This is a genomic window from Bradyrhizobium sp. USDA 3262 (assembly GCF_054060035.1).
Genome location: NZ_JBSSCT010000001.1, coordinates 3,079,822 through 3,310,507, shown reverse-complemented (window position 1 = coordinate 3,310,507; position 230,686 = coordinate 3,079,822). Strand labels below are relative to the sequence as shown.

General features: G+C 59.2%; 180 protein-coding genes and 18 pseudogenes (1 of these 198 cut by a window edge). 93 read left to right on the top strand and 105 right to left on the bottom strand.

The genetic code is table 11. The features are described 5' to 3' along the window. The 4 genes from ACVWYP_RS15285 to ACVWYP_RS15270 form a co-directional block, all read left to right on the top strand. Positions 1 to 80, top strand: the end of a protein-coding gene (locus ACVWYP_RS15285; RefSeq protein WP_085964790.1) for a flavin reductase family protein. It extends 445 nt beyond the left edge of the window; the window shows 80 of its 525 coding nt (coding positions 446-525); its start codon lies beyond the left edge, outside the window; the stop codon is at positions 78 to 80. Positions 81 to 823: 743 nt separating this feature from the next. Beyond that, the gene (locus tag ACVWYP_RS15280) at positions 824 to 1,948 is read left to right on the top strand and encodes a M20 family metallopeptidase (RefSeq protein WP_028343550.1); all 1,125 of its coding nucleotides are present in this window, start codon (positions 824 to 826) and stop codon (positions 1,946 to 1,948) included. A 1,388-nt stretch (positions 1,949 to 3,336) separates the two neighbouring features. After that, positions 3,337 to 4,872, top strand: coding sequence for a class I adenylate-forming enzyme family protein (locus tag ACVWYP_RS15275; RefSeq protein WP_026192383.1), 1,536 nt, complete (start codon positions 3,337 to 3,339; stop codon positions 4,870 to 4,872). Positions 4,873 to 5,056: 184 nt separating this feature from the next. Next, positions 5,057 to 6,358 carry a preATP grasp domain-containing protein gene (locus ACVWYP_RS15270; RefSeq protein ID WP_240536980.1) on the top strand — a complete coding sequence of 434 codons (1,302 nt, stop codon included), beginning with the start codon at positions 5,057 to 5,059 and terminating at the stop codon, positions 6,356 to 6,358. 206 nt (positions 6,359 to 6,564) lie between these two features. Here ACVWYP_RS15270 and ACVWYP_RS15265 read toward each other — a convergent pair whose 3' ends face one another. The 3 genes from ACVWYP_RS15265 to ACVWYP_RS15255 form a co-directional block, all read right to left on the bottom strand. Continuing rightward, on the bottom strand, positions 6,565 to 7,242 hold the full coding sequence (locus ACVWYP_RS15265) for a 2OG-Fe(II) oxygenase (RefSeq protein ID WP_016842020.1): 678 nt from the start codon (positions 7,240 to 7,242) through the stop codon (positions 6,565 to 6,567). A 23-nt stretch (positions 7,243 to 7,265) separates the two neighbouring features. Further along, a complete protein-coding gene (locus ACVWYP_RS15260; protein ID WP_233475859.1) occupies positions 7,266 to 8,735 on the bottom strand; it encodes a GFA family protein in 1,470 nt (489 codons plus the stop codon). 731 nt (positions 8,736 to 9,466) lie between these two features. Continuing rightward, positions 9,467 to 10,306: an IS5 family transposase gene (locus ACVWYP_RS15255; RefSeq protein ID WP_259245116.1), complete on the bottom strand. Its 840-nt coding sequence runs from the start codon at positions 10,304 to 10,306 to the stop codon at positions 9,467 to 9,469. Positions 10,307 to 10,470: 164 nt separating this feature from the next. Here ACVWYP_RS15255 and tcuC point away from each other — a divergent pair, with 164 nt between their 5' ends. Beyond that, positions 10,471 to 11,823, top strand: a complete 1,353-nt coding sequence (tcuC, locus tag ACVWYP_RS15250) for an MFS transporter (protein ID WP_016842022.1) — start codon at positions 10,471 to 10,473, stop codon at positions 11,821 to 11,823. 1,760 nt (positions 11,824 to 13,583) lie between these two features. Further along, complete coding sequence (locus ACVWYP_RS15245; RefSeq protein ID WP_026192381.1) at positions 13,584 to 14,900, top strand: DUF3422 domain-containing protein; 1,317 nt, start codon at positions 13,584 to 13,586, stop codon at positions 14,898 to 14,900. A 245-nt stretch (positions 14,901 to 15,145) separates the two neighbouring features. On the opposite strand, the gene ACVWYP_RS15240 is transcribed toward ACVWYP_RS15245, so the two are convergent. From ACVWYP_RS15240 to ACVWYP_RS15230, 3 genes are all read right to left on the bottom strand, one after another. Further along, positions 15,146 to 15,988, bottom strand: a complete 843-nt coding sequence (locus tag ACVWYP_RS15240; protein ID WP_026192380.1) for an electron transfer flavoprotein subunit beta/FixA family protein — start codon at positions 15,986 to 15,988, stop codon at positions 15,146 to 15,148. A 749-nt stretch (positions 15,989 to 16,737) separates the two neighbouring features. After that, a complete protein-coding gene (locus ACVWYP_RS15235) occupies positions 16,738 to 16,914 on the bottom strand; it encodes a type II toxin-antitoxin system RelE/ParE family toxin (protein ID WP_016842027.1) in 177 nt (58 codons plus the stop codon). Further along, positions 16,904 to 17,182, bottom strand: a complete 279-nt coding sequence (locus tag ACVWYP_RS15230) for a type II toxin-antitoxin system ParD family antitoxin (protein WP_075968511.1) — start codon at positions 17,180 to 17,182, stop codon at positions 16,904 to 16,906. The genes ACVWYP_RS15235 and ACVWYP_RS15230 overlap by 11 nt, the downstream gene beginning before the upstream one ends. A 254-nt stretch (positions 17,183 to 17,436) precedes the next feature. Here ACVWYP_RS15230 and ACVWYP_RS15225 point away from each other — a divergent pair, with 254 nt between their 5' ends. The 3 genes and pseudogenes from ACVWYP_RS15225 (at position 17,437) to ACVWYP_RS15215 (ending at position 18,309) form a co-directional block, all read left to right on the top strand. After that, positions 17,437 to 17,826, top strand: coding sequence for a hypothetical protein (locus ACVWYP_RS15225; RefSeq protein ID WP_225163822.1), 390 nt, complete (start codon positions 17,437 to 17,439; stop codon positions 17,824 to 17,826). Beyond that, a pseudogene (locus ACVWYP_RS15220) lies at positions 17,814 to 17,918 on the top strand (IS481 family transposase); the annotation flags it as partial. The gene ACVWYP_RS15225 and the pseudogene ACVWYP_RS15220, both read left to right, overlap by 13 nt. A gap of 262 nt (positions 17,919 to 18,180) precedes the next feature. After that, positions 18,181 to 18,309: a hypothetical protein gene (locus tag ACVWYP_RS15215; RefSeq protein WP_256438835.1), complete on the top strand. Its 129-nt coding sequence runs from the start codon at positions 18,181 to 18,183 to the stop codon at positions 18,307 to 18,309. Between the two features lie 48 nt (positions 18,310 to 18,357). Here the strand turns inward: ACVWYP_RS15215 and ACVWYP_RS15210 are convergent, their stop codons facing one another. After that, positions 18,358 to 18,603, bottom strand: a complete 246-nt coding sequence (locus tag ACVWYP_RS15210) for a hypothetical protein (RefSeq protein WP_129964890.1) — start codon at positions 18,601 to 18,603, stop codon at positions 18,358 to 18,360. Positions 18,604 to 18,753: 150 nt separating this feature from the next. Continuing rightward, positions 18,754 to 18,915 (bottom strand): hypothetical protein, encoded by a 162-nt coding sequence (locus ACVWYP_RS15205; RefSeq protein WP_016842032.1) that lies wholly within the window; start codon positions 18,913 to 18,915, stop codon positions 18,754 to 18,756. 1,233 nt (positions 18,916 to 20,148) lie between these two features. Here ACVWYP_RS15205 and ACVWYP_RS15200 point away from each other — a divergent pair. The 3 genes from ACVWYP_RS15200 (at position 20,149) to ACVWYP_RS15190 (ending at position 26,856) form a co-directional block, all read left to right on the top strand. Next, complete coding sequence (locus ACVWYP_RS15200) at positions 20,149 to 22,059, top strand: NEL-type E3 ubiquitin ligase domain-containing protein (protein WP_018270203.1); 1,911 nt, start codon at positions 20,149 to 20,151, stop codon at positions 22,057 to 22,059. 3,047 nt (positions 22,060 to 25,106) lie between these two features. Further along, positions 25,107 to 26,453 (top strand): IS5 family transposase, encoded by a 1,347-nt coding sequence (locus ACVWYP_RS15195; protein ID WP_026191834.1) that lies wholly within the window; start codon positions 25,107 to 25,109, stop codon positions 26,451 to 26,453. Positions 26,454 to 26,484: 31 nt separating this feature from the next. Continuing rightward, the gene (locus ACVWYP_RS15190; protein WP_016842040.1) at positions 26,485 to 26,856 is read left to right on the top strand and encodes a helix-turn-helix domain-containing protein; all 372 of its coding nucleotides are present in this window, start codon (positions 26,485 to 26,487) and stop codon (positions 26,854 to 26,856) included. Positions 26,857 to 27,103: 247 nt separating this feature from the next. On the opposite strand, the gene ACVWYP_RS15185 is transcribed toward ACVWYP_RS15190, so the two are convergent. The 13 genes from ACVWYP_RS15185 to ACVWYP_RS15125 form a co-directional block, all read right to left on the bottom strand. Continuing rightward, entirely contained in the window at positions 27,104 to 27,301 is a 198-nt protein-coding gene (locus ACVWYP_RS15185; protein ID WP_157183431.1) for a helix-turn-helix domain-containing protein, read from the bottom strand. A gap of 450 nt (positions 27,302 to 27,751) precedes the next feature. Next, the gene (nifA, locus tag ACVWYP_RS15180) at positions 27,752 to 29,506 is read right to left on the bottom strand and encodes a nif-specific transcriptional activator NifA (RefSeq protein ID WP_016842042.1); all 1,755 of its coding nucleotides are present in this window, start codon (positions 29,504 to 29,506) and stop codon (positions 27,752 to 27,754) included. Positions 29,507 to 29,760: 254 nt separating this feature from the next. Beyond that, on the bottom strand, positions 29,761 to 30,597 hold the full coding sequence (locus ACVWYP_RS15175) for an SDR family NAD(P)-dependent oxidoreductase (RefSeq protein WP_026192378.1): 837 nt from the start codon (positions 30,595 to 30,597) through the stop codon (positions 29,761 to 29,763). A 614-nt stretch (positions 30,598 to 31,211) separates the two neighbouring features. Further along, positions 31,212 to 31,418 (bottom strand): hypothetical protein, encoded by a 207-nt coding sequence (locus tag ACVWYP_RS15170; protein WP_125459275.1) that lies wholly within the window; start codon positions 31,416 to 31,418, stop codon positions 31,212 to 31,214. Then, the gene (locus tag ACVWYP_RS15165; RefSeq protein ID WP_077231073.1) at positions 31,415 to 32,527 is read right to left on the bottom strand and encodes a nodulation protein NodZ; all 1,113 of its coding nucleotides are present in this window, start codon (positions 32,525 to 32,527) and stop codon (positions 31,415 to 31,417) included. Before ACVWYP_RS15165 ends, ACVWYP_RS15170 begins: the two co-directional genes overlap by 4 nt. 170 nt (positions 32,528 to 32,697) lie before the next feature. Beyond that, positions 32,698 to 34,725: a carbamoyltransferase family protein gene (locus ACVWYP_RS15160; RefSeq protein ID WP_026192376.1), complete on the bottom strand. Its 2,028-nt coding sequence runs from the start codon at positions 34,723 to 34,725 to the stop codon at positions 32,698 to 32,700. A gap of 276 nt (positions 34,726 to 35,001) precedes the next feature. Continuing rightward, positions 35,002 to 35,793: an ABC transporter permease gene (locus ACVWYP_RS15155; RefSeq protein ID WP_016842047.1), complete on the bottom strand. Its 792-nt coding sequence runs from the start codon at positions 35,791 to 35,793 to the stop codon at positions 35,002 to 35,004. A 3-nt stretch (positions 35,794 to 35,796) separates the two neighbouring features. Further along, entirely contained in the window at positions 35,797 to 36,717 is a 921-nt protein-coding gene (gene nodI / locus ACVWYP_RS15150; RefSeq protein WP_018270195.1) for a nodulation factor ABC transporter ATP-binding protein NodI, read from the bottom strand. A 1-nt stretch (position 36,718) separates the two neighbouring features. Further along, a complete protein-coding gene (gene nodU / locus ACVWYP_RS15145) occupies positions 36,719 to 38,428 on the bottom strand; it encodes a nodulation protein NodU (protein ID WP_018270194.1) in 1,710 nt (569 codons plus the stop codon). 14 nt (positions 38,429 to 38,442) lie between these two features. Continuing rightward, positions 38,443 to 39,123 (bottom strand): nodulation methyltransferase NodS, encoded by a 681-nt coding sequence (gene nodS, locus ACVWYP_RS15140; RefSeq protein ID WP_240536973.1) that lies wholly within the window; start codon positions 39,121 to 39,123, stop codon positions 38,443 to 38,445. Further along, on the bottom strand, positions 39,086 to 40,459 hold the full coding sequence (gene nodC, locus ACVWYP_RS15135) for a chitooligosaccharide synthase NodC (protein ID WP_018270192.1): 1,374 nt from the start codon (positions 40,457 to 40,459) through the stop codon (positions 39,086 to 39,088). Before nodC ends, nodS begins: the two co-directional genes overlap by 38 nt. 16 nt (positions 40,460 to 40,475) lie before the next feature. After that, a complete protein-coding gene (nodB, locus tag ACVWYP_RS15130; protein WP_016848466.1) occupies positions 40,476 to 41,135 on the bottom strand; it encodes a chitooligosaccharide deacetylase NodB in 660 nt (219 codons plus the stop codon). Beyond that, positions 41,132 to 41,764 (bottom strand): NodA family N-acyltransferase, encoded by a 633-nt coding sequence (locus ACVWYP_RS15125; protein ID WP_026192374.1) that lies wholly within the window; start codon positions 41,762 to 41,764, stop codon positions 41,132 to 41,134. The genes nodB and ACVWYP_RS15125 overlap by 4 nt, the downstream gene beginning before the upstream one ends. 850 nt (positions 41,765 to 42,614) lie before the next feature. Here ACVWYP_RS15125 and nodD1 point away from each other — a divergent pair. The 11 genes and pseudogenes from nodD1 (at position 42,615) to ACVWYP_RS15070 (ending at position 54,572) form a co-directional block, all read left to right on the top strand. Next, entirely contained in the window at positions 42,615 to 43,559 is a 945-nt protein-coding gene (gene nodD1, locus ACVWYP_RS15120; protein WP_016848464.1) for a transcriptional regulator NodD1, read from the top strand. A 640-nt stretch (positions 43,560 to 44,199) separates the two neighbouring features. Then, positions 44,200 to 45,196: pseudogene (gene nodD2 / locus ACVWYP_RS15115) on the top strand (transcriptional regulator NodD2). Between the two features lie 593 nt (positions 45,197 to 45,789). Next, positions 45,790 to 45,999, top strand: a complete 210-nt coding sequence (locus tag ACVWYP_RS15110; RefSeq protein ID WP_075968983.1) for a hypothetical protein — start codon at positions 45,790 to 45,792, stop codon at positions 45,997 to 45,999. Positions 46,000 to 46,121: 122 nt separating this feature from the next. Beyond that, positions 46,122 to 46,835 (top strand): MerR family transcriptional regulator, encoded by a 714-nt coding sequence (locus ACVWYP_RS15105; protein WP_026192373.1) that lies wholly within the window; start codon positions 46,122 to 46,124, stop codon positions 46,833 to 46,835. A 240-nt stretch (positions 46,836 to 47,075) separates the two neighbouring features. After that, positions 47,076 to 48,188, top strand: a complete 1,113-nt coding sequence (locus ACVWYP_RS15100) for a branched-chain amino acid ABC transporter substrate-binding protein (protein WP_018270189.1) — start codon at positions 47,076 to 47,078, stop codon at positions 48,186 to 48,188. A 679-nt stretch (positions 48,189 to 48,867) separates the two neighbouring features. Continuing rightward, positions 48,868 to 49,077, top strand: coding sequence for a hypothetical protein (locus ACVWYP_RS15095; protein ID WP_225164195.1), 210 nt, complete (start codon positions 48,868 to 48,870; stop codon positions 49,075 to 49,077). Positions 49,078 to 49,137: 60 nt separating this feature from the next. Next, a pseudogene (locus tag ACVWYP_RS15090) lies at positions 49,138 to 49,395 on the top strand (transposase); the annotation flags it as partial. 169 nt (positions 49,396 to 49,564) lie between these two features. After that, the gene (locus ACVWYP_RS15085) at positions 49,565 to 50,590 is read left to right on the top strand and encodes an LLM class flavin-dependent oxidoreductase (protein ID WP_026192371.1); all 1,026 of its coding nucleotides are present in this window, start codon (positions 49,565 to 49,567) and stop codon (positions 50,588 to 50,590) included. A 945-nt stretch (positions 50,591 to 51,535) separates the two neighbouring features. Further along, positions 51,536 to 51,910, top strand: coding sequence for a hypothetical protein (locus ACVWYP_RS15080; protein ID WP_016840019.1), 375 nt, complete (start codon positions 51,536 to 51,538; stop codon positions 51,908 to 51,910). A 1,048-nt stretch (positions 51,911 to 52,958) separates the two neighbouring features. Continuing rightward, positions 52,959 to 53,231, top strand: a complete 273-nt coding sequence (locus tag ACVWYP_RS15075; RefSeq protein ID WP_075968984.1) for a hypothetical protein — start codon at positions 52,959 to 52,961, stop codon at positions 53,229 to 53,231. A 618-nt stretch (positions 53,232 to 53,849) separates the two neighbouring features. Beyond that, on the top strand, positions 53,850 to 54,572 hold the full coding sequence (locus ACVWYP_RS15070; protein ID WP_016840021.1) for an outer membrane protein: 723 nt from the start codon (positions 53,850 to 53,852) through the stop codon (positions 54,570 to 54,572). A 271-nt stretch (positions 54,573 to 54,843) separates the two neighbouring features. Here ACVWYP_RS15070 and ACVWYP_RS15065 read toward each other — a convergent pair whose 3' ends face one another. Then, positions 54,844 to 55,569 carry a LuxR family transcriptional regulator gene (locus ACVWYP_RS15065; RefSeq protein WP_016840022.1) on the bottom strand — a complete coding sequence of 242 codons (726 nt, stop codon included), beginning with the start codon at positions 55,567 to 55,569 and terminating at the stop codon, positions 54,844 to 54,846. A 577-nt stretch (positions 55,570 to 56,146) separates the two neighbouring features. Continuing rightward, positions 56,147 to 56,332, bottom strand: coding sequence for a hypothetical protein (locus tag ACVWYP_RS15060; protein WP_016840023.1), 186 nt, complete (start codon positions 56,330 to 56,332; stop codon positions 56,147 to 56,149). Between the two features lie 823 nt (positions 56,333 to 57,155). Here ACVWYP_RS15060 and ACVWYP_RS15055 point away from each other — a divergent pair. Further along, on the top strand, positions 57,156 to 57,872 hold the full coding sequence (locus tag ACVWYP_RS15055) for a sulfite exporter TauE/SafE family protein (protein WP_016840024.1): 717 nt from the start codon (positions 57,156 to 57,158) through the stop codon (positions 57,870 to 57,872). An 808-nt stretch (positions 57,873 to 58,680) separates the two neighbouring features. Then, the gene (hemN, locus tag ACVWYP_RS15050) at positions 58,681 to 60,015 is read left to right on the top strand and encodes an oxygen-independent coproporphyrinogen III oxidase (RefSeq protein WP_253592505.1); all 1,335 of its coding nucleotides are present in this window, start codon (positions 58,681 to 58,683) and stop codon (positions 60,013 to 60,015) included. 94 nt (positions 60,016 to 60,109) lie between these two features. Here the strand turns inward: hemN and ACVWYP_RS15045 are convergent. Next, positions 60,110 to 61,445, bottom strand: a pseudogene (locus ACVWYP_RS15045) (IS5 family transposase). Between the two features lie 66 nt (positions 61,446 to 61,511). Here ACVWYP_RS15045 and ACVWYP_RS15040 point away from each other — a divergent pair. Then, a complete protein-coding gene (locus ACVWYP_RS15040) occupies positions 61,512 to 61,700 on the top strand; it encodes a hypothetical protein (protein ID WP_028343889.1) in 189 nt (62 codons plus the stop codon). Positions 61,701 to 61,801: 101 nt separating this feature from the next. Here the strand turns inward: ACVWYP_RS15040 and ACVWYP_RS15035 are convergent, their stop codons facing one another. After that, positions 61,802 to 62,323 (bottom strand): hypothetical protein, encoded by a 522-nt coding sequence (locus ACVWYP_RS15035; RefSeq protein WP_233475513.1) that lies wholly within the window; start codon positions 62,321 to 62,323, stop codon positions 61,802 to 61,804. 575 nt (positions 62,324 to 62,898) lie between these two features. On the opposite strand from ACVWYP_RS15035, the gene ACVWYP_RS15030 reads away from it, so the two are divergent. Both ACVWYP_RS15030 and ACVWYP_RS15025 read left to right on the top strand, forming a co-directional pair. After that, positions 62,899 to 63,963, top strand: a complete 1,065-nt coding sequence (locus tag ACVWYP_RS15030) for an IS630 family transposase (RefSeq protein ID WP_038380919.1) — start codon at positions 62,899 to 62,901, stop codon at positions 63,961 to 63,963. A 909-nt stretch (positions 63,964 to 64,872) separates the two neighbouring features. Continuing rightward, the gene (locus ACVWYP_RS15025; protein WP_018270180.1) at positions 64,873 to 66,240 is read left to right on the top strand and encodes a carbohydrate porin; all 1,368 of its coding nucleotides are present in this window, start codon (positions 64,873 to 64,875) and stop codon (positions 66,238 to 66,240) included. Positions 66,241 to 66,403: 163 nt separating this feature from the next. Here the strand turns inward: ACVWYP_RS15025 and nolL are convergent, their stop codons facing one another. From nolL to ACVWYP_RS15005, 4 genes are all read right to left on the bottom strand, one after another. Continuing rightward, positions 66,404 to 67,510, bottom strand: a complete 1,107-nt coding sequence (gene nolL / locus ACVWYP_RS15020) for a nodulation factor fucose acetyltransferase NolL (RefSeq protein WP_050994061.1) — start codon at positions 67,508 to 67,510, stop codon at positions 66,404 to 66,406. A gap of 1,083 nt (positions 67,511 to 68,593) precedes the next feature. Then, the gene (locus tag ACVWYP_RS15015) at positions 68,594 to 70,855 is read right to left on the bottom strand and encodes a hypothetical protein (RefSeq protein WP_244436065.1); all 2,262 of its coding nucleotides are present in this window, start codon (positions 70,853 to 70,855) and stop codon (positions 68,594 to 68,596) included. A 440-nt stretch (positions 70,856 to 71,295) separates the two neighbouring features. Then, entirely contained in the window at positions 71,296 to 72,288 is a 993-nt protein-coding gene (locus ACVWYP_RS15010; protein WP_051003352.1) for a pectinesterase family protein, read from the bottom strand. A 230-nt stretch (positions 72,289 to 72,518) separates the two neighbouring features. Further along, complete coding sequence (locus ACVWYP_RS15005; protein WP_028344361.1) at positions 72,519 to 73,817, bottom strand: glycoside hydrolase family 28 protein; 1,299 nt, start codon at positions 73,815 to 73,817, stop codon at positions 72,519 to 72,521. A 506-nt stretch (positions 73,818 to 74,323) separates the two neighbouring features. Here ACVWYP_RS15005 and ACVWYP_RS15000 point away from each other — a divergent pair. Together ACVWYP_RS15000 and ACVWYP_RS14995 are read left to right on the top strand one after the other, a co-directional pair. After that, positions 74,324 to 75,241 (top strand): NAD(P)-binding domain-containing protein, encoded by a 918-nt coding sequence (locus ACVWYP_RS15000; RefSeq protein ID WP_051448149.1) that lies wholly within the window; start codon positions 74,324 to 74,326, stop codon positions 75,239 to 75,241. Positions 75,242 to 75,383: 142 nt separating this feature from the next. Further along, a pseudogene (locus ACVWYP_RS14995) lies at positions 75,384 to 75,557 on the top strand (DUF2478 domain-containing protein); the annotation flags it as partial. 193 nt (positions 75,558 to 75,750) lie between these two features. On the opposite strand, the gene ACVWYP_RS14990 reads toward ACVWYP_RS14995, so the two are convergent. Together ACVWYP_RS14990 and ACVWYP_RS14985 are read right to left on the bottom strand one after the other, a co-directional pair. Continuing rightward, the gene (locus ACVWYP_RS14990; protein ID WP_051003350.1) at positions 75,751 to 76,530 is read right to left on the bottom strand and encodes a hypothetical protein; all 780 of its coding nucleotides are present in this window, start codon (positions 76,528 to 76,530) and stop codon (positions 75,751 to 75,753) included. Positions 76,531 to 77,463: 933 nt separating this feature from the next. Beyond that, positions 77,464 to 77,667 (bottom strand): hypothetical protein, encoded by a 204-nt coding sequence (locus tag ACVWYP_RS14985; RefSeq protein ID WP_016840774.1) that lies wholly within the window; start codon positions 77,665 to 77,667, stop codon positions 77,464 to 77,466. A 306-nt stretch (positions 77,668 to 77,973) separates the two neighbouring features. Here ACVWYP_RS14985 and ACVWYP_RS14980 point away from each other — a divergent pair, with 306 nt between their 5' ends. Next, positions 77,974 to 78,297 carry a hypothetical protein gene (locus ACVWYP_RS14980; RefSeq protein WP_155258790.1) on the top strand — a complete coding sequence of 108 codons (324 nt, stop codon included), beginning with the start codon at positions 77,974 to 77,976 and terminating at the stop codon, positions 78,295 to 78,297. 859 nt (positions 78,298 to 79,156) lie between these two features. On the opposite strand, the gene ACVWYP_RS14975 is transcribed toward ACVWYP_RS14980, so the two are convergent. Further along, positions 79,157 to 80,065, bottom strand: a complete 909-nt coding sequence (locus tag ACVWYP_RS14975) for a hypothetical protein (RefSeq protein ID WP_028344337.1) — start codon at positions 80,063 to 80,065, stop codon at positions 79,157 to 79,159. Positions 80,066 to 81,231: 1,166 nt separating this feature from the next. Between ACVWYP_RS14975 and ACVWYP_RS14970 the strand changes: the two genes are divergently transcribed. From ACVWYP_RS14970 to ACVWYP_RS14955, 4 genes are all read left to right on the top strand, one after another. Next, positions 81,232 to 81,720, top strand: a complete 489-nt coding sequence (locus ACVWYP_RS14970; RefSeq protein WP_038373421.1) for a calcium-binding protein — start codon at positions 81,232 to 81,234, stop codon at positions 81,718 to 81,720. A gap of 901 nt (positions 81,721 to 82,621) precedes the next feature. Next, the gene (locus ACVWYP_RS14965; protein ID WP_155258791.1) at positions 82,622 to 82,975 is read left to right on the top strand and encodes a hypothetical protein; all 354 of its coding nucleotides are present in this window, start codon (positions 82,622 to 82,624) and stop codon (positions 82,973 to 82,975) included. Positions 82,976 to 83,218: 243 nt separating this feature from the next. Then, positions 83,219 to 84,067, top strand: coding sequence for a glycoside hydrolase family 12 protein (locus ACVWYP_RS14960; RefSeq protein WP_334369633.1), 849 nt, complete (start codon positions 83,219 to 83,221; stop codon positions 84,065 to 84,067). A 1,328-nt stretch (positions 84,068 to 85,395) separates the two neighbouring features. Then, positions 85,396 to 86,409, top strand: a complete 1,014-nt coding sequence (locus tag ACVWYP_RS14955; protein WP_075968327.1) for a hypothetical protein — start codon at positions 85,396 to 85,398, stop codon at positions 86,407 to 86,409. 220 nt (positions 86,410 to 86,629) lie between these two features. On the opposite strand, the gene ACVWYP_RS14950 is transcribed toward ACVWYP_RS14955, so the two are convergent. Continuing rightward, positions 86,630 to 86,929 carry a hypothetical protein gene (locus ACVWYP_RS14950; protein ID WP_028344341.1) on the bottom strand — a complete coding sequence of 100 codons (300 nt, stop codon included), beginning with the start codon at positions 86,927 to 86,929 and terminating at the stop codon, positions 86,630 to 86,632. A gap of 213 nt (positions 86,930 to 87,142) precedes the next feature. Next, a pseudogene (locus ACVWYP_RS14945) lies at positions 87,143 to 87,489 on the bottom strand (HipA domain-containing protein); the annotation flags it as partial. Positions 87,490 to 87,650: 161 nt separating this feature from the next. Here ACVWYP_RS14945 and ACVWYP_RS14940 point away from each other — a divergent pair. Both ACVWYP_RS14940 and ACVWYP_RS14935 read left to right on the top strand, forming a co-directional pair. Next, positions 87,651 to 87,860 (top strand): hypothetical protein, encoded by a 210-nt coding sequence (locus ACVWYP_RS14940; RefSeq protein WP_075969274.1) that lies wholly within the window; start codon positions 87,651 to 87,653, stop codon positions 87,858 to 87,860. Positions 87,861 to 88,505: 645 nt separating this feature from the next. Further along, complete coding sequence (locus tag ACVWYP_RS14935; RefSeq protein ID WP_016840785.1) at positions 88,506 to 89,615, top strand: Fic family protein; 1,110 nt, start codon at positions 88,506 to 88,508, stop codon at positions 89,613 to 89,615. A 33-nt stretch (positions 89,616 to 89,648) separates the two neighbouring features. Here the strand turns inward: ACVWYP_RS14935 and ACVWYP_RS14930 are convergent. Further along, positions 89,649 to 89,753 (bottom strand): annotated as a pseudogene (locus ACVWYP_RS14930) (IS5/IS1182 family transposase); the annotation flags it as partial. Between the two features lie 85 nt (positions 89,754 to 89,838). On the opposite strand from ACVWYP_RS14930, the gene tnpA reads away from it, so the two are divergent. Genes tnpA through tnpC form a run of 3 tightly spaced genes read left to right on the top strand, consistent with a single transcriptional unit; the run spans position 89,839 to position 92,227 of the window. Then, a complete protein-coding gene (gene tnpA / locus ACVWYP_RS14925; RefSeq protein ID WP_063607131.1) occupies positions 89,839 to 90,300 on the top strand; it encodes an IS66-like element accessory protein TnpA in 462 nt (153 codons plus the stop codon). Further along, positions 90,297 to 90,650, top strand: a complete 354-nt coding sequence (tnpB, locus tag ACVWYP_RS14920; protein WP_038388484.1) for an IS66 family insertion sequence element accessory protein TnpB — start codon at positions 90,297 to 90,299, stop codon at positions 90,648 to 90,650. The genes tnpA and tnpB overlap by 4 nt, the downstream gene beginning before the upstream one ends. Positions 90,651 to 90,700: 50 nt before the next feature. After that, a complete protein-coding gene (gene tnpC / locus ACVWYP_RS14915) occupies positions 90,701 to 92,227 on the top strand; it encodes an IS66 family transposase (protein ID WP_245288927.1) in 1,527 nt (508 codons plus the stop codon). Here tnpC and ltrA (ACVWYP_RS14910) read toward each other — a convergent pair. Beyond that, a complete protein-coding gene (gene ltrA / locus ACVWYP_RS14910) occupies positions 92,155 to 93,483 on the bottom strand; it encodes a group II intron reverse transcriptase/maturase (RefSeq protein WP_028344467.1) in 1,329 nt (442 codons plus the stop codon). The genes tnpC and ltrA (ACVWYP_RS14910) overlap by 73 nt on opposite strands. Before the next feature lie 510 nt (positions 93,484 to 93,993). Here ltrA (ACVWYP_RS14910) and ACVWYP_RS14905 point away from each other — a divergent pair. Beyond that, positions 93,994 to 94,260 (top strand): annotated as a pseudogene (locus tag ACVWYP_RS14905) (transposase domain-containing protein); the annotation flags it as partial. Between the two features lie 29 nt (positions 94,261 to 94,289). Next, on the top strand, positions 94,290 to 94,880 hold the full coding sequence (locus tag ACVWYP_RS14900) for a UPF0149 family protein (protein WP_035633732.1): 591 nt from the start codon (positions 94,290 to 94,292) through the stop codon (positions 94,878 to 94,880). Between the two features lie 31 nt (positions 94,881 to 94,911). On the opposite strand, the pseudogene ACVWYP_RS14895 reads toward ACVWYP_RS14900, so the two are convergent. Then, positions 94,912 to 95,655: pseudogene (locus ACVWYP_RS14895) on the bottom strand (IS5 family transposase); the annotation flags it as partial. Between the two features lie 99 nt (positions 95,656 to 95,754). Continuing rightward, positions 95,755 to 96,594 carry an IS5 family transposase gene (locus ACVWYP_RS14890; RefSeq protein WP_259245117.1) on the bottom strand — a complete coding sequence of 280 codons (840 nt, stop codon included), beginning with the start codon at positions 96,592 to 96,594 and terminating at the stop codon, positions 95,755 to 95,757. A 234-nt stretch (positions 96,595 to 96,828) separates the two neighbouring features. On the opposite strand from ACVWYP_RS14890, the gene ACVWYP_RS14885 reads away from it, so the two are divergent. Beyond that, entirely contained in the window at positions 96,829 to 97,143 is a 315-nt protein-coding gene (locus ACVWYP_RS14885; protein ID WP_129964882.1) for a hypothetical protein, read from the top strand. Between the two features lie 830 nt (positions 97,144 to 97,973). Here the strand turns inward: ACVWYP_RS14885 and ACVWYP_RS14880 are convergent. Both ACVWYP_RS14880 and ACVWYP_RS14875 read right to left on the bottom strand, forming a co-directional pair. Continuing rightward, complete coding sequence (locus tag ACVWYP_RS14880; RefSeq protein WP_051003393.1) at positions 97,974 to 99,251, bottom strand: type II toxin-antitoxin system HipA family toxin; 1,278 nt, start codon at positions 99,249 to 99,251, stop codon at positions 97,974 to 97,976. Beyond that, positions 99,226 to 99,546 carry a helix-turn-helix domain-containing protein gene (locus ACVWYP_RS14875; protein WP_016840789.1) on the bottom strand — a complete coding sequence of 107 codons (321 nt, stop codon included), beginning with the start codon at positions 99,544 to 99,546 and terminating at the stop codon, positions 99,226 to 99,228. The genes ACVWYP_RS14880 and ACVWYP_RS14875 overlap by 26 nt, the downstream gene beginning before the upstream one ends. A gap of 362 nt (positions 99,547 to 99,908) precedes the next feature. Between ACVWYP_RS14875 and ACVWYP_RS14870 the strand changes: the two genes are divergently transcribed. The 3 genes from ACVWYP_RS14870 to ACVWYP_RS14860 are packed head-to-tail and all read left to right on the top strand — an operon-like array spanning position 99,909 to position 102,252. After that, entirely contained in the window at positions 99,909 to 100,457 is a 549-nt protein-coding gene (locus ACVWYP_RS14870) for a hypothetical protein (protein ID WP_016840790.1), read from the top strand. 54 nt (positions 100,458 to 100,511) lie between these two features. Next, entirely contained in the window at positions 100,512 to 101,351 is an 840-nt protein-coding gene (locus tag ACVWYP_RS14865) for a type IV toxin-antitoxin system AbiEi family antitoxin domain-containing protein (RefSeq protein ID WP_028344358.1), read from the top strand. Beyond that, positions 101,341 to 102,252, top strand: a complete 912-nt coding sequence (locus ACVWYP_RS14860) for a nucleotidyl transferase AbiEii/AbiGii toxin family protein (RefSeq protein ID WP_028344357.1) — start codon at positions 101,341 to 101,343, stop codon at positions 102,250 to 102,252. The genes ACVWYP_RS14865 and ACVWYP_RS14860 overlap by 11 nt, the downstream gene beginning before the upstream one ends. Positions 102,253 to 102,279: 27 nt before the next feature. Here the strand turns inward: ACVWYP_RS14860 and ACVWYP_RS14855 are convergent, their stop codons facing one another. From ACVWYP_RS14855 to ACVWYP_RS14835, 5 genes are all read right to left on the bottom strand, one after another. Then, a complete protein-coding gene (locus tag ACVWYP_RS14855; RefSeq protein WP_304498978.1) occupies positions 102,280 to 102,441 on the bottom strand; it encodes a hypothetical protein in 162 nt (53 codons plus the stop codon). Between the two features lie 30 nt (positions 102,442 to 102,471). Next, positions 102,472 to 103,818, bottom strand: a complete 1,347-nt coding sequence (locus ACVWYP_RS14850; protein WP_026191834.1) for an IS5 family transposase — start codon at positions 103,816 to 103,818, stop codon at positions 102,472 to 102,474. A gap of 167 nt (positions 103,819 to 103,985) precedes the next feature. Next, complete coding sequence (locus tag ACVWYP_RS14845; protein WP_304498977.1) at positions 103,986 to 104,075, bottom strand: hypothetical protein; 90 nt, start codon at positions 104,073 to 104,075, stop codon at positions 103,986 to 103,988. A gap of 11 nt (positions 104,076 to 104,086) precedes the next feature. Then, positions 104,087 to 105,031, bottom strand: a complete 945-nt coding sequence (locus ACVWYP_RS14840) for a hypothetical protein (protein ID WP_202948954.1) — start codon at positions 105,029 to 105,031, stop codon at positions 104,087 to 104,089. Next, entirely contained in the window at positions 105,028 to 107,496 is a 2,469-nt protein-coding gene (locus ACVWYP_RS14835) for an NEL-type E3 ubiquitin ligase domain-containing protein (protein WP_028344356.1), read from the bottom strand. Before ACVWYP_RS14835 ends, ACVWYP_RS14840 begins: the two co-directional genes overlap by 4 nt. Before the next feature lie 696 nt (positions 107,497 to 108,192). On the opposite strand from ACVWYP_RS14835, the gene ACVWYP_RS14830 reads away from it, so the two are divergent. Together ACVWYP_RS14830 and ACVWYP_RS14825 are read left to right on the top strand one after the other, a co-directional pair. Then, positions 108,193 to 109,014 carry a type IV toxin-antitoxin system AbiEi family antitoxin domain-containing protein gene (locus ACVWYP_RS14830; protein WP_028344355.1) on the top strand — a complete coding sequence of 274 codons (822 nt, stop codon included), beginning with the start codon at positions 108,193 to 108,195 and terminating at the stop codon, positions 109,012 to 109,014. Positions 109,015 to 109,022: 8 nt separating this feature from the next. Further along, positions 109,023 to 109,391, top strand: a complete 369-nt coding sequence (locus ACVWYP_RS14825; RefSeq protein WP_244436094.1) for a nucleotidyl transferase AbiEii/AbiGii toxin family protein — start codon at positions 109,023 to 109,025, stop codon at positions 109,389 to 109,391. Here the strand turns inward: ACVWYP_RS14825 and ACVWYP_RS14820 are convergent. After that, complete coding sequence (locus tag ACVWYP_RS14820; RefSeq protein ID WP_259245116.1) at positions 109,386 to 110,225, bottom strand: IS5 family transposase; 840 nt, start codon at positions 110,223 to 110,225, stop codon at positions 109,386 to 109,388. The genes ACVWYP_RS14825 and ACVWYP_RS14820 overlap by 6 nt on opposite strands. Before the next feature lie 11 nt (positions 110,226 to 110,236). On the opposite strand from ACVWYP_RS14820, the gene ACVWYP_RS14815 reads away from it, so the two are divergent. After that, a complete protein-coding gene (locus ACVWYP_RS14815) occupies positions 110,237 to 110,827 on the top strand; it encodes a nucleotidyl transferase AbiEii/AbiGii toxin family protein (RefSeq protein ID WP_245288976.1) in 591 nt (196 codons plus the stop codon). Positions 110,828 to 111,933: 1,106 nt separating this feature from the next. Here the strand turns inward: ACVWYP_RS14815 and ACVWYP_RS14810 are convergent. From ACVWYP_RS14810 to ACVWYP_RS14800, 3 genes are all read right to left on the bottom strand, one after another. Then, the gene (locus ACVWYP_RS14810; protein WP_155258903.1) at positions 111,934 to 112,347 is read right to left on the bottom strand and encodes a hypothetical protein; all 414 of its coding nucleotides are present in this window, start codon (positions 112,345 to 112,347) and stop codon (positions 111,934 to 111,936) included. Positions 112,348 to 112,962: 615 nt separating this feature from the next. Further along, a complete protein-coding gene (locus ACVWYP_RS14805) occupies positions 112,963 to 113,169 on the bottom strand; it encodes a cold-shock protein (RefSeq protein WP_028345381.1) in 207 nt (68 codons plus the stop codon). 217 nt (positions 113,170 to 113,386) lie between these two features. Beyond that, complete coding sequence (locus tag ACVWYP_RS14800) at positions 113,387 to 115,015, bottom strand: acyltransferase family protein (protein ID WP_038388882.1); 1,629 nt, start codon at positions 115,013 to 115,015, stop codon at positions 113,387 to 113,389. Positions 115,016 to 115,836: 821 nt separating this feature from the next. Here ACVWYP_RS14800 and ACVWYP_RS14795 point away from each other — a divergent pair. The 3 genes from ACVWYP_RS14795 (at position 115,837) to ACVWYP_RS14785 (ending at position 120,011) form a co-directional block, all read left to right on the top strand. Beyond that, positions 115,837 to 118,077 (top strand): tetratricopeptide repeat protein, encoded by a 2,241-nt coding sequence (locus ACVWYP_RS14795; RefSeq protein ID WP_281489716.1) that lies wholly within the window; start codon positions 115,837 to 115,839, stop codon positions 118,075 to 118,077. Positions 118,078 to 118,447: 370 nt separating this feature from the next. After that, the gene (locus tag ACVWYP_RS14790; protein ID WP_038388823.1) at positions 118,448 to 119,608 is read left to right on the top strand and encodes an MFS transporter; all 1,161 of its coding nucleotides are present in this window, start codon (positions 118,448 to 118,450) and stop codon (positions 119,606 to 119,608) included. Between the two features lie 34 nt (positions 119,609 to 119,642). After that, complete coding sequence (locus ACVWYP_RS14785) at positions 119,643 to 120,011, top strand: DUF3088 domain-containing protein (RefSeq protein WP_041482740.1); 369 nt, start codon at positions 119,643 to 119,645, stop codon at positions 120,009 to 120,011. A gap of 37 nt (positions 120,012 to 120,048) precedes the next feature. Here the strand turns inward: ACVWYP_RS14785 and ACVWYP_RS14780 are convergent, their stop codons facing one another. From ACVWYP_RS14780 to ACVWYP_RS14770, 3 genes are all read right to left on the bottom strand, one after another. After that, positions 120,049 to 120,981 carry a LysR substrate-binding domain-containing protein gene (locus ACVWYP_RS14780; protein WP_018270145.1) on the bottom strand — a complete coding sequence of 311 codons (933 nt, stop codon included), beginning with the start codon at positions 120,979 to 120,981 and terminating at the stop codon, positions 120,049 to 120,051. A 612-nt stretch (positions 120,982 to 121,593) separates the two neighbouring features. Then, on the bottom strand, positions 121,594 to 123,711 hold the full coding sequence (locus ACVWYP_RS14775) for a prolyl oligopeptidase family serine peptidase (protein WP_038388821.1): 2,118 nt from the start codon (positions 123,709 to 123,711) through the stop codon (positions 121,594 to 121,596). Positions 123,712 to 123,846: 135 nt separating this feature from the next. Further along, positions 123,847 to 124,197 (bottom strand): hypothetical protein, encoded by a 351-nt coding sequence (locus ACVWYP_RS14770; RefSeq protein WP_038388819.1) that lies wholly within the window; start codon positions 124,195 to 124,197, stop codon positions 123,847 to 123,849. Positions 124,198 to 124,536: 339 nt separating this feature from the next. Here ACVWYP_RS14770 and ACVWYP_RS14765 point away from each other — a divergent pair, with 339 nt between their 5' ends. Continuing rightward, positions 124,537 to 124,860: a hypothetical protein gene (locus ACVWYP_RS14765; RefSeq protein ID WP_141382083.1), complete on the top strand. Its 324-nt coding sequence runs from the start codon at positions 124,537 to 124,539 to the stop codon at positions 124,858 to 124,860. A 181-nt stretch (positions 124,861 to 125,041) separates the two neighbouring features. Here the strand turns inward: ACVWYP_RS14765 and ACVWYP_RS14760 are convergent, their stop codons facing one another. The 7 genes from ACVWYP_RS14760 to ACVWYP_RS14730 all read right to left on the bottom strand — a co-directional run bounded on the left by ACVWYP_RS14760 (position 125,042) and on the right by ACVWYP_RS14730 (position 130,958). Further along, positions 125,042 to 125,881 (bottom strand): IS5 family transposase, encoded by an 840-nt coding sequence (locus ACVWYP_RS14760; RefSeq protein WP_259245116.1) that lies wholly within the window; start codon positions 125,879 to 125,881, stop codon positions 125,042 to 125,044. Positions 125,882 to 125,979: 98 nt separating this feature from the next. Then, entirely contained in the window at positions 125,980 to 126,819 is an 840-nt protein-coding gene (locus tag ACVWYP_RS14755; RefSeq protein ID WP_259245116.1) for an IS5 family transposase, read from the bottom strand. Positions 126,820 to 127,052: 233 nt separating this feature from the next. Then, positions 127,053 to 127,946, bottom strand: coding sequence for a hypothetical protein (locus tag ACVWYP_RS14750; RefSeq protein ID WP_038388476.1), 894 nt, complete (start codon positions 127,944 to 127,946; stop codon positions 127,053 to 127,055). Between the two features lie 323 nt (positions 127,947 to 128,269). Continuing rightward, on the bottom strand, positions 128,270 to 128,701 hold the full coding sequence (locus ACVWYP_RS14745; protein WP_051003347.1) for a hypothetical protein: 432 nt from the start codon (positions 128,699 to 128,701) through the stop codon (positions 128,270 to 128,272). Between the two features lies 1 nt (position 128,702). Further along, entirely contained in the window at positions 128,703 to 129,407 is a 705-nt protein-coding gene (locus ACVWYP_RS14740) for a hypothetical protein (protein WP_038388475.1), read from the bottom strand. Further along, positions 129,404 to 129,973, bottom strand: coding sequence for a hypothetical protein (locus tag ACVWYP_RS14735; RefSeq protein WP_038388479.1), 570 nt, complete (start codon positions 129,971 to 129,973; stop codon positions 129,404 to 129,406). Before ACVWYP_RS14735 ends, ACVWYP_RS14740 begins: the two co-directional genes overlap by 4 nt. Before the next feature lie 181 nt (positions 129,974 to 130,154). After that, positions 130,155 to 130,958, bottom strand: coding sequence for a glycosyltransferase (locus tag ACVWYP_RS14730; RefSeq protein WP_041482739.1), 804 nt, complete (start codon positions 130,956 to 130,958; stop codon positions 130,155 to 130,157). 424 nt (positions 130,959 to 131,382) lie between these two features. Here ACVWYP_RS14730 and ACVWYP_RS14725 point away from each other — a divergent pair, with 424 nt between their 5' ends. After that, a complete protein-coding gene (locus tag ACVWYP_RS14725; protein WP_018270132.1) occupies positions 131,383 to 131,586 on the top strand; it encodes a hypothetical protein in 204 nt (67 codons plus the stop codon). A 71-nt stretch (positions 131,587 to 131,657) separates the two neighbouring features. Here ACVWYP_RS14725 and ACVWYP_RS14720 read toward each other — a convergent pair whose 3' ends face one another. From ACVWYP_RS14720 to ACVWYP_RS14705, 4 genes are all read right to left on the bottom strand, one after another. Further along, entirely contained in the window at positions 131,658 to 132,887 is a 1,230-nt protein-coding gene (locus tag ACVWYP_RS14720) for a glycoside hydrolase family 18 protein (RefSeq protein ID WP_080583616.1), read from the bottom strand. A 644-nt stretch (positions 132,888 to 133,531) separates the two neighbouring features. Beyond that, positions 133,532 to 134,065, bottom strand: coding sequence for a DUF2285 domain-containing protein (locus ACVWYP_RS14715; RefSeq protein WP_244436062.1), 534 nt, complete (start codon positions 134,063 to 134,065; stop codon positions 133,532 to 133,534). 58 nt (positions 134,066 to 134,123) lie between these two features. Then, positions 134,124 to 134,312, bottom strand: a complete 189-nt coding sequence (locus tag ACVWYP_RS14710; RefSeq protein ID WP_038379271.1) for a transcriptional regulator domain-containing protein — start codon at positions 134,310 to 134,312, stop codon at positions 134,124 to 134,126. Positions 134,313 to 135,578: 1,266 nt separating this feature from the next. After that, on the bottom strand, positions 135,579 to 135,794 hold the full coding sequence (locus ACVWYP_RS14705) for a hypothetical protein (protein ID WP_018270128.1): 216 nt from the start codon (positions 135,792 to 135,794) through the stop codon (positions 135,579 to 135,581). A 513-nt stretch (positions 135,795 to 136,307) separates the two neighbouring features. On the opposite strand from ACVWYP_RS14705, the gene aepX reads away from it, so the two are divergent. The 5 genes from aepX to ACVWYP_RS14680 all read left to right on the top strand — a co-directional run bounded on the left by aepX (position 136,308) and on the right by ACVWYP_RS14680 (position 141,086). Further along, a complete protein-coding gene (gene aepX / locus ACVWYP_RS14700) occupies positions 136,308 to 137,219 on the top strand; it encodes a phosphoenolpyruvate mutase (RefSeq protein WP_018270127.1) in 912 nt (303 codons plus the stop codon). Positions 137,220 to 137,565: 346 nt separating this feature from the next. Continuing rightward, a complete protein-coding gene (locus tag ACVWYP_RS14695; protein ID WP_038388473.1) occupies positions 137,566 to 138,366 on the top strand; it encodes a phosphocholine cytidylyltransferase family protein in 801 nt (266 codons plus the stop codon). An 18-nt stretch (positions 138,367 to 138,384) separates the two neighbouring features. Next, positions 138,385 to 138,999 (top strand): CDP-alcohol phosphatidyltransferase family protein, encoded by a 615-nt coding sequence (locus ACVWYP_RS14690; RefSeq protein WP_018270125.1) that lies wholly within the window; start codon positions 138,385 to 138,387, stop codon positions 138,997 to 138,999. 30 nt (positions 139,000 to 139,029) lie between these two features. Continuing rightward, positions 139,030 to 140,166: an aminotransferase-like domain-containing protein gene (locus tag ACVWYP_RS14685; RefSeq protein WP_157788177.1), complete on the top strand. Its 1,137-nt coding sequence runs from the start codon at positions 139,030 to 139,032 to the stop codon at positions 140,164 to 140,166. A 131-nt stretch (positions 140,167 to 140,297) separates the two neighbouring features. Then, complete coding sequence (locus tag ACVWYP_RS14680) at positions 140,298 to 141,086, top strand: class I SAM-dependent methyltransferase (RefSeq protein WP_018270123.1); 789 nt, start codon at positions 140,298 to 140,300, stop codon at positions 141,084 to 141,086. 65 nt (positions 141,087 to 141,151) lie between these two features. Here the strand turns inward: ACVWYP_RS14680 and ACVWYP_RS14675 are convergent, their stop codons facing one another. Then, the gene (locus ACVWYP_RS14675) at positions 141,152 to 142,510 is read right to left on the bottom strand and encodes an LLM class flavin-dependent oxidoreductase (protein ID WP_038388470.1); all 1,359 of its coding nucleotides are present in this window, start codon (positions 142,508 to 142,510) and stop codon (positions 141,152 to 141,154) included. Positions 142,511 to 143,353: 843 nt separating this feature from the next. Here ACVWYP_RS14675 and ACVWYP_RS14670 point away from each other — a divergent pair. Further along, positions 143,354 to 144,160: a class I SAM-dependent methyltransferase gene (locus ACVWYP_RS14670; RefSeq protein ID WP_281489693.1), complete on the top strand. Its 807-nt coding sequence runs from the start codon at positions 143,354 to 143,356 to the stop codon at positions 144,158 to 144,160. Positions 144,161 to 144,349: 189 nt separating this feature from the next. Here the strand turns inward: ACVWYP_RS14670 and ACVWYP_RS14665 are convergent, their stop codons facing one another. Further along, positions 144,350 to 146,047: a carbamoyltransferase N-terminal domain-containing protein gene (locus ACVWYP_RS14665; RefSeq protein WP_304498974.1), complete on the bottom strand. Its 1,698-nt coding sequence runs from the start codon at positions 146,045 to 146,047 to the stop codon at positions 144,350 to 144,352. A 1,213-nt stretch (positions 146,048 to 147,260) separates the two neighbouring features. Between ACVWYP_RS14665 and ACVWYP_RS14660 the strand changes: the two genes are divergently transcribed. Continuing rightward, positions 147,261 to 148,805 carry a carbohydrate porin gene (locus tag ACVWYP_RS14660; RefSeq protein ID WP_304498973.1) on the top strand — a complete coding sequence of 515 codons (1,545 nt, stop codon included), beginning with the start codon at positions 147,261 to 147,263 and terminating at the stop codon, positions 148,803 to 148,805. Between the two features lie 206 nt (positions 148,806 to 149,011). After that, positions 149,012 to 149,757: pseudogene (locus ACVWYP_RS14655) on the top strand (ATP-dependent DNA ligase); the annotation flags it as partial. Positions 149,758 to 150,298: 541 nt separating this feature from the next. Here ACVWYP_RS14655 and ACVWYP_RS14650 read toward each other — a convergent pair. After that, a complete protein-coding gene (locus tag ACVWYP_RS14650; RefSeq protein ID WP_304498972.1) occupies positions 150,299 to 150,463 on the bottom strand; it encodes a hypothetical protein in 165 nt (54 codons plus the stop codon). Positions 150,464 to 150,895: 432 nt separating this feature from the next. Between ACVWYP_RS14650 and ACVWYP_RS14645 the strand changes: the two genes are divergently transcribed. Then, on the top strand, positions 150,896 to 151,159 hold the full coding sequence (locus tag ACVWYP_RS14645; protein ID WP_304498971.1) for a DUF6362 family protein: 264 nt from the start codon (positions 150,896 to 150,898) through the stop codon (positions 151,157 to 151,159). 163 nt (positions 151,160 to 151,322) lie between these two features. On the opposite strand, the gene ACVWYP_RS14640 is transcribed toward ACVWYP_RS14645, so the two are convergent. The 3 genes from ACVWYP_RS14640 to ACVWYP_RS14630 all read right to left on the bottom strand — a co-directional run bounded on the left by ACVWYP_RS14640 (position 151,323) and on the right by ACVWYP_RS14630 (position 152,436). Further along, entirely contained in the window at positions 151,323 to 151,616 is a 294-nt protein-coding gene (locus tag ACVWYP_RS14640) for a hypothetical protein (protein ID WP_304498970.1), read from the bottom strand. 216 nt (positions 151,617 to 151,832) lie between these two features. After that, the gene (locus tag ACVWYP_RS14635) at positions 151,833 to 152,135 is read right to left on the bottom strand and encodes a HigA family addiction module antitoxin (RefSeq protein WP_304498969.1); all 303 of its coding nucleotides are present in this window, start codon (positions 152,133 to 152,135) and stop codon (positions 151,833 to 151,835) included. A 19-nt stretch (positions 152,136 to 152,154) separates the two neighbouring features. Beyond that, positions 152,155 to 152,436: a type II toxin-antitoxin system RelE/ParE family toxin gene (locus ACVWYP_RS14630; RefSeq protein WP_304498968.1), complete on the bottom strand. Its 282-nt coding sequence runs from the start codon at positions 152,434 to 152,436 to the stop codon at positions 152,155 to 152,157. Positions 152,437 to 152,529: 93 nt separating this feature from the next. On the opposite strand from ACVWYP_RS14630, the gene ACVWYP_RS14625 reads away from it, so the two are divergent. Next, positions 152,530 to 152,814 (top strand): hypothetical protein, encoded by a 285-nt coding sequence (locus ACVWYP_RS14625; protein WP_304498967.1) that lies wholly within the window; start codon positions 152,530 to 152,532, stop codon positions 152,812 to 152,814. Between the two features lie 40 nt (positions 152,815 to 152,854). On the opposite strand, the gene ACVWYP_RS14620 is transcribed toward ACVWYP_RS14625, so the two are convergent. The 3 genes from ACVWYP_RS14620 to ACVWYP_RS14610 all read right to left on the bottom strand — a co-directional run bounded on the left by ACVWYP_RS14620 (position 152,855) and on the right by ACVWYP_RS14610 (position 154,637). Then, complete coding sequence (locus ACVWYP_RS14620; RefSeq protein WP_304498966.1) at positions 152,855 to 153,208, bottom strand: hypothetical protein; 354 nt, start codon at positions 153,206 to 153,208, stop codon at positions 152,855 to 152,857. A gap of 482 nt (positions 153,209 to 153,690) precedes the next feature. After that, positions 153,691 to 154,353 (bottom strand): IS630 family transposase, encoded by a 663-nt coding sequence (locus ACVWYP_RS14615; protein ID WP_304500230.1) that lies wholly within the window; start codon positions 154,351 to 154,353, stop codon positions 153,691 to 153,693. Beyond that, positions 154,254 to 154,637, bottom strand: a complete 384-nt coding sequence (locus ACVWYP_RS14610; protein ID WP_304498965.1) for a transposase — start codon at positions 154,635 to 154,637, stop codon at positions 154,254 to 154,256. The genes ACVWYP_RS14615 and ACVWYP_RS14610 overlap by 100 nt, the downstream gene beginning before the upstream one ends. Positions 154,638 to 154,849: 212 nt before the next feature. Here ACVWYP_RS14610 and ACVWYP_RS14605 point away from each other — a divergent pair, with 212 nt between their 5' ends. Together ACVWYP_RS14605 and ACVWYP_RS14600 are read left to right on the top strand one after the other, a co-directional pair. Beyond that, positions 154,850 to 155,110 carry a hypothetical protein gene (locus ACVWYP_RS14605; RefSeq protein WP_304498964.1) on the top strand — a complete coding sequence of 87 codons (261 nt, stop codon included), beginning with the start codon at positions 154,850 to 154,852 and terminating at the stop codon, positions 155,108 to 155,110. A 75-nt stretch (positions 155,111 to 155,185) separates the two neighbouring features. Beyond that, on the top strand, positions 155,186 to 156,067 hold the full coding sequence (locus ACVWYP_RS14600) for a hypothetical protein (protein ID WP_304498963.1): 882 nt from the start codon (positions 155,186 to 155,188) through the stop codon (positions 156,065 to 156,067). A 12-nt stretch (positions 156,068 to 156,079) separates the two neighbouring features. Here ACVWYP_RS14600 and ACVWYP_RS14595 read toward each other — a convergent pair whose 3' ends face one another. Then, positions 156,080 to 156,604 carry a hypothetical protein gene (locus tag ACVWYP_RS14595; protein ID WP_456684113.1) on the bottom strand — a complete coding sequence of 175 codons (525 nt, stop codon included), beginning with the start codon at positions 156,602 to 156,604 and terminating at the stop codon, positions 156,080 to 156,082. A gap of 151 nt (positions 156,605 to 156,755) precedes the next feature. On the opposite strand from ACVWYP_RS14595, the gene ACVWYP_RS14590 reads away from it, so the two are divergent. After that, entirely contained in the window at positions 156,756 to 158,189 is a 1,434-nt protein-coding gene (locus tag ACVWYP_RS14590) for an IS4 family transposase (protein ID WP_304497169.1), read from the top strand. On the opposite strand, the gene ACVWYP_RS14585 is transcribed toward ACVWYP_RS14590, so the two are convergent. From ACVWYP_RS14585 to ACVWYP_RS14575, 3 genes are read right to left on the bottom strand one after another with little or no spacing between them, the layout of a single operon-like run. Continuing rightward, on the bottom strand, positions 158,176 to 159,165 hold the full coding sequence (locus ACVWYP_RS14585) for an NERD domain-containing protein (RefSeq protein WP_456684112.1): 990 nt from the start codon (positions 159,163 to 159,165) through the stop codon (positions 158,176 to 158,178). The two genes, ACVWYP_RS14590 and ACVWYP_RS14585, sit on opposite strands and share 14 nt — an antisense overlap. A 56-nt stretch (positions 159,166 to 159,221) precedes the next feature. Further along, entirely contained in the window at positions 159,222 to 159,728 is a 507-nt protein-coding gene (locus ACVWYP_RS14580; RefSeq protein ID WP_304498961.1) for a DUF2971 domain-containing protein, read from the bottom strand. A 49-nt stretch (positions 159,729 to 159,777) separates the two neighbouring features. Next, positions 159,778 to 160,119: a hypothetical protein gene (locus tag ACVWYP_RS14575; RefSeq protein WP_304498960.1), complete on the bottom strand. Its 342-nt coding sequence runs from the start codon at positions 160,117 to 160,119 to the stop codon at positions 159,778 to 159,780. Positions 160,120 to 160,628: 509 nt separating this feature from the next. Here ACVWYP_RS14575 and ACVWYP_RS14570 point away from each other — a divergent pair. Continuing rightward, a pseudogene (locus tag ACVWYP_RS14570) lies at positions 160,629 to 161,304 on the top strand (glycine betaine ABC transporter substrate-binding protein); the annotation flags it as partial. 15 nt (positions 161,305 to 161,319) lie between these two features. On the opposite strand, the gene ACVWYP_RS14565 reads toward ACVWYP_RS14570, so the two are convergent. The 3 genes from ACVWYP_RS14565 to ACVWYP_RS14555 form a co-directional block, all read right to left on the bottom strand. Then, positions 161,320 to 161,499 carry a hypothetical protein gene (locus ACVWYP_RS14565; protein ID WP_304498959.1) on the bottom strand — a complete coding sequence of 60 codons (180 nt, stop codon included), beginning with the start codon at positions 161,497 to 161,499 and terminating at the stop codon, positions 161,320 to 161,322. A 257-nt stretch (positions 161,500 to 161,756) separates the two neighbouring features. Beyond that, positions 161,757 to 162,527, bottom strand: coding sequence for a hypothetical protein (locus ACVWYP_RS14560; RefSeq protein WP_304498958.1), 771 nt, complete (start codon positions 162,525 to 162,527; stop codon positions 161,757 to 161,759). A gap of 108 nt (positions 162,528 to 162,635) precedes the next feature. Beyond that, positions 162,636 to 162,845, bottom strand: a complete 210-nt coding sequence (locus ACVWYP_RS14555) for a phospholipase effector Tle1 domain-containing protein (RefSeq protein ID WP_369525565.1) — start codon at positions 162,843 to 162,845, stop codon at positions 162,636 to 162,638. Positions 162,846 to 163,122: 277 nt separating this feature from the next. Between ACVWYP_RS14555 and ACVWYP_RS14550 the strand changes: the two genes are divergently transcribed. Together ACVWYP_RS14550 and ACVWYP_RS14545 are read left to right on the top strand one after the other, a co-directional pair. Continuing rightward, positions 163,123 to 164,265 carry an MBL fold metallo-hydrolase gene (locus ACVWYP_RS14550; protein ID WP_304498957.1) on the top strand — a complete coding sequence of 381 codons (1,143 nt, stop codon included), beginning with the start codon at positions 163,123 to 163,125 and terminating at the stop codon, positions 164,263 to 164,265. Then, positions 164,258 to 166,666: a ThiF family adenylyltransferase gene (locus ACVWYP_RS14545; protein WP_304498956.1), complete on the top strand. Its 2,409-nt coding sequence runs from the start codon at positions 164,258 to 164,260 to the stop codon at positions 166,664 to 166,666. Before ACVWYP_RS14550 ends, ACVWYP_RS14545 begins: the two co-directional genes overlap by 8 nt. Here the strand turns inward: ACVWYP_RS14545 and ACVWYP_RS14540 are convergent. From ACVWYP_RS14540 to ACVWYP_RS14515, 6 genes are all read right to left on the bottom strand, one after another. Further along, the gene (locus ACVWYP_RS14540) at positions 166,638 to 167,318 is read right to left on the bottom strand and encodes a hypothetical protein (protein ID WP_304498955.1); all 681 of its coding nucleotides are present in this window, start codon (positions 167,316 to 167,318) and stop codon (positions 166,638 to 166,640) included. The two genes, ACVWYP_RS14545 and ACVWYP_RS14540, sit on opposite strands and share 29 nt — an antisense overlap. Before the next feature lie 334 nt (positions 167,319 to 167,652). Beyond that, on the bottom strand, positions 167,653 to 168,768 hold the full coding sequence (locus ACVWYP_RS14535; RefSeq protein WP_304498954.1) for an aminotransferase class I/II-fold pyridoxal phosphate-dependent enzyme: 1,116 nt from the start codon (positions 168,766 to 168,768) through the stop codon (positions 167,653 to 167,655). An 86-nt stretch (positions 168,769 to 168,854) separates the two neighbouring features. Continuing rightward, positions 168,855 to 169,964 (bottom strand): hypothetical protein, encoded by a 1,110-nt coding sequence (locus tag ACVWYP_RS14530; RefSeq protein WP_304498953.1) that lies wholly within the window; start codon positions 169,962 to 169,964, stop codon positions 168,855 to 168,857. A gap of 81 nt (positions 169,965 to 170,045) precedes the next feature. Next, a complete protein-coding gene (locus ACVWYP_RS14525; RefSeq protein ID WP_304498952.1) occupies positions 170,046 to 172,760 on the bottom strand; it encodes a CehA/McbA family metallohydrolase in 2,715 nt (904 codons plus the stop codon). An 87-nt stretch (positions 172,761 to 172,847) separates the two neighbouring features. Next, positions 172,848 to 174,113, bottom strand: a complete 1,266-nt coding sequence (locus ACVWYP_RS14520; RefSeq protein WP_304498951.1) for an extracellular solute-binding protein — start codon at positions 174,111 to 174,113, stop codon at positions 172,848 to 172,850. Between the two features lie 17 nt (positions 174,114 to 174,130). Next, positions 174,131 to 174,976 (bottom strand): carbohydrate ABC transporter permease, encoded by an 846-nt coding sequence (locus tag ACVWYP_RS14515; RefSeq protein WP_129964964.1) that lies wholly within the window; start codon positions 174,974 to 174,976, stop codon positions 174,131 to 174,133. Between the two features lie 632 nt (positions 174,977 to 175,608). Between ACVWYP_RS14515 and ACVWYP_RS14510 the strand changes: the two genes are divergently transcribed. The 6 genes from ACVWYP_RS14510 (at position 175,609) to ACVWYP_RS14485 (ending at position 191,137) form a co-directional block, all read left to right on the top strand. Beyond that, positions 175,609 to 175,866, top strand: a complete 258-nt coding sequence (locus ACVWYP_RS14510) for a hypothetical protein (RefSeq protein ID WP_304498950.1) — start codon at positions 175,609 to 175,611, stop codon at positions 175,864 to 175,866. A 37-nt stretch (positions 175,867 to 175,903) separates the two neighbouring features. Beyond that, entirely contained in the window at positions 175,904 to 176,332 is a 429-nt protein-coding gene (locus tag ACVWYP_RS14505; RefSeq protein ID WP_369525564.1) for a pPIWI_RE_Y domain-containing protein, read from the top strand. Positions 176,333 to 176,605: 273 nt separating this feature from the next. Further along, entirely contained in the window at positions 176,606 to 177,001 is a 396-nt protein-coding gene (locus ACVWYP_RS14500) for a restriction endonuclease-related protein (RefSeq protein ID WP_264623350.1), read from the top strand. Beyond that, on the top strand, positions 176,998 to 180,393 hold the full coding sequence (locus ACVWYP_RS14495; RefSeq protein ID WP_304498948.1) for a pPIWI_RE_Z domain-containing protein: 3,396 nt from the start codon (positions 176,998 to 177,000) through the stop codon (positions 180,391 to 180,393). The genes ACVWYP_RS14500 and ACVWYP_RS14495 overlap by 4 nt, the downstream gene beginning before the upstream one ends. Beyond that, positions 180,390 to 189,500 (top strand): RNaseH domain-containing protein, encoded by a 9,111-nt coding sequence (locus ACVWYP_RS14490; protein ID WP_304498947.1) that lies wholly within the window; start codon positions 180,390 to 180,392, stop codon positions 189,498 to 189,500. The genes ACVWYP_RS14495 and ACVWYP_RS14490 overlap by 4 nt, the downstream gene beginning before the upstream one ends. Then, a complete protein-coding gene (locus ACVWYP_RS14485) occupies positions 189,497 to 191,137 on the top strand; it encodes an AAA family ATPase (RefSeq protein ID WP_304498946.1) in 1,641 nt (546 codons plus the stop codon). Before ACVWYP_RS14490 ends, ACVWYP_RS14485 begins: the two co-directional genes overlap by 4 nt. Positions 191,138 to 191,691: 554 nt before the next feature. Here the strand turns inward: ACVWYP_RS14485 and ACVWYP_RS14480 are convergent. The 7 genes from ACVWYP_RS14480 to ACVWYP_RS14450 form a co-directional block, all read right to left on the bottom strand. Next, entirely contained in the window at positions 191,692 to 192,771 is a 1,080-nt protein-coding gene (locus ACVWYP_RS14480) for a hypothetical protein (RefSeq protein WP_304498945.1), read from the bottom strand. Between the two features lie 6 nt (positions 192,772 to 192,777). After that, positions 192,778 to 194,187 (bottom strand): amidase, encoded by a 1,410-nt coding sequence (locus ACVWYP_RS14475; protein ID WP_304498944.1) that lies wholly within the window; start codon positions 194,185 to 194,187, stop codon positions 192,778 to 192,780. Then, positions 194,184 to 194,387, bottom strand: a complete 204-nt coding sequence (locus ACVWYP_RS14470) for a hypothetical protein (protein ID WP_038388754.1) — start codon at positions 194,385 to 194,387, stop codon at positions 194,184 to 194,186. Before ACVWYP_RS14470 ends, ACVWYP_RS14475 begins: the two co-directional genes overlap by 4 nt. Positions 194,388 to 194,708: 321 nt before the next feature. Continuing rightward, positions 194,709 to 195,401, bottom strand: coding sequence for a cyclase family protein (locus ACVWYP_RS14465; RefSeq protein WP_304498943.1), 693 nt, complete (start codon positions 195,399 to 195,401; stop codon positions 194,709 to 194,711). A 257-nt stretch (positions 195,402 to 195,658) separates the two neighbouring features. Beyond that, the gene (locus ACVWYP_RS14460) at positions 195,659 to 196,924 is read right to left on the bottom strand and encodes an extracellular solute-binding protein (RefSeq protein WP_304498942.1); all 1,266 of its coding nucleotides are present in this window, start codon (positions 196,922 to 196,924) and stop codon (positions 195,659 to 195,661) included. A gap of 209 nt (positions 196,925 to 197,133) precedes the next feature. After that, positions 197,134 to 198,096, bottom strand: a complete 963-nt coding sequence (locus tag ACVWYP_RS14455; RefSeq protein WP_304498941.1) for a carbohydrate ABC transporter permease — start codon at positions 198,094 to 198,096, stop codon at positions 197,134 to 197,136. Further along, positions 198,096 to 199,271, bottom strand: a complete 1,176-nt coding sequence (locus ACVWYP_RS14450; protein ID WP_304498940.1) for an ABC transporter ATP-binding protein — start codon at positions 199,269 to 199,271, stop codon at positions 198,096 to 198,098. The genes ACVWYP_RS14455 and ACVWYP_RS14450 overlap by 1 nt, the downstream gene beginning before the upstream one ends. Before the next feature lie 1,446 nt (positions 199,272 to 200,717). Here ACVWYP_RS14450 and ACVWYP_RS14445 point away from each other — a divergent pair. The 3 genes from ACVWYP_RS14445 to ACVWYP_RS14435 all read left to right on the top strand — a co-directional run bounded on the left by ACVWYP_RS14445 (position 200,718) and on the right by ACVWYP_RS14435 (position 203,473). Further along, positions 200,718 to 201,560 (top strand): isocitrate lyase/phosphoenolpyruvate mutase family protein, encoded by an 843-nt coding sequence (locus ACVWYP_RS14445; protein WP_304498939.1) that lies wholly within the window; start codon positions 200,718 to 200,720, stop codon positions 201,558 to 201,560. 388 nt (positions 201,561 to 201,948) lie between these two features. Then, positions 201,949 to 202,860 (top strand): LysR family transcriptional regulator, encoded by a 912-nt coding sequence (locus tag ACVWYP_RS14440; protein WP_304498938.1) that lies wholly within the window; start codon positions 201,949 to 201,951, stop codon positions 202,858 to 202,860. A 331-nt stretch (positions 202,861 to 203,191) separates the two neighbouring features. After that, entirely contained in the window at positions 203,192 to 203,473 is a 282-nt protein-coding gene (locus tag ACVWYP_RS14435) for a helix-turn-helix domain-containing protein (RefSeq protein ID WP_038388629.1), read from the top strand. 390 nt (positions 203,474 to 203,863) lie between these two features. Here ACVWYP_RS14435 and ACVWYP_RS14430 read toward each other — a convergent pair whose 3' ends face one another. After that, positions 203,864 to 204,235 carry a DNA -binding domain-containing protein gene (locus ACVWYP_RS14430; protein ID WP_375764182.1) on the bottom strand — a complete coding sequence of 124 codons (372 nt, stop codon included), beginning with the start codon at positions 204,233 to 204,235 and terminating at the stop codon, positions 203,864 to 203,866. A 140-nt stretch (positions 204,236 to 204,375) separates the two neighbouring features. Here ACVWYP_RS14430 and ACVWYP_RS14425 point away from each other — a divergent pair, with 140 nt between their 5' ends. From ACVWYP_RS14425 to ACVWYP_RS14415, 3 genes are all read left to right on the top strand, one after another. Next, positions 204,376 to 204,837 carry a hypothetical protein gene (locus tag ACVWYP_RS14425; protein ID WP_304498937.1) on the top strand — a complete coding sequence of 154 codons (462 nt, stop codon included), beginning with the start codon at positions 204,376 to 204,378 and terminating at the stop codon, positions 204,835 to 204,837. A gap of 58 nt (positions 204,838 to 204,895) precedes the next feature. Then, positions 204,896 to 205,189 carry a helix-turn-helix domain-containing protein gene (locus ACVWYP_RS14420; protein WP_304498936.1) on the top strand — a complete coding sequence of 98 codons (294 nt, stop codon included), beginning with the start codon at positions 204,896 to 204,898 and terminating at the stop codon, positions 205,187 to 205,189. A 620-nt stretch (positions 205,190 to 205,809) separates the two neighbouring features. After that, positions 205,810 to 206,574 carry an amidohydrolase family protein gene (locus tag ACVWYP_RS14415; RefSeq protein WP_304498935.1) on the top strand — a complete coding sequence of 255 codons (765 nt, stop codon included), beginning with the start codon at positions 205,810 to 205,812 and terminating at the stop codon, positions 206,572 to 206,574. An 889-nt stretch (positions 206,575 to 207,463) separates the two neighbouring features. Here ACVWYP_RS14415 and ACVWYP_RS14410 read toward each other — a convergent pair. Next, positions 207,464 to 207,586: pseudogene (locus ACVWYP_RS14410) on the bottom strand (cytochrome P450); the annotation flags it as partial. A 689-nt stretch (positions 207,587 to 208,275) separates the two neighbouring features. After that, positions 208,276 to 208,413, bottom strand: a complete 138-nt coding sequence (locus ACVWYP_RS14405) for a hypothetical protein (protein ID WP_369525563.1) — start codon at positions 208,411 to 208,413, stop codon at positions 208,276 to 208,278. 609 nt (positions 208,414 to 209,022) lie between these two features. Between ACVWYP_RS14405 and ACVWYP_RS14400 the strand changes: the two are divergent. The 4 genes and pseudogenes from ACVWYP_RS14400 to ACVWYP_RS14385 all read left to right on the top strand — a co-directional run bounded on the left by ACVWYP_RS14400 (position 209,023) and on the right by ACVWYP_RS14385 (position 213,676). Then, positions 209,023 to 209,922, top strand: a pseudogene (locus tag ACVWYP_RS14400) (isocitrate lyase/phosphoenolpyruvate mutase family protein). A 228-nt stretch (positions 209,923 to 210,150) separates the two neighbouring features. Then, positions 210,151 to 211,341: a pyridoxal phosphate-dependent aminotransferase gene (locus ACVWYP_RS14395; RefSeq protein ID WP_304498933.1), complete on the top strand. Its 1,191-nt coding sequence runs from the start codon at positions 210,151 to 210,153 to the stop codon at positions 211,339 to 211,341. Between the two features lie 69 nt (positions 211,342 to 211,410). Further along, a pseudogene (locus tag ACVWYP_RS14390) lies at positions 211,411 to 211,678 on the top strand (phosphocholine cytidylyltransferase family protein); the annotation flags it as partial. Between the two features lie 480 nt (positions 211,679 to 212,158). Continuing rightward, on the top strand, positions 212,159 to 213,676 hold the full coding sequence (locus tag ACVWYP_RS14385; protein WP_304498932.1) for a DUF2235 domain-containing protein: 1,518 nt from the start codon (positions 212,159 to 212,161) through the stop codon (positions 213,674 to 213,676). A gap of 371 nt (positions 213,677 to 214,047) precedes the next feature. Here the strand turns inward: ACVWYP_RS14385 and ACVWYP_RS14380 are convergent, their stop codons facing one another. The 7 genes and pseudogenes from ACVWYP_RS14380 to ACVWYP_RS14350 all read right to left on the bottom strand — a co-directional run. Next, positions 214,048 to 214,539: a hypothetical protein gene (locus ACVWYP_RS14380; protein WP_375764181.1), complete on the bottom strand. Its 492-nt coding sequence runs from the start codon at positions 214,537 to 214,539 to the stop codon at positions 214,048 to 214,050. Between the two features lie 882 nt (positions 214,540 to 215,421). Next, positions 215,422 to 215,889, bottom strand: a pseudogene (locus tag ACVWYP_RS14375) (transposase); the annotation flags it as partial. A 345-nt stretch (positions 215,890 to 216,234) separates the two neighbouring features. After that, positions 216,235 to 217,467 (bottom strand): annotated as a pseudogene (gene ltrA, locus ACVWYP_RS14370) (group II intron reverse transcriptase/maturase); the annotation flags it as partial. 554 nt (positions 217,468 to 218,021) lie between these two features. Next, positions 218,022 to 218,486 carry an IS3 family transposase gene (locus ACVWYP_RS14365; RefSeq protein WP_429041575.1) on the bottom strand — a complete coding sequence of 155 codons (465 nt, stop codon included), beginning with the start codon at positions 218,484 to 218,486 and terminating at the stop codon, positions 218,022 to 218,024. Positions 218,487 to 218,524: 38 nt separating this feature from the next. Then, a complete protein-coding gene (locus tag ACVWYP_RS14360) occupies positions 218,525 to 218,932 on the bottom strand; it encodes a leucine zipper domain-containing protein (protein ID WP_304498928.1) in 408 nt (135 codons plus the stop codon). A gap of 39 nt (positions 218,933 to 218,971) precedes the next feature. Further along, positions 218,972 to 219,220 carry a S1/P1 nuclease gene (locus ACVWYP_RS14355; protein ID WP_304498927.1) on the bottom strand — a complete coding sequence of 83 codons (249 nt, stop codon included), beginning with the start codon at positions 219,218 to 219,220 and terminating at the stop codon, positions 218,972 to 218,974. A 125-nt stretch (positions 219,221 to 219,345) separates the two neighbouring features. Then, positions 219,346 to 219,468: pseudogene (locus tag ACVWYP_RS14350) on the bottom strand (hypothetical protein); the annotation flags it as partial. On the opposite strand from ACVWYP_RS14350, the gene ACVWYP_RS14345 reads away from it, so the two are divergent. The 7 genes from ACVWYP_RS14345 to ACVWYP_RS14315 all read left to right on the top strand — a co-directional run bounded on the left by ACVWYP_RS14345 (position 219,412) and on the right by ACVWYP_RS14315 (position 226,168). Beyond that, a complete protein-coding gene (locus tag ACVWYP_RS14345; protein WP_304498926.1) occupies positions 219,412 to 219,588 on the top strand; it encodes a hypothetical protein in 177 nt (58 codons plus the stop codon). The pseudogene ACVWYP_RS14350 and the gene ACVWYP_RS14345 sit on opposite strands and share 57 nt — an antisense overlap. Positions 219,589 to 220,832: 1,244 nt before the next feature. After that, positions 220,833 to 221,048, top strand: coding sequence for an AMP-binding enzyme (locus ACVWYP_RS14340; RefSeq protein ID WP_429039096.1), 216 nt, complete (start codon positions 220,833 to 220,835; stop codon positions 221,046 to 221,048). A gap of 27 nt (positions 221,049 to 221,075) precedes the next feature. Continuing rightward, the gene (locus tag ACVWYP_RS14335) at positions 221,076 to 221,390 is read left to right on the top strand and encodes a transposase (RefSeq protein WP_304498925.1); all 315 of its coding nucleotides are present in this window, start codon (positions 221,076 to 221,078) and stop codon (positions 221,388 to 221,390) included. Between the two features lie 200 nt (positions 221,391 to 221,590). Next, positions 221,591 to 222,958, top strand: a complete 1,368-nt coding sequence (locus ACVWYP_RS14330) for an IS110 family RNA-guided transposase (RefSeq protein WP_018273530.1) — start codon at positions 221,591 to 221,593, stop codon at positions 222,956 to 222,958. 33 nt (positions 222,959 to 222,991) lie between these two features. Next, positions 222,992 to 223,519 (top strand): IS3 family transposase, encoded by a 528-nt coding sequence (locus tag ACVWYP_RS14325; RefSeq protein ID WP_304498924.1) that lies wholly within the window; start codon positions 222,992 to 222,994, stop codon positions 223,517 to 223,519. A gap of 554 nt (positions 223,520 to 224,073) precedes the next feature. Continuing rightward, positions 224,074 to 225,588 (top strand): group II intron reverse transcriptase/maturase, encoded by a 1,515-nt coding sequence (gene ltrA, locus ACVWYP_RS14320; protein WP_304498923.1) that lies wholly within the window; start codon positions 224,074 to 224,076, stop codon positions 225,586 to 225,588. Beyond that, positions 225,557 to 226,168, top strand: coding sequence for an IS3 family transposase (locus tag ACVWYP_RS14315; RefSeq protein WP_429039090.1), 612 nt, complete (start codon positions 225,557 to 225,559; stop codon positions 226,166 to 226,168). The genes ltrA (ACVWYP_RS14320) and ACVWYP_RS14315 overlap by 32 nt, the downstream gene beginning before the upstream one ends. Positions 226,169 to 227,281: 1,113 nt before the next feature. Here the strand turns inward: ACVWYP_RS14315 and ACVWYP_RS14310 are convergent. The 3 genes and pseudogenes from ACVWYP_RS14310 to istA all read right to left on the bottom strand — a co-directional run. Beyond that, a pseudogene (locus ACVWYP_RS14310) lies at positions 227,282 to 227,383 on the bottom strand (ATP-binding protein); the annotation flags it as partial. A 626-nt stretch (positions 227,384 to 228,009) separates the two neighbouring features. After that, positions 228,010 to 228,777, bottom strand: a complete 768-nt coding sequence (istB, locus tag ACVWYP_RS14305; RefSeq protein ID WP_038379283.1) for an IS21-like element helper ATPase IstB — start codon at positions 228,775 to 228,777, stop codon at positions 228,010 to 228,012. Continuing rightward, the gene (gene istA, locus ACVWYP_RS14300; protein ID WP_100213837.1) at positions 228,755 to 230,524 is read right to left on the bottom strand and encodes an IS21 family transposase; all 1,770 of its coding nucleotides are present in this window, start codon (positions 230,522 to 230,524) and stop codon (positions 228,755 to 228,757) included. The genes istB and istA overlap by 23 nt, the downstream gene beginning before the upstream one ends. Positions 230,525 to 230,686 lie beyond the last annotated feature (162 nt).

Sequence of the window (230,686 nt, the reverse complement as noted above, 5' to 3'; positions counted from 1 at the left end):
GAATTGTCGCGACCCGGGTCGGCCACGGCAATCCATTGATCAACTTCCGGGGCGCGCTTCGAACCCTGCTGCTTGATTGAGTGCGATTTCCCTTTGCGGCGTTCACGCGCGCCTGCACGTGTTAAAAATCGATGACCTGCATTTTCATGATCTGCGTCACGAAGGCACCTATCGTATTTTCCCGCGAGCCGCGATCCCCGCGCCAGCACAAAAGGTGAGCTACCCGCTCAAGCTGGACGACCTATTGATGCGAACAACGCGCCCGAGGCAGGCTTGGCACAAGAGGTCGGAATCGGGCGCGCTGATTCGCCCCCCAAGCCGAGGTTAACCGGGATTATACTCATCTTGCGAAGTGAGTATAAAAACGCTCGACGCCGGGTTCCACCTCGAGCACGAACTCACGAGATTGCTCGATGGCGAACCGAGCCGCTATTTTGCGTCGGCATGCGCGCCGGAAGACGCCACTGATCTTGTCGCCGGCCTTGGCATCGACGTGTTCAAGGCCAGTGCGCGCAGACATCCTCGCGGAAGAGTATTGGGAATGCAAGATGCGCAGCTATCGGAGGAATTGATCAGAACAGCTACAGTTCACGAGACAGCAACGGCTCTCGAGCTTGCATGTTGGAGCCTACCAAGTTTGGTAGCTGTTTATTTCAACCCGCGTAGCATCATTGCCTGCGGCAAGACTTAGACTTCAGAGGCCCAGCTGACCCACAACGTTGGCGACTCTGAAGGTCTTCGCGTTAGATCATGATGCGATCAAATGGATCCTATCACGATTTTCTGCGAACGATGAAGGTCGAACTCAAAGGGCGTCAGATCTATGTCCAGCAACCCATTCGAAGCCGCGGTGATTCTCGACGGCATCCGCCGCTGGGTCGAGATCGAGTCACCAACGGAACGGCCGGACCAGGTCAATAAACTGGCTGATCTCGTCGCGTCGGGCTATCGTGACTTGTCAGTCAGCGTCGACCGCGTTGCGGGACGCGACGGCTGCGGCGATCATTTGGTCACACGCTCGTCCTGGGGCCAAGGCGTACCGGGCATTCTCGTGCTGAGCCATCTCGACACAGTTCATCCGATGGGGTTCATCGAGCGCCTGCCGTTCAAAGTCGAGGGCAACAGGGCATTCGGCCCCGGCATTTATGACATGAAGGGTGGTGCCTATCTCGCGTATCACGCGTTCCGGCAGGTTTGCGCCGATGATGTCCGCCCTCCGCTCGGCGTCACCCAACTTTACGTATCGGACGAAGAAATCGGTAGCCCGACCTCGCGGGCATTGATCGAGGCCGAGGGCCGCAAGGCCAAGTATGTGCTGGTGACCGAACCCGCGCGCGAGGGCGGCAAGATCGTCACCGGACGCAAAGGCGTTGCGCGCTTTGAGGTCTTCGTCAAGGGCACGCCGGCCCACGCCGGTGCGCGCCCCGAAGATGGCTGCAGCGCGATCCGGGAACTTGGCAATGTGATCCAGACACTGGAGGCGATGAACGATTTTAAGCGTGGCGTCACCGTCAATGTCGGCGTCGTCCGTGGCGGCAGCAAGTCCAACGTGATCGCCGAGGAAGCCTATGCGGAAGTCGATATGCGGGTGCCGACCATGGCTGACGCCGACGAGTTGGTTCCGAAGATCCTCGGCGTCACCTCACGTACCCATGGTGTCACCGTGAAGGTTATCGGCGGATTGAACCGGCCACCGTACGAAAAGCGCAACGCCGGCGCCGCACTTTACGAACACGCCAGAAGCCTTGCTGCCGAGCTCGGCTTCAAGCTGCTCGATGTATTCAGCGGTGGCGGCTCTGACGGCAATTTCACCGCGCCGCATACCGCAACCCTCGACGGTCTCGGCGTCGACGGCAAGGGCGCCCATACGCATTATGAGCAACTCTACATTTCGTCGATCGAGCCGCGCGCCCGGCTCCTCTATCGCCTCTATCAGACGCTGCAATGATCTTCGCTCCAGTGGAGCCGACGACCGCGACGTGCACCAGATGACGGCACGCTCGCACAATCGCGCGGCTCGCTCGAACGGCGCAAAGGGGTCAGCTACCATCAGGCCGGCTTGTCGAACACAATCGTCGGATCTCGCCCTGGGCTTGCCGCGTCAGCGCCCGACAGATGCGCAGTGAAGCATTCAATAAGGCACAGCGGACGTTACATCCGCTATGGCTGCGAAGACGACGGATGCCCGATCGCGAACGCGCGGGCTTTTCGACAACAGCCTCGTCGCTTGCGAACCTCGTCTCAAGCGACTTTCTGACGCAGACCCTGGCGCAGAATTGCGGTCGACACGACACCGCTTGGCAGCGCCTTACCGGCAAACCTGAGAGCTTTGGCATGCTCCGCGGGTTGCCCAAAAGAGCTTGAATCGCACGTAACGTTAAGTTGTACGATCCCTAAATCGCCGCGTGTCTCGTCTGCCGTCAGAATCGTGAAGGATTACGAATGTCTCACCTCGTCAGAACATACGCTGAGTGTTGGTCATGATCCTCATTCCCGCCAGCAAATCGGTCGAGATGCTATGCAGCGAGTCTTGATCGCAGTACCGCGGCTCGCAGGTAGTTGTGAACGCCCCGGCATTCCAGAACCAATACTGTGCGGCTGCCCCAAAGCGAGGCGCCAGCGAGACGGTGATGCCGGAAGGGATCGGCGTACACCTCGATCCCGAGCCCTCGCAGGGCGCCGCCGCTTCCCGCATTTGCAACCGAACGGCAAGACGACCGCACCGAACTCACCTCGGAGAGCCAGCATTTGGTTCGATTCACACCACTTTCCCGATGCTGGTGGAAGCTTATCCTCGCGCAAGTGTGCGACGGCCCATGCGACTGCGTATCTTTTCAAGAAACTTGAGCTGCAAGTGTCGCTCGGCGTGACTGGCGCGGCATCGGAAGAGATGGCGCGATATCGCGGAGCAGCAAGTTGAAAGAGCCGGACGGCGTCAGGAAGGTCCTGCTGATCGACCACATTGAAGGCCAATGCCGAGCCATTGTCGGCTTCAAAGATGGAGATCCAAGGTCGGCATATATGTGCGGCGAGCCTGTATGTCAAAGACCAGGCAAGAAACAGTCGTCATGGTGCACCTATCACTACGGGCAGATGCACACGACTGCTTCCGAGCAAAACAGAGCAAGTGGATCAAGTGCCTGATACCTCGAACAGTGTCGATCGTTCGCTCCCCATGACAGCCATCAAGAACCGCTCCGTCCTGCTCGGGCCGCGGGATCGTAACCTGGGTAATGGGTACCCGAAGCACTCAATCGAGGTCTGGCGAAGTAGATCCGAACTCCGGCTGAACTACATCGGAACCAGCGTCTCTTGCGAAGCTCACGGAGGATGAGTTTGGATCTCTGCACATTGATTGAGCGCAACGCTGCGTATGCCCCCGACAAAGCCGCGCTCCGTTTCGAGGGACACGCTCTGAGCTACTCGGGCTTCAATCGACGGATCGGGCGTGTCTCTTACGCCCTCAAGCGCCAACTCGGCATCAAGAGGGGTGACCGGATCGCGATCCTCAGCCTCAACCGGCCTGATTATCTGACATTGCTCTATGCCTGCGCGCGGCTCGGCGCAATCCTCGTTCCATTGAATTGGCGCCTTGCGGCCGCAGAGCAGCTTTTCATTCTTTCCGACTCCGGAGCAAAAGTGCTCGTGCTTGAACAGGCATTTAACGCCGTCTTGCCGGCTCTGACGCGGCAACTTCCCGATACCTGCCTCGTCGGCCTGGACTTCGCGCCGCCCGGCGGAAGCAAGTTGGACGACGTTCTGGACGAATGCTGTGGTGACGAACCCACTCCAGATGCGGATCTGTCCTGCCCGGTTCTGATCGTCTATACTTCTGGCACGACAGGGCGACCTAAAGGCGCTGTGCTGCGTCAGGACGCGTTGCTGTGGAACGGGGTTATGAGTCAGCACATGCATGACCTAACCTCGACTGATCACGCCCTGACTGTTTTGCCGCTCTTCCACGTCGGCGGCCTCAATATCCAAACGACGCCCGGTTTGCATCATGGCGCGACGGTAACTATCCAAAGCCGCTTTTCGCCAGAGGCAACGTTTGATGCATTCGAGCATGACCGACCCACACTTGCAGCCCTGGTCCCTGCCATGATGCAAGCGCTCACGGACCATCCGCGATGGGCAAGCGCGGATTTATCCGCGCTCAAAGCAATCTGTACCGGATCGACGATGGTACCTCAGCGCCTTGTCGAGCGCTTTGCGAGGCGCGGAGTGCCAGTCTTACAGGTTTATGGTGCGACCGAGACCTCTCCCATCGCGGTCTATACCAAGCTCGGCGCAGATCTCGCACCTGACGGCGCAAGCGGCCTGCCTGGCCTTTGCTGCGAAGCAGCCATCATCGATGATGTGGGCACCAAGTTGCCGCCCGGGACCCCAGGCGAGATCGTAATACGTGGACCCAACGTCTTCTGCGGATATTGGGGCGATCAACAGGCAACGCGTGAGGCCTTTAGTGATGGTTGGTATCGCACTGGTGACATCGGCCGCTGCGATGCCGACGGATATTTTTGGGTCCGTGACCGCAAGAAGAACCTGATTATCTCCGGCGGAGAGAATATCTATCCGGCGGAAGTGGAACGTGTGCTCATGGGCCATCCGGATGTCGCCGAATGCGCCGTCGTCGGTCGACGGGACCCACGCTGGGATGAAGTCCCGATCGCCTATGTGGTCAGGCGACCCGGGTCCCGGATCGCAGCCGAAGCGCTGCTGACGCATGTTCAATCGCAGCTCGCCCGTTTTAAGGTACCGCGCGAAATCATATTTACGCACGAACTGCCAAAAACGGCGTTGGGCAAGGTCCAGCATTTCATGCTGAAGGAGCTCGATACGCAGTCAAGCCCGGAAGGAGACAGCGATTGAGAACCGCGGATTGGTTGGCCGTAGTTCCCGACTACACCACAGGAGATATCGAGGCAGCGCAACACCGCCTTCCGGTCGGTACCTCCATACGATGCGTCGCGGCGAACTCATCGTCGCTGGCATGGTGGTCTATGCTTAATCACGCCAGGCGTCTGGGAGATTGTCGTTGCCTCGGATCTTAATCATGAATGCCGGGACAGCTCAAATGTCCGGTGGCGATCTAACAGCAACTCAACTGTCCCTTTCCGCCAACTCCGCATGCCGGTCTGCCTGGTTTGCACAGGAGGGTGACCTAATAGTCTCTCCGGTAGCAATCCCGGCAGACCTGCTATCCTTCATCGGCGCGACGCTCAATTTCGATGCCTCGAGTCTCTCGACGCTTGTGCCTGACGACGCCCGTGAATCGCTGATTCTCAACGATTGCACCCTGCTATCCAATGCTTTCGTCGAGCGACTCAACAGCCATATTCGCCAGAAATCAACTTGGAGAATATCTGCCTGCTACTCTAGTGAAGGCGTAGCGCGCTTGGCGGAGCTGCTTGGCATCCCGCAGAGCGGGGACGAATTCGCTTTGCAGCGAGGGCCGGATCTCTTGAACCGCAAGAGCCACTTCCGTCAATTGGCGACAAGTGTCGCGCTCCCACTGCCCAGTGGATGCGCGACCACAAACCCAAACGAACTATTCAGGGCGGTCACCTCCTTAAGGTCAGAGACCGGCAACGTGATCGTCAAGTTGGATAATGGAGCGGGCGGAGTCGGCAATGTTATCCTGACCGGCAACGAAAGTGGAGCACTTCCTGGGGCGAGAGATACCCGAACGGTTGCTTGGCCATCGTTTGATCCTCAAGCACTTTGGTCTGAGATGATCACAGCATCCTGCAAGACATTGGTCATTGAATCGTACCACTTGGCTCGCGCTCCGTTCTATCTTGAGTATGAGATAGAGGAGGATGGTTCCATCGTTTTCATCAACAGTGGAAGCATCCGTCTACGTCGCAGCGAAGACCGATCCGAACGAGCGCTCATCTGGACAGGGCTCGAGCTTCCAAGCGACCTGACGAATGAGCAATGGTTGGCTGCACAGGCGCACGCCTACCGATTTGTCGAGCTGGCGCGAACCTTGGGGTATCGCGGAATGATCAACATTGATGGCATTTTCGCGAGCGACGGCCGGCTTTTCTTTAACGAAGCGAACGGCCGGTGGGGCGGAGGGTCAGTGTTACATAGTATTGCCGTCCGGCTGCTGGGCATCGATTATTCCAGTCGCCACGTCATTTCTTCCGTAAGAAACGTTCCATTATGTTCTCTCCAGGCCGCGCTTGATCGCTTCGTCAGGTATGGATTTCTATTCGATGGCACACGCAAGGAGGGCGTGATCCCGCTTGCCGTCGATCAAGAGGCAGGCACCGTGGAGTGCCTGGTGATCGCGCGCGATAGGTCAACTGCCCGCGATCTGCAGCACCGGTTATTGGCAATGGCCAACTGAAATCACAGACCTCTTAAACTCCTCCATTCGTTCGAAGCCCCCCCGTATCCGAAACCTGTGCTTGACACCCGCTGCTGGGAACGTCAGGGGAGTGGTTGCCTTTTTCGCTCGAAGTAGACCAACCGTGAACTTCCGAATTAGGCAGCGTCTGCCAGAAGCTGGCCCGCGTCCTCAACCCGTTCGAAAGCCGTTTCCGCTAACGGTCCTCACAGGCCGTCAGCAGTGTTTTCGATGATCCGGCGATTCGCGCCGCCGCGTTTTGAACAGAAGTACACCAGCGATCGGCGCTCGCCAGCGTGCACAGGCTTCACCTCATGTCGGATCCTACATGTGGTGACAACCACGGCCCCAAACGGCGGTCGAAATACCTGCTGTTCGTACGCGTTCGGATAGACCACGAACTCACCCCCCTCAAAATCCCTCGCGAGTTGCACAATCACGGAGTACTCGAAGTCAGGGTCGCTCTCAGCGTCTAAGTGGATGCCAACGAACGAACCGGGAGGCAATCGATGCATTTGGCATCGGCGAATCACGTAATCTGACGATGCCCCCAAGATCTTCTTCAGCGCAAAGCTGCGGTCTTTCCTCTCAAGCAATTCGATGATCTGCCCCGGAGCTTTGCCATGCACATTGGTCGGAGGGCGGCCCGGCGGATCTACCCTCACCCGCTTCACGAAGACATTGTGCGAGTCGCCGGCATCTCCCACCCGCACCTCTTCTTCGGGAATCTCCATCTGGAGCTGATCGATCCTCGCCAAATCATCTTGGGTGAACAATGTCTGAGGGGCGATTACGACCGTACCCTTCACCAATAGCTCTATACGGTATTTGGTGAGAGCCTCTTCTGAAAGCAGACGAGATCTATCGTTCATTGCGCGCGCCATGCGACTTCACTCCAAGTTTGATCTTAACTGGTGGCTTCCCAATCCTCGCGCGTCGGGCGGAACGCTTCCTCCCAATGCTCGCCATCGAACTCTTCTATTGTTATGTTTTCGATCGTTCTCTTATCCAAGCACCGAATGTTTACGCTGAAACCCGTGGGGTTCGATCGCGGTCGATAGAATGGCTTTACGCCGCAAATCCGGCAAAACGTGTGACGAGCGATATTCTTGTTAAATTGATATGTATTGAGAAACTCTTCGCCACACTCAATTCTGAGCTTATCGCCGGATACAAGCAGGTGCAGAAACCCGGACATTTGGCAGATGGAGCAGTTGCATCGAACTGCGGAGAGCTCTCGCGGCGCTCGGACGTAGAACTTGACGGCACCACAATGACAACCGCCGTGATGTTCGATCTCCGCAAGACCATCTTCCTCAATTGAGACAGTTTGCAGCAGATCGCGGCACCACTGTAAGCTGAGCCGATAGGCTCGATCGAATTCATCCAAAAAACGACGATTGCCGTCAGCAGGCACAACTTCGCGAATGAGCCGGGTTGTCATTTCTCCGTGATACTTCTCGGCGGGATCCACGCCGCCGACATGAGTGCGGAAGTACTCCAGATCGTCAGACTGCGCATCAAAGGTTTTGACCAGAGTGGTCCACAGTGACTGGATCATTTCCGCAGCATGCAGCTCAAAAGCGACCATGTAGGCGCAGCGCACGACCGGATCTTTCGCTGACAATCCGGCATAGAGGGAATGCAGGTACCGCTTCGTTGTGGCGCTATAATTCGGCTGTATCGTTCTACCGAGTAGTCGCGATGCATCCTTTCTCAGCAGGTTTGAGTGGAAATCTTCAGTCGCCAGAATATCGGGTAGCGCCGTCTTGCCGCCTCGCAGAACCCGGCCATAACCGCCCGTCTCATCCCAACAGATGAAATTTGCGACCACGCTGGTTAGTTCAACATCCCTAGGAAGGTCTCGGTTGCGACGCATCGCATCAAATATGAGATCCTTTTGCGAGCCTGCCTGCAGGTAAGGGAACGCCTGTGACATCGCCAAGTATTCCGGCAGCAAGCTCGCAACTTGGCGTTTAGACATCTCCGCAGCGAACGGATGCAGGCCAAACAGATTTCGCGCTTGCTCAGTCAAGTACTCGCAGACTATCTGCGAAGGTCGATCCAGTTGAACTTGCGACGCTTGAGAAGGCCTCATTTGAATCCTAACCGTGGAGAGAATGATGTTTGAGGAGCACTTTCGAAGGCCACCAACTTGGTCCGACGGGTTTGCGGTCGCGTTCGTCATACAGGCGAACTGCTCCCAACCATCTTTGCGGTCCCAGGCAGGGCCATCAGGGATCAGTCCTGTACATGAGCGCGTCGATAGGAACATGTCGGTAGATTGAAGCCACCACCCTCTCGCGTTGGATTTCCCTCCACGAGCAATCCAATCCCGCGAATGACCAAACGCGCCATCCATCATTTGCTGACTCATGCTGAATATCGGCGTCCGCCAGGCCAAGGAAGCCTCGCCTGACATGCGCAGGCGGCACATCCGGCCAGCTCGACGCTTTCACCTGCGACCTGTCGTGGACGGATCAAGCATCCACGGTTGCTATTCACTGCCTGCTCATCGCATCCCCTGCGGACTTGATTTGGCATTGCCGAGACGAACCACATCCAGCGGGCTCTTCGAGGCCTGCAGCTACAATCTACGTGACATTGCGGCTGCCGGCCGAGAACGATTGTCTCAAGGCAAAGGGACCGCCGCTGCCATTCGCCCGTTCTGCGTGCACTCGTCCAATATCCTGTGTTCCTGCACGCTTGTAGCAATTGCTATGCCAACCTTGCACTACGCGGGTCAATGTCTGAGTACGAACCGGTAACTCAATGGTAGTGTTTTGAATCTGGCGGGAATTTACGCGCAGTTAGAAGCCGAACAGTGAAGGCGCGTTACCGAATCAGCCGATACCATCCGCGGTGGACACAGAGCTAGTGAAACGCCAAAGATTGCGCGCACAGCTACCTCGTAGGTGACCGAGCGGAACCTCATGCCTTGATTTCGTCTCGAGCAGGCGGGACTTCTGGCGATTGATGTCGGGAGCGCTTGCGTCTCCAGGAACGAATTCAAAATTTGTGCACCAATGGAGCGTCGCCGAAAATAAGCCGAAAAGATCAGGCGCCTTCCGGTTGGTCGGTAATCTCTCTAAGAGTCTGACTCAAAATTCATGACTTGACGTTGGCCGATCTGGCGATGCGGCGGACCAGTTGTCGAGTTGACGCAATAAGGAGCCATGCTTCAGCCGAGGTGACGGAGGCCTCCCAATCCTTGGCAAGACGTCGGCAGCGGTTAAGCCATGCCAACGTTCGTTCGACGACCCAGCGTCGGGCAACAACAACGAAGCCTTTTGCCTCATCCGGGCGTTTGACAATTTGAATAGTGGGCCCGTCGATTCTCCGGAGCGCGTTCTCAAGCTTTTCGCCGGCGTAGCCGCCGTCAGCAAACAAGTGCGCAATAGTCGGGTAGCTCGCACACGCCAAAGTGACGACGGTCGGCGCACCGTCCCGATCCTGAACATTGGCCGGGTGCACGATGGCGCTCAGCAAATTTCCTTGTGTGTCGGTGACGATATGACGCTTGCGACCTTTGATCTTCTTGCCCGCATCAAAGCCGCGCGGCCCACCGCTCTCGGTCATCTTGACCGATTGACTGTCGATGATCGCCGCCGTTGGTTGCGGCTCCCGTCCAGCAAGCCTGCGCGCGATTTCAACCAAGGCGTCATTGATCAAGTCCAACACCCCGCTGTCGCGCAGGCCATAAAAATAGTACTGGACCGTCGTAAAGGGAGGAAAATCCTTCGGCAAAAGCGCCCATTGGCATCCCGTCGTCGCAATGTACTGGATCGCATCCCATACCGATCGCATGCAGGTCTTGCGCGGTCGACCCACCTTGCTCCGCCCTGGCATCAACAGCTCGATCAAGGCCCATTCCGCATCCGTACAATCGCTTGCATAGCGCAGCGCTCGTCTGTCATGCTGACAGCGGGTGATTTCGGTCCAGGTCATCTGCTTCTCCGATGGCTTCGAACACCTCGAAAGAATCACAACCTGCTGAAATCACCCAACTTTAATTTCCGGTCAGCCTCTAAGAGAAAATCACGGCCTGATTGCAATTGGGCTGGCGTGAGGTTTTCCGCAACCGGCCATTTCAGACGGGAAGGAAACTCGCTGTGTCACAAACGCTCGTTCAGCAAGCGACAGTCAAATCGCGGATCAACGCCATTCTTCGTGCAACCAGCGGCAATTTTCTCGAGCAGTTCGACTTTTTCTTATTTGGCTTTTACGCCAGCGCCATTGGGAAAGCTTTCTTCCCCTCGGACAACGAAACCGCCTCATTGCTCAACACCTTTGGCGTGTTCTGGTTGGGTGCCTTAATGCGTCCCGTGGGGGCGATCGTACTGGGAGCCTATATCGACAGGATCGGCCGTCGCCAAGGCCTGATCATCACGTTATCGATCATGGCGGTCGGCACCGTGATTATCGCCTTCTGTCCCAGTTATGCGACAATCGGCATTGCCGCCCCCATCATTGTTCTAGCAGGACGACTGTTGCAGGGATTCTCCGCCGGCGTCGAGGTTGGCGGCGTTTCGGTCTATTTGGCGGAGATCGCGACCCCAGGCAATCGCGGTTTCTATACCTCTTTTCAATCGTCCAGCCAGCAGGTCGCGATTTTTGTCGCAGCGATCGTGGGCTACCTACTGAATGAATCGATGCCGCTCGAAGCCGTCGCCTCCTGGGGTTGGCGCATTCCGTTTTTTCTCGGTTGCCTTATCATTCCTCTTATCTTTTTCCTTCGTCGGACGCTGGAGGAGACCCCAGAATTTTTGGCGATGAAGAAGCATCCCACGGCGCGCGAGGTCTTTGCCTCGGCGCTCGTCCATTGGCACACGGTCGTTCTCGGGATGATGATGGCGATCCTGACCACGACGACTTTCTATTTCGTCACCGTCTACGCACCGACGTTCGGCAAGACCGTCTTGAAGCTGTCCACCCAGGATGCGCTCTTGGTGACCCTCCTGGTCGCGGTGACCAACTTCATCTGGAATCCAATTGGCGGTACCGTTTCCGACCGTATCGGCCGCAAGCCAGTCCTGCTGGCCATTGCCGGCCTTGCGTTGATGACCGCCTATCCGGCTTTGAGTTGGTTGGTAAGCGCCCCCAGTTTCGGCAAGCTGCTTGCGGTGGCGATGATGTTCTCGTTCTACTTTGGCACCTACAGCGGGACTATGCTGGGTGCTCTCGTCGAGATCGTGCCTGCGCATGTGCGCACAACCTGCTTCTCCCTGGCCTTCGCTTTCGCGGCGGCCCTGTTTGGTACGTTTACGCCACTCGCCTCTACTTGGCTCATTGAGCGAACTAATGACAAGGCTTCACCCGGATTCTGGCTGATGTTTGCAGCTGCTCTCGGTATCATCGCGGTACTCACCATCTATAGGGGAACCCCCAAGCCATCGAGAGCTGAGAAGCCTTCGCTTCGGAAATCGCCCGAGAGCGCTTTGGGCGTGCAAACAGCATCTCGCTAGCACGTGATCCTAACCACTGACGTGTCATACGGCCTCGATCGATGCGCAGAGCCAGAGTTCGCTCAGCGTATCGACGCGGGGCTAGGAGCCGTATCGCATGTCCGACATTGTCGGAAGCCAGACACGAGCGATGACTGCATATCTGACACTTTAAAAGTAAGCTGTTAGAGTGCCACGTCCTCGGTGATCCGCGTACACGGCAAATCACCATCCAACATTGACACCAGGCCTCGGCGGGCGCTGGATGTCGGCTGTGAACGTTGGAAAGTCCAGGCCTGGAGACCGCCTTGTGGACAGCGGACGGTTCCATCATCGCGGATGTGCAGCAGGTTGGGTAGCAGCAGCAGGCCGTGATGGACGTTGTCGCCGTCCGGAATCCGTGCCCGCGCGACAGTCCGAGCTGTATCGTGGTATAGAACCCCGGCACCGTGTGCTCGGATCGATATCGTCCTCGACGTCGCGCCGTCGTCGGCCCGGACCGATCGGGCGCCCCCTCGAGGGTGTTACTGATGTCGTTGCGGCGCACGCGCGCGCTGGTAACGCGGCAGAATAGCCGGTGAGCATGGGAGCGCTTATGGCGGCGGGATGCCGATTGACGCGAGCCTGACGCGATCGCTTGATGGTCTTCAAGCGGCATCGCCGCTGACGTCATCGAGATGCAGCCTTATGACGCCGTACTATCCGGCGACCTGTGCGGTCCGATGGTGCACCATCTTGCACTATTCAGGCGGGGCAGTTTGCGCCGCCGCAGCCTCGTGGTTTGCTCGGACACGATGCGCTCCCGCACATCGGTCAGCGGACTGCAGGTCGACTCACGGATTTTGCCATGTCCAGGAGCGACGTCGGGCCGCTCAGTTCTCGACCGCCTTTGCTGCCGCTGAACAAGGCAATGCGTCTTGTAATCGGACGCATGGAACGCGCGACGTTCACCGCCATCAATTCTCTAGGCTGGAGTTGACCGGCCTGCAGGACCGCCCTGTGTCGGATCCCGCTTCTGCTCCGCCATATGCGATAGTCGTCACCGCAGGGGAATATCTCTGTACCGAAGGCCGCAACCGCTAATCGGCAGTCTTCGATGACGCTGCTCAATCAAGTACGACAGCCATGTCAGCATTCCGAAATCAGCATCTTCTGATGTCGCGGTTGTTACGAAGGCCGGGCTCAAAGAGCGCAAGCTACCCGGTCGCAATGAGACCGGGATTCCATCTGATGGCCATACAGTTCCAAAGTCCCTTGTGAGGATGGCTGTCCGAATGCAAGCGCTTTCCTTGCCGGAGATCCTCCGCTGGCAGTTTCGACAATCACATTACGCGAGAAACACAACCTTTCCGCTACTTCCGTGCTGGCCCATATCCTGCATCGCGTGCAAATGTGAGACAAGAGAGCACCGAAGATGAGAGTTACGTTTGCGCCTTTGCCGTCAATCGACGATACAGCAGCCGGTGTAGAGCCGGCGACGACGATTAGCAACCTCGTGGAGACGAAAGCGTGTAGCTCTTGCGTGCGTTGGCCCCGCCGCTCTTGATTTCGTTCTGGCCTGCGCATCACGCGTTTATGTGCGCCAGCACATCGATGTCGAGCGATGTTCGTGCGCGTCCGGTGGCAACCAACACGTTTGGCGCTGGTTTCGCAGCTTTGAGCGGCTTCGGATCAACCCGCGCCACCACTCTATCGCGCGAACAGACCCTTAGAGTCGAAACCAATGCCACTCGCGTGCTGACAGATGAATGCGCGCCAATTCTGACACGAGGTGCTTAGACGTGCCCGACAAACTGGATCTTCGAAGTTTCAAGCTACATTCGCAACGCGATGCCGTGCTCAATGAAGTGCATGCGCGCCCGTTTATGCAGCTTATTCCTCCATTTAAGGTGACACACTTCGCATTTCTTTCGCAGGGCGATGCGGCCGCAAGCGATCGCCGCGCCTTCGTCACGTTTTGTCGAGAGCGTGACCTTCCAGCTCCGCAGCTCTCAGCGAAACATCACCAAATCGACATCGGGCCCGTTGTGCTTCGCTGGGAGCAGCATGCCGAATTCGCAATCTTTACCTGGATAGCGAATGGCCCGTTCGCTCGACAGAGCGGCGACTCCCAAAGTGCGGTTCACTCCTTGATGCGCAACTTGCGGCAGGAAGGGCAATTGCTGGTCGCAATCAAGCTGGATGTCGAGCAGCACGCCGCCCCATTGAGGCGCGCCGAACAACTTTTTGACAAGAGCAGCCTCGCCATGGCCCGCATAAAGGGCGGAGCAAGTGTTATGGCCTCGGATTTTCGAGTCGACGAAAACGGTTTCACCAAAATTCTTGTCTGCGACCTCGGGCTGACGCCGCACAATCTTGGTGCACTGGTGCAGCGGCTGCTTGAAGTTGAGACCTATCGTCCGTTGGCGCTGCTTGGTCTGTCGGCCGCTCTTGAGCTTGGTCCATTTGTCGATCGCATTGACAGACGTCTCGGCGAGGTGCTCGAAGAAATGCAAGGCGCGGAGGGATTGAAGCTCAACAACCATCTCCTTGCCGAACTGACCGCGTTGGCCGCCTCTTTCGAGCGAGGCGCGACCGGAAGCCTGTTTCGCTTCGGCGCCAGCAGAGCTTATTACGAGCTAGTTCAATCCCGACTGTCCATCATCGAAGGCAGTGAGATCACGGACTATCCCACATGGTCGTCGTTCCTGGCGCGCCGGATGGCGCCTGCGATGCGAACTTGCGAGACGACCAAGGATCGTGAGGTAACTCTGTCGGTCAAGTTGGCGCGCGCCGCCGATCTGTTGCGAACCCGTGTCGACGTTGAAATCGAACAGCAGAACCGCGACCTATTGCACGCTATCAATGAACGCACCGGACAACAGCTTCGGCTGCAGTGCACGGTGGAGGGATTGTCGGTCGCGGCGATAGGATATTACGTGGTCAGTTTGTTTGGCTACCTTGCCAAGGGAGCGCACGATGTTGGTCTCCATGTAGAACCCTCTTATCTAACCGCGGCGTGCGTGCCGGTCGCAGTCGGGGTGATCTGGCTGGTTAGTTACAATGCACGAAAGCGACACCTCAAGCATCGCGACGGGCCGTCCGTAACGGACAGGTAAGCATCATTTAGCTGATTGACAACAGAGCTTGACGGCAGACATGCCCGACCCACGTGGCAACAGTTTTCACCAAGTCGTCGGCGGCCCAGATAGAGGTGATCGCCGACGGGAGGATTGCGCTTCAGCTCCGCTGATCGGTCGGCGCCAGGCTCTACACGTCTCCGTGCAATGTCGATGTGACCGGATGAGAGGCAAACCTTGACGCGTTCAGGACCGTAACGCTTATCGTCGCCAAGACTCCCAGGTCAAGCATCGCGGGCTAGCGCCGCAAGATCAGTTTCGAGCTTCGGTTGATGCTTAAAAATAGCATCAATCAGCGCCTGCGCTGGTTGCTCGGCAGCCTCAACCAGCGCCGCTTTCTCAGCCCGTGCAGAGGGAGCGAAGACTCGCTTGACGACGGTCGGCGAGCCCTTAAGGCCGCATTTGGAGACGTCCTCGACGCCGGCATCGTGCGCGCTCCATTTCACGATTGGTGCACGCGCAGCACGCAAGGCATCGGCCATCGCGCCGCGCCGAATCTGGCAGGTCCCCTCCAGCATGGTGATGAGACAAGGCAGCCTCGTGTGCAGCACCTGGACACCACCTTCGGAGCGTCGCTCCGCTTCAATTGTACGGGCAGCGAGGTCGAGGGTTTTGACCTTGGCGACGTAGGTCAGCTGCAGCACACCCAGCCGTTTTGCGACGCCGGGACCAACCTGCGCGGTATCGCCGTCGATGGTCTGCTTGCCGGTAAAGATGAGGTCTGGCGGACCATATTCCTTGCCAATTTTTCGGATGGCGGTTGCCAGTGCATACGTTGTGGCCAAGGTGTCGGAGCCGGCAAAGCAGCGATCGGTGAGCAGTACGGCGCGATCGGCGCCGAAGGTCAGCGCTTTCCGCAAGGAATCTTCCGCCGATTGCGGCCCCATCGTCAGCACGGTTATTTCGCCGCCGAACCGCTCGCGCAGCTCGAGAGCGGCCTCGAGCGCGAAGAGGTCATATGGGTTAATGATCGTCGGCACACCCTGACGCATGATCGTATTGGTCACGGGGTGCACGCGGATCTGCGCAGAGTCCGGAACCTGTTTAATGCAGACGACAATGTGCACTGAGTTGCTCCAAAGGTTGCGGTAGCTGCGAAGAGAACAGCAAGTGTTGTACCACAGCGCCCGATTTTGGAATCTGTTAGCTGCCACAGAGGTTTAGATGGGTAGATCGCCCCTCCGGCCCGGTGTTCTGGACGAACGAATATCGACACCCGTCGCAACTGCGACAGCGCCATTCCGTTCCGTCCGACCACGGCGCGGAGCCGTGAGCTTGCAAGGCCCACATCGCGACTCCTGCGCAATTCAAGCTGCAGGTCCGGTCGCGCTCCGGAACGGCGCCAGTATCGACGAGATCAAGGCGGCCTGCTTCGCGCGACGGCATATTGCGGCATTCCTGCAGCTCTTGAGGGGTTCAAGGCAGCACAGGAGATCCTAAGGACCGAGCACAGCCAAACGAACGATGAGGTTGCTTATGCAGATCCCGATCGCGCCAACGGGAGCCACCTGCCTAACTGCTCCCCATGAGCCTCGATCTGCTGATTCAGGCGCCCCCACAGCCTTTGATGTTGGCGGGAGCCGCTCCCGGGAAAGACCATCAGCCCAAGCTTGGATCAGCCCTCAGTCGCTCTTGAGTGCCTGCCGAGATTCCATCGTAAAATCGTAAATGCGATTGTGGATGGCTGACAAAGCAAAGTCCTCGGTCGAAATCCTCCGGCGTGATATCGCGAGCACCATGCAGCACCCGATCTCGACACCGTTGGAAAATGCTTCGTAGAACAGTACGCAGTTGCCGACAGTAAAGCTCCGAATTTTCATCCCCAGCTCGGGCCGCTGGCGGCCCGCCGTGGATTCTTGGCAAGCATCTGAAAGGCATTGCCGATACGATCGAGCAAGCGATCCGCAGCCGCAGTGTTGTCCGATGCGATCAAGAGCCAGATCTCCTCCAGGTCGGTCTCGGCCTGGGGCCGCCTGGTGAGATTACCCGCCATGCTTCCCGGCTTTCAGCCGTTCGCGTCCGCGGGCCTTAATTTGTTCAACCAGTTCGCCGGGCTCAAACGGTTCTGCCGGACCGCTTTCCAAGCCTTCCTGGATAGCGGTACGCAATGCCTCAAGCTTCGCCTTGCGACGCTCCTCGCGTTCTTCAACAAGGCGCAGTCCCTCCCGCATTACCTCGCTAGCGGCTGCATAGCGTCCGCTATCGACGAGATCCTTGATAAAGCTCTCGTAGTGTTTGCCGACGGTATAACTCGTGGCCATAGGCACGCCTCCTCGCCTCATAATATATTACTTTATGCTCTAAATACCGCGCTTTGATCCGCCAGCAACGTGAGGTTGTGGAGGGACGGAGGCAAACGGTGGGTAGGTGACGAAATCTCTTGGCTCAGTCTATCTGAGGCGGTTTTGCTAGCGTCGACCAACTTCATGTGATTGAGCCATGAACTACGATCAAGAGGATCGCAAGCCGATCAGGAGAAAAACCATCAGGACGACAATGTGCGAAGCTTTAGGCCGTGGCCGGCGAAGTCCCACTTGGCGACGTGGTGGTCAAACTGGCTGGCGAATTGATCCCTAGCCAGGCTCAGAAAGCCCGCCCTCATTGGGAAGGTGCAATCTCAGAACGCACCAACGAGCATTCCGAACGGCCGGACCGACATGCGCAAATGCTGGCGCCAACTACAACGCTGGTCGGTCCTCGCTTCGATTTGGCCGTGGCTCTCGCACGCGCGAGTGGCGATGGCATGGCAGGGCGAAGCCTTACCATTAACGATCTGTGCAAGCTCCTACCGCAAGTCGATCCAAAGGACGTCGAGAAAGCCGCTTTCGATCTGGATGCCCTGGGTTTGACCAGCATTCAGCGGTCGTTCGGTGAGCACTGGTGGCTACGGTTATCCCCCATCTGACGCGGTCATCCTTGCACCGTCGCCTGCAGCGCCATGGAATCAGCCGCCCGCCCGAGGTCGTCGGTGCCAAGCCTGCCAAGCAGCCTTTCGAGGCCTAAGGGACGGGACCGTTGGGGAGACAGCACGGTCACGTTTCGGAGGAGCTGGCGCGCCGACCCTGAGCGTCGGCTCCTCTTTTGGACCTTGTGTGAGTTAGGCAACAGTCGTCCCTCGGCGTACCTGCTAAAGAAATGACGTTGGGAATTTCAGGGCCCTAGCGCTGGGAATGACAGGGCGCCGCCGGGACAAACCATTTCGGGCCCGGCGGCGTAATTTTTGAGATTTACCGCGCTGACGCGCGAGAGGCGTCTCGAGATGTCTGACGACAAGATTGCTGTAAAGACCGTGCTGCTCGCGCTGGCCATCGGCATTGCGGTATGGGCAACCACGGGAGCGCCCGAGCCGGGCACAAATTCGCCGTTGCACGTCGCCACCAGGCGATGAGGCCCTACGGGGCTTGGGAGGATTGGGCGCGGTCGCTTTAGGTCGGCGTCATTCGAGCGGTAGAGAAAGCGCCGGCAGCGGCCTATTGCCCTGCTCGCAACCTGTTCGCCCCTTGAGCAGTAGAACTGGCGTTGAGGCATCCGCGGCAGTCCGGCCCATGAAATGGGTCAGATTAACGCCCGATGACCACTCCACATAACCAACAGCCGAAAAGGCAACCGCTCCCACGATGAGAATACTGAGTACTGAAGCGGCGGCTGCCGACGCCAAGCTTTGGCTGCTGAAAAACGGCATCACGATTCTCCGACACCGAGCTGCCACCCGCTCGTGCATTAGGCCAACTCGCGATGATCGAGTGTGAACCGCCTCACATTTCACGGGCAGTTGATGCCGAGGTCGGACCGCCGATGCCAGTTCAGGGCCGGCGGGCCAATTTTCGTTGATTCAGATCCTGGCCGCGGCCCAGTCGGGCAGACGATCCGGAAGCGGGCTGTCGAGCAGGCCGGCGACAAGCACGCCGAAGGCCGCTCCTTCGATGGCCTCTTCAGTGAACTCGACGTTTGCGTCCCATTCGAAATGGAGGACCGCTGAGGCCGTCGCCCGCATCCCCTCGATGGTCGTGGCGCGATTGTAACCATTCGCAGCTGATTCATGGCGTCCTCAAAGGCTTCTTCGGCCGCGGTATCGTCAACACCGATCTGGTAAAGCCGGAGAGTCTCCTCGCTGGCGGCATCGAGGAGGCACGATATTTCCACGAAGCTGCGTCCTTGCTCGATCAGTTCGGCTCGAGATGTTTGGGCAAGGGTGACGCCCGTCCGTGTTCTCCAGCGCCAAAAGCCTGTTCGAGCGGGAGCACCCAGGACCGTTCCCGGGGAAGCGTTCTGCCGTTAGCAGGCCTACAGGCCGATCAGCTGACGGGTGTCGCTGCAGAACCTTGGGGTCACTCGTTTGCCACGGCCAGATACCGCTGAGCCCGTCATAAGCATTCGGATGAAGCTCTGCTTTCCAGCATGCCGTCGCCCACGATTAACTGTTTGAGCGGTTCTAGTCCGCGGCACGATCGAGTGGAATCGCAGATGGAAGCATAGTGAATGCATATGGACGGCGACTGCGGACCAACGGAAGGCCGCGCAAGAAAGGAGTAAGGCGATGGATACGGCAGACAACGCCGACGCGGTGACCACTTGCGCATGTACTGTGATGCACCGAAGATCGATATCCCCGAGGCTTTCCACAAATGATAGTGGATGGCTTTCCACTGGCGGATAGGTTGGTCGCGGGGAGAATTCGCCATATTCCAGCTATCGGGGGGAGGCAGACCTGCTTGATCCCCTTCATGCCAAAACGGCGTCGGCAAATCTCGCACCCAGCTTTGAGTCCCACGACTCTGGGTCGACAAATTGTGTTGGGGGCCCGGGTCGATCCGCCGCAACCTGCCCCTTGCCCACTGCTCAGACCGTATTTGAAGTTGCTCCCGATTGGCGCGCGCTAGTCTTTGAACATGGCGGATAACCTGACGCTCGTCAGCTTATCGACAGCTGAGCTTCCTAGCGTACGCCTCCGTTGACGGCCGCCTTGTTTGACGGAGGCAAGCGCTGCAGGTCCTAGGGGGCATCCTGGGAGAAGGGCTATGACGATTTCGCGGGCAGAGGTGATCACATCGGTCGAGCCTCGGTGGTCGCGAGATGAGAAGGAAAGCTAGTTGCAGCATCGCTCGAGCCGGGAGCGACTGTTTCCGAGGTGGCTCGCATGGCCGGCCTTCATGTGAGCTAGCTGTTCAGGTGGCGCAAAAAGCTTGAGCCGCCTAGTCGGCTGAGACAAGACATGCCATGGAGTTCGATGAATACAGAACGGGCCCAGCCTCGCGCCGGCATACCTTTCGAATCCGAAAGCACCGAGCCAACGTCTAGGGCCGCCGGGCAGTCCCCTTCGTGCCTGACCCAGTGGGCGTCAGCCCTGACGCGGTGGGCGACAGGAGCGGCCGCCGCCGACCTCGTCTCGTCGCAGGACCGCGTCCTGGCGACCTGGGCAGCGGAAGAGGGGCAGGGCGAAGACGAGAATCGGCAAGAGGGGGTCAACCGGACGAGGGCATGGCGGGACGAAGGTGATGTCGGAGACGAGCTGAATTTGTCGTCATTGTCCCTGACCGCCTTGCCAGCCTCACTCTTGCCCAGGCTCCGGACCCTCAATGTCATCGGCAACCAGTTGAGCAGCCTGCCGGCCCGGCTTCCGGGCGGACTCCGGGACCTCTACGCCTCTGACAACCGGCTGACCAGTCTGCCCGCCCTTCCGAGCAGGCTCCGGCACCTCCACCTCATGGCCAACGAGCTTTCCAGCCTGCCGGCAGAGCTGCCATTTAGGCTCCGCAGCTTGACTGTCGATAGCAACCAGCTGACCGATCTGCCCGCCCTTCCGGCAACGATCGAGGAGTTGTCTGCCAGCAATAACCAGCTGACCAGCCTGCCCGATCTTCCAGCCAGGCTCCGCCGCCTGGACGTCAGCGAAAATCAGCTGACCAGTCTGCCCGATCTTCCAGCAAGGCTGCGGTACCTGGACGCAGGCGACAACCAGCTGACAAGCTTGCCTGGCGTTCCGGCCAGACTTCGATACCTGGACGTCAGCGAAAATCAGCTGACCAATCTGCCAGAGACACTCCCGGTCGGCCTTGAAATGCTCGGCGCCAGCAACAATCAGCTCACCGGCCTGCCCGCGACCGTGCTGACGCAGCTCGGCAGCGCGTCCAGCATCGATGTGCGATCTAATCCGATACCGGGCCCAGTGCTGGCCGATTTGGCGTCAGCCACGCGCGGCCCGGATTATGCCGGCCCGCAGGTCTTGCTGTCGATGCCCCTACAACCGGTGGAACATCAGCCGCCACTCTTGCACGAGGTTGTTGCGGATTGGCTCGCGGACGAGCCCGGCGCAGTGGCCGCCTGGCAGGGCTTCGCCGAAGAGCCGGGTGCGCAGGACTTCGCACTCTTTCTCGAAAGGCTCGCGGGCACCGTGAACTATGGTCATCAGGCGTTCCGCGACCAGGTGGCCGAGAATCTGCTACAGGCCGCGATGAGGCCGCGGCTGCGCGAGCAGTATTTCGAGCTGGCCAGTGGAGCGACTGCGTCCTGCGAGGACCGCGTCACTTTGACTTGGAACGGTATGCAGACCGCACGCCTGAACGCTGATGTCAAGGATGGGCTTTATGACAGTCAGCTCGACCAACTGCTCCAACACGGCCGTGTCATGTTTCGTTTGGAGGCGCTTGACGATATCGCACGCGAGACGGTCCGCTCGCTCCGTCGTGCCGACCCGGACGCCAATATCGACGAGATCGAGGTCTATCTTGCCTATCAGACCCAGCTACGGGATCGGCTGGAATTGCGCCACATCGCCCCTGATATGCGCTTCTTGAATCTCTCTGACGTCACGGCGGACGACGTTGCCCGGGCTGAGACGTCGGTGCGGGAACAGGAAGCGGCGGGTTTCGCGGATTTTCTGGCAACGCGCTGGGAGCCTTGGGATACGGTGGTGAAGCGGATCGCCCCCGATGATCATGCCGCGATGCGGGACCGGCTTGCCGATGCAATGGAAGATGAGTTTCCGACGCGCTTGAACGAACGACTCGCGGAGCCTGGCCTGACGGATGATGTCGATGCCCGGCGGGTGGTCGGAGCCCAGATCCTCAGCGAAATCGCCTGCGAGATCAAGGGCGAGCTGATGCATAAGGTTCTCCGGGAGCAGGGCCTCGAGCTCTGATCGATGCGATAGCCGCTCCGATCCTGCAGTCTCGTTTGGTCGTTACGGGACGAGCGATTGTTCAGGTCGCATGGATGATGCAGTTGCCGTCTGATGACCACCTCCGACCACCTCGGCGTGTTGTTCGCTCGCCGGCCGTACCTGGGAAACCCGCGATTCTAAACTAGCAAGCGATGCCAGAGTTCAAGGTCATTGCTCGCCTGGATTACGACGAACAGACCACGTTCGTCCGTGCAAGGCTGTGTCAGGTCACGACTGGCATAGCCTGGGTTGAACTTGATCACGCGCAGGATACTTCGACAGCGCGGCCAATGCCGCTTCATGATTCGCTCGCGTCGTAGCCGATGTCGCTCTCCGCCACCGGATCAGACTCCATCCGGATCCCGTTTGTGACCGCGAGCGGAGCGCGCTGGTGGCAGCGCAGAACGCCTTGCCGAATCTCCGTTCCCATCGGCGCAAGATTTCATAGCTCACTCGACGCCCAGCGCCCCCTGCATTCGTCGACAATGCGCAAGCTCAAGGGAAACCGGAAATACAACCAAACGCTATATCCGATCATTTCCGGTAGGAAGTAATGGCGACGATAAACCAGGGCGCTCGCCGCAGAGCTACCGGGCCGGAAGGCTGCCACTGCTGACCATCCGATAGGGCGGCGCGCGGCTCACCTTCTGAATGTCGACGATCCAAAGTCACTTCGGCGCTCTCGGCCCGACACCATGCCCGAGGGAAGCCGATGACGTAAGCGTGACGGAAGAGATCGGAGCCAACTTCGCCCCGCCCGAGCGCGAGCAGCTACGCTGCGGCTTCGTCAGCTTCTCGAAAGCTTGCTCTGGTAGGATGTCTGCTCAGGTGATCTTGGACGTGAGGCTGGGTGGACCCGCACAATCGTGACCCCATCCAATGTAACAGTTTGGTCGCAGCTGCAGCATGCCACTTCGGAAGAGCAGCAAGAGGGGCCGGCGAGGCAATAGACGTTTGAGCCGTCCTTGGCGACGGCGCTCCCAGCCAGTACCGGTACCTGTCCTCATCAGTCTGAAGAAGACCAGCGCCGCATTGATGACGCGACTGGTAATGCTATGGCTCGGAATCAAAGGTGCACATTAAAGCAGTACCACCGAACTTCGCCGATTACGGGCATGTTCTCCGCTTTCGGCGTCAAGCGTTTGATCTAAGCAAATCAGCAATCCTATCGCTCACGTCAACGAATTCTACTAATCGAACGATGAGGCGCCGTTGAGCAATCTTCGCGTTTGCTGCGAGCCAGCTACTCGCAGTGCGATTCCGCCCAGCCCCCCTCAGAGGACGACGAAAGTTTCTTTAAAATGATGACTCGTGCCGATAGACGCAGCGAGGCCGCCCTTGACCAGTATCACCCTGCTCTTCGCAGATTCTCCGAGGCACTTATTCTTGAGAGCCAGACGATATCTGGACTGGACCACGACTCGCGGATCAAGTCCGCTCGGAGGCTGTTCCCACGCGACAAGAATCTCATCTCCGCGTTAAATTTGTTTCGTGCTGCGGAGCTATGCGCAAAATTCGGTTCGTAATACGGAGCGTGCCTTGTCCGGGCGCTTCGAGCGGGCAGCTAAGCATTGCAGCCTTGGCGGAGCAATCTTCTATGGTGATTTGCCAGCTTCGGTTGGGTTAGGCGACACGGCACGTGACCACCTTATGGCAATTCAAGAGCATGTCGCTCCGATGGAAACTCGCTATTTCCGTGGTGTTGGCAATTAACCCACCGTCCGAGCCAGCCCGGGGCAATCGGCTCGCTCTGTCCGAAATCAGATGACGGACGATATTCAGGTACGGCGCATCGGCGCCCGACGAAGTGGATAAGCGTTTGGAGCGTCTAGCCGACATCCTCATTGACTGCATCGCCCACGGCAACTCGGTCAGCTTTCTGCCACCGCTAACTCGACGACGTGCGCTGGTGTACTGGCGTAGCGTCGCGGACGCGGTTTTTTGCAATGGATGCGTGCTACTAGCTGCGGAAGATGGCGCAGGGGATTATTTTGCTGCTCGGGCAGCCGTTGGATGAAGTGTGCGAGCCAGGCGAACGACCGCCATAAACTTTCGTATCGTTAAGTGACCCCCTTGAGGTGCCCAATTTTTACCAAGGTTCAATTGAGCCGCTGATCACGATCCTCTTAGCTGCATGCGCGGCTGGCCACAGCGACATCTCATTCGTCTTCGCCGGCTTCGTCAACTGATAGCGAATCGGGAGGTCGCGAATTCTATTTTTCGTCGGAATGACAGCATTTGCCGAGACGTGGATAGAGATACTGATGGAACCATTCGAGCTTGCGTGGTGCGAGTTCGAATACCAACGGGCTCTCAGATGCCTCGAAGCGAGGGAAAACAGGGCGAACGACGTCTGATCCATCATGCGGGAGGACCTGTGGCCAAACACTCTATGACAGCGCACGGCCACGCGCGCCACGAGCGGCGATACAGCGATCGAAAGCTCGCTCAAAGAATTAAAGAATTAGCCAGCACGGTCCTAATCAGAAGACCATCACCAAGCAGCGTAAGGCGGCGTCGTGCACGATGCACCGACGGGTTGCAAGACCGTCCGCTCGATTGAGGAAGAGGCAATCGTCGTTGCCTTTCGCAAGAACAACCTTGTGAGCTGCAAATTTATCGAGAATTTGGGCGCCCTTGCGCGATGAACACGGTACGCAATCATGTTGGAGCTCCGGTAGAAATACGGGAATGAAGCTGCGCCGGCGGTAAGCATGCTCACAAAATCCATGACAATTGAACTCGCGCTAGTTGTGGTTCGGTCGATATTCTGCCAAGCGTAACTGTCGGAGTGACGGATCCCTGACCTAGAAGGCAGGGGACCTCTCGATCGTAAGGACGGGTCGCCAGAATGAATAGTCGTCCGTGAAGATCGGCTAAGCGATTGAGGCAGAATCGCATTTGCTGGTGTGGACTGTTTTTGGATTGCAAGGTTTTGATGTTTCGAGCCTCGGAACCTTGCAATTTCATTTTCAGGATTCAGTCGAATCGCCAGTCATGATTCCGTGGTCGCGTCGGAGGTGACGATGCGACCGAAGAAGCAAAGGACGACGGGATCTGGCGATCTGTTCCGGGCCAGGCTGGACCAGATCATCAACATGAAGCACGAGCTGGTTCAGCTCGCCGGCAAGGTCGATTGGGACTGGATCGACGGCGAGATCGCGCCGCTCTACAGCGAGAACGGTCGGCCGGGGATCGCGACCCGCTTCGTGATCGGGCTGCTGCTGCTCAAGCAGATTTACGGCCTGTCCGATGAGGGGGTGTGCGAGCGCTGGGTCCACGACCCGTATTTCCAGTACTTCACCGGCGAAGAGTTCTTTCAGCACGCGTTTCCGCACGAGCGCTCGGACCTGAGCCACTGGCGCAAGCGGCTCGGCGACAAGCTGGAGCTGTTGCTGGCCGAGAGCCTGCGGGTGGCGCACGAGGCCGGCGCGTTACGCAGCCAGGACCTCAAGCGGGTCACGGTCGATACCACCGTGCAGCCGAAGGCCATCGCCTTCCCGACCGATGCCAAGCTGCTGCACGCGGCGATCAGGGGGCTCAACCGCCTGGCGAGGAAGCACGGGGTCAGGCTGCGGCAGTCCTATCTTCGCATTGCCAAGACCGCGGCCATGATGGCGGGACGCTACGCCCATGCCAAGCAATTCAAGCGGCATCAGCGGCAGTTGCGTATCCTGCGCAGCCGGCTGGGCCGGATCATCCGCGATATCCGCCGCAAGATCGAAGGTCAGGCCGTGCTCGAGAACGCGTTCGCCCTCCCGCTCGGCCGGGCCTCGCAGATCCGCTCGCAGCAGCAGCGCCAGCGCGGCTGGAAGCTCTATTCCTTCCACGCCCCGGAGGTGGAGTGCATCGGCAAGGGCAAAGCAGCCGCGCCTTACGAGTTCGGTGTCAAAGCCTCCATCGTCACCAACAACCGCCGTGCTCCCGGTGGCCTGTTCGTGCTGCACGCCAGGGCGCTGCCCGATAACCCCTACGACGGTCATACCTTGCGCGACGTCATCGACCGCACCGAGACACTCACCGGCTGCGCGATCGAGCGGGCCTATGCCGACAAGGGATATCGCGGCCACGACGCACAGAACCCGCGCCGTGTCTTCATCTCCGGCCAGAAGCGCGGGGTCTTCGGTATCATCAGGCGCGAGCTGCGCCGCCGCTCCGCCATCGAACCCATCATCGGACACCTGAAGACCGATGGTCACCTCGGCCGCTGCTACCTCAAAGGCCGCGCCGGAGACGCCGCCAACGTCATCCTCTCAGCCGTCGGCCACAACTTCCGCCGCATCCTCGCCTGGCTGAGGGGTCTTTGGCGCCTCTTCCTGGCCACCCTCATCGCAGCCATCAGCGACCGTTCACCGCTGCAATCGGCTTCTTAACGGACGACTGAATAGATCAGCAGCAAAGAAGATGCAGCAGCGCAGTGCCGGCAAGCCTGACATTGAGTTGGGCAAGCGGATCCGCCTGCGGCGTGTGGAGCAGAAGATTTCGCAGGCCGAACTCGGCGATAAGCTCGGCGTCAGCTTCCAGCAGGTCCAGAAGTACGAGAAGGGCGTCAACCGTGTCGGCGCTGCCCGTCTTCAGCAGATCGCCACTACGCTCGACGTCCCCGTCACCTTCTTTTACGGCGGTGACAACAAGGCGCGCGAGGTTGAGAGCCTCCTGTTCCTGGACAGCGCCTTCAGTCTGCGGTTGCTGCGCGCCTACAGTAAGATCAAGGATCAGACCGTCCAGCGTCAGCTGGTGTCGCTGATGGAGTCGATCGCCGCCGACGAGGATTGACCGGTACTCGACGTCAGATCGCGGCACATGGACGCGACCTCGTCTCAGGACCCACTCCCGCGGCGAGAGCGGTCGATTGACTTGTACACGCCTCACTTTCAGCCGGTAATCTCAGGGCTACTCTCCTCGATCACGGCACCGCATCCCCGATGTCGACACGATTCTGGTTGACGGATCGAGCGACAATCTGATCTTCGAGCTCGCCAACTCCGCCATTGACATCTCCCTCATGGTGAGGAGCGCCGTCCTACGTGCGAAAGGCGAAGCCGCGCGGCTTGCTATGGAAGATCGCGGCAAACAGCGCCTCTTTGGTCGGGAAACGGGTATAGACCGTTGCCTTGCTAGTACGGCATGCGATCTCCTCGACGCTGACGCCGGCGAGTTCACGAGCCAGGAACAACTCGCATGCCGCGGTCGAGATCCGCAGGTCCACTTCGGCGGCCAAGTCCGTCGGCGGCCGTCCCAGACGCACCGCCTTTTGCGCCGCCCACCTTATGTTCGCTCCTCCATTCATCCACCCTAGGCTAGTTTGTCCATTCAATTAGTCTTCTGGGAAAGAGAAGGTGGCTTAGGCGCCATGATCCAGCGACAAACTGACGGGAAGAGCGGTGAACTTGTTCGAGGTCGGAGCTGTTGTCTACCGCTGGTCGGCGACGCACGGCGTCCGTCAGGGGCGGCAAAATGGTTTCAACCCGTAACATGCCGGCGGGTTCACCACCGCGCCGCTCAGCCCAGTTCTCGCTGCGCTCCAAGCGAAGTCGCCTTGCCAGGGCGGCAGACGGGCGGTTCCTCGCATGCGTGGTCAACCTGCCGCCGAGGCGGGCCGCCCTTTTTCAGATTTTGGTGGCATTGGATGCGCCCGCAAAAACCCAGTCCTCTCATGGTCCGCGCACGTTCAGAACCGCTTGATCTCGATTCCGTACTTCCTCAGCGCGTAGCCAATCTGGCGCGGCGTTAGTCCGAGCAAGCGTGCAGCTTTTGCCTGTACCCAACCAGATTTTTCCATGGCTGCAATGACCCGCTCGCGATCGGCCATCTTCGCGCCACTTACGAGGACTGTGCCAGGGGGTGCCAGTGAGGCCAGTTCGCTGCCGACAAGTGGGGCCGGCGCGGTCGCTTCAGACGGCAAACTGATCGGCTTGGCGGGCACTGGGACGACCGGTGCCGTTTGGACTGTCGCCTCCTCGGACGTACTTTTCCACAGCATCGCGGAAAGGCACTGGCCGTGGCAACATGCAAAATCATTTCTCACGATCGATGGCCCGGCCGACAGGGTCGCTGTGCGCTCGATGCAGTTTTCGAGCTCGCGGACATTTCCCGGAAAGCCGCAGTTCATCAGCACATCGATCGCGCTCGCTTCCAAGGTCAGCGTACGGCCGTTCACGCTATTGAAATTCCTCAGGAACTCACCGGCAAGCAGCGGAATATCGCTGCGTCTTTCGCGCAGCGGCGGCAGCAGCAAGGGAACAACGCTGATGCGATAGTAGAGGTCTGCGCGAAACTCGCTCCTTGCCACAGCCTCTTCAAGGTTCTTGTTGGTTGCGGCTATGACTCGAACATCGACCTTTATGGTCTGGTTGCTGCCGACCCGCTCGAACTCCTGCTCCTGCAGGACACGCAGCAACTTCGCCTGGAACGGGGCCGAAATCTCGCCGATCTCGTCAAGGAACAGTGTGCCTTTGTCAGCAAGCTCGAAGCGCCCCTTGCGCGAGCTGAAGGCGCCAGTAAAGGCACCTTTCTCATGACCGAACAATTCGGATTCCAGCACTGTCTCAGGTAGTGCCGCGCAATTTAGCTTAATGAAGGGCCGCTTGGCGCGGGACGATGATTCGTGAATAGCCTTGGCTACAAGTTCCTTTCCGGTACCGGATTCGCCGCGCAGCAGAACCGTGCTGTTCGATTTGGCCACGACCGCGATCTTTTCGAGCAAGCCGCGCAGCGCCGGACTGTCGCCGATGATCCCATGAACAGGTACCTTCTTACGCTCCCGTACAGGCTGCCTAAACTCGAATAATTGCTTTTGCAGACGGTCCTTCTCCACCATCAGCCGCTCGCGATCGCAGGCGAACAAGCGATGAAGCCTTACTGTCTGTCCCACCAGGTTGGCGATCATGGTGAGCAGCCGCGCATCATAATCGAGCCGGAGACTCGACCTTTCGTCACAGACACGGTCGAGCGTCAGTGTACCCACGACTTTCGGATCGATGCGGATCGGAACTCCGATGAACGACACCGGCATGTTATCCGAGGCACCGAGCACCTCAAGGTCAGCTGCGCTGAACGCCGGCTCCGCTGCCACGTTCTCGGCGACAAGAGGCCTGTCGGTCGCAACGATCTGGTCGATTGCCTTCCGTGGCAGGCGCATCCGGAAGCGGTCGTCGCTGCCTTCGCTCCAGCCAGCACCCACGGTAATGTCCGGCATCCCGTCATCGTCGAACAGTGAGACGATACCGTGTCGCATCTGCACAAACGATTGCAGAAGGCCTACGACGTTGGCCAGCGTGACCTCGAGCCGGCAGGGAGCGGTGAGTATTTTCGATATTTCGAAGATACCGGTCAGCGCGCTCTCGCGCAGCGGCTCGCCCGAGAGCTCGCGCTCCGTCTCTGGATGAGAGGCAGGTATCTCGCGTGCGGAAGCGATATGCAGCATGAGGCGGTCTCCGTTATTTTGATCATCCTCCCTAGCACCTTGTTCGGATTTGCGAGCTTCGTTTTGCATGTCATGCTCGATCTAGCGTTACGAATTAACGAGATGACATAGAAGCGTAACACCTTTTCATGGCACGACGGTAACCTTACAGTGGTTTGATTTCATCTTTTTTCGGAATAGGTGCGCGACGTCAGCGTAGAACACGAACTTCAACGCTGAGGCTTAAGTCAGCCGCGTTGCCAGGCTTGGTCGATTCACAGATGTTGCCCACCATTGATCGGCACCTCGGCCCCCGTAACATAGCTTGCGGCATCCGAGCATAGGAAGAAGATGACCTTGGCCACTTCGTCGGGTGTTCCCACTCTGCGCAACGGGATGTTTGGCACGAGACGCGCTTCCGTGTCGGGCGACAACATGTCCGTTCTGATCTCGCCTGGCGCGATCGCGTTCACACGAACGCCATAGGGCGCATAATCGTGGGCCATTTCGCGTGTGAGACTCGCAAGCGCGGCCTTCGACGTCGCGTAGGCGCTGCCGGCAAACGGGTGCACCCGCGAACCAGCGATCGACGTCACGTTGACAATCGATCCTGACGCGGCCCTTAGCTCGTCAAATAAACCCCTCGCCAGCAGGATCGGGGCCACGAGATTCAGATGGAACACTCTCATCCAGGTTTCAGTTGACGTCGTCAACGAGGTCAGCCGGTCACCATCAGACGTCTTCGGCGAGATGCCGGCGTTGTTCACTAATGCGTGCAAGGGTGCGCCCGCCAAGCGTTCCTTGACCTGCGCGATCAAGCGCGGCAGCATTTGATAATCGCTAAGGTCGACCTGGACATGATCCTCGCGCCCGGAGTCCCACGGGCACCGCGCGCCATCGAATGGCTGGCGCGCGCAAGAAATGATGCGCCAACCTGCCTCCGAAAACAGCTTGGCAGTGGCATGCCCAATTCCGCGCGATGCCCCAGTCAGCAACATCGCCTTCTGCTCTCCCTGATGGAGGCGGGCTTCATCGGCGCGAAAGGGACAGCCCAAATGTGTCTCGGGCAGCGGACCTGCGATCAGATCGTCATTTGGCAGATCGAGACCCACGCCCGCCTCCTCTCCTGTAGCGCCGCTGGCGAACACGTAGCAGGATTTGGGCCACTCCGATGCACGCAAAGACGCTCCGGTTTTGCGTCCTAATGTCGCGCACGCCAAAAGCTTGGCGGATTCGCGACATGGTGCGTGTGCTTTGCAACATCGATGGTGCATCACCCACACAATGCCTGGAGCACACTCGGTCACTGCTAGGACCAGACACCACACTGCGCTCTCGTGATCGAGATCCGAAGCAGCGAGCGGATAAGGAACGCTCCTCGTCGAGGCAACGATCGGTCACGATGGTGGAGACACCCAGTAACCGTGTCGGTACGAAACAGAACCTGACGCACCAACTCCATACGTTAGGTTTTCTCGCAACTGATACCGAGCTCATCGCAGCACATCGCCGCGCTGATTGGTTGCGCGATCACGAGCGGGCGCACTGAATGTCCAACTCAATGCTCGAACCCGAAGGGTCCGTCCGCGCGAGCGAGTGGCGGCCGCGGCAACGGAACTCACCGGCCCAACGTAACCTCCTTCGAAAACTTGATCCGCGACGAACCGCCGAGAAGCTTTCACTTGCGGGTCGTCGCGAGGCAAGGCCGAGGACGATGTCCATCTGGTCAGCGTGGTGGCGGTACGGTAACGCCGCTCTTGTCAAGATCGAGCTTCAGCGGACGGCATTCGGCCGCCGCATCTTGCTGTTCTCCAGGGCAAGGGTCCGTTGGAACGTCGGTTTGGGCGATCAATTGTCGTCCGGAAACGTAGTGGCAGTGCTGCTCGATGCAAAAAGCGGCGATCAGATCGATGAGACGGGTTACGACTTTCATGAAGCCACGAGTTCTTTTGATGCTTCTTCAATCAAGATCAATCGGCTCGGATCGTTCAAATCGAATTCTATAACGCGCGGCGCAAAGAGGCGCGCATAGCGCGTGAAAGCGCTCGTCGGGGGGAAACGGATCACGGTATCGCATCGCGCAAGAAGATACATCTCGATGAGAGCGGAAAAGCCGCCCTCAGCTCCGAGCGCCGCGCTGTGCAACGGCCCGGCCTGAGCTGCCTGGAAGCGCTTTGGGATGGTGAAAACGTCAGGAAACATAGCTGACACCCTCTCAAGGACGTGCGCGCTGTCTGTGCACAGGAACGCCCTGACCGGTTTTGCATGCGGTAACGCCTTGGCCTTGTCGATGGCGTTACAGACCTGTTGCAAAGCCCGCTCGGGATCAGCCCAGTAGGGCGCATGCCCCATAACATCCTCTCCGTTGCCGTGCCGAACATGAATGCCGATCACGCTGAACGACGCAAGGTGCTCACGGAAGATGGCATCAATCCGTGCCTGCACTTCGGATCGCGGCTTGATGCTCCGAAAGATCTCTCGTTCAGCCTCCTCATCGCAGCGCCACATCAGGCAGGCGTCACACACAACTGTATTTGCATCGCTATCTTGCCCGCTTTGGAACAGCTGATCGAGTTCATCGCGTTCCCGGAAAATCTGCTCATCCGGGCGATAGGCGCAATCAATAGCTGGCCTATTCCACCATGCCGGGAAAAATGGTCCAGGAAATGAGTGCTGGTTGATCCGGTCGTCGCAGATCACCTGTACGCCGGCAATATCTTGAACCGGTTCGAAGAAGACGGGAAAGGCGTTGGTGAATGGTTGATCGAGATAACAGGACCCCCGCCAATCGATGACCAGCTTCCGTCCGGTCCGCTCGGCAAAACGCCACGCTGCAGCCAGCGACCACAGGCAGTCGCCCAAGCCCGTACGTCGTCGGGAAACAACGAACTGATCATTTTTCGAACCGCCAGGCATCTGCATTGCCTCCTTCCGGACTCCTGGTTGAACAAGAGACGTCATTGGAGACACCTCACATATGGTCTTGGCCGATGTTATGGTCGGCGCTTGTGCTGCTCGCGCGTTGCGTCGGTAGAACTTCATAGCAGCGCTATCCTCGTAGTGGGTTCTCTCAACGCCTCCCTCTTTTCTTCCACTAGAGTTGTTGCGCCGATATACCCGATTTCAACTGGATGCCTATTGGTGCCCTATTCCACCTCGGCCTAGCCTCCTGTACATGGAGGCGCAGTCTTGGTCTTACATATGATCGCCGGTTATGCTTCGCCCAGCGCTTTAATGCGGACGCAAGCGGCGCGTGGCGGATGCAGCCGAACGCCCCGCTGTTCCCACAAGAGCCGAAGTTCCTTGACGAGATCTTCGCGCCGGGGCTGGTCCAACATAGTTGTGTCGAGAAGCCAGCCGAGCGAGGCCTCCCCCTCGATCCGCATCAGCAGGTCGAAGAGCTCATGCGAGATACGCATGCTCTCGCGCCCCGAATGTCCCATACGGATCTCGGAAACCGTTTCCTGACGATCTTCCGCTGTGTAAGAGCGAATACGATGAAGGGATGCATACGGAGGCAATGAAACGCCCAGTGTACACCAATCCGGCAGTGTTGCCGGCCGCTTCTCGACGAGGAATGGCTTAACTACAAGTCCGTCCAGGTCGGTCGTCAAGAAGGTGACGATGGCGTCTGAAACGGAATCGACGATCGGCTCGGCATTGTTGTTAAAGGACGTGTTTAGAAGAACCGGGATGCCGGTTCGCTTCTTGAATGCATTAATGACATCCCAATAGGCAGGATTTGTGTTGCGCGAGACCGTTTGCAGCCGAGCAGTTCCATCAACGTGCGTGACCGCACCAAGCACGCTATGGTGGGCCGCCCGCACACGAACCACGAAGTTCATGAAGGGAAACTCCCGCTTGCCGCCTGGGAGCTCAAAGAACTCGCTTGCATCCTCCTCCAGCACTGACGGCGCAAACGGACGATAGCCCTCGCGCTTTTTGACCATCGCGTTTATCCGGTTCTTGTTTTCCGCTGGCCGCGGGTCGGCGAGAATGCTGCGGTTGCCAAGCGCACGTGGCCCGAACTCAGAACGGCCCTGAACCCAGCCGATGACAGCGCCATTTGCCATCCAGTCCGCTGCACTCGCTGCGATGTCATCACTACGTTGAAAATCGAGGTGGCTGGACCATGCATTGAGCTCGTGTTCTATGGCTTGCTCGGTCCCGAGATCGGGTCCCCAATAGACGTCCGACAATCGCTCGCGCGGCGCGGGCCGGCCCAGCTCGTTTGACATCATCAATGCGGCGCCGAGTGCGCAACCGGCGTCATGCGCCGCGGGCTGGACGAAGATGTCGTCGAAAAGGCCGGAATAGAGCAGCTTACCGTTCATCGTGCAATTGTGGGCTACGCCTCCCGCCAGGCACAAGCGCTTCATGCCCGTCGCTTCGCGATGATGCCGCAGGATATGAAAGATGATCCGCTCCAGCGCTTCCTGCAGCGAAGCGCTGACGTCTCGATGCTGCTGTGTGAATGCCATTCCCTTTCGCCGGACCTGGATGCTGCGGATCAAGGCCGGGCCGATTCGATCCAGATGGACCCGATAACCGCCATTGTCCAACAATTCATAGAACTGCGCGAAGAGCTCGCGATAGGGCGCAGGGTCCCCATAGGGGGCAAGCCCCATCACTTTGTACTCGTCGAACAACCCGTAGCCGAGATAACGGATCGCCTCGAGATAGAACAGCCCCAGAGAGTTATGTTCTGGAAAGCTTGCGAGTTGCGAAATTTCGGTGCCAGACCCTACTGCCAGCAGACCTGAGAGAAAGTCTCCGCCACCGTCGACCGTAAAGATCAGGCTTTGCTCGAATCCAGACATGGCAAATGCGCTCGCGGCATGCGCTTCATGGTGATTTACGAAGAACACGCGCGACGCATCGACTTCGGTGCGGAACTCCCGCGCCAGCAGCTGACGTAGCAACAGTTTGGCGTCTAACGGCACGGCCTGAGAAAGAAATAGCCGCTCCAGCATGGTATTGCAGTAGGATTCAGTCGCGTAGAACGCGATGCGGTCGATCTCGCCAAGCTCCACTCCTGCAGCTGAAAGGCAGTATCGGATCGAGTTGCTTGGCAACTTGTTGGAGTGCTTGACTCGATTGAGGCGCTCTTCTTCGACAGCAGCAAGCACGCGGCCATCCCGCACGAGCACTGCAGCGCCATCGTGCAGAAATGTATTGGGCAGCTCGGCCGAGTTTTGATAGATTCTGTCCAGACCGCCACTCACTCCGAGACACAACATCTCGCTCTCCATTTGGTCATGACAGGAAGGCGAACCGCCCTCCCCAACTAGTTCGTCTGTACTGTCACGCTCCCTCGGCCACGCGGGCCAGGAAGCACAACCAATGCTTTGCGAAGTCCGGCCCGGCGCCGAGCCGGCTCAGCCTATTTGGGTGCTGGGCGTTCCCGCACCGTCCGACCGATCCGGCGCCGTGCGCCCGGCTTGTTATAAAGCCATTGCGACTGCCCCTGTCGCAGCTCACGCTACCTCAACCAAGACAGCGCATCGCGAATTCCGTCAACGCAGCAGACGGCGCCGAAACAATACCGTCGACACAAAGAAAGGTAATACCGCGTACATGCAGAGCGCACCGACATGGAAGGCAGCCCCGCCGCTGGCCGCACGGTCCAGCATCGCCGGGCGGATGAGATCGACCGAATGCGCCAGCGGCAACAAGCCGGCGATGTGCTGAAAGGAGCTCGGCAGTTGGCTCATCGGAAAGACTGCGCCACACAGAAACACCATGGGTGTCAGGATTAGCGTCTGGTAAAACACGAAGTAGTCGTAGCTCGGCGCAAGAGATATGACGACCATCGCCAAACTTGCAAAGACAAGGCCGGTCAAGGCCACCGTCGGCATCGCATACAAAATGGACGCCCAGGACGCATAACCCAGCGTCGCAGCGACAATTCCGATTGCGGTTCCGGCCAGAACGGACTTACTGGCTGCCCACACCAATTCGCCCAGAACGACGTCGCCAAGCGTGAGTTGTGTGGACAGGATTGCTTCCCAGGTACGCTTGGCATCCATCCGAGCAAAGGTTGCATACATGGTTTCAAAGGTCGCGGACGTCATGGCGCTGGTCGCGACCATGCCTGCTGCCAGGAACGAGATGTAGGAGGTCCCTTCAACACGACCCACGATTAGCCCGAGCCCAAAGCCAAGGCCAAACAGGTTGGTTATGGGATCTGCGAGGTTGCCGAGAACCGATGCAAGCGCGACTTTCCTCCATGCCAGGAAGTTTCGACGCCATACTGCAATCCAGTTGTACGCATTAGCGGGCATTAGCGCCGCATAGCTTTCACCCATCCCTCACTTCTCCATCTCGCGTCCGGTCAGCCGCAAGAACACGTCTTCGAGATTCGGCGGCCGCTGCAGAATGCGAAGGCCCGCTCGGCCGCGCAGTTGAACACGTACTTGCTCCGGATACGGCGCATAGCAAAACAGCGTCTCTCCACTCACTTCGATATTCCGAGTATAAGGCTTGAGCCATTCACCGAGCTCATGTGGATCACCGCCATAGATCTCGATCACGTCGCATCCGATATGCTCGTCGATCAAGGCGTTCGGCTTTCCTTCGGCTATCTTGCGTCCACTCTTGAGCACGCAAAGCCGATCGCATAGGCGTTCGGCTTCTTCCATGAAGTGGGTGGTGAGCAGGATTGTCTTGCCACGCGCAAGCAGAACGCGCAGACGCTCCCATATCAGGTGCCGCGCGTGCGGATCGAGGCCGGTCGTGGGCTCGTCCATCACCAGCAGATGCGGATCATTGATCAGGGCCCGCGCCAGTGTCAGCCGACGCTTCATGCCGCCCGACAGATGCGCGACGCGGACGTTCGCCTTGCTTTCCAGCCGTGCAAACTCGAGCAACGAGGGTACGATCGTCTCAACCTTGCGAGCACTCAAGCCGAAATAACGGCCAAATACCAGCAGGTTTTCGCGTACGGTGAATTCGAGCTCGAGGTTATCGAACTGCGGCACAACGCCAACGCGCATACGTGCTACACGCGCGCGCGCAGGCACAGGCTCGTTGAGGATTGTAATCTTGCCCGCATCCGGCGAGATCATCCCGAGCAGCATACGCGCAATCGTGCTCTTGCCGGCTCCATTTGGCCCGAGCAGACCAAAGCATTCTCCGCGCGCAACCGAGAACGACAGCTCATCGACGATGATTTTGTCGCCAAATGATTTTCTGACGCCGGCAAGGTCGATTGCTGCGGTGGACATGTTCATCTTAGGCTGACAAAAGGCGTTCAGCCGAAGTTGGCTTGCTTACGACGGTTTTGGTCCAGAGCAGGCCGTCGCACCACACATGCTCTACGCGCCCCCACTGGCAGGCGGCGGCCACGTCCGGGAAGAATCCTCGTCCATGGAGGTTGGCACTCGTATTGCAGAGCAGCGGAATGCCGGTGAGCTGTTCGAACTCGACGAGCAGCTCGGCGATTTTGTGTGGAGAGTTGCGGGCGACTGTCTGCAACCGCGCGGAGCCATCCAGATGGACGATAGCGGGGACCTTATCGCGCCACTCCTCCCGGGTCTGGTGATCGAACAGCATATAAGGATCTGGCGTCCCGGGACTGAAGATCTCCGGCGCCCGATCCTCCAGGCAAATCGGCGCTACTGGCCGGAAATGCTCGCGGCGCTTGATGTCGTTGAGGTGATCTTTCATTGCCGGCAAGGTCGCTGCTGCAAGAATGCTTCTGCCACCCAACGCCCGTGGCCCAAGCTCGGCGCGTCCCGATAGGAAGATTACGGGTTTGTTGTCAGCAAGAATGGCCGCAAGCTCGCGGAGAGTGCATGGTGCAGGCTCCCATTCTGACGGACTTTCGCTGGCCTGCAGCGCCGGACCGCTATAGACTGACCATTCTAGTGGCCCGAACCCCTTTTGTGCCGCCATCGCGCTGCAAGCGGCGCCAATTGCCGAGCCGCTGTCATTTGGAAACGGCGGCACCCAGACCTCATCGAACAGTCCCGTCGCCCGAAGCGCACTGTTCCACTTGATATTGAGCCCGCACCCCCCGGCTACACATAGGTTTCTCGCGCCCGGAAGCGACGAGTGTCGCAGCAAAACCATCGCAATTTCCCGGACAAGAAGACGTTCCAGGAACACATGAAACGACGCAAGGACGTCTTCGGCTCGCTTGGCCGTCAAGCGCAGCGCGCTCGCCTCAAAAAAGTCGTGTACAGCGGCAAGCGATGCCTCAGCATTGTTGATGTCGGCGCGGTAGCGACGGGCCTGCTCCGTATCCGCAGCGAAGCGCTTTTCGTAAAGCTCCTGAAACACAGCCACGATGGTTTCGTCGAAAGAGCCAAGCGCAATATAAGCCATCAGCTTGCCGGCGATGCCCAAGTCCCAATTGGTGCGATTCGGCTGCCTGTAAGGGCCAAAATGAAGGCCCGCGGCAGCATAGGAATGACCGATCATTGGAAACAGACTGGCAATGAGTCGGGCGCCTCGAGGTTCGACATAGTAGAGACGTGGAAAGATGCAGCCATCCCATACCAGACAGAACGCGGGCTTTCCGGCGCTGGCAAACGGGCTGGTGCTGTATGCCGAGGCGACGTGGCCGGTGACGTGCGGGTAACTCTTATAGGGAAACACCTTGCCGCCAAGGATCAGGCCATAGCCATCGACTGAATCTAGAAGGCCCTCGGCATGGCGCTCGACATATGGCGCCCCCTTCAACGCGATTGGAACCGCCCCACTGAGAACCTGGAACTGCGACTCGATCTCTCCATCCCAGCCGTCGATGACGAACTGATCAATATCTCGTGGATCCAGGCCATGCTCAGCCAACGCGAGCACGACTGCATCGAGGTTATCGACAGATTGATACCGTGGATTGTTGCCGCGCTTCTCTTGTTCGGTGCAAAAGACAAGCTGTCCGTCCTCGACGACAGCGATTGCCCCATCATGTGTTAACTTGATGCCACAGATGCGCATACGACCCCCTGGCCCTAATGACCGTAATTTGGTTGTTCTGACGAGTTAATCGGCTTCCGGAACAGCACGAGCAAACAGTCTTCATTGACCGACTCAGTATGGCAATGAAGACGCTCGATCTCGGATAGGTTCTCATTGAAGAGAGAAATCACTGTTTCCGCACCGGCAGCGTGCCCACAGCGTCGACACGGAGCATCACGCGCGGACCCGAACACCAGAGCGCCATTTGGTGCAAGCATACCGACCAGATTGAGGATGGCTGTGTGCATCTCGGCGATGTCCTTGAGGTAGTAAAGAACCTCGGCCACGACGATCAGATCGAACTGCTCAGCCGTCGAGAACTGCTGAATGTCGCATGTTATCCATGTGATATGTGACCACCTCTTGGTCCGCTGGCGCGCACGCTCGATCGCCTGAGGCATGACATCGACCACGGTGAGCCTTTGGCAGTGCGGCGCCAGCATTTCGGTGAACGCACCGGCTGCACATCCGACCTCGAGGGCATGCACAACGTCACCGTTGCAACGCGACATCCGCAGCATCTGCGCGTATCGCTCCTGCTCGAACGAATTGCTGTCGAGCCGCCATGGATCATCGACAGCCAATTCGCGCTCCAATAGCTGATAGTTCTTGTCCGATGTCACGGGGGCATCCAACCTATTTGTAGGCGCTCGATCGCTCGGGACCGCAAACACTCTCGGTCGCCGCCACGCTCGATGCACGGTGCGAAAGCCCGGGCTTACAAATTGCGGCAGAGCTCACACCACTTCTCGCGGAGCTTATTCCGGTGGCCGCATGCGGAATGACAGCTTTATTCTCTCCGTCGCTTGCCACCATGACTTTACGCGACAGCCAATCGCTATTGCTCAATGTACAAAGCGCGTAGGCTTTCATCGGCAGCAAGAGAAAGATATTGATGGGTGTGTGAAGCGAGAAGCCGAGAAACCGCATATCGCGAGCACGGAACGCTGCCACACTGCACCGGACCATCGTCATGGCCGCAATCGTCAGCACCGTCCACCAGGCCACTGACCCGCCGATGACGAACTGCGCGAGCGCAGCCAGTGATGAGAGGGCGAGAAGCAAGGGGCCGAGATTTTGTCCGACAACGTCGAGCGTCAGATAGCGATCCAACTCGGGCAGCAAGCGCAACGCAAGAAATGTGTCTCGAAAGGTACTGCGCGCCCAGCGTAGTTGCTGTCGCAGATATGGTCCAAGGCTGTCCGGCACCACTGTTGCTGCGATCGCGTCGGGGACATACTCGGTTCGAAACCCCGCCTTGAGCATAAGGATCGTTAGATGACGATCTTCGCCGAAATCACTTGGCTTTCCACGAAAAAATTGCGTTTCGTATTGATCAAGCAGCAAGGCGAGCGCAGAGCGACGATACATGGCACACGGCCCGCAGCAGCACATCACGGCGCCGAAGCGTGCCTGCGCCGCGCGCTCTTCGTTGCAAGCCAACCAGTATTCCATATCGATCAGCTTGGTCAGCCAGGTCTCGTTGCGATTGCTCGCTACCAACTGCCCCATGGCCGCGCCGACGTCGGGGTCCTGCATCTTCGATACAAGCTTCGTGACCACGTCGACGGCAAGGATCGTATCCGAGTCGACGTTCAGGACCAGATCGCCGGAAGAGCTGCGTATCGCAGCAATCTGCGCCTTGCGCTTTCCGACGTTCTTGGCCATCAAGATGATGCGAAACCTCGGATCGCTCGCATAGATTTTGTGTACGGGTCCCAACAGATCGCGATTTGCGGATCCATCGTCGACCACAATGACTCTCAGTTTTCCGGCGTAGTCTTGACTTGCAATCGACGCGAGGCATTCGGAGAGTGTGTTTGGGTCCTCATTGAAACAGGGCACGATTACATCCACGCTGGGCAGAACCACCCCGGCTTGCTCGAGATCGTTCTGCAGCGATGAGGGATTGGTCGGCTGAGCGTAAAGCGCCTGCGCGCTCTTGTAGATGGTCGAGAGCAGCGCATAAGACGAAACGGCGACAGCGCTGGTTGTAGCGAGCAGATCCATGGGGTGCCAGTTTTGTTCAGTGAAGTTGAGGAAGCGGATGGATTTCGAACCCGCGCAGTTGCAGTGCCGGAATCAGATATGCCAGCGCCCTCACCGTCTGTTCACGCGAGGTACTGTCGATGCACGACGCCTCCTCGCCGGGCGGATATCCGTCGTGCAGGAGCACAATTGCTCCCGGGCGAACAGCCGCCAGCACTGACTTCACGATGCTATCAACCCCAGGACGCGACCAATCTCTCGGATCGACCGACCAGTGCACAGCAGCGAGGCCAGCCTTGGCCGACGTAGCAAGCACGTCTTCGGTCCATATGCCGTAGGGTGCCCGCATGTGCCGGGGCAACGCTTGTGGGCATGCCAATCGGATTGCCCTGCTCGCCGTTAGCACCTCATCATGTATCTCCGCTGCTTCGCATCTGGACAGATCGGGATGCGTCATCGTGTGGTTCGCAACCTCGTGCCCCTCGGCGATCATTCGTCGAATGAGTTCAGGTTGGTCGGCCGCGTACGTGCCGATAACGAAGAAAGTCGCGGGGACCCGATGTTGCGTCAGGACATCGAGGACGAGCGGCGTGCAAAATGGATTGGGCCCATCATCGAAGGTCAAGTAGACCGAACGACTTCCGCTAACGTCGCCGTAGTTGCACCGCACCGCAGATAGGGGGATGAGTTCATTCACAGCTCGGGCCCGTTCCGATCGATAATTGTTCCCGCCGGCCACTCGCCCATTGAGCGTCCAACTGGGAACACCACCACGAGCACGTCTTCGATGCGGATCGGCGACAAATTGGGGTAGACATCTGCCTGGGTGGAGCGGACGCGAATGCCTGGCATGAGGGTTGCCAACCCTCGCCTTCCGACCAGTCTGGTCAGATGCTTCTCAAGTGCGGGCCGGACCGTACCAAAGCCGAACGGCACCCCAAGCTCCTGCAGCGCAGGATACATCACGCGCATTGAGTGGCTAATTCCAAGCCCCTCAAGATCTGGACGGACGGCATACAATCCCAGTTCGGCCACGAGAAGATCAACGCCGCCAATCTTGATGAAGCGGCGCAGTAAGCCAATATGAGCAGCGACGCCGTGCGCGTCGTAACCGATTACGCGCATTTCAGGTCTTGCGCCGGCCCAACTTCGAATACCCTCGAATGGCTGTGCATTGAATGCACCAGTCGGCCCATAGCTCTTACGAAAGAAATCGGCGAGCTCGGCATGATCGGCGAGCTGCAGCTCGCTTTCCCAGCGAAGGCTCCACTGGACCTGAGTGCGCGCGGAAGGCTCTTCCGCAGACGGCGACACGGCAATATTCATGGCGGACTTCCCTGCGCCAGTAGGGATGAGAGCGGATATAGTCACGTAAGACACTCGCTATTCGCCGAACCGCTGATCAATCTGGAATGTGTTGGCATGCGGCATCCGCGCTCGACTATTCTCGCCAGGTCGCCCGAGAGTTGACTGAATCGGAGTGGCGCCATCGTTGGCGGCGAGACGATGGCGCAGCTCGCACGTGTCGTTCCAGCAATGCCATGGTCGACATATGCCCGGACATCCCAATGAGGCGATCGGGTTGTGCAGACTCCATCTGCATCCTGGGAGAGCTCCGTCGCGCCCAAGATCGCGATCGGCATTACCCTCTCTGAGGGCTGCCCATCGGTGTGTGAAAGCTCATCGAGGACACACGCGGCGGGCACTAGATCAACTTCGGTCTTATGCATCTTCGACTCGCCTTGTATTGCGATGGACAGGCGCGCCATTTGGCCAGTCGCCGGAAGTATTCGGCATCTGCGATCTGCGCACGCTGCTTGGTCGCGACACTAAGGTGAGGCTGAGCACGCCCTCAAGTGTACGCGGGTAAACCGCCGATATGGAAAGGGATGGAACGCGCATACGAAGGTTTATCGAGGCCTGCCTAGCGTCGCATCGCGTGAGAGTCGCACCTATAACAGGCGCAACGCGCGTGCGGCAGAGATAGCCACTTCGCACACGGATTCGGCAGATCCTCGCACGTCCAGGATTTCTTCTCGGAGCCCGCGTACGACCAATAGCCATCGTGGCATACCTAATTCATTTTCCAAACTGATGTTTGCTATCCAACAATCCGCAGTTTGGTAAAATCGATTGTTTCGATAGAACACATCCACACGATGGATAGACTCACGACATGCGGTTCAAGGGACTTGATCTAAACCTTCTCGTTGCGCTCGATGCTCTAATGACGGAGCGCAACCTCACAGCGGCGGCGCGCCAAATTAACCTGAGCCAGCCCGCCATGAGCGCTGCGATCGCGCGGCTGCGCAGCTACTTTCGCGATGAATTGTTTACGATGAGAGGTCGCGAGCTCGTCCCGACACCCGGCGCGGAGGCGCTTGCGGGTCCGGTTCGCGAGGCCCTGCTGCACATCCAACTCTCGATCATTTCTCGGGATGCGTTCGACCCGACCCTGTCGAGCCGACGCTTCAGGGTCATTCTCTCCGATTTCATGACAATCGTGTTTTTTCGGAGAATTGTTGATCGTATCGCACAGGAGGCGCCTGCGGTGCGCTTCGAATTGCTGCCATTTTCCGATGAACCCGGTGAGCTGCTTCGCCGCGGCGAAGTGGATTTTCTCATTTTGCCGGAATTGTTCATGTCGAGCGCGCATCCTAAGGCGACGCTATTCGATGAGACCCTCGTATGCGTGGGATGCCGCACGAACAAGCAGCTATTGCGACCACTTACATTCGAGAAATACAATTCAATGGGGCACGTCACCGCCAAGTTCGGACGGGCGCTGAGGCCCAACCTCGAGGAGTGGTTCTTGCTCGAGCACGGCTTGAAAAGGCGCATCGAGGTCGTTGTGCAGGGCTTTAGCCTGATTCCGCCCATATTGTTCGACACGGGCCGCATAGGAACAATGCCCTTACGTCTAGCCAGACACTTCGAAAAGTGGATGCCCCTGCGGATCGTCGAGCCACCACTCCCACTGCCCACTTTTACCGAGGCCGTGCAGTGGCCTGCGTTCCACAATACCGATCCGGCGAGCATTTGGATGCGGCGGATATTGTTGGAGGAGGCGTCCAACATGGGATCTGCAGATCGGAAACTACCAACGCGCAGGCGCTGCTAGGTCCACCACAAGCTGCTCCGGCAGATGCAAATATCCCACTCATCATTCGACGTGTCTGCCTTGTCATTTTAGCTTCCCGGACGGCCATGCTGCAAAACGCACGCGCGAGCCGGCCCGGGATTGTGAACGATTGCCGGCCCGTGCGCCTAACGATCCCGCAAACCGTGTAGTGCGCCTGTACTGCACGCGAGGTCCGACGCCATCGCGGAAGGACGCGAGCTTTCGAGTACGATGGTATTTGGCGAAGCGAATTAAATCGCTTGAACCTGACACTGCGTCAGGTTGTAATTTGCCTCCTGACCAATGCTGCGCAGGCGGACGTCAACGGGTCACATCGCGTGAACTCCTGGCTATGGCAGGATAGGCACTAAGGCTGGTTTGCCAATGGCGGCTCGACTAAGTCGAGTTGCGAGAGTGCCGGGAATCGACGAGATCGATCAGGTTGGCGCTCCCGACGGCTCGAGCCGCAGGTCGTCGTCCCCGAGCGCACTGCGTGCCATTCTGCGATGCTCCGCGAGCTTCTTCGCAATCGCACGAGAGGAACTGAGTTGATTCGCGCGAGCCAATGACACCGCTTCAGATGCAGCCGTTGTCGCTCATGGTATGCACTGTAAAAGACGAGCGCGTCGGATAATGAGATATGCGTTTCAACGGCCTTGATCTGAATCTTCTCGTCGCCCTTGACGCCCTAATGACTGAGCGCAGCCTTACCGCAGCTGCACGCAAGATTAACCTCAGTCAGCCGGCCATGAGCGCAGCCGTTGCCCGGCTGCGTTCCCTATTTCCGTGATGAGCTGTTTGCGATGAGAGGCCGGAAACTTGTCCCGACGTCACGCGCGGAGGGGCTGGCGGCACCCGTTCGTGAGGCTCTGATGCACATCGAGCTCTCCATTATCGCGCGCGACGCATTCGACCCGGCGCAATCGAATCGGCGGTTCAGGATCGGCCTTTGCGATTTTATAACGATCGTATTCTTCCGACATGTCGCCGAGCGTGTCGCGCGCGAAGCTCCTGCCGTCAGCTTCGAACTGGTAGCGCTCGCCGATGAGCACGATGAACTTCTCCGGCGCGGCGAGCTTGATTTCATTATCCTCCCGGAACCATTCATGTCCAGCGCGCACCCGCGGATAGCCCTGTTCGAGGAAAGGCTCGTGTGTGTAGGCTGCGGCACGAACGGCGAGCTACGGCGACGGCTTACATTTGATCGATACATGACGATGGGCCATGTTGCGGTTAAGCTCGGAGTTGCGCGCATGCCTCCCATCGAGGAGTCGTTTCTACTTGATCGCGGCCTGAACCGACGCATCGACATCCTCGTGCACAGCTACGGCATGATCCCGCCCATGCTGATGGGCACGAGCCGGATAGGAACCATGCCTTTAAGGCTCGTTAAGCATTTCGAAACAACGATGCCCCTTCGGATCGCCGAGCTTCCGCGGCCGTTCCCAACATTTACCGAAGCGGTCCAATGGCCTGTCCTTCAGAACAGCGATCCGGAAAGCATCTGGATGCGAGAGATATTGTTGCAGGAGGCGGCTCGCATGACCTCTACGAGTGATGATTGCTCCATGAGCTACGCTTCGGAGCAAGCGGACACTGAAGGACGCCTGACGAGCGTTGCCTCGCGACTATCGTGACTCCTCTCAAGGACGTGCACGCCTCCTATATCCCGCTGCATGTCTCTACAGCCACACTTTAGACTTCTCCTGCTCTAACTCACGTCCAGCGTCTTCGCTGCCGACGGCTATCATGACGTTGCCGCGGGATTTGCAAATTGGCATGCCGCCCGACGTCAGGTGGCAGTTCAAGTCACCTATTGAGTTGTTTCAGAGGGGCCACACGTCAGAAGCGCCGCACCAAGCGCTCGATACATCGCGCGGGCCAGGCCCCGCCCTTGAGCGCGGCCTCACGTAGCGGCATGAGCAAGATCAACTCGGGGCTCGCGCCATCCGCGCTCAGAACCAGTCGTGCTCCGAATGCGCGGAGTCGATTCCTCCGCCGAGCCGCACATGACGCGCGGCCAGCCCGCCGAGCGATTGTACAGATGACGGGAATCGCTCGTGCTATTTTGCAAGACACCGCGCGCCTGTGTTGCCTTGTCGCATCACCTTAAGGCGCCATGCATCTTCCTCGCTCCGCGCCGCTGATCTGACTTCTTTTGGCCCTATCGCGGCCAAACGTCTTGACGACGTGCGCCGCCTTGGCGCAATGACAAACAAGGAGCCGACCGTTGGAACAGTACAGCGGCGTATTCGATCCGGAAGAACTATCTGTCTTAGGAAGCCTGTTTGATGGCGCAATCAATGCGTTACCGCCGTCGATGCGAACGCCTGAAAATCGGACCGCAGTCGCCAAACTCATCTTGGATAGTACAGAGAGCGGCGCGTCCAGGCTGGCATGCCTGATGAACTTGTTGATCATCATTTCACCTAAGGGTTGATCGCCAACCATTCTGAGGATAGTCACCATCTCTTACGCTGGAATGGAAGACGATCCAGCTAGAGCTTTGAAATAGCTTGAATCATACGTGACGTCAGGTTGTAGGCTTTGAAATTGAACAACATGAGCAAAGCTACACCACGAAGGCGTCGATGGCGCATTGGCGAACTTGCAGAGGCGACCGGAGTGACGGTACGCACGCTGCATCATTATGAACATACCGGGCTCTTGGCCGCATCGGAGCGCACAGACGGCGGTCACCGGATGTACGATCGTGAAAGCGTCCAACGAGTTCATCAGATTCGCGCGTTACGTGAGCTTGGCTTCTCCCTTCACGAGATACGTAAGGCAATGGAGGGCACTACCTCACTCATTGACCTGCTGCGCAAACATTTGGAGCGGATCGAACTTCAAGTCGCTCGAGCGACCCTGTTGCGAGATCGTTTACGCGACATGACGACAGGCAGTGAGATCCAGGTAAGTGTAGATGAGCTGCCTGCAACCTTGGATGCGATGTCTAAGGTCCAGACGCGTAGTCAGACGTCCCGATGTACGTGCAAATTGGCTATAGAGCGCGAGGAGCGGTGGAGGCGAATCCGCGACGAACTGCGTGATTGCATGGATCGGGGCGAACACCCTTGCGGTGAGCGAGCGAAAGCTGTGGCGGTTGCAGCGCGGCTGCTGATCAGCGAAATCGCCGGAGCCGATTCGCGCGTTTCAACGATCCTGAAGGTCCTTGCGCGGTTGAGTGCCCCTCGCAGTCTGGCCGGTTGGGATCCTACTCTTATGCAGTATCTCGACCTCGCCCTTGCGGGGCTGGAGGATCAGCCGTACTGACGGCCTGGGCGCAGGGATGCGCAGGATCTCGCTGATCATTCCGCCGAGACCACGGTTTATTAGTTTCTCACAAAGGGACTTGAACCGCACGTAACGTCAAATTGTAGGCTCTATCATGGTCGCGGCGTAGCCAAGCTGACGCGCACGACTTCGCTTGGCAGAAGCGACCACATCAGGCTTGGAAGCAAATCGAGCCGCCGGCGCTGGCGGTTCACTTCAGGTGAGCATTGGAGCCCTACAATGTTGGGTCGGCGTTACGTTTTAGCTGCCAGTGCAGCACTGCTCTTCTGCGCCGTCGGCTCGACTACGCGCGCCTCCGACGTCAATATTGCCGTAGCTGGTCCTATGAGCGGAAGCAGCGCGGCGTTTGGCGCACAAATGCGCAATGGAGCGGCGGCCGCCGTCGAGGCTTTGAACGCGTCGGGCATACTTCCCGATACCAAGCTGATATTGACCGTCGTCGATGACGCTTGCGACCCCAAGCAAGCCGTCGCAGTTGCGAATAAACTCACAACCGAGCGCGTCCGGCTAGTCGTTGGTCACTTTTGTTCTTCTTCGTCGATTCCGGCCTCTGACGTCTACGATGAAGCAGGCATCATTCAAATGTCACCTGGCTCGACAAGTCCTCAACTGACAGAACGTGGCCTTAAGACGGTGTTTCGGATTTGCGGCCGTGACGACCAACAGGGTCTCGTTGCAGCTGAGTACATTCACGCAAATCACCATAACGAGACGATCGCAGTGCTCGACGACAAGAGCACGGCGGGTAAGGGCATTGCCGACGTGGTTGCGGCACAGCTGCAGAAATCCGGCGAGCACGTCATTCGAAAAAGCTACATAGCCGGTGAAAAGGATTACGCAGCACTGGTCTCAAGAATGAAGAAGGACGGCGTGCGGGTCGCCTATATCGGCGGCTATCATACCGAAATTGGACTGATCGTACGCCAGGCGTCAGAAGCAGGTGCCGGCCTCATCGTCATGGCAAACGATCCACTGATGACCTCTGAATTCTGGGCCATTACCAGCAGTGCAGGAAATGGCACATTGTTCACCTTCATGGCCGACCCCGTCAAGAATGCCAAAGCGGCCGGCATCGTGGCCAGACTCAGCGCTGCCAATCTGTCTGCCGAAGGATACACGCTTTACGCCTATGCAGCAGTCCAAGCATGGGCAGAGGCGGTAAAGCGGGCCAGCTCTTTCGATGCTCGACGAGTGGCCAGCGCACTTCGTTCGTGGCCGATCGATACCGTGATAGGCCCAATACTGTTTGATTTTAAAGGAGACAACGCGGCTCCTGGATTTCTCGTTTACCGCTGGCGTGACGGGCATGTTGAAGCCGTCAAGCAGAACTGATCGGGGACGACGAGCAACCTCCCACAATTCAGCCAGTGATACAGAGAATGAAACGCCCTCACGACCTTGGTGCGGCCCTACTGGCGTGCACTCTTATACTCGCGGTTTTCGGAGCATTTTTGGCGTTCGCTGCAGCGCTGGCAGAGCTGCCTGACGTCGATCCACTGGGGGATGAGTTGCGTCCGATGATAAACAAGTAGTGCTTGTGCAAACCCTCAGTATCGCACGACCACCTTGGCAGGCATGTCTTGATCAGACCGATGGTCGCTCTTTTTGGTTCACCGGCTCCTCCTCAAGTAGGCCTCTATGCCGTCTGCAACGGCTCGGCGACATCACGAAGTGCCGGTGGTTTCTTCCCACAACGTAGCCATGGAACTCAATTTGCATCAGCAATTTGCGTCATCGAGCCGGCATACCGACAGATGCACATGCGCGCTGCACTCTATGAGCAGGCGCGCCCCGTGCGAGGTCCTGCGAACAGCACACGGCAAGACGGCCAATTGGCGTTCCGACCGAACAGCTCTCCTCGTGACTTGCGTTGCCATCAATGGGCCCCCATTCCCGCTGTCCGCCGCCTTACTGGAAGGCTCGTTACCGTCCTGGCACGGCAATGCCGACATGCGAGGAAAAGCTCCACCTTGGAGCGAACCGCCGTCAGGCCGGCCGCCGCGACATGCCAATGGGCTGGCTACACACGAGCCAGAACATTCTCGACATCAATGTGATCGGCCATGCCATCGGCGTGCGCATCTTTGGGCGCCGTTATGCCTTCGCGAACAACCTTCGGCCTGTCGGGCCTGAAAGGCAGGAAGTTGCAGCCGACTTCGCTGAACTTGACCCTTCTGGAGTACCCTCCGACCCAAGCGTCGTGCTGGCGCGCGGCAGCTGACCTCCTATTGGCAATTTGCTCTGGCCGGAGTGCAAGTCCTCCCCCAAGAAGGGCGGACAGATGAAGCGACCGAGATTCACGGAAGAGCACATTATCGCGATATTGAGGGAGCATGAGGCCGGCGCGAAAGCGGCCGATCTAGCTCGTAGGCACAGGATCTCTGAGGCGGCAATCTACAATTGGAAAGCCAAGTTTGGCGGCATGGACGTTCCTGCGGCCAAGCGATTGAGGGCCCTGGAAGAGGAGAACGTGAAGCTAAAGATGCTTCTGGTGGAGCACATGCTCGGTGTGACGGCCCTTCGCGAGCTCCTGTCAAAGTAGTGATCAGACCGCCATTTGCAGATTCTCATGACCCAATCGCATCGTGCAAGCTCGGTGCCTGCACCCAACGAGAGAAGTCAAAAGCGGTCAAATAGCGAACGAGCCGTCTTTGAGACAGACGACATCAGGCAACCGGGACTTCTGTTCCACAAACGGAGATGATCAAGTGAAAAACAGCCCTCCTCCAAGACTAACGTGCGGCATTTTCGACCATTTGGACGACGACGGTCGCGATGTCGCGCGACAATACGAAGATCGCCTCAAGTTGGCGGAAGTGTGTGATTCTCTGGGATTTTACGCTTATCACCTAGCCGAGCATCACTGCACACCACATGGCAGAGGGCCGTCGCCGAATCTGTTTTTATCGAGCGTCGCGCAGCGTACCCAGAGACTGCGCGTTGGTCCGCTGGTCCTGTTGCTCAACCTCTATCATCCTTTGCGCGCGTTCGAAGAGATCTGCATGCTTGACCAATTGAGCGGCGGCAGGCTCGAGCTCGGTATCGGACGTGGCTCCCTGCCGACCGAATGGGGCTATTTCGGCGTCAGCGCGGACGCGGCGCCAGAGCGTTATGAGGAAGCCAGCGAAATCCTAAATGCCGCGCTTAAGGGGCATACGCTATCCTATCACGGACGATTTTTTGAGCTGAGCGAGATACCTTTGACCATGAAGCCTCATCAGCATCCATGTCCGCCGACCTGGATCACGAGCAGCCGGACCGAGTCGGCGGAATGGGCCGCTGAAAATGGCGCCAATCTGGCGTGCCAAGGCCGCTCCTCAGCTGTCCGAAACATTACGAATGCGTTCCGCTCGCATCGGGCGGGCATGACGGACGCGGACGATCGGGAGCCGTTTCTTGGTCTGCTCCGCATGGTCGTGATTGCGCAGTCTGACCGAGACGCCCATGCAGCAGCGGAAACCGCTTATCAGCGATGGCTCGAGAGCTTTAGATTCGTATACGAGCTGAACGCCATTCCGACACCACCTACCCTGCCGCTGACCTTCGATGCAGCGCTCGAGAACGAATTGTGCGTCGTCGGAACACCAGCTTCCGCCCGACAGCTCCTTCTTAACCAGATGGAGGAAGCGGGCGCCAACTACCTACTTTGCCAGCTTGCATTCGGGAACCTCCCGCTGGAAACTTCTCTATACACCGCAACCACAATCAGATCCGAGATCATCGCCAGACAATGACTATCCGATTTTGGCACCTCAGAGAGGCAGCGCGTCGCGACCTCCATCTATGATTGGATGTCCCGAAGTCGCTTATCTAGGACCTCCTGCCTTATTCAGCAGGAGGTCCAAAGACCGATGAGGACTGACTCGCCCCGATGACCATCGTGCAGGCCTCTCGGCCGACGTCGTCGGCGGTGACGTGAACTGATTTGGAGAGCGGCGGCATGTCAAGCCAACGTTGTTCATATGCTGCTGGCCTCATGCGTCTTCCAGAGCGGATCCCCCGATCGCGCGCGCTATCCGCGAGCTGGATGCATCCCATCAAAACTTTCGATTTTACCGTTCTTAACCAAATACCCCATAGTCAATCGCCGATTTTCGGAAAGCAGCCCTTCACGAACCACGTGTGACAATGAACCCAGTTTGCTTTGAGCGTCGTCGCCGGGCATCTCCAGCCGCGCGTGCCTGCATCACCAATGAGACTACCCCATCCTGCAAATCGCGGCACGTGCTGCGCACCCATAGTCGGATGGCGCATCGCAACGTCCCACGCGCCATCTACCGCGTAGTCGCCGACCTAATTGTCGTCATGCTAAAGGCGTTCCAGGAGATTGGCTCTCACGCACTCTTATCGGCTGGGGTCCATGCGTGCGCCGGCTAGGCCTCTGACAAGCGAACTGGGCCCTCGGCCAAGGCGAACCGGACCCCCACATCATCGTGGTCGGCGATTCTCACTCGCTCACACCCTCAGCGCTACTCGGCGCTGGCCGCCTTCACCTGCTTTCTGCAAACTTGCACCGCGGTCATCTCATTCTATGCGCTGTTCGCGACTGACTGCGCGTGTGCACAGCCTTCTGCAGCGGCAATTCGTTCTCGTCACGCGCCTGCAGCCCCGCGAACGCGACAAACGACGCACCTCTTTACTTAGCCTAGGCCTGCTCTTAATTACTCTGGAGAAACACCGTGGAACTCGATCCTTCCAATTCGCGTATACAGGACCTGAAGCACCGCATCGACCTGCAACTGGGCATCGTTGCCGCCCTCATCGGTGAAGAAGGCAACGAACTCGAAGCGGTCCGGCTGCTTAACGCACTCACAAACGAAATGATAAATGCGGAGCTTGCGCTCGGTCAGCTCGGCGATGCGAGGACCAACGGCTACACTAGCGACGGGCAAACAGCGCGAATGTCGGCGGACCGCGGCATCTATCATCCAGAAGACCTTCAGGCCTTGGGCCGGCTTTTCGATCAAACAGTGGCAGCTTTACCTGAGGCTCTGCGTACGCCTGCCAACCGAATTAAGATCGCCAAACTGATTCTGTCGCGTGCAGCGGAGTGACGTTCGATTCGGTGTACTCCGGCCGTTGAGGACGCGATGAAACGCCATTCATAGCTGGGCTTACGCCGCGCTGCGGTTTTGCGCGCCCAGCACCGCAGCAAGGCTCAAGATTCAATGGGCTTATGTCTCGCGAGCGAGCCGCTTCCGTTGCCCTGTCATATTGCAACCTCCGGCATCACAGCGGGGTTTGAAAGGACGCCATCGCGCCGGGGAGGTCATCATCGACTCTCATCTCAGCTGGACTTTCTTGTATCAAGTACATCGTATCTATAATGACTTATATTCCGCAGCTAAGCGAATGAATGCGAAGCAACGTATGTGGCGACGCAGAGGCATGGTTGTCTCGTTCGGTACGTTTTCCTCAATGGTTCGGCGCTTGTGTTGCGGCAGCACCTCTTACATCCCGCAACGCACTACATTCCACGGCTCCTTGCAGGACAACACCAACCAGATCATCGCAATTACCCCGCATCTCGTCACCGCCTTCTCTACTGCACTCCCACTTGACGCAAAACGTCACACCACGCGGCCATGCGAACGGGTCAAACAACAGAAAGACGGGCGCGCCGTCGATCATGTTAGAACGCCGACAAACACTGTCCAGACTGCGTCACGCGCTTAGGCGGTGAATCGTACAAAACGGTCAATACTGGGGTTCAAACGCTTCGTATTTCGAGGTTACGAATGTGGTGAAAGGTCAGCTCGTCCGCTAGCACCGTCGCGCCGACCCAATCTGGCCCGCTCTTCTAGTTTCTTGGATTAGCCACCACCACCGACCGCAAGCAATTTGGGCAATTCGGCATGAAAGCGCGCGATAACGCACGCCCGCCTTCGAGTGATACAGAATCATTGAACTGAATTTGATACTACGACGTTCGGTCATCCGCGCTTCAATAAGCGTCTGTATAAATCTGATCGTAGCGTCGACAGTGGCTCGATGCGTGAGCGCGCCTACGGACCCGATCTCTTGCTTGCTTGATAGGCCACCGGCACTCGATGCTTCGACAACGCGACCTCTTCGTATTCAAGATATCGATTGGAGTTTGAGATGGATCAGATCTCATCCGAGCAGATGCAGGCGCCCGAAATTCTCGTGAGCGCCGCGTTTGACAAGGCGTGGCGCTTTGTCGAGAAGGATCCGCTGCTGGCACATAATCACAAGACAGTACTTCATAGCCGATTGCGAGCTTCCCTGGAATCTTCGATAAGGAACGGCGAACGGAATACCTTGCATCTGGCGAACGAGGCGATACGAAAATTACGCGCAGAATTGACAGCCTCGACCAAGGCAGCAAGATTACTCACACTTCCGCGGCAATAACGATCAGCTATGTCACTGCTCTCCGCAATCTTAAGTCGCAGATTAGCATTCTCGATACATGGTTGTCGCATTATTTTTCCACCACTATTTTGCCCGAACCGCTTCTGAACTAATGCAGCGGGTACAAAGCGCCAAGCGCTGGGCAAGTCAGCTAAGGGTCAGAGTAAGCGACGACGAGGCAGGATAAGCTCGTTACCCCTTAACGTGACACTGTGCATACGAAGATTCTACTCATGCCCTAAACTCGGGACGCGCTTGGACAACTTCAGCGTAATGCCTCGTTAGGCGCTGCCGCATCCGCAAGCGCGAAGCAAATTAGCTACTAGAAGCAGGCAAGCCGCATCGACCTTTTTGGCTCCTCCGCGGGCGCACAGAGACCGTTGAGAAGCGTGCAAGAGTTACTATCGGCGGTATTGACCTTCGCTCATGGTGCGTGCCTATCGGCTAAGAGCATCTTGGTCGGGCTGTGCATGGCGATGAATGCGCGCCCAACAATCTGACGCAGCGTTCGATTCGACCCGTTTCTTGCAAAACAATGTTGTGCTGCAGTTACAGCAATTCGCGGCGATGTTGTTAAGACGCACAGCGCCGGGGGGCATCGAAAGGAACAACACTCGAATGAAGAATTTGCTGATTCTGACTGCATGCATCGGCGCACTCGGTGCGGCCGCTCCCGCATTTGGCGCGGACTTCGCCGGGCAGCCCCTCAACGTCAAAGCGCCTCCGCTGCCGGTTGCCCCCCCAGTTACCGACTGGACCGGCTACTATATCGGTATCAATGGGGGCTGGGGATCGAGCCATAATTGCTGGGATTTCAATGGCGTCACTCCCGAGGGCTGCCATAATTCGGCTGGAGCCACCGTCGGTGGTCAGATTGGCTATCGTTGGCAGATCTTCAATACAGTCTATGGCATCGAAGGTCAGGGCAACTGGGCCGATTTCAACGGCTCCAATGTCAGCACCGCCTTCCCGGCAGACGTCATTGGCACCAAGACGGATGCGTTCGGCTTGCTAACCGGTCACATCGGTTACGCGTTCAATGCCGTTCTGTTGTACGCTAAGGGCGGTGCTGCGGTGACCAGCAACACCTATCACATCAATTCAGTGACTACCGGAGCCGGGATTTCCAGGAACGACGATGTGCGTTGGGGTGGTGCGCTGGGCGCAGGGGTCGAAGTCAGCCTCACGCCGAGTTGGTCGGCTGGCGTTGAGTATGACCATTTGTTCATGCAGGGCAGCAGCGTGCTCTTCCCAACATCCGGCGGCGATCGCGTCCACCAGGACGTCGATCTCATCTCGGCACGGCTCAATTACAAGTTCAGCCCGGCGTTTGGCAGATAGTGATATCCACGCCAGCGGCGTCGAATCGAGATCCCCGACCGTCGGTCGGGGTTCTTTCTTCAAGTTCCTTTGACCAACAAGCACCCCCTGCCGGCCTTTTCCAAACACCAGTCGTCCCAGCTGGCTCATAGGCTGGATAAAACGCATCGCCGTGCTCCAACACTCGTTGAGGAGCTCCGATCCGACGCGACGAGGGGTTGCAATCGCTTGCCTCAACGGAAGCGCGAGCAACAATTAACCGTTGGCGCCAGCTCCAATTCGAGTGAGCAATTCAAAAAACATTGAGGCGAATCGCAATAGCGACTGCCTGGATCCGGGTGGTCGCACCCAACTTTCGCATCGCGTTTTTGATATGAAAATTGACGGTATTCAAGCTGATTTCCAAGATCACCCCAATTTCCCATGACGATTTTCCCTCCGCCACCCACCGCATGCAAGTGATCTCCCGCTGCGACAGGGTCACTTTCTTCTCTCCGCCATTATTGCAAGGACGTGCGATCTCGCCATGGGCGGTATGAAAGAGCGAAGCCAATGCGTTGAGATGGCCGATGCGGTCCTGAGGATCAACATCGTCGGATGGAGATGCAAACGACACCACCGATACACGGCCCAGCGGCCCAAACAACGGCACGCTCATACCATGCTTCAAGCCGGCCTCCCTGGCCTCGTCCAGTACGCGTCTCTCGTCTGGCTGAAGTTCATAGTGGTTCGCGAGTTGATCCCACAAAAACGGCCGCAACAGCATCGGCGTCCGCCGAACCACCGGATCGATGGTGTGATACTTGTGTTTGAAGTATCGCTCGCACCAATCTGGTGGCCACTTCACGGCCACGGTTGGGGGTGGATATTCCGCCAGGCGAAGTGGCTCAACGAAGTTGAGGGCGCCATAAGCAACCTCACCGAACCCCTCTTCGGTGGCGCAGTTTACGAGGAGCTCGAACAGCGCTCTGAGCGAATGCGTCTGTTTTGCGCATTCAGTGAAGCTAAAACGATCCATGATCGGCGGCTGAGGACGCCGATCATGGTCGGTGTCGCTGCGTTCGATTGCGCTTGTTTCAGGCGGAGCCAAGTTGGATTCCACGGCCTGAACCTCCCGGGTTTGCTCTACGAGAAGTCTGGAGCGCCCGCATGCTGCCAGACGCCATTTCCGAATTCGGGGCTCTGCCGGCCACTGCGGCGGCGTGATCGTCTTCGTCAAACAACCGAGGCGCCGCTGCTATCCTGTGTCTTAAGCCGAACAACGCGACGCAACCGTAGCGCCGATGCCCATCCAATGTGATCTAACCGGCTCCCCTGTGACGCGCTGGTAATCTAGGAATCGCCGCTGGGCCGGCCACCTTGATTGGTCCGCGCTCTCGATCTCTGACGCACATGCGGAGCGCGCGGATTTGAGGAAATCCGACTGTCCTAACGGTTCAGCCGGCGATACGAACCAAACAGCACGACCGGTTGCGGCGTCAGCATAGGTCAGATTGGCTCGTGCGAAACCCAGGTCCGGTGCGAATGAAGCTTCGCTGCATGTCAAGGTCGAGCACGAGCAGACTATAGGCACTGAGCTTCCCGAACGAGGTGAGCTAGGGTACGCCGACCCGCTGGCGGGCGCCGGCTCCCCACTGCGTGGTGTCACCGTCGATGCTCTGCTTGCCGGCGAAGGTGATAGTGGCGTCATTTTTCCTCCCCCTCTTGCGAATTCGCATCGCCAGCCCTTGGCCGATCCTGGGCCCCTCCGCGGCGTCGAGGACGCGATCGATAAGCAACATGCAGCAGAAACCCCAAGAGGTAACGACCTAGCATTAATGCGTGGTCTCTGAGGGGCGTGCAGGTCCGGCGCGAATAAATCGAAGGGGCGAATAGAAGTGGCGCCAACGATGCAACGAGAGACACGCGATGTCGCGAGAGCTCCTTGACGCAGAGGACACGTTGCATGTGCATCTCCAGAAGGGAGAGGACTTGGGATCGGACCAGCAAGTGTCATACCAGTTTTTGTGTTTGCACAATCATTCGTGGAAGCAAGGGCTTGGCAAACGGGCGGTTCCAGTACATGGCGTATTGAAGCAATCGTGACATCGGAAGGAAACGCGACAGCACCATTTGCGCGAGCCGCGGCACCAATTGATCCAGATCAAAAAAAGAATGCCGTTTTCGCGACGGCAGCCCCTCCAACGCGTCGATATCCCAAGCGCAGCGAACTTCTGGCCTGAAAGCACGGAGGCTGGCCGATCAGAGATCGACGACAAACACGGGTCCGATCACCGGCAACCGACCTTGCATGTGTAACGGCTCGGAATGCCCGTGGACGTCAGGCGAGGTCGGGAGTACTGCCTACCCGACATGCGTTGTCCATCCACCTGCAAGAGTCTTGGGCAGTCCAGTCAACTACCCAACTTGACAATTGATGGAGACGATCGACACATGGCAATCGTCATGCAATTTGGGTTGAGGATCGGTCCGGCAGCGCATTCTGACTAAACTCGGAATTCAAAGCAACAACCCCGCGGGAAAGACAATTGCACCTCGCCTCGGGAGGGCATCCTTGATGCGGTTCGCAACCAAGGCGAAGCGCGTCGCCAAAACCGGTGAAGTATGTTTTCTCTGGTCCTGGCGATCATCTCACTGCTCTATACGACCGTTGGCCAGGCGGGTGGTACTGCATTTCTGGCGCTAATGGCTTTTGCTGCTCTGCCATCGACAGAGATGCGCCCGACGGCGCTTGGTCTCAACATTGTTGTCGCGACTTACGCTACATGGGTCTTCAACCGCAACAAAGTCGTCGACTGGATAATGCTGCGTCCGCTTCTGCTCTCATCGATGCCGGCGGCGTTTGCCGGTGGCCTTATGGTGCTCGGAGAAGACATTTATAAGACGCTGACCGGGGTCGTCATTCTACTGGCAGGAGCCGTGATGATCGTGCGGCGTGGAGGCGCCGCCGATCGCATTTGCGAAAATCCGATCTGGGGAACGGTGGGCATTGGAGCGGCGATTGGCCTGGTTTCCGGCCTGACCGGCGTCGGCGGCGGGGTGTTCCTCGCCCCGACGCTCATCGCCCTGAATTGGGCGTCGCCGAAGCAGAGCGCCGCGCTGTCGCCCCCATTTATTCTGGCTAATTCCACAATCGGCTTCGTTGGAGCTCTTCTCGCTGGTCAATTTCCGTCTTCGTATTTCTGGCTTTACGCAGTCGCCGCGCTGGGGGGTGCCGTCGCAGGCACGATGATCGGCCTGAAATGGATGAGCCAGACAACTGCCAGGTTCATTCTCGTGGCGGTTCTATTCGTTGCCGGTATCCAATTGGTTTGCGCATGATCGCGCAGCTGAAGCGCGACCAATGAAGACCTGAACTGGATAATCTTACGAAGATTGATAACTGTAAAAGCAAGCGCAAAAGCAAGCGACATAAAGCGCTAGGCGGACAGAAACGCATCGTCAGATAGCGATCGCGTGAGAAGTTGGTCGGACTCGGATCCGGGATTAGCAAAACCTGACACTTGGTTGTGAATTGGTGAGCTGCCTGTATTGGCGATGGGACGTCGCCGAGCCAAGGCGCCCCGACGCACTTTGCCGGGGTTGGAAGTGCGCCGGGTCCGCCCCAACATCATCAGTACATCCGTGACGATGCTTGCGGCAATGAGACAAGCAGCGTGGCGGAAATGAGGCCTGTCCATTTTTTTGGGCGTGGCGTCTAAAATGCTTTCTGCGTGGCTCCAAGAGCCTTGAATCTCACGTAGCGTCAGGTTGTATGATCTCGCGCTTGTCGCGCCTCATCTAATGAGCAACTTCTTATCCATGGTATCTCCAACGGACACGTCCTGCTCATGGCATCTATCCGAGAGCTGCCGCCTATAGCGAAGGAAGGTGAGCGATGAGAAGCCGCTCCACCCGGACCTGCGCGGGATGTCGCTTGCCTCGCGGTGATGGGTCGAGATGGTGGATCACATCCACGCTCGCAGCGCAGCCTTCGGCCCTGGATACCTCTCGCCACGTCAGTCCCTAGGCCGTGATATCGAGAACGGAATTCCGATTTCGACTTAGTTCGGACCAGTTGACATAACTCAAAGACACAGGAGGGCGCATCGGCCAGCTTCGCGGCTGTATAAGCATGGGAAGCCAAGCCTTGCAGACCGCACTCCTGAACAAATATTGCGATGCTCGCCTGCCTTGGTACACCATCTACCCAACTGTACCGGATTTCTCCACGACAATCGGCGCCAGGACCTGTCAGACTTGGTTGAACCGGCTGCCGCCCGACGAACCCGTATCGCTCTATATCCACGTTCCGTTCTGCCGGTCGATCTGCTGGTACTGCGGGTTTCCTACAAGCCTCACGCGCAGCGAACGGCCGATTCGCAATTACTTGACGTCGCTGCGGGAAGAGATTCGTTTGGTTGCGGAGCGACTGCCGCGCGCCTTGCCCGTCAACGACGTGCATTTCGGCGGCGGAACGCCAACCAGCATTGCGGCGGTCGATTTCCTAGCTCTGATGGAGCTATTACGCCGCTATTTTGCCTTCAGCACGTCCGCTAGCGTCGCCATCGAGATCGACCCGCGCGCGCTCACGACCGAGATGGCGCAAAGCTTAGGGGCAGCCGGGGTCAGCCGCGCGAGCATTGGTGTGCAAAGCTTCGACACCAAGGTTCAAAGGGCGGTCAACCGCATTCAGAGCGAAACGCAGACGGCTTCTGCTGTCGAAAGTCTTCGCCAGCAGGGAATAAGCCGCATCAACTTTGACCTGCTTTTTGGACTGCCGCACCAGACGGTGCAGTCCTGTGTGAACTCGGCAAGGACGGCCGCGGCCATGCGACCCGACCGGCTTGCGGTCTTCGGTTATGCCCATGTGCCCTCCTATATGAAACGTCAGCGCCAGATCGATGAGACGGCACTGCCGGACAATGTTGCCCGCGTCGAGCAAGCTGCGGCCATGGCGAACACGCTGGTGTCTGCCGGCTACCGCCAAATCGGGCTCGACCATTTCGCCTTGCCGGACGACGAACTCACGCTGGCACAAGAAGCTGGACGGCTACGCCGCAACTCGCTGGGTTATTCGGCAGATACCTGCAAGACCGTGATCGGCCTTGGTCCGTCAGCCATCGGCCGTCTCGGTGACGGGTACGTCCAGAACGCGGCCGAAACCGCTACTTATAGCCGGCATATCAGAGCTGGCCGTCTGGCAACATCGAAGGGCTGCTGTCTCACTGAGGAAGATCGGCTGCGGGCTGCGATTATCGAGCGCCTGATGTGCGATCTGGAGGCCGACGTGCCGGCACTCTGTGCTGCCCATGGAGTTGATCCGATTGGGTTTCTCGATTCAGCCGACCGCTTGGAAATGCTCTCCGAGGACGGCATAGTGGAGATCCAGAACGGCTTCATCCGCGTCAAGCACGAGCACCGTTTTGTCGTGCGCGCTGTCGCTGCGGCATTCGACGCTCATCTCGACCGCACACCCTACTAAGCCACGGATCCGAGCACGGTTTCGATGCATCAACGCTGCTTGCGGACGAATGATCGAAACAAGTCCGCCGTGAAGAACGCCGACGAGCGCTGATTTAAGCGATGTTTTGAGCCGGGACAGTTTCGGCGAAGGCCCGGATGATGGCCCGCAAGAGTTCTGCGAGCCATCGCAGGAGCAGGCCGAAGTTGTAGCCGGCCGCTGCGAGGACGGCGTTGATACGGTCGCCGACGCGGCCTTTGAGATAGTTGCGGTCCATGCGGTGCTCGGCCTTGACGTGACCGATGACGGGCTCGACAGCCGCACGACGCTTCATCTCGCGCCGGATGGAAGCCGTGACGCGGCGAACCTGACCTGAGATCCAGACCCTGAGCCGGTGCGGGTGGTTGTGGCCGCGGTACCCTTTGTCGACATGGATGCGGCGAGCCTCCACGCCGGTGAACTTCTCCATGTCGGCGACCACGGGGCCGAGCGTGTGGCCGTCGAAGGGATTGCCGTGCAGCGCCTTGGCATGGAGCACGAACTGTCCACCCTTCGGGGACGTCACGGGGGTGGCGATACTGACCTTGCAGCCGAACTCGTAAGGCGCGCGGGCTTTGCCCTTGCCGATGCACTCGACCTCCGGCGCATGCAACGCATAGACCTTGGGGCCGCGCTGATGCTGATCCTGGCTGCGCACCCGCTGCGCCAGATCGAGCAGCGGGCCGAAGCGCGCTTCCAGCGCCGCATCGCCATCAATCTTGCGGCGGATATCGCGGATGATCCGGCCAAGCCGCGTCCGCAGGAACCTGAGTTGGCGCCGGGCGCGCTTGAACTGATGCGCGTGGTATAGCGGCCGACCATGATGGCGGCGCGCTTCGCCAGGCGCAGATAGCTCTGGCGCAGCGGCACACGGTTGCGCTTGGCAAGCCCGACGAGCTTGGTGATGGCCCGATGCATCAGCCGCGCGTCGGTCGGATGCGCAACGGCCTTGGGCTGCACCGTGGTACCGACCACCACCCGCTCCAGATCCTGGGGACCGATGGCGCCAGTCTTGTGTGCCACCGACAGACTTTCCTGGATCAGCGCGACGAGCTGCTCCTCGCCGAGCCGCTGGCGCCAGCGCGTCATCGACGATCGATCGAACGGCAGCCGGTGGCAGAAGCTCAACTCGCCGCAGAAGTATTGATAATAGGGGTTCTCGATCCAGCGGCCGCACAGCACCTCATCCGAGAGATTGTGCATGTGCTTCAGGATGAACAGGCCGGCGACAAGCCGCGTCGGCAGGCCAGGCTGCCCTGGGCCGGTTTGGCACACCGAACCAAAGCGGTCATCCAGAAACTTCCAGTCGATCAGCGCCGGGCCAACCGCACCAGCGGGTGGCCCATGTCGATGATTTGATCGAGCGCCGGAAGCAACAGGTCTTTTTGGCGATCATCTCGCGGTTTGCTCATCGCCGTCCCCAATGCCGATGACCAGCCGTCAGGGAATCACGAATCGCTCGAAAGCAAAATCCAAAAATGCAAGAAACCGCGGCCCAACACCCCGCTTTCCTGCAAATCGAATACTTTATCGAGACAACTTCTGCCTATCTCTCAGGCCGATCTGCATTCTTCACGGACGACAAACAAGCGGCCGGAATGCTGTCGGCTGCCTTGATGCGGATCACCTCGGCGAGCGTGACCTTGGTGACGACGTTGCGTTCGTAGGCTTCGGCTATCTATCGCAACAAGCCACTTTGCGAAACGTACGGCTGACCTCAGTGAGTGCGGCTAAAGGCCTCGGCCACGCCTGTAACAGCCTTAACATATCAAGGCCTGCCCCTCTTCTGTCCTGTGATCACTGGCGCACCTCCGACGGAAACGGGGCCTTGTGGGTTGGACCGCTCTACGCGCTTCTCGGCGCGCTTCTTGGTCGGGCTCGAAGCAGCTTGTGGGGGCGACGAAGAAATGGCGGAGGGAGCAGAAGTGACAGCTGCTGGATTCTGCAAGGAATCAATCCGCGAAGCCAGCACCGTGATCTGATCTAAGATCCCCTTGAGGTCCTTCCGCTGCGCATCGATGTACCGGTTAAGCTCTGCGATATCCTCGCTCACCTTCTCCTGCGCCCAACGTATCTCGGTTAGGGATATTCTGTCCTGCGCCGACAGGCCCACCGCCGCATCTGCGTGCCCGGCTGCCGACGTCTCGACAAACCCCGCGAGGCTGCCGCCAAAATGGGCTGCTGCCGCACACAAGCCGACGAGGACGAGAAACACCAAACCGCAGCGAATTCGCCCTGACGAGCCGTATAAGAGCGGCCGCAAGTCTGAGGCGGCCGCCTGGTCAACCATCTCCATCGTTCCTTGCCCGACTTCCCCGTTTCGATAGACTTCTTGGTTGACGCGAGAGCTCGCGATGCTCACGCATCCCAGCGAGCCGCGGCCGCCCCAAAAACATTCTTCAACTCGCCGACCATTTGCTCCCTTGGCTCCAATGAAGCGGCCCGTCTTGACCAAGGCAAAGCGAACACCCTACGGGGAACTCCTGCATTATAGGGCTGGCGGTAGCACTAGTTCTCATCTTCCTCGGCCATGGTGCAGCATTTTCGCATCATTCAGGATAACGTTGCAGATTCTGCACCCTGCCGACGCCTGATGCGAGCCGGCCGCTATTTCCTTCAAAGTCGGACTCTCGGTTTCCGTGCTGCCGAGGCTGGCAACTTCGCGGCCAGGCGCTACGAAAAAGGCGCCACAGCTGGCGCTCGAGCCACCATGCCATTGGAGCGGCAAGTGTTGAGCATGGCCAACTACCAATCCTGGCAGGTTGATCGAGACGACGGACGCATGGCAAGCGTGGCCCACGAACGTTACGGGATCATAGCTAGTACCCACTTTTCTTGGAACGTGAGTCGTGATTCAAGGTCGGGATGATACCCGAAGCAAGAGAAGTCCGCCTTTCGAGGCAAGATCGCAAGGTGCTAGAGGCGTGTTGTCGCTCACCGATGACATTGCAGCGCGATTTGAAGCGGGCGCGGATAGTCTTGTTGGCGGCGGACGGGCGCAGCACCCGGTCGATCGCCAAGGAAGTTGGGGTCCAGCCGCGGATTGTCAGCCTTTGGCGGCATCGCTATGCCGACCATGGCCTTGAAGGGCTGCAAGACAAGCCGCGACCGGGCAAGCAGCCGATCTATACGAAGACGACCGACAAGCGGATTCTGAAGCTGTTGGATAAGCCGCCGCCGCACGGGTTTGCGCGCTGGACCGGTCCTCTGCTGGCCGGAGCGCTGGGCGATGTTGACGTCCAATATGTCTGGCGGTTCCTGCGCAGCCACAAGATTGACCTCGCGGCTCGCAAGTCCTGGTGCGAGAGCAACGACCCGAACTTTACGGCCAAGGCCGCCGATGTTGTCGGCCTCTACGTCGCCCCGCCGGCGAAGGCCATTGTGCTATGCGTGGACGAGAAGCCTTCGATCCAGGCTTTGGAGCGAGCGCAGGGTTATCTGAAGTTGCCCAATGGCCGCGCCTTGACCGGCCAGAGCCACGATTACAAGCGGCATGGCACCACAACATTGTTTGCGGCGCTCGAAGTCGCCACCGGAAAGATCATCGCAACGCATTCAAAACGCCGTCGCCGCGTCGAGTTTCTCGATTTCATGAACAGCCTCACCGCGGCCTTTCCGAGCCGCCAGCTTCACGTCATCCTCGACAACCTTAACACCCACAAGAAGAACGAGGACTGGCTCAAGGCCCACCCCAACGTGCAATTTCATTTCACGCCGACAAGTGCGTCCTGGCTCAATCAGGTCGAGGTATGGTTTTCGATCTTGCAGGGGCAGTCGCTCAGCGGCACCTCCTTCACAAGCCTCAAGCAGCTTCAGGACCACATCGATGCCTACGTCAACGCGTACAACGACAAAGCCGAGCCCTTCGTCTGGACCAAGAAAAAGGTCCGTCAACGCCGTTTCAAAGGCCGCCGTATCACTCAGCTCTGATTCCGGGTACTAGGCACTCGAAATGCACCGCAGATTTGTCCGTGCCAATGCAGCGGACGGAATTAGCAACTTCTCGCCCACAGCCCTTAAAGCAGCTCGAAACCTGCTTCCCCCGCTGTTCTGGGCCACCATCGTGGACGTTGTGACGCGATCGCTGCGCGAACAAATTCCAAGGCTCTGTGGAAATCGCGGTCGTCGACGATCGCTTCGTCCTTGGCGGACCACGATACCAGGACAGCTTCACGAAGCCACGGCTCCGCTTTGGCAGGCATTGCATCCCCGTGGCTGCCACTTCGTCGAGAAAGGCACTTCGAGCAAGATGCTCGGCACGGCCGCAATCCTCTACCTCATAGTGGAGCAAGGTCGAGGTTCGAAATGTCTTGGCGGCTTGGACAGCTGCGGCTCCGCGCGCTCGCGGCCAACGGTTCTCGCTCAGCCAGCAAGCGTTGCTCACTCTCGGCAAATCCGGCCTGACGCACACGCAAGGTGCAGACCAGATCATGCTCGCGCTTACGGGTGACCAAGTCGCCAGGTCTAGTGAATCTCGCTGGGATAGACGTCCTGCCCATGAGGCGTCGTCCTCTTGTCCCCAGACGCCACGGCTCGGGAGGTCCGTTCTGGACTAGAGAGGCCGACTTTCAATCCATTCATGGCTCGCAAAACAAGGATGCGAAGTAGACTGTGCGTGATTGCTTTGTTGCGGCGACGACGCCTCGGACATCTTCGGCTATCGCAGCATTTGCCTGCAGTTTGCGATCAAGCGAGCCGCAACGGCGACTTGCCGTTGCGCTTTCGCTCGCGGCTTGTTTGGTCGGCGCCCCCGTTTCGGCACAAACTGCCGACGAGCCTGTCCCCAGGAGCAACGCTGCGGACCAAGCCACCAAGAGAAGAACGTTAACGCCCCCGGATATGGCTACAAAGCTCCGGATCGGCGTGGTCAATCAGCCGATTCGACTTCATGCCTCGGCGTCGGCGTCAGCCCCCAACCTACCTCTCATAAAGCCCGGCAGCGCCGGTCGGGTTGCTCAGACGCAAACGCGAAAGACGATCGCCCCCTTCGCACGCTTTGATGCTTTCCGAGAAAAAGGGATTTGGCTCAACATACCCGGCCCTGCTGATACAATTGATCAGGACAAGCATGGCGTTAGATCCGTACTGGCAGACGTCGGCATTGGCTATATCGGCTGGACGCACAACACCTTTGCAAACAACCAGCTGCCGAATGCGACCAGAAGCAGCATCGCCAACCAACTCTATATGGGGCAGAATCCGACGTTTGCTACGACGAACTTCGTGATCGTCACTTATGATCTCAGCCGGTTTGGTATTCCCGATGGACAGATTGTCGTTGGAGCCGAGCAGCAATACTGGACATGGAAACGACCGGGACCGGATCGAGTAGGATTGAATACATTCGCCTACTATCAAACGTTCTTCGACAGAAAATTCGAACTCAAGCTTGGCTATCTCAGAAATGCGAATGAGTTCACCGGCACATTATTCGGAGGAATTTCAGGATCAAACATGTTTGCCCTTTTCCAAGCAGGGATGAGCACCAACGCCGCGCCAACGCCCGCCGCCAACCTGAAGTACAATTTTGATGATCACTTGTACAACAAAGTTTCCGTGCAGCGGTCAATCAGTCCAGATGGTCCCTATGCGCAGATAACCGAAAATCCTTCGGGTTTAAACTGGAGCACAGCCAATGCCGGCATTCTGTTCATTGATGAACTTGGCTACAAGAGCAAGGCCGCTCCTGGCGTTCCCGACACGTGGCTGCGGGCCGGCATTGCTTTGAACAGCAGCCGCTACAGGAATTTGGCAGATCCGGATCAACAAAGGGAGAGCGGGAATAACTTTCATTACATAGCTGCTGACAGGCAGCTCTGGCAGAGTGACGTTGAGGGGACGCCATCTCGCGGCATCTATGGCGGATTCTCCATCATGGGAGCTTCACCTGACCTAAACAGGATCGGCCAGTATTACGAGCTTCGTCTTTATGCAAAGGGACTGTTTGACAGCCGGCCCAGTGATTTGATTGCTCTGGTTGCCAACAACACGACCTGGAGCAGGTTTGCAGTGGATGCTGCCTTGGCCAAAGGGCAGCTTGCGCATCACGATACCACAGCCATCACGGGGACCTATACCGCGCATCTCGCTCCGGGGATATATGCAAGCCTCGGACTGTCCTACATTCACAACCCGATAAGCGTCATCCACACGCCTCAAACAGAGCACGCCCTCAATCTGTTGGTGTCTACGCTGATATTTTTCTAGATCAGTGAGGATGCCACCAATTCTGCTACCAAACTCTCGGTTCGAAACAATTGCGCGCAAAGTTCTGCCAGCGCGCCGGCGAGACGCTGTGAGAGGAGACGAACCAGGGGGCCTGCTATCTCATGATCTAAGAGCCTCCTGGCCGGATTTCGGCTACAGCTACTTATCCGCAGGCTGCCCCGCTCGACATAGGGCGCGGGGGTGAAGTTCCAAGAATGAGCTGAGACAGATAGGGAATGTCATGCACGGTTCGGCGCACCATTAGCGCGACGAGGACAATCGCAGCCCCTAGAATTCCCGCCACAGCCAACTTGGATGTGAGATCCAACGGCTCTGCGTACGGTATCGAATCCATGAGACGAAATGCCATGCCCTGAATCAGGTACAGCACCAGCGTGCTCTGTCCTATTTCCACGGCGATAAAGCGGACCACTCGATTGGAGCGGCCAACTCTCCAGCATTGCCGGAAGAGCTCACTCATGATCGCTGAGGCCGCTGCTGAGCCAAAAAGCATCAGAAGCACGTCTTTTGCCGACTGCATATCTTTGACCAGGGCGAGATTGTTGTAGACGTAGGAGTCTTTGCGCCAGGCCAGAAAGCACACCAGTGCGGCTATTGAGGCAGACATGATCAAGAGCGGCTTGTAAGCGCCCGTTATGCTCGTCCACCAGTCTCTTGACTGCGCAAATGAGAATCCCAAGCAGAAGAACGGGTAAGTGTACTTTATGAGAGGAAATATGGAGAATGTCAGAGGTGCAAGTGCGACCTGGATGACCGATAAGAATAGGATCCAGGGCGACCAACGATTGAAGATCGAAAGAATTTTGACGAAAAGAAAACAAACGAGCGCGGCCCAGATGAACCAGTATGTGCCGGCGACATCGTTTAGAAGCTGTAAAATGTTGCCTGATGCGTCAGGGGCGCGGGGAAGCACGGCTAACTTTGCTGTCTCCAGGAGAGCGCACCAAAACAGCATGGACACCAAGAGCTGCATCGCCCGATCACCGACGGCTTGCATCAACGACTTTCGCAACAGCGCTCGGCAAGAAAGATATCCGCTTATCGCCATGAAGAGAGGCATGTCGAACATGTAGATCCATTTGAAGAATGGCGAATCCCAGAATCCTTCATCTCGGTAGAGGAGATATTGGATCAAGTGACCGACGATCACCAAAATGATGAGCACTGCTTTGTCGAAATCCAAAGCTAGATCGCGATCGTTTTCCTCTGGCGTACCAGGCAAAGTCGACCCAGTTACATTTCGCATCATCTCGACATCCCTTAATCCAACGAGCTGGAGATCCGTCTGACGTTGGGTAGCTGCCGCGACCAAGTACTGGCCGGAAGCTGCATCATCAGGTCGTCGGTGCCGCGCGGCAATCAGGATGGAAGTGCTTCCCAGCCAGATTGTCGCGCTATACGTCGGTCCATCATGCGCATCAATTTGGAGTTCCGAGCCGACATCAAAGACATCCCTGCCGGATGTCACAGGGCCACTCTCCGGAACGCTGCTTTGAAGCTAGCCGTTCAGGTCAGCTGGAATATCGGGTGCTGGTGAACCAGGCGTGCGAAGGTCGGCCGTGGCCTGGCGGCGCCCGAGAAGACACCACATCATGACGACTGTTCTTAAAGCCAAGTTTCATGAGATGCCGCGTTATACCGGAGCACGGGATGCCTGGTCCAAGAAAGAGATAGGCTGAGCAGCCGAACATCGGGATCCGGCGGCCAACCACTTAGTATGAAAAGCAACTGCTGCAGCTTTTGCTCCATGGAAATCGATCCGACCGATGATCGTGGAGGCAATTGCCATCGCAACTCTACGCTCCGATAGCTGGCTGCGCGCCAATGTTCAATTATATGGATGTGGGCGATCGTTATAAAGAAAGCGGGAACGAGCTATACGACGGTTTACCGATTTAAAGTGGTGCTACCTCACTTCGATCGGCTGCCAGACCGAGCAGTCACCTTGCTGGGTGTCCCGTCCGGAAAGAGTGTTTGCAACGCACTACGAGAATTTTGAACAGCGGCAATACCCAACTCGAGCATGAAGGCCTAAATATATGTAGGTTGCGCAGCAGGGCCTCCTTCCGAAAGTATTCGACCTTGCCATCACGATTAGCCAGCGTCAGCAAACCGACGTTTGTTGGCGAGCGTTCCTACATCCACCAGACGCTCGCGTCGTCCGCACTCCGGGCTGTGGGCGGTCGAAGTGGTTCGAACAGTTGCGCTTACTGAGCAACGGCTTCTAAGGCAAGATGATCGGCGGAAGATTTGTGAAAGCCTGAGGGATAGAGAAGGCCGCGTTCAAGCTGCGCCAACAAACAGGAGGCTAGACCGCTCAGGCGTGCCCATCTCAGTACTTCGAATGGATACATCGGCTGTCAAGGGCCGGGCTGTAGAACGCCTCGCGCGAGCTGCCCCGCCGAGCGCCTGAGATTGCCGTCCGCCTGCGCTCTTCAGCCACGTTCAGGATAGATGCGAACGCGCTGCGCCCCTCGCTTTCATCCAACTCGCCCCTGTAGGGCACACCGCGGATCTGGAAATAGGTTGGACGCCCAGCCTGCGGCATGATGCGTTCCCCCTGCAGGACGCGGACAAGGTAAGGCGGAAGGAACCGCTCGCGGTGCTCCCATCCGCCGCGGATCAGATACCCAAGGTCCCGTAGGCCCTCACGGGGTTGCTCGGCTTGGACGATCTGCGGTGGATGATGAAGCGGCTGGGATGGCCCAGCTTCATCAAGGTAGCTCGGGCGCGGATGATGGATCAGGCGGACATCCGTGCGCCCTCCTGGTCCGAATGTGGCCGAGTAGCGCTCACCGTTGATCATAAACTGACTTGGCCCGAACTGGTTTGGCAGCAGATTGATGTTGCCGAGGACGTCAACCAACACGTCCGAGGCCGCTTGGGAGCCGTGACGCCAATCCGAGCCAACGACGGCCCCAATATCCCGCAGTTCCTGGGCGCCCCCGGACGGTCCAGCGAATGACGGCGCTCTGCGAAATTCAGGTGCGGGCGCAGAGCGTGCATCGTCGTGCAAGTCGTGCGGTGTGGACGGATCCAAATCAACCAAGGGATCCAGACCGCTGTAGATGTTTGATGACCGAGGCCTCACCGACGATGGTGAGGCGGGTTCCTGCATCTGTTGCCCGAGCCAATCCCAGGCCCCTTGGCTTAGGCTGGCTGGAGTCGCAGGAAGCCCGTGCGGCAGATTGGGTTGCGGGAGCCAATAGGGCGCTTGCACAGGTGCGGCGGGTTGGAGAATCTGCTCGCTGGACCGATCCCAAGCCCCGGCGCTCGGGCTGGCCGATGTTGCGGGAAGCTGCTGCGACGAGCTGGCCTGCCAACCGTGGTGCGGCACTGCCAGTGATGAGGTGGGTCCGTGGATCTGCTCACCAAGCCAATCCCACGCTCCCGCACTCGGCGTGGCTGGCGTTGCCGGGACCTCCTGCGGCGAGTGCGCCTGTCGGGCGCCTTCGGCGACGGGCTGCCCCGCATCCTCGGCAGGGTGCAAGCCGAGGGCCCTGTTCGCCTCAAGGATTTGCTGGTAGCGGCCAAGCCTGAGCAAATCAGCTTTGATTTTGCCGTCTTCGGTTTCTTGCCTATACTCCGCGACATCCTGGTCGAGCCCGGAGGTGAAGAGCCGGCCGGCGATGGCCTGCTTATCGTGCTTTTGCAGCCATTCACTCAGCCTCGACATTCGGCGAGCCTGCCTGTCGATCGTCTTCGGCTCAACCCTGCGTGTCGCCTTTTCCGCCGCGGCCCACATGCCGATGAGGGTCGCGTCCGCGGAATGGGGAGCCAGGCGACGGAGATCGGCTGACAAGGTGTTTCCGGCGCCGACCTCACGAAGCTTTTTCAAGGCAGCTTTGATACGCCTTGCGCGGTCCGCTGCATAGGTGTCGACATCTTGGTCGAGCTCAGCTTCGAGCTGGTGGTTTTCCACCTCCGGATCTTCCAGTTGCGCATTTTCCATCTCGAGGCGAATGCGATCCGCAATTGAGGGCCTATCGTTGTCATTCAGGCGCGCGCTCAAAATGCGCAGGTCGGCTGCCGCATTTCTGATGGTGCCGTCGGTGAGGTTGCCGGCTGCGGTGCCGTCGGTGCGGTTGCGGACTGCTCTTTGTCTAAACTCTTTGATGAGCGCCTCGTCTTCCGGATCGACCCCGCGCGTCCGGCCCGGCTGTCTGGCGTAATCGACGCGAAAACTCGTCGAGGAAGCATCCGACTGCGCGGTCTCCCGCGAGGACTTGCTACTCCCTCCAAAGGCCTTGCCGACCCCCGACTTGAAGCGCGACCACAGTCCGCGGCTTTTACCGCTCCTGGCCTGAACCCCAGGCTCCGCGTCCGGCAAGCTGTAGCGCGCGCTGCTGAATAGATCATCGCGCAAACTGGACTGCGGCACTTGGGCCGGAGCATCAAGCTGAAAGCGGGGAATGTCTACGCTCCGCCGCGCATCGCCCCGCGCGCTGTCCCTAAAATCCGAGCGTGGCGGCACCCGCATCGAACCGCCGAGCTCGTCCCGTCGAACTGCCCCTCCCGCTCCTGCGGGAGTCTGGTCCGGCGAACTCGACTTTGCGGAACTCTCATCAGGCGAATCGAGCTGCAAATCTTCCATCCGCCGCTCAAAATCGCCTTGCTGGCTTGCGCTGCCCCCTTGCTGCCCCGCTCGCCCCTGTCGGGCGGCGTAGGCCTCCATCCAAGCGCCTGAATCGAAGAATGGGTCGACTGGATCCATCCTGCTCTCCTTGTGATGTATTGGCCCTGCGCAATCCACACGCTTGCACGGCCGCTAAGCGGCAGCTGTGAAGCGAGGTCAGATTTTGGATTTTTATGGGACCTAGCTTTCGAAAAGCTGACGAGAAGAATTCACAGCGGGCAATGGCGCTTGCGATGATCTCCTCTGAAGGGGCAGCAAGAAGCCGGCGTGGCGCGACGGCCGGGCCCTGCCCCAATTTCAGTTGCTGTCGACGGGACGCCCCAGCGCAAGGACGATCTCGTCCCCGCTATTGACCCGAGAGCCGCTTAAAGATGAGAAGACAGCCCGTAAGCGTTCCTCTATTCCGATCTGGAAGGTCCAGCGGATAGCCAATTTGTGGCACCTGCGAAGAACGTTTTCAGCGACCATTTCGCGGCTTCGCCATCGGTCAATTGGTGAGAATAAGGCTCGCGACCTGCGGGATTGGCCCCGACACCGGTGGATTTGTATTCAGCATAGTAGGCCGTCCTCAGCGAATTGGTCTTGCCCGGCGCCCATTCGCGCCAGCCTTCCGCGACCACCGGTGCATCCAACTTCGTCGATAGGAACACCACCGTTGCATAGGGGCGCCAGGGTCGGCCAAGCGCAACATCCCGCGCGGCGGAGTCGGCAGTCAGTATGCAATGCTCGAACACATAGGCACTGTCCTCGTCCGGCGCTGCCTTGCTCTGCGCGGTATAGACGACCGCCTGATTGGCGATACCGTGCAACTCACAGTGTCGGAAATAGGCCTTGGCATTGCCGAATATGAAATCGACGTGTCCCTCGATATAGCAATCCGAGAAGTATTGTCGCGACATTCGGCCGTTCTGCCCCTTACCGGCGAACAATGTGTCCTGGGCGCCGAGCAGGCGGACGCGGCTGATAATGTCTCTGTCTCCGGTAACGGACAGTGCGACGGCCTGCGAAGCTGGATTTGCCGAATTGAGCGCGTAATCGTTTTGGATCGTCAGGTTGTCGAGCCGGAAGTCATCGCCTGAGGCGTCCAGCGTAGCAGAACGGATGGTTCCTCCGACGTTGATCGCGCCGTCGCCGTACACAATGACTGTATCATCCGGCATCCTGCCGGAGCCTTTGATATGAACACCGGATTTGAAGACTTTGACCTTCTCGCGATAGATGCCCGGCGCGATCTGAATATCCCCACCTTGGGCCGGTAATGCGTCGATGGCGGCCTGCAGGGAGTGATAAGCTGCCCTCTCGGCATGCGAGACCAAAAGGGGTTGAGCACGGGCTGCCGAGATGCCGAAACATCCGGCCAGAACCGCAGCGAATAGCGCGAAAATCCGCATGTGATCTCACCTGTTATCGGGTTCGCTGCACGCTTGATGCAATCGGTGGAATGTGCCCCCGCGACCTGGCAGCCTAGTGTCAAACAACGTTTCCTACCGAACCGGAACTTACGCGCCCATAGGCGAACGTCCGATCGCGGTAACGCCTGTCCCCATTCGCAAGGCCAGCGAATCAAAACCGTATCAGGCAGACGCGACCGGTCTGAAGGTTCGGCACCGAGTTGTTGTGCTTACTGGTTACCGTCGCGGAATGCCCTGGCGCACCCCTCCCAATCGCGTGGCACCGGTTTCCTCACTTGCCCGGGTAGCGGCGGAGACACGTCAGAATGATCGGCTGTCACATTCGCATGTTCGAGCTGCCAAGTCGCGGAATCGGCAAATCGAACATCCTCTAGCGTCACGTCAAGCGCATGGCCCTCGTCAACCCCGCGCATCAGCAGCGCACCATTGTCGCCGCGCACATGGCGCAGAACGATCTGGCGATAGACTGGAATCCTACTGCCTTGGGCATGGGGATCGTACTTTGTATCGAACGCGACCGGCCATCGGTTGCCACGCAGACAAACATTCTCATAAGTCACGCGTTCGACCAGGCCGCCTCGGCTGACATCGCTCTTGATGCGCAGGCCAGACGTCGTGCCGTCCAAGGTCAGGTTGCTCACGAGTATGTCGCTGGCGCCGGAGTTCACCTCGCTGCCGATCGACATCCCATGTCCCCACCCGAAATAATTATCGGTGATGGAGATATGGCGAGTTGAACCATTATCGCCGGCTTTGATCGCTACGTTATCATCTCCAGTGCGGATGAAGCTGTGGATGATGGTCACATCCTGGCTGGCGCCTGGGTCGATGCCGTCGGTATTGCGGGCATCGGCCGGTGTATCGATCGTCAGACCCCAGACAGTGGCACCTTCGACCCGGTTCATCGCGACATGGAAATTGGGTGCATTGCGCAAGGTGACACCAGAAAGCGTGATGTCCTGCGCATGATCGATCTGAATCAAACGCGGAGCGTTCTGACTACCGCCCTCGGCTTGCGCGCGGCGGGCCAGCTGCCACCAGGTCTCGGCGCTGCCGACCATCGGCGCACCGCCCTGGCCATCGATGATGCCGTCGCCATAAATGCCGCCGCCGCGCGTTTTGGAGAAGCTGATGAACGGCCGGCAACCGTCGCCCTTACCTGCGATGCGGCCGCATTGTCCGCGGCCCTTGTCGTACGCAACTGGTTCCGGGATAGCCAAAAGCGTTGCACCGCGTCCAATCCATAAGGTTACACCTGATTTCATCTCGAGTGGATGCGACCGGAACTCGCCACGTCCGAGATAGACCGCAGCACCGGCGGGGCAATGGTCGATGGCATCCTGTAGCCGAGCCGTATCGTTGCTGCCAGACGGCACCGGGCGGTCGCAGACCGTATGAGGTGCAACGGGCTCTGCGACAATGCGGCGATCTTGCGCTTTTGCGCTGGGGCAGACAACCATGGTGGCAACGATGGACATCAGCGTCCATTCGCGAAAATGCTTTGTCATTAGCCTCGTCTCTTTGCCGCGAGCATCATCGCCGCTTCGTTGTCCTGAGCTGAGCGCTGACCAACCAGCCGCAGCTCACCTCACAGGCCAACGCAAGATGACATTTATAAGACGCAAAAAAGGCCTAGGCCTTGCGAGTTCACGCGATGAAGAATGAGCGTTCCGCAAGAGATCACACCTTGTGACCACATGCACTTGAGCGGCAGGTGCGAGGGCGCGTCTTCAATTGGCGTGCGACACTCGGTGAGGCGGCCCACCACCTTTACACGGCCTGCACACCAACGGCGTAGAGATGGTGAGCGGCTCTGATTATCCTAATCCACGCCAATTCCGGATTTATTGCTTTCTGTTCCCACAAGGCGGTGGCTGTCCGCCTGGGCTGCAATTCAGATGTGGCATGCATTGTGATTGATCTTGCGAGTGAGCGCGTGGTCCAAAATTGATGGCTGAGCGCGCGAGACCGGTGACGCAACGCAACCACTCTAATAACGATTAGGCGGGGACAGATGACACAAGGTTCACAAGCAACGATCATTGGCGCCGGACGCGTCGGGTTAAAGCTAGCCGAACTTCTCACAGCGTCTGGCGGACGAGTACGCTTCGTGGATCACAGGCCGGTGGCTGGAATAGATCAGAACCTGATCGTGAGCGATGCGATCCACCTGACGCTGGAGGCCGAATCCGCTATTGCGGAGTCCGATATTGTCGTTCTTTCTTTGCCGTTCACGGTAGCAGGAGCCGCGTTCGGATCCGCCTGTCGGCGGCTCAAAGGCGGCGCATTGTTGATCGAGACGCTTTCGGTCAAGACGAGACCGGCCTCCTGGGCGGCCAACTTACCTCGCGAGGTGGAATATCTTGGCCTCAATCCCCTGTTTAGCCCGGAGCTCGGTTGGGCAAATCGTCCGGTTGCGGTGATCGCGTATCGATCAGGGCCGCGGCTCGAAGTCTTTCTGCAGCTTTTACGACGCACGAATGCAAGCCTTGTCGCGCTCGATGCTGAAGCTCACGACCGACTTCTTGCGCAGCGTCAGCTGGCTGCGCATGCGCTGCTCCTGTCGCTTGCAAGCATCCTTCGCGACGAGAACACTGAATTTCCGTTAGAGGTCGGTCCGCCTCCCTATCACCTTCTCCTGGCGGGAGTCGGGCGCATGTTGTGCGGCAACCCCGAGACGTTTGCTGAGATTCAGACGGAGAATCCTTTTGCGGCGACAGTCCGCTTGCGTCTGATCGCGGAACTCGAGAGGCTAAGCGCGGGCGGCCAGGAAGTCCTAGATCACCTTCGCTGCGAGTGGAGGGATCTCGCGCCACGTCTAAAACCGGCCGCCAAGACCTGCGAGCGCCTATTTGCGTGCCCGATTTTCCCTCTAGAGATGAGCGAACACGATTATCGCTCCGGCGAATGCCGCCCTGCGCGGAGTGATTGAGATTGAAGATATAGGTATGATTGACGTTCCGACAGGGAAAGAAATCTCGATTTCCGGGCAACTCAGCAGCGTAGCCTTCTCTTTTCGTTTCCCGAGCGCTTTCTTTCAGTGATCAGCAAACTTCGCCGGTGCAGCTGGCGGCGGCCTGCGCGGCGATTTGACGTACGCGGTCGTCCGTGGCGCACCACTGCTGACCGTGATTTCGGTTAGGTGTCTTACCGCCGGGCAGACCTTCACAGGACATTTCTGCACCCTATTGCCTTACGTTTATCAAGTCGTGAAGCATTGGTTGTGCGACGCGTCTCCACGTGTCTAGCGTGTAGCCGATTCCTTAGCGCCGCGTCCAACCAATGAGATACGCCCGATTCATCTTGGGTAAATCCGACCGGAACGCGCCATGCGCGAGATTGACCGCAGGAGTAATACCGAAATCGTACTTCTCGATTGATAAACTTCCGCCTACCCACGGACCGCCCTTGGTGCCTCGCTAAAATCGTTCGGCTGTACCGCTACACTTCCCGACTGGAGTCCCTCCTCCCCCTCTCCATGTGCAAGGCGCTCCAAATCCTGAGGGCTCGCGGTGTGAGGCTGGTACCGGCAAGTTGTTTCCAGGACTTCCGCACCTCGATCCAGCGGCTTTTTCGAGCGGGCAAGGCATCAAGCATTTTTTTGGCAATCGGAGCCAGGTGCGCAGTTTCGGAGTTCGGGTCTCGCTTGGCATCTTCAAGAATCTTAAAAGCGGCCCTTTCGGACCGCGTCCAACCCGACTCGGTGAACCTACTCTCCGCGAAATACTCGAAACACGTGCGGAACGTCAAAGCGCGGCCAATGACCGTATGGTTTGGTAGTCCCGCTTGGCTCAGCCACCGCCGGAGATACCCACACCGCTCTCGGCTGCCATTTTCGGGAGGACCGCGAAATTCCAAGACCAAAAGCATCGCCATGCCAGCGATTTCGCGTCGTATCTCTTCATCCTGCTTTTCGAACCAATCCCGGATTAGCTGTAATGGCGTCGCCGGCGAATTCACGACCGGTGCCGCAGCGGTGCGGTGGAACGAGACCACGTTTTCCAGCGGGGGCATGCGCGGCCATGGCCTTCCATCTGCGTCCCACAAGACCCACCGCGCTGCAATCTTTTTTGCCTCTTCAGAAGACCTGGTTCGCCAAAGCTCCTTGAGCGCCTCGTTGACGTAATATGAGACGTCAGCTTTCAGGCCGCATGTACGTGCTATTGCTGCGAGGCGTCCGGCGTCAATGAGCCGCGCCGCGAAGTTATTCTCTGCGTTCATTTGCCGAGGCCCTTCATGTCCTTCCTAGCGCGCCCCGCTATTGGCTCTTCGGCGGCGTGATACGGGCCCGCCGGGAGCTACACCAGCAGGCTCCCTCTCCCGCCTAAGTTCCAGGGATCACCAACTTCAGTAGCCAGCCATCGCCTCAACTTGCGATCGTGGCCGTGCCCACGAGAGGGCGCCCTGTGCATTTCGGGGGCCTGCATTCTTCGTGCCACGGTAACAGTCCGCGATTCGTATTCGTTGGGTCCGCTTTGTTCGCTTTGCGACTCGGGCCCGTCTTGTTTCTTTCCACTCATGGACCATTCGTGGCAACTTCATGTGCCGCCGAGAGATCATCGATTGCGCAAGCGCTTTTTCAGCAAATTCAGACCGGATGAAGGCTAGGCTTCGTGCCGTGTCATCGACGCCGTTTGAATCGGCGTCGTTGCGACGAGTGGGCCGTCAGATCTCGGCTTCACTTCGGGGGACATGCGACCAAGGCCACGTGTTGCGTCAGGGAGCATGCTTTCTCCCGGTTCGCTCTGCCGGAGGATGCCGCAGATACCCCAGCATCTTCAGGCAGAGTAACCCGTTCTTTCGAGGCAGAGCCCACTCTAGATATACGTGAGCGCGTCACGCGCGATATGCCACCCGCTCAACCTGGTTCGCTGACAAGGCCACCGCTCAGCTTCGCATGGAGCTTATCCAGCAGAGCATCTGCGCTTTTGTTGATCCTCCGGTCGATCGGGTCGATTTTCAGATCTGCCATCTGATACACATGGAGGCAGACAGATGTCGACGCCGGCCAGTGCGAAGTGCCCAACCGCCAGCATTTTCTACAAGGACGTGTGCACTCATGGTCCTAAGACACCGCGGATCGTTCCCAAACGAAGGGCCCCCGCCGGATACGAGGGCCCTTACAGAACTTGGAGGAGGAGAAGACTCCAAGCCCTATGTTGGCGACTGCAAACCTGAAGACGATACCCATTGATCGATGTCAGCTGCGATCTCCGCCCTCCGCGCACGCTTCAGCAGCTGGTCGCGCTCGACGCCTGGCGGAAGCCGCGCTGCCTTGTGGAAGATATCGTCGGCAAACGCATTGAGCCGGTCCTGCAGCGATGTGGTTTGCTTCGCTCTATTTCTGGTTTTCTTCATAAGGTGCTCCGTATTTTCTCGGGAGCGTTGAAGGCTCACCTTTGCGATGAGCGTATGAAGTTATGATGATCGTTTCCACAACCTAGGTTACGACCGCGATAATCCTTTGAGCGAACTCGCGCGAAGAAGACTTCGGAGGTCATGTCCGCGGCATTCGATTCCGCCTGTAACAACAAGCTCAACCCAGGTCGCTTTGGGTTTCTTGAGCGGCTTACTCAATTTACTTTTTGAACTAATTACACTGTCCAGCGCCTTGCGAATCTTGCTTGACGTCGTCTGATTTCAACCGGGCGCGACTTTGCCCATGTGGACCAGTTCATTGCCCTCCTGTTTTCCGAGATTTGGCGCGACGACACTCGTGGGGCCTTTGATAAACCCGATAACCGGAAACTCGCCTCGCCGGACGGCCTTCGCCGTCAGCCAGGCTTCCTTGCGGTCGGAGCGGTACGGCGCGTCCATCTTCTTCGAGATAATGCCCGCTTATTGAACTTCGCCGCGTGTTCGAACAGCTTCTGTCCATCACCCCTCGACATCTCACTGAAAAGAAACCGGCGGTTCGAGCTGGCAGGTGTCGAAGAGCCCCTGCAACATGGCCTTGCGCTCGATCTGCGCGTCTTCCGCAAGTCCTAGGCGTGCAGCCACAGGAGGCCGAAGTCGGAGTAGAGTAAACGATCTTGGCTGCCCCGGGCGAGCTACGGCCTGCAAATCGCTGCAATTAGTCCGCCCCTCATGGACGACCGCTACTTCGCCATCAACGATGGCCTGGCCGGGAACGTCGAACGCCGGGGCGATGAGCGAGAACCCTTCGTCCAGTTGAGACCGTTACTCGTGGAAGCTTTAGCCCTTTCGCTCCGAGAGCGCTGCGCCGGAGAAAGGAACAGCGGCGACAACATCGCGCATCAACGAGATGATCGACGGCTCATTATTCGATTGGCTTGACGCGGAAGCTTATCGCCCGCCGGGCCTCGGTGCGTGGGCGAAGGACAGAAACGTTGATCGATCGTCACGAGCGGATACAGCAGGCCGCCGGCGCGTCCAAACTACTGTTGGCAGCCTTAGGTGTAGTCGCGAATTCACTCTTTTTCCCACCAACTTCGGGCTGGAACTAGTGCATCCGGCCGATCGGAGCCCATAACAAGAGGGTACGTGTTCTGTGTCTCTTGCCTCGAACTGGATGGCCCACAGGTGTAGATGTGATGCCGGGGCCGAGCCCGATCGCCGAACCGCTATCCGCCGAGAGCAATGGCGGCCTACTCGGGACTAACTCCACCAGCGAACACGCCACCGGCGGGCACTGATGGTACAATGTGTCGAAAGCCTCGCGCGACGGCGACGACTATCGCGTCACGCCGAGAAGTCGTTCACCACGAGCTCCGGGCCAGGCCGACTATTACATCGTGCAGACGCGCCCCCCCGCGCGCCAAGGACCAGGCCGACATCATCTCTTTCGAGATCGGCAGGACAAATGTTCCTGCCGGATCCTCCCCACTCATCCTTCCGTCTCCGGCTTCTTGTATGGATTCGGTTCGCTAGCGGTCCGATAGTCATCCAGATTGCCGCCCAGGAACAGTACCTCGCGCTCCTCGATTGGCGTATCGCTCACCCATGCCAGATCGGGTTCATCATTCTCAGTCCCGTCCTCAAGTATCTCGACGATCTGTTCGGACGTCCAGGTAGCGGCCCTCGGCACCGTGTAGGTGTGCAACTCGTTCGCATTTTCCGCGATCGCTTTCGCGCCATACTCGTTGGCATCGTCCGGCGAAAGCAGCAGTCGCGAAGCGTCCTCGGACAGTGACACAAAGGGCGAAAAATTTGTGTCTCCCCTCATGTGCCCTGCCGCCGTGCGACCCAGATCAAGTCGTTGCCCTCCCCAAATGTTCCAAGGGGCGTGCTCGTAACGCAAAGACGCCATGAAACGCAAATGGTCCGTCGCGCTCTGATGCTCCAACGCATGCGGCTTGCAATGGGCGGCGTCGTCTTGAAAACGTTGCAGCTGCGCATACGACGATGCCACCCTGTCATCGAAAATGCGGCTGCGATCGACACTGCCGGCTGACGGCCCAGTCGTAGTTGGCCACTTCGCCGCTTGTTGCGCAGCCAGTTCGATCTCCCGTCCGAGCGCCCCGACGTTTGCACAGGTCAGCGTTGCGGCTAGTTGAGCGCGCGTTCTGACAAAGGATTCGGCCGCGCACCTTTCGCTACCTTGGATAGCCCGCGCTCGCTTATTGCCGTCCGTCACAATCCCGGATGATCCAGCCTCCAGTGGAGCTGCTGTTTGGTGAATTGGCTCAATCTGTCCAAGTTGCTGCTGAAAGTCTGCTTGCCCTGCCTCTTCGTGCTGCGGCTCGACGAAGCACGTGCGAGCGGCGGATGGGTTGATATTGTTAGATGGATCCATTTCATTCTCCCTTGACAGCCTTACCGCCAAATACGCAAACTGTCCCTACGCTATAATTGCGGGAACACCCGGCTGGTGCTCAGATCTGATCGCGCAGGACGCGATTGAGCAGAGAACATCGCGGCAAGTTACGAATGCTTGTGTTCTCTTTCTGCCAATTCTCTTCAGCTGCACCATCGCGCTGTGGAGTTTCGGCCGGTTTGCATCGGTATGGTCGAAAGTTAAACCCACTCCCGCTGGCCGGGCGGAGTTAGGGTAGCAGCAAACGTGCTGTTTCCGGGAAGGTGCGCGCTCTCGTAAATGCAGCCGCCGAGATATAATGCCGAGCGGACGCACCTGGAATTCGTTCTCGGAGGCTACTTTCATAATCATGGCCGCGCGCGATCGAGCAAGGCGTGTCTGCGGTCTGACGGCGCGGCATTCTCGCCACGTGCGGTTGCAATCTATCAGGCGCTGCTCGAAGCTCGAATGCTCCCGGGTGCATAGCGTAGTGCGTCCGCGAGACGTCTGGACCATCCAACGGTTTTGTCTTCAGGTCGGACCATCCCAATCCGTCAGTTTGACGTCGCTTTGCAGGGACAAAATACTTCCACGTTTCCCGTCTAGCCGATTTAGCTGTCGAGAAGCTGACGCGCCCCCTCACTGCTAGGTGCGACTCATGGAAGCGTGCGCCGCATGGCGAACGGCATTACAAAAACGGACAATCAAAGCACCAGAACTTCTCGATCTTTGATGGTCTGGAATTGCGGCACTTCCGGTGCTGCCGCTAGAATGATTTGGTGCGCTGGACCGCCAACAGAAACCATCCTCGCAAAAGTCCAGTCTGCCACGTGGAGAGAACAGCGCCCAAGCATGAACTTGCCTGTTTGCCAATAGTGCCGGTCTACGTGATCAAGCCTTCGCCGCTTACCCGGATAGGACCGGTGTTGTCCTGTACACCTGCCTGGACCGACCTCGCTATTTCGCGTATTAATCTGTTCATGCGGCATTAGAAGTGTGAGCCGCTAGGCTATCGAAACCACTTGCACAACGGCTCGCCATTGCATGACGTGTTGCAACGGCATGGCCAAGTCAGGTTTTCGTCAGATCCGATGTGTATGTCCATCAGCGCGAGCCTGATCACTTCCGCGACGGCTCCCCTGGCAAACACGACGAAGGAATATGACATGGCATTCCGTGGTACGAACACCAACGATCACATCGTTGGGACTGCTGATAGCGACTTTATTCAGGGTCTAGGCGGGAACGATTTGATCTCCGGCGGTGGGGGCGATGATGAGCTGGAAGGAAATCAGGGAGCCGACACAATCCATGGTGGTGCAGGCGACGATTTTCTGTACGGCGGTCAGGGCAACGATGTTCTGTTCGGCAATCAGGGCAACGACAACTTCATGTTCACGAGTGGGAACGGCAAGGATTTCGTGATGGACTTCACGGTGGGAGATAAACTGAATATTGAGGACGGGATCAATCACACCGGCATTCATACGCTTGCCGATCTTGCCAGTCACATCAAGGCGGCTGGCCCTGATACCACGGTCGTTGATCTCGGAGAGGGCAATTCGATCACGCTCTCACATGTGAATGCCGACGATGTTCTGCATCACCCGGACAATTATTTCTCAATCACGCATATCACCGATCAGCCCACCTGATCCTCGCGGCTGTCCTTGTCGGCCGAACATGGCGCACAGGCACGGCGATCGCGTTGGCACACCATCCCGCCGGCGGCGACCGCCGTCGCCCTCGGCCAGACGGTCAAACATTTCCCAATGAGCAGAAATACGGCGATCCGGGCTGATCGCCACGAATCCGCAGAGTAGCATGTAGACAGTAGACCCTATCGAGTGCGCCGATAGCGTTCCGGCACCGGATCAATGCAGTGGCGCTGGAACCAAGCGACATCTCGTGGCCATGCGAACGGTTTGACCCAAGGTGGCGCTCGCCGGCGGGCAACGTCTGCCGCTCAGCAAAGCCGCTACGCAGGGCTGGATCTCTTTCGTTGTTGCACATGATCGCTATCCCGTTCAGGCCTCGCGGAATTGCGCAGTGTCGAGAACACTAAGGGCGAATCGTACAAGCCGACTGCTCAGAGCTTGCGTCATGGCAGAACCGCGCGAGTGGCACGCCAGCGGGCTTGATCTGGACTGCCCGCTCCGCACCTTACTGTGAATGTCGATCACGAACGCATTGGCACCGGACGAGAGCGACTGTGGCAATGCAAAGCCCTTCAACAGTAGCGCGCGGCACAGCATACGCCTAATGTCTTCACCCTCCATCACAGCCTGCAAGGCGGCCTTCGCCGGAGCGACACCGATAATCTGTTTGAGGCACCAGATTTTCGCCAGATCATCGAGCGCATGAACGGAGCCAGGGCTTCTGCTTTTAGCGGATGTGTGATCCTGGCCCCACCAAAATTGCGGCGTCACGTATCGTGGGTTCACGGCCGAACACTCGCTTCTAAAGACGATATGTTCAATCTGTTTGCCCCCCCGCGGGTTCATTTCGTTCGGCGCGAGCGGCTATCTCAGCCTGATCGCCGGCGGCGAGCCAATCATGATTAGCCAGCTCGACTACGAGAGTGGAACGGATAGATTGCGCTTCTGGGGAGGCATTGCCGCGGGTTACCCGTTCCTTGCTCTTTTCTCCGAACGAGTTCGGCTGATTGCCGAAAAGGCGCGGCTAACTCAAGACTTTCCCCATGCAGCCCGACGACTTCGCATCGCATTCCGATTCGAAAGTTGCTTCTGCGCCGCGCTCTTTCCACCTTCGGCTTACCGCTACATTTGCGCCGGTAGCTACCCCGCCTCGATTATCCCTTTCGGTCGAATGAAGACTGAGAACCATAAGGATGTCGACCGGTTATTTAAATTGGAAGCAGCCACCAAATTTGCAAGCTCCGGCAAATGAAATGCGTGCTGCCACTCCTTGTTTGACGTTCGCTCCAAGTATGTTCGGACGAGGCTGGTCACTCGAATGGAGCGTTCTCTCTGTCTCAGTCCGGCGGCTGGCATCCGAGACGAAAAACCGGGACGAAGTTAACTTTTTCGTCTCAGGCTCGTCAGCTTCTCGAAAGCCAACCCTCCTAGCATTCGAGCCTAGCCTCTTGATATCGATGCCGCCTGCGACTGAACCGGCCAGAACCTAGGGTACGTGTTCAGCCAATGGCGGGAGACTTTGTTCTCAAAACAGATAGGAGACGCTGTGGAGACCAATCGGATAAGTGCTGCGGGGTCGCCAGGGACCCCAACGGGAAAGATCCAAACACAGGCGGATCATGACCGATTTACGCAGATCTTGAATGAAGCCAGGCCATCTGCTGCCGCGCCAGGGTCGGCGAAAGCTCCGATTTGGAAGTCGAGCGCTCCATATGGGAGCTTTTCACTCGGCATCCACTCTTGGAACAACGACGTATGGGGGGCGGGCGCTGGGCCTCAGACGATTTCAGTGAGCGCCGCCAATCAGTGGGACGTGTGGTCGAACCAGCCGAACACTCCTGGCATCAAGAGCTATCCGCACGAGACTTTCAACGTCGGAAAGCCGCTCAGCTCCATCAAGAGTTTGACCTCGAGCTTCAACCAGCAAGTGCCTGGCGGCGGCGCTTGGGACACCGCCTATGATATTTGGGACGCCTCAAACGAGCACGAGATCATGCTCTGGACAAACTACACCGGAAATCCCGACGGTGGCGGCAACGTCAAGCCAATCTCGTATCATTACGCCCCTTCGGGGGCCGCGATCCCGGTCTACAGCAATGTCAAAATAGGTGGAGCGACCTGGAACGTGTTTGAAGGCTTCAACGGTCACAAGGTCATCTCACTGCTACCCACCTCGAAGACCAACAACGGCACGGTGGACATCAAGAGTGCCCTGGAGTGGATCAAGTCGAAGGGCTACTTTGGCGACATAAAGGTTGGTAGCGTCCAATATGGTGTCGAGATTACCTCGTCCCCAGGAGGAATGAACTTCAATTTCAACAACTGGGCGGTGACCTCGAAGTGAATGCCCACGAGCTGTGAGCTGGCCTGCAGTCATGCCATTGAGCCGCGCCGACTGACGGGCTCAGCTTGCCGCTTACTTTTGAAAGGTCCGACTCCAGTGACACATCCACCAGAGATGCCAGAACGGAACAGACTCTGGCACAGTTGCCACATCGGTCAACGAGCTTCTGCCCCAACAGCTGCACCAAGAGCAGCACCAGCGGCACGACATTGGGGCCAAACTTCAATGCCGTAGCCAAACAAAGGTCCGACATAGACTTCGGCGGCGACGAGCCTGGGCGAGCCCGCAACACTGCTGCGGACAACGAAGATGCAGAATGTCGATCCATCGCTTGGTTAGCTGTAACGCTTCAGCGTATCGCTTATGGCTCGCAGGGCAGCGGGACGCGCTCATGCGCTGGAACCACGCTGCCTGGTGGCGTCTTCTCACCGCTTACAAAAGAAGGGTCGCCCACGTTGCCGCAAGCGACCCAAGTCTAGGGAGGAACGCCCAAGGAGGGCAGCGATAGCGGGGTGCTACCGCGCATCCTGAAAATAAGACCATCGTATCGGCGGCTCAATTGAACGTAGGGAAACGCCGGGCATCTAAAGGGGGCATGGAATGATACGAAGGTATATGGTGCCCGCTGGTGAAGCCGGCCACCTCTGCACTAGGCGCAGGCTGTCATTGCCTATGCATCACATTGAGCAGCGGCCAGAACTTGGTCACCGAGCCGTGGCTGGCTTGCCTTGCATTGTTCAAACTACATCGGTGAGGAATTCGCGATGAAGCTGCCCCTGGACTTAATCCCGTTACCTCCGCAGGACAGCCAAGCCCGAGGCCGCGCTTATCCTCGTCGGTCAAAGAGCTTGCTGAACGACTGGTGTGGAATGATGCCATCGGGAGGTGACGACCAACCGATTCCTAACCGGGGCTGCCTCCTCCACCTAGGCCATAGCAACATGGACCCACAGTCGCCGAGCCCGCCGCCAGATCGGGCCCTCGTCGAGATCAAGCCGATTGTACATCCATCAGAGATCAACTCGCTTCAGGCCCCAGCGCAAGGTGTTTCTTGCCAAGCCGGGCAGCAGCACGTTTCGTCGTCGGCGGCGGTCAATTGGCGTCGTTTGATTGACAGAGCTTGACAATAGCGAGAGCACCCTCCCCCCGAGAGTCGACCGCAATTACGTCATCGTGTTCAACGAGCGCAAATTCCTTGACGTTGGTTCGATCTGTAAATCGACGTCACACCGATGACAATCGGGAGGAAGAAAGCGGGATAGAAATATGCACGGCGAGTCATTGCCCCGAAAATGGGACATCTGATACGGAACGGCGAGAGACGACAAGTGAATGATCACATAGGTTTCCAGAGTTCCTTGCATAACGACGCCGCCGACCTGCTGCCCGATGAGGGCGCTCGGCATCGTTTTGAGGCGATCGTGGATCGTGCAGCGGATGCGCGTTCAACGTGGTTGCCGGTTGAGGAGCAGATGCGCGCAACTCGTGCCGAGCTTCATCGCGTCGAGAGCCACCGCCAACAGCTGATATTGACTCGCAGCGCCCATCGTCCCGGCGCGGACAAGGAGGACAAGCAAGGCCGTGACCTCGACAAGCAAGCCAGCGAGCTGACCGAAAAGTTGCGTCGCCTCATCGCTCGAGAGGCGACCGCTGCTGCCCGCATGCGGAACTGCGGGATCCTGGCATCCCGCTGCCGGGCCTTTCTGGCTCCCGGTGGCCTGCCGTCGCCCGCGCGCCTTGCCTCCGTCTCTCCAATCGCGCTGTCGGAGATTCTAGAGCGAGGCGAGCGGACCATTGACGCACTCGAGCGTCTGCGCCTGCGCATCCGCGAGCTCGAAGCCCACGCCCACCAGATCCGCAGTGCGCCATTTCCCAGTGAGGCGAAGAAGCGAGACGCCGCGGCGCTGATCGCACGACTGGCGGAACGTGGGGCGCCATCTATATCGGCCATGATTGATGACAACGCGAGCGAGATCGCATGGCCTTACACCCTCCAGAAACACAATCTGATTGCTGTCGTCCCCGATGCGAACACGCGGGTTGTGGGCACTGCATCTGGGCAGGTTCCCGATGTGATTGGGCTGCTTTGTTGGGCCCTTCGTGACACTCTGACCGAAAAGGTGAACGAACTGATCGAGACGAACAGTGACGATACCGCCGCGCTCCCCGCGGATGAGCGTGAAAAGCAGCTGGCCCAAATCGAAGCCGACAAACTGATGACCGAACGCAAAGAGGCCGCCCTAGTACAGGCCGCGCAGGCTGCGGGCGAGGCCGTCGAACACCGCCACGACATCAGCGTTCTGGCCGCGCTCCAGCTCGAGCTGGTCACGCAGTCACGATGAGGTCTGCGACTGCCCTCGGCGGGCATTCCGGCTGCTCGCGGCACTCCCTCTCGGCGCAATCGTCTCCACGACCAACATCCCCGACCACCTGCTTTCATTGCGAAAGTGACGGCAGAAATGGCGCTCTGCTGCGCAAGGAGAACGAACGGCTGCGCATGGAGCGAGACATTTTAAGAGGTTGATTGCGATTTTTGCCGGAAGCCGGACGTGAGCTTCCGCTCTATCGAGGACCATCGCGACGCCTATTGATCTCAGCCTGGCGCCCTTCGTCGGCGTTGACGACCGTGCCTTTGGCGATCCCGGCCTTGATGAAAGCGGCGGCCTGCCTCTCGGAACCGAACGGGCGGGACCGAATTGCCGCCGCGCTCGCGGATGGCGATCTTGCCCTTGCCGTTCTGGTTGCGGGTAACGCGGCGGTCAACGCGATCCTCTTGAGGTTGGCGGGCTTCACGTTGCCGAAATAGCGAGCCGCCTCTTGGTTGGCCTGCATGAACGCTCCGACATGCGCCGGATCAATCATCAGGAGGCGTACAGCCTCGACAGCGCTTGCACAATCAGGCTGAGAAGTATTCAGCCGCCGCCGTCCACCTCAGCAACCTTACCTTCGCCGCCCACGATATCGGCCCGCGGATAGCCTTGAAAGCCGTCTCGGCTTCCGCGTCAGTCATGCGGAAACACCTGAGCTAAGCTCAGGGTCGTAATTGTCGCGGCCAGTGGCTGCCGTCCAAAGATCCTGAGCGAAATCTTCGATGTGAATTCGGGTACCTTTGGGTCCACGGTCGAAATCGCTTCACCAGCAAGACTTGCCGGTCGACAATGTGTTGAATTCTTCGGGAATTCCTTCGAAATCGGATTTTCGACAAGCTCGCGTTCCGGCACGTCCATTCCGAGGATTTCGGACAGCGCCAGAACGGCGAACTCGTTTTCCGACAATCCGACAAGATTGGGCGAAGGGAATTTTGCGATGTACTGACCTTGCTCGTCGCCGATGGGCAAACTCAGTCCGCCACCCCTGCCCGTATTTTTCATCACGGAGAGCTTCATCTGAACTCCCGCCAAGGAAGACCGCGCTTTTATCTCACGTGGACTGTCTTGAACGGCTAGGAAATCAGACGTCCTGCGTTGAGGGGTCAGAAATCGCAAGGATTTGCCAACCATGGATGCTTTCAGGGCCGGCCGCTAACCAATCGAAAATCGATCCGCCTCATGTTCGCGCTGTAAGCTGAATGGGCAAATCAAACATGACAGGATCGGCAATTCTGGAAAACGTGCGTCGCTACCGCGCAATAGCTTCGCTGTGCCGTCAAGCCGCAGCATTCCGCCCACTCCAGCGAGTCTCATTGCTGACGCAGGCCGACGAATGGGAGCAGAGAGCGGTTAGTGAGATCGAAGAATACTTTGATGCCCAAGACTCTCCGATACCCGCCCAGCCCTCAGGCAACGTCAATTGAGCGAGAGCTTAGTTAAGAAAGCGCATACGCTTGGCCCACCCCTACCCTTCAAGACAAGGCCGGACTGCTGATGAAGCCCCGCAACGATCCACTGATGGACCTTCTCCGAAAAATGCAGCCGGCCCATCAGTTCGGGGAATCTCGCGGCGATTGACCTCCGTGCGAACATAGGACTCGCTGCATTTACCTTTGTAGCCGGTGCAGTGAAAATAGATGTAGCGCCCCTTGTGGGGCTCACCGACGAAGACACAGCCGCAGTGTCCGCAATTATAAGCCCTGAGAAGGGAAAGTCTCTTGGACCACGCCGAAGCTTGGTGGTATTACGCTTGTCCAGGACAGCCCGAGCCCGCTCGCGAGGTATCATCGTTCATGAAAATCCCGTGGATTTATTGCGGCGCCTCGGGAATGACCCAACTCAACCTAAGACTGCCTGATAAGACCTCCATCCACTAATGTGGAATAAAATCGTTCCATTTCAGTGTTTGTGGAGCAATGACTTGCCAAGGATCATCTTTTAGGTTCAGGCGCAAGTCTTTGATTTTATTGATATTGCGGAGAATATTACCCTTATTCTCCGCATTTTATGCGTAGAATGTTATTGCGTTGTCAGGAACAAGGTGCATATTCTCCGCATGAGTGCGGTGAATGGCGACTTATATCCACGAACTGAAAGACTGGCCGAAATTTACCTGGAACAGCTCAAAGCTGGCCCAGAAGCTGGGAGCTGTCCGTAACCGGCAGGGTCGTCTCACCGGTCGCATGGAAGAGCTCGGCTTTCGGCTGCGAACCGAAGCCAATCTTGAGGCCCTTACCGAGGAAGTCACCAAGTCGAGCGAGATCGAGGGCGAGGTTCTGAGCCGCGATCAGGTGCGATCATCGCTTGCGCGCCGCCTGGGTGTCGATATCGGCGCCTTTACGCCCGTCGAGCGCAATGTCGAGGGCATCGTTGAGATGATGCTGGACGCCACCGGCAGATATGAGGCTCCCCTCACCTCTGACCGTCTCTTTGGCTGGCATGCCGCCTTGTTTCCGACGGGCCGCAGCGGCATGACGAAGATCGCCGTCGGGAACTGGCGCACGGAGGATACGGGGCCGATGCAGGTTGTCTCGGGGCCAATCGGACGCGAGCGCGTTCACTATGAAGCTCCCAAAGCTGGTTTGCTTCCTGACGAGATGAAAGCCTTCATCGGCTGGTTCAACGGTACGCAGGACATCGATCCAGTTATCAAGGCTGCCGTGGCGCATCTGTGGTTCGTTACCATCCATCCGCTCGAAGATGGCAATGGTCGTATCGCCCGCGCGATTTCCGACATGGCGCTGGCGCGATCAGAGAACAGTTCACAGCGCTTCTACAGCATGTCAGCGCAGATCCGGCAGGAGCGGAACGCCTATTACGATCTCCTCGAAGCCACGCAGAAAGGCGATCTCGACATCACGGTATGGCTGGAGTGGTTTCTGGACTGTCTTGACCGGGCCTTTGATCGCGCCGACACCATCCTCGCCTCGGTTCTACGGAAAGCCCACTTCTGGAAGAAGCAAGCGAACCAGAAATTTAACGACCGACAGCGGGCGATGATTGAGCGTTTGTTCGAGGGCTTTGAAGGCAAGCTCACATCTTCGAAATGGGCACAGCTTACCAAATCATCGCAGGATACAGCCCTGCGGGACATCGATGATCTCGTTGCCAGGGGCGTTTTGGTGAAAGACGCGCCCGGCGGGCGTAGCACGAGCTATTCATTGATTGACGAAGTCTGAACACATCAGCGACCTAAGAGTCTGACTCAAAATTCATGACTTGACGTTGGCCGATCTGGCGACGCGGCGGACCAGTTGTCGAGTTGACGCAATAAGGAGCCATGCTTCAGCCGAGGTGACGGAGGCCTCCCAATCTTTGTAACCGGCATGAGGCCCCCACCTAGTCATCCCTCGGCTTGCGCGCGATACAGCCTGGTATGAGCGGATCGATGGAGGTGGAACGATGGCAAATGCCATGCTTGATGCCAGGCAGGAAGGTGACTCTTATCGTCGCGTCGAGGTGATCACTGGGGAGCGCCGGCGGCGACGGTGGACGAACGAGGAGAAGGCCCGGATCGCGGCGGAGAGCTTTGAGGAGGGTGCGAACATCTCCGAGGTGGCGCGGCGCAATGGCGTTTCCCGCGGACTGCTCACGGTGTGGAGACGCCAGGTAGCGGCGGCGGTGGCCGGCAAAGCCCAGAACTTCGTGCCGATCCAAATTGGTGCTGAGAGCGGCGGCGGAACGGCTGACGAGTCCGGGTGTATTTCGTCGGCACAGACGAGGCCTTTGGAGATCACCGCGCCGCCGGTCAAGGCCTGCGGAGTGATCGAGATCGAGGTGAACGGGGCGCGCATCCGCGTCGAGCCGGGCGTGGAGCTGGCGACGCTTGCGACGGTGCTGTCGGCGCTTCGAGGGATCCGGTGATTGCGCTACGGTCAGACCTCAAGGTGGTGCTGGCGGCCCAGCCGGTCGACTTTCGCAAGTCGGTGCACACGCTGTCGGCACTGGTGAGCGAAGCACTGCGCGCGAGCCCGTATTGCGGCGACGTCTTCGTGTTCCGCAGCAAGCGCATGGACCGAGTGAAGCTTCTGGCGTGGGACGGCAGCGGCATGGTGCTGGTAACGAAGTGGTTGCACCAAGGACGTTTCACCTGGCCGCCGATCCGCGACGGCGTCGTGCATCTCAGTGCGACGCAGCTTGCGATGCTGCTCGACGGGCTCGAGTGGACGCGTGTGTCGCCCAAACCTGTGAAGCAGCCGACCGTTGTCGGCTGAGGGATGAGGATTTCGCTGGAGCACGGGTCGCGCGGATGTATCGTCTGAGCATGGCGATTCGTCCCGACGCTCTCCCGACCGATCCGGCGGCTCTGACCGAGATGGTGCTCGCGCTTGACGCTGAGAACGAGAAGCTGCGCGTAGCAATGCAGACGCTCAAGGAGATGATCTTCGGGAAGCGCTCGGAGCGGCTTGCGGTGCTCGTGGACGAACAGCTTGCGCTCGAGCTGGATGATCTTGAGGCGGACGCTACGCTGCCTGCGCACGCCAACGACGATGTGGCTGTGGCGAAGCCATCCGGCAAACCGCGCAAGAAGGCGCGCCGCAACATTGGCGCGCTTCCAAAGCACCTGCCGCGCTGCGAGCAGGTGCTGGAGCCGGAGGCAACCGCGTGTCCATGCTGCCAAGGTCAGCTCCACAAGATCGGCGAAGACGTCAGCGAGGTGCTGGACATCATCCCGGCGATCCTGCGGGTGCTGCGCACGATCCGTCCCAAATATGGCTGCCGCAGCTGCACCGATGGTGTGGTCCAAGCGAAGGTGCTGCCGCGCCTGATCGAGAGCGGCATGGCCTCGACCGCACTCGTGAGCCACGTCGTGGTCTCGAAGTTCGCCTGGTATCTGCCGCTGTACCGACAGGTGCAGATTCTGGCCGGCCAGGGTATCCATCTCGACCGGGCGACGCTCGCCGGCTGGGTGAAGCGTGCGGCCTGGTGGCTCAGGAGCCTCTATGACCTCCAGCTGCGCACGATCCAGGCCGCGCCGCGCCTGTTCTGCGACGAGACGCCGATGCCGGTGCTCGATCCCGGACGACATCGCACCCGCATCTGCCAGTTCTGGGCGCATGCGATGGATGACCGGCCATGGGGCGGCCCCTCGCCGCCGGCGGTTGCCTATGTGTTCGCCGACGGCCGCGGCACGGAGGAGATCGCCGGACAATTGACGGGCTTTTCCGGCATTCTGCAGGTGGACGGTTATGCCGCCTACAAGGCGCTCGCCCGCGGTCATGGCGGCGCGATCCGGCTCGCCTTTTGTCTGGCCCATGCCCGGCGCAAATTCGTGGAGGTCTACAAGACGACCCAATCGCCATTCGCTCGCGAGGCGATCGAACGGCTCCAAGCGGTCTATGCGATCGAGGCCGAGATCCGCGGCAGCAGCGCCGAGCAGCGGCTGGCCGCCCGCCGCACCAGGGCCGCTCCGTTGATGGAGGCGCTCAGGGCGCGGCTGACCGCCATAGTCGACCAGCTCTTCTCCCAGTCGAAGCTGACGGAGGCCATCAACTACGCGCTCAACCACTGGGACGGGTTGACGCTGTTTCTCCGCGACGGCCGCATCGAGGTCGGTAGAGTCGACGACTGGCGCGGTGACCGTAGGTCGCGAGGCTTTACTGTTTCCGGCGGCTTTCGCCTTCGCCGGTGTCGCAGTTCGCACCATAGTTCCGTTTCCAGTCGTCGCTCATCAAACCGGGCATGCAGATTTGCCGCACCCGGCTTTCACTTATCTCCTCAGACCTTCGCGCTCGATCGGTCAGTACGACGGCTCGGGATGCGGAAGAGCTTGAGCGTATTGTGCAGGTAATCCTGCGGATACTGCTCGAAGCCCCTGCCACGTCCTCCGGCTCGTCGCATTAACCAGTGCCGCAGACGCCGATCGACGTATTGCCTGATGAAGTCATACGTCTTCATGACAGGTCCTTGGTCGAAGTAGCCGCACCAGCCGCGAAGAAGGCGGCTGATAACGATGACGGTGTTCTCCGGTGTGTCCGGGTACCACTGTGGCGTCGTGCGTTCGTGGATTCGTCGGAGCAATCTCAAGACCGCTTTCTTGGACGGACGCGTGCCGATGAAGGCTTGTCCGCCCTTTCCGTAGAACCGCCCGATCGTGTAGCCGAGGAACGTGAATCGCTCCGTCGGCAACCGTGCGATGCGGGTCTTGGTCTCGTTCACCTCCAACCCGATCCTATTCATCAGTACCGTCATTCGCTTCATCGCCGCCTCGGCTTGCCCGGGGCGGCAGCAGATCACGAAATCGTCGGCATAGTTGACGACGTAGGCATCGAGTTGTTCCTGGTGCCCGTGGTCGCGCCAAGCCAGCAGAAAGCGTCGGAAGTAAATGTTCGCCAGCAATGGACTCAGAGGAGAGCCCTGCGGGGTCCCTTTCTTAAACTTTCGCGCATCTGCCGTCCGTATCGTCCGTCTTCCGCTTCGTTCGACCACCGGAGCCGTCAACCAGCCTTTGATAGTCGAGAGAAGTCGTCCGTCGGCGATCCGCCGTGTCAGGCTTCGCATCAGCGGCCCGTGTGGAATCGACGTGAAATAGTCGCGTAAATCTGCATCGACTACCTCGCGGCGCCCCCGGTCCTTGATGTGCCAGAACACGCGGCGCACGGCCATCTTGGCGTCCAGCTTCGGACGAAATCCATACTGATTGTCCAGCAGGTCCGCGTCGAAGATGGGACCGATCACTAAGACCGCTGCCATCATAACGATTCTGTCATGAATGCAGGGGATTCCGAGTGGTCGGCGTCCGCCATTGCTCTTTGGTATCCATACTCTCAGAAGGGGCTTGGGACGGTAAGTGCCGTCCTTCAGCTCCTGCCTGACACTTTCCAACCATTGCTGCTGTCCCTCTGCTTCGATCTGTTCGAATGTTATGCCGTCCACCCCGGGAGCGCCGTCGTTTTCACGGCACCTTTGGTAAGCTTCTTCCATGACATCCGGTCGGCAGATTTTGTCCCACAGAGAGTAGAAGCGGTATGTCGGTTCGGTCTTAGCTTTCGCCTGTAGCGAGCTCTGCAGCTTCTGAACGCGTATATCCGGTGTTGCTAGACTCATCGTCAATCGCCGTGTTCTCTGCTTCGTTCTCGCTTGAGACAAGTCAGGGCCCCTTCCCTCTTCCGGCGTTACCCGGTGTCATAGGTATTACGGACCCATCCGCCATCTGCCGCCGCCGACGCTGGCCCTCACGGGTTCGTCGTTGTCCGGATTTGCATCCTTCCTCGACGGCAGACTTCCCTTGTTGCCCACTGTCCATGTCCCGCGCGTGCTGCCACCACTACCCCGGTGGGATCCTGGGGTGCTTTTCTCACTCGCTTCCCCCAGGACGCCGGCCTTCCCCGTTACTGTGGCGGGTCGGCTCCCACGATGACGCTTTCGGAGCCTGCTCGGTGTTCACTCGCAAGTTGCGGCCCGCGCGGACCGATGACCCCCAAAAGGGGCCGTTTCTCAGAGTGCTTCAGGCCATTCGTCGCCTCCTGACCCGCCCCGAGTACTTCCGGCTGGAGCGAGAGTTGGCCGGCCTGGATTTCCACCAGGGAGAACAGTGCGCCTTGTCAAGGCACACACAGCAATACGGTCGAGCGTTCCATGCGCCCGATTGCCATGGGAAGACGCAACTCATTGTTCAGCGGCAGCGAAGGTGGCGCCGAGAGCTGGGCGATCCTGGCGTCGATCGTGAACACAGCAAAGCTCCACGATCTTGATCCGCAGGCCTACCTGACCGACGTGCTGGAGCGCATCGCCTCCGGGCGAACCAAGAACCATCAGCTGCACGAGCTGCTCGCCTGGAACTGGAAGGCGGCCCGCCAGCGCACTGCGCAGGCCGCCGCGTGAGCCCACGTCGCCATAAAGCTTCGTCGTCGATGGCCGCCGCCGCGATGCCGCTTGCGGACCTCGAGCGATGGCTCCAGGCTCGCGTCGATCAGCATCCTGCCGCCACCAATCTCCCCATGCTCGACGGTTACGTCGCCGCGATTGTGGCCGGACCAGTGTCGATGAGCCCGCTCGACTGGATCTGCCCGCTGCTCGCCATCGATGCCGATGCTTTCAACCACGGCGGCACCCCGGAGTTCGCCGCAATTTCCGCCGTCGCGATGCGCCACAACGACATCAGCAACACCCTTTCGACCGCGCCCGACCGGTTCGCGCCGCTACACAGGCGCAAACCCAATGGCGACGTCGATCCGCGTCCCTGGTGCCAAGGTTTCTATGCCGCGATGCGGCTCAAGCTGTCGGCGTGGGCGCCATTGCTGGACACCAGCAAGATCGATCACGGCCTGCTTCTGCCTATCCTGCTACACTGTTGCGACGATCAGGGCCGGCCGATGCTCGGACCGCCACGAGGCGGCCGAGAGACTGGGGACTTTCTCCGTACTGCGCACCTCGACATCCCAGCAGTCGTCGAGGCGATGCGCCAATACTGGATGCCGATCCGCTATCCACGCGCCAACTGATCACCGCAGACGTGGGAGCTCATACCGGTTACCAATCTTTGGCGAGACGTCGGCAGCGGTTAAGCCATGCCAACGTTCGTTCGACGACCCAGCGTCGGGCAACAACAACGAAGCCTTTTGCCTCATCCGGGCGTTTGACGATTTCAATCGTGGGCCCGTCGAGTCTCCGGAGCGCGTTTTCAAGCTTTTCGCCGGCGTAGCCGCCGTCAGCAAACAAGTGCGCGATAGTCGGGTAGCTCGCACACGCCAAAGAGACGGCGGTCGGCGCACCGTCCCGATCCTGAACATTGGCCGGGTGCACGATGGCGCTCAGCAAATTTCCTTGTGTATCGGTGACGATGTGGCGCTTGCGACCTTTGATCTTCTTGCCCGCATCAAAGCCGCGCGGCCCTCCGCTCTCGGTCGTCTTGACCGATTGACTGTCGATGATCGCTGCCGTTGGTTGCGGCTCCCGTCCAGCAAGCCTGCGCGCGATTTCAACCAAGGCGTCATTGATCAAGTCCAACACCCCGCTGTCGCGCAGGCCATAAAAATAGTACTGGACCGTCGTGAAGGGAGGAAAATCCTTCGGCAAAAGCGCCCATTGGCATCCCGTCGTCGCAATGTACTGGATCGCATCCCATACCGATCGCATGCAGGTCTTGCGCGGTCGACCCACCTTGCTCCGCCCTGGCATCAACAGCTCGATCAAGGCCCATTCCGCATCCGTACAATCGCTTGCATAGCGCAGCCCTCGTCTGTCATGCTGACAGCGGGTGATTTCAGTCCAGGTCATCTGCTTCTCCGATGGCTTCGAACACCTTCGAAGAATCACAACCTGCTGAAATCACCCAACTTTAATTTTCGGTCAGCCTCTTAGAGTCTGACTCAAAATTCATGACTTGACGTTGGCCGATCTGGCGATGCGGCGGACCAGTTGTCGAGTTGACGCAATAAGGAGCCATGCTTCAGCCGAGGTGACGGAGGCCTCCCAATCTTTGGCGAGACGTCGGCAGCGGTTAAGCCATGCCAACGTTCGTTCGACGACCCAGCGTCGGGCAACAACAACGAAGCCTTTTGCCTCATCCGGGCGTTTGACGATTTCAATCGTGGGCCCGTCGAGTCTCCGGAGCGCGTTTTCAAGCTTTTCGCCGGCGTAGCCGCCGTCAGCAAACAAGTGCGCGATAGTCGGGTAGCTCGCACACGCCAAAGAGACGACGGTCGGCGCACCGTCCCGATCCTGAACATTGGCCGGGTGCACGATGGCGCTCAGCAAATTTCCTTGTGTGTCGGTGACGATATGACGCTTGCGACCTTTGATCTTCTTGCCCGCATCAAAGCCGCGCGGCCCACCGCTCTCGGTCGTCTTGACCGATTGACTGTCGATGATCGCCGCCGTTGGTTGCGGCTCCCGTCCAGCAAGCCTGCGCGCGATTTCAACCAAGGCGTCATTGATCAAGTCCAACACCCCGCTGTCGCGCAGGCCATAAAAATAGTACTGGACCGTCGTGAAGGGAGGAAAATCCTTCGGCAAAAGCGCCCATTGGCATCCCGTCGTCGCAATGTACTGGATCGCATCCCATACCGATCGCATGCAGGTCTTGCGCTGTCGACCCACCTTGCTCCGCCCTGGCATCAATAGCTCGATCAAAGCCCATTCCGCATCCGTACAATCGCTTGCATAGCGCAGCCCTCGTCTGTCATGCTGACAGCGGGTGATTTCAGTCCAGGTCATCTGCTTCTCCGATGGCTTCGAACACCTCGAAGAATCACAACCTGCTGAAATCACCCAACTTTAATTTTCGGTCAGCCTCTAAGAGGATGTTCATGGCGGCCTGAAAAGCGGAAACGTGGCGCGCCAGCACCCGAGCTGAGATGGCCGAGCTCTGTCCGCTAGCAAGAGGTTCCAATGAACGTATACGCGAAACCCTCGCAGTCCGCGCTTTAAAGCCCCGGTTTGGTCAACCGAATGGCTTTCAGAACTTTCGACGCAAAGATGACAGCGATACATCATGCACTGGATTTTCAGCTAAGCGCGGAGAATGCAGACGTTTACATTTGCGGCCATCTCCGAGAAGTTCATTTGATTGTCGCGGAGAAATTGACCGACCAGGAGCGGGGTAGCGGCGCGATCAAAGCTGATTTCAGTCGCGTTGCAAAAGAAAAATCAGCAATCTTCAAGAGCTCCGAAAAAAATACATTCTGTTCCACAACAAATACGCCCGCGATAGCTAACCTCTGTGCCGATCCTCATGCGAGCATTTCGGATGCCCCGGCCCAGTAGACGTAATTTATCCGAGCAAAGCCGAAGCGAGTTTGGAAGAGACAAAGAAATTGGCCGACGAACGATTCAAGCGGATCGAAAAGCTTTTTGGCGATTGTCTGAAGATGCGGCTCCTGATGCCGATTATGGCCGGAGACCGCAACGATTAAATGCGTTTGAAATGGAATGAGCTGGGCTAGCGGTCAAGAAGGCCTTTTGCGCGTTGGCAATCGGTGACGAAATCGCAATCGCTTCAACATTCGTGGAACATGCTTGTCCCGCAACCGTTGTTCGCGTGCCGGCGCAACTGCCCCGACGGGGCACTTTTCCCCTCGAGCTCGTCAGCTTCTCGAAAGCCAACCGCCCTAGCATTCGAGCCTAGCCTCCTGGTCTCGATGCCGCCTGCGACTGAATCGGCCAGAAGCTAGGCTACTTCGCGGCGGGTATGCAGGAGACTTTGTTCTCAAAACAGATAGGAGACGCTGTGGTAGGCCAATCGGATAAGCGGTGCGGGTTCGCCCGGGTCCCGAACGGGAAACGTCCAAACACAGGAGGATCATGACCGATTTAGGCAGGCCGTGAAGAATTAGCTTGTACAAGCGGACTTTGCCTCAGCACGCTCACAACTGACACCGCACGAGCCAATCCCAACCCGGCATTACTGCTGGAACGAGGCTAGCCACATTTGTTGAACTCCTTAGGACGGAAGCCAGATATTCAATCGAGATTGGACTGGCGCGGACCGAGCGGCTGCTCGTCGGTGTGACCGACCACCTCGATGACATCCACATCGTAATCTCCAGCTCATGAAGTTCTGGCAGGAGCGGACCTCCGATCACCGCGGCAAAAGCTCAGGGGGTAGCCAGGGACGACTTCGGAACGTAGCCGGGATCCAGAACCGGGCTCATCTCCTCGATCTTGGCATCGATCTTACTGAGAACAGCGGCCGGCACGACATCCCGTTCGGGGAGCTGCCACCAATGGTCGTTCACCGACGATACGACCTCCACGACAGCCGAGATGACCGCCGGTTCGGGTAGCCGCGCGCGGTTGGCGAACTTTCGCCAGCGGTCCGGAGTAAGCGCTTTGAAGGATTTCTCTCCTCCCAAAGAGAGTGCCATATCGTCCTTCGGAAAATAAGCGGTGGTCGATAGGACGTCGTACACGGGGGCGATGGCCGGAGTGCACCCCTCACCTGGGTATATTGTCGACCAATTCTTCAAGTGCATGTCGCCGTTGCCCACGAGCGCGGCAAGTGCCAGTCGACGAACGAATTCGAGCGCGGCGTCGGTCGAAACCGCTACGTTCAGCGCGGAGGCTATGTCGTGGTATGATGCGTCATCGTACTTTTTGGATGGCTGGCGGCCAAAGATCTGAGCGAAATCTTCGATGTGAATTCGGGTACCTTTGGGTCCACGGTCGAAACGCTTCACTAGCAAGACCTTGCCGGTCGACAATGTGTTGAATTCTTCGGGAATTCCTTCGAAATCGGATTTTTCGACAAGCTCGCGTTCCGGCACATCCATTCCCAGGATTTCGGACAGCGCCAGAACGGCGAACTCGTTTTCCGACAATCCGACAAGATTGGCCGAGGGGAATTTTGCGATGTACTGACCTTGCTCGTCGCCGCTGGGCAAAGTCAGTCCGACACCCTTTCCCGTATTTTTCATCACGGAGAGCTTCATCTGAACTCCCGCCAAGGAAAACCGCGCTTTGATGTCACGAGGATTATCTTGAATGGCTATCACGGTGCTGCCGTCGCTTGGCACCACGCGCACTGCACCTGGCAGATCTTCGCCAAGCGCCGCCAGGAGGTCGAAATCGTTTCCTTGCCTCACTGCTCCGGCGTGGTGCTTTTCCATCGCCTCGCGAAGCTTGTCCTCGGGCAACAGATTCGCGAAGAACGCGGGCAGCACGTGTGCCGCGGGCTTCGGATCCTTGCGAAGCCCACCATCGGCGGAGCGGAACGAGAGGCTCAATATCGGGGGCCGCGACATGGCGCGATAGGCCGGATCAAGGCTGAAGGCGTTGAAATCGCCTGGCGTACGCACGAGCGTTCCGACCCTGAGGTCTTGAAGGAACACCTCCAGCGACTGAACGGTATTAGGGGCGCGGACCCGGGTGCTCATCATCATCCATATCGGTGGTGAACGCTGGTCGATCCTCGCCTTCGGAGGGCCGAAGGAGTGCGTTGACGCCGGCTACCATGGCCTGTGGGATCAGCATTAGCTCCATGCCGAGAGCGCGCGCGACGTTAATCAGCGTTGTCGCCCGCGCGGCGGCGTTGCCCTGCTCGATATCGCGGTAACGCGGCCGGGAAATGCCCGCGCGTTCGGCCACCTGCTCTTGAGTCAGGCCCGCTTGCTTTCTTGCATCCCGGAGGAGGCGTCCTAGCTGTTGGGTTGCTTCTGAGTTCCGCTCCATGATCCGTTTACGTATCTTTTTCTTCTAAATGATGCGTGAACATATCATTGCTTATCGCTTCTGCCAAGGCCCATAGATCCGTTTAGGTATCATTGGCTAATAAAATGATCCGCGAACGTATCTTACTGGCCAGGGGCGGTTCCCCAATGCCTAAGGCAATCTCGACCAGCGCGGGGCGAACTACCGCGTGCGCATGGACTCCATGGGCTCAACGACAAGGCCGACATCGTCATCATCGGCGTCACGCCCGGCAAGCAGCCGGCTCTGGAAGCCCTACTCAGCTTCCGCATGGCGCTTACCGGCGCGCCTCGCTCGATGAGGCGGCGCAGCGCGCCAAGAATGCGGCCTCGTTCAAGGGGGGCATGCGCCTCGACGCGTGGTTGATGGACCACTTCGGCTTGCATCGGCTTTTCGGACTTACGTCCACGCTTGATCTCTTCGGATCCGCCGCGCACCGCGCGCATTACACGTCCGTCCTGCGCTATCCGGTCCTGAAGAGGTTCGGTAACTATGCCGGAGCCAGCCGCGTGATCGAGGAGACCCTAGCGGATGAACTCGCCGTGCTGCCCAAGGCTTGGCTTGTGCCGTTCGGGCCGAATGCGGTGCGCGCGCTCGAATATCTCGCGGCGGCCGGACGCATCGATGACGCGCGTATTCTAGACGGCATCTTGCATCCCGGCGGCCAGCAATGGAACCGCTACAACGTGCAGCTCGGTCTCGTGTTCGCGATGCCGCGCTTGCGGTCCCAGGCGGGCCTGAAGTTCTGCGGCGAAGCGCTGTGTGCGCTCGAAGGTCGCCGCCCTGTGTGGCGAAGGCGCGCGGCCTTAGACCGTAGCCTAATTTTCTGTCTCCAGCGGGCGGGCCGGCGATCGGTTTACAAGATGTCAATTTTACGTACTACGGCTACTTAAATCGAGCGAAACTTAAACTAGCTCTTGGTTTGAAGGTATGCCATTTTGCGTAGCATGACGACGCAATTGCCAGGAAAACTAAACCAGCTCCGCCGGGATCTTCCGGAGGGGCTGCTCGTTGACGCTGCCTGGCTGAGCAAGCACGGCTACACCACCAGCCTCGTCAGCAAGTATGTCGCGGCCGGCTACCTCGAACGACCGGCCGGCCGCGTGTACCGAAAGCCGCGCGGCGCCCTAAGCTGGGAGCAGGCCGTCATATCCCTTCAGACGCTTCTTTACCGCACGCCGCTGGCCGTCGGCGGCCGAACAGCGCTCGCGCTTCAAGGCTACGAGCATTACCTGCCTCGCGCCACGCAGCAGGTTCATCTCTACGGACCTTCCGCGCCGCCCGGTTGGCTCTCGAAGCTTCCCCTCTCCATCCGTTTCGTCTTCCACAACAGCGCTAAGCTCTTCTCGCCGGAAGCGGGCCTGCCGCCCAAAGGCGATCTCGACCGCGCCAACGCCGCGGCCGAGAAGGAAGCGGCCGAAAAGGGCTTCGTCATCCAGTCATGGGGGCAATGGCGCTGGCCGCTGGTGGTTTCATCGCCGGAGCGGGCGCTGCTCGAAGTACTCGACGAGCTTCCCGATCACGAGAGCTTCGAGACCGTGGACAAACTGGTCGAGAGCCTTTCGACCCTAAGCCCCAGGCGCATGCAGACATTGCTACAAGCCTGCCAAAGCGTGAAAGCCAAGCGGCTGCTCTTCTTCTTTGCCGATCGCCATTCGCATGCCTGGAAAAACAAGATAAATAAGGATCACGTCGATCTCGGAAGCGGCAAGCGCATGCTGGTCAAAGGCGGCGTGCTCGACCGGACCTATCAAATCACCGTGCCGAAAGGGCTCGATGCCGTTTAGCGACCAATACCGCAGACAGGCTACCCTGCTGATCCGCGTCGTCCCCGTGGTCGCGCAGGAAGACTGCTTTGCGCTCAAGGGCGGGACCGCGATCAATCTCTTCGTTCGCGACCTGCCCCGCCTGTCGGTCGATATCGACCTCACCTATCTGCCGGTGCAGCCGCGCGACCAATCGCTCAAGGAGATCGAGACCGCGCTCACGCGCATCGCCGGCCGCATCAAGGCACAAATCGGCGGGTGCCAAGTCACAGAGGGCTTGACCGAAGGGCGCGTCAACAAGCTATTCGTCCAGCTCGGCGCCGCAACCGTCAAAATCGAGGTGACGCCGGTCCTTCGCGGCTGCGTCTATCCCGCGAAAAAGCAATCCGTGACCGATACCGTCGAGGACGAATTCGGCTTCGCCGAGATCCAGGTTGTCTCGCACGCGGACCTCTATGCTGGAAAGCTGGTCGCCGCGCTGGACCGCCAGCATCCGCGCGACTTTTTCGACCTGCGTGATTTGCTCGCCAACGAGGGCATCACCGACGATCTGCGAAAGGCCTTCGTCGTGTACATGCTCAGCCACCATAGGCCGATGGCGGAAGTCCTCGATCCGCCGCGCCGAGCTATGAAGGAGGATTATGAACACGGTTTCGTCGGGATGACAGAAGAGCCCGTCCCGCTTACCGAACTGGAAGCAACGCGTGAGGAGATGATCAAGGCGATCGTGGCCGACATGCCGGACGCGCACCGGAAATTTCTGGTCAGCTTCGAACAAGGCGCGCCGGAGTGGGATCTGCTGGGGCTGCCCGGGGTGCCCGATCTTCCGGCCGTCAAATGGCGCCAGCTCAATCTCGACAAGCTGCCCAAAGAAAAGCGCGCGGTGCTGACGGCCGCACTGAAGAAAGCGCTCGGCGTCTAGGCGGCTCGCAGCCGCCCCTGACGCTTTTTAGCTGACGTCGATCGGCGACGTGCGCCATACGTCTTTGCCAAGCGCGATCAGCATGTCCCGCCGTTGTTCGATATCGTTCGCCGAACAGTTCTCAAAGGCTTGCAACTTTTCGTTGATGCGCGTGATCGACGAATTCCTCCCGACCGGGCTCAAGGCCACGATGCTGCGCGTGAGATAATTAGTCGTCCGTTAAGAAGCCGATTGCAGCGGTGAACGGTCGCTGATGGCTGCGATGAGGGTGGCCAGGAAGAGGCGCCAAAGACCCCTCAGCCAGGCGAGGATGCGGCGGAAGTTGTGGCCGACGGCTGAGAGGATGACGTTGGCGGCGTCTCCGGCGCGGCCTTTGAGGTAGCAGCGGCCGAGGTGACCATCGGTCTTCAGGTGTCCGATGATGGGTTCGATGGCGGAGCGGCGGCGCAGCTCGCGCCTGATGATACCGAAGACCCCGCGCTTCTGGCCGGAGATGAAGACACGGCGCGGGTTCTGTGCGTCGTGGCCGCGATATCCCTTGTCGGCATAGGCCCGCTCGATCGCGCAGCCGGTGAGTGTCTCGGTGCGGTCGATGACGTCGCGCAAGGTATGACCGTCGTAGGGGTTATCGGGCAGCGCCCTGGCGTGCAGCACGAACAGGCCACCGGGAGCACGGCGGTTGTTGGTGACGATGGAGGCTTTGACACCGAACTCGTAAGGCGCGGCTGCTTTGCCCTTGCCGATGCACTCCACCTCCGGGGCGTGGAAGGAATAGAGCTTCCAGCCGCGCTGGCGCTGCTGCTGCGAGCGGATCTGCGAGGCCCGGCCGAGCGGGAGGGCGAACGCGTTCTCGAGCACGGCCTGACCTTCGATCTTGCGGCGGATATCGCGGATGATCCGGCCCAGCCGGCTGCGCAGGATACGCAACTGCCGCTGATGCCGCTTGAATTGCTTGGCATGGGCGTAGCGTCCCGCCATCATGGCCGCGGTCTTGGCAATGCGAAGATAGGACTGCCGCAGCCTGACCCCGTGCTTCCTCGCCAGGCGGTTGAGCCCCCTGATCGCCGCGTGCAGCAGCTTGGCATCGGTCGGGAAGGCGATGGCCTTCGGCTGCACGGTGGTATCGACCGTGACCCGCTTGAGGTCCTGGCTGCGTAACGCGCCGGCCTCGTGCGCCACCCGCAGGCTCTCGGCCAGCAACAGCTCCAGCTTGTCGCCGAGCCGCTTGCGCCAGTGGCTCAGGTCCGAGCGCTCGTGCGGAAACGCGTGCTGAAAGAACTCTTCGCCGGTGAAGTACTGGAAATACGGGTCGTGGACCCAGCGCTCGCACACCCCCTCATCGGACAGGCCGTAAATCTGCTTGAGCAGCAGCAGCCCGATCACGAAGCGGGTCGCGATCCCCGGCCGACCGTTCTCGCTGTAGAGCGGCGCGATCTCGCCGTCGATCCAGTCCCAATCGACCTTGCCGGCGAGCTGAACCAGCTCGTGCTTCATGTTGATGATCTGGTCCAGCCTGGCCCGGAACAGATCGCCAGATCCCGTCGTCCTTTGCTTCTTCGGTCGCATCGTCACCTCCGACGCGACCACGGAATCATGACTGGCGATTCGACTGAATCCTGAAAATGAAATTGCAAGGTTCCGAGGCTCGAAACATCAAAACCTTGCAATCCAAAAACAGTCCACACCAGCAAATGCGATTCTGCCTCAATCGCTTAGCCGATCTTCACGGACGACTAATTACCCGACTTCGCGTATTCGGGCTTCTTCTTCTCGAAGAATCCGTTGCTCGCCACGATGTTGATCGGCTTTTCCAAGAGCGTCACGTTCCCAAGCTTTACTTTGTGTAGCGCTTGCCGGGATTGGCGGCGGTGAAGGACTGGCGGAGATCGGCCTCCGGCGTGTCGGGCAGAATGTGCTCGATCTCGAGCGCGGTGAATTCGCCAAGGCCGCCGGGCCCCCTCATGCCCTTGAAGGCAATTTCAACATGCTGCGCCAGCTTGGCCAGCAAATAGCGCGTGCGGTACTGCTGCATCGAACCAAGTGTGTATCGTTTGAGCGTATCGCCCAGCTCGGCATCCTTGCCGACCATGTTCTTTTGTAGCCGTTCTGCCACGAACCCGTTGAGCTTGGCTTTTTGCGCCTTCGCATCGGCGATTTCCGCGATCTCGCGCAGTTCGTCCGCCCATATCGAGAAATTGCGCTCCAGATCCTTTGTCGGAGTCTTGGTGAAGATGTAATAGAATAGGAAACTTTCAAGCTGCCGCACGAAGTGATCGAACAGCGCTTTGGGAAAGTTCGCGGCTGCCAGCAGCACATAGTGCAAGCTGAATGCCGCGCCGCAAAGCTGCTGAAGCGTGTCCATGGCGGTGCTGGACGCGCCGTCATTACCACGGCCTTCGGTGACGCCAATGTAGCGCTCGACGCTGCGAATGATCTTACGGACGAAGCCGAACGAATCGCTGCGGTAGCCGCACAGCTCGGCATTGTCTTTGTCGATCAGCCAGTCGTAAATCTCGTCTTCGCGCACCACACCGTCCCGGCGCTCGTTCTTCACCTTGTAATTCGCCATGATGAAATAGCGCAGGAAGCGCAGCGGCTTTTCCTTGTTGCGCTCCAATGGCCCCGTGATCTTCTTCCACTCGTCCTTAAGGTGTGTGAAACCACACTGGTCTCTCTCGGGAGCCGCGCCGTCGGTGCGACGGCATCCGAAAACAACATGACGTAGCGAGAGGCGGGTGGAAACAAGATCGACGCCCCTCGCAATCGGATGGCCGCTCACAGTTCAAGCCCGCGGTCCCCAAGCACCTGGCGCATCAGCGCGCCCTTAATTTCGCGGGCGATCTCCTCGCGGATCTGGGCTCCGAACTGCACCTCGGCCTCGCTGTCTCCGGTTAGGTGATGATCTGCGAGCCGTTGCTCAAGGCGGCTCGGAAACTCCTCGTCCATCGCCTCCCTGAGCCGGACCTGCATCTGTGCATGGGCTTCGGGGGCGATCCGGCTCACCACCGTCTCCCAAGGTTGCCAGTGAGTTGCCAGATAGTCGGCGAACCCCGCCTCCTCTTGATTGCGCACCTGCGTCTCGGCTGCGGTGAGATCGTGCTCAGTGACGTAGGAGACTTCATAGAACCGCATGTCCGGCGCGATGAGCTGCAGGTCCAGCCGATCACGTAGCTTGACCTGATAGGCGAGATAGACCTCGATCTCGTCGACGAACCGGAGCGAGTTGACCTTCTGACGGGCGATCGGATCGAGCGCGTTCAGGCGGAACAGGACCCGCGCCTGCTGGATGAGTTCACCGAGCCGATCGTCATAGGCCCCATCCTCGACATCAGCCTTCAGACGTGCGGTCTGCATGCCGTTCCAGGTCAGGGTGATGCGATCCTGGCAGGTCTCGCTCGCCCCGAAAGCCAGCTGAAAAAACTGCTGGCGCAATGGCGGCCTGGTCGCTGCCTGCCGCAGGTCCTCGGCCACCGCCTGTCTGAACTCGGGATTATCATAATTCACAGTCTTCTGCAGCTTGTCGAGGAAGAGCGCGTATGCTGGGGCACCCGCCTCGTCGGCGAAGTTCTGCCAGGCGGCGATCGCCTCCGGCTCGCCCTTCAACCAGTCCGCTACCGCCTCGGCTAGTGGCCGTTCCTGATCCACCGCCGTTCCCCCGCCCATCGAGAAGAAGACCCGCGGGCCAGCATAGTTCGGGGCATTCAGAGCTCCCGCCAAATTCGTCCGCACCTGCTCGGGCAGCGGATTGTCATCCACATAAACCATGCACCCAGAACCTAGCTGGGTTAGCAGGGTCTCCGGCAAGCCGATCAACCGGTTGTCGCGTGCCTCGAGCACCTGGAGCTCGGCCGGGAGGGTCTCGGCCAGGCTCGTCAGCCTGTTGCCGCTGACGTGGAGTCTCTGGAGCTCGGGCGGGAGTGTCTCGGGCAGACTATTCAGGTGGTTATCGCGGGCGAAGAGCAACTGGAGCTCGGCGGGGAGAGCATCGGGCAGGCTGGTCAGCCTGTTGCCATCGGCTTCGAGCTCTTGGAGGTCGGGCGGGAGGGTATCAGGCAGGCTGGTCAGCCGGTTGCCGCCGACGGCAAGCAACTGAAGTCCGCTCGGGAGGGCGTCGGGCAGGCTGGTCAGCAGGTTGCCGCGGACATCGAGGTCCTGGAGCCCGACCGGCAGGGTGTCGGGCAGGCTGGTCAGCCGGTTGCTGCTGACGGCGAGTGTCGAAAGCCCCTCCGGGAGGGTGTCGGGCAGCCCGGTCAGTTGGTTGCTGCCGATGACGAGTGACTGGAGTCCCGTCGGGAGGGCGTCGGGCAGGCGAGTCAATCGGTTGTTGCTGGCGCCGAGCGTCCGAAGTCCAGACGGGAGAGTGTCAGGCAAGTGCACAAGCTCGTTGTCGCTCACGTTGAGCGATTGGAGCCCGGGCGGAAGGGTGTCGGGCAATGTCGTCAGGCCTAAGTATTGCAGCTCCAGCCCTGCATAGACGTCGCCAGTTTCGCCCCAGGCTATTATTCGTCTTACCGCCTCTTGCCGATCCTCGCCTTCCGCCTGCCGCTCATCGCAGGCCCATTTGTCCAAGATCTGGTCGAGCCGCGATTCCCTGAGGACGGAGCCTTCGAAGTCCGCCGCACCGCCTGCAGGGCCAGAGGCCCGTGTGTCATGCAATGCTTCGGTCCACTGCGCTGCGGCCGGGGTGAGCCGGCCGCCTCCTGTTGAGGTATTGCCATCACCTCGCAGGGGCCGTCGGCCGAGAATTGCTGCCCCGAGATTTTGCTGCCAAGGATTTGCTGGGGTCGTTGCCCACTCCGGCGCCACGTCACTGGCCTCCGCCCACGAATGCTCCTCCTGACCGACACTATGCGTCGGCCAATCGGCAGCCGCATCCATGCCGTGCCAATAATCCGGCAGACTGAAACTGCCGGCTGGCAACTGGCCACCGCGATCCGCGGCCGTAAAAAGCACATGTTGATTGATCCCTTGTCCAGAGAAGGCTGGCGGATCCGATGGCAACCGCGAGGTGCCCTGTCCGACGCGACCCTCATGCGGCATTCCCAAAGGATCCGCATCTCTGTTCGACACAACGTCCGCGTCGCCGAGCCTATTTGAACTGGAGGGCGGGCGCTCGTGCGGATGCAACTCGTTCAGGTGCTGCGGAAACCCCGCTTCGTCCGCCTGCTGCTCTTCCAGCCCATGATAGTACGCCCGATCGACATCTGGGGCCTCGAATGGGTTGAGCTTGTTGAACGGATCCATCCCATCTCCTTTGACAGATACGATTAGCTAATGCCGGAGCTGGATAAACACGTTCTCGCTACAAGGCTTGGCTTTCGAGAAGCTGACGAGGAATCAGAATGAGCGTAACTGTCCTGCGGGACGCTTAGCGCTTGATTGCCCGCGCTGGAGTTCAACATGCCGATGCCGGACCATGTCGGAACTTCGAGAAGCAGATTTCTGAGGCTCTCTCAAGAACGTCCGCGCTTGCCTTTTGAAGCCCGTCGGCGCGGCTACAAGGCATTGATCACGCGCTGAGCGTTTTCTTCCTGTCGCAAATACGGGTAGGCGATAACTTCAACAGCTTGGCACGGCTTTTCTTGTTAATCGACCATCCAGAAAAATTGCATTCGGTAGCACTGGACGGCTTTAGCGAAAGCGGCATTCCAAATCGTTTCCGAAACTACGAATATTTTCCTGCTCAATCTAAGCGCGCACTGTAACGAAGTCACCAGTTATAATGCTCATTGCGGTCTCCCGGTGGCCGCCAACTCGGGGCACGCGGATAACAGGCCTTCCGGGAGATTTTTGTTGGGCCGGGACAGGCTTGGTCCTGCGAAGGAACGACTGTAAGGCACCGGAATCGGTACAGTCCCATGTATGAAAAACACCACTTTCTATGGATTTTATAACATAGCTTTGTGTTGAAAAATACCTACGTTCTGGGTATATTTATACATGATGCTTCGAAGCCGCCGAACTCTCGCTTCCTATCTAACGGATCTGCTCGCCGGTGGACGGATCTCGTTTACGCGGGACGAAGCGATCGCCGAACTGGAGGTAACTTCGCGGGGCTTCCTGGCCGCCGCCAAACGCCTGCAGAAGAAAGGGCAGCTTCTTAATCCGCGGCACGGCTTTTACGTCGTCGTCCCTCCACAGTACCTGGTGCGCGGTGCTCCACCGCCGCAGTGGTATATCGACGATCTCATGGAACACGAGGGGCACCCATATTATGTCGGATTGCTCAAGGCGGCTGAGATACACGGCGCGTCCCACCAGGCGGTCATGCAATTCCAAATCGTAACCGACAAACGGATGCCCAAAATCCGCGCCGGCCGCTCGATCCTTTCCTTCTTCTATCGAAAGGAAATAGGCGCTCTTTCGGGAGCGATCGTTGACCACAAGACCGATACTGGCCGCTTCAAGCTATCGTCGCCCGAACTCACTGGGCTCGACCTTTTGCGCTATATGCATGTGACCGGAACGATAGACAGCATTGCCACTGTCCTTTCTGATCTCGGGGCTAAAATGAAGGCGCACGAACTCCAGAAATTGGCACCCGCCTTTGAGCGGTCCGTTATCCAGCGCCTCGGATACCTGCTCGACTACGTCAAACACAGCCAGGCAGCCGAGTCACTTCACGCCTACCTGCAAAACGAAAAACTGCTGCCCTGGGTCGAACTCGATCCTTCCAAGCGTAGTAGCAAGACCCGCAAGCCGCCGGAACGTGACACACGCTGGAACGTGCTGGTCCATCGCCGTCCGGAGCTCGATCAATGATTCCAGCCATGAACATCGTTGCATGGAGTCAAAAAGCTCCATGGCCCGAAGATCGACAGGTCGAGCAAGACCTCATCATATCCAGGGCACTCGTTGAAATCTTCAAGGATGATTATCTGAAGAAAGAGCTGCGGTTCCGCGGAGGCACCGCTCTAAACAAGCTGCACTTCCCAAGCGCCTATCGGTACTCGGAAGACATAGATCTCACGCGCACGACGGAAGGCCCCGTGGGCCCAATTCTGGACCATCTCCGGGCTGTCCTGGAGCCATGGATGGGGCGGGCGCATTACGACCTCGGAGAGATAGGGCCTCGGCTTACTTTCACTATCAAGCCCGAAGATGAAAACGCCTCTCAGAGTCTGACTCAAAATTCATGACTTGACGTTGGCCGATCTGGCGATGCGGCGGACCAGTTGTCGAGTTGACGCAATAAGGAGCCATGCTTCAGCCGAGGTGACGGAGGCCTCCCAATCCTTGGCAAGACGTCGGCAGCGGTTAAGCCATGCCAACGTTCGTTCGACGACCCAGCGTCGGGCAACAACAACGAAGCCTTTTGCCTCATCCGGGCGTTTGACAATTTGAATAGTGGGCCCGTCGATTCTCCGGAGCGCGTTCTCAAGCTTTTCGCCGGCGTAGCCGCCGTCAGCAAACAAGTGCGCAATAGTCGGGTAGCTCGCACACGCCAAAGTGACGACGGTCGGCGCACCGTCCCGATCCTGAACATTGGCCGGGTGCACGATGGCGCTCAGCAAATTTCCTTGTGTGTCGGTGACGATATGACGCTTGCGACCTTTGATCTTCTTGCCCGCATCAAAGCCGCGCGGCCCACCGCTCTCGGTCATCTTGACCGATTGACTGTCGATGATCGCCGCCGTTGGTTGCGGCTCCCGTCCAGCAAGCCTGCGCGCGATTTCAACCAAGGCGTCATTGATCAAGTCCAACACCCCGCTGTCGCGCAGGCCATAAAAATAGTACTGGACCGTCGTAAAGGGAGGAAAATCCTTCGGCAAAAGCGCCCATTGGCATCCCGTCGTCGCAATGTACTGGATCGCATCCCATACCGATCGCATGCAGGTCTTGCGCGGTCGACCCACCTTGCTCCGCCCTGGCATCAACAGCTCGATCAAGGCCCATTCCGCATCCGTACAATCGCTTGCATAGCGCAGCGCTCGTCTGTCATGCTGACAGCGGGTGATTTCGGTCCAGGTCATCTGCTTCTCCGATGGCTTCGAACACCTCGAAGAATCACAACCTGCTGAAATCACCCAACTTTAATTTCCGGTCAGCCTCTCAGCCGATCCGCGTCAAAGTCGAGATCGCCACGCGAGAGCGCATTGCTTATGACAGGGCAAAGTCGTTTCCGTTCCAGGTCAAGAATCCCTGGTTCAATGACAAGGCGGACATTGCATCATTCAGCCGGGAGGAAATCCTGGCAACGAAGCTCCGCGCGCTTCTCCAACGTGACAAGGGCCGGGACCTCGTCGACCTTGCCAAAGCTGTTGCGTTGCTCGACGGACTAGACGCCGCACGCATCGTGGAGCTGTTGGGCAAATATCTAGGTGCTTCCGGCCAAGCCATTTCCCGCGCCGAGGCCGAGGAGCGCATGTGGGCGAAGCTGGAAGATCCATCGTTTTTGGCCGACGTGCGCCCGCTACTTGCCGCGGACGACGCCGAGGATTTTGATGCCGAAGCCGAGCGCGCCGCGTTCGTTACGGTCTTTACGAAGCTTGTAAAACGTATCCCCGGCCACGCCTGGGCTGAGACGTCCGCCATGGCGAAGCAGTTCGAAATGCCTGAGCTGGCCAGCACCTGACCCTATGACTCGTCCCAGTGCACCGACCGCCTTTGCTGCTCCGGCCACGTACGAACTTCATTCGTTAGGCTCGAAGGCGTTTCAGCAGTTGTGCGTTAAGCCGCTCTGGATGTGGGAAGCGACGTGATGGTTCGTGGGACGCTGCGAAACTAGCTCGGCGGCATCGTGAGCCAGGGCGCGAAACAACTTACCGATCCCGTAGCCGCGGCCCGTGCGGCGGTCGAGCCGCGACGCGCCGTGGGATGCAGCGACCCGCAATGCTGCGCCGGAGTCTTCAAGGCCGGCAAACTCCGAATTTTCCCGCAGGCTTGCAAGCACCGCTCGCCCGGCGTCGGCAACGACGAATTCGAAGGCGCCATTGCTGGCAGCGTATACGTCAGTTCGTAGACGAAGCAGTCATACAGCTAGCGCTTCTGCTTCTTCCCCTCCGCCATCAGCAATGACGCGGATTTCGTGGCTCGCGCGGAGCTCGTCCATATCGGTTATCTCGGGGATTTGTCCGGCCTTGAGTTCCTCGACATAATCCTCGATCGCGATTTGCGCGTAGGCTTGCTTACGACCCGATTTCAGCCCGATCCCGAAATACCCACTTCGACGCTCTCTTCCGGGCTAAGAATATCCGGCAACGTGATGTGAAGGTCCGATGCATTCCCCTTCACCAGTGGCGTAACGGCAAAGGCTGGCAGCGATGACGCCCCGCATCGCCGCCCAATGATTGTAATGGTAAGCGCCATCTCTGAAATCACGACGGGTGGATGGGCGCCCTACATACCAGCAGGTCAGCGCGATCTGGGTCTGCTCTTTCTGGCTGACCAACGCGCCGTTCGTAATTGGCGGCCAACTGCAACAAGCGCTTTTTGATGAACGGGTCAGCTTGCTCAGCAAGTTCCCGGACGGTTCGCGCCCTCTCTCTACAAAACTCGTCGTCCATAGTACCCCACCGAAACTGCCTTCCGGATAATGCCCGTGAAGAAGTGGGGCTGCATATGACCCAGGTTACACTGCAAGATATTTTTCCGCAGTTTTGATCGATGCCGCGCGAGATCGATAGCACTTCTGCCAAGGTCAGCTGCTGTGCGCGCCTCGCACCTGGTCGGGCTCCCGCTTCATGCTGTACGTCGATTGAATCCACCTTTCCTGCGGCGTCGCCGCGGCCTCTGACGAAGACTGCGGGGAGTAAGTGATTTTGCCGCATCTGTGACCGCTTGCGCAGCGACTTCGCTGCGCGAGGAGTCGATCGTTGATCGAGATGACTCTCTTTGATCGGCGACGGCCCTTTCGAGCGCAGAGAGGAATTGCCGGCCGTCTTCCGTAATTTCCCAGCCGAACGCATCGCGAAAGACAAACTTCGCCGAAAAGATATTCAGGTCCGGCGCATGTTCGGCCAACCGCTTCATGCGATCGGTCCAGTCGCGGCCGCTGTTCATCAGGATCTCCACGGCGCGTCGGACTTCGGCAACAGAAGCTCGCCCGCCAGGCTGGCCGGCCAATACTTTCAGGACGGTCAGCTGGAAGGACACTTGCCGTGTCTCCGATGGCTGTGTGTGTGTGCAGTTCCCCTGCAATGGATCAATGTCAGGGGCGGATCGTCAACAGCACGACGCCGTTAACCTCAACTATATTGGCTAATCCCGCGGGGCCAGCTCCTGGGATTTGACCTCGCCCTCGCTCAAGCTAATGCACGACTTTTCATCGAGGGCCGGTACGTCAGCGTAGCAGGACAGACCCGCAGCCGGAGCGCCGCGCGCCCATTGTCCATAACGGACGAACTCCATTGTGGGAGCTCCATACGCTACAGCATCGCTCTTAGATCGTGAGCGCCGGTCGGCGCATCGTGACTTCGGGCGATACATGCACCTCTCGACCTGTCGGGCACGAGCGTACGGTTCGGACCATTCATGGCTACCGACGATTTCACGCCACGCTCACACCTGCACGAGGAGGGAAAAAATCTGGAACTGCTCCGGCATTGGCGATCGACGGCTTGAATCAAGCCTTCAGGCAGTATTGCGGCATAGCCTTGATTGGAAACGACAGTCGTACGGCAAGCGTCCGGCGCACCGGTGACGAGACATCGCCAGACGCAGGTACGAGAATACGCCTAGCAGGCAGACGCTTTCCGGAGGCGAACTGGATCAGCCAACCCTTAGTTCCTCGGCTGACATTTTGCCCGAACGGCCTGCCTTGAGCTGGTAACTTACCCGGGCCCCCTCTTCGAGGGTGGTGTAACCGGCCTTTTCGACGGCGCTGATGTGCACGAAGACATCGGCACTTCCGTCCTCCGGCCGAATAAAGCCATAACCTTTGGTCGAATTGAACCACTTCACAATACCCATTGCCACGGCGGCATCTCCATAAGTGAACCGTTGTGATCTAGCGAAGAGTCTCGCAGCCATCAAGGTGGACAAAGAGACGCCGGTTCGCTGCACCCGTCACGTCCGCGACCTCTTTGTCGTATAACCTACGCGGCCCGAACGCTCTGCGCAGCCGGCAGCAAGACCTAATGCTGAAGCCAGTTCGCCTCAGGCTCGGAATCCGAATGACGTCTGAACCTTCGACTCATTCATCGCGCGTGACCGCGTTACAGGAGAGTTGCAGAGCGGAGATCATGGCACGCTCATCCGCAGCCGAGCTGGAGCGAATGGTGCGGTCGCCCTTGCAGAACCAGGCGGCCGTAAACTCCTTCGCACAGCCCGGAGCAGGATCACCGATCCGCGCCGTGCCTGCACTGAAAGTGCATGCGTCCTTGCCGTTACAGGCTGCTGCAACCGCACCCGTGGCGTTGCCGCGCGCCGAGATCCAGCGGCAATTGCCGCCATACGTGGCAGAAACGACCGAAATCCCTGATTGCGTGACGACGTCCCCCGCCGCATCGCGCAGCGCATACGTTGCGGCCGCACCGATGAGAGTGGCAAGGCCAACACTTCCCAATCGTACCAGGCGCCTGCGCTGTTCTGGCGAGGCCGCCTGATAGCAGCTGCGAATTCGCCTTCGGGCCGGCACCTCCAGGCCAAAATGCAGCAGGATCGCGACGCAGGTGGCCAGAGTGAAAGCAAGCGCGAGCGCGCCGAGATGGCCCAGCAGTTGGCTTGCGGTTTCCCAACGTACCACCGGAAAACGCTGGTAGATAATGATGTGTACAAGATAAAGCGCAAAGCTGGCCTCTCCGAGGAAGACGAGCCACCTTGCCGACAACAGCCGTCCTGCACTGCTGACGGGCTGAGCCGCCGCGACAAGGATGAGCGCAATCGGTGCCGCCAGAGCGATATTGTTGCGCCCAATATCGAACAGGCTCATGGTCGCCCCAAACGGCGCTTTGTGGGCGGTAAACCAGAACACCCAGCCTATCGCGCCGACACCAACGATTGCGGCGATATCGAGCAGAGCTCGAGATGGTCTGAAATCCTGGGCCAGCCACGCTTCATGGAGCTTCGCCAAACAACAGCCGAGGACGAATTCCCATACCCTGCAAACCGGCGAAAAGTAGACGATCCAGAGGATGAGCGTGTTCTTCCAGTTCGGCAGAGCCGCATCCGTCCCATAGGCGTGAAGCGCAAACAGATTGATGCGGTCCTGAAGCATGAGCACCGCAAGGTCGATGCCAAGCTCGATTGCGACTGCGCCAATCGCGCATAAGATCGCCGCAGGAACTGTTCTGACTCGCGCAAGTAACGGGCATACGAGCGGAAACACCAGATAGAAGAACCATTCGGTGCTGACTGACCAGGAGACGATGCCGATCTCTTCGTACTGCCAGACGGGGGCAACGCCGGCTACATTTGCGAAGAACCAGGTTTGAATCATCCCGAGTTGAAACGGGACAATGTGCCACGAAAATCCCTCGGCTGCCGCCTTAGTTTCGAGAAGCCATGGCCAGACCATCGGTCCGGTCAAGAGCTCAACGAGAAAGAGAATAACAAACAGAGGATAGATTCGGGCTATGCGCGCCACGAGAAATTCAGGGATCGCTTTGCGCGGGCTGCCGGCAATCGAGCTGCCATAGTTATATTGAATGACAAAGCCACTCAACGTGAAGAAGACGGACATTCCGAACAGGCCCAGCGTCCCGATGCTGATATCGAGTGCAAGACTGGTACCCTCCAGGAACAGGCTTCCACCGTGAGACAATGCCACTGCTGCTGCCGCGACAAACCGGATTCCGGTCAGCGCGGGTATCTGCTTAACCATCGGTGTCGCTCGTCATTTGCGCGTTGGGTACAAATCCTGGCGATCGATGGCGCAAGGGCAGTCTGCTGGAGAAGGAACGCGATAGCGTCCATGAGGACCGATCGCATTGCGCGAGCGTGCCATGCGACCAGCCAGGTTCCTTCGGTAGCTCAAATCAAAATCAGAGCAACCGCAGTACCTTATTGGCAAGCCCGCTAACGCTGAAACTCTGCCTTCTGGTAGGGGGCCCGGATTCGAATATTCCGCGCTCGACCGGCTCCGGCGCAAGGGACGTCCCTTGACCGGTCGCCGCCATACTTGCTGAACCCGTGCTTGCTCCCGGAGCGCTTTCCTAAAATGACGAGCCGTTGCCAGCCAATTTGCTCGCTGCGTTGGGCGCCGAAAGTGCCCGATGCAAGTCCAGGTCAGCGCAGAGCAAGGAACCGCATTGGCGACGCGCGACAAAGCCCAGCTCCAGTTACAGCGGGTCCAAGCGCCAGATCGGGTCGTTTGGTAGCGCCAGTCTGAGCCGCGCTTTCAATTTCTTTGACAGCGACGGTCAAGGAATCTCGCTGCGGATTGGTGCAGCAACTCATTATTCTTTTCCTGCACGACTGACCGCGCTTTCGCTTGGCCTGGCGTGCCAGAGAAGGAAAGGAAACGTGATGACAAAGAAGATCGCTGAGATCAAGACCACCATCCGCACCACCACCCCATACACGGGTACGCTCTAGGGTTGGTTCGACGGGTGCCTTGAATGCATCTAGCTGATGAGAGCATAGCGGCATCGGAGGGTGGTCCTTGCGACCACCCTCCTTTGTGAGACGTCTCGGGAGAGTAGAATGGTTGATTTGATCCAGCAGCGCATCGCTCCGGCCATATTGTCATCCGTCGAGATCAATCCGATCACGATCTTGAAGACGGAGCCCGGCATGGCACCGGTGCCGACGATCAAATCGGCACTCGCGAGCTCCAGTTCCGACCTTTCCGTCGTTGACGGCGACTGGCGGACCGGCGGCTATCTTGCCGGCCTGCAAGAGCTGATCGACGCCGAACTGAAGTGGGCCGGTGAGAATAGGCCAAAACTGGTTGAGGCGGCACAACAATCCTTGAAGCGGCTGTTTCCTCTCTTAATCAGCGATGCCTTTACCGTGCCGAAGGATCTCACCAATACCTCAAGTAAAGAGGAGCGTACACGCTTCTATCATCATGAATATCAAAACAAGCTCCTGGTTGGATTAGCGGAATTCCTGATCAGGTGTGCCCAAGAGCGCAACGAGCGTCACATCATCGTTATCGATCGCGCGGCTACCCTGTCCGCCCCGGCCAAGAACCTGATCAAGCTGCTCGTCAGGCTGGACCACGATGCGCGCCTGTTTCGCTTTGTCCTAATCGATTACGAACAACGCCTCTATTTCCAGGACGCCAGCGAAGTTCATTTCGGCAGATATAGCTTGCAGGAACTGGGGCCGATCCTGGATCGGGAAGTCGCTGCGGAGAAACAGCGGCAGATTCATGAGGCAAGTGGCGGAAATCCACTGATTGCGGAGGCTTTAAGCACATGCGTAGCGGCCGGATTGCCGGTCATCGGCTACCTCGACCCCGTCGCGATAGTGGACCTTTATCTCGCCAGCCTCAACTCCGGGGAACGGCACAGCCTTCTCAAATCGTACATTGAATCCGACTGCACGACGCCTGATCTCATCGCGCAACGAAACTATGCAATTTTCGAGCAGACGACCGCAGATCATCTGCATGAGCAGTTGCACCGCGCTTGCCTGGACCGCTATCTGGCGGGCGAGGCGCCGCTCGTCATGCTTCATGCACTATCGATACGGGACAAATACAAGCGTCTGGAACTGCTTGCAGAACCGAGTCAGATCCTCCAAAGCATCGGTTTGTACGATCTCTGGTTTGGCTATTTCGGTGAAATTTTCGCCGATCCTTCGCTTCGCACCTACGGCCCGGGAGATGCTCCGGTAAACGCTGCCTTCATCAACGCGGCTTTTGTGCTGTATTCGCTCGGCTGCGGCCGGGTGTCGGTTCCCTATCTGGATGAATTCTACAAGGCATTCCCGAAGAGCCGATACACGCCAACGGTTCTCTATGCCCAATCAATGACGTATGGACGCTATCAGCAACCGGTCAATCTGACGGTCGCCGAAGAGTACGCGTTGCGAAACCTGGAGACCATCGAACGAGATTTCAAGGATCACGACAAGTACGACTATATCAAGGTGTTTGCAGAGAACGCATATGCCTACATCAAGGCCAAACAGGAGAAGTATGACGAAGCCCTCACCCTTTGCGCGGAAGGCCATGGCAAGATGCTTCAGGCCTATGGCGGGGAGCGTTTCAAGCTTCACCAGTCGATTCTGATCTACAACACCAGTCAGGTCTATGAACTCATCGACGATCTTCCTCGAGCAGAAAAGCAGCTGCGTGAGGCGATTGCCCACGATCCCTATTACGGCGAGTACCACAATGACCTGGGGAACCTGCTTTCGAAAGTAGCCGGAAGGGAAGCTGAGGCTCTACAGGCATATGCGCGCGCCATTGAGCTGTGTCCCCCCTATTACGAAGCCCATCTGAACAGGGCCGCACTTCGCAACAGAATGGGATATGCCGCAGGCGCCCTGGCCGATCTCGACAGAACGCTTGTCATCAAGCCAAACGAATGGCGAGCTCACTTCCAGAAGGGCAATATTTTGATGCGGCAAGATAGGCCGGAAGCTGCTCTGAAGTCTTATCTAGCGGCAGCCGATATCGATCCCAAGAATCCCGATTTACAGAGCAACCTCGGCCTTGCCTATTCCGAGCTTGGCAAGGCGAGCGAGAGCATCGCGCACTATCTTCGAGCCCTTGAACTCAATCCTCGGCATGCGCTCACGCACAACAATCTCGCCATCGAGTACTTCAACGAGGGTCGGCCAGATATGTCACTGAACCACGCCACGGTCGCAGTCGAGATTGGGGGAGATCCAGACTACCTCCTCACTCGTGAGCACATCCAGGCAAGTCTGCAAGCTGACCTGGCTTCGCGGCGCAACCGAGCTTCTGCGCCTTCCGCCGAACAGTCATGAGCTTGCGGCTCATAGCATTGATTGCCGTCGAAGCCGACGACGTGCGGCAGGATCTCCAGGTTAATGGTAGCAGGCACCTGAAAGCTTAGGGCAGAGTCTGGCGGATCCTGTTGCGCGACAAGTGATGCAAATTCATAGGATCTGACCAAGCAGGGGGAACCGCGTTGGCCAGCATTTGGTCCCGAAACACCGCCTGCCACAGACAGGGAGGCAGATATGGTGCCTTTTGACCAGTCGCGCGGTTGGCGAGAGCGTTGGTTATGCCCCTTCTTTGTCATCCCATCGATGTCACGGCACGAGACCAGCGTCATCTTCGCTTCTGCATCAAGCGATATCCACACGATGGCGTGTTCGATGAGCTAGGTTATAGATGACTGGTGCAAGCACACGGCAGTTCGTTTATCTGTCGCATTTGATCATTCAGATCGGCGGCTGGGCGTTTCGAATTGGCATCCTGATCGGCCTTCTTCAATCCGGCATGAGCGCCGCGGGTCTCGGCGTTGCCGTCAGTTTTGCGCCTATCATGCTTGGGAGCCTCTTCTTGTCGCCATTGGTCGACAGACGTAATCCGATCTCCGTCATGATGATCGTCAATGCTATTCGCATCTTCGCGCTGCTCGCCATCTTCGGCACCGACGGCGCCGATTCCTTTCTGAGCTATGCCTCAATCGGCGTCCTGAGCCTGGTGCAGCCCGTCTACTTGTCTGCAGAAGTTTCTTTCTTCCGTCGTATCACATCGGAAGACGACATGATCTCGGTGTTGCGCAACATTGCCAACATTGACTGGCTCACCTATCTGCTCGGAATGTTTGCGGGTGCCATGCTCTCCGACCGATTGCATTTGCCTGGCGTTTTGGCGTTCAACTTATCGGCGATCATCCTGTCCTTGATCGTGCTCCTTGGTATTAAGCAGCAGTTCAAAAGGACACCAACAGTCCTTGAGGCACAGCCCTCCGGAACCGTCCTAGACCTAGCACCTCTTTATCCCGCATTCTTGGCTGTATTTTTGCTCAACCTCGGCGCCGGCATCATCAATGTCTATCCTGCTATACGTGCAACGGCTGACGGGGTTCTCGATAAAAGCGTTCTATTGACGATCGTCATGACCAATGGAGTTTTGGCCTTGCTGGGAGCGCTCGCCGTCAAGCCGATTTACAACCTGCTCGGCGCCTTGCCAACCATCGCCGGGGCCGCAGTGCTGCTTGCGGCATGCCTTGCCATCATGTCGCTCGATGCTGGCCCGCCCGTAGTCATCGCATCAAGCAGCGCAATGCTCGGCTTTGGCCAAATATTTGCCGCTGCCGCTCACAGCCACATGGTCTCTTCAGTGGCTCCGGATCGAGCCGGCCGCCTTTCCGGGTTATTTCAATGTTGTACCTATGGCGGCGTCGCGGGAAATGGCATTGCTCTGTCGCTTTTGAGTGATCGGCTCCCCTTCGGCATGATCGTGTTGCTATGCGCGGCGAGTGCATTTGTTGCTTTCGCCGTCGCGAGCCTTGCCATAATCAGATCAAGACATTCTCACGCTTGAGGTCCTGTCGCTCGCTAGATCAGGGATGCATACGATGCCATGGGATCAGCTATTTCTTTTAGAGCGCCCCTTTTCAGATCCGGCCTTGCCGGGACGAGAATTCTATTGCTGGCAATGCTTGCTGTTGGACGGGATATTGTCCGCATTTCCAAGCCGCGCTGCGAGGCTGGACGTTCGTCGGATTGCCTGGGCCAAGCCACGAACCGCACTCATCGAGAGGCTTGGCCAGGATCATCAGTCCGCCCCCGTTCTCATCTTCGAGAAGAGTAGCATCGCACCGGAGAATGCGAAGTACGCGAACGGGCTCGCCTATGTCGACGATTCATTTGCAATTCTTCATCTTTTAGCTCTGCGCCACGGGTTCCCGGCCCCTTATCCGGGAAGAGTGACGCTTTGCCCATGATGGTCATCAACGCTTTGACGCCCGCATTGGCCTAACTCTAATTGAGAGTGGCCCGCTCGATCTCTCGAGTTGCAACCTGCAAAGACGATAGCGGATCCTGACTGAATATTTCTGACAGGACCCATCGTTCAAACTCTTTAACAGCCGCCATATTTCGCGCGTGCCCATTGACAAACATGTAGATTGAGCGATTGACCGGCGCAAAGCCAAACGGAGCCACAAGTTCTCCCTTCTCAAGGTTGCTTCGAACCAGAATTTGCGAAGATATTGCGGCGCCAAGCCCACTTTTTGCTGCCTCGACAGCCAAGGAAAATGTATCGAACACGACGAGGCGCGACCCCTGCAAGCATATTGCAGCTGCGCTTGCCCATTCGTTCCAGCCGTCCATCCTGGCGGCCTCGTGAAGGAGAGGAATCGATAGAATGTCTGCCGGGCTTTTGATCGTCTCGAGCATAGCAGGCGCGCAAACAGGACCGATCATCTCGTTCGATACGTGCACTTCACGGACGGGAAGCGGTCGCTTCAACAGGCCGGAAACGAACAATACGTCCACGGCCCCAACAGCCAGCGCGTCCAGATCGGCGTCAGTTTCAAAGACAAAATCGATATCCTGATACAGTTGGCGGAACCGACCGATCCGGGGCAACAGGCCGTGCGACAAAAATGTGGTTGAACAGCCCACCACCACTGAACGTCCTCCATCGCTCCTTCGTAGCTCGTAGCATCCTTTCTCCAGCATTGTGAACGCGCTCGCACAGCTGCGCTTGAGCTGCTCGCCGTCGGATGTCAGCCGCACGCCCGAGCTATGGCGAACGAATAGCCTTCTGCCGAACCAATCCTCAAGAAGCCGCATCTGGTAGCTTACCGCGCCGGTCGTCATGTTTAACCGCTCGGCGGCCCTTGAGAAGCTTGGAAACTCGCTGACCGCCTCAAACAGATGGAGGCTTTTCAGAATAGGAAGCTTGCGCATCTGACTTACTTCATGGCGTCGCAGACTGCGATGAGTCGTTGTTAGTGGCCTATGATGCGCCCGATTTATCTTAGGCACCAACGACGCTATTGATGACTGGCCGGACGCGCTTGGCCACTGACACCTCTTCGACATGGCCGATCAACGCGAGTTCACCGCCCAAGCTCCCTGCCCCAGTTTCGATCTGGTCTTGATCGAGGCATACGGACGCTTCGGATGTAGTGGCTCCTGGTGCGCTAATATGAGAAATCCTGTTTGGCGGCGTGACATTGCTGCGCTTTCTCCCCGAAAAGATGGAACGAGCTTTCGACTTGGAACAACAAGTGCTGGGTCAATCATGCTATGCAATACTTTGCCCGTCGACGGAGATACCGCCGGGCTCGCCACACTGCAAAACGAGCTGCTAGTTGACGGGCTTGCGTTCGCACGCCTCTCGCGCCCATGGAACTGCTCCAATCACTCTCAAAATCCGGCATTGTACCTTAGCCGCTGATTGGATGGCTCTCTGCTATCGCCTCCCGTCCGCCTCGATCAATCCAGCCGGGAACGAGGTGACGTCGAGATATGCAATGGCCCGGATTTATCTGCTTCGATTCGTCACTTGCGACGAATTTACTCAGAACAGAGCCGCTTCGATGCATAGGTATATTCAAGCGCTAGTCGACGCGCATGTTCGACCAGGTTCGCCGCAGCACTGTGTCCTCCGTCGATGTTCTCGTAGTAGAAGTAAGGCTGGCCGATCGCAGCGAGTCTCGCAGCAGCCTTGCGGCCGTGCGCCGGATGCACCCGGTCGTCCTTGGTGGAGGTGAGAATGAGGGGAGCGGGGTAGGTCTTGCCCGATACCAGCTTCTGATAGGGCGAGTAGGCTTCGATCCACGCACGCTGCTCGGCGATGGCAGGATCGCCGTACTCGGCAATCCAGGAGGCGCCCGCGCCGAGGCTAGTGTATCGTAGCATGTCAAACAGCGGCACCTGGATGATCGCCGCGTTGAACAGCTCGGGACGTTGGGTGATTGCGGCGCCAACGAGTAGGCCGCCCTGGCTGCCGCCTATTACGCCCAGCCGTCGCGGGTTCGTGATCTTGCGGCGGATCATATCCTCGGCAACGGCAATGAAATCATCCCATGTCGTCTGCTTCGTTGCCCCCTGGGCTGCTTGATGCCATTGAGGACCAAACTCGCCGCCTCCGCGCAGATTCGCAACGACATAGGCGTTGCCCTGCTCGAGCCAGAGCCGCCCCACGGGTCCGAGATAGGAAGGCAGAAGCGAAGCCTGGAACCCGCCATAGCCATAAAGAAGCGTCGGAATGGCGCCGTCAAACCTCGCGTCCTTCGGCCGCACCAGAAAATAGGGAATTGCCGTGCCATCACGCGAAGTCGCTTCGAACTGCTCTACGACATGATTGGATGCATCAAAGGCAGCAGGTGTCGTCTTCAATTCCTCGAGTTTTTGGGTATCGGCATCGAAATGCCAGATTGACGTCGGCCTGAGGTAGTTCGAGACGGTGAACATCGCCTGGTCCGTTTGGTCGGACGTGGATGACAGGCTGACATTTGTACGTTGCGGCAGCTGGATCGGCGTCGCCGACCAGGCTCCCTGATCGTACTTGTAGACGAACGCTTTGCTCTGGACGTTCTCAAGGATCGTCAGGATCAACAAATTCTTTGTGCGACTGAGCCCGCTCAGCGCCTGGCGGGGTCCGGGCTGGAAGACAAGCGAAGCTTTGGCGCGCAGCGGATCCTGCTTCCATTCGGCGAGGTCATACGAAATCAGCGAGCCGGCCCCAAATCTGACGTGATCGGGCTCCCATTCTTCGTCAAGTTCCACAAGCAGGCGGCCGCTCGCGAGCCCGACTATTGCGGCCTTCTTCGGCAGATTGAGCTTGATGGGCCCATCGGGGCGGAAGACCACATAATCACGCTCGACGGAGCTGATGACGCGGATAGCGCCGGTCGCATGGACTTGACCTTCGCTGTCTCGAAGTACCAGGGGCACGGTCTGAACGTCGGTAGGCTCGCCGCGAAAGATCTTGCGAGCCCTACTGAGCGGCTGAGCGCGTTTGAGCTGCTTCACCACGAAGGGGTAGCCGGCCTGCGTCAAAGACCCCTCGCCCCAGTCCCGCGCAACAAGGAGTGTGTCACCATCGACCCAGCTGACGGTCTGCTTGCCTTCTGGAAGATGAAGGCCGTCCGCAACAAAGGATTTGGCCTCGTGGTCGAACTCGCGGATGGACGCAGCATCCTTGCCGCCGTCGGAAAGATGAATCAGGCAGAGGCGTTCTTCGGGCGGAAGGCAGCTGGCACCTTGAAAGACCCAGTTCCTGTTTTCGGCGACGGCCAACGCGTCCACGTCGAGGATGGTCTCCCACTGTGGATCCTGGCTGCAATAGCTCTCCAGAGTGGTGCGCCGCCATATGCCACGCACATGGTTCTCGTCTTGCCAAAAGTTTTCCAGGCCACGCCGTCCCAGCGAAACGTAAGCAATCCGATCCTTGGCCTGCAGGATGGAGAGCGCCTGTTCGTAGAAGCGCCGATAGCGAGGATCTGACTGGAGCACCCCAAGTGTCTTCTCGTTCTCGGCGCGAGCCCATGCCAACGCGTCTTGTCCTTCGATGTCCTCGAGCCAAAGCGATGGATCATTCGTCGTCATAGTCGTTCGCTCCTGTGAAATCGCCGTGGACGTGGCGCGGGCAATCGAAGGCAGCGCGGCGGAGAGGAGTGACGTGTTCATAAACTTTCTCCCGATGAGGCCGATGGGCCACGCTCGCACACCTAGCGCCCCTCGAGCAGAAGCAGCGGAAAGCACGCATGACACAGCGCAGCTTGCGCTATCTTGCGGACCGATTCACTGCAAGCTGCGTGCCGGCTAAAGAGCCGCAAGTTTCAGCCGCTCAAGGCTGCAGGACCATGTCCGGTTGCCGACATTGGTTGCCAAGCAGACACCGGCGGCGTGGGGTTTATCGGGCTTGAACTCGGCGCCGCGGTTCGAAATAATGACAAGCTTCATGTCGGGTCGCTGGTTGACAACATTCGCCACCTCGTCCGAGGCAATAGAATGGGCGGGACCTGCACCGGCTCGTTCATCCAGCTCCGGCGGTATCTCGTGCAGCTGCTGGTTAAAGGCGTGCTGGTTTATGGTTTCATCTTGCTTCGCAGCGCCTGATGTACTGCCGTAAGCCAAGGTTGCCGTGTCGAGCGCATCATGAATTCGAACCATCTCAAAACTCCGTTTGACGATGTTTGCGTTTGATTCAGTCGCAGATCAGCTCCGAGTGATATCCCCACGACGCCAGGGTGGCAGAGCTAGCTTTCGGGAAGCTGACCAACGCCGAGCCAAGTGGCTGTCGTTCAACGACTTGCGTGCACTCGTCAAGGCGGTGAAGGCCAATCCGAGGTGCGGACGCCTCATCCGCCGCGATCACGTCGTAGTCCTAGATAGGAGAACCGGCGGCGCATCTTCCCTACTATCGTAGCGAAACTTGCGATCGCGCGTCGCCGAATAGACGCTGGCACCATTTTCACGCAGATCCTACAAGGTTTCATCGAGCTCCTTGGCGTGCCCGAGGCGGCTGGACATCGGCACATTGTCTACGTCCATCAGGTCTCGTACGACTCACTTACACGGCCAGAAGCAGACCGGCTTATCGTCGATCATAATGCGGCCGGACGCCTTCGAGATGCGATTGCCCCCGATGGCGCGCGTCGCGGCATCGTCAAGCTTCCCCATACAATTGTGGTTGCCGATGCACTATTGGCGCTCGACTGGGCCGGCATCAACTTCGGCATCATCACCAACACAGAAGCTGGCGAGCAACGCCTTAGTGCCTCGTTAGGGCCTTCCCCCATTGTGAACGACAGGGCAAGCGCCACGGTCTTCTAGGAGCATGTGCTCGGAGCAATCAAGAATATCGCCAACGATATTCCCGACGTCGCTACGAAATGGGCTTCGCGAAAGAAAACGAAGATCGACTGGTGTTTGATTAGCGCCAAGATGCAGAAGTTCGCGCTCGGCGACTATCTCGAGCGAAAATCGAATATCCTCTCAGAGTCTGACTCAAAATTCATGACTTGACGTTGGCCGATCTGGCGATGCGGCGGACCAGTTGTCGAGTTGACGCAATAAGGAGCCATGCTTCAGCCGAGGTGACGGAGGCCTCCCAATCCTTGGCAAGACGTCGGCAGCGGTTAAGCCATGCCAACGTTCGTTCGACGACCCAGCGTCGGGCAACAACAACGAAGCCTTTTGCCTCATCCGGGCGTTTGACAATTTGAATAGTGGGCCCGTCGATTCTCCGGAGCGCGTTCTCAAGCTTTTCGCCGGCGTAGCCGCCGTCAGCAAACAAGTGCGCAATAGTCGGGTAGCTCGCACACGCCAAAGTGACGACGGTCGGCGCACCGTCCCGATCCTGAACATTGGCCGGGTGCACGATGGCGCTCAGCAAATTTCCTTGTGTGTCGGTGACGATATGACGCTTGCGACCTTTGATCTTCTTGCCCGCATCAAAGCCGCGCGGCCCACCGCTCTCGGTCATCTTGACCGATTGACTGTCGATGATCGCCGCCGTTGGTTGCGGCTCCCGTCCAGCAAGCCTGCGCGCGATTTCAACCAAGGCGTCATTGATCAAGTCCAACACCCCGCTGTCGCGCAGGCCATAAAAATAGTACTGGACCGTCGTAAAGGGAGGAAAATCCTTCGGCAAAAGCGCCCATTGGCATCCCGTCGTCGCAATGTACTGGATCGCATCCCATACCGATCGCATGCAGGTCTTGCGCGGTCGACCCACCTTGCTCCGCCCTGGCATCAACAGCTCGATCAAGGCCCATTCCGCATCCGTACAATCGCTTGCATAGCGCAGCGCTCGTCTGTCATGCTGACAGCGGGTGATTTCGGTCCAGGTCATCTGCTTCTCCGATGGCTTCGAACACCTCGAAGAATCACAACCTGCTGAAATCACCCAACTTTAATTTCCGGTCAGCCTCTAAGAGTCTGACTCAAAATTCATGACTTGACGTTGGCCGATCTGGCGATGCGGCGGACCAGTTGTCGAGTTGACGCAATAAGGAGCCATGCTTCAGCCGAGGTGACGGAGGCCTCCCAATCCTTGGCAAGACGTCGGCAGCGGTTAAGCCATGCCAACGTTCGTTCGACGACCCAGCGTCGGGCAACAACAACGAAGCCTTTTGCCTCATCCGGGCGTTTGACAATTTGAATAGTGGGCCCGTCGATTCTCCGGAGCGCGTTCTCAAGCTTTTCGCCGGCGTAGCCGCCGTCAGCAAACAAGTGCGCAATAGTCGGGTAGCTCGCACACGCCAAAGTGACGACGGTCGGCGCACCGTCCCGATCCTGAACATTGGCCGGGTGCACGATGGCGCTCAGCAAATTTCCTTGTGTGTCGGTGACGATATGACGCTTGCGACCTTTGATCTTCTTGCCCGCATCAAAGCCGCGCGGCCCACCGCTCTCGGTCATCTTGACCGATTGACTGTCGATGATCGCCGCCGTTGGTTGCGGCTCCCGTCCAGCAAGCCTGCGCGCGATTTCAACCAAGGCGTCATTGATCAAGTCCAACACCCCGCTGTCGCGCAGGCCATAAAAATAGTACTGGACCGTCGTAAAGGGAGGAAAATCCTTCGGCAAAAGCGCCCATTGGCATCCCGTCGTCGCAATGTACTGGATCGCATCCCATACCGATCGCATGCAGGTCTTGCGCGGTCGACCCACCTTGCTCCGCCCTGGCATCAACAGCTCGATCAAGGCCCATTCCGCATCCGTACAATCGCTTGCATAGCGCAGCGCTCGTCTGTCATGCTGACAGCGGGTGATTTCGGTCCAGGTCATCTGCTTCTCCGATGGCTTCGAACACCTCGAAGAATCACAACCTGCTGAAATCACCCAACTTTAATTTCCGGTCAGCCTCTAAGGTGTCAGAACGGGCTGCCATTCCGCTTGAATCGTCACATCCTAAACCAGCAGAGCTGGTAGCGTGGACCGGCCAGAATGCCGAGCATTGCTATGCTTATGTCATGTTAGCCTTCGATGACTTTAATTCAGGGGCAGGCTCACAATCTAGCTTACTCATCTTGGCTTATTGAGAGCGCCTGCGCCTCTTCTCCAAAGAAGCGTCCAATTTCTTCATTATGGTAGCGAAAAAGCCAAGCATATTTGGCGCGCACGGATTCGTCATTCCCTGCAGACGCATAGGCGCTCAAAATTGCATTGCGGTGCTGCCTCGCCCAGTCTCGACACGCGTTCTGCCAAGCTTCGGTGCGCATACGATCCCGACCGTCTTGGTCTTCCGCCTGATATCGATCTCGGTCCTCACCGCTGATCGTAGGCTCAATCGTGTCCAAGCAGATTCGAAGGTAGTTGATGAACCATTGGGTCTGGCCATTCGGAAGGTTGCTATACTGCATCAGCGTTTTCGGGGTCGGATCGACATCATCGCTGTAGTATTTGCGATGCGGGTGATCGGAGAGATAAGTCTGGAGATCGGGCGTGATGGCAATCATGGGAACGCACGCGGCATGCTCAAGCCGGTAGGCACGAACCAGCGCCGGGCTGATGAGGGTGTCCTTTCGCCGGTACCAAAACCCCAGGTCAACGCCTCCACGAAGGAAGATGCCGCGAAGCACGCAAGTGCCTTGGGCCCAGGCGTAGCTAGTCAGCTCGCTCATTAGTAGGTCGAAAGTCCCTTCAGAATCGGCGACCTTGGAGTGCAGAGGGACAGAAATAACAAGGCAATCGGAAAACGCGAGAACCGTCTTGCCGACGATCTTGTGTTCTTCCCGGATGAATCTGTCAGTAGATTTATGCTCGAACTCGTTTTGAACGTGTACAACTTCGTCATCGAGGGCGCGCAGCTGCTCCTCGTTGATTATTGCTTCCACGCGAGCCGAAAAGCCAAGGAGGTCAATAAAAGCAAACAGCCCGCTCTTTAGATTTCGGCGCACTATTTTGTTTGTCATGCCTGAACTTCCGCACGAATCAGCAAGTCAGATGCTCTGCTTAGGTACTTCTCACGTAAAAATTGTCATGGTGACCGCGAATATCACTATCTCGCGGGCTGCCTGTGAGGCGGAATTGGAGGAGACTTCGGTCGTCACCTTCGGCTGCCACGGGAACGTCTTGCTCATCCATGAAGCGGATTTGTTCGCCGGGACCTAGGTCTGCCCAGAATCCGTCGGTAGCTATCAGCAACTCGCCTTCGCCTTTGGGCATCATGGCCTCGGGAAGCAAAATTCCCTGGCGCGAAAACTACGTGTCAGGAGATGACGCGCGGGACGGTCGGCTATTGACGCAATGGATGTTCGCCGGTTACGCTGGCAAGCGTGTGTGGCCGGCTCAGCCACTCAATGCCCCTTTTCGCGTTACGCCGTCCCAGCAAACAGTCGCCGGCGTACAGAGCAAGAGTCGCGTCGGGCCGGATATTCACGATCATATAGCTGGCAGAAGCTTGAGGGTATGCTTCGGCCACGATCTCATGAATCTGTCGCAAGCGCGCAGTAAGCGTTTCCGCCGTCAACTTCCCATCGGCGGCGATATACCAATTTATCAGCTCCTGCGTAATCTGCTGGGCGAACTCTCCGCTATTGTGACCGCTTGTTGAACCATCCATAACCACGCATAAAGCCTCCTCAGCACGTATGCCGACCCCTCCACAATCTCGATTGTACTTGGTCCTGGTACCGGCTTGGCTGAGCCAACTGACGTCGATTCCCATCTCAGTCACCAGCGCATTGGCTTACGATTACGAAGCGCTCACGGACGATGTCGATACGCCCTTCCGGGCCGCGGATGTTGCCGGCAAGAAAATGATCAAAGTCGGGATGCTCGAGTAGCGGCGCGAATTGCTCGGCAATGAACTGGCGTATGTCGGCATCGGCTTGCTGGATTTCCGCCACCACCTCGTTCCGGCCGTCGATGACGAGAAGGATGTCTTCGAGGTCGCGGCTCGCGAGCAAATCACTCTGACCACGCCCGAGATAGGCTTCCAGCTTTGTGGCTACAAACAATTCCGGGCTGAGACGCTTGATATTCAGCTCATCGGTAAGGGGCACCGTAACCGCCGTCTCTATCCCTTTCGCATACCAGCGGTTGCTGAATCCGAGAATATCCTCGTCGTCGGGCATGAAATCGACTTTGAGATCCCCAAGGCGCATCCGGCAGATGACCGTATCGTCCTGCGACTCCGCAAATCCCTTCTGTCGCAACTCGTCCTGCAATTTCGTCCATTCTGCAAACCCTACGAGATCGACGATGAGGTCGACATCGTCCGTCGCTCTGACACCCTCAAGGGTGATGTCGTCGGTGATAAAGAGAGCAGTCGTGGATCCCCCCACAAACACCAACCGTTCGCGAAGTGCGCTGCCCAGCGCCGTAGCGACCGTTTGGAGCATTTGAAGCAATTGACCTTTGACGGTAGTCATTTTTTCAGAAGGCTTTCGGAAAGACGTTCCCCGGCCAGGCCTGCCTCTCTCTGATTGCCGAGCCGGATCGCATCGATGAGTGACAGATATTCGTACAGCCGATCATCTTTTTGAACAGCTTCCGGCACGCTCTTAAACAATGGCGTAACCGATTGCCCGATGTTGTGTCCGTCCGCGAACGGCCACACGTAGATGTATTCTCCTCCGCTGACCAAGAGGCTTTTAAGCATAGGTGCTGCAAAGGCCGTCGGTATGCCGCGCGTCATGGCGCCGGGCTTTGCCGGAAAAACGAATTTCATGCCATGGATGATAAAATTATTCAGATCGCGGCGATTGGGATTTGCCCGCCCCGTATTCCGGTCCTTGATCGCAAGTCCCGATGAGAGGCTTCGTTTGATTGAGGCGTTTATTTCCGTCTTGCTGATTCCCAGAAGCGCTTCCAAGTTGCGAACTGAATACGGATCATCGCCCTGAAAGCGCAGCTGAGGCTGTCCCGGCGTGGGCTCGTTTTCCCCTTCCTGAAGGCTGACGAGCTTCAAAAGAACGACCAAATCCTGACTCTTCATCCCGTCCATCCAGCCGTCCTCTGTCCTGGGACTGAGGACAGTACACCAAATTGGCCGCCCCGCGTCAAAGGAAAGGTTGTCTTGATTACATTATCTACCCTGAGTCATAATCTTGAATTGCCGTAAGTTGATGAAAAATATGTACTTTTGTACAAAATTGCAACGAAACACTTGAAAGCATTTAATCTACCGGTTCCACGTCCGCGGTGATCACCGCGCGGGGACAATCGGGTCGCGTAGACCAGGGAGCCTGCCACGACCTTGACCAGCTCGGTACATCGAGCAAGGGACCGATATAACGGAAACTGCCCGGAAGGGCGTCTGCCTCGAAGTCGAAGGCCTGGCTGATTGCCAGCAGAACTCGATCAGCCTGGTCGAACAAGTCCATAGCGTCCGAAAGAACAGGAAGGCCGAAATCGACGCGAGCTCTATTGAGGATAGGAAGGGACGCATTCATCGCCGCAGCGAGCGCGGCGGAGGCTGCTCGGACTTTGGCGCGCTCTGCGGGCGTTTTCGGTTGCCCCAATCCGGAAGTCGCAGGCGGCATTCCCGGAAGAATCCGGATGCTGACGTGAGGCGAAAGAAACGCGAAAGGCACGCCACATGCCTGCGCCCCGACCGCCGCGCCAAATAGGAGGTCGAGACCGAGGACCGCATCTGTTGGCACGCGGCCAACCTCGTCGCGAATATCGGCCGCGTATGCAGAGCAAGGCTCGAAGACGACCCTGCGCATGCGATCTCGCAGGTCCGAGACATCCGTTGGATCCGCGGCCCGCCCCTTCGGGGCGCGACGCCATGTCACGAATTCGAAATCAGCGGCCTCGACTTCTGTCCGCATCGCCGGATCGGCGATCACCCGGACATGATGACCATGACGGCGCAATCGGCGAGCCGCCGTAAGCAGCGGACTGAGATTTCCCAACGTGCCCCACGAGGCGAAGAGAAAATTGTAAGAAGTCACCGATCCCCCTTCGCAGTCGCGCATTCGAAAACTCTCCGCCCCTCGTCATGCAGGCACAACTCGAACTCGCGCGTGCGCCGGCCTGGGACGCCGCATGCGAGCAGTTCAGCAAGTGGAAGACAGAAACGTGTTGCCCGCAAACACAAACGCCTCGGACTTCCGACGCGCTTGAGCGACGGGCGCAGCCTCTCAAAGAGAACTCGAGCGGCGCACCGCGACGATGTCCTCACGCGTGGTGCGTCGAAAAAGAGAAGCGTGAAGCTCGTTATTTTCAGATGATTCATTGCGCCGCGTGTCGTTTTCTCTCATAGCCTCAAAGCCTACAGGCTCACGCCACGTGAGATTCAAGCTGTCTTTTTCCGGTCTCGCAGTCCTCATTCCAATCTGTCGCCGGCGAAGTGCGCCTCCGCGCACTCCTGATTTTCGGGGGAGAGAAGCAAGCTGCCAAATGCACTGGTACCGTCATCTGATCCGCCTGACGCAGCCCGCCGGGATCTACAACTTCGCCGCCCAGGGCCACACCGGTCCGCAATTCTGTGCCTATGTCGCATCCCGGCAGAAGACGACGCGCATTGCCGCCAGCGTGCCTCTCGAAACGATGCCGCCTGTTGCCGGATTCCGACATTGCTGGTTTCAACCGGCGTGGCCCTGATCTCACAGCCCTTTATTCCGCGGCTGACTTCGTTCGATAACGTGCTTCAGCGTGACGCGATGACCACAATGCTATTCGGGCGTTCCTCCGGGAAGGACGCGGAGTGCCGCGAGCAGCGAACCGTCATCAGCGAACAGGTCCCAGATCATGATCCCGGCGAGTCCACGGCCCGCCGCGTACATCGTCTTTCGTGCGATGGAGAGCGGATCGTCGTAGCTGATCCATATGCGCCGTTCGGCGTCATAGAGCCAAGGCACCTGGGCCTCATCGCTCCAATACCGGCGAAAGCCCAACTCTTCCGGTCGCCTGGCAACGATATCCCGATAATCGATGCCGTCGCTCCCTCCCCACTCCTCGCTCGCCGCCGCGCCCTTCTGGAACAGCCCCCCGTTCTCCTGCGGAACGTCCGCAACAGCCCGGCCATAGAAAGCTACCCCGAGCGCTACCTTGGCAGGCGGTACGCCGGCCCGGATCAAGGCATTCACACTTGCATCGACATTGAGATCAGGATCTGGATCGCCGGCGCAGGCGAACAGCGGAGCGTTGAAGCCGGCAAAGGCCGAGCCGGCGCGATAGTCATAGGCCATCAGATGAAGCCGGTCGACCAGCCGGGCCAGGGCGGCCGCCTCCAGATTGACAATCTTGTCGGGAACGGCCGACACAGCGATGGTAAGCTCCAACTCCCTGTGCTCCGATGCAGAAAACTCGTCAAGCTGTCGGCGCAATTCCGCTATCAAGAGTGTGAAATTCGGACGATCCTCAGGGTGCACCAGGTTTTCCGCACGTCCTCCCGAGACGGGAAACTCCCAATCAATGTCCACACCATCGAACAGGCCAGGATAGGGCCGAAAGAACGCATCGATCACGGATCGTGCGAACCGCTCGCGAGAGAGCGGCATGGCAGCGGCGGCCGAGAAATACTTCGATCCATTCCAACCGCCCAGCGAGATCAGAATCCGAAGCTGCGGATTGTCCCGCTTCAATTCGGCGAGTTGGGCGAAGTTACCGCCGAGCGGACTCGAGAGCGAGATTCCATCGCAGGCTCCCGCGTCAAGGCAACGATCCGCAAGTTCGGCCAGTCCCTCCGTCGAAACGGTACCGAACGCATACATCAAGTGGGTCAGCTCGCGAACCGGAATCGTCCTGATGCCTGGACCGCCTGCCCGGGCCTTCCACGGGGCGACATAGCCTGCGATGACGGCGCTCCGGGCCGGCGCGGTCCGTCCCTGTTGAACCAGCGCATATCCGCCCACAAGCGCAGAAAACCCGCCCAGAGCGAAGGTTCGACGATCAACTGCCACGGCCTACGACCCTTCCTCTCAGATTGTATCCTGCTTCAAACGACAAGGTGGTCTGCGCGACGGATGAACAGTCCTGCTTCCGCGCACCTGTCGGCTCAGAATGATCAGCCCGAATTTCACCTCGCCAGACGGCCGATTGATCCATCGATCCCGAGCGCGCGCTCCAGGTTGATTGCCCCACACGGCCTGCCGCATTCCGGTCTGAAGCTGATTGAACTGGAGCCAGCGCGCAAGGAGTTGGCAAGAATTCGGATACACGCGAACCGTTCAATGGGACGAGAGCATAGCATGGCTGCAAGGTCTCGAAACGTGCCTTGATCTTCGCTTGACATAGCTTTTCGCACAGCAGGCACGCGGAGTTGTTCGACTGTCCGACAAACCTGGCTGGTTGCCGCGTGACATTGCGGGCGGCCGATGCTGTCTCATTCTGGCTTCGCCCCCCGTTCATTGAGCTGTGGTCAGCATCCTAGACGCCCTACGAAAACCGCTTTGCCCGAAAGAAGGGACGACTTTGCACCAGTAACCACGATACCGTGTCAAATCGGCGTCCATAATCGCTCGCCAATTGATCACGCCATGCAGACGCTGGTCGAAGACCGACCACGCCATCGCTGCCGCGCAGAGCAGCCAGCCTGTCAGCGTGCTCAGGAGGTATCGTCCCTGTCCCGGCGCTTGTGACGGAGCAAGTCACGATAGCCGCCTCGCATGAGACGCAATCCAGTCTGGACAAGGCGAATGGTCCGGCTGCGCAGATCGTGCGTTTTCCAGCCTCGATCGGGAATGCGGGGATGACCAAACAGGCCTTGCGCGATCTTGCGATAGCTGTTGCCTTCCAGCCACCCGTCCATTGCACGCAAAGCGAGGATATGCCGATGCCGGGTCCCGGTCGATTGAGCGAGAGGGGCCCGCCCAAGAGGACGCTGTTCGAGCGCCAGCCAGAACCGGTGCGCGGCCAGCAAGCGGAGATCGAAGTCGCGGTCGAGCGGCAAGTCAACGGCAACCATTGATCCGCGCCCGGGAAGTTCTTTCAGCCAAAGCCGATGCCTCGCGCCTCCGAGGGGCACGATGGCGTGCCATCCATCCGGCGCCTCACGAAGCTCGCAGCCCGCCAGGTCGGCGAAATCGAGTTCGTACGGCCTGGACGCAGTCGGGCAGATCGCCGTGCGGATCGTCAGCACGGTCGACAATGCCTCGGGCGACCAGAAAACAGCTTGTTGGTCGAACGCCTGTTCCGGATCAGCCGCGAAACGTCAGCCCCCACTTCCGTCGGAAGTGATCCGTCGCGCTGGATTGTTTGCTCCCGAGGGCCTTGAAGTCTGCTTGATACTCACGATCGCGGCGTAGCCACTCCCAGGCTATGTCGTCCGCCTCGGCTTTCCTGATATCGTGATATGCGCGCTCTGATCTCCAGTCCGCACCTGACATTTGCACTATTTCCCCGCATCTTGTGAATGCACGCGCAAGGAAACTGCAGGCCTGTGACGATTTATGGTTGCAGTCGTATAATCATTCAACGTTCCACGCACTTTTGCGATGGAATGATCAACTTTTGCGATCTGAAGGCTCCGGCTTCCGCTTCAGATACCGTCACACCTCACTTTTGTTGCAGGCCGGCGCGGGAAGTCAGGACGGATCCGGCACACCATCCCCGGCCTGACACACCGAAAGGACCATGTGCGGCTTTCGCGCCTCGTGGCGGCGGGCGGCAATCGGCGCCCGACGCAGCCGGCTTCTCCGGATTTTATTACGATTGTGGGTCACTACGTCGTCCGTGCAGCGCAGATCAGGCGATGTCGCCGACCGCATGCGGTCTTTTTCCTGACGGGTCGGCGAGGATATTCAATCTGATTGCGCACATGATCGCTGATCACGTTTCCAGGGACTGCTCCCGCACCGTCGGCTGGATACCCGGAATGACAAACGTCGGTAAGTTTTTTTTGTCGCGCCATGTTGCCTGTCAGGCATAGGGCGAGACGGGCAGCGAAACACCGGAGCGCATGAGAGCGCAGACCGGAACAGCACGGTCTTCGATCATTTTGAGCACCACCAACCCGCGTTGCGGATCCTGCCCGCTCGATGCCGAGATGGTGTTCGAGGATCCTGTAGTTCCAGGACGAAGTGCCGAACATGTGATGGACCCGCCACCGGGCAGATCCGGCGCCGGCCACGACTTGCAAGACGAACCCCGTAACGACGAAGCCCGGCACGGCAAAGAGCAAAAACCGGACCCGACCACGCACCGGCGCGCCCGGGGAAGCAACGCTCCAGGAAACGGCATTGGCGCAGCAGGCGCGCAGCGCGCCGGCGCTTCGGCCGGAAACGCACCGCGATGCCGTGCCTGGCCGGCATGGCGCGCGAGCTGGATGCGTTGTTCGACCAGAGATCGCAAGCCGGCGGGTTTGGCGCGACAGATCGTCTGGATTCTTCCGCACAGGGATGCCCTTCCGGCAGCAGAGTTGGCCAGCAACGCTTTATACCATGCCGGATCCGGAAGTGACGGGCGCTTTGGGCGCAGCCGGTTACTGCGGCCTCCATACGTGCAACGTATCCGGACTGTCCGAAGCCGCACGGGCTTCGAGGGTGCGGGAAGACCGCAGCTTGCCGCGACATATATCGGGCGGTCCATGCAGGCAGCGAAATACCAGTACCGGCTCGTGTAGCGCTATATTTCATGCTGCTGGTTGAGCAGCTTCAGCCCGAGACGCGCGTTCCCCCGATGCGGTCTTGGCCCGGCCCGGCTTGCATCGCCCCGGCCGCATGTTCAGCCGCCGCGCCTACAGCGCTGGTTGCCCGTTCGTAGTACGATTGCAGCGACCGGAACAAGACATCCAGAGTGACCTGCCGGTTGACCAGCTTGGCGCCGAGTTCGCCAGCGAAACCATCGAGCGCATCATATGCGGCAATCACGGCTGAAGCATCGGCTTCGGGCGGCTCGTTCCCGGCCAGCGGCGGGACGAGGTGAAGGAGCCAGTCGACCGCCCCTGCCCGCGCATCTACAGGGATTGCGGCTGAAGACTTGCGGAGCGGGCAGCGGAAGCCGGCCGCTGACGACCACGCTGTCGCTGCCTGGACGCGAGGCCGATCAACGGGAGCCCTCCCGCCCGGCTCCGGCGCTATGCGCCTCCACAAGCCCAGTTAGCCCCGCCTGCGCGACAGCCCGACGGGCGCGGGCTGCGAGTGAACTGACGGCTCGCGCGTGCAGCTGAAGACCACACGCCAGAACTCCTGGATCTCGAGCGGTGGCCGGAATTGGGCAGGCGGTCAACTACCAACGCTGATCATTGATCCAGATGACAGCCACATGTCACCTTCACTGACGAACATCGGCCGGCTAAGCGCACAAGGATTGGCATGCGGGCTCTATCACCTACTGTCCTCGCCAACGGCCGTATCCGGTCCACCACCCGGTCATTTGCCGAGATGCTGCGCGCGCAGGTCTGCTGCAGCAGCGAAATTTCGTTCCTCATGGAAGCGCATGATGGGCTCTCCGCCGCAATCGCCGGACGCGCAGGTTTCAAGGGCCTCTGGGCATCGGGCCTGTCGATTGCCTCCTCGCTCGGATATCGCGACGCCAGTGAAGCATCCTGGAGCCAGCTCGCCGGGGTCGTCGAGCGAATCGTGGACTCGGGCCAGCTACCGGTTCTGGTCGACGGGGACGGCGGCTTCGGGAACTTCAACAACGCCCGTTTGCTGGCCCGCAAACTCCGCCAGTGTGGTGCTGCCGGCGTCGCACTGGAAGACAGCTGCTTTCCGAAGACGAACTCGCTCCTTGGCGACCGGCATCCCCTTGCCGACGTCGATGAGTTCTCAGGCCGCCTGCGCGCCGTAAAGGACACGGTCGCGGACGATCTGATTCTCGTGGCTCGTATCGAATCGCTGATCGCCGGCCACGAAATCGACGATGCAATCTCCCGCGCCCACGCCTATGCCGAGGCAGGAGCTGACGCGATCCTTATTCACTCGCGAAGAACCGCCGCGGACGAGATCTTCGCATTCACCAAGGCCTGGCAGAACAAGTTACCGGTCGTGATCGTTCCAACGAAGTACTATCGAACGCCGGTTTCGGCATATCGCAAGGCCGGTATTTCCACGGTGATCTGGGCCAATCACTCCATGCGCGCTGCAACAGCGGCAATGCGGCAGGTCTGCAGTCGCATTGTCGCCGAGGAGAGTACTGCCGGCATTGAGCCTGCAATTGCGACGCTCGATGAGATCTTCGAACTGTTCAGATACGATGAACTCGCTGATGCAGAAGCACGATATCTGCCTCAGCGACGACGCCCGGAGCGCCATGAACAAAGCAGCAATGATTTTGAAGGATTGCTGTCATGAAGTCGTCTGGCATCCGGTCCGGAGCAAGCGACTCAAGGTTCTTTTCGACCGGCATGACGTCGAACGACAGACAGCCTGTCTCGTCGTACCGCCGCGCCTTACCGGCATCCCTAATTCTCTCAATCGTTTCACCGTTTGAAGGGCTTGCCGTCCACCCGGAGCGGCTGCTCTGCAGGATGAACGGCCCTCCCGATGTGGAATGGTGATCAGCTGCGCTTCGCGCCACAGCAACAAACACAGCCAACGCGCTGAACGAGGCGTCAGAGGCCTGGCGCAACGCCCGGCTGTCTCATCCAAGTCTGCGACTCGAATTGACCCGTGGCCCGGGACAACGAAAGCGAACCGAATGGCAAGCACCGCTCCCAGACATGCCGTCATTCTTGCCGCCGGCGCCGGTTCCCGCTTGCGACCTCTGACCGATCTGCGGCCAAAGCCATTGGTCGAGGTCAATGGAACGCCGATACTCCACAACGCCCTGCGACGTCTGGAGGCGGTCGGCGTGCAGGAAGTGACGATCGTCATCGGTTACCGAAAGGACGCAATTCAATATGCGTGCGGCAAGCGCTTCGGCAAGCTGAAAATCGACTACGTCGAGTCTTCGGTTTTCGATCGCACGGGCAGCGCATACTCGCTTTGGCTGGCGCGCGACGCGCTCCTGCGCGGCGACATCTACCTCCTCGAGGGTGACGTCTTTTTCGAGGAGGACGCGCTGCACTGTCTTGCCCGCGGCACATCTCCTGACGCAGCAGCCGTCGCGCCATTTCGGGCAACAATGCAAGGATCTGCAGTCCTGCTCTCCGAGTGCGGGTTCATCTCGAGCTTTCGCATGAAACAGTCCGGCGCCGACCTGCCGGCTGGCGGGCCGATGCTTTTCAAGACACTCAATCTGTTTCGACTCTCGGAATCGACCCTGCGGACGACGATTGTGCCTGCGCTCAAGGACATTATCGGTTCAGGAGCTAATCAAGCTTATACCGAAGAACTGCTGGCGTTTCTGATCGAACGGCGCGGCCTGCGGCTCGCGGCAGCGCGATGCGATCATCTGCGCTGGTGGGAGATCGACACGGCCGACGATCTTCGCATCGCAAGCAGCCTGTTCGCCGACGAGAGCATAACACGGCGGCAGGCCGGCCCCCGAAATGATTGATTGCGACAAGTGAGTGCCATGCTCCGGTATCTGCTCGATCCGGCTAACGCGATCACAGCATCGGGCATGATATTGTCCGGGGTCGCCTTGTCTCTCGTGACGGACGGCCGCATCGAACTTGCCGTTGCAGTCGCACTCTGGGCAATGCTTGCAGACCATCTCGACGGGATTGTCGCACGCCGGATCCGGAACCGTTCAGAAGCAGCCGCAACGATGGGCAAGAGTCTCGACGGCTTCTCTGATCTCATTTACGGCGCGGTATTTCCCTCGATCGCGTTGCTGCAGTTGCACGGCGTCACCCTGCTGTCTGCCGCTGTGGGCACCACGCTGCTCGTCGCAGGTGCCCTCCGTCTGAGCTACTTTGGAATCACTGGCCTGTCGACGGATCGTTGCTTTACGGGTCTGCCGTTATCCTATGACGTTCCGATCCTTGCACTCCTCGTGCTGGCAGAGCCCTTTGTGCAACAGCCATTGTTCTCATGGCTGCTTCCCGGCACCTTTGCCACACTCGCCGCGTTGCACGTTTCATCCATTCGGGTTCCGGCCCCGACCCGATCGATGTACATCGCAATTGTTCTGTTCAGCGTCGCGGCTTCAGCCGCTCTGTCGATCCGTGCGCTGTTTTTTGCCTAGCCGGATCCCCTCATGCGCCAGGAGGCACCAATGCGCAAGGACGTTATCGACTTGTCACGAGCGGTACCACCGGTCGTTCCGGCCCTGGAGGCCGCGCTCGCAAAGAGCATCGAGGCACGAGTTTACCGTCCTGACGCCGGAGGGCTTCTGAGAACAAACCGGCCGCGCGGAACAGAGGAGGATCGAAGAACCGGGGCGGAATGGATCTCCCAGCGCCTCGGATTCACGCCGGACATCGACCGCATGATTGTCACCAATGGCACCCTGAATGTCCTGTTCCTGCTGCTCAATCACCTCGTGGGCAGAAGCGGCACATTGCTCACCGAAGAGATGACGTATCCCAACATGCAGGCGCTGTCCGGCATTCTCGGCTTCAATATCAGGGGAATACCGATGGATCGTGAAGGGTTGAAACCGGACGCGTTCGAGGATGTTTGCCGCAAGACCAACACGTCCAAGGTTCTCTACACGATTCCTACTGTGCAGAACCCCACGGCGGCCGTCATGTCATCCGGAAGACGCGTCGAGATAGCTACGATAGCGCGAAGATACAACGTTCTCATCATCGAGGATGACGCACAGGCACTGATGGTCGAGGACGCGGGAGCTCCGATTGCAACGCTCGCTCCGGAGCTTACCTGGTATGTGATGGGGCTGGCCAAGACGGTCGTGATGGGAATGCGCGTGGCGTTCCTGATGGCTCCGCGAGCAGGGGATGCCACCGCATTGATGGAAAAATTCGGCAAGATGTCGATGTGGTTTGTGGCTGCACTGCACGCCGAACTTGCCCAGGCCTTCGTTGCGAACAGGACCGCACATGAGGCAACAACAAGCATCCGGAAGATCGCCGCCTCACGGCGCCGGATTGCCGCAGACGTCCTGCAAAGGCCTGATCTTGCCGGCGGGCCGCTGGGACTTCACGTCTGGGTCCCGACCCGACCGGACGCCAGGAGCCTGGCGAGCGAGGCTCTGGCGGCAGGTGTACTTGTGCGTCCAGGTTTTCAGTTTGCAGCTGAACCGGTACCGACCGGAGCGATGCAGGGACTTCGGGTGTCATATTGCGAAACACGTAACGAGGACGATCTGCGACGCGGTCTGGCGATCTTGGCAAAGATCATTTCGGCCCGGGACGCCTGGCCGGATACTGCGGCTACCTCCGGTCATTGATCGCTGTGCGGCGGTCCGGCCATAACCGTTTGCGAGATCGCGACTGACAGGCGCCCGTCGGGCGGAGATTACCACCCCGGCAGGCTCACTTCACGGCAGCTGTTGCAGGATGAGGACGAGGAGAAGGCCGAATGACGGAAGCAAGCGAACTGTTTCGCGGAGCGGCGCGCTACTACACACGACACAGGCTCGGCTATCCCGAAGATCTGTTCCGATCATTACTTCGCGTCTGCCGGCTCGCAGACAGGAGCCGCGCGATCGACCTCGGTGCGGGGACCGGACAGATCAGCATTCCCCTTGCCCATTCGATTGCGGATGTGCTGTCCGTCGATCCCAATGATGAAATGATCGAGGAAGGCAGGCGAAGGGCGAGGGAAAAAGGACTTGCGAACATCCGGTTTGTGGTATCGCGATCTGAAGATCTTCCCGAACCTGCGCCCTTGTTTCACATTGCGACGATTGCGAGCTCATTTCACTGGATGGAGCGAGACAGGGTACTTTCAAAGCTGTGCCGGATGCTGGAGCCGGACGGGTGCGTTGCGATCATCGATCGCGAGCGGCGCGGTTCGCAGCCCGACGGATGGACCACAGCGATGTGGAACGAAATGAGAGATTTCTGGGGAGGGAGCTTTCCGGCGGGTCCTGGGACCGTCCGGCAAATGACCGTGTCGCACCTTGAGATGCTCCAGGCTTCCGCCTTCAATGAAGTAACAGAACTACGTCACTACTACGAGCACAAATGGAACATCGATGATCTTCTGGGTTACCTTTATTCCACGTCTGCAGGTGCTCCGGGTACTCTGGGTCCTCGTCGTGACGAGTTTGCGAGGCGCATGCGCCGCCTGCTGCTGTCCTGTTCACCCTCCGGCTCCTTTGTAGAACAGGGCTACATCACGACATTGCTCGGATACAGACCCTGATCGTCGCAGGCCCGTACGCCCGCCTGTCGCGCTTATTCCCACGCCCTGGAATAGCAGTCGCCTCTTCATGGACGTCCGCTTCCGCCTGCGCGCAAGAACCCGTTGGGCGGCCGCTTCAAACCGATGTTCTCTCTCAGGGTTTGTCCGCAGTACGCGGATCTGAATCGTCCCCGTCTGCGCAATTCGGGGACCACAAGCCCGATAAAGTCCTTGAGTCCGCCGGGAACGGTCGCCGGCATTACGTTGAAGCCATCGGCTGCACCCTGATCAAGGAACTCTATCATGACATCTGCGATTTCGTCCGGTGTCCCCACGATCATCAGGTGGCCTTTGCTGTCCGATATGAAGTCGATCAGCTGTCGCCAGGTCATGTTCTGCCTTGCCGCCACCTCGAGGAGCAGTTTCTGTCGACTCTGGACGAGATTTGTCTGCGGCAGGGCCGCGGGGACCCTGGCGTCAAGATCGATCGCGCGCAGATCCGCAACGGAGCCCAGCACGCGATCTGCCAATCCAATCCGGGCATCGATGTGCGTATAATCTTGCAGTCTTCGGAGGATCCCGGAGGCCTCCTGCCTCGTTCTCCCGACGATCGGGACAAGGCCCGGCATGATCAGCACCTCGTCCTCTTCCCGCCCGAGGGCGTGCGCTTTCTTTCTGATCGTTGCGTAGAACCTCTTGCCACCCTCCAGAAACGGCTGGGCGGTAAATACGACCTCGGCGAATTCTGCAGCGAACGACATTCCAGCTTCCGATGCGCCGGCCTGGACCAGCACGGGATGCCCCTGCGGCGGCCTTGCGACGTTCAAGGGACCTCTGACTGACAGAAATTGCCCGCGGTAATTCAACGGGTGCAGCTTGGTCGTATCAACGAAAATGCCCGTCTTCTTGTTGCGAATGAAAGCATCATCTTCCCATGTATCCCAAAGTCCTCTGACGACCTGGACGAACTCTCTCGCGCGCGCATAGCGGGCGTCGTGATCCGGCAGCTCCTCCTGGCCGAAATTGCCGGCCTCGAACTTATGACCCGAGGTAACAACGTTCCATGCCGCGCGGCCGCCTGACATGTGGTCGAGCGAGGCGAGCATGCGTGCGAGATGATAAGGCTGCTGGTAAGTCGTTGTCGCGGTCGCAACAAGGCCGATGCTTGTGGTTCTTGACGAGAGCGACGACAGAAGTGTGATTGGCTCGAAGCCGTCGTTCCGGCCCGCACGAGCTATTGCCGCCGGATCTGGTTCCATTACGCTTGGCGTATCGGCCAGGAAGATGAAGTGAAATGCGGCATCTTCGGCGAGCCGTGCCAGAGATGCATAATGATCGATATTGATTCCGCCATTTGCGGGTACGTCCGGATCCCGCCAGGCGCCTTCGTGATATCCCGCCTGGTTGAGAAACAGCCCCAGCTTCATGTCGCCCCTGTTTGGCATGCCTGTCTCCAGTTCGAAGAAAATCCGCCGGCGCGGTGCCCGTCAGCTGTTCATTCGAGCCAGGGGGCCGCGCCCGCCGGCAGGCTCAGGTCGTCCGGATTCACTTTGGTCGGCGAGAGCCGCTCCCCTGACAAGGCGAGCAGAAATGCTGGAGGGATATGTCCTCGATCAAGTGCATCGAAATGTCGAACCACTGCCGGTCTGATTACTCCAGTTGAAAGACAAACTGTGAAATCGTCACCGCTGAACACTGGTAGGCCCGCAGATCCGTTTCGGCCACACCGCTCACCGGAGCAGGCGAAGACTTGTTCACCTGACAACCTGATCGCGTGTCGCCCAGCGGAAAGCGCAGCTAAAGATTGCACCATTGCAGGCAGTTGACGAAACCGGGTAGCGATTGCGAACGAATGTAGCGTCTGCCGAAGCGACGAGGATTACGCTGCAGTCAACTACCGCGTTGGGCAATTGATGCAGCCGGCGAAGCATGGCATCGGTCGAAAGGAAGCCAGGACACGACCTCCGCACCGCCTTGACCACCGTCGGTTCACACACGCGATCCGCCGGATGTAACCTGCAGAAGTTAGCTGGCGCCCGGAGCCACTTCAGCGCGCAGCGTCAAGGTCGCAGGGGGCTCCCGGAAGAAGCGATCCTGCGCGTGCCAGTCCGGTCGGGGCTCCGGACCAACAGGAGCCTTCTTCCCGGAAAGCCGCGCTTCCGGCGACTGATAGCGATAATGGCAAATTGCAACACTTAACATTTCGGTCCACGGCCGGCGGGTTGCTGCCCGATTGCCCAGAGGGCAGCGGAGTATACGGGGACCTGAGCAGATGTCCGGAGGCAGTCATGTTTGCAGCGAGTGAGATATTCAGTGGTGCTGCGCCCTACTACGCGCGGCACGCCGTACCTTATCCGGAGGATGTCTTCAGATCGTTGATCCGGCTTTGCCGCCTCACCACGAGTACTCGTGTACTCGATCTTGGTGCCGGCACGGGACAGATCGGCCTTCCCCTGGCGCAATCCGTAGGGAACGTGTTTTCCGTCGATCCAAGCAGCGAAATGGTCGAGGAAGGGAGGCGAATGGCAAGCACGCGTGGAGTCAACAATCTGGACTTCCTCGTGTCGACGTCCGAGAACCTGCAATTGCCCGCCTCATCATTTGACCTCGCAACCATTGCCCTCTCCTTCCACTGGATGGATCGGGCCGCGACACTGGCAAAGCTGTCACAAATCGTGAAACCTGATGGATGCGTCGCGATCATCGATCGCGTGCGGGAGCATTCCGAACCTGGAGAATGGTACAATGCAATGGTGAACGACATTACCGACTTCTGGGGCGGCAGCCTGCCCGCCGGTCCCGGAGGCGTACGGTCAAGGCTGACAGGATCGCATCGGGAAGTCCTTGGCGCTTCCGATTTCAACGAAATCACGGAACTTCGTCACGACTACCAGTATCAATGGATCATTGATGACCTTCTTGGCTGGCTGTCCTCGACCGCAATGGGTGCACCAGGCACTTTGGGCCCCCGTCGCGAAGGGTTTTTGACGCGCGTCCGTCAGCTTTTGCTGTCGCACTCGCCGTCGGGCTCTTTTATGGACCGCGGTCACATCACGACCTTGATCGGATACCGATCCCGAAGCAAAAGCCTTTGAGCGAGCGCTGGCTGATTTCCGGTGTACGTCCTGCAGACATGCCGACGGAGCTCCGTCGGCAACTTTCCATACAGGTTCGAAAACCGCGATTGTTGCGCTGGCCAGACAGCATCAGGGCGATCAATCGAGATCACAGTCATTGATGACGCGTTCTGATTGAGCCCGCCGGGCGAGGAATACGCGATCGCCCTACCCGGAATGGCGCGTTTCGATCGCCCGAGCTCTGGTCCAGAGCAGGCCCTCGCTCCATATGTGTCCGACACGTCCCCACCGGCAGGCAGCAGCAACGTCGGGAAAGAAGCCACATCCATGGTGATTGGCGCTCGTATTGCAGAGCAGCGGAAGCCCCGTAAGCCTTTCATACTCGACGAGAAGCCGGGCGATCGCGTGCCGGGATTCGCGGGGGACTGTCTGCAATCGCGCGGACCCGTCGAGGTGCACCACGGCAGGAATCCTGTTTCGCAGTTCAGCCAGCGTCTGGTGCTCGAAAAGCATGTAGCGGTCGGGCGTTCCGGGGCTGAAAAATTCCGGTGCCCGATCCTCAAGGCAAATCGGCGCCACGGGTCGGAAATGCTCCCGGCGTTTGATGCCGTTGAGATGGTTCTTCATCGCTGCAGAGGTCGCGGCAGCAAGAATGCTCCTGCCCCCCAGAGCTCTCGGTCCGAGTTCCGCTCGACCGTCAAGGAAGACCACAGGGTGGTTGTCTGCCAGGATAGTGGCAAGTTCCTGCATGCTGCAGGGCGACGCCTCCCATTCGCTTGGTACATCGGCGCGCTGCAGGGCCGGACCGCTATAGACGGACCACTCCAGCGGCATGAAACCCCTGTCTGCCGCCAGCGCGGAGCAGGCGGCACCGATTGCCGAGCCGCTGTCGTTGGGAAACGGCGGCACCCAGACAGCATCGAACAGGCCTGACGCACGCAGCGTCGTATTCCATTTGATGTTGAGACCGCAACCGCCGGCAATACAAAGATTTCGGATCCCTGGCAGGTACGAATGGCGCTGCAAGGCAGCCGTCATTTCCCGGACGAGCATACGCTCGAGAAGACAATGAAATGACGCAAGCACATTTTCGGGCGAGTGATCCCCCAGTCTTGCGATGCTGACCTCGAGGAGGTCGTGCCACGCTGCAAGCGCGTAATCTATGCTTCCGACCTCTCCGCGGTAATTGCGACCGAGCCTGTCGTCCGCCGCAACACGCTCCTCGTAGAGCTCCTGAAATATCGCCACGATCGCTTCATCAAAGGACCCGAGCGCGATATAGGCCATTACCTTGCCGGCAATGCTCCGGTCTCCACCTCCGGAGCGGTTCGGTCTTTTGTAGGGGCCAAACTTGTGGCCCGCCAGTACATAGGCATGTCCGATCACCGGAAACAGCGATCCAACAAAGCAGGCCTTGTGGCGCTCTACATGATAAAGACGCGGAGGTATGCCGCCGTCCCACACAAGACAGACAGCGGGTTCTCCTGTCTGCGCAAACGGGCTGGTGCAGTAAGCCGACGCAAGATGCCCTGTCACGTGCGGGTAGCTCCTGTAAGGCAGGACTTCGCGACCGAGCATGAGGCCCGAGCTTTCGCACGCGGCCAGCAGACCGCTGGCGTACGGCTCAAGGTAGGGCGCCGCCTTGAGAGTGACAGGCTTGCTACCGCTGACGACATCGAACCGCGTCTGCGGGTCACCGGGCCAACCGTCGATGACGTACGCATCGATGTCCTTTGGACCAAGACCCTGCGCGGCCAGGGCGACCACAATGTCATCCAGATTGCCAATATGCAGGTAGCGCGGATTGTTATCCCGCTTTTCCTGCTCAATACAGAAGACAAGACGCCCGTCCTCGACGAGGGCGATTGCTCCATCATGTGTCAATTTGATACCGCAGATGCGCATCGTGCCTCCATCCTGGTTGCTGCGTCGCGCCCCGGGTTCAAGGATCGAAGCCGTCGGGACTGCCGCTCCAAAGTTTGCGAGCTCCGGACCACTCGCATGACCGTCCTTGTTCCGGAAATGCGTCCGGCCTCGTTTGCCATCGTAGTTCGACACACGCGTTGCACCGGCCGCTACAGACGCACGTTGCGTTTGCGTTGTCGCATTTCGGATCTGGAGCGATGCAGTATGCAGGCCAGGTGCGGGCTGTCGAAATCGCTTGACGCAGGAGACCCGATGCCACCGCGGCAAGATCGCGTGGCGGATTCCGCACATCGGGAAAGGTCGATTACCAACAGCGGTGGGCGAGGTCGGCCAAAGCCTGTTTTCGGACTGCTGTTCGGTGCACGCATCACAAATCAGTACTGGCTGCCGAAGCGGTCTTCGCCGATTGCGCGCGTTCACGAACAACGTTGATCACTGCGGCCCGGCGAGCGGCCATCCGCCTGGCGGCAGACTTTGGCGCATTGGAGCCTGCGCGCGCCATCGCAGAAGCGCGCAACAGAAGGCGATCTGTAACACGGCTCGCCATCGGGCCACCTCTGCTCTTCCCTCTTCCGCTGAGGTCCGTAGCTGGCAAACAGGGCGTGTGACCCGTTGCTCGTTCCGCGCCTCGCCGGCACCTCTCAGGTGCAGGGTTTTCTGTCGCTCGCACCGCGGCTCGGCCCACATGCAACTGTGAGCTGCGCCAACTATCCGGCCGGTTGCCGGAAGATCAGGAGCGCCGGTCCGGGCAAGCGCTGATGAACTGACGCCGGCTCCGTGAGAACACCAGTCGCGCACCGGCCGACTCAATAAAGATCAAGTGGAGCGTCTCGCCCTATCCCCTGCATGCTGGACTCAACTTCACCCGTCAGACCGGACGTGACAGAAGCTCACGGCCACGATCTGCATAATCCGGATTGCATGGAGACAACGCGGCAGGAGCAGATCTGCCGGCGCCGGGACAGGATCGTCCCGCCTGGCATGATGTCGCTTGTTGCAGGCTCCCCGAACCATCGCATCTTCCTGAGTTCGCATCGAATTAGTCGATTATAGTCATCCATTTGTAGCGCTCCGGATGCGATGGATCACGCGCCAAGGGTCCTATTTGTTCGGGGGTATTATGCGAGTCAACATCAAAGACCGTGCTACGGGCGCAAACGTTCGGCACGTGCATCACAGTGAGCCATTGTACGTGGCTGCAGACAAAGTCCGGTTTCGACCAGTCACGAAACAGGGCGGCCTCGCCATTGCGCTGTCGACAGCAGCATGGCTTGTCTGCAACCCGCTGCCGGCACAGGCAGCCAGCGTTCAGGACCAGAAAAGCGATCCGCTGGATGAGGCCGGCAAGCAAGCGTCCGCGAAAACAGGGTCGGCCCGGGGAGCAGATCATCACCGGAAGAAAGCAGGCGCCGCGTCGACCTCGCGATTGCAGACCGGCGTTCAACGGCGCAAGGCGAATCAAGTTGCGGACAGTTACACGATTGAAAAGAAGCCCGATCCGTTCGCAAAATTCCAGAACCTCCGCGAAAAGGGACTGGTCGTCAGCATACCCGGGCCAGCCGATACAGTGGTTCAGGATGCCGGTGGCGTGAGATCTGCGCTGGCCGAAGTCGGCATCGGTTATCTGTTGTGGTCACAGGTCACCTACACAAACAATCTTCTGCCGAATTCGGCCAGAAGCACCATCGCGAACCAGCTCTACAACGGGCAAAATCCGACGTTCAACACCGTAAACTACATGTGGGTGACCTATGATCTCAGTCGATTTGGTATTCCAGACGGCCAGATCGTCGTGGGGGCCGAGGAGCAATCCTGGACATGGCAACCTGGCGGGCCGGATCGACTGGGCATCAACACGATTTCGTACTATCAGACTTTCTGGGACAGGAAGCTCGAACTCAAGGTCGGCTATCTCAGGAATTCACATGAATTCGCCGGCACGGTGGTTGGCGGAAATGCGGGATCAAATGTTTTCGGTCCCTCGTCGAGCATACTTTTCCAGGGAGGCCTGAGCGCCGCCCCGGCACCAACGCCCGCTCTCAACCTGAAGTATAACTTCGATGATCACCTGTACACCAAGGTGTCCTTCCAGCGTGCTGACAGTCCGGATGGGCTCTTTACTCAGATCACCGAGAACCCCACGGGCCTGAACTGGAGCACGACTCATGCCGGCGTTCTCTACCTTGATGAAACCGGCTATCTGAACAAGGCTGCTCCAGGCTCGCCGCAGACCTGGCTGAGGGCGGGCGCAGGTTACAACACCAGCAGCTACAAAAGTCTGGCGCTTCCAAATCAACAGAGAACCGATCCGAACACCTTCTATTACATCGCCGCGGACAGGCAGTTCCTGCAGACGAATGTTCAGGATTCGGCATCTCGTGGCATCTACGGCGGATTCTCGGTCATGGGAGCTCCTCCTGATCTGAATACGGTCAGCCAGTACTATGAGCTACGCTTTTATGTGAACGGACCTTTCGACTGGCGGCCGACCGACCAGATTTCCATCGTCGCGACTGACACGGTGTGGAGCAAGCTGGCGGTCGACGCCGCGCTGGCGAAAGGAAAGCTCGTTCATCGGGACAGTCAGGCAATCGCGGCCACTTACACCGCCCATCTCGCACCGGGAGTCTATACAAGCGTAGGACTGACCTACATCAACAATCCAACCAGCATCACGTACACCCCGCAGATCGGACATGCCCTGAATTTCTCCGTGTCAACGAACATCTTCTTCTAGGCGGGTACTTGTCGAACGGGCGCTGCCGATCAGGAGGCGATCGGACGGCAGCGCCTTCTTCAGCAATGTGCTGCCGGGTCGTTGTTGTGAGGGCGCGAACACGAAGGACCCCGCAGCTATGCCGGAATGGAGACGAGAAGCTCAAGCAGCGACGAGTTGCAGCACGACATCCCTCATTGCGATTTCCGCCGTCTCGTTCGCAACCGAAGCTCTACACCCGTCGTGGCAACGACTGGACCAAGCACTTCAAGAAAGTCGCGCACGACGCCTAGCACATCACCGCCGCGGCGGCGATCATCGACGGTGAGATCGTGGTGCCGTCGGCCGACGGGACCACCGACTTTTCAGTGTGCGGCAGAACGAGCTGCGCGGCAACTCGATCAGGATCGTGCTGGTCGCTTTCGATCTGCTCTATCTCAACGGCCGTGATCTCCGTAAGCCGCCGCTGAAGGAACGTAAGGCCGCGCTGAAAACAATCCCGGTACCGACATCCAGTTCAGTGAAAGCTTCGAGGGGGAGGACCCCGAGATATTCAAGCCTGCCTGCAAGCTCGGCTATGGGGGCGTCGTGTCTAAGGTGGCAGACAACGTCTATTCGACCGGCACCCGCAGCCGGGACTGGGTCAAGAAGAGCTGCGCCCAGCGCGAGACGCTGACTATCGCCGGCTTCGAGCTCGACTGTAACGAATGGGACGGCATCTACGTCGGCCGGCGCGAAGGCGACGACCTAGTCTATGCCGGCAAGGTCGACCACGGTTTCGACAGGGCCTCGGCCGCCGATTTTCGGGAGCGCCTGACGCCGTTTATCCGCAAGACCCAGCCCTATACCAAGCGCGTTAAGAAGGCGTTCTGGGTCGAGCCGAAGGTGCTGGCTGAAATCGAATACCGCGCCAAATCCACCGAAGGGCAAGGTGCGGCATCCGTTCTTCCGGGGCGTGCGTGACGATTTATAAGACCTCGTGCATTCTTTGCGATGATACGGGCTGGGTTTGCGACAAACCATCAAGACCAGCCAACAACAAGACAACAACCAACAACAACAGCAAGAGAAAAGACGAAGAAGTGCTGGTCGGCCATATTTCGAACCTTGTGTTCCGGTTTCCCGGTCCGATGCCAGGTCTCTTGTCCGCGTGCAGGCGGCAAGCATGCATCCGGAGAACGCGATACGCGTTATCCCCATGCGACCACGTCGGCGGCGAGGCCGCAGCTTCCACAGCATGTGGGGCGTGGTTCTCGCAGAGTTTGCAGCGAAACTGGCTGATGCGCGCCGATCCGCGCGGCCGGAGGAGCTTGAGGCAGTTCTAGCGGCCCCTAACGTCGTCGAAGTTCGATGCGAAAACAACAAAACCATAATAGTGGACCGATGGCCTCAAGGAGCATACCAAGGGCCGGAAATTGAGCCGTATGGGTCGGAAACTGTCTTTCGCGGACAGCGGTCGAGCAGCTATTGCACCGAGTGTCGCTAGCTACGCATTTGTGCGTGAGCCAAGCCCCTTATTGATAGGAGGGCAGCAGACCGTTCAGGAGATTGCACATGATCCGGTAAATCTCATAGGTGTCGATCTTGGCAAAACGCTCATCGATAGGTTCGGCCCAGAAGCGGGCGGCGGGATAACCGCGGCGGTGCCAGTACCCTTCAAGGTGTTTAGCAAGCGCCATCGCGCCTTTCTTGCTGAGCCAGTCTGCTCAACGACCGAACACGTTGCTGTTTGCCGCCGCCAGCGATGCACAACCGCCGAATTCCACTATTGTCTTCATCAGGTACCTCCCGCTTTGTCTGAAATGGAGCGCGAGATATAGCGGGACAGTTCCCTAGGCTTTCAAATTCAAACTTGACAAATAGAAAGGCGTTTGCGCGACCATACGCGGTTATCCGAACCTGGCTAAGTTCAAGAAGCATTTGGACGAATGGGCTGACGAGCACTGGGAGAACGTGAAGCGGCAGAGCGGATGAACCGGCAGCGGCTCCCGCAACCGACGCCCGATCCCGAGATGCAGGCGCGGGTATCGAAGGGCCTCAACGATCTCGTCGCGCAACTCAAGCGCGGCATTGGACCATCTACGGCCGGGTAAGGAATTATGCGCGGGGCAGTGATCGATATCCTGGATGTGGAGAAGCGGTTTCTTCGCGGCTGCAAGACGTGCAGAGCGCTCCCGGATCGAGAGAAGCGGTTTCACAAGGTCGAAACAGGCTGGCCCGATGTGGTGCGCGATACCACCGAAGCCTATAGCTATTCGGATGTGGCGATGCCTCGGTTTCGCCCATCGCCGTTCGATGTAAGCGACATGCTCACGGCGTTGGCTTGGGCTCGAGGATTGCAGCCGAATGAATTCCGGCTTGCCTGGTCGCGCTAATTCGATCTGTCATTTGGTCAAATCGGACGGAAAATCGGGCGCAGCGACGAAACCGCCCGCCGCTACTACAAGGACGTGATGCTGAAGATCTGGGCCAACGCGCAGACCGATATTCGTACGCTTATGCCTGCATCGAGAGCAATCGGTCGGGGATAGTTGGGGCTCAGCGCATGCGGGCATGTTTGTGAGCTTCACGAAAAGTTGCATCCAGTAGCGCTTGGTCTACTTGCCCTTTGTACTTTCCCGCCAACAGCTCGATCGCCTTGCGAAATGCTTGCTCGAAAGAACTTACGTCAACCCAAGTCTTCCCTGCAACTTGCAAGGGCCACGCATAATATTCATCAGCGGAATTCAGAAGGCCTGATGCTTCGATCTCGTACAAATATGGCGCGCCAGGTTCAACGGAGTTGATTCCGTCATCCATTACCGCCCATTGTTTATTCTGAAACAGAGCCATGAGTGTCCTCCGCGTTAACCTTCCGCGATGTTCAGGCATAATGCTTTAGTCCTAGGCTCGGCAAGGGACGCCGGTGCGCGCTTTCGGACCTCCGCCAATTCACAGGCTCTTAAATCTGTCGCTTGACTTGTGTGGCATCTGTGGCAGTTCTGGCCATCAAATCAACTAGGGTGGTGATTTGCACCCGGCAGGAGAAATCCTCGCCGGGCGTTCGTTTCAGGCAGCTTTCGCTTCGATTGGCTTAATCTTGTCCAGGTCGCTGCCAAGTTCTTGTTCGGCCATCTGCACGTCATAGGCATTCTGCAGGTTCAGCCAAAGCTGAGCAGAGGTTTTCAGAGCCTTGGACAGGCGAAGAGCAGTGTCCGCGGTAATCGAGGTCTCCTCGTTCGCGATGCGCTCAATCCTGGTACGGGGAACGCCGCAAACCTTGGCGAGTGCACCGGCCGAAATGTCGAGCGGGATGAGAAATTCCTCGCGTAGCACCTCACCGGGGTGCATCGGGGGCAGTTTCTTTGCCATATGACCCTCCTTGGTCTGGCTAATGGTAGTCAACGAACTCGACCTCCTTGGGACCTTCAGCGGTCCATGTGAAGCAGATGCGGAACTGATCGTTCACGCGGATGGAATGTTGGCCCTTGCGGTCGCCCTTCAGGGCTTCGAGGCGATTGCCGGGAGGAGCCAATAGGTCGTCTAGGTTCACAGCTGCGTGCAGATACTGGAGCTTACGGCGAGCTACCTTGAGCAGATCGGCCGGGAAGCCTTTCTTGGCTTTGCCGTTGAAGGCCGCTTCGGTCAGTTCGTCTTTGAAGCTCTTGATCATGAGCCATCTTGTATCATGTCGCGATACGGATTGCAAGGGGGCCGTATCATGGCGAGATACATTTTTGATGCGCTTTGACTTTGGGATGAGGTGATGGCCGCTCGTTCGGTAAAAATTCGCCATGATGAGGAAACCCGGGCGAAAATCAAAACCAGTCAGCTCATAAATCGGCTTTCTGATCATGTGCTTGGAAAGGTCGACATGAAACCGACGCAGGTAACGGCTGCGCTCGGCCTTTTGCGCAAGACGATTCCTGACCTTTCGGCGGCCGAGAACAAGACCGAAGTTGTTCACCGCTATGTCGCGCGCCTGCCTGAGAAGGCCGGAACCACGGACGAATGGCAGAAGCAGCACGCGCCGCAGAGCACGCTTCAGTAATCTGGCAGGCCCAAGCAGGTCCGCAAACAGCGCTGATATCCTACCCAATCTTTGCTTCGGCGGCGCGCGCGGCGGAGGGAAGACGGACGGCGTTCTTGGGGATTTCCTGGAGCATGCCGACGCCTACGGGCAGCACGCTATTGGGTTGATGCTCCGCCGGCAGCGTACCGAACTGATCGAGACCATCGAGCGATCGGAGCAGATTTATGGGCCGCTCGGCTGGCAGTATCACGAGCAGGACAAGATGTGGCGAGCGCCTGATGGGGCTCGGCTTCGGTTCGCGTATCTTGAGCGCGACGCTGACGCGGAGGCGTATCAAGGCCACAGCTATAACAAGGCTGTACGTTGAGGAGATCGGAAACTTTCCCAGTGACCGGCCAGTCCTCAAGCTCATGGCCACTCTCAGAAGCGGTGCGGGCGTCCCTGTTGGATTTAGGGCAACCGGCAATCCGGGCGGTCCAGGACATCAATGGGTCAAGGCGCGATATATTGATCCTGCTCCCATGGGCTTCCGTGTGTTCAGGGATGCAGTGAGCGGGCTCGAGCGGGTCTATATGCACGGGCAGAAATTGGAGTGAGCCTTGTCGCGAGATAAAACCTGATCGGGCAATCCAAGGTGTCGCTCGCCGGAGGCACTCGCGCGATGGATTGCCGCTTCGCGGCACCGCTATCACTACCCATCACGCGACCTTGTTAACCGGTCTCGCGACTGCACTCGCTTTCGGACCCCGCAGTCATTTCATGCCGGCGTCGCTATCACTGTCCCGAAATCGGGTGCCTCTTCAGTGGGCCTCCGCTACGCTCCGGCAACCTACCTTTAAGCGCACTCCCGGCAGACCTATTTGGGCTGAAGCATTGCGCTAGAGCATTTTCCGATCACGTTGCGTCGTAACCAGCCGCGACGAGATAATTTTGACATTCCTCGGGTGAGAAGCGTTTGAGAGCGTCGGCGATTGCTTGCCAGAGATCGGGCATGGTGTGCGCTGCCGCGGCCCGCAACAGCGCCTTCAATTTAGAGAAGGCCATTTCGATGGGGTTGAAGTCTGGACTGTAGGGCGGAAGATAGAGCAGGCTTGCTCCGACCGCCTGGATGGCCTCCCGAACGCCATGGACCTTGTGAGCGGGCAAGTTGTCCATGATAACGGTGTCGCCCGGCCGCAGCGATGGGGCGAGCAATTGCTCGACGTAGGCCAGGAAAGCGTCGCCATCCATTGGACCGTCCAGAACAAGCGGCGCGATCAGACCGTCGGAGCGCAATCCAGCGGTGAATGTCGTCGTCTTCCAATGTCCGTGTGGGATAGCTGCACGACATCGCTCGCCGCGTGGCGAGCGCCCGTAAAGCCGCGCCATTTTGGTGTTGGCGCTGGTTTCGTCGATGAAGACGAGACGCCCAGGGTCAAGATCGATTTGCCCTTCGAACCACTCCTCACGCGCGGCATTTATATCGCCGCGCCGTTGCTCGGCGGCGTGCGCTGTCTTTTTTTGAGTGTGATCTTTCTGCGCTGGAAAAAACGCCAGAGCGACGCGATGCCAGTCGATATTCCACGACGCTTCAACAGTTCTCGCAACTCGGCGAGCGTGATATCCGGCTTCGCTGTCACCGCCTCCAGAATCAATTGCGAATGCGCTTCGATGCGCTGCGATTTGCGGTCACCGCCCTGGCGTTTAGGAACGATGTCGCCAACTTCCTTGAGGCGACCGCGCCAGCGGATCGCGCTTGCCGCGCTGACACCAAAGCGCTCAGCAGCCTGTCGACAGGACATGCCACCGTCTATCGCGGCTACCACCCTTTGGCGAAGATCAACCGAAAGCGCCCTGGCCATACATGCTGACCTCCCTCGCCAGCATGCAGCTTGAATCTGACTCGCGCCGTTTTGGGAATCCCCACCCGATTCATTCCGGTCGGAAAATGCTCTAGAGTGGATCGCATCTAGAAATACACGGACGAGAATGCTGCACTTGAGCGCGCGGTGATCGACCTTCTTCCTTTTTGGAAGTAACCGCAGGGATAAAGCAAAGAAGCCGAGGTTGCCGCATGAACATTTCCCTTTGCCTGGCCATCATCTTTGCCCCTGCGGGTCTAGGGATCTCCGTTGTTGCTGCCATCTATTGGTGGAAAGCAAGCCGCGTCCCGATCCAGCATCCGGCAGCTTCGATTTCGGACGTATCCGAACAGCACATCATGAGCGGGCAGGTTGCGTTCTATGAATCCTCGCAGCTAAACAGCCGTGCTGCCGTCCTAACGGGGGTTGCCACGGTTCTTAGCGCCGTAGGTTCAGTATTTGGCGTTCTCTAGGGGGTGAGGCGACGAATCTAGAGGGCGTATAATGATGCGTCAGAGCGATTCGATCAGACCTTAATAAGCACACCGATGAGCCAAGCAATCGAGGAATTACTGAGACCGGCCCGGCTACTGGTAAAAGATGATAGTGTCTGGGACGGCCGTCATTTTATCTGGAAGCAACCCGCAAGCTGGATGCCCCAACTCACGGCCTGGCTCAGTCCGCGCTTTCGTGCGGATGGCATGCGGCGGTTGAAACCTGGCGAATTCCGCGATCTCTGCTGGGATGATCCCGACTGGTCGCGCGTGCTGGCAAAGTGCCTCACCGCCGATATCGAGTATCACACAGGGAAGCTGGCCGAGGCCATCGAATCCGCAGCGATACGCGCTTATCACGGTTGCCGCACCGCCGATGCCAGCGTCTATCACCGGGAAGGCTTGCGCACGCATGACCGAGCTGAGATGACGGGGCAATTGCAAGCAATCGTCGACGCACACCCCGAACTAAAATATCTAAAGGCACGCCTGCCGGAGGCGATTGCGGATATCGACAATACGCTCGATATCGGTTGCCTTTATGTCGTTGCGGATGATCAATCGCTGATCAAGCACGCTGCGCACTATCTCATCTATGGCAGCGAATGGATTTCAGCGGTTCTCGGTCATTCTTATCGACATGTTTTGAAGACGTATGGCGCGCCGACCCTGCTTGAGATCGACTTGCCGCTGCGTATGAGCAGTCTTGCCACGCGCGAGGAGTTGGCCGTCAAGATGCTGCGCGAGTGGACGCGCTTGTCCTGCAATCAGCCCGATTGGTCAGCGCCTATTGATTTTACGTTTATGTTGCGAACGAACATTCCGCCGGAATGGGTTGTCGGTCATTCCCATCCAAAAGAACTGACTGATCCCTTGGAGCATCGCAGCAAGTATCGCGTGCCAAACCCGGAGTGTATGCACTGCCGGGGCTTGTAGGCGGTGGTCTGCCTAATCTTCAAACCGGCGGTTACGAGACCTGCTCTCTGTTGCCTCGCGCTTCCGCTCGGTTGCGAACCGTTCTTGCAACACCGCTTTGGCAGCGTTGAGCGCACCGACAAGCGTCGAGATTTGATTGATTGGAAGTTGCTCAAGGAGCCTTAGCCGTCCCTCAAGCTTTGTTGCAAGCGAACCGCTCCAGCTCGTGGGATGAAGGCGCCGCACAATCTCCTTGAGCACAGCCGGCGGATCAGGTGCCTTGGCAAGGAGTTTCGCAGCCAACGGAAGCCATTCATGCGGCTCGCCATTCGCCGGACGCTTAAACAAGGTTGCTGATGCCGCCATCATCGGGTAGCGGATTGCAGGATCCGCGTCGCACCAGGCAAGAAGAACGTCGTGGGACACTACGCCCATCGGATTCTTCTGAAAGCGTTGAAAGTCGGAGAAGACCTGCACTGCGTTGTCTCTGGCCTTGGCGTCGCCCGAAAACGCTTCATCCAGCACGACGGTCGGACGAACCTGAAGAAGCCCAGTCATCAAGTCGTCCTGATCGTATGCGTATATGTCATCTTTCAATTACCCACATTTGACGTCGAATTTGAGCGAGGCGCCGCGGGCGAAATCTTGAATCGGTAGAATCTGTTGTGATTCGTTGTTGAGCACCTGATTCGGAAGCGCGGGGTGCTCGATGGGCTTGGTGAAGGAACGCGCGGGGGCGCGTGCTCAGCGATTGACGACCGGTATCGAGACGTGGGTTGATCGGGAAGTTGCGGGATGCGAGTTTAAGGATGAGCGGCTTGGTCGCCGGTTCTGCAAATTGCTCGCACAAATCGGGAGCGACATGGGTCAAAGCATCCCGCTGGTTTGTCAGGATTGGGCCAACACGAAGGCCGCCTATCGCTTCTTCTCCAATGAACGGGTCAACGAGGCGGATATTCTTTGCGGTCATTTCGAGGCGACGCGCGGGCGCGTAGCGGCGACGGAGGGACCGATCCTCATCCTCCATGACACGACGGAATTCAGCTTCAAGCGCGAGAAGCCGGATCTGATCGGCTTTACGGGCAAGACGGCAGGACGCACGCAGTGCGGCATCCTGATGCATTCGAGTCTCGCCGTGACGACCGAGGGGCTTCCCCTCGGACTGTCGGCAATCAAGTTCTGGACCCGCAAGAAGTTCAAGGGGACGACGGCGCTGAAGCGAAAGATCAATCCGACACGGGTGCCGATTGAGCAGAAGGAGAGCATCCGCTGGCTCGAGAATTTACGGCAATCAACCGACCTTCTCGCTGCCCCTGGACGATGCGTTCATATTGGTGATCGCGAGAGCGACATCTATGAGCTGTTTTGCCTGGCCGAGGAGGCTGGAACACATTTCCTGGTGCGAACCTGTGTTGATCGGCTCGCCGGGGACGGCAATCATACAATTGCCGACGAAATGGACGAGGTTACGATCAAGGGTCTACATCGGATCAAGGTCAAGGACGACAAAGGCGATCCCGACGACGCCGTTCTTGAGATCAGGTACCGCAAGATACGAGTCCTGCCGCCGATTGGCAAACAGACGAAATATCCCGCACTCACTCTGACCGTGATCCATGCCCAAGAGCGGGGAAGGCCGAAACGGCGAAAGAAAATCGAGTGGAAGCTCCTCACCGATCTCCCGGTCCAATCGCGCAAGGACGCCATCAATAAAATCGAATGGTACGCCTTGAGATGGAAGATCGAAGTCTTCCATAAGATCCTCAAATCGGGCTGCAAAGCAGAGGACTCAAAATTGCGAACTGCTGAGCGTCTGGTCAATCTGATCGCGGTCTTCTGCATTGTGAGTTGGCGCGTCTTCTGGATGACGATGCTCAATCGCTCCTCGCCGAATGCCGTACCGCAAATGGCGCTGACAGATCCCGAAATCAGGCTTCTTGATCATTTGGTGAAAGACAGGGGTGGTGATTGCTCTCGACGAAGCACGCTCTCGCACTATGTCGTCAAGATCGCGCGGCTCGGAGGATACTTGGCCCGAGCCAACGATCCGCCTCCAGGAAACACCGTGATCTGGCGCGGACTATCGCGGCTGAACGACATCGAACTTGGAGCCGCAATCGAGGCAACAATTATGGGTAATTGAAAGATATGTCATAGCGCCGGACGGCAGCCATCATCTTTCGGACCAAGCTCCGCACGATGGGAATGGCCTCGTCGCCGGCCAGCGAAACCTTGGCGATCCTCGCCGAGATTGGGTATGTCACCACATCGCGCAGGTTTCCCTCGAAGTCCTTCGCCGGGATGATGATCGGTACGTCGCCGCGCGCCAGGCCCGCAAGCCCGATAGCGTAGCCGAGCAGGCTCTTCCCACACCCTGAAGGCCCCGTCAGCAAGGTATTGTCGTCCTGTGCAGATCGTTTCAACACGTCATCCGACGACAGCGCCTGATCTTCGTAGACGCAAGACGTAGGAACCATGGCAGATGCCGGTCCACCGTAGGTCCGGATGAAGGCTTCGCAGTAGGTCTTCAGCAGCTGCCCGGCATCGATCAGTTCCGGGCTCAAGGCCGCGTCGATCGACGGGGCTGGCACCAATCGATGGTAAGCCGCGAAAGCACGCCACTGATCCAGCGACCACCCATCGCGCTTCATCGATGCGATTAGCCCCGGAAGGTCGTCGAGGCCGCCAATCGACACCTTGAAATCACCCGGCGGAACCGTCGATTCGGCTGGAATGGCAGGAACGAAGATCAGAGCAGCATCTGGGTACGGAACCTCGGCCCCGGCAAAGCTTCGCATCGCATCGCGCAACGCCAGCTTCTCATTCATAGCTTGCAGATACGGTTTTTCGAATTTCTTCCAGATACTCGACGCGAGGCGTACTTCCCAATCGCCGTTGTGGCCGCCACGAACGCCTGAAGTAAATCCCTTTGACTCGGCGACGAGCGCGGCACGGTCGATCGCCATGACGAGATCGATCTGCCGTTCGTCAAGACTTAAATTTGCAAGGATGACGGCCGGAATGCCCTGCGCCGATAGAAATTCATATGCGCGCGCCAGAGTGGCCCGCTCGGAAGCATGCTCAATCGGCGCACCAATGAATATCTCTATAGATGCCAACGAGGGCTCCGCAATACTGGGTAAGCTGGATACGGCAAAATCGGCGCGAGTCCTCGTCATACCCCGTCGAAGCTGATCCTTCCCTCTTGGTCTTGCTTGGCCTGAAACACCGCAATCTCGGGGTTGAGTGACCTGGCCGTAGCGACGATCTCCTGCTTGTCAGCATCCGTCATGGCGGCTCCGAGATAGAGTTCGGTTATCTCTTCGGGATGGAAAGGCTGGGCGCGGTAGTCCTTTTCGCCTTCGCCAAGCGGGATCGCAAGCCGGTATTCGCTCTCAAACCTATATTCGTTTGTCTTTGCGTAGATGATGCCTTCGAGAACCAAGCGTGCCCGTTCCGTCTGATTGCCGAACAGTGACTCCGCAGCAAAATCAGCCGTTCTTGCGAAAACCGGGGGCCGCTTCTCCTGATAGGTCACGGGGGCAAACTTCAGATATTTCGAGTCCTTCTCAACGCTCGGCGTGATCCGCAAGGCGATGCCCTGGTGTTCCTTGGCATACTCCTTCCACATGCGCGGGGATGCCTTATCGGTCGTCACGCAGAACACACGATAGTTTTGCATGAAGCCATTCGTCTCGTTTACGAACGCTTCAGACCGCGTCTTCCAGGCCTCAATGCCCGAGCCCGGCCTTCTCAGGATCTTTCTTCAGCCCGGCTTTCACAATCGCGCCGAGTTTCGGGTCGGCCCTAAACATCGTTTGCAACTTTACCACCGTCGCCCGTTGTCCCGGAGCGCAGGTCGGAGGCGCGTAAAGGTTTGCCACGATGGCATCAACAACGCCGTCCGGCATGGTCGCCAGCGCCTTCTCCAACTTGTCCGGAAAGAGGCTCTGGGCCGTCATATCTTCAAGGTCGTCATATTCAGACGGCTTCGCGAACTTGAAGCATTGCTTGCCAAGCGTCAGTTTAGCGCCCTCGACGCCCATGTATTTATAAAGCGGCGGCAGAGACATCGATCACCCGCAAAATATAGCGACATACAGTATGGGACTAATCTGCCACCCCTCATGTGCATCCGAAAGAGCAATGCAGCCATAAATTGAGGGGGCATCCGCCTACGGCGGAAACGGGCTCTATTCGCTTCGCTCACCGAGCCGCCTTTGGCGTCTCGGCCGTTCGGGTAACGATCGCCGTGCCCAAGGATTAGGCGCGCAGACGCGCCGTTAGGGACCCCCCCTCCATCGCGTGCGTTCGCCTCGCCCCTGTCCGCTTGTCATGATATTAGACAAGAAATGCGATACTCGAGCCGCGGTTCCTTGGCATGTGCGACCGGGGCAAAACCTCGGTCGCGACGGTTGACGTCGATCCGAGGTGCCAAGACCGCGGACTGCAGGAGTTCGTCAGACGACAGAAGCCGACCAGCAGCATCATGTCGCGGATCGAAAAGATGGAAGGGGCGCCTTACCCGCCAATTCTTCGTTCAGCACGTTCAGAACTCGGTCGAGCCCATAGACTTCCTCCCGGTCGGCGCGTGATTTTCCAGGCGCTCGCAGCCAACAACATCGACGTCTATGTGGATTATTCCGGCACGCTGTGGGTCAACCAGTTTCACCGCGCCGATATGCCGCCGCGCGAAGCATTGCTCGCCGAGTTGAAGGAGACCTTGACAAAGCAGGACATCACTCTGCTCGGCGCGCTCGGTTTCGAGAACGCCTATGCGCTGGTGATGCCGCGGCAGCGCGCCGATGCACTGGGTATTCATTCGATCACTGACCTGGCTGCACACGCGCCGATGCTGTCGATTGCCGGCGACTACGAGTTCTTCTCACGCCCCGAATGGGCCGCCCTGCAAAAGGCTTACGGCCTCTCATTCCGCACGCAACGACAGATGCAGCCGGATTTCATGTATGCGGCAGTGGGCTAGCGGCGAGGTCGACGTCATCGCGGGCTATGCCAGCGAGGGGCGGATCAAGGAATACGTCCTGGTGACGCTGGCCGATCCCAAGCAAGCGATCCCGCCCTATGATGCGGTGGTGCTGCTGGCGCCGCGGCGCGCGCATGAAGCGGCGTTGCAGGAGTCGCTGAAGCCGCTGCTTGGCCGGATCGACATCGCGACGATGCGCGAAGTGCGCGCCAGTGGCAGCAATGCGAACTCCTCGCCCGCCGTGGTGGCGCGTTGGCTGGCAGAGGATCGGTGAGCAGTACGCACGGGCTCATGGTGTCAAACAGTTGTGCCACGCCTCGGCATATGCGATCGCACCCTTCGCTTCGAATGTTTCCTCCATAGCGAGCCGCTCGCGCGTGCCGATGTAGGTGAACTTGTCGGCGAAGCGATTGAGACGATCGCCGCCGCGGGAGGCTTCCCGGACGACCGCGCTCGGAAGGTGCTGCACGCGCTCATCTGCACGCGTTCGGCAGGTATCGACATCACCAGGAAGATCACGCGCGACAGCGCAGCGACGAAGCCACAACGCATGGGACGGCGCTAGGGACCAGCCCGACAGGAGGTTTCATGACCACTCTCAATCTCAAGCCTGGCGACATCTTCGATTTTCCGGATGGGCGCTTCCGTTTCCTCGAGGAATGAGAAGACGAGACGCTCCTGCGTCGACCAACAGTCTCTTGCAGTTCGGTCTTTGCACCGGCGATATCAACCGTTCCGCAGACCCGGTGTTTCGACAAGGAACGGAAATCTCAGATCGTCGATGTCCTGGGCATTCTCGACCTTCGCCACCAGAGTCATCGTCAATTCGTCGCCAACATAGCGCCGGAAGATCGCGGAAGCGAAACCTAACGTGAATTCCGACAGATCGTTCGCGACCGGCGCCATCTCGCCGAGAAGCTGGCGATGCGCCTCATTCACGTCCGGTTCGGACAACGCGTCGGACATGCCATGGGCGAACACGTAGTCGGAAACGAAGAAGAATGTGTTCAGCAAAGCCTTGTTGAAATAGGCCGCCCAGTCCGCCTGCTCACTCTCGCTTTCGCTCACCGCCTTTTCGAACGCCGCGTCGATATCGTCGATTCCCGGATGATGGAAAGCGTAATTGTTACGAATCGTCGAGAGACCGCTCCCTTGGCCGAAGCGTTTCTTCAACCGGTCCAGCGCATCGGCCGCCGGGCGATCGAGTGTCGTCAGGAACTCGTTGCCGAGCGGACGTCTCAGGAAACGGTCGTCGACCAACCGCCATGCCTCCCACATCGAGACTATCATCAGCCTAACGAAGATCTGGGTCTGCGCGCCCTCCAGACGTTGCTTCGCGGGATCGTTCTCGTCGCCATTGGTCAAGACGATCACCAGCTTCCACAGCGCGTTCACCTGGTTCGAAGCATGGCCGAGCGCGAGGAAGAGGCAGCGCTCCTCCTTCGCCATCTGGCGCAGCAGCTCCTTCGAGACGTCCATTCGCAGGATGTCGAGCATCAAGGCACACCTAGCTTCGGATCGTCTGCGAGGGCCGCGCCGGCGAACCCGGCGGGATCGACGCCCCTCGCCTTCGCCCACGATGCCAAGTTTTCCGGACGGTAGGACTCATCGGTACGCCATCGGTCGAAGACCGAACCGTCGACGGTCTCGCTGATGCGGGAGATCGTGGCCTGCGCCGCACCGGGTGCCGACGCCCTGCGAATAGTAGACACGCTGGTCGGCAGTCTCAGCGGTCAGCGATCTCAGGCGCCAAACGTTCGTATTGTTGTTCAGCGTATTCCAGGTACCGTCCCAAAAAATCGCGAGACGCTTCATTGGATATCTCCAATAACGACCTACGAAATCGCGCGCCGGCGTGGCGTCATCATGGTTTGTAGTATGAGCGCATCGTCCGAAATGGACGGACAAAGCTCCCAGCAGGCTGCCGTCCAGCGAATCGAGTCGGCTCCGGCGATCAAACAGACCAAGTCAACAGAAAAAATTTCAAACCCTACCGGAAAAGTAGGCGTACCGAACCTTGCCGAACCGACGCCTCACCGCCATGTGCTCAACCGTCAGTTTTATTTATTCCTCCAAGATTCGAGAAGGTGCAATGGACCCGCGCATCACCTATTTTCCGGTCGGTAACGGCGATTGCTCGCTGATCACCCTAAGCGACAACACCCAGATCATCATCGACTGCAACACCACTGAGGAAGCGAGCGATGAGGATGACCCCAGCCGCTACGACGTGCACCAGCACCTGCTCGATTTCGGCAAGAAGCTCGGCGGTGAGATTCCTCACGTCGATGTATTCATCCTCACCCACGCCGATCAGGATCACTGCCGTGGTTTCAACACCATGTTCTACACAGGCGACCCCGCCAAATACACTGTCAAACACTCGAAGGAAGACCTGATCCTGATCGACGAACTCTGGTTTACCCACCGTATCTTCGCGAACCATGAGGGCGAACTGTCGAAGTGGGCCAAGGCCTTCAAGAAGGAAGCGCAGCGCCGCATCGACCTCCACCTCGCGGAGTCTTCCGAGCGCAACAAGGCCGGCAACCGCATCCGCGTCGTCGGCCACAGCAACAACCCGGCCTACAAGGGTCTCGGCGACCTGGTCGTGACGCCGGGCAACTACATCGACGTCATCGACCGAAAGACGAAGAAGGATTTCCGCTTCTTCGTCCACGCGCCTTTCCGCAAGGAAGTCGACGACAAACTGGCCGACCGCAACGACACCAGCGTGGTGCTGCAGGCCTGCTTCGACGTCGGCGCGACGAAGCACGCCGGTCTCGCCATGTTCGGCGGCGACGCCGGCGCGGCGATCTGGTCGAAGATCCTGGAACTCAGCGATGACGAGACTCTGGCGTTCGATCTTTTCCTTGCCCCCCACCACTGTTCGTGGACGTTCTTCAGCGAGCAGGAATACAAGCACAACAAGGTTCCGGCCAAGGATTCCCTCGCCATCCTCGGCAAGGGTCTCGACGGGGCGCGCGTGATCGCGTCGTGTAAGCCGATCAAGGACGACGACGACAATCCTCCGCACTTCGCGGCGAAGGAGGAGTACGAAAAGGCCGTCGGGGACGACAATTTCTTCAGCCTCTCGGAAGTCGGCGATCCGAAGCGCCCCCTGCCGACGACCTTCGAGATGAGCGAGGGCGGCCCCGTCCTGCTCGATCCGGAAGACGTCGGCTACGTGGACGACGTGGTCAAGAAGGTCGCGAGCACTCCACAGACCTATGGGTGAATTGCATTCCTCATCGCAGCCGGCGCAGGACGAAGAAGAGCTATCTCCGGCGATAAGGTCGGCGATCGCGGAACTGCGGGCCAAGTTCGCCGGTCAGACGGTTTCGGTGCTGCATTGGAACGCCAACTACGTCGCCGTGCCCCTCACGGTCGACGTCGAACTTCCGAGCCGGGGTCCGGTTGCCGGTGTCGACATCCGCAGGCGCGAGCCGATCGTTCTGCTGTTCAGCAGGAAATCGTTTCCGTACCTGGCGCCCTACGTCTATTCGGACCGAACCGACTTCCCGAAGACCGCGTTCCCGCACGTCAACATCACCGCACCGGGCACACCGGCATGGCTGTGCCTGCATCGTGGTTCGATCGACACCTGGTTCGCCGAGCACACCGTCGTCGATCTGGTGGAACGCGCCCGCGGCTGGTTTCGCGACGCTGCCCGCAATCGCCTTGTACCGGAGGGCGACGGCTTCGAGCCAACCCGCGCCGTTGAAACGCTGGGCACGTTCTATTATCCGCCCGGCAGCAACCTCGAACGGATTCTCTTTCACTGGAAGGCCAACGGGGGCGCCGCCGGTCACGTCGTGACGTCCTTCGATCTGCTCGACGACGAGAGCATGGCCGAAATCGGCGCGACCGGGTACGCGGTGCGGCAGGACGCGTTCGTTGCGCCGGAGTCCTACGCCGACCAGAAGTCGCTGGCTGTTGCGATCAACGTGCTGCAGGAGAAGCCGGAGTTCAAAAGCTTCCTTCAGCGCCGGCTGTTCGGCCTGCTGGTGTGGGCCGAGGAGGGCGTGGTATCGAGGAAACATTTTGGCGAACTTCCTCAAACTCTCGGTGAACTCGAGACCTGGGCCCAGGACCTCGGACTGCCGCTCACGCAGGCCCTCGCCGACTATCTGTCGCACGACCTGCAGATCATGGCGGGCGTGCCGATCGTGTTGGCGATCAGGCGGCCGCAACAAGTGCTCGGCACCGAATCCGACGTGGAGTTGCTCAACTTTCTGGTCTCCGCGGGCGGCGGACATTGGCCGACGGACGGCCGGTGGGACCCCGCCGCGACCGTCTTCCTGTCCGACCACCGCACGCCCCTGACCCCCGACTTCGCGAGACAGATCTCGGCTCTACCCGCGGATGGAGTGGCTCGACCGACGGTCGTCTTCGGCGCCGGCGCACTCGGTTCGAAGGTCACCACCCATCTCGCCCGGAGCGGCAGCGTCGCGCTCAAAATCGTCGACAACGCGAAAATCGCGCCCCACAACCTCGTCCGGCACGCGCTGGGCGGGCGAGCTATCGGCTTGGCGAAAGCAGAGGCGCTCAAGGACGATCTGGTCAAGCTCTACCCGGGTCAGCGCGATCTCCCGATCGAAGCCGTCAAGGGTTCGGCGCTTTCCCGACTGCGCAATGCGGACTTCTTCGACGGGTACTCCAATCTAATCGACATGACGGCCTCGAACATCGTGTTCAACGCGCTGCGCGATGCCGATCTCCCGGCGACGGTCCGCGTCCACCGCGCGGAGATCGCGCATCGCGGAAAGCTGGGGCTGCTCTCCATCGAAGGCGCGGGACGCAATCCGCGGATCGACGACCTGCAGACGCTGATCTATGATTCCGCGATCGAGGACGACGCGGTCGCCGCCTGGCTCGGAGAAGTGAAGGCCACGCGGGACGACCGCGTTGGCTCGGGCGGCCTCGAAGACATCCAGATCGGGCTGAGTTGCAGTTCCGCGACGATGCGTCTGGCCGACGAAGTCGTATCGTTCCACGCCGCCGCGGTGACGCGGCGGCTCCGCCCCTATCTGGCAAAGGAGGGCCCGTCCCGAACCGACGGGGCCGTCTACCGAAGCTTCCTCGGCGATGACGGGGACAGCAAGGCTTCCACTCGGTCGTTCGCTCCGACCGTCGTGCTCGACGCCGATTCTGGTTGGCAGATACGGATCGCGGCCGGCGTCGCCGAGACGATGTCGATGCTGACGCGGAAACACAGTCCGAGCGAGACTGGCGGAATTCTCGTCGGCCGCATCGCCGCCCCGAGGAAGACGATCTTCGTGACTCGGCTTGTGCCTGCACCGCCCGACAGCCGGGGCACGCCGTGGGTTTTCACGCGCGGTACCGAGAAGCTTCCCGAAGCGCTGGAGCACATCGGCAGGAGAACCGGCGGACTGCTCACCTACGTCGGTGAGTGGCACACTCACCCGATGGGCGGCTCCGATCTGAGCGACACCGACAAGGGCGCGGTGATCAGCTTGAGATCGATACTGGACAACGTCGGCCTGCCGACCCTGGTGACGATCGTGACGCCGGACGAGATCAAGCCCCACCTCTTCGAACCGACGAGCCCGCCGATCATCGTCGATCCGCCGCGCCGAAGGTTCGGCATCATCCGAGTGATCCTCGGTTGGCGGTAGAGGTCGTGGGCTTTCCCGCCTTCTGGGCCAACACCGTGCACACGAACCTGACGCCGTAGGTCGCGGCGGCGTGCCTGACGACGATCAATTGAAGCAAGAGAATGCCGAGATACACACCGCACGCCTTCCATGGCGCGACGAGGAACAGCGCGGCCATCCCGAACCCAATCAGGAACAGCGCGGCCAGACCCGTGTAGTCTCGCAGCAGCAGATAGTCGCGGTGCACCTGCATAACGGCGGGGACGTCCTGTACCTCGAGATAGAAGCGGTACCACAGGCTATTCTGCTCCTTGGGATCGCTCGGAACCTTGTTGCCGCACGCGCGCTGCAGCCGCGTGAAGTCTATCCGAGGATCGGCCTTCGCGTAAACGCTAAACGCTCGATGCCCAGGCAGAACATCGTTCCAGCGTAGAAACACCAAACGCTCCTTCGTCGCCGAATCGAGGAGACCGTTCGCGATGGTGGTCACCACGACAGCGAGACCGACAGGCAGGAGGTTCGCAGCCCCCGTAAGAGCCGCCTTGATCCCCGATAACTCGAACGTCGCCCACTGACACGCCACGTAGAATACGACGGCGTTCGCAGCGATGATCAGCCAAAGCTGCCGTCGGTTCTGCTCCTTTAGCTTCTGCGAGCTGCCCTTCTTCGCCATAAATTTTCCGTCCCCTATTGAGCATCTTGCTCGAACACCACGTAGTGGCGCGGGTCGCGGATGCACGCAACGATCGTTCATCGGGAATGCCGGCAATATGCGAAATCCCTCCACTACCGAAGTCGGACTCGCCTCATTGTTCCTGATATGTTCTAATCAATAGATGAGTGATCGACCCGCCTTTGGCGCTTTCCACCCACGAAACAGTTCCAGAAGCTGACCACCACCCCTGCCGTCGGCGAAAACGCCCCTCCGGCGGATGCTGCTGGCCCGGCCGATGACTTGCCGCCCGCATATTGGGCAGCGCTTTTGGTAGGCCATCCGCCCGGCAGATTCATGGCTTCACAGCCTGCATCGCGCCGCCACACCGGCCCGGGCCAATTATTCGTGCAAGGCGGGCAAGGCCTTCCTCCAAGGATCCGGGCGAAACGTCGGCAAGAGAAACCCGAATTCCGTCCAGACCATTCGCCTTTTCGACTGCGAATTCAGAGCCACTTCGTACCAGTACGCCCGCCATTCGAGCCCGATCGACAAGTTCATCGCCTGAAAGGACATTGCTCTTCAACCAGACATGCAACGCGCCAATGCAGGAAGCGGAGATCCCGGGCATCAACTTCACCACAAGTTCGCGTCGTCGTCCTGCTTCGAGGCGTATTGCCTGAAGCAGATCGTCGGCTGCGCCCTCCAGAATGGCGCGGGTGGTCATGGCGGCGGAAGGAACGGACGCGTACCACATTGCCATCGCTCCAAATCGCGACATGACCTGCTCGATTGCAGCCCTGTTAGGTGCGACGACGTACGCGATCCGCGCACCGACGAAAAAGCATTTCGACAATCCCATCACGGTCCATGAAATATCCGGAGCAATGTCGGTAAAGCCTGGCGGAAAATCTTCGCGAACGAGGCCCTGCGGGTCGTCCTCAAGGATCACCACGTCATGGTGACGCGCGATTTGCGCGATCTGCGCCCGCCTGCGCAATGGAATTGTGCATGCGGTCGGATTTTGCGCGTTCGGCACACAGTAAAGGAGTTTGGGCCGGTGAACATGACACGCCGTGTCAAACGCTTCAGGAATCAGCCCGTCGGCGTCGAGTGAAACCGGCACGAGGCGAATTCCAAGGATGTTCGCCGCGTCGCGTACCTGGGAGTAGGTAGACGCTTCAACCGCAATCGAGTTGCCCCGCCCGACCAGCGTCTCGAGAAGGATCAGCAACACGTTCCAGGTGCCGTTCGCCAGGAATAACCTGTCGGTCGGGATCAGGCCCCTATTGCCCCTGGCAAGGTATCTTTGCGCCGCAAGCAGATCGTCGCGGCTGCCGAGCCGCCGATGATGACGCATCTCGTCTGCACCGTCCCAACTTTTTGCCAGCGACAGTAATGTCCTTCGCAGGTACTCGTCCGCCCCCGCTACGCTGGGAGAGGTAATACGCCTAAGATCAATCATGTTCATGTTTCCCGCGCCTCGGTTGCGACCGGAACGATGGCGGCATCAGGTATCTGCCGGAGCGGTCTCGCCCCGGCTGTTTCAGTCGAGATTCAGCGATGCGAACCCTCCGCCGGTCGCGGCGGTACGCCGTCCCTGATAGCCTGCAGTGCGTCCTTCAGGGCTGCCAGTTGCCGGTTGAGATCGGCCAGTGCCCTGGCCGTGGCGCCGGCGCCCATCTCACCGACAAAGAAAAAGTGCCCTCCGTCGACGGTACGGTTCATGCCCCTCGGCCACTCCCCGGCCAGCGCGCGCAGCCTGGTCCAGCTCTCGCACGGCAACCGGTTCAGGTCAGCTCCTGCCAGATGGTTGCGCAACAGGCCCATCAGACCAATGGCGCTCCATATCGCAGCGTCCGCCAAAGCGTGTTCCGCATCGCTCGAAGCCGTCGGCGAGATCGTTGCGCATAGCGGCGCCTGCTCGAAGGCGAAGGCCTGCGAGTCTGCGAGGGCCGCTTCAACGCTCGTGAACCGTCCATCCACACCGAGGCGATCGACCTCGCCGCGAAGCATGAGCGGGCCCTCGCCGTGATAGTGGATGCTGTGCGTTTCCGCGCAGATGATCGTGCGGCCGGCCAGCCGGTTGACCTCTTCAAGGCCGGCGATCGTGCTGTAATGGTACAGGCTGGAATCCCACAGACCGTCTGCCCGAACCGGCTCGTCCTGCGCCAGACGGGGCGAAAGGCCGGGCCATGGCGGGCGCGCGCAAAGCGACACAAAGCCGGTCACGGGGACACCGCGCTCCATCAGGGCACGGTTGAGACGCAGCACGCCCTTGCCAGCCATGCTCCAGCCGGCGAGCAGCACCGGGCGCCGGCCAACCATATTCGCCGTGATTTCCGCGACACCTGCCGCCCATCGCGATAGCGTCATCAAGGGATCCGGCCTTGAAAACACCGGGTGGCTGGTCGGGTAGGAAATGGCGAGCAGCGCCAGTCCACAGGCTTCGAGATGGTGGTCCAGAAAATCCTCTCGCCGCGCTCCGGGATGACCATAGGCCACGCGTGCCAGGTGCGCTCCTCCTGGCAGGAACAGCACGACGGGCCCACCGGTTTCGAGGCGGGCATGCACCAGGAACTCGCCTGCTTCATTCGCGACGAGCTGTTCCCGGTCGAAGGGCCGCGATCGCTCCCCTGCCCTTCGTTCGAGCCCGGACAAGGTCATGAAAGGTCCTCCCGGGATGCAGTCGCATGCTCTGGCGCCAGCCCGACCTTGCTGGCGATGTTGCGATCGCTCGCGCAGGCATCAGTCATCGGAGCTCTCGCCGGTCAGAGCGATCCAGTGCGGGCGGGCCAGTGGATGATCGCGCAGGATCGCCTGCCGACCTTCATCGAGGCGCGCCAGATGACGCCGGCGCTGGCGCTCGCTGCGCCAGACGGCGAGCTTCTCCAGGTAGGCTGCGCCTCCTTCGAGCAGGGTGAGCAGATAGCTCGCATCTTTTGTCGAAGTCTGACGCCGGTTACCGACGCGGACGTAGACAGGTGAAGTATGGGCACCGATGTCGATGGGATGTTGCGTATGCAACCTGCCGCGACCGAAGCAACGCGCCGCAATCCATGAGCTGCGGTCGATGGTAACTGTTGCATCAAGGGTAGCCGAAAGTCCGTCAGCACCTGCTTTCGCGCTGGCGACGACCTCGCCGTTCTGTACGAGGTCGATGACTTCAAATGGCTGGGCCGAACGGGCCTGCGCCGTGATACGTACCTGTCCGCCCCCCTCGGCCAGCTGAATCTCTTCGCCCGGCATCCTGCCGTCGACGTCCAGTTCCAGCATCGGGCCGGTGGAGACAAAAGTATGTCCATGTGCAATGGCGCTGCACCACCTTGCATAATCGAATTGCGCCCTATCGCCAAGAAAAGCATAGGTGCGCAGCGCGCCCAGCGCGGTACCACTGGACATCTTGTCGGTACCTCCGACGGCTGGCAGGCGGTAGCCCGCATTGAGGTAGGCGTACCATTGCCGGACGCCGGGACAGTCAAACGGCGTCTCTCCCCAATGGCCGTCGATGTGGAGATGGGCGGTGAAGTCGAAGTTGAACCATCTGACTTCCACAGCGTCGATCAACCCGAGCGCAATGGCCGCGGTCGCCTCCGCATGCGGCGTAGGGATCAGCTGGTTGAACACGAGGCCGCCCTGCATCTTGCAGGCCGCACACCAGTCGACAAGGCTGACGTCTTCCCAACCGCCGATATCATCCCGCTCCGCCCCGCCGCTCGACAGCGGCAGGACAGGTTCCTTCAGGTTCAGCAAGAAAACGTCGCCCATCATGTGATGGCGATTTTCGCTGTCGATGCGCACGATTCGATCGGACAAGCCGCTGTTGTATTCGCGCGCGATGCCGTGCCCGACACCTGTGAAAGCGCGCCCCCATTGAGCGGCCAGAAGGTTGGTGACGTTGACGTCTTCCGCCGCGCTCTCCAGCGTCGCCGTGACCGGGTCAAGAAAGTGGACGTGGACATCGCCGCAATACCAGCCGCGCCGGCGGATATCGCTCCACCGCTCGAGCTCGAAGAGCAGTTCGGTTTGGCCTTGCCGGATCTCGAGAGCTGTGCGTATGACCTTGTATTCAAAGCCGTGAACGATTTCTGCGGCGACCTTTCCAACGGGCAGCACGATTTCGAAACGGCCCGGAACGTAGGCGTAACTCATGCTGCCCAGTTCGAGATCGCCACCGACGTGCTGGCCCCAGGCATCGTCGACAAACGCGGTATGAGCGAGCGGTGGCAAATACTCGCCGGCGGCGCCGCGGAAGTGAACGCGTGAGGGCAGGTCCTGGCCGTCGCTGGCGTCCACGACCCTCACCTTGAGCCGTACCCGGTCGTGAGCGGCCAGCCTGACGGGTGAGTTGTTCTCGAGAATATCCTGCCAGCGAAAGCTGAGCAGCGAACTCCCCTTGCGCAGGAGCAGGCGAGCCTGCTGCGCTGCTGTAATTTCGGCATGGACCAGCGAGGCAGGCTGCTTCGTCACCGGAGCTCCCCAGCCCTTGACCGGAGCCGCCAGCCACTCGTCGAGCGATTGCGGCGGCAAGGCCGAGCATCGGGTAATCGTCCCCAGATCAACGGCCAGAGCCAGCTCTTGCGGGGCAAAACCATCGACCGGGACAAACCGGAGACCCGGCGTGCAGTCGTCCGCACAAGCCTCGCTGAGCTTCGTACCAGGCAGGGCGGCAAGGTCGATGATCACGCCTTCCCGCGGCCCGCGGCGCAGCGGATTGGCTGAATCGATCGAGAGTGTGATGCCTGCAACGAAAACCACATCGGCATGTCGGGCCGTCAAGCCGATCGCAACGATCTCTTTCATCGGCGAAGGGTTTTCGAGCGCCATCAACCAGCAGGTCTGGCGGCTGTCTGCTGGCCCGGTCGTGATGCCGGTGAAGCGGGCGCGGCTGTCGAGCGGTCCGTCCTGACGCTCCGTGCCCCGGTGCACCGGCTGGTAGGCGGTATGAGGCAGTGCGGCATAGGCTTGCGTGCCGAGTGTCCCCTGCCGCCCCGCGATTTCAAATCCTCGTCGCACGGGAATTTCTGCGCGTCCGCCATCGGCGAACAGGATCGTATAAGTCGCCAGCAGGTCTCCGGTCTTTGCATCCGACTGCTCGAGGTCAGTAAAATGGGCAACCAGAATGCCGGCAGCGCGCTGCGGCTGGTGCAAGTGGATTGTCGCCTGCTGCGCGAGGAGACCAGCCTGGTCAGTCAATGCAAGCCAGCGGCACCCGCCGTTGAGCGCGGGATCGACGAGGTCAAACGGAATGCCATAAAAGTACTGATGGCCCGTCAGGAAGCCTTCGAGGTCGGCGCCGCCACCGGACGGCCATTGCCGCACCGCGGGTCCCCTCTCGCTCCAGCACCACCGGCCGTCCGCGGCCTGTTGCGGTCCGGCATTCGCACGCGGGCCCAGATCGACCGGAATAAAGCGGCGAGCGCCCGTTGCGGAAATCTCAAGGTCAGGCTGAACAGGCTTCATTTCGCCAGGATCGATTGCCGGCAAAAGAGGCCGTCGCATTGGGGCACGCATGAACGGTAGAGTCGCGGACAACCGCACCGGCCATTCTCAGTGTGGCAGCAGCGCATCGACGTCCTTCCCAAGGCTTGAGAGCGCCGCGGCCGGATCCTGCTTCTGCGAGACCACGAGATAGCAGTGATCCTCGATGGCCTTGATGATCCTGGAATTGTTCTCGCCTGGGAACGAGAACCAGCCTGTCATCATCGCAATTCGCTGACTGGCGATGCGATGCTCCGGGTGGGCATCGAAGAACCTGCCGAGCCCGGCAGGATCGCTGATCGCGGCAAGATTCACCGGCACGTAGCCGGTGGCCTCGACCATGATGGTCTGACCGGCCGGTCCGACTGCGAATTTGATGTAGTCCCAGCACGCCTTCTGCCTGTCGGGATCGTCAGTCAGCATGACAATGCCGTTGCCGCCGGCCGGAAGTCTGTCTGCCGTCGAAGAGACCGGCAATGATCCAACCTTCAGCCGGAAATTGCCGGCGGCTGACTGCTGGAAGCCGGTCAACAAACTGCTTGCGGTGAACAGGATACCAAGCTTTCCCGCCCGGAACGCCTGCCGGGCCTGCTCTGTATTGAGCGCCGGCTGGCCCTCCTTTCCGAGACGTTGCAACAGCTGCAGCGCCTGAAGGCCGGCCGGGCCGTCGAAGGTGATCCTTGTTTCGTCCTCGCTCATCATCCGGCCGCCGAAGGCGCCCACCAGCGTCTGGAACGACCAGCCGTTGTTGGTGTATTCGACATAGAGGCCGCCGGTCCCCTCGCCGAGAGCACCGATCTTCCTGCCGAGCGCGATCACGCCATCCCAGTCGTCAGGCAGGTTGTCAGGATCCCCGCCGGCCTGCTTCACGAGATCCATGTTGTAGAAGAGCACGGGAACGGAAATTGCGAACGGCAGGGCACAGGTTTTGCCGCCGTATGACGCAAACGATGTCACTTCTTGCGGAACGCCGATCGTGTTCCACGCCGGATCGCCTGCGATGAAGCGATCAAGTGGCACCGTTATCCCGCGATCAGCCAGGGGCCGGATCTGGTTCAGGCCCTGGTGGGAAATGTCGGGCAGCTGCTTCGTTATGTTCTGCCGCAAGGTCTGCTGGACGAGGCCGTCATAGTCGACGGCTGGGCTGTCGAGAACGACCCTGATATCGGGACGGGTCTCCATGAAACGCTGCGCAAGCGACTGATACAGACCCCTGGCAGGGGCGGACGCATAGGAAAGGCGGATCGTCGTCTGCGGAAGCGCGGCGGCGCCAAGGATCGGCGTTGCGGCCGCAGCGCTTGCCGTCGACAGGAACGTCCTGCGTGAAAGAAGCATCGATCGTCTCCGTTGGCCTATTGTTTGACGGCCCCGCCGGTCAGCCCCTCGACGAACCAGCGCTGCGCGGCAAGAAAGGCGATGACGAGGGGCAACACGACGAGAGTGGATGCGGCCATGAGAGGACCGTAGTCATTGCCGGCCTCCCCGTTCCGGAAGGCCACAATGCCGAGCGGCGGCGGCATCAGCGACTGGTCGCGCACTGCGATCAGCGGCCAGAAGAGATCGTTCCAGTGACCGACCACCGAAAAGATCGAGAAGGCGATGATTGCCGGCAGCGCCATCGGCACCATGATCCTCCAGACGATGGCAAGTTCAGAAAGACCATCGAGCCGCGCGGCGTGGACCACGTCATCAGGAACGGTCCTGAAGAACTGCCGGAGCAGGAAGATGCCGAAGGGCGAGACCATGTATGGGAAGACGAGCGCCGCGTAGGTGTTGAGGATGCCGAGCTGGTAGGCGAGGACGAAAAGCGGCAGCGAGAGCACCTGTTGCGGCAGGAGCAGGCCGATCATCACCATGCCGAACAGCAGATCGCGGCCGGGAAAGCGAAGCTTGGCGAGCGCATATGCGCAAGGGGCGCATACGATAATCTGGAGCGACAGGATGAAGGCGCAGACGATCAGGCCATTGCCCATGTAGCGCGGCAGCGGCGCCTCGGTGAGTGCCCTCGTGTAATTCTCGACGCCATAAAATTGTGCCGGCCAGAACGATGCGCGGAAGATTTCGCCCGGCGGCTTGATCGACAGCGATACCATCCAGACAAAAGGAGCGATCATCACCGCTCCGGTGACAAGCAGCACGGCATGTCGAAGAGCCGCGGCACCCGGCGACAGGTGGCTGGTGGATGTGACGCCGCTCATTGACAGGATACCGCGCCGTCCATGGCGCTGGCCTTGCCCATGGCGAGCGTCACGAGCCGGGCAGGAAGGACAACGGCAGCCGTAGCCCGTTCTGATACCCTCGATACATGTGTGGCCATCGCCATTACCCGATCGTCAAGCGCTTGCAGAGCACGGTCTTGCGTTCCCTCTTCCGTTGAACGCGTCGCCGTTGTGCGTGAGCACACACACCTGAATTGCTACAGGCGGATGACTGACATCGAATAAGTCGATCAATCGTCGCGCAAATGCGATGCTTCGCGGGCTGACCCTCGACTTTCAGCAATGGATTCAGATGCACAGATCAGGCATTCGTCTTGGCGACAGAGAACGCTCGGATTATGGTAGGATCTCCCGTCAGGACCACAAAACGCCGAATGGCTGCGGCAAATGGATTGCTGTGCCCCATAAGGTCGCACATCGAGAGAATCGTATCCGGGGTAAAGTAACGAACACGATGTGGTCTTTGCGAGATGGACGTATCTTCCGCGACTTGCTCCCGCATAATTGGAATGCGCGTGTCGAGCGCACAGTTCAAATCGTGAAGTGAGAAAACTCGCCGGCGCGAGGTCGGTCGCGCGCCGTAGCTCTGGCGCCACCGCGACTGGAGTAATTTGGCTTCTCATTGCGGCGACGGTATCGAACAGAAATTCGATGCCGTCCGCATTCAAGTCCACGACGAAGGTCGGGATGGCTACCTGTGCCGCACTGATCTATTGGAATCTGCGCCGCTCGATGGCGTCATTGGACGAACAATCGTGTCGGCCTGCCTCATCGGGGCTCTGGTCTACTTTGACGTCGAACAAAGTATTGACGTGCTCACTGTGGATTGTGGAATAATCAACGTTTTCGGCATTGCCGTATTCGCGTAATAGTTGATGTAGCATTGAATGACTACTATAAGATTTTATGGGCACTGGGCAACAAGAAGACGCAGTCGTCACCATCCGGCTCTTGGCTAAGGGGATCGTCGAGATAGCTCGGCGGATCAACGATGGTGCCATCGTTCGGCAAGACGATATGCCGAACTCGCTGCGATCCGGGCTTGAGCGTCTATCACGGCACTGCCTTGTGGAAGGCATTGCCGACCATGGCGCGAATGTCCACGTCTTGATGGACCTGGCCACAATCCCGATCGGCGAATGGGGCATACCATGCCTTTCGGGGGATTTCCCCTATGTTCGAGCAGTCCTTATCGACCGTGACCTCGGTATCCCGAGCAGCGATTGCTTCGAGATAGGCTCCATCTCGACTGCTGAGGACGCCTATGAGGATATCCATCACCGCCAGTTGCGCGAAGCCGTCCGGTCCCACGGCAAGCGAGCCGACGAGGTCTAAACGTTGGTCCGCGAGCGCCTCGTGCGAAATCCGGTCGATAATCAGAAGCACTTGATGGCGTTCCTTCTCGATAGTGGGCTCGCGAAGATGGCCGACGTCTTCCGCGGATGGATGCGGCCGATTCCCCTCTCATCGCGGTTTCCGGATGGAAAGACCAGGACTTGCGCGGGATGCGGTTCACTTCTTTATCCGACGCGGGACACCCGGAGGTTTCCCGTCGGACGGTGCAGGATTCGCGCCTGCACGGAAGTCCGGCCGACGCCTCTCGAAGGCATGGTCATCGACGATCCGCAGGAATGGCGGGTCGCGGCAGGAGACATCCTCGCGAGTTGGGTCGGTCCCGGCCTGCCGGAGATCCGGCTGCATGACGAACTCAAGGGGAGCGGAATTCCTGTTCGGCTTTATCCGGGCCAGGACGCCGTTGACGTCGGCATCCCATATGAACTCGGGATCGACGTCAAATCCTATTCGTGTCCGGTCACGCTCGGTGAGCGGCTGACCCGCTCGATCGGTGGCTTGGCCCAGTTCGACCGCCGCATCGTTGCAGTTCCCGATGCGAAGGTCAGGCGTCACGCAGGATACCTTTCGGACCTTCGCACCCATTACCGGGGAGAGCAGGACGTCGAATTCCGTACGATCTCCGAGACGCTCAAGGCGCTTTCCGCATGAGGAAGCCGCCCGACGATTTCGATCACGCGCTTCGCGTCCAGTGGGTTTGCGCAGCGCTACATGCCTTTCTCGGGAAGCATGAACTGGCCGGGGCGCCCGCGCTGTTATCGGGGTACCGATCCGTCCTGAGGCATCCAGCGGTCGCTCGGATCGCGCAGGCCGCATTCCAATTGCGGCAAATGGGCGTGAGCCTCGTTTCGGACGCAGCGTTGCGCGACGCGATCACGGACTGGTCGAACTGGGAGGTCGAGAATCGCGGAAAGGGCGACTACGTCGAGCCGCCGTTCAAGATCGATCTCGACGCACGAATGTCGTTTCATCTGCGCGTGCGGACTGACGATCCGGGATACGTCGCGATGGTGAAGGCCCTGACGAGGCCTCTGCCCGACAAGTTGTGGAACATCCCCCAGGTCGACGTTTCGCGTCCTTTCCGGGTGCCGATGGACATCTCAGGACTCGGCGAACCCCTTGTCGTCGATGCCACCGACCTCGATGGTAAGCTTCCTGACACGCCGCGCCGTGATTTCGTGCGCGACCGCGACGGCGGGATCGCGATCTCGTTCGTCGAGATCGAGCGCATCGCCGAAGAACTGGATGACATCGATACGGCATCCCCAGAGCGAATTCCCGGGAATTTCCGGGCGCGCCTTCGCGACGACGCCGGGAATCCCATCTTCACGCTCCTTTCGCCGAAGGGCGGCTCGTTGTCCGCAACGGACCAGGTGGAACTGTCAGGCGTGAAGCACATGATCGGTCTTCCTGGAGCGGGAAAATCGACGCTGATCCTGCTCATGGTCGTCGCGCTGGCGCGGCGCGGATTGCGCATCGTCCTCCTGCTGCCATCGATCGAGGCGTCGCTCAACTATGTTGCCGAACTCGAGCGATACGGCATCGAACCGGCGCTCGTCGTCGGTCAGTCGGCGGACTCGCGCCAGCGACATGCCAGAAAGCTCGCCGAACGCATCGCTGCGGGAGACGATACTGGGGGTATGGGTCGGACCGCTCCAGGAGCAGAGCTTCTGTCGGTGAATTGCGCGCTCGCGGGTTTTCTCTCTGATCCCGATCCGCACGTTCAGTTTCCCCACATGAGACCGCCGTGCCGTGATCTGAGGCAACGACGCCTGAAGAAGGACGGCAGCGAAGCCCATGGCGACAGCAGCAAACTCTGCGCTCTCGCATCGGTTTGCGGCCGCCAAAAATCCGCCCGTGATCTTTCCGACCCCGATCACAACGTCTGGATCGGGCACGTGATTTCAACCGACGTGCAGACGTCCCCTCATTTCGCCAACGAACAGATTCGGTACTTCGAGGCCATCGCGCGTTCCGCCGATCTCGTGATCGTGGACGAGGCGGACGGGGCGCAGGCCGCACTCGACGGTCACGCGCTGGCGGAACTGGACCTCACCGGAAGCGCAGAATCTTACGAAGCCGCGCTGCTGCGTGACCTTATGGTTCCGGTGGCCACCGGACGAAACCAGGGTGGCAATTCGTCGGTGCAGAACTACGCCTATGCGAGCCAAGAATTCACCAAGCTCAACCGGGCCGTGGTCAGTCATTTGCTGGAGGATCGCCGCGGTCCGCAGCATCTCCACAAATTCCAGGACACATTCGTTACGGGCAACACCGTTCTGGCGGCGCTCTACGAACCGGAGAACGATGACGCGCAATCTCCCTTTGAGACCATCCGCCCGCTTTGGGACGGTCTCGTGCGGCGCGTCATGGCCGAGCGCGGCGGCTACAACGCGACCGCTGAGGATGACGATGAGAACGAAATCGTCGAGCTTGACGGAATAAACGTCGCAGCGATCGCGCGTTCGGCAGGAAAGCCGGAAGCCGACGTCGACCGCCTTCTTCACGAAATCATGTCGGGCATGAACCGATGGTTTGGGGCTACGGCCGTCCTCATGCGGGAAGAAGCGGCCGAACGGGTGAACAAGGCCTTCTTCCAGCTCTTTCCGCCCGTGGAGACGCTCGATCCCGAAACCGCGCGGGCGTATTTCGGGTTCCTGCTCGAGGTCACGGCCGTCGTATTCCAATTCCTAACTCTCATTCCGATGCAACAGGCGATGATCGCCGAAGGCGTGCACTCGCGTCGGATATTCGGGTCCGGGGTCTCGAACGATCTTGCCAAGTTCGTGCCGGAGGCGTTGGTCGGACGTCTATCGGGCATCAAGGTGTACTTCCAGCAGGGGTCTAAGGGCTGGACCCTTAAACTGAAATACGTGTCGTTCGCCTCTGCGCCCCGCCTTTTGCTTTACCGACTTGCGACGCTGCTCGAGGATGAAGGCGGTAAAGGCCCGGCCGTGCTGTTGGCGTCGGCAACGAGCTTTCTTCATGACAGTCCGAGTTACCACATTCCGGTCGGTCCGCATTTCGTCCTTCGCCGCGAAAACGAAATGGGCGCTTGGAACCGGAGCGAATACATCTTTTCGCCGGTGCCCGACCCGCTCGACCCGCGCAAGAACATCCGCCTGAGCGGTGCCTTCGAGGATCGTGATCGCGGCATCAAAGCCATCATTGATCATTACTTTTCCGGGGACACGCCGTTGGTGTCCCGTATGCGCGAGGATTTCGATCCGGGGCGCAGGGTCGCCCTGGTGGTCAATTCCTATGACCAGGTGCGGATGATCAAGGAGCATGTTCGCAAGAACCATGGTCCCTTCGCCCGTCGCCTCATCGGGGTCATGGACCAGGCTGAAGACATTCCCGGATCTGAACTCGGGGAATGGGTGACCGCATCCCAAGTCGAGGCGTTGGGGGCGCGGGACGATTGGGACGCCGTGGTCTTTCCGATGAGGGCTATCGGTCGAGGGGTGAACATCGTCTACCCCGACGGCCCGCGAAAACGCGACGCGGTCATCGGAACCGTCGTCTTCCTGATGCGCCCTCACCCGTCGATCGACAGCCTCGGATTTACCGCGGGCCTTGCCGGGCGCAATGCGCTGGATTTCGACATGGCGACCATCGACCGACAGGGCGGGATAGATGACGTCATCGGGGCGTGGCGCGCAAGCAGAAGCAATTCGCTCGACCTCATGAGGCGATTGCTGCGCTACCCCGTTCAGGTCGGAAGACTTGGAAAGTTTCTGATCAATCCATTTACCGCGGACATCATGGTGGATGTTCTGCAGACCATCGGCCGAGCCATGCGCAACGGCTGCCGGACGCGGGTGATCTTCGTTGATGAAGCCTGGGCTCCGATGTCGGCGAAGGGTAAGCCGGACAATCGTTACAGCAGCATGCTCGTGTGCATGCGGGATGTCCTGCGGAAATGCTTTGACGATGCCGACCCGGTTCGAAGAGAAACTTACCGACTGCTTTACGAACCATTTTTGCAGCCGCTTTCTCGTTGCACCAACCTGATTTTCCCGACCGAAAAAACGAAGAAATGACGTCAGAAAATATCAACGACACTAACTGGCGCCGCCGACGCGTCAGACAGGAAACGTTCATTACAGGCCTTTCCTGGCGCGGCCACGAAGGCGACGAAGCCCGTTCGATCTCGCTGAAATGGACCAAGTCCGCAAGCGGGCTATTGTCGGGCGTGCTGCAGGACGGCATCGGAAGCGGGAAGGACAACGGAAAGAACCTGCCCTATGCATCCCTGCGCTCGGTCATCGAGGCCCGCGTTCCTGGGATTTCGGCGGTGCGGTCCGACCTCGGAAAACCGTGGACGGATGTTGAACCCCGGCCCTTCTTGCGGGCATTCGGTCAAAAGGAAGACGGCTCCGACGTCGTGCGCAGCGTGTCGGGTGCCGTTGCCCAATGGACCAGTGACGTCCTGTTCGGGTGGGCTGACAGGCTGGACATAGGTACCGAAAGGATCGATCGAATCCGCACACTCAGTCTTGAAGGGCGGATCGTCGAACCTTCGGAGGCAAACCTTCTGTCGATCCCTCCCGGAACGGTGAACGCACACGAGAACTTCGCGGATGTCCGGGACGCTGTGATTTCGCTCCTGATCGCTGCACTCGAGGGCCAGGAACTGTTCGAGGGTCTCGGCCCGGTGCACCGCGTGATCGCGTCCGGTATGAACGGCAATGCCGTCGAGTTCGAGACCTGGCCTGTCGCGGCCCGCAACGGCTCGTTCTCAATGACGTGCACGATCACCGTGGAGACGCTGCCGTGGTCGGTCGAACCCTACGTCATCGTCAACGCGGGAAAGCGCATCTGGATGGATCGTTTCCCGCGGCCGGGCGAGCTATTCGGAAGGAAGCGCGTCACGACCCGCATGATGGTGCGAGGCGACCGCAGGCTCTCGATCGCGTACGAGATGGGCCTCAAGGCCGGAATTCCGGACAGTGACGGCATCGAGGATCCGGCGTTGCTGGCGGCGGTCCTCCAGAACGGTGTCGATCTCGGGAGTGGCATCCCGGAGGTTGCGGGTCGCATGAGTGCGGACGGCAATGCATTCCTGGCAGTTCCCTACAGCACGAAGTTTGGGCGGACCAGAGTGCCGCGCGGCGCCACCGCGCAGGATCATGTAGATCTGGTCGCCCGGGTCGCGAGCCTGACGGAAAGGTTCGGCTTTTCGAGACTGCCGTTCGAGCCCGTTTCCGGTATCGGCGATCATGAGGAGTACCACAAGGCTCTTAAATCCGAGATGCTGCTGCATCATGCGGCACGCGATCTTCGGCTAAACGACATTTCCGACGACCGCGTCACCGCGCTTTTCGAGGAGGTGATCGGCGAGAAGCCCGGCAGGAAAATCAGGTCCGATGAGGTCATGGCGACGGGAAGTCTGATCGCGACGGTCAGGAGCGCCAACGACGAGCGGCTTTCCCGCATGTTCAGCGAGCGCGTAAAGGTCATTTTCATTTCGAGAACATCTGCGGAGGCCGATCTTTTCACAGCCGCGACCCGATCCATGTTCTCGACCGTCGATGTCGAGCGGTACAGCCTTCCTCCGAACGTCCACGGCGTTCTCGAAGCGGACAAGGACCGCAAGCGTTTCAAAGAGAAATTCGAGGACCGCGTCAGCGCGTGGAAAGCACTGGCCGAGACGATCGCCCGATCTCATCCGCGCGCACGGATCATCGTTCAGGTCGACAAGGAGTACGGAGAGGACGGCGCAATGCGGAAGCGCGAGGAGGACGCCGTCAACAAGCCTGCGGGACGCTATGCGTTGGCCCGGTACGCCGGCGCCAATGTCCAGTACCTGCTTCCGATGAAAACTGGAGAGGCATCCGCGTACCTGATCCGGCTTCAGGCTGCCCTCTATGATCTCTTGTTCGGACATTCCGGGATGGCCCCGGCGATCGGTCCCGCGATAAACCGTGCGTTCCCTGATGGCGGGATGCGTCCGGATTCGATCCTCGGCTTCTCGGTGATCCGAAAGACGAGGCAACGTCGTGGCGGGGTGTCTGTTGCCCTGATCACGGCATCGTTGCTGGACGCCGAAAGCGGAGCGGTGTGCGCGAAAATCGCGACCACGTCCGGGAATTCGGCGTGGATGGAATTCGGAGACGCCCTGGTTCATGCCGCCTCCCTCGGGGCGACCGGCATCGGCGACGGAAGCGCGAATGAAGCGACGCTCTTCCAGAGCTTCGTTTCCAGCGTTGTCAAGGAAGTGGTCTCTGATGGCCGCCGGCCGCTCGTCCTGTTCGACGCCACCAGCGCGCAGGGACTGTGGCCATGGCTCAGCAACAGGAAGTTAACCGGACTTCCCACCTTCGGTCGCGAACAGGTACCGGACAAGGCCGTTTGGGAGGACCTGTCCGTCGTCAGGGTGAGGACGAAATCCACGCCTCGGCTTCTCCGCCTCATGTATCAGGAAAACGCGTCCGTTAATGGGGAGGAGATCATCAGGGATTGCCACGCCAGCACGTCGAACGTGACCGTTCGCGTCGTAACGGGAGAAGATCGCGGCGACTACGTCACGGCGCGGAAATGGCAGCGGACGCAAAAGGTCGTTCGCGGCACGAGCGCGTATCGCTCGTTGCCGGGGTTCCGTCGTTCGGAAAAGGCGGACGACGGAACGACGCTGTACAGGCGGATCGTGCATACGCCGGAAACGAATGACGCGGTGGTTCCGGAGTCGGTCAGCATCACGGTCGTGCGCACGGCGGCCGGAGCACAGCCGGATTCCATCGCCGCGCTCGTTGCGTCGTTGTGGTCTGGATACGCCCATACCGCAATGGACACGACGTTGCCCGCTCCGCTGTCGTTTCGATCAAAGTTTGAAGACTACATGTCGCGGCACGGTCTCGAGGAGGACGAAGACGTCGAGGACGAGGCGACGACGGCTTCCGACGCCGCCGCGAGCGACGATGGGCCTCTTGCCCCGGAGGCTGTCGGCGACGTTCAGACTCCGGCGGCAAGACTGCCGACGTTCGGAGAAGTTCGCGACCAGTTTCGCGCAGGCAATTTCAATTCGGTACTTACGGTCGGCACAAAGGATTTCAGTTTCATGGATAACGTCAAGCTCGCATCAACCAGTGTTGGCTCGACTTCAATTATTGCACGGGCATCGACGGCCTCCCCGTCGGGGGACTTTCCGTTGGAAGCCGTCAGCCTGGTGAGCGATCTCCACGAACTCATCAAACCACGCTTGCGCGTCCCAAAAGTGACGACCCCCGAATGGTTCAGATCCCGCATGAACATTACGCGGCGTGACTTGCGGGAGCTCCACGACACGCACGGCGATCTACTCAGGATGGTAACCGGCTTTCCATGGCCGGAAGAGCGCCCGAACCTTGATCAATTCTTTGAATTTCTGCCGGAAGCGGCTCGCTATCCGCTGTTCTTCCGGTGCTTCTTCAAGACGATGCGCCTGATCCGGGACGATTACCTGATCAAGCCGGTCATGCAGCAGTATTGGGCCGAAAAAGCGCGTTTCAAGAACGTCCCGGAAGTCGAAAATGCCGAGTCCGGCCCGGACGCGCTGGTCGAGATGGTGGTCGCGGGCGCGTCGCATGATCTGGCGACCGCAATCGTTATCCTGGACTGGTCCGCCAGCATGGCGTTCGGAACGAGTGGACAGCGCCTCGCATCTTTGGTCCCCGAGATTTCAGACTACCTGCACGATTTGATGGAATGCGATCCAGCCGGATACGAGGCGCGCATTGGCGAACTGAGCGGCGAGAAGCGTGAGAGAGGGCAAAACCCGAAACTCCGGCTGGCGAGCGAAACTATTGAAACGGAGCCTGAGATCCAGCGGTCTCAAGAAGCCGGGATCGAGCCTCCGCTTCCGACCGCTTCCATCGACGACCTCGTGATCCGGTGGGAGAATGACCTTCTCGATCTCATTGATACGGCCAGGAAAGCCCTGAATGTCGGCCCCAACGCAGCGACGCAGCAGGAGATCGCGGCTATCGCGAGCCACTTGCGGGAACATATCGAGGAATTTGAGCGGCTCAAGCCAGACGGTGCCGCCAGCGAAGCCGTCATCTCCCGCCTGGCGAAGATCGCAAAAGCGTTTTCCGACGTTTCCGAGGGGTACATCAGGGACGTCTCCACGAGGCTGACGGAGATCGAGGCGATTTCCGCGTCAGCGCCGCAGCTCGCCTCGGAGGAAAGCCTGCGGGAAGCGGACGCGTTGGCCGAACGGGCTGACGCCGAGCTCGTCAGGGCGCAAGAGGCCCGTAAAGACGCGGATGAGCTTCAGCAGAAGAAGCTTCCCATGTTCGAGCTGGTCACCCTCGGCCAGGAGGCGATGAACAGGCTCGAGACCATCGTGAATTCCGGTCTGGAGAACGTTTCGAAGGCCATCAGCGCCATCAAGATGCCAACTTCCGTCACCCGCATCTCTCCCGCAAGTCCCTCAACGGTAGAGGTGGATCCTGTCGCCGCAGGAAGCGCTGATCCTGGCGCCGCGCCGCCCTCCCCGGCCGTCGAACGAACGACAGGAGTGCAAGGGAGTGGCTCCCGCCCTCCGGTCGAAATCACCATCGACGAGGATGACTTTGTCGAAATCGACGAAAAGCGGAAAATCGAGCCCGTTCACGAGGCGCTGGCTCCGGCCCTAAACGATGCCAACGAAGAGCCGGACCACCTTCTTGAGGACATCGAGAAGAAGGCGGACGAACTCTTCATTCGCGGCGAATTTGGTCTCGGTTATCACCTCGTCAACGCTGCGAGTACCGTTCTCGGTGATGCTTCGGCCCTCCCCTACAGTGCCGAGGAAATGCGCCTCTACGCGCTTGGAGCAAGAATCCCGGGCGTCTCCCGCATTGCGCCCGACGGCTATCACCAGGCGATCGAGGCCTGTGTGGCGATTGCTGCCAACCTCGGCATCGACGAGAGAGCCGATGCGCGGCGGATCTTGTTGATGGCCTCCGTTCTTCCCACCGCCCTGCTTCAGGTAACCGAGGCCGGTAATGCGTTCAATATCATAGACGCCATAAAGACGCACGAAAGGTGCTCGAGCTTCTTCTATCTCGTAGGTCTCGTGAAGGAGAACCGCAGCCTCGGATCTCCAGTGACGGCAGCAAGCCTGCGCGCAGCTTCCAGCGCCAACGCCGACAAATCGATTGCCAACGAACGGCGCAACGCGGTCCTGGATCAGATCAAGTCAATCAGGAATGCACAGTTCAGGTTCGTCCTCGGACAGAAGGTCCTGCGATCCATCACCGCAAAGAGCGGAATCGTCAGTGTGATGGAGAGCGCGGTCAACCAGCACGAGATCAACGCCGTCCGGGAATTCTCCAGGAAATATTCTGACCGTAACGAGGTCACGAACCTGCTGGACAGCGAGGTCCGGCGCATGGGAGCCGTGCAGACTATCGACGGCGGGGCGCGCGAGCGCCTGGTCGCCTACATCATCGACCTCGCCGCCGGCTGCGGAGCTTTCGCAGAAGCGGCGGGACCGGCCAACGAGATTCCGGTTGTCGGCAAGCGGTTGGATCAGGTACGCGATCTGGCGGACAACATGAAGGTCGGCATCCAGAACTTCGAGGTTGCGACGGCTGCGCCGACGGGAAGTGCGTTGCTTGATGCGGCCTACGCCCATGCACGCAGCGTGTTCAAAAGCCTCGCGGCGGTGATCCGCGGCGAAGCGATGCCGGAAGTCGATCGCAAGATCGTCAATCTCGAACTGCACGCACCCCTTCTGTGGCTTCCAGGCATGGCGTGGAGCGGAGCCTGGACGCCAAGTCCAAAGGATGCTGTCCGGTTGATCTCGGCGATCCGTGAATTCGACGGTCCCCGCGTCTCGGGCAACCTCGCCGAGGCCGCCGAAGCCGCCATTGAAGCGAGGCGGAGTGAGGATGCGTTCGTTCCGGCCAAGATGCTCCTGACCTTCGCGCCTCATTTCGGAATCGATGCGGTTCGCGAGGAACACCTCCGCGCGGTGATTGAGACCAACGAGGTCACCCGAAAGGCGCAGGTCAAGGCCCGGCACGCCGATGTCTCGAGGCTGATTGCCAAGGTGCGCCGCATGGCGCTCGGCGGGCTGGAGGAATCGACCCGTCTCAATGACGACCTCGACGAGATCAAGGTGGACGTTCCCTCACAAGACATTCCCGATTTCATGCCAGAGGAAATCGACGGGTTCCGCGTTCTCGATGTCAATGCCGCGTTGTCGCGCCTGAACGATGTCGAAGGCTCCGCGCGCCGTCTTCTGGACGACGCGAAGGCTGCGCTGGCTTCGGAGATTGACCGTCTGGGCGAGACGTCGCGGATCACGGGCGAAGAGAAGATCCGGCTTCTCAAGCTTCTCGATAGTGACGATCTCGCCACCGTCACCGACTGGATCCAGACTTTCAACTCCGGCGAGAGGCGTCCGACGCTGACCGGAAAGGTGATGAACGAGCCGTTGGACCAGTTCAACCATGTACTGAAAGAGACTTCCCAGATCGATCTTTCCGAGGCCAAACGTTGCATCGAAGGCAACGCGGCCTACGGCTTGTTCGATTTCTCCCGGCTTGACGAGGCGCGGCGCCAGGAGGCCGCCAAGACGCTCGAGGACTGGATTGAGTTCAAGAGGAGGATGAAGAACTCGCAGGTCATGCTTTCGCAGGGTATGTCGCACATTGCGGTTTTGCTGACCTCCATCGCCTACGGGACGGAATTCGTCGACGTGAATGGGGATCGCAGCAACGTGGGCAGACAAATCTTCGTGGTTGACGCGCAGATGAACCTGCCGTCGGCCCCTACGTCCTTGATGCTTCCGGAGTTCGGCAGCCTCACGAAGGGTGGCTGGCGGGTCGCGGCCGTCGGTCCCACGACGACGTCCGCCGAAATCATGGCGCTGGCGGAAGGAGCCGAACCGCGCGGGACCCTGGTGCTGATGTTCGGCTTGATGTCGGCCGACAAACGCAAGCAGCTGAAGCGCGACTGTGTAAAGAACAGGCGCAAGGTGCTCGTGATTGACGAGGCTCTTCTGCTGGATTATCTGGCGACGCCGGATGCCACGCCGTTGCGGATGTTCGAGATCGCGCAGGCCTACACAACCGCGACACCATACCAGGACTACGTTCGCTCGCCGGTCCCGAACGAAATGTTCAAGGGGCGCGCACGGGAAAAAGCCAAGATTCTGGAATCGTACGGTTCCTATATCGTCTATGGCGGGCGACGGCTCGGCAAGACCGCTCTTTTGCGCCACATATCAAGAAATGCCCCGGAACACGCGCTGTTCAAGTTCCTCGATCTGAACAGTTTCCCGCTCGACCTCTTCTGGCAATATTCTTCGGGAGCGTTGAAGGAAGTGTTCGCCAAACCGGTCAGCGCTCCCGAGGACTTCGTCGCCGGAGTGAAGGAATATCTGCAGGCCGACAATCGCCGCAGGATTCTGCTGTTGCTCGACGAAGCGGACAACTTCATCAAGCACGAGGCGTCGCGGGACTATCGCAATGTCGTGAAGCTCCTGAACCTGATGGCGGAGACCGATCATCGCTTCAAGTTTGTGCTAGCCGGGTTGCACAACGTTTCCCGCATCATCAAGTCGGAAAACTCGCCGCTGGCGCAAATCTCCAACGATCCGATCCGGATCGGGCCCTTGCTGCAGGAGGACGTCGGAGACGCGGAAATCCTGATGCGCGGCCCGATGTCTGCTCTCGGCTTCGAGTTCGAGAACCGCGAGGACGTCTGGCGCATTCTCAGTTTCACCAATTATTACCCGGTTCTCATCCAGGTGTTCTGCAGAGGTCTGTTGGATATTCTCGAGGACCAGATCCGTGATGGCCGGGAAGTCAAGGTGATCGACGGCGCCATGGTCGACGACGCGCTGAGAAACCCGCAGATCAGGAAGGTGCTCTACGACGCGTTCGACAAGACGATCACGGGCATCGAGCAACGTTACGGACTTCTGACTTACATCATCGCCTACGACGCCTACTTCTCGTCCGGACAGGGCCTGGAGGCGGACGGTTTGAGCGCGATCGAGGTCACCGAGAGTGCGATCCGGTACTGGCCGCAGGCATTCCCGAAGGGAAGCGATCCGTCGGAAATCGAATACCTTCTGGACGAGATGGAAGGGTTCGGGATTCTCCGGCGCACTACGTCGAAAAAGTGGACGTTGCGCTCCCGCATGCTTCTCGACCTTCTTGTTTCGAGCGAGGAGGATTTGACCGAACGCCTTCTGAGCTTTGGCGGCAAGAAGATCGAGCAGCAGTTCGATCCGAAGAACGCTCGCCGGACCATCGAGGTCATGTCGAGGGGGAAACAGTCCGCCAGCAAGACGTCGCCTTTGACCGACGGTCAGTTGTCGCAAATTTTCGCACCAGGACAGGATGATGCGAAAGTCATGGTGATCTTTGGATCGGCTGCGTCTGGCATCGGCGACGTGGTGTCCGCGATCGAGGCGTCCGGAACGTACCCTGGTGGCGAGCAGCGGAGCGCCACGCTCGACATTCGTGGCTGGAGCGACCGCGACGGCTTCGTCTCTGATATTCGGCGGAATCCTGTCGCGAAGAAGCGGATTGTCGTCGTTCCGCCGCAAACCGCGTGGCGGCACGACTGGGTGACGGCGGTTTCGCGCCTACCCAGCGTTCTGCGTCAGGACGTCAGGCCGATTTTCGTCGGCGCGCCGAGCCATGCCGAAGCATGGGTCGAGGCCTTCCGGAAGAGTCCGTCGCTCTCCCGTATCAAGGTCGAAACCCTGCGACCTTGGGCGCGCTCGTTCCTGGCCACACGGCTCGACGCGCTGCACCTGATCGGCTCGATCGAAGACGTTCTCCGCGGAACGGAAGGCTGGAGCGAGCCAACGCAGGCTGTTCTTGCCAACCTTCAACGCGGCATGAGGGTCAATGTCGCCATGGACCATGCGCTGGCCGCGGCGGTCAAGGACGGTGCAGAGGCGATCGGGATCGGTGAACGGCTTGCCCCTGCGTTCGTCACGCTGGCGCAATGGTGCGGCGAAACCGGTATCAAGGCATCCTACGGTAAGGACGCTCTCGTCGTGGAAGGAAAACCCGACGGGATCGATCCCGACTATATCGTCAGGTTCGCCGCGACCATCGGCGTGGCGTCGCTGAGCAACCCGTCAGCTCCGGCCGACCAGCAGATCATCGTGATGGATGACTTCGTCCGCCGTGTCCTTCTTTCGGGAGAGAGCAAGTGACGCCGCAGGATTGGTGGACCCTTCCAGGGCCGAACGGCTTCACGACGGCTCTTGCCAGGGACTTGATCACTAAAGGCGTCGCCGCCGCGAAATGTCCGCGGCCACTGCCGGAGGGATTGCACGATGCGATCCGTAAGAAGCTTGCCGACGAATACGTCGTCGAGACGGTGGTCTTTGACGCTTCGAACCTGAAGGCGACGCAATCGCCCCTGCACGAGATGGCGACGTTGCGCCGGGTTTCAGGAGCCTCGATCGGCACCGTGGCGGACTTCCTCGAAAATCCCGATCTGGCAGACGTGGCGTTCATCGTCGAGGGCATTTCCGCGGACCATATCCAGACGTGGAGCTATTTGCTGCGTGCCGTCATGTCCGAGCGGGCCGAGAGTCCTCCGGCTGCTGGTCCCTACCTCCTTCTGCTTCTGCCGACCGGATGGAAGGCGGACGCTGAGAAGCGGCTTCTCGGCCAGATAGGCAGCAGGTTCTGGCGCGGATATATGTCGTCAGTGGACTCGTTCGGATGGATCGCAGCCAACGGCATACGGGTCGGATCGGGCATCGACGAGCGGCTGGCGTTGGCGACCTCGATCGAGGTCGCCGCATGGTCGCCGAGTCTTCTCGATCAGATGACGAGGTTCAATCTGGACGATCAGATATCGCCGACGGGATCGCTCGAACTCCTCTCCGCGCGGAGGGCATGGCCCTATCCATGCTGGGAAAACGGCCTCGTGGACGCGTGGGACGACATCCCCACTCCTCATGCTCTCGCCGCTGTCGCTCACGGGCTCTGGAGCGACATCGAACGCCGGATTTGGGTCGCTCAATCCAAGGTCCTGCTGCCGATGATCGACAGCGCCCGCAGGGGCATCATCCGCGCCTACCTCGACGAACTGTCGAAGCACGCGAGCCCATCCTCTCCCTACACCAAGAAGGTGTATGACCGAACGATAAAGATCACCGATCCGTGGAGCTTTGAGTGGTTCGAGATGATCACGCTCCTTGACGGCGCGGTGCCCCTTTCACACCTCCGGATCATGAAGGACCTCAAGTGGGTTCGCGACTCGCTGTCTCACGGCAAGACAATTGACAAGGACAACATCAAGAACCTGTGCGAGGTGTGGGAGGAGCACGTCCTCGATCTAATGGCGGCCCCCGTGAACGGCTGGGACTGGCCACGAACGGGTCAGACCTTGCGTATGACGGTTGGGCCGTCCGGAGCCGGGAAGAGCGCATGGGCTAACCGGCAGGCGGCAAGGGTTGTCTCGTCGGACAGTATTCGTGAAGAGATATTTGGCACCAACGATACTCCGCGCAATCAAGGCCATGTATTCCGAATGGCGCGTCAGAGGATGGCGATGGTGCTCAAGTCAGGCGAGGATGTCATCCTCGACGCTACAAATATCAAGACGACGGACCGCAAACGCATCGCAACGAGCGTTCCGCCTGATTGCAGCATTGAGTACGTGGTCATTGACCGTCCTCTCTCGGAAAAAATGAAGACACGCGGGGAACGTGCCGCAGGCCTGATCGAAGAGCATCACCAGACTTTCGGTGCGTCGATCACGGAATGCCTCGATGGTGATGGATTGCCCAATGTGCGGTTGATTGATCTTCGCGAAAATAGCGCGGGCAACCAATGAAGCCTTGGGCGTACCGGGGCTTCTTGCTCCCATCGCCGTCCAACCTTGCCCCCCGTGCAGCGCTTCAATCTGGAATGGGTTGAGACGCAGTTACAGCACCTGTTGCGGCAGGAGCAGACGAATCATCACTATTCCGAACAACAGGTCGCGGCCGCCAAAGCTAAGCTTGGCGGGCGCATATGCGCAAAGGGCGCAGACGATAACCTGGAGCGACAGGATGACAGCACAGACGGATCAAACGCCACCTTGGCCGCGGCAAAGCCGTAGCTGGTACAAAAATCCGTTGGGCATTGCCCGTCCCGGTTTGAGTCCGGCCGTCCGCACCACTTGTTCAACAGACGAAGGCACCGCAGATCGTAGTGGTTGGCCAGGATCTGCAATCCGACGGGGCGCGGTTCGTCTCAAACCTAAATGGCACTGCGCTCTGCCGACCAAACGGATGGTCTCTCGCGCGACATTCCGGATTGACGGCAATGGAGACTCCGGCATCGGGGCGATCTCGCGAAGGCTCCCCGCAGGCCCTTTTGTTCAGAACTTCCGGTATGCGGCGACTTTCACTCCAGTAGCGCCCTGATTTCGGCGCGAAGGCTGCGCACTTCGGAATATAGTTCCGTGATGTGGTGAGCTGTTTGCTCAGCCCCGCGTGCGCCTACAAAAAAGAAATGCCCGCCGGCGACATCTCGGGATAAACGCGAGGGAAGCGTCCGGGTCAGGGCACGTAACTCCTTCCATCGCCCGGCATCGAAATCGAGCGCCCGGGCCTGTGAGCGGATCATCTGTATGTTGAAGAAATTCCAGTTGATTGGGTCAGCCAGTGCGTGCCCGTCGTCGGACCTGTCTGTGGGACTGATCGTTGCGGCCAACGGAAACTCGGAAAAAGAAGAGGCCCTCATATCGTCATGAGCCTCCTCGAAATTCCAGAATGTCCCCTGATCCGAGAAGCGCTGGGACGTGCCTCGAAGCATGACAGGCGTGTTGCACAGATAGTGTTCCAGATAAAGCTGTTCGTCGAGAATCCTGCGTCCGTTGATCTGGTTCTGGTGTGAAAGACTCGGCAGAAAGCCGTCGATATACACGCCTCCTGTCCAAAGGCCGTCCGGTGTCAATGGATCGCCACCTTGTTGCACAAGATTGAGCCCGGCAATCGGTGGCGAGGCGGCCAGCGACAGAAAGCAGACTGCATCGATACCGCGGGCCTTCAGGGCCGTGTTGACAGCGGCAACCGAGCGACCGGCCATGCTCCACATGGCGACCGCGACGGGACGATCCGGCGTTTCGCGCAATACATCTGAGGTAACGGACGCGATCCAGTTCGCCCAGCCTGCAATGGTCAGGTCAGGCACGATCGCGCCAATGGACGGATGATCGGTCGGATACGACAGGGCAAGCAGCCCGATACCCTTTTGCTCCAGCCAGTGATCCAGGAAATCGGCACGGTGGGAAAACGGATCGCCGTAACTGATGCGCGCCAGATGCACCCCGCCCGGCAGGAATACGACAAGCGGGCAATCACTCTTTCCTGCTCTGAAGTACCTCAGGCCCCGCACACCGGAATGCTCCACAAGCTCTTCCCCGGCGAACAACATCCCGGTTTGCGGTCTTCTCATGAAATCGTCTTCCCTGTTTTCAAGCATGTTCAGTTAAATCTGTGGCGAGCGGTGGTGCCAGTCGGTGAGGTCCTGATAGGCATGGGCAACGGCCAGCAGGGTCGCTTCGTCGAACGGCCGGCCGACGAGCTGGCAGGCGACCGGCATGCCATCCGCCGTGAAACCGCAAGGTACGCTCAGCGCGGGAAGGCCCAGATAGTTGAACGGCCTCGTGTAGATGTTGATGACGCGGCTGCGATTGAAATCGTCGGCGAAGCGTTCGTCGCGCATCTTCTCGATTGCCGGCGGCGGAAGAGGCAGGGCCGGCGTCAGCAGGACATCGGCATCCGCGAACACCCCCTCGCAGAATTCACGCAGGTAGCGGCCGCGCAGCGCCAGCGCCTCAAGGTAACGCGGCGCCGGGATAAAGTTGCCGCGCTGCAGCTGGTTGCGGTTGGCTTCTGTGATGTCGGCGCCGCGCTCGCGCAGATCGCGGCCGAACACGGTTGCGGTTTCACAATCGCTGAGCACCGAGGCGAGGTCCCAGAGCAGGTGCCCGTCGGGAAGATCCGCCGGCCTGATCGTGGCGCCTTGGCGCGCCAGGATCTCCTGGAAGCAGGCCAGCGCATCGGCCACATCGGGATCGACCACGGACCAGAACCGCCGCTGCACGGCAATCCGGATGTCGGCGAGCCTTATGGAGAGGCCTCGCTCATAGTCGGGGACCGGCTCATCGCTGGAGGCTGGATCGCGCGCATCAAAGCCGCCGATGCAGCCCAGCAATCTGGCCACGTCACGGGCCGTTCGCGCCATCGGCCCGATCGTATCGAGCGACCAGGAGCGGGTCAGCGCGCCGTGCCGACTGATCCGGCCGCAGGTCGGCTTCAGTCCGGTGACACCACATACGGCAGCGGGAATCCGGATCGATCCACCGGTGCAGGATCCAAGGGAGCCGTAGATCAGGCGGGCGGCAAGCGCAGCAGCCGGACCATATGATGAGCCGGGATTGAAACGTTGCGTATTCCAGGGGTTATGGCAGGCGCCGAGCGGTTCTTCGCCCGGCGTATCGGAGCCCGCCAGCTCGGTCATGTTGAGAGTGCCGATCTCGACGGCGCCCGCGCCGTCCAGCCGCTCCAGCACGGTCGCTGTCTCTTTCGCGACCTCGCCCGAAAAAATCCGGGAGCCGCAGCTTGCGGTCCGTCCGGCTCTTGCGAACATGTCCTTGTGCGCAAGCGGCACACCATGCAAGGGCCCAAGGATGCGACCTTCAGCAAGGCTGTGGTCGGCGCGCCGGGCCGATGCCAGTGCTCCTTCCCGATCGATCGCAACGAACGCGTTTATCCGCGGCTGCCAGGCATCGATCCGCTCGAGACATGCCGTGACCGCCTGGCAGGAGGATATGCGGCCTTGCCTGATCGCATCAGCGAGCTCGCACAGACTCAGGGACGTGATATGCTGCATCATGTTCCCGCCGGACGCTTCAACAGAGCCAGCATCCGGGCGAACTGCGCCGGCTCATCACCTCTCGCGAGCTGCGATGCGCTCGCCCGGACAAGCGAATTCAGCCGGGCAACATGATCGGCCAGGGCCGCCGCCCGCCCGTCATCCAGCGGCAAGCCGTGCAACTCGTTCGCCAGATCCGCTATTGTTTCCTTCTTCAGCATGCCAATGCGCTCACACCGTCCATGGCGGGTAGCCGTCCACAATCAGGCGACGCCTGTCGCGATGATGCTTGCTGCAACCAGCGCGGAATTCTTCGATGCGTTCATGCGCATAGCCTGGCGCAACTTCCTCCGCCTTCGGCCGGGACAGACTGCAATGCGCCGGGCGCGGTGCATAATCCTGGCGTAAGAGACCGGCGACAGGACGGCCTCGGAAGCAACGCTGCGCTCGCATACGGCCGTGAGCACGGGAGTTCTGCAGGGCCGCCATGACCTGCGAAGTGCGATCGTATCTGTGCAAGAAGAGCAGCAAGGGACCGGACCTTATTCGTCCAGGACAGCGACCGCACGGATCGGGCTTGCAGTACCGCCGCGGATCCTGAGCGGAAATCCGATGAAGCGGAACCGGCCCTTGCCGACGAGCCTGTCGAGATTCCACATGCACTCGATGTGGGTGATGCCGCGGGCCGCGCAGGCAAGGTGCGCCTTGTAGTTGGCCTCGCCTTCCGGTGCCGGGCTGATGGCCTCGACGCCGAACATCAGGATCTTGCGGTCGGCGAGCCAGTGCACGGCATCGACATGCAGCCCTGGGAAGTCATGCAGATAGCCGGGCGTACCCCATAGACGCCTGTTGACGCCCATGTCGATGAGCACCGTGTCACGCGGCCTGATCTGCTGGCCTGATCGTATGAGCGCCTCTTCCATCTCGGAGGCCGTGATCTCGTGTCGCAAGGGTACATGCGCCAGATCGAGGCAGATCGCCCCGGTATAGAAATCCTCCAGTGGAATCCGGTCGATCGAGGGAGCATCAGGATCCGGATTGAAATGACAGGGTGCGTCCACATGGGTTCCCGAGTGGTCGCTGAGCGACAGCGCCCAGGATTTCGAGCTGAAGCGCGTCGCGCCGGCTTGTTTGATTTCGCTGTGATCGTTCCAGACGCCCATGATGATCGGTGGATGCATCTGGGGCGCCGGCGCGCGATGGTGAAGTTCCCGGCTCAGATCGATCAGCTGCATCTCTGGCATCTCCTGGTAAATGTATCTTTGCGAGGCCCCCCGCGTGGCTGGCCGCGACACGAGCCCCTCGACGGATCAGGCAGATCCCGCGCGCGAGCCCGGTCTCGCTGCAACCCGCGGATCGTTGGCACCTCTTCAGACCTCAATCGCCTGCCGTTCATTTCCGGACAGGACATCAGGATTGCCGGCGCGCGAAAGATCTCGCGATATCGGCAACCATGGACGATGGCTCGCCGGCGCTCCCGTGCCGGCCTTCCTCAGTGCGGCAGCAGCGCATCGACGTCCTTCCCGAGGCTTGAGAGCGCCGCGGCCGGATCCTGCTTCTGCGAGACCACGAGATAGCAGTGATCCTCGATGGCCTTGATGATCCTGGAGTTGTTCTCGCCCGGAAAGGCGAACCAGCCTGTCATCATCGCAATCCGCTGACTGGCGATGCGATGCTCCGGGTGGGCGTCGAAGAACTTGCCGAGCCCAGCAGGATCGCTGATCGCGGCAAGATTTACCGGCACGTAGCCGGTGGCCTCGACCATGATGGTCTGGCCGGCCGTTCCGACTGCGAATTTGATGTAGTCCCAGCAAGCCTTCTGCTTGTTGGGATCATCAGTCAGCATGACAATGCCGTTGCCTGCGGCCGGAAGCCTGTCGTTTGCCGATGAGACCGGCAATGATCCGACCTTCAGCCGGAAATTGCCGGCCGCCGACTGCTGATAGCCGTTGAGCGCACTGCTTGCGCCGAACAGGATACCGAGCTTTCCCGCCCGGAATGCCTGCCGCGCCTGGTCCCGTTCAAAGCCTGGCTGGCCTTCCTTTCCGAGACGTTGCAACAGCTGCAGCGCCTGAAGGCCGGCCGGGCCGTCGAAGCTGATCCTTGTTTCGTCCTCGCTCATCATCCGGCCGCCGAAGGCGCCCACCAGCGTCTGGAACGACCAGCCGTTATTGGTGTATTCGACATAGAGGCCGCCGGTCCCCTCGCCGAGGGCGCCGATTTTCCTGCCGAGCGCGATCACGCCATCCCAGTCGTCAGGCAGGTTGTCAGGGTCACCGCCGGCCTGCTTCACGAGATCCATGTTGTAGAAGAGCACGGGAACGGAAATTGCGAACGGCAGGGCGCAGGTTTTGCCGCCGTATGACGCAAACGATGTCACTTCTTGCGGAACGCCGATCGTGTTCCACGCCGGATCGCCTGCGATGAAGCGATCAAGCGGCACCGCTATCCGGCGATCAGCCAGGGGCCGGATCTGGTTCAGGCCCTGGTGGGAAATGTCAGGCAGCTGCTTCGTTATGTTCTGCCGCAAGGTCTGCTGGACGAGGCCGTCATAGTCGACGGCTGGGCTGTCGAGAACGACCTTGATATCGGGACGGGTCTCCATGAAACGTCGCGCAAGCGCCTCATAGAGTCCCCTCAGAGAGGCCGGAGAATAGCAGACCCGGATCGTCGTCTGCTGATGCGCACGGGCCCTCAGGACCGGCGTTGCGGCCGCAGCGCTTGCCATCGACAGGAAGGTCCTGCGTGAAGGAAACATCGATTGCCTCCGTTGGCGTGTTGTCTGACAGCTCCGCCCCCTCCCCCGACGCAATGTCGCCGGGCAACGGGAAGATTTCGCAGGCTGGCGCGGCGGGCGGCGATACCGTTGACGCAGATCGACGAAGCCACCCGCCGCGGTGATGGGCAGCACGGCATCCCGAAAAATGGCGGCAACCGGCGAGAGCCACCTGGCAGACGTGATAGCGCTCATTGGTAGTGCACCGTCCTGTCCATGGCGCGGGCCTGAACGAGCGTGAGCGTCACGACGATGGCGAGAAAGACGACGGCAACGGCGGCACCATATCCGGTGTGCAGATATTCGAAGCTCTCCCGGTACAGTGTATAGAGCAGGACTTCCGAGGCGTGGCCGGGACCGCCCTGTGTCAGCACTTTCACGGTGTCGAACGTCTCGAACGCTCTCAGCGCCACGACGATGACGACGAACATCGAGACCGGACCGAGCATGGGAAGTGTCACGGTACGCAGCCGGTCGAGCGCACGATCCGCACCGTCTATATCGGCCGCATCATAAAGGTCCTGAGGAATGCTCTTGAGGCCGGCGAGGAACAGCACCATGGCGTAGCCGAGGTTCTGCCAGACCCCGATGACGGCGAGCACCGGCAGCGCGGTATTCTCGTCGCGCAGCCAGTTGGCAACGGGCAGGCCGAGCGCCGCGAGTATCTGGTTGACGAGGCCGATCGCCGGATGCAGCAGCGCGTCCCAGGCGATCGCCGTGGCGGTGATCGTCGCCATGAAGGGCAGAAAGTGAACGGCCCGGTAAAAGGACCGGCAGGATCTGCCGCTTTCGACAAGAAGCGCAACCAGAAGGCCGAGCACAACGGTGCCCGGCACGACCATCAAAACGTAGAAGACCGTATTGAGGAGCGAAGTCCTGAAACCGGCGTCGGCAAAGACCTCGCGGAAGTTGGCGAGGCCGACGAAGGAAAGCGAACGCGCCCCGAACTGCCAATCCGTGAGCGCGATGACGAAGATGCCCGTCGCCGGCAGAAAGAACAGGATGACCAGGAGGAATGCGGCAGGCCCGACCAGCGTCCAGCCCGCCAGCACCTCTGCAGCAACCCGTCTTCGCGCCGCAAGGGACGACGTCGGCTCGCCACCGGCCGGGCACGCCCCGTCGGCAGCACCGGAAAGCGCAACGGCTTTGCCCATCAGGCAATCTCCCGGAGCGGGGCGACCGATCCCGGGCCCTGCCCGGCCTCGCGGCGCAAACGACGTCCGTCACGGGTAAAGAGCAGCACGCGATCCGCCCGGACGCCGAGATGCAAGGTCTGCCCCGGCGCGATCCGGGGCGCCCGTTCGGCGAGCAGCCTTGCGATCAGGGGATGATCGATGCCCGGCAGGTCGAGATGCACGAAGAGATCGGATCCCATATGCTCGATCAGGCGCACAGAACCGGTCAATGTGTCCGGACCGCGATGTTCGGCGAGTTGAAAAGCCTCCGGACGAACACCGAGGGTGAGAGCCACGCCCGAAAGCGCATCGGCCTCGATCGGAAGCGTCGATCCGGCTACATCGATCAGGCCACGCTCGCGCACCACGCCGTCGAGGATGTTGATCCTGGGCGAGCCGATGAATTCGGCAACACGTCGGTCATCGGGATCGGCATAGATGTCCTGCGGCGGCGCGACCTGCAGCAACTCGCCGTCGAGCATCACCGCGACCCGGTCCGACAGCGTCATGGCCTCGGCCTGATCATGCGTGACATAGACGAACGTGGCGCCGATCCTCTGGTGCAGTTCCTTGATCCCGGCGCGCATTTGCACCCGCAATTTGGCGTCGAGGTTGGACAGCGGCTCATCCATCAGGAATACGGCGGGATGGCGCACCATGGCGCGGCCAACCGCGACGCGTTGCCGCTGGCCTCCGGAGAGCTGTCCAGGTTTGCGTTCCAAGAGGTGACCGATCCCGAGCAAGCCGGCTGTCCGGGTTACTTCGGCCTCGATTTCGGCAGAGATCCGCGCTCTTCCTGGCATCAGGCGGCCGAGAACAGGCAACCGCTGCATGGCCGAGAGGCGCCGCATCCGCAGCGGCAACGCCATGTTGGAGGCGACCGTCATATGGGGATAGAGCGCGTAGGACTGAAACACCATCGCGACATCACGCAGCTTCGGCCGCAGCCCATCCACTGCCCGCTCGCCGATCGAAATCGAGCCTGCGTCCTGTACATCGAGGCCTGCCAGAATCCGCAGCAGCGTCGACTTTCCGCATCCCGATGGTCCCAACAGGGTCAGAAACTCGCCGTCCGCAATCGACAGCGACACACCGCGTAAGACCGCCGTCGGGCCATAGTTCTTCCGGATGCCGTCAATCTGCACGGATGCCATAACTTCACTTCCAGACCATCGTGAAAGCTGACGTGTTCGCCAGCCCGTGACGACTTCAAGACCTCCATTGCTAAGGCTGGATGACACCCATCGAATAACTCAATAGGAACTTGCAATCATGCGATGACATGCAACCCGGTCAGCCGATGTCGCCGGAAGACTGAGCCGTTTCGATGGTACGGGCTCTCGCGCGCGGACGTCGTGGTGGAGGCGAACTGCTGTCCGGTTTTCGATCGGCCGCATCCGACGCCGCGCCGGACATCTGAACGTGGCAGACCGATCCGAATGGCCGGTCCAGACAACAACTGTATTTTCGTTGGCCGTTCGGCCACCATACCAGTGTGACGGCGGCGAAGCGGACAAGGCACACCTTGGGCGTCATCTTGCCTGGCGTGCCGGATATCATCAAATCACCGCCCATCGCACCGGCACTGTCATCCGCTCATGCGTCTGCCCGGCTCCGCCGGGCTCGCAAGGCTTGCGGCATCACACGCGATGATGTCGCGAGATGGCAGCAGCCGTTCGTCGTACTCACTTGCCTCGGCTGCTGGCGCCGGTCAGCGCGAGGGCCGAGCGGAGATCCGATCCTCAGTTACCGCAACTTTCGATTGGTTGATCCAAAAAATGCGATAGCCCGATTGGTCTTCGCGTCCGGGCGCGGATAGAGATGAACAATCATCATGTCTTCTTTCAGGAATCCTGTCTTGTCGCCCGCTGCAGCCCAGCTCGATGCCGTCCGGCCTCCTGATGCCGGAGCATGGACGCAGTTGCCGCGCGCCCGAAGCACCGGTCCGCTCGCCTTCAGTCGGGGGGCCGCCGGTTTGGGGACCGGCACCTTCGCCGGTGAGGCAGGCATCCGGATTATCCGGCATGAGCGCGGCAGATCCTCCGTCAGGACGACGTGGCTGTCCGTGGCGATCAAGAGTGCCAACGACCTTGCACGCGGTTGGAACAACTACCGGATCGCAGCCAGCCGTGACGCCGGACACCTCGTCCTGAATGAATTCGTCGCCAGCCTCGATCCGTCCGAGGAGGTGGAGAGATCAACACCGTGCCCCCACCCGGACGGGGTTGCGATCGAGGCGGCCCGCGATGAATCGTATGTTTTCATGCCGCGCCTTACGATCGCATCGCGGCAATGCCGTGGTGTCGCGCCCGGCTGGCTGAATCCGGGCGGGCAGCTTTCGTGCCGTGTGCCGGATCAGGTTTTGCGGCATTCCACTCACTGCACAGGTTTCATCGAAAAGCCCTCGCCTCGCACGGCAAGCGCGATGGAAACCGGCACCGCGGTCCTGGATCGCAAGGTTCGCGGCTTCACCCCGTATCCGGCTTGCTCGCGCCTCGTCGTCCGGACGATCGCCCCGCGTGCGAGCGCAGCATCACCGTCTCCGTCTCCCAGCTATGAAAGATTTCATCATGTCCCCAGCCAGACGCCTCCGCGCCCTCATGGCCGAGATCGGCCTTGTCCACATCATGGCCGCCCACAGCCCTCTTTCCGCGATTTTAGCCGAAGAAGCCGGATTCGATGGCCTGTGGGCCTCCGGCTTCGAACTTGCAGCGCTTTACGGGCTCGCGGACATGAGTCTGATCTCGATGGCGCAGCATCTCGATATGCTGCGGTCGATTGCCGGACGTACGACGCTGCCGATCGTTGCCGACATCGATACGGGATACGGCAATGCGATCAATGTCATCCATGCAATTGGTGAATACGAGCGGGCTGGCGCCAGCGCGGTTGTCATCGAAGACAAGACCTTTCCGAAGGTCACGAGCCTTGTTGCGGGTGGTCGGCAGGAGCTGCTGCGGATCGAAGAATTCCAGGGCAAGCTCGAGGCTGCGGCCGCAACAAGACGGAACCCGGATTTTCTCGTCATTGCCCGCACCGAGGCATTGATTGCAGGTCTGGGCGAGACGGAAGCCCTGCGCCGGGCACTGGCCTACACAGAAGCCGGCGCCGACATGATTCTGATCCATTCGAAAAAGAAGGATGCCTGCGAGATCGAGAGCTTCTCGCGCGCCTGGACCGGAGCGGTGCCGCTGGTGGTTGTACCGAATGCCTACCCGGATCTGGATGCCCGACGCGCCAGGGCGCTGGGCAATATCCGCATGATGATCTACGGCAATTACGGCATCCGCGCCGCGGCAACCTGCATGCAGGAAACGTTCCGCCGGATCATCGCCGATGGCGGCGTCCAGAACGTGCACAAGGATATTCTGCCTGTGGAGGAGATTTTCAGACTTCAGCGGACCGAAGGGATCAAGGCAGCTGAAGCCCGCTTCCTTCGTTGAGCATTTGACTTGAAATCATCGCCGAACAGCAAGATCCTGAAACAGTACCAGGCTCCGGCTTCACTCAGGGCCCTACACTCCGCGCCAGCGGGAAAATGCAGGTAAGCCGTTTTGCTCTCCTGAAACTGGTTGCGCTGTCGATTCCCGGAACAGCGATGACCGGGATCACACTTTCCAGCGCGCCAGCATACGCATCGGAAATACGGCCTCCGCGATTGTGATACCGCGCCAAACTGCACGAAGCGTACGAAGAAGCCGCTTTCACGCGCGCGACAGCATTGATAAGCAGAACTCCGACCATACCCATCGAATAATGTGATGGAGTATTCGCTTTCGCAAAGGCCATCCGTGGCAACCCAGCCCATTGCAGATGCTACCGGAGCAGAAGATGGCCGTCGAGCAGGATGAAGTGCCCCTCAATGCAATCCGGGTATTTGTGGCCATCGCGCGGGAAGGAAGCGTAACGCGTGCGGCCAGCGCATTGGGCGCAACCCAGAGCTCCGTCAGCCGTTATCTGGCCGTGTTGCAGGACTATCTCGGTACAGACCTCGTGGAACGGCGAGGCCGGGGAAGCCAGTTGACGGAGTTCGGAAGGCTGTTTGCCAACACCGTTGCCGAACCCCTTGATACGGTGTGTTTCACCACGAAGAGAATGCGACGGCGCAACCGGTCGGACACGAACCGCATTGTGGTCCGCACATCGCTTTCGACCTTTGCCTACTCGTTTCTGATTCCAAATCTGCAGGCATTTTCCGCCGAGATGGACGGCGTCATCGTGGACGTGATCAGTTCATTGTCGCCGCCGAATTCATCCGACAATTTCGACATCCTGATCACCCGCGATCTGACCGTCATCGAGCCAGCCGACGACTGGGAGATCCACAATGAGACGCTCGTATGCGTGGGCTCCCCAAACCATGTTATGGGAAAGACGCTCTCGATCGTCCGTTCAATGCCAATTCTGAACGTGACCTCCCGGCCCGACATCCTGCCGACATGGCTGAGGGCAATGAATCTGACCGCAAGCGACATGACGTCGGGGGCGCGATACGACCACAATTACCTTGCCCTGCCGGCTGTCCTGACAGGAAAATGCCTGCTGGTCGCGCCAGAAATCATCGTCAGCGATCTCGTGCGCGAAGGGGCGCTGCATGTGATCCCGGGATCGCGTACGCCCAGTGGTATGCAATATCGCGCCTATGCAGTCGACCGCAGTGACAATCCCGAAATCGCCCGTGCCTTTTGCCGATGGGTTGCCCGGCTCTGTAAAAAGGCCGCGATTCCAGAGGCGAGCTGCTAGTTGTTTGGAGAACCGGAAGCCCGGTTGATGGACCGGGTTCAGGCGCGATAGTTTAGCGCCGTAAAGCTCCCCGTCGTTGAAGAGGAGTGTGCAAGCCAGCTGCCGGCTTCTTATAGCAGGTTTCTCCAGGCAAGAAGACGTAGTTGCGTCATCGGATACCGTTGATCATGCCGTGAGCGCCGCCCGGCGGGCATGATGTGGCGATATCCGGAGCCAGTGGGACATCGTATTGTTTGGGTACGGCCCCTACCCATCAGCATTGTCGGTGCTCGTTTTATTAGTTCGGTTATAGCCCGTGGTTTGATGGCCATCCGAATGGCTGCCTTGGCGCATGAAAGCTCGTGCGCTCGTGGCCTGGAATGTCCGCCGGATCCGCGTAGATCGCGGTATCCCGCAGGAGCAACTGGCGTACGATGCCGGGGTCGATCGTTCCTATATGAGCGGTCTCGAGCGGCAATCGGCGAACCCGACAATCGATCTTCTCGATCGTATCGCGGAAACACTGGATGTTCATCTGTCCGAGTTGTTCGTTCAGCCACCAAAAGGCGCGACGGCTCCCGCGACCTTGCGCAAGGGGCGAAAGCCGGTCCGCCGTCATCGCAGGAAGAGGTAGCACTGCTCGCGTGATACTCGAGGCTGCGGCGACAGGCACCGCCCTGTTGGCCGGGAACGACAATCTCGCCCGTCTGGACGACGTTTGCTGGTTTCGGTCCAATAGCAATCATCCCGCCCGCCTGGACCCGGGGGGCTGGAGCCGCGCCCCGACACACCGGTCATTCAGACCCGCGGCAGGCAAAGCCTTCACATATCCGGTCTGGCACGCAGTCTGGTGAACGTGCCCGCGCGCGTTCGCGCAAGGAAATTGCAGGCGCGACAGTCGGAACCATTTCTGGCTACGCCAGATTCCAGATCGATCCAATCACTTGACGGGACGGCCTGCTTTTGAGATCGGACTTCGAGACTGGACCTTCGGAAGACCTCGCGTCCATTTGAAATTGATTGATTATTCACTCGTCGGCCGATCGCGACGCAGCAGATGACGGTAGCCGTGGCGCGCCACCCATCTGGCACGAGCCAGATGACTGTCGAAAGCGCGACGGGCGCGATCAGGCTCAAGGGCGGGATCAATACAAAGCACGATGCGTGCAACCTCGCGCCAGTCTGCGTTGTCGGCTTCGGCGTCGAGGATACGCATATAGGTGACAGCGTGTTGCTCATCGTAGTCCGTGAGCCCGGGCGCGCTTGGTGCCAGATCTGCAACCTTGGGATCGAACGACACGGCCTGAAAATCCTGCAAAATGCGAAAGCCTTGAACCAGGCGACTGTAGCGGTATTCAGAGGCGCTTCGTAGGGAACCGATGGTCGCAGTCGACAAAAATATTCTTCCTGCCGGATGTCAGCCGGCAGCGGAGCCCCCTGGCAAGGCGTCTCGTCCCGTTTGCCTCCATTTCGCTCACTCCTCGGTGTGCATTTGATTTCCGTCCCGGGTTGCTCAAAAGCGAAATCGGACTTCCCGTGCAGCGCTCGTCAGCTTCGCTGCCCGTTGCCAACAAAAAGATCGCCCTGTACCGCCTGGCCCAGCAAACACGTGCCGATTGGTGGTCGGTGTTCCGGCTGCGCCGTCCAGCCGGGCGGGGAAGCTTTCTTTTCAATGACGAACTCCGGCGACCCCTGCTACTGGTTGCCGACGGCGAGCACGCGGCCGCCGTCGATGATCCATTTTGCACGCGCCAGATGATTGAGCGCCGCGCGAGCTCGCTAGCCGGCAATCTGGAACAACGTGCCGGACGATCCGCGCAACTTTCCTGCAGTCGGCGCGGTCGGCTTTCACATCAGGAAGTCGCCAGGAGATCATCAAATGCGCTTGCCATAGCTCGCCAGGACCGCCTCATCTGGCCCGCCGGCGACATCCGGCTAGCCGGCTTTCTCGTTGAAGCTTACGCGCAGAGACGGCTCAACTCGTTCCGGCGAAGCTAACGTAATACGAGGGTTATAGCCAGTGGTTTGATAGACAATCAAATGGCTGCCTGAGCGCATGAATGCTCGTGCGCTGGTGGCTTGGAATGTGCTTCGGATCCGCGAAGAACGCGGTGTTCCGCAAGACCAGCTGGCTTACGACGCCGACGTTGACCGTTCCTATATGAACGGAATCGAGCTGCAGAAGAAGAACCCGACAATTGATCTTCTTGAACGAATGGCAAAAACGCTCGGCGTCCATATGTCTGAATTCTTTGTTGAGCCTCCGGAGGGTGCGAGGCCGCCCAGGACCTTGCCTAAAGGCCGCAAGCCGAAGCGTCCATCCCGTAAGACGAAGCAGCCCCCGGGATAAGGGTCACCTTGTGGCAACGGACCCGCAACTGCACTGGTTGCAGGTCGCAAGCTTACCAAGCGAGGACCCAGGGAAAGCTCACGTAGAACAAACTCTCCGAAGCTCTCTGCCCAATGGGGTCAGGCTTGAGGGAGCCGCCCGGAAATGCTGGCGCCAGATGCGCATCGGTTGGCGGAATGTTGTTGGACATCGTCAACCGCTCAAACTCGTCTCATTCTAGGCGTGAACCCGCCGCGACGTGCAGAACTCGCGCCGCTTTGTCCGAAACGTACTGAACGATTTGATCTGCCTCCGCCCTCGCCATTGTCCCCATTTCCAGTTCGCGCTAAGGACCACAAGCTCGCGATGGAAATCCTGCGTTCATAACCAAGGCAGCATCTACGGCGAGCCCGTACTGTAATGGCCGCGAGCATTCCGCCCGGAAACGCGGCTCTATCGGCGAGATCACGGATGATCGAGCGCCACGATCCGGACACGAGGCAGGACGTCATGCGTAACGCGCCCAAGCAGACGTTTGCGTGTCTCTACGCACGCCCGGCAAGCGTCGACGAGCTGAGGTTTCGAGCGTATGACGGTCTGGCTGGCGCTCTGGCGATTGCGGCCTGCGGCGGGCGTGCACAATGAGGATCGACTGCGAGGTTCACGCCTTCCGCCAGGAGAGCCGTTTGGTAGCACCCGTCATCGACGGCTCCGTGGAACGACTGGAAAGCGCGGCGCGCGGCTGCGCGATCACAGGGCTGGTTCTGGTCCAACCCGCTTTCCTGCGCGACGATCCGACAGAACTCTTCGTTCAGGCGAGCCAGACCCGAATGCCCGTGAGGATCATTCCGCCCATCCTGAAACCGCCGGCGCCTGAGGTCCTGGAGGCGTGGGGCCGATCGGGCGCGGCGGGCTTGGCGCTAACCCTGGACGATCCTGACGAACTGGCAGAATGCTTTGAGGCTGCCCTCCAACTGGGCTTCCACCTGGAGGTGTCCGGCGGGCTCGAAGGACGAGAGCACCTCGCAGAGCTGCTCCTGGCCGACGGCCATCGTCTGGTGTTACGGGACTTCGGGCTCGCGGACAGCACCCGCGATCCCGCTTGGGATCCGCGCCTGCAGCGGCTTTTGGCGCTCGCCGAAGGCGCCGAGGTATGGGTGAAGCTGTCGGGACTAGGACGCGTCCCGGATGCCTGGGCCAGGGCAGCAGCGGGGCGGCTGCTGGAGGGGCTCGGGCCGAAACAGCTGCTCTGGGGATCGGAGTGGCCAAACGTGACAGCCGCCCACGCCTACGCGCCATGCTATGCGCAGACGTTGGACTGGCTTGAGGAGCTCATTCCAGATGAGCACGCGAGAGGACGGATCCTGAACGAGACTCCAGCGGCCCTGTACGGTTTCCGCAACTAAGACCCGCATACGGACGCATTTTGCGCTGCGACCCGAGGTCCAGACCCGCGCGCTTCGCTATCAACCCATCGTAGTGTATCGCCGCCCACTCTAGCGGCGAGTGAAGCGGCCCCTTCAGAAGTCAGAACCTCTTCGGAAGCACCTGTGAAGGATCTTCTTTCTGGATTGCGTAGCGAACCTCTATCCCCGTTCCGTATGATCGATCGAGTGTTCGCACACTTCTCCACGCTGGCTTGCTGGAAGTCATCGACGCCGATCCGGGATCAGCCCCTGACAACTGGCCGCAACTGATCAAGGCGGTTCAGCATCAATCCTGGCCCGGAGGCCCTCGGCGACGATCTCAATTCTCGTGCCAAAAAGATCGCCTCGCAGCGCTCCCTCCTCCGGCCTCTATGGATGCTATCGTCCTGCGTAAAAGTCTACAGCCGCAGCAATCCGAGCGGCGAGCATCTGACACGCTGGTGCACGAGAGGAAGCCGCCCCAGCAAACTACGCGCGAGGACGCGCAGCGATTCTGTTGGCTCACTTTGATTCGGTCGCCTGCGCGCTGATCAATAGTCTACGGTCATGGCGAAGCGGACTTGCCTGTTATCCACCCGGTCCGAAACGTCTTGCCTTCGTGTCCCGGAAGGAGTGATCAACTCGTGGAAGATCGTCCTATTTTGTTGATGACGGGGTTCTTGCAGACCAATTGGCCACTCTGGCTGGCTGGCGGCGCAAGAATGCAGGCCGCTGCCTTGTTCAATCAAGGCAGACCTGAACCGGAAACAGGATGCTTAAGTACTCCGCGGCGTCAGCTTCACCATCACGTCCCGATCAGGCTACAACAGGACTCTCCCGATCGGGCAAGGAGTGCACGCCGCTTCAAGCTAAATCGACGAAACAGCCCTTAGACAAAAGCCTGCATCTCCAGCTTCGCAAGCGTGCGGCCGATGCAGACCCGCGGGCCGTTGCTGAATGGAAAAAGCGACCCAGCTTCGCCCCTCGAGTAACGATCGGGCTGGAATCGGTCCGGCTCCGAATATCATGAGGAATGCCGATTGATCAGGAAGGAAGAAGCATCACGCCCGAGCCCTTTACGAAACGATAATTTTCAATCGTAACATCATTGGTCACGTAGCAAATGTTGAACCAGAGTACGCTGTATAGCCTCCCAGATCACCTGGCGCAGTAACGTGGTCGGATCGAAGGCTGCAGGCACGGTCTCATCGCCGTAGACGCCTTTGTTGATCTGCTCGCGGAGGGTTTCCTGGACGTCCGGAGATGAGGCAAGCAGGGGCAGTTCAACGTGGTAGCGGTTGTTTCATAAGCGACGACCACCAGATCTATCGTGCGATCAGGCAGACGCTCGCGAGCCGTGGCGTTTGTCTCCCACTCCGGCTCGTCCTCCATCATCCGCCGCAAGAGGCCACCGTCCGCGTTTCGGGCCGCGGTGGTGGCTCATTCCGTTGCGACAACAACATCCTACGGACCAACAGTAGACCATCGCGCACTTTTGGCCACCAGCCCGCTCCGGCAACGCGCGCCTCTCCCACTTGCTAGAACTGATAGGAGAACCCGGTTCGCGATTGAAGTACTCTACCAGCTCTGTGCCTGCCACGACTTAACCCTAATAGCCTATGCGGGCCGCGACGAAGATGATCCTTGATGTCATTCCATCATGCGCAGCATAAGTCGCCCGTCGAGCCTCGTTCGCGTATCTCACCCCCACGGATTGTTCTCGTTGGCCGAGATCGTGCCGGCAATTGGGTTGCCCGCGAACGCCGGGGCGCCTTTGGTGGTTTTTTTATCAGCCGCGCCCAAGCGCTGAGATATGCTCTCTTCGAGAACGGCGGTCATCCAGAGCGCATCATCGAGGTAAAGCGTAAACTTGAACTCGATTTTCGGACCAATCCAACGCCACAATAGCAGGACGGTCCGCGGCCTCATGCGCTCGCTACGGGCGAACTCGTATAGTATTATCAGAAGAGACGTTCCAGGACGGCGCTGATGCTTTGCTCTCGAACCTCTTACGCGAGCACGATGTCGAGCTAAAGCGGTGTCGAGCTAACGCGCAGATCGGCTTCGCCGGCTCAAGTCCCGCTCCCGAGATCCCCCGTTTTTCTCTTTGTGTCACCTACCATTTCGGGCAATTGATCGAGATTGACAAAAGCACATCACTTGTCGAGGGATGAACGTCGATATATCGCCGAGGAGTCTGCACGTGCACTTGACCGGTCTGAGCGGCGGAAACATGTCACCCTCGGTCTCAGCCATGTTCCTGCGCACCTTGACACAACAATCTAGGGGCCAGTCAACTACCCAAACTCGCAATTGATTCACATGACCGATGGATGGCACTTCACCGCATGAAAGTCAGCCGATCAAGCGAGGAATTGGCATGCAAGATCAATCCCAATCTGTTCTCGCCAATCGTCCGATCATTCCCCTGATTCGCCAGTTGCAGACATGTTGCGGGCCGAGGTCTGCTCCAGCAGTCAACTATCGTTTCTTATGGACGCACATGACGGCCTCTCCGCCGCAATCGCCGAGCGCGCAGGCTTCAAAGGGCTTTGGGCATCTGGCCTGTCGATCGCCTGCTCGCTCGGTTACCGTGACGCGAACGAAGCGTCCTGGAGCCAACTCGCCGAGCGGATCGTGGACACGACCCGACTGCCTGTCCTCGTCGACGGTGATGGCGACTTGGGTAACTTCAACAACGCTCGTCTGCTGGCACGCAAACTCCATCAACCGGGCGCAGCCGGTGTCGCGCTGGAGGATAGCAGCTTCCCCAAGACGAACTCGTTTGTTGGCGTTCGCCATCCGCTCGCCGAAGTCGACGAATTCTCCGGCCGTCTGCGCGCGGTGAAGGATGCATTGGCCGAAGACTTCATTCTTGTGACCCGGATCGAGGCATTGATGGGCGGTAAAGGGATGGATTAGGCAATTATGCGCGCCCACGCTTACCCGGATGCCGGAGCCGACGCGATCCTCGTTCACTCGCGAAGGTGTGCCGCAAAGATCGTTGCGTTCGCGCGCGCTTGGCAGAACAAATTGCCCATCGCGATCGTTCCTACGAAATATTATCGAACATCATCTTCTGTGTATCGTAAAGCTCGCATCTCCACAGTGATCTGGGCCAATCACCCGGCGCGAGCGGCAATAGCGGCAATGCGGCAAGTCTGTCGTCGTATTATGACCGAGGAGAACACTGCGAGCATTGAGCCTATTATCGCGATGCGTCATGGGGTCTTCGAATTGCTAAGATATGACGAACTGGCACCAGCGGAAGCTCGATATTTTTCTGGGCAGCAATGCGGGGCTTTTCACTCAGACGGCGGCACCGATTTTGTAGGACAGCCGACATGAAACCGTTTTTGGCGCACGGACTCACGATCGGCTCGGCAGCTCTTCGGCCATCAAAGTTGACGGCATGCTTCGGTCGCAATTCCTCGGCCTTTCAGCGGCGATCGAACAACGACAAAGTTAAGTAGATGACCGCCGTCGGCTTCAGTATGAGCAGGTTGTCCCTTTGGGGGGCGACCAGGTTCGCCTCGCAGCACCAATCGTGACATGCCGGGCTAATGGAGAGCGCACATGCTGGCGGAGCGGACGGCCCTATTTAAACGCTTGGACACTGCTGCGGCGTGGACCGCGGCCAAAGCAGCTGCGGCGAGCGCCGAGCATATCATTGATCTGACCGCCGAAGAGATCCGGAGTGATCTAGCGCCGATGGTGCGCGAGGGCACGATCATCGCGATCAATCGCAGCATCAACCGCGACACCGAGACAGGCCCCACGACGAAGCTCCGGGAGGCGATCGCTCGCAGAATTTCCTCCGAGACTGGTCAACCTTGGTCGACGGACGAAGTCGCAGTTACGAGCGGCTCCAAGCATGCTCTGTTCAGCGCGGCGATGGTGCTTCTGAATCCGGGAGATGAGGTGCTCATCCCCGTTCCGCATTGGACTTCCTTCCCCGCGCAGGTCCTCTTGGCAGGCGGAGTGCCGATCTTCATCGAGACAAGGGACAACAATTACGTTCCAAAGCCTTCGGATCTAGCTGCGGCAGTTACGTCAAAGACAAAAGCGATCGTTGTCAACACCCCGAACAATCCGACAGGCACGATTTACGACTGCGAAACTCTTACCGAAATTGCGCGGCTTGCGGCCGAACGGGACCTCTGGATTGTGTTCGATGAATGCTATGGGGCCTTCGCCCATGCTCCACACACCCATCATCCAATCCTGTCGATTGCTCCTGCGGCGCGTCACCGCACTCTAATCGTCAATTCGTTCTCCAAATCCCTCGCCCTGACCGGCTGGCAGATCGGCTATCTCGCCGGCCCAGAATCCGTTATAGACGCCGCGCTGGCGCTACAACGCGATACGGCCTGCAATCCAGATGTCATTTGCCAGCATGCACTGTTCCATCATTTGGACTCCGGTGATGACGTATTCCAACAAAAACTTCAACGGCAAGTCAGCGAGGCGCGAACGCTTGGGCTCTCGATTCTTTCGACCCTGAAGTCGATCCCCCAACCCGCAGCTCAAGGCGGATTCCACTTTTATCTAGATCTCAAAGGATGGCGGCAAAGCACTAAGGGCCCGGGCCCCGAATTCACCGCCGATGACGTCGTTAACGTATTGCTGATGGACGCTGGTGTCGCGACGGTTTCGGGCACGATCTTTGGCGATTCAGACGGGGTCCGGCTCTCGTATGGGATTGATTTTGGCTCGCTCGACAAGGCCTTGCGGCGTTTGTCCGCAACTTTGAACTCGTGGAACTGAAGTCCTGCTGGGTTCGACGTGCTTAGCATTGCGGAAGGTTAGCACCAGGCTGAATTTCCTCGCCGCGCTATCGGGCTTGCAGCCGGCCTCGGCCCGCGCCCGCGGCCGTTGACGGATCTGCGGCCAAAAGCACAAGTCGGGGTTAACGGCGTGCCGATCCTGTGCGACGCCCTGCGGAATCTGGAGGTCACCGGTGTCGGTGAGGTGACGGGTTGTCGTGGGCTACCGCAAGGACGCCATCCAGTATGCCTGCGGCAGCCGCTTCGTCGGGGTCGAGATCAACTACGTCGAACCGACGGTTTTCGATCGCACCGGGAGCGCTTATTCCCTGTGGCTGGTGCCACGATCGTGGGATCGTGGAAACCGGACGAAAGTTAAAATGCCTTGCTATAGAATGCGTTCAGACCAACCGCTCCTGAGGCCGACGCGCGAGCGAGGCCCAGCAGGCATGTCATAGAGCACCAACGGTCGCATCGAATCAGTATTCTACCAGAACTAAGACGCTGACGCACAGTGGGGAGCGGACTGCTTCGGCGGGTGAAGTTACAGGCACCATTCGCTCAGATCCGCCCCCAGATCCCTCTCTTGCTAGTGGCAATCGTTCGGCTTTCAGAGCGCTGATCGGCTCTGGCGCTCGGGTGCCCCGTCGACGAGTTGGTATTGACTATCGCTTCTGCAGACAGAAACTCGAATGTCGCATGCACGTAGTCGCCTGATGCGCAGGATTTCACCCTTTCATTGGTCAAGACGCGCATTTTTTCGCACGCGTCCATGATATAGATGGTTTATCGGCGCGATTTTGGGGGAATGGGGTGCGATGCCCAAGAATATCGTGATCTTCTCCGACGGCACAGGCCAGGCCGGCGGCATCAAATTCGACGAAGCACGGACGAACGTCTACAAGCTCTATAGGGCGTGCCGCGTAGGCCCGGACACACAGGTCGCACCAGTCGAACAGGTTGCCTTTTACGATCCCGGACTTGGCTCAGCATCCGATGGTGGTCACTTCAAGATCGGCTGGATGCGTTGGCTGTACAATCTCGCCAGCATGGCAACGGGGCTCGGCATCACCCGGAACATTGTCGACTGCTATGCGGCAATTATCAGCCTGTACGAAGAAGGTGATCGCATCTATTTGATCGGGTTCAGTCGCGGCGCATATACAGTGCGCTCGGTTGCGGGCGTCATGTCATCGTGCGGTATCCCACGCAACCTACCCGACGGCTCCCCGTTACGACGCGATCCCAAGAGCATCCACAAGCTCGCGGAGCACGCGGTCAAGAACGTCTATCAATTTTGCCCGTCTTATAGCCGCAAGGATACGAAGGGCTACCGTCAATTCCTGCTTGAAACCCGCGACGCGATCGCTGCGAAGTTCAGGAAGGAACATGGGAGCTCGCAGACAGCAGGACGCACCGAGCAAGCGAACGTATTCCCATACTTCATCGGCGTGTTCGATACGGTGGCGGCTCTCGGGCACAAGTATCTTGGGCCAGCGCTGGTGGTCTTCGCCATCGCGCTCTTGTTCGGTCTGCATTGGGTCGGCAGCCTGCTCGAACCCGTTTTCCCTTGGGCGGGGCTCGCCGTCCGAATCCTGAGTTACCTCGGGCTCGCCGCGGCGGTAATCGCCTTTATCATCAATTATCTGAAGATTGCGCTGCCTCTGCCGGGTTATAGCTTCTGGAAGCGGATGCTGACGCTGCACTTGGCACCTCCCAAACACAAATTCTATGACACCACGCTCAACAGGAATGTCCGCTACGCCAAGCATGCGATTTCGATCGACGAGAAGCGGGCGGATTTCAAGAGAGTGCCTTGGTCGCCGACGGCAGGTAAGGCGGACGAACGCGACGCCCTGGGCAACCTTTACTTTGAGCAGGTATGGTTTCCCGGCGTCCATGCCGATATCGGCGGCGGCTACCTGGAAAACGAAGCTCGTCTGTCGGATGTTGCCCTGAACTGGATGGTTGCGGGCGCATCCCTGATTCCACATGGGCTCAAGCATGACGGCAGCGTATTACGGCTCTCGCCTGATCCCGCTGGTCGCCAGCACAACGAACAGGCGAATGGATTGCTAAGGGCCGGCGTGCGTTACCTCCCGGTGGACTCGAAAACAGGCCAATCCGCCTCACCGATGCACAAGTCCGTCTACGCTCGCTTTGCGGCCGGTCCGGTCCTGCTATACGACCGGATAGGAGACTATCGCCCGGACAATATGAGGGCCCACGTGGACTTCGGGCACTACTTCGATCAAAGCATGGCGCAGCCGCCCAAGTACGTCGCTGACGATCTCGAAACCAAATGGGAGAAGGCCAACCATGTTGGCCGCCTGTAGACTGCACCTTCATGCTCACCTGCCGTCACGGGCCTTCAAGTTCACGAATGTAGAGGACCGGCCAATTCGATCGACCATGAGCGGCAGTTGTCATAAGCATGTCTTCAGCGCCGTTCGGGTGGAGCGGCTCTATTTGGCCGCTTCGCGTTCCGATCAACAAGCGGGCCGATGCCTCGCTGCAGTAATTTCAACGCATTGACTCGTCCATGCCTCCAGGTGTTGGGCAGCGGCGTTGATGGGGCGCCGGCGACGTCAATAAGTTGCGGGTGATCCAGTCCTGCTTAGAGCCAGGCTTCACTTGCGGCACAGCCGTGGCAACACCCGCGAACGACACAGCTCCCTAGTGTGCAAAGAAGATTGCAATGCCCGACTCAAATTCGGAGGCACTGATCGGCTTGACCTTGACCGCGGCCGGTTCGATCTTCGGCCTCTATCGGTATTACATGAACAGCGCGCAGGCGAACTTGACCCGACAGCGCGAGCGCGCGTTGGCAGCATCCGAGCAAACCAAGGATTTCTTTGAAGACGCTGATGTACGTTTTGTCATGCGTCTGTTGGATTATGGGAACGCCCCATTTTGGAAGGAGGAAACGCTGAAGGGCCAGATCTTCGACGTGCGTGAGCTGCCCATAGCGCTGGCCGTCCACTGGAAACGGCAGCAATCCGAGCAAACTGAAACGAATGTATTCACGGACCGAACTCTTGCCGTCCGCTCCGCCTTCGACAACTTTCTGCTCTGGTTGGAACGGGTCGAGCATCTCATACGCCACGATGTCATTGGAGCCGTCGGTTTCGGCGAGCTCTTCTCGTATTGGCTGGTCCTGCTCGGCGAAATTCCGCGACCCTGCGACAGGATCAATCATCTCTCAAATGCGGATCGTGCCGCGCTTTGGGAGTACATCCGAGCATATGAATTCAATTCGGTCGTTCGCCTATTCGCCAGGTACGGTCGCGCCGGGCCGGTTGGACAGGATGGGTTCGTTCCTCGCAAGACAACTTCGAAAACGTCTGAACACGCGTGCCGTGTCGGCCTTCTTTCGCCGAAACCATCATCTCGAAGCGCTTCGAGCGAAGCGGCCAAAAGTGCGAAGCAGCGGTACAATGGGAGGGAGTGCGCGGGTAGGCGCCGTCCGGCGTTGACCGCGAGCCCCGCAGATCGACGTCGTGTGCGATTCTCCCGTGCTGTCAGGAAGACGCAATGCCGGAGTTCATTTTCGTCTGAGCATCCTCCGACGATCCCGGTGTAAGCCGCTGGTGTATCGCTTGATACCAAGCATCTCGGGAACGCTGTTCTTCAGCGACGAGAATTGAGACGACGTTGAGCGGCGCTTGCCCGTTGCCCGGCAGTGCGAATATTTCCGTGACCTCCACATGCGAATAGGAGCCGAGGAAACTAGGCTGCGAGCGCGCGATTTCATTGCAAGGCCGGGGGCGTCCATCTCCCGTGCTTTTTTACGTCGGTTTTGCGCACCACCGCGCCACTGAGCTTCGGCGTTGACACGATCAACACGGATCGCGCCAGGATTTTGTGCATAACTCAAACGTCACGGCCGGTCCTGCTCGCTCGTGCAGACGGATATCAATACTATTTAAGGTAGTTTCACTGTTGCATTTTCTTTTCTTTATTGGAGATGTCGTTGCCCGAGGTTGCAAATTCTGCTCGCATGGGCGTCTGGCGGCAGACTGAGCTGGTCCCGATTGTCTGAACAGAATCTCCGCGTCCATAAGTGGAGCGTCTGCCGGGGTTAGGCCGCCAGGCGGAGTGGCAGCGGGGTGAAGTAGGCTTGATCCGGCGTGCGGCCGTCAAGACTCGAATGGGGACGTCTGCTGTTCTAAAAGCCGAGATATCGGCCGATCGAGTTGCGCGCCTCGCTGACGCTGTCATAGGCCCGCAGATACACCTCCTCGTATTTGACGCTGCGCCATAGCCGTTCGACAAACACGTTGTCCCGCCAGGCTCCCTTGCCGTCCATGCTGATCGCAATGCCGTTGTCGGCGAGCACGCCGGTAAAAGCCTGTCCGCTGAACTGCGAGCCCTGATCAGTGTTGAAGACGTCCGGCTTGCCGTGACGAGCCAGGGCATTCTGAAGCGTCTCGACACAGAACGCCGCCTCCATGGTGATCGATATACGCCACGACAGCACGCGGCGGCTGAACCAGTCGAGCACAACCGCCAAATAGACGAAGCCGCGCGCCATCGGGAGTGGAGTAAGAAGCGCGAGCGCGCTTCTCCTCCCCGAACCGTACGTGCACCTTTCAGCGCATACGGCTCTCTGTTCAAGCTTGGCCCATGGCCATAGCAACATCATGATAGTGCGAGGTGACAGTGCTGCGGGTTTCTTTTCGGAAGATGTAGGGATTTTCCTCCGGATTGCGCCACCGGAACTGCGCCTTCGGGCTTGAAACAAGCCGGTAAGTGCTTTTCCGTGCGGCGCGCCGCGTTCATGCCGACCAAACACGAGCCAGGTTTTCGCCTTGCCCGGTTCCGGGGGTCGGTACCATTTCCGCATCAAAGGTTTGATGCGAGATCGGTATTTGTGCCCCAGCCAATGCGCCATTTTCCAGAATACGACATGGTCGATGCGCCGGAATACGTACGCGGTGAAGTCGGTGAACTTGTAGAACGCTGCCCATCCCGCCAGTTGACGGTTCAGGCCAGCGATCATGTCGACCGTGCTGACACTATGATTGCCGGAAAGGGCTTCAGTGAGCCTGCGAACAAACCCCTTCGCCTTTTCCTTGGGTATCGTTGTGACGACGGACATGCGCCCGTGCGACCCTCGCTTGCGAATGATCCTATGCCCCAGAAAGACGAAGCCGTCATTGACGTGGGTGATATGGGTTTTCTCCATATTCAGCGTCAATTTCAGCTTGCCTTCCAGAAAGGCGCGGCATTCTTCGCGGATTTCCTCTGCTTGAGCTTTGGTCCCTTTTACGATGACGACAAAGTCGTCAGCGTATCGGCAATATGCAACCGCCGGCTTCCATTGCCGGTTCTCTCGAACCGTAATAGGGCGGCCCAGCTTGATGCCGAAGTTCCATGCCCAGCGGTCCTTGCGAGCCTTGTCGCTCAGGTATTTTGCCTCCAGCCACGCATCAAACTCATGGAGCATGATGTTGGACAAGAGCGGTGACAGCACGCCACCTTGCGGAACACCCTCGCTGGAGGCTGTAAACAGGTCACGGTCAATGTGACCTGCCTTCAGGAACCGCCAGAGAAGATCAACAAACCGCCCATCCTGCACTCGTCGCCGCACACATTTGATAAGCAGCCGGTGATGGACCGTGTCGAAGTAGCTTGCCAGATCACCTTCGATGATCCAGCGGCCCCTCGTCATGTCGGCTCCATCCTGGAGCTGTATCTTCACGGTGCGGACGGCATGGTGCACGCTCCGTTCAGGCCGGAAGCCATAGGATAGGCGATGGAAGTCGCTTTCCCAGATTGGCTCCATGGCCATGAGCATGGCTCGTTGGACGATGCGATCCGTCAGAGTCGGAATACCCAGTGGGCGTAGCTTGCCATTGGTTTTCGGGATATAGATTCGCTTCACCGGCTGGGGGCGATAACTCTCGTCCAGCAGGCTTTTCCGCAGGTCATCCAGATGCTGATCCAATCTGACCTGCAATCGTTGCTTATCTATTCCGTCAATGCCCGGTGTTCGTGCGCCACTTGACGCCAGAACAATCCGAGCGGCCTCGGCAAGCCATTCCCGGTTGGCAATCAGCCGAAGGAAGCGATCGAACCTTCGGTTCGGATCGCTCTCGGCCCATGTCGCGATCTTGTGCTGCATTTCACTGATTATCAAAGGTCTTCACCTCATTCGGTCAGGTAGTTTGCACTCCAAGCAGTTCGAACTGTTCCCCTTCGCCATGTGGCAGGCTTTCCCTACCGCGGACTACTACGGAAACTCCGCCAGCATGGTGGACATCAGGGTCAACTCCCTTGCGACGCTAAGCATCGTGGGCATTCCATCATGCCTTCCCTCGTTCATATGCTGGACGTCGTTGTATTGGTGAGGCTGCCGGTCGCAGTCTTTTCCCTTGCTTTCCGCAAGTCGATGCCGATGCCATGGTCTGGCTGCGTTCTCCCCATGACCCCTCGCGAGCGTCCTTACATCTGGGCTCGCGTTCGGATGCCGGCCGTCATATCTGTCCGGCGACATCATCAGCATTCCACCTATTAAGCCGTGTAGGCGGAGGCGACATTTCAGCCCTCAGATGCGGGTGAACCGGTTCGTGTTTCTCAACCTTCCAATACTTCAGCCTCGGGGACCATCTCGGCTTAACGGCTTCGCCTCAATCCCCTTTACCTGCGGGCTACGTCACCCTGCCAGTTGACGACAGGTCACCGCCGCTTGGGCTCATGTCCCCTCACAGCAGGGAACAAGTCACTTTTTTTCAGTCCTCCTTTCTCTTTTGCATTCCAGTCATACGCTTCCCCAACTGTGGGGCGAGGCGCACTATAGGTAATATCCGCGACCCACAGCTGGTCCGGGCCGCTCGGCGCCATGTTGCGTGCCAGGTTCGCCACCACCCGCCAACCATGGCGCGAGTCCGTCGTGACGGGAGCAAACGATTGCTTCCGCAGGCACAGCAGATTGTCCTCGCGCATCAGACGGAGCACGCGCTTGTGGTTCACGTTCCATCCTTCACGGCGCATTTGCGCGGCGATCCGGCGATAGCCGTAGTGCTTGTTCATCAGCGCCAGACGCTGGATCGCATCTCGAACCCCAGCCTCTTCCGCCCGCGGTGCCGAGGCTCGCCAATGACGGTAGTAACCGGCTCGGCTGACGCCAGCGAGGGCACACATCCGCTCGATCGTGAGTTCGCCTTGCGACAGTGCGGGCGTCATCGCCTGGATGACCGTGTAGACCCCGTCACGCCAGGCCCGGCGTTCCGCCGGCGTGCTCCCTTGACCTGCCGCAAGGCTTGCCGAAAAAAATCGAGTTCGACCTGCTGTTGGCCGATCTTGCGCTCAAGCTCGGCCGTCCGGGCGCGGGCACGATCAAGTTCGGCCGCTGGCACATCCGGTTGCAGCTCCCCAGGCTGGTCAACCGCTGCCGACGCCTTCGGTGGTCGGCCGCAACCCCGCAAAGCCTGCGCACCGCCAGACCGGAAGCGATCGCGCCAAATGTAGAGATCCTTGCGCAGGACCTTCACTTCTCGCGCCAACGCCGCCACATTTTCGCCCACCAGCATTCGGCGGACGACCATCAGCTTAAATCCTCGACTGAACACACGGGCCTTCTTGGACATACGTTCTCCCCTAGAGAACTGTCCCTAATTTCCCGTGTCTCACTTTTGGGGGGCATTCCACTGGTCCACAAACTCGGTGTCCCAGAAATGGTGAAGATTGCCGGCGCTAAGTCCGGTCGCCGAAACCCGCTTGGCGTTGCCGCCGCGATCATGATCGTCAGAGCTGTGTAGCGGTTGGTGCACGTCGCCGACGAAGTGAAGCAAGAATTTGAGCGCGGCGACCTGCTCCTCGACATCTGTCGCGGGATTGGCAAGTTCCGCCGCAAACTGCTGACTCTTGTCGACCACACACAATCGGCCGCCGCCCCATCAGAAGCGGGTGTGCCGTTGGGCACCGGCGGATGATTGAAACAGGCTTCGTCAAAATTTGGGGCGGTGATCTCAATATCGACAAAGTGCCACTGCCGCGTCCGCTCGCGTGAATTGTTCACATTCGCATCCCGGTACTTGGCCGCCCACGTAGCTGCCGACGCAATGTCATGAGCGGTGAGCGGATCGGTATCGACGGCCAGAAGGGCATTCACCCGCTTGCGCACATCCTCATCCAGAAAAGACTGCGCCACCAGAGCTACCACCTCATGGCCTTCGTCGCCCCAAGCGAGTGCGCGACTTACGTTCAAACAGTTGAAAACTGCGCCACAGGCGATGATGGCTAAGCTCGTCGCCACTCGTATCATAATTAATTCCTCAAATTGCTGGCAGAACAATGAAGATTGGAAATTCGAGAGACCCTGAGAAGTGCTCACAGCGCAATCAAACTCTCGCAAAGATTGCGTGAATGTCAATCCGCAGCCTTCCGGATTAGCTGGTCGATCAGCACATTTCGAGCAGGCTCAATGTACGGACCGTACGAAGAGCCGTATTCCAATTAAAACTGCAATTCGGTTGTAAAATCTCAAATTCAACGTCCTCGGGGAAGAACGCCGCGTTGGGGGCCAGTGCATTCCGCGCGGCACTACGTCCGAGGAATTCTGCCCGGGTGATCTGATGCGGAAGAACGATGTAACGTGCCCTAGCTGCGGGGCCGGATTCCGGCGCATCGAACTGATATCAGAGCCCGGGACCAGGGGTGAATATCGCTGCCCTGTTTGCGACACCACACTTGAACACTTCTGCGGCGACAAGTTCATTGCATACCGCCTAGCGGTGCAGCCGGAGTACTCGCGGGTCCTGAAGTAACGGGGCCGCCATTCGCGCAAAATGACGGCCCCTTATGTATACACCTAAATTATACACCTAAATCCCGAGTTCATCTGTGATGAATACCGGCGGTATTTCGACGAATTGCACTTGGCCGCGCTATTGACGCACTCGACTTGAATTCGGCCTGCCGGTCCGCCGGACGAATCCAGGGCCTGTCCGGATCGAGGTATAGATGCGGCCAGACCAGGGGCCAGCGCTTTCAGTGTTGTCGATCGGGTAACGCAACGGATGCCTGACGATGAGCTTGCGTCAAGTGCTGACGACGCGTTCATCCCGATGACATCCGGCAGTACGTCGCAGCTCACAACGGTTCCTCTGACCCATGCGAGCGTCTGCGTGTCGGCTTATAATATTGGCGTCGCATTGGAGCTTGAGGCTCACGACCGATTGCAGCGGCGAAAGCGCGGTTCAGTCGGCCGACCGGCCCCGAGATCGCGATACTGGACAGGGCCGTCGCTTGCCATCCGGCGAACGTGAAGAGGTCGCGCTGCGATGCCTCAATAACGAGGGGGTAAGACAATGACGCCGCCCTACCGCGTCCGCATTTCAGGACGGCTGGTTCCGCGCCGGCGACCTCGGATACCTGGACGCGGACGGGTATCCCTTCATCGCCGGGCGCATCAAGGAGATCATCCACAAGGGCGGGCGGAAGGTCGCCCCGGCCGAGTAGAGGGCGCCTTGCTGAGCTACCCGGCTGTTGATTGAAGCCGCTGTTTTCCCTATCCCCCACGAGCGACTAGGCGCTGACGTCGTCGCAGCTATTGTGCGGCATCAGGACGCAAAGGTGAACCTACAAAGTGTCCGAGACTTTGCCCGAGGACGCCTGGCCGGGTTTAAAGTCCCCGGCCTCATCCTGATTGAGCCGGAGATCCGAAAGGCGCTGAACCTCCTCCGAATGAGTGGACACCTGTAGTAGGCTCGGAGAGCCAGGAGGTGTCGAATGCAAGGTCGTGAACGTCGGTCATTCACGGAGGACTATAAGCGCCAAGCCGTTGAGCTCGTGATGTCGAGCGGTCGCTCGGTCCCGTCGGTGGCCAAGGAACTCGGTCTGCGCGATTCGGTGCTGCGACGCTGGGTAGACAAGGTCCGGCAGGAGCCGACATCGGCGGCGTGGCGCCCCACCACGCAGGCGACGCCGATGTCGGCGGACCAGGCTGCGGAGATCGCCCGGCTGCGCCAGGAGAACGAACGGCTACGCATGGAGCGCGACATTTTAAAAAACTGTCACGGGCCGTTGCCCGCCTGCGCGCGGTAGAAACAGCCCGTGCTATCCTCGTATCTCGGAGGGTAGCGGCCGTCAGCTTATTGGAGGCACTAGTCCCCGTTAAAAAACGTGGTCCATGGGTGCATGCGAACTTGAGAGTGGTGACGCCGTTCCTGCGGCGATCCCGATTAGGAAGATGACGATTGGCATAGCCCAGACCCTCCTGCCCACAATCGGATGGAGGATTTGCGATGCCCAAGAGGACGACCGGTGACCGCCCGGAATTGAATCCCGTCAATGTTGGCGCAGCCGCCATCGACATTGGATCAAAAATACACATGGCAGCGGTCGACCCGATCTGCACCGACACTCCGGTACGTGCGTTCGGCACATTTACGCAGGACCTGCATGATTTGGCAGACTGGTTCAAAGCCTGCGGCGTGACTAGCGTCGCGATGGAATCCACCGGGGTCTATTGGATCCCAGCCTACGAGATTCTCGAGCAGCGCGGGTTCGAGGTCATTTTGGTCAATGCGCGTTACGCCAAGAACGTGCCTGGGCGCAAGACAGACGTCAGCGATGCCGCATGGCTGCGCCAGCTCCATTCCTATGGTCTGTTGCGCGGGAGCTTCCGCCCTGATGCCGAGATCGCAACCCTGCGGGCTTATCTGCGTCAGCGCGAGCGGCTAGTGGAATACGCAGCCGCTCACATCCAGCACATGCAAAAGGCCCTGATGGAGATGAATCTGCAACTTCATCACGTTGTCTCTGACATCACCGGTGCGACCGGGATGCGGATTATCCGAGCGATTGTCGCGGGCGAACGCAATCCCGACGTGTTGGCGACCTACCGTGATGTACGCTGCCATTCCTCAATTGAGACGATCCGCGCCGCACTGGTGGGCAATGATCGGGATGAACACGTCTTCGCGCTCACCCAGTCGCTGGAACTCTATGACACCTACCAGGCCAAGATGCTCGACTGCGATCGCAAGCTGGAATCCTTGATAACGGCGCTGACGGACAAAGGGGCCAAGCCAGTCGGCAAGCTCCCCAGACCGCGGGTGAAGACCAAGCAGGTCAATACGCCATCGTTCGATGTGAGGGCCGCTCTATACGGCGTCCTCGGCGTCGATCTGACCGAGATCCATGGGCTAGGTCCATCACTTGCATTGAAGCTCATTGGCGAGTGCGGCACCGATTTGAGGGCTTGGCCGACCGCCAAGCACTTCACCTCCTGGCTGTGCCTGGCACCGGGCAACAAAATCTCGGGCGGCAAGGTGCTCTCTTCGCGTACTCGGAGATCATCCAGTCGGGCAGCTGCGCTGTTGCGGCTGGCGGCCACCACCATCGGACGGAGCGATACGGCGCTCGGCGCATTTTATCGTCGGTTGTCCTCTCGTGCGGGTAAAGCGAAGGCCGTGACGGCGACCGCCCGCAAAATTGCGGTCCTGTTCTACAACACCCTCCGGCACGGCATATCCTACAAAGATCCGGGTGCCGACCACTATGAGGAACAATATCGTAGCCGCGTCCTCGCCAATCTGAAGCGGCGCGCCAAATCGCTGGGCTTCGTTTTGCAAGCTGTTCCCTGCGGCCCTGAGGTGGCTGTTTCTTAGGAAGTCGATCGCGATCTTTGCCGGAACCCGGACATGAGCTTCCGCTTCATCGAGGATCACCGCAACATGTATCCGGTTCGTCTGATGTGTGAGGTGCTCGAGGTCTCGCCGGCCGGCTATTACGCTTGGCGCACGCGCCCGGTGAGTGAACGGACACAAGCCAATGCCACGCTGCTGGCTGAGGTCCGGCAGGTCTATCAGAACAGTGGCGGGCGCTATGGCAGTCCGCGAATCCATGCCGCTCTGACGTCGCAGGGACGCGGCACCAGCCGTGGCCGGATCGAGCGGATGATGCAGCGGCATGGCATCCGAGCCATCATGGCGCCACCACGCCGGGTTCGCACCACCGACAGCCGTCATGACCTGCCGATCGCACCGAACCTGATCATGCGCGACTTCACGGCGCCTGCTCCGAATCGGGTCTGGCTCGCCGACATCACCTACAGTGCGCCTCGCCCCACAGTTGGGGAAGCGTATGACTGGAATGCAAAAGAGAAAGGAGGACTGAAAAAAAGTGACTTGTTCCCTGCTGTGAGGGGACATGAGCCCAAGCGGCGGTGACCTGTCGTCAACTGGCAGGGTGACGTAGCCCGCAGGTAAAGGGGATTGAGGCGAAGCCGTTAAGCCGAGATGGTCCCCGAGGCTGAAGTATTGGAAGGTTGAGAAACACGAACCGGTTCACCCGCATCTGAGGGCTGAAATGTCGCCTCCGCCTACACGGCTTAATAGGTGGAATGCTGATGATGTCGCCGGACAGATATGACGGCCGGCATCCGAACGCGAGCCCAGATGTAAGGACGCTCGCGAGGGGTCATGGGGAGAACGCAGCCAGACCATGGCATCGGCATCGACTTGCGGAAAGCAAGGGAAAAGACTGCGACCGGCAGCCTCACCAATACAACGACGTCCAGCATATGAACGAGGGAAGGCATGATGGAATGCCCACGATGCTTAGCGTCGCAAGGGAGTTGACCCTGATGTCCACCATGCTGGCGGAGTTTCCGTAGTAGTCCGCGGTAGGGAAAGCCTGCCACATGGCGAAGGGGAACAGTTCGAACTGCTTGGAGTGCAAACTACCTGACCGAATGAGGTGAAGACCTTTGATAATCAGTGAAATGCAGCACAAGATCGCGACATGGGCCGAGAGCGATCCGAACCGAAGGTTCGATCGCTTCCTTCGGCTGATTGCCAACCGGGAATGGCTTGCCGAGGCCGCTCGGATTGTTCTGGCGTCAAGTGGCGCACGAACACCGGGCATTGACGGAATAGATAAGCAACGATTGCAGGTCAGATTGGATCAGCATCTGGATGACCTGCGGAAAAGCCTGCTGGACGAGAGTTATCGCCCCCAGCCGGTGAAGCGAATCTATATCCCGAAAACCAATGGCAAGCTACGCCCACTGGGTATTCCGACTCTGACGGATCGCATCGTCCAACGAGCCATGCTCATGGCCATGGAGCCAATCTGGGAAAGCGACTTCCATCGCCTATCCTATGGCTTCCGGCCTGAACGGAGCGTGCACCATGCCGTCCGCACCGTGAAGATACAGCTCCAGGATGGAGCCGACATGACGAGGGGCCGCTGGATCATCGAAGGTGATCTGGCAAGCTACTTCGACACGGTCCATCACCGGCTGCTTATCAAATGTGTGCGGCGACGAGTGCAGGATGGGCGGTTTGTTGATCTTCTCTGGCGGTTCCTGAAGGCAGGTCACATTGACCGTGACCTGTTTACAGCCTCCAGCGAGGGTGTTCCGCAAGGTGGCGTGCTGTCACCGCTCTTGTCCAACATCATGCTCCATGAGTTTGATGCGTGGCTGGAGGCAAAATACCTGAGCGACAAGGCTCGCAAGGACCGCTGGGCATGGAACTTCGGCATCAAGCTGGGCCGCCCTATTACGGTTCGAGAGAACCGGCAATGGAAGCCGGCGGTTGCATATTGCCGATACGCTGACGACTTTGTCGTCATCGTAAAAGGGACCAAAGCTCAAGCAGAGGAAATCCGCGAAGAATGCCGCGCCTTTCTGGAAGGCAAGCTGAAATTGACGCTGAATATGGAGAAAACCCATATCACCCACGTCAATGACGGCTTCGTCTTTCTGGGGCATAGGATCATTCGCAAGCGAGGGTCGCACGGGCGCATGTCCGTCGTCACAACGATACCCAAGGAAAAGGCGAAGGGGTTTGTTCGCAGGCTCACTGAAGCCCTTTCCGGCAATCATAGTGTCAGCACGGTCGACATGATCGCTGGCCTGAACCGTCAACTGGCGGGATGGGCAGCGTTCTACAAGTTCACCGACTTCACCGCGTACGTATTCCGGCGCATCGACCATGTCGTATTCTGGAAAATGGCGCATTGGCTGGGGCACAAATACCGATCTCGCATCAAACCTTTGATGCGGAAATGGTACCGACCCCCGGAACCGGGCAAGGCGAAAACCTGGCTCGTGTTTGGTCGGCATGAACGCGGCGCGCCGCACGGAAAAGCACTTTACCGGCTTGTTTCAAGCCCGAAGGCGCAGTTCCGGTGGCGCAATCCGGAGGAAAATCCCTACATCTTCCGAAAAGAAACCCGCAGCACTGTCACCTCGCACTATCATGATGTTGCTATGGCCATGGGCCAAGCTTGAACAGAGAGCCGTATGCGCTGAAAGGTGCACGTACGGTTCGGGGAGGAGAAGCGCGCTCGCGCTTCTTACTCCACTCCGGCTTCAGGAGGAGTTCGCGTATCTGGCGATCGTGCTCGATGCCTTCAGCCGGCGCGTGGTTGGCTGGGCTCTGGACACCCATCTGCAGGCAAGCTTGGCCATTGCCGCGCTGGTCATGGCACTTCGGGAACGCAGGCCTGCTCCCGGCAGCCTGATCCACCACTCCGATCGGGGCATCCAATACGCGTGCGATGACTACACCAAACTGCTGGACGTCCATGATATCCAGCTCAGCATGAGCCGTATCGGCAACCCTTACGACAATGCCCGGGCGGAGAGCTTTATGAAGACGCTCAAGCGTGAGGAGGTCGATGGGGGCATCTACCGAAATGCAAGTCACGCTCGCCGAGCGATCGGCACCTTCATCGAGCAGGTCTACAACCAGCAACGACTACACTCGGCACTGGCCTATCGACCACCGGCCGAGTTCGAGGCAAACTTGCCGTCACGGGCGGCTGCCGCGCAGCAGCCGCCCGTGACGGTCATCGCAACCGGTCCCTGATTCCTTGTCTCACATCAGGGGTGCGTTCCACCAGCTGGGCCCCGATTCTCGAACCATCGCCTCCGATCTCATCGGCCACATCACGAAGGAACAGCAAGCGCAATGGCAAGCTGGAAAGCCTGACGATTGGGCCAAAGAAGCGTTCGCACTGTCAAAAGGATGACGTGTATGGCCAGCTTCCAATGCCCAACGCGCGTGGAAGCTTTCGGTTGACAGATGACTACGTGACAACGGCAACAAATGACGTCGCAATCCAGCTGAGTAAGGCCGGTGTGCGGCTAGCGATGATCCTGAACCAAGCACTGCGCAAACCATAGGAGTGCCCGAGGTGGGCAGGTGGCGGGGATTCGCCGAATGCAGACGCGCTCAACTGGGCCGAAATCTGCCCACAATCCGCCTGGACGCGGATTTCCCGGATAATATTTTTGATCTCTTTGCTTTGCGCCGTGCCGGGAATCTGTATGCGGCGATTGGTTACGCGCAAGATGTGTGACTTCTGTTGAAGGGAATTCAGTGCCCTTTGCAAAATGGTTTGTTGCTATCGCTCTTTGTTTTTGGCCTTCGAGCGCCCTGCGCGGGCAGAGGATAAAGAGTTCGTTCTGCGTGGCCCCAGACGTCTCTCTCGGAGTTTCCGCCGGACGTTCTAAGGAGGCCGCCCGCGGATTTGAACGAGAGTCAGTATGCGGAGTGGCTAAAGGCGCAGCCCGCACTGATCCTAGATGGAACGTCACTCCGTATTGGTCGGCCAGGCGCCGCGGTTTTCCGAACTTGGTCCTCTACGGCTAGCATATCGATTATGCTGCGGCACTCCACCCGTTTGCCATGCACCAGGTCGCCGACCGAGATCGAGATGTTTATAGCGCGAAAGAGGAGCCGCGAGATGAGGCCGAGCAGCCCGCGACCACGCTCGACCACGATATGGTTGGTTTAGAGGACCGTGCTCTTTATCCGATAATGTTCGATGCACTTAATTTCAGTCGGCTCGATCTCAGCGAGCACGTCGAGCCTAAAGATCACTTTTGCGTCATGACGAACTGCCCCCACCCTCGGGTTCATGATCGGTTGAAGGTGGGCCCCGCCGAGGATGGGACGGAGGGAGGCGGAGCCGACTGGAGGGCCGTCACCGGCGGGCTGCTGGATGAGGCCGCTCTTTCGCTTGGCGCGGAGCCGATAGCTGTCGCCGCGGATGGTCAGCACGTGGCTGTGGTGCAGGAGCCAGCAGTTGGGCTCTGTAAGATGCTGTCGGTTGGGTAGCTCGCCTCTAGCGCAGCCGTTGTGCGCCTCCCGTCAATTGCCGACGACACTACCATTTATTCCCGCCTTGCGACGTATTCGAGGCGCTGAGAAATGACTTCAACCGCGTATGACACGGAGCGATGTTGACCACAAAGGCCGACATTGTCGAACATCATCAAGGAATTGCGAAATGGTACGGCCCGCAGGGGCGACCGCCGGACGCGTCTTTCGCTGCATTCAAGATCTGCTTGCCAAGCATACGCAAAATGCGCTTGAGCGCCACGCCATTCCGGTCCCCGCACGCCTTCCGATGACGTATTTCGCGTTGTGGACCAAGGCAAACGAAGTCGTTTTCGGGCTGCGGAAGATCGGCGTGCGCCGAACCGACAGGGGCGCGGTGGTTTGTCGGGCGGAGCAGAGGCTGCAGTAGCGGCAATCACGGTTGCAGCGGGCGCGGTTAGCCACTTGAAATGCCTCTTAACTGAAGTAGGCCGCAGCTATGCCGAAGGTTATGGCAAAGCTACTTTGCCCCGCGGGTCACTTCAAATTCCCCCGGGTGGGGTCAGTCAAACTCCTCCACCCCAAGGCAGGACAGAAGTGGATTGTTAGTTTGACATTGTTTCTCGGGCAAGGGCTTCGGCGGCCTCTTTGAGGCGATAGCTTCGTCCATCGAACTCGAGCAGGTGGCAGTGGTGCATCAGGCGATCGAGGATCGTCGAGCTCATGGTGTTGTCGCCCAGATATGTCCCCCAGTCCTGCACGACGCGATTGGAGGTGACGATGACGCTGCGGCGCAGTTTGTAGCGCTGATGGACCATGGTCTGCAGCAAGGCGCCGGCGTCGTCAGGGATGGCGCGGGCGAGGAACAGATCGTCCAGCACGAGGAGATCGCAGTCGATGATGTTTCGTAAGCGGGTCTCGCGCTGCGCGATGGGACTCAGGGCGTGGCGGTGGAAGAAGTCATCGGACTCGAGATACTGGACCTTGTGGCTTTGCAGGATCGCTTGATAGGCAATCGCCTTGGCGATGTGGGATTTCCCGGTGCCAGGTTTGCCGACGAGCAGCGCGTTCTCGCCGGCGGCAATGAACGCCAGGGTGTTGAGCTGGAAGCAAGTTTGGCGCGGCAATTTGGGATTGAAGGACCAGTCGAACTCGGCGAGCGTCAGCTTTTCGTCGAGCCCGGATTGCTGGTATCGGCGCTCGATCAGGCGGGATTGGCGGCGATCCAGTTCGTCCTGCAAGATCAGGGAGAAGGTCTCGAGGAAGGATTGGTTGGCACCCTGCGCCTGCAGCACACGCGTCTGCAGCGTGTCGCGGACGCCCGACAGACGCAGCTGTCGCAGGCAACGCTCAATTTCCGGCATGGTCATCATGTGGTCGGGTCTCCAGTTTGAGGTGAGAAGATGCAGTGGGAGCGCTCGTGGCGCCGGAGCTGGCCGGGGTTGCGCAGGCGACACGAGCGCGGCTGTCGTGAGCACCGGCCTGCCGGGGATTGTCGTCGGCGTCGTGCCGCGCAGCACGGCTGAAGAGATCGCCGTATTCGGCCGGGGAACGGATCAGCGGATGATCCTGGGTGAGCGGCGATGCCGGTCGTGGCGTCGCTCCAACCAGCTCGATCGCCTGTTCGAACAGCCGCTCGACGGTCGCACGCACGTGCTTGTAGCGGTAGATGCGGTTGTCGATGGCGTGCGCGCAGGCCTGCTCGACCAACCGCGCCGGATACTTCCGGCTCAGCCCGACAATGCCCCACATCGCGCGCTGTCCGGGGCGCCCTTCGGTGTCGAACATCTGCTGGCACAGCGCCCTGGTCTGCGGCCCGATGCGCTCGGCGCTCGCCAGCAGCACGGCGGTTTGCCGCGACGGATTGAACGGCCGTTCGCTGGTCGGCAGGACGACAGAACCGGAGTGCGTCATCCGGGGATGAACACGCAGCAGCGCATGGGTGTGACGATCACGGATCTCGATCGTGGAGGCGTAGATCCGCACCACGACCTGACTGCCGATGGGCGCAGGCCGCGCGGCGTAATAGCTGCTATCAACACGCACGGTGGTATCGTCGCAGACGGTCCGAACGACCTCGGTGAAGATGCGGAAGGCAGCCACTGGCAACGGCCGTAGGTGTGGCTTCTCCTCCTGGAACATCGCCTCGACCTGACGACGCGTGCTGCCGTGGATGCGCTTGGAGGCCCAATTCTCCTCCCAGTGCCTCAAGAACTCGTTCTGGGCTTCCAGTGTCTCGAAGCGCCGTCCGGCCAGCGCGGTGCTCTGGGTATGCTGAATCGCGTTCTCGACGCATCCTTTCCGATTGGGATCGGCCACCCGCGCGGGATCGGCGACCACGGCGTAATGAGCCAGCATCGCGCTGTAAATGGGGTTGAGCTGGGGCTCGTACAAATCCGGCTTGAGAACGCCTTCCTTCAGGTTGTCGAGCACGACATAGCTGGGGACCCCGCCAAAATACCGGAACGCCTCTTCGTGAAGCTGCGCCCAGACTCGCTGGCTGGATTGCCAAACCACCCGCCGGAAGCTGCGCCGCGAGTAGCGCAGCGTCATCACGAACAGGCGGGGACGGCGGTAGCGGCCGCTCTTCGGATCAACCGTCGGCGCGCCCTCACCATAGTCGACCTGGGCCTCCTCGCCGGGGAGGAACTCAAGGCGATCAAACTGCTCGGGGTCGCTGTGCCGCAACCGGCGCACAAACCGCTTGACGCTCTGGTAGCTGGACGGAAAGCCAAATTGATCGACCAGGTCCTGGTAAATCGCCTGCGCATTCCGCTTCAGGCGGACCTGTTCTTCGATCCACGTCCGATGCGCTTCGCAAGCCGAACGGGCCAGGCTGCTGGTGACCGTCGCTTCCGATGCCCCAAAAGCCGGTGGTCGGGGTGGAGGAATTTGGCCGTCCACGCTCACCGGGCCGGTGGTCACTTCCCCGGGGGAATTTGCCTCCGCACCAGCCCGCAGCGCCCGGTAACGCCGGATCGTCTTGCGATCGACCCCCGTCAGTCTGTGGATCTCGCGCTGGCTGGCGTTGCGATCGAGTAGTGTAAATACCGTGCTTTGCAGGTGTGGCTTCAAGACGTTCAACTCCCCGGTCCCTTGCTGGCTAAAGGGACCGAAAATAAACGTCCTGCCTGACCGGCTACCGCTGTTCAGCGCTGACGGCGATCATCAGGTGGGGGAGTTTCAGGTGACCATACCCGGGGGATTTTGACCGACCCGCGGGGCTTTGCGGTTTTGTGACATTTAGCAACGCCCCCTCAGTCGGCGCCTGGAAGCAGTTCC

Excerpts from the sequence above, each read along its gene's own strand:
- ACVWYP_RS14360 (WP_304498928.1), bottom strand. The coding sequence starts at position 218,932 with ATGTCCAAGAAGGCCCGTGTGTTCAGTCGAGGATTTAAGCTGATGGTC.
- ACVWYP_RS14590 (WP_304497169.1), top strand. The coding sequence starts at position 156,756 with ATGGGCTTGGTGAAGGAACGCGCGGGGGCGCGTGCTCAGCGATTGACG.
- ACVWYP_RS14560 (WP_304498958.1), bottom strand. The coding sequence starts at position 162,527 with ATGCTCGACATCCTGCGAATGGACGTCTCGAAGGAGCTGCTGCGCCAG.
- ACVWYP_RS15070 (WP_016840021.1), top strand. The coding sequence starts at position 53,850 with ATGAAGAATTTGCTGATTCTGACTGCATGCATCGGCGCACTCGGTGCG.
- ACVWYP_RS14330 (WP_018273530.1), top strand. The coding sequence starts at position 221,591 with ATGCCCAAGAGGACGACCGGTGACCGCCCGGAATTGAATCCCGTCAAT.
- ACVWYP_RS15160 (WP_026192376.1), bottom strand. The coding sequence starts at position 34,725 with ATGTTGTGTCTCGGAGTGAGTGGCGGTCTGGACAGAATCTATCAAAAC.
- ACVWYP_RS14490 (WP_304498947.1), top strand. The coding sequence starts at position 180,390 with ATGACGTCAGAAAATATCAACGACACTAACTGGCGCCGCCGACGCGTC.
- ACVWYP_RS15125 (WP_026192374.1), bottom strand. The coding sequence starts at position 41,764 with ATGAATATTGCCGTGTCGCCGTCTGCGGAAGAGCCTTCCGCGCGCACT.
- ACVWYP_RS15105 (WP_026192373.1), top strand. The coding sequence starts at position 46,122 with ATGAGCAAAGCTACACCACGAAGGCGTCGATGGCGCATTGGCGAACTT.
- ACVWYP_RS14625 (WP_304498967.1), top strand. The coding sequence starts at position 152,530 with ATGGCCGCTCGTTCGGTAAAAATTCGCCATGATGAGGAAACCCGGGCG.
- ACVWYP_RS14640 (WP_304498970.1), bottom strand. The coding sequence starts at position 151,616 with ATGGCTCTGTTTCAGAATAAACAATGGGCGGTAATGGATGACGGAATC.
- ACVWYP_RS14415 (WP_304498935.1), top strand. The coding sequence starts at position 205,810 with ATGAGGATCGACTGCGAGGTTCACGCCTTCCGCCAGGAGAGCCGTTTG.
- ACVWYP_RS14575 (WP_304498960.1), bottom strand. The coding sequence starts at position 160,119 with ATGTCTCTGCCGCCGCTTTATAAATACATGGGCGTCGAGGGCGCTAAA.
- ACVWYP_RS14335 (WP_304498925.1), top strand. The coding sequence starts at position 221,076 with ATGCAAGGTCGTGAACGTCGGTCATTCACGGAGGACTATAAGCGCCAA.
- ACVWYP_RS14630 (WP_304498968.1), bottom strand. The coding sequence starts at position 152,436 with ATGATCAAGAGCTTCAAAGACGAACTGACCGAAGCGGCCTTCAACGGC.
- nodC (WP_018270192.1), bottom strand. The coding sequence starts at position 40,459 with ATGGATCTGCTCGCTACAACCAGCGCTGTCGCCGTTTCGTCTTATGCG.
- ACVWYP_RS15005 (WP_028344361.1), bottom strand. The coding sequence starts at position 73,817 with ATGACAAAGCATTTTCGCGAATGGACGCTGATGTCCATCGTTGCCACC.
- ACVWYP_RS14985 (WP_016840774.1), bottom strand. The coding sequence starts at position 77,667 with ATGAAGAAAACCAGAAATAGAGCGAAGCAAACCACATCGCTGCAGGAC.
- nodD1 (WP_016848464.1), top strand. The coding sequence starts at position 42,615 with ATGCGGTTCAAGGGACTTGATCTAAACCTTCTCGTTGCGCTCGATGCT.
- ACVWYP_RS15200 (WP_018270203.1), top strand. The coding sequence starts at position 20,149 with ATGAATACAGAACGGGCCCAGCCTCGCGCCGGCATACCTTTCGAATCC.
- ACVWYP_RS14665 (WP_304498974.1), bottom strand. The coding sequence starts at position 146,047 with ATGCGCATCTGCGGTATCAAATTGACACATGATGGAGCAATCGCCCTC.
- ACVWYP_RS14465 (WP_304498943.1), bottom strand. The coding sequence starts at position 195,401 with ATGCAGCTGATCGATCTGAGCCGGGAACTTCACCATCGCGCGCCGGCG.
- ACVWYP_RS14870 (WP_016840790.1), top strand. The coding sequence starts at position 99,909 with ATGCGCCTCGACGCGTGGTTGATGGACCACTTCGGCTTGCATCGGCTT.
- tnpC (WP_245288927.1), top strand. The coding sequence starts at position 90,701 with ATGGCGATTCGTCCCGACGCTCTCCCGACCGATCCGGCGGCTCTGACC.
- ACVWYP_RS14775 (WP_038388821.1), bottom strand. The coding sequence starts at position 123,711 with ATGAACACGTCACTCCTCTCCGCCGCGCTGCCTTCGATTGCCCGCGCC.
- ACVWYP_RS14505 (WP_369525564.1), top strand. The coding sequence starts at position 175,904 with ATGGGCACTGGGCAACAAGAAGACGCAGTCGTCACCATCCGGCTCTTG.
- ACVWYP_RS14880 (WP_051003393.1), bottom strand. The coding sequence starts at position 99,251 with ATGAGCACCCGGGTCCGCGCCCCTAATACCGTTCAGTCGCTGGAGGTG.
- ACVWYP_RS14695 (WP_038388473.1), top strand. The coding sequence starts at position 137,566 with ATGGCAAGCACCGCTCCCAGACATGCCGTCATTCTTGCCGCCGGCGCC.
- ACVWYP_RS14580 (WP_304498961.1), bottom strand. The coding sequence starts at position 159,728 with ATGCAAAACTATCGTGTGTTCTGCGTGACGACCGATAAGGCATCCCCG.
- ACVWYP_RS15035 (WP_233475513.1), bottom strand. The coding sequence starts at position 62,323 with ATGGTTGACCAGGCGGCCGCCTCAGACTTGCGGCCGCTCTTATACGGC.
- ACVWYP_RS14455 (WP_304498941.1), bottom strand. The coding sequence starts at position 198,096 with ATGGGCAAAGCCGTTGCGCTTTCCGGTGCTGCCGACGGGGCGTGCCCG.
- ACVWYP_RS14820 (WP_259245116.1), bottom strand. The coding sequence starts at position 110,225 with ATGACCTGGACCGAAATCACCCGCTGTCAGCATGACAGACGAGCGCTG.
- ACVWYP_RS14620 (WP_304498966.1), bottom strand. The coding sequence starts at position 153,208 with ATGAGCTTGAGGACTGGCCGGTCACTGGGAAAGTTTCCGATCTCCTCA.
- ACVWYP_RS14540 (WP_304498955.1), bottom strand. The coding sequence starts at position 167,318 with ATGGCGAAGAAGGGCAGCTCGCAGAAGCTAAAGGAGCAGAACCGACGG.
- ACVWYP_RS15260 (WP_233475859.1), bottom strand. The coding sequence starts at position 8,735 with ATGAGTCAGCAAATGATGGATGGCGCGTTTGGTCATTCGCGGGATTGG.
- ACVWYP_RS14600 (WP_304498963.1), top strand. The coding sequence starts at position 155,186 with ATGAGCCAAGCAATCGAGGAATTACTGAGACCGGCCCGGCTACTGGTA.
- ACVWYP_RS14725 (WP_018270132.1), top strand. The coding sequence starts at position 131,383 with ATGCACTGGTACCGTCATCTGATCCGCCTGACGCAGCCCGCCGGGATC.
- ACVWYP_RS14785 (WP_041482740.1), top strand. The coding sequence starts at position 119,643 with ATGCCATGGGATCAGCTATTTCTTTTAGAGCGCCCCTTTTCAGATCCG.
- ACVWYP_RS15055 (WP_016840024.1), top strand. The coding sequence starts at position 57,156 with ATGTTTTCTCTGGTCCTGGCGATCATCTCACTGCTCTATACGACCGTT.
- ACVWYP_RS14815 (WP_245288976.1), top strand. The coding sequence starts at position 110,237 with ATGGCTTCGAACACCTCGAAGAATCACAACCTGCTGAAATCACCCAAC.
- ACVWYP_RS14450 (WP_304498940.1), bottom strand. The coding sequence starts at position 199,271 with ATGGCATCCGTGCAGATTGACGGCATCCGGAAGAACTATGGCCCGACG.
- ACVWYP_RS14795 (WP_281489716.1), top strand. The coding sequence starts at position 115,837 with ATGGTTGATTTGATCCAGCAGCGCATCGCTCCGGCCATATTGTCATCC.
- ACVWYP_RS14420 (WP_304498936.1), top strand. The coding sequence starts at position 204,896 with ATGAATGCTCGTGCGCTGGTGGCTTGGAATGTGCTTCGGATCCGCGAA.
- ACVWYP_RS14885 (WP_129964882.1), top strand. The coding sequence starts at position 96,829 with ATGGCTTTCAGAACTTTCGACGCAAAGATGACAGCGATACATCATGCA.
- ACVWYP_RS15210 (WP_129964890.1), bottom strand. The coding sequence starts at position 18,603 with ATGCCGTTTTTCAGCAGCCAAAGCTTGGCGTCGGCAGCCGCCGCTTCA.
- ACVWYP_RS14745 (WP_051003347.1), bottom strand. The coding sequence starts at position 128,701 with ATGGGAATCGACGTCAGTTGGCTCAGCCAAGCCGGTACCAGGACCAAG.
- ACVWYP_RS15155 (WP_016842047.1), bottom strand. The coding sequence starts at position 35,793 with ATGGGTGAAAGCTATGCGGCGCTAATGCCCGCTAATGCGTACAACTGG.
- ACVWYP_RS14545 (WP_304498956.1), top strand. The coding sequence starts at position 164,258 with ATGGGTGAATTGCATTCCTCATCGCAGCCGGCGCAGGACGAAGAAGAG.
- ACVWYP_RS15000 (WP_051448149.1), top strand. The coding sequence starts at position 74,324 with ATGACACAAGGTTCACAAGCAACGATCATTGGCGCCGGACGCGTCGGG.
- ACVWYP_RS15280 (WP_028343550.1), top strand. The coding sequence starts at position 824 with ATGTCCAGCAACCCATTCGAAGCCGCGGTGATTCTCGACGGCATCCGC.
- ACVWYP_RS15075 (WP_075968984.1), top strand. The coding sequence starts at position 52,959 with ATGGATCAGATCTCATCCGAGCAGATGCAGGCGCCCGAAATTCTCGTG.
- ACVWYP_RS14790 (WP_038388823.1), top strand. The coding sequence starts at position 118,448 with ATGACTGGTGCAAGCACACGGCAGTTCGTTTATCTGTCGCATTTGATC.
- ACVWYP_RS14875 (WP_016840789.1), bottom strand. The coding sequence starts at position 99,546 with ATGGAGCGGAACTCAGAAGCAACCCAACAGCTAGGACGCCTCCTCCGG.
- ACVWYP_RS14385 (WP_304498932.1), top strand. The coding sequence starts at position 212,159 with ATGCCCAAGAATATCGTGATCTTCTCCGACGGCACAGGCCAGGCCGGC.
- istB (WP_038379283.1), bottom strand. The coding sequence starts at position 228,777 with ATGATGACCATGCCGGAAATTGAGCGTTGCCTGCGACAGCTGCGTCTG.
- nifA (WP_016842042.1), bottom strand. The coding sequence starts at position 29,506 with ATGCTGCATATCGCTTCCGCACGCGAGATACCTGCCTCTCATCCAGAG.
- ACVWYP_RS14970 (WP_038373421.1), top strand. The coding sequence starts at position 81,232 with ATGGCATTCCGTGGTACGAACACCAACGATCACATCGTTGGGACTGCT.
- ACVWYP_RS14550 (WP_304498957.1), top strand. The coding sequence starts at position 163,123 with ATGGACCCGCGCATCACCTATTTTCCGGTCGGTAACGGCGATTGCTCG.
- ACVWYP_RS14395 (WP_304498933.1), top strand. The coding sequence starts at position 210,151 with ATGCTGGCGGAGCGGACGGCCCTATTTAAACGCTTGGACACTGCTGCG.
- ACVWYP_RS14990 (WP_051003350.1), bottom strand. The coding sequence starts at position 76,530 with ATGAACGCAGAGAATAACTTCGCGGCGCGGCTCATTGACGCCGGACGC.
- ACVWYP_RS14825 (WP_244436094.1), top strand. The coding sequence starts at position 109,023 with ATGAACATCGTTGCATGGAGTCAAAAAGCTCCATGGCCCGAAGATCGA.
- ACVWYP_RS14520 (WP_304498951.1), bottom strand. The coding sequence starts at position 174,113 with ATGCTTCTTTCACGCAGGACGTTCCTGTCGACGGCAAGCGCTGCGGCC.
- ACVWYP_RS15030 (WP_038380919.1), top strand. The coding sequence starts at position 62,899 with ATGATACCCGAAGCAAGAGAAGTCCGCCTTTCGAGGCAAGATCGCAAG.
- ACVWYP_RS14750 (WP_038388476.1), bottom strand. The coding sequence starts at position 127,946 with ATGACAAACAAAATAGTGCGCCGAAATCTAAAGAGCGGGCTGTTTGCT.
- ACVWYP_RS15270 (WP_240536980.1), top strand. The coding sequence starts at position 5,057 with ATGAATGCCGGGACAGCTCAAATGTCCGGTGGCGATCTAACAGCAACT.
- ACVWYP_RS15010 (WP_051003352.1), bottom strand. The coding sequence starts at position 72,288 with ATGCGGATTTTCGCGCTATTCGCTGCGGTTCTGGCCGGATGTTTCGGC.
- ACVWYP_RS14685 (WP_157788177.1), top strand. The coding sequence starts at position 139,030 with ATGCGCAAGGACGTTATCGACTTGTCACGAGCGGTACCACCGGTCGTT.
- ACVWYP_RS14635 (WP_304498969.1), bottom strand. The coding sequence starts at position 152,135 with ATGGCAAAGAAACTGCCCCCGATGCACCCCGGTGAGGTGCTACGCGAG.
- ACVWYP_RS14345 (WP_304498926.1), top strand. The coding sequence starts at position 219,412 with ATGAGCGGTGAGCGGATCGGTATCGACGGCCAGAAGGGCATTCACCCG.
- ACVWYP_RS14675 (WP_038388470.1), bottom strand. The coding sequence starts at position 142,510 with ATGCCAAACAGGGGCGACATGAAGCTGGGGCTGTTTCTCAACCAGGCG.
- ACVWYP_RS14690 (WP_018270125.1), top strand. The coding sequence starts at position 138,385 with ATGCTCCGGTATCTGCTCGATCCGGCTAACGCGATCACAGCATCGGGC.
- ACVWYP_RS14740 (WP_038388475.1), bottom strand. The coding sequence starts at position 129,407 with ATGACTACCGTCAAAGGTCAATTGCTTCAAATGCTCCAAACGGTCGCT.
- nodI (WP_018270195.1), bottom strand. The coding sequence starts at position 36,717 with ATGAACATGTCCACCGCAGCAATCGACCTTGCCGGCGTCAGAAAATCA.
- ACVWYP_RS14480 (WP_304498945.1), bottom strand. The coding sequence starts at position 192,771 with ATGCTTGAAAACAGGGAAGACGATTTCATGAGAAGACCGCAAACCGGG.
- ACVWYP_RS14315 (WP_429039090.1), top strand. The coding sequence starts at position 225,557 with ATGATGTTGCTATGGCCATGGGCCAAGCTTGAACAGAGAGCCGTATGC.
- ACVWYP_RS14475 (WP_304498944.1), bottom strand. The coding sequence starts at position 194,187 with ATGATGCAGCATATCACGTCCCTGAGTCTGTGCGAGCTCGCTGATGCG.
- aepX (WP_018270127.1), top strand. The coding sequence starts at position 136,308 with ATGCTGCGCGCGCAGGTCTGCTGCAGCAGCGAAATTTCGTTCCTCATG.
- ACVWYP_RS14610 (WP_304498965.1), bottom strand. The coding sequence starts at position 154,637 with ATGGCCAGGGCGCTTTCGGTTGATCTTCGCCAAAGGGTGGTAGCCGCG.
- ACVWYP_RS15040 (WP_028343889.1), top strand. The coding sequence starts at position 61,512 with ATGCAAGAAACCGCGGCCCAACACCCCGCTTTCCTGCAAATCGAATAC.
- tnpA (WP_063607131.1), top strand. The coding sequence starts at position 89,839 with ATGGCAAATGCCATGCTTGATGCCAGGCAGGAAGGTGACTCTTATCGT.
- ACVWYP_RS14405 (WP_369525563.1), bottom strand. The coding sequence starts at position 208,413 with ATGACCGCCGTTCTCGAAGAGAGCATATCTCAGCGCTTGGGCGCGGCT.
- ACVWYP_RS15190 (WP_016842040.1), top strand. The coding sequence starts at position 26,485 with ATGCAGCAGCGCAGTGCCGGCAAGCCTGACATTGAGTTGGGCAAGCGG.
- ACVWYP_RS14890 (WP_259245117.1), bottom strand. The coding sequence starts at position 96,594 with ATGACCTGGACTGAAATCACCCGCTGTCAGCATGACAGACGAGGGCTG.
- ACVWYP_RS15235 (WP_016842027.1), bottom strand. The coding sequence starts at position 16,914 with ATGGCGGGTAATCTCACCAGGCGGCCCCAGGCCGAGACCGACCTGGAG.
- ACVWYP_RS14495 (WP_304498948.1), top strand. The coding sequence starts at position 176,998 with ATGAGGAAGCCGCCCGACGATTTCGATCACGCGCTTCGCGTCCAGTGG.
- nodU (WP_018270194.1), bottom strand. The coding sequence starts at position 38,428 with ATGCGCATCTGTGGCATCAAGTTAACACATGATGGGGCAATCGCTGTC.
- ACVWYP_RS15255 (WP_259245116.1), bottom strand. The coding sequence starts at position 10,306 with ATGACCTGGACCGAAATCACCCGCTGTCAGCATGACAGACGAGCGCTG.
- ACVWYP_RS14365 (WP_429041575.1), bottom strand. The coding sequence starts at position 218,486 with ATGTGTGCCCTCGCTGGCGTCAGCCGAGCCGGTTACTACCGTCATTGG.
- ACVWYP_RS14605 (WP_304498964.1), top strand. The coding sequence starts at position 154,850 with ATGAACATTTCCCTTTGCCTGGCCATCATCTTTGCCCCTGCGGGTCTA.
- ACVWYP_RS14935 (WP_016840785.1), top strand. The coding sequence starts at position 88,506 with ATGGCGACTTATATCCACGAACTGAAAGACTGGCCGAAATTTACCTGG.
- ACVWYP_RS14770 (WP_038388819.1), bottom strand. The coding sequence starts at position 124,197 with ATGGTTCGAATTCATGATGCGCTCGACACGGCAACCTTGGCTTACGGC.
- ltrA (WP_028344467.1), bottom strand. The coding sequence starts at position 93,483 with ATGAGTCTAGCAACACCGGATATACGCGTTCAGAAGCTGCAGAGCTCG.
- ACVWYP_RS14470 (WP_038388754.1), bottom strand. The coding sequence starts at position 194,387 with ATGCTGAAGAAGGAAACAATAGCGGATCTGGCGAACGAGTTGCACGGC.
- ACVWYP_RS14460 (WP_304498942.1), bottom strand. The coding sequence starts at position 196,924 with ATGTTTCCTTCACGCAGGACCTTCCTGTCGATGGCAAGCGCTGCGGCC.
- ACVWYP_RS15065 (WP_016840022.1), bottom strand. The coding sequence starts at position 55,569 with ATGGATCGTTTTAGCTTCACTGAATGCGCAAAACAGACGCATTCGCTC.
- ACVWYP_RS14860 (WP_028344357.1), top strand. The coding sequence starts at position 101,341 with ATGCCGTTTAGCGACCAATACCGCAGACAGGCTACCCTGCTGATCCGC.
- ACVWYP_RS14950 (WP_028344341.1), bottom strand. The coding sequence starts at position 86,929 with ATGATTGATCCGGCGCATGTCGGAGCGTTCATGCAGGCCAACCAAGAG.
- ACVWYP_RS14555 (WP_369525565.1), bottom strand. The coding sequence starts at position 162,845 with ATGAAGCGTCTCGCGATTTTTTGGGACGGTACCTGGAATACGCTGAAC.
- nolL (WP_050994061.1), bottom strand. The coding sequence starts at position 67,510 with ATGATGCGAAATGTAACTGGGTCGACTTTGCCTGGTACGCCAGAGGAA.
- ACVWYP_RS15025 (WP_018270180.1), top strand. The coding sequence starts at position 64,873 with ATGGCTACAAAGCTCCGGATCGGCGTGGTCAATCAGCCGATTCGACTT.
- ACVWYP_RS14975 (WP_028344337.1), bottom strand. The coding sequence starts at position 80,065 with ATGGATCCATCTAACAATATCAACCCATCCGCCGCTCGCACGTGCTTC.
- ACVWYP_RS15215 (WP_256438835.1), top strand. The coding sequence starts at position 18,181 with ATGTCTGACGACAAGATTGCTGTAAAGACCGTGCTGCTCGCGCTGGCC.
- ACVWYP_RS14730 (WP_041482739.1), bottom strand. The coding sequence starts at position 130,958 with ATGCGCGACTGCGAAGGGGGATCGGTGACTTCTTACAATTTTCTCTTC.
- ACVWYP_RS14435 (WP_038388629.1), top strand. The coding sequence starts at position 203,192 with ATGAAAGCTCGTGCGCTCGTGGCCTGGAATGTCCGCCGGATCCGCGTA.
- ACVWYP_RS15165 (WP_077231073.1), bottom strand. The coding sequence starts at position 32,527 with ATGAAGTTCTACCGACGCAACGCGCGAGCAGCACAAGCGCCGACCATA.
- ACVWYP_RS15195 (WP_026191834.1), top strand. The coding sequence starts at position 25,107 with ATGCGACCGAAGAAGCAAAGGACGACGGGATCTGGCGATCTGTTCCGG.
- ACVWYP_RS14830 (WP_028344355.1), top strand. The coding sequence starts at position 108,193 with ATGATGCTTCGAAGCCGCCGAACTCTCGCTTCCTATCTAACGGATCTG.
- ACVWYP_RS14835 (WP_028344356.1), bottom strand. The coding sequence starts at position 107,496 with ATGGATCCGTTCAACAAGCTCAACCCATTCGAGGCCCCAGATGTCGAT.
- ACVWYP_RS14755 (WP_259245116.1), bottom strand. The coding sequence starts at position 126,819 with ATGACCTGGACCGAAATCACCCGCTGTCAGCATGACAGACGAGCGCTG.
- ACVWYP_RS14445 (WP_304498939.1), top strand. The coding sequence starts at position 200,718 with ATGGCCGAGATCGGCCTTGTCCACATCATGGCCGCCCACAGCCCTCTT.
- ACVWYP_RS15170 (WP_125459275.1), bottom strand. The coding sequence starts at position 31,418 with ATGAAAGTCGTAACCCGTCTCATCGATCTGATCGCCGCTTTTTGCATC.
- ACVWYP_RS14940 (WP_075969274.1), top strand. The coding sequence starts at position 87,651 with ATGACAGGATCGGCAATTCTGGAAAACGTGCGTCGCTACCGCGCAATA.
- ltrA (WP_304498923.1), top strand. The coding sequence starts at position 224,074 with ATGCAGCACAAGATCGCGACATGGGCCGAGAGCGATCCGAACCGAAGG.
- ACVWYP_RS14865 (WP_028344358.1), top strand. The coding sequence starts at position 100,512 with ATGACGACGCAATTGCCAGGAAAACTAAACCAGCTCCGCCGGGATCTT.
- ACVWYP_RS14650 (WP_304498972.1), bottom strand. The coding sequence starts at position 150,463 with ATGGCGCTTGCTAAACACCTTGAAGGGTACTGGCACCGCCGCGGTTAT.
- ACVWYP_RS14900 (WP_035633732.1), top strand. The coding sequence starts at position 94,290 with ATGGCCGCCGCCGCGATGCCGCTTGCGGACCTCGAGCGATGGCTCCAG.
- ACVWYP_RS15100 (WP_018270189.1), top strand. The coding sequence starts at position 47,076 with ATGTTGGGTCGGCGTTACGTTTTAGCTGCCAGTGCAGCACTGCTCTTC.
- ACVWYP_RS14710 (WP_038379271.1), bottom strand. The coding sequence starts at position 134,312 with ATGTCAGGTGCGGACTGGAGATCAGAGCGCGCATATCACGATATCAGG.
- ACVWYP_RS14760 (WP_259245116.1), bottom strand. The coding sequence starts at position 125,881 with ATGACCTGGACCGAAATCACCCGCTGTCAGCATGACAGACGAGCGCTG.
- ACVWYP_RS14680 (WP_018270123.1), top strand. The coding sequence starts at position 140,298 with ATGACGGAAGCAAGCGAACTGTTTCGCGGAGCGGCGCGCTACTACACA.
- ACVWYP_RS14500 (WP_264623350.1), top strand. The coding sequence starts at position 176,606 with ATGGTCATCGACGATCCGCAGGAATGGCGGGTCGCGGCAGGAGACATC.
- ACVWYP_RS14380 (WP_375764181.1), bottom strand. The coding sequence starts at position 214,539 with ATGATTGATCCTGTCGCAGGGTCGCGGAATTTCGCCGAGCAGGACCAG.
- ACVWYP_RS14535 (WP_304498954.1), bottom strand. The coding sequence starts at position 168,768 with ATGAACATGATTGATCTTAGGCGTATTACCTCTCCCAGCGTAGCGGGG.
- ACVWYP_RS15015 (WP_244436065.1), bottom strand. The coding sequence starts at position 70,855 with ATGGAAGATTTGCAGCTCGATTCGCCTGATGAGAGTTCCGCAAAGTCG.
- ACVWYP_RS14515 (WP_129964964.1), bottom strand. The coding sequence starts at position 174,976 with ATGAGCGGCGTCACATCCACCAGCCACCTGTCGCCGGGTGCCGCGGCT.
- ACVWYP_RS15230 (WP_075968511.1), bottom strand. The coding sequence starts at position 17,182 with ATGGCCACGAGTTATACCGTCGGCAAACACTACGAGAGCTTTATCAAG.
- ACVWYP_RS15205 (WP_016842032.1), bottom strand. The coding sequence starts at position 18,915 with ATGCGGGCGACGGCCTCAGCGGTCCTCCATTTCGAATGGGACGCAAAC.
- ACVWYP_RS14965 (WP_155258791.1), top strand. The coding sequence starts at position 82,622 with ATGATTAGCCAGCTCGACTACGAGAGTGGAACGGATAGATTGCGCTTC.
- ACVWYP_RS15265 (WP_016842020.1), bottom strand. The coding sequence starts at position 7,242 with ATGGCGCGCGCAATGAACGATAGATCTCGTCTGCTTTCAGAAGAGGCT.
- ACVWYP_RS14800 (WP_038388882.1), bottom strand. The coding sequence starts at position 115,015 with ATGGTTAAGCAGATACCCGCGCTGACCGGAATCCGGTTTGTCGCGGCA.
- ACVWYP_RS14735 (WP_038388479.1), bottom strand. The coding sequence starts at position 129,973 with ATGAAGAGTCAGGATTTGGTCGTTCTTTTGAAGCTCGTCAGCCTTCAG.
- ACVWYP_RS15095 (WP_225164195.1), top strand. The coding sequence starts at position 48,868 with ATGGGCTGGCTACACACGAGCCAGAACATTCTCGACATCAATGTGATC.
- ACVWYP_RS14670 (WP_281489693.1), top strand. The coding sequence starts at position 143,354 with ATGTTTGCAGCGAGTGAGATATTCAGTGGTGCTGCGCCCTACTACGCG.
- ACVWYP_RS14530 (WP_304498953.1), bottom strand. The coding sequence starts at position 169,964 with ATGACCTTGTCCGGGCTCGAACGAAGGGCAGGGGAGCGATCGCGGCCC.
- ACVWYP_RS15060 (WP_016840023.1), bottom strand. The coding sequence starts at position 56,332 with ATGTTGCTTATCGATCGCGTCCTCGACGCCGCGGAGGGGCCCAGGATC.
- ACVWYP_RS14525 (WP_304498952.1), bottom strand. The coding sequence starts at position 172,760 with ATGAAGCCTGTTCAGCCTGACCTTGAGATTTCCGCAACGGGCGCTCGC.
- ACVWYP_RS14595 (WP_456684113.1), bottom strand. The coding sequence starts at position 156,604 with ATGACTGGGCTTCTTCAGGTTCGTCCGACCGTCGTGCTGGATGAAGCG.
- ACVWYP_RS14440 (WP_304498938.1), top strand. The coding sequence starts at position 201,949 with ATGGCCGTCGAGCAGGATGAAGTGCCCCTCAATGCAATCCGGGTATTT.
- ACVWYP_RS14780 (WP_018270145.1), bottom strand. The coding sequence starts at position 120,981 with ATGCGCAAGCTTCCTATTCTGAAAAGCCTCCATCTGTTTGAGGCGGTC.
- ACVWYP_RS14850 (WP_026191834.1), bottom strand. The coding sequence starts at position 103,818 with ATGCGACCGAAGAAGCAAAGGACGACGGGATCTGGCGATCTGTTCCGG.
- ACVWYP_RS14325 (WP_304498924.1), top strand. The coding sequence starts at position 222,992 with ATGAGCTTCCGCTTCATCGAGGATCACCGCAACATGTATCCGGTTCGT.